The 225,161-nt window shown below is 72.3% G+C and carries 205 protein-coding genes, 1 tRNA gene, 7 pseudogenes and 2 riboswitches (2 of these 215 cut by a window edge); of the genes and pseudogenes, 83 read left to right on the top strand and 130 right to left on the bottom strand.

Translation table 11 applies throughout. The annotated features are described in order from the left end of the window. Positions 1-389, top strand: partial view of a DUF1772 domain-containing protein gene (locus ACIP4Y_RS05635; protein ID WP_401388693.1) — the 3' portion only. Its footprint begins 91 nt before the window's first position; the window shows 389 of its 480 coding nt (coding positions 92-480); its start codon lies off the left edge, out of view; the stop codon is at positions 387-389. A gap of 177 nt (positions 390-566) precedes the next feature. Continuing rightward, positions 567-2,054, top strand: coding sequence for a glutamate synthase subunit beta (locus ACIP4Y_RS05630; protein WP_401388067.1), 1,488 nt, complete (start codon positions 567-569; stop codon positions 2,052-2,054). Between the two features lie 55 nt (positions 2,055-2,109). Here the strand turns inward: ACIP4Y_RS05630 and ACIP4Y_RS05625 are convergent, their stop codons facing one another. Beyond that, the gene (locus tag ACIP4Y_RS05625) at positions 2,110-2,634 is read right to left on the bottom strand and encodes a carboxymuconolactone decarboxylase family protein (RefSeq protein WP_401388064.1); all 525 of its coding nucleotides are present in this window, start codon (positions 2,632-2,634) and stop codon (positions 2,110-2,112) included. A 47-nt stretch (positions 2,635-2,681) separates the two neighbouring features. Between ACIP4Y_RS05625 and ACIP4Y_RS05620 the strand changes: the two genes are divergently transcribed. Next, positions 2,682-4,121 carry a PLP-dependent aminotransferase family protein gene (locus ACIP4Y_RS05620; RefSeq protein WP_401388061.1) on the top strand — a complete coding sequence of 480 codons (1,440 nt, stop codon included), beginning with the start codon at positions 2,682-2,684 and terminating at the stop codon, positions 4,119-4,121. Positions 4,122-4,312: 191 nt separating this feature from the next. Here the strand turns inward: ACIP4Y_RS05620 and ACIP4Y_RS05615 are convergent, their stop codons facing one another. Both ACIP4Y_RS05615 and ACIP4Y_RS05610 read right to left on the bottom strand, forming a co-directional pair. Continuing rightward, a complete protein-coding gene (locus ACIP4Y_RS05615; protein WP_030348027.1) occupies positions 4,313-4,567 on the bottom strand; it encodes a DUF397 domain-containing protein in 255 nt (84 codons plus the stop codon). Next, positions 4,568-5,428, bottom strand: a complete 861-nt coding sequence (locus tag ACIP4Y_RS05610; protein ID WP_358639864.1) for a helix-turn-helix transcriptional regulator — start codon at positions 5,426-5,428, stop codon at positions 4,568-4,570. It lies immediately after the preceding gene. A 321-nt stretch (positions 5,429-5,749) separates the two neighbouring features. Here ACIP4Y_RS05610 and ACIP4Y_RS05605 point away from each other — a divergent pair. The 3 genes and pseudogenes from ACIP4Y_RS05605 to ACIP4Y_RS05595 form a co-directional block, all read left to right on the top strand. Then, positions 5,750-6,337 (top strand): annotated as a pseudogene (locus tag ACIP4Y_RS05605) (ATP-binding protein); the annotation flags it as partial. Between the two features lie 248 nt (positions 6,338-6,585). Beyond that, on the top strand, positions 6,586-7,035 hold the full coding sequence (locus tag ACIP4Y_RS05600; RefSeq protein ID WP_401388057.1) for a hypothetical protein: 450 nt from the start codon (positions 6,586-6,588) through the stop codon (positions 7,033-7,035). Between the two features lie 498 nt (positions 7,036-7,533). Continuing rightward, positions 7,534-9,426: an ABC transporter ATP-binding protein gene (locus ACIP4Y_RS05595; protein WP_401388690.1), complete on the top strand. Its 1,893-nt coding sequence runs from the start codon at positions 7,534-7,536 to the stop codon at positions 9,424-9,426. 14 nt (positions 9,427-9,440) lie between these two features. Here the strand turns inward: ACIP4Y_RS05595 and ACIP4Y_RS05590 are convergent, their stop codons facing one another. The 5 genes from ACIP4Y_RS05590 to ACIP4Y_RS05570 all read right to left on the bottom strand — a co-directional run bounded on the left by ACIP4Y_RS05590 (position 9,441) and on the right by ACIP4Y_RS05570 (position 14,837). Continuing rightward, the gene (locus ACIP4Y_RS05590) at positions 9,441-9,617 is read right to left on the bottom strand and encodes a hypothetical protein (RefSeq protein ID WP_401388055.1); all 177 of its coding nucleotides are present in this window, start codon (positions 9,615-9,617) and stop codon (positions 9,441-9,443) included. A 169-nt stretch (positions 9,618-9,786) separates the two neighbouring features. Then, positions 9,787-10,431 (bottom strand): DUF899 domain-containing protein, encoded by a 645-nt coding sequence (locus ACIP4Y_RS05585; protein ID WP_401388052.1) that lies wholly within the window; start codon positions 10,429-10,431, stop codon positions 9,787-9,789. A gap of 136 nt (positions 10,432-10,567) precedes the next feature. Beyond that, a complete protein-coding gene (locus tag ACIP4Y_RS05580) occupies positions 10,568-12,010 on the bottom strand; it encodes an amidohydrolase (protein WP_401388050.1) in 1,443 nt (480 codons plus the stop codon). Between the two features lie 60 nt (positions 12,011-12,070). Then, entirely contained in the window at positions 12,071-13,924 is a 1,854-nt protein-coding gene (locus ACIP4Y_RS05575; RefSeq protein ID WP_401388047.1) for an FUSC family protein, read from the bottom strand. A gap of 127 nt (positions 13,925-14,051) precedes the next feature. Continuing rightward, positions 14,052-14,837 carry a nucleotidyltransferase domain-containing protein gene (locus tag ACIP4Y_RS05570; protein ID WP_401388044.1) on the bottom strand — a complete coding sequence of 262 codons (786 nt, stop codon included), beginning with the start codon at positions 14,835-14,837 and terminating at the stop codon, positions 14,052-14,054. 204 nt (positions 14,838-15,041) lie between these two features. On the opposite strand from ACIP4Y_RS05570, the pseudogene ACIP4Y_RS05565 reads away from it, so the two are divergent. Next, positions 15,042-15,309 (top strand): annotated as a pseudogene (locus tag ACIP4Y_RS05565) (RidA family protein); the annotation flags it as partial. Positions 15,310-15,331: 22 nt separating this feature from the next. Here the strand turns inward: ACIP4Y_RS05565 and ACIP4Y_RS05560 are convergent. Then, entirely contained in the window at positions 15,332-16,027 is a 696-nt protein-coding gene (locus ACIP4Y_RS05560; RefSeq protein ID WP_401388041.1) for a uracil-DNA glycosylase, read from the bottom strand. A gap of 320 nt (positions 16,028-16,347) precedes the next feature. Here ACIP4Y_RS05560 and ACIP4Y_RS05555 point away from each other — a divergent pair, with 320 nt between their 5' ends. Continuing rightward, positions 16,348-16,998, top strand: a complete 651-nt coding sequence (locus tag ACIP4Y_RS05555; protein WP_401388038.1) for an RNA-binding S4 domain-containing protein — start codon at positions 16,348-16,350, stop codon at positions 16,996-16,998. A 39-nt stretch (positions 16,999-17,037) separates the two neighbouring features. Here the strand turns inward: ACIP4Y_RS05555 and ACIP4Y_RS05550 are convergent, their stop codons facing one another. The 3 genes from ACIP4Y_RS05550 to ACIP4Y_RS05540 all read right to left on the bottom strand — a co-directional run bounded on the left by ACIP4Y_RS05550 (position 17,038) and on the right by ACIP4Y_RS05540 (position 19,239). Beyond that, positions 17,038-17,490, bottom strand: coding sequence for a DoxX family protein (locus ACIP4Y_RS05550; protein ID WP_401388035.1), 453 nt, complete (start codon positions 17,488-17,490; stop codon positions 17,038-17,040). An 85-nt stretch (positions 17,491-17,575) separates the two neighbouring features. Further along, positions 17,576-18,268: a class I SAM-dependent methyltransferase gene (locus ACIP4Y_RS05545; protein WP_401388032.1), complete on the bottom strand. Its 693-nt coding sequence runs from the start codon at positions 18,266-18,268 to the stop codon at positions 17,576-17,578. A gap of 62 nt (positions 18,269-18,330) precedes the next feature. Beyond that, positions 18,331-19,239 (bottom strand): acyltransferase domain-containing protein, encoded by a 909-nt coding sequence (locus tag ACIP4Y_RS05540; RefSeq protein ID WP_401388029.1) that lies wholly within the window; start codon positions 19,237-19,239, stop codon positions 18,331-18,333. Positions 19,240-19,371: 132 nt separating this feature from the next. On the opposite strand from ACIP4Y_RS05540, the gene ACIP4Y_RS05535 reads away from it, so the two are divergent. After that, positions 19,372-19,668 carry a DUF6343 family protein gene (locus ACIP4Y_RS05535; protein WP_401388026.1) on the top strand — a complete coding sequence of 99 codons (297 nt, stop codon included), beginning with the start codon at positions 19,372-19,374 and terminating at the stop codon, positions 19,666-19,668. Positions 19,669-19,704: 36 nt separating this feature from the next. Here ACIP4Y_RS05535 and ACIP4Y_RS05530 read toward each other — a convergent pair whose 3' ends face one another. The 4 genes from ACIP4Y_RS05530 to rpsA all read right to left on the bottom strand — a co-directional run bounded on the left by ACIP4Y_RS05530 (position 19,705) and on the right by rpsA (position 23,510). After that, positions 19,705-20,085 carry a tetratricopeptide repeat protein gene (locus tag ACIP4Y_RS05530; RefSeq protein ID WP_319148574.1) on the bottom strand — a complete coding sequence of 127 codons (381 nt, stop codon included), beginning with the start codon at positions 20,083-20,085 and terminating at the stop codon, positions 19,705-19,707. Between the two features lie 49 nt (positions 20,086-20,134). Continuing rightward, a complete protein-coding gene (gene coaE / locus ACIP4Y_RS05525) occupies positions 20,135-20,761 on the bottom strand; it encodes a dephospho-CoA kinase (RefSeq protein ID WP_401388023.1) in 627 nt (208 codons plus the stop codon). Positions 20,762-20,858: 97 nt separating this feature from the next. Then, entirely contained in the window at positions 20,859-21,797 is a 939-nt protein-coding gene (locus ACIP4Y_RS05520) for a PAC2 family protein (RefSeq protein WP_401388020.1), read from the bottom strand. A 216-nt stretch (positions 21,798-22,013) separates the two neighbouring features. Next, the gene (gene rpsA, locus ACIP4Y_RS05515; RefSeq protein ID WP_358639832.1) at positions 22,014-23,510 is read right to left on the bottom strand and encodes a 30S ribosomal protein S1; all 1,497 of its coding nucleotides are present in this window, start codon (positions 23,508-23,510) and stop codon (positions 22,014-22,016) included. A gap of 303 nt (positions 23,511-23,813) precedes the next feature. Between rpsA and ACIP4Y_RS05510 the strand changes: the two genes are divergently transcribed. After that, positions 23,814-24,710: a class I SAM-dependent methyltransferase gene (locus ACIP4Y_RS05510; protein WP_401388017.1), complete on the top strand. Its 897-nt coding sequence runs from the start codon at positions 23,814-23,816 to the stop codon at positions 24,708-24,710. 79 nt (positions 24,711-24,789) lie between these two features. Next, positions 24,790-27,312, top strand: a complete 2,523-nt coding sequence (gene hrpB, locus ACIP4Y_RS05505; RefSeq protein WP_401388014.1) for an ATP-dependent helicase HrpB — start codon at positions 24,790-24,792, stop codon at positions 27,310-27,312. Here the strand turns inward: hrpB and ACIP4Y_RS05500 are convergent. The 3 genes from ACIP4Y_RS05500 to ACIP4Y_RS05490 all read right to left on the bottom strand — a co-directional run bounded on the left by ACIP4Y_RS05500 (position 27,302) and on the right by ACIP4Y_RS05490 (position 30,381). Beyond that, positions 27,302-28,294 carry a DUF3068 domain-containing protein gene (locus ACIP4Y_RS05500; RefSeq protein ID WP_358639826.1) on the bottom strand — a complete coding sequence of 331 codons (993 nt, stop codon included), beginning with the start codon at positions 28,292-28,294 and terminating at the stop codon, positions 27,302-27,304. The two genes, hrpB and ACIP4Y_RS05500, sit on opposite strands and share 11 nt — an antisense overlap. Before the next feature lie 27 nt (positions 28,295-28,321). Then, positions 28,322-28,456, bottom strand: a complete 135-nt coding sequence (locus ACIP4Y_RS05495) for an SPW_0924 family protein (protein ID WP_401388011.1) — start codon at positions 28,454-28,456, stop codon at positions 28,322-28,324. A 161-nt stretch (positions 28,457-28,617) separates the two neighbouring features. After that, positions 28,618-30,381, bottom strand: coding sequence for a lytic transglycosylase domain-containing protein (locus ACIP4Y_RS05490; RefSeq protein ID WP_401388008.1), 1,764 nt, complete (start codon positions 30,379-30,381; stop codon positions 28,618-28,620). A gap of 318 nt (positions 30,382-30,699) precedes the next feature. Between ACIP4Y_RS05490 and ACIP4Y_RS05485 the strand changes: the two genes are divergently transcribed. After that, positions 30,700-31,569, top strand: a complete 870-nt coding sequence (locus ACIP4Y_RS05485) for a DUF4184 family protein (protein WP_401388005.1) — start codon at positions 30,700-30,702, stop codon at positions 31,567-31,569. Here the strand turns inward: ACIP4Y_RS05485 and ACIP4Y_RS05480 are convergent. Continuing rightward, positions 31,478-31,888 (bottom strand): hypothetical protein, encoded by a 411-nt coding sequence (locus ACIP4Y_RS05480; protein ID WP_358639818.1) that lies wholly within the window; start codon positions 31,886-31,888, stop codon positions 31,478-31,480. The two genes, ACIP4Y_RS05485 and ACIP4Y_RS05480, sit on opposite strands and share 92 nt — an antisense overlap. Positions 31,889-32,326: 438 nt before the next feature. Further along, positions 32,327-35,053 carry a DNA polymerase I gene (gene polA / locus ACIP4Y_RS05475; RefSeq protein ID WP_401388002.1) on the bottom strand — a complete coding sequence of 909 codons (2,727 nt, stop codon included), beginning with the start codon at positions 35,051-35,053 and terminating at the stop codon, positions 32,327-32,329. Positions 35,054-35,250: 197 nt separating this feature from the next. Between polA and ACIP4Y_RS05470 the strand changes: the two genes are divergently transcribed. The 9 genes from ACIP4Y_RS05470 (at position 35,251) to ACIP4Y_RS05430 (ending at position 45,257) form a co-directional block, all read left to right on the top strand. Further along, positions 35,251-37,563 carry an FdhF/YdeP family oxidoreductase gene (locus ACIP4Y_RS05470; protein ID WP_401387999.1) on the top strand — a complete coding sequence of 771 codons (2,313 nt, stop codon included), beginning with the start codon at positions 35,251-35,253 and terminating at the stop codon, positions 37,561-37,563. A 48-nt stretch (positions 37,564-37,611) separates the two neighbouring features. Next, the gene (locus ACIP4Y_RS05465) at positions 37,612-38,100 is read left to right on the top strand and encodes a hotdog fold thioesterase (RefSeq protein ID WP_401387996.1); all 489 of its coding nucleotides are present in this window, start codon (positions 37,612-37,614) and stop codon (positions 38,098-38,100) included. A 54-nt stretch (positions 38,101-38,154) separates the two neighbouring features. Next, positions 38,155-38,601, top strand: a complete 447-nt coding sequence (locus ACIP4Y_RS05460; protein ID WP_401387993.1) for a hypothetical protein — start codon at positions 38,155-38,157, stop codon at positions 38,599-38,601. Beyond that, the gene (locus ACIP4Y_RS05455) at positions 38,598-39,230 is read left to right on the top strand and encodes a Tat pathway signal sequence domain protein (RefSeq protein WP_401387990.1); all 633 of its coding nucleotides are present in this window, start codon (positions 38,598-38,600) and stop codon (positions 39,228-39,230) included. The genes ACIP4Y_RS05460 and ACIP4Y_RS05455 overlap by 4 nt, the downstream gene beginning before the upstream one ends. A 291-nt stretch (positions 39,231-39,521) precedes the next feature. Then, positions 39,522-40,754, top strand: coding sequence for a branched-chain amino acid ABC transporter substrate-binding protein (locus ACIP4Y_RS05450; RefSeq protein ID WP_401387987.1), 1,233 nt, complete (start codon positions 39,522-39,524; stop codon positions 40,752-40,754). A gap of 111 nt (positions 40,755-40,865) precedes the next feature. Continuing rightward, positions 40,866-41,795 (top strand): branched-chain amino acid ABC transporter permease, encoded by a 930-nt coding sequence (locus ACIP4Y_RS05445; RefSeq protein WP_401387984.1) that lies wholly within the window; start codon positions 40,866-40,868, stop codon positions 41,793-41,795. A gap of 5 nt (positions 41,796-41,800) precedes the next feature. Then, positions 41,801-43,627, top strand: coding sequence for a branched-chain amino acid ABC transporter permease (locus ACIP4Y_RS05440; protein WP_401387981.1), 1,827 nt, complete (start codon positions 41,801-41,803; stop codon positions 43,625-43,627). Between the two features lie 5 nt (positions 43,628-43,632). Next, entirely contained in the window at positions 43,633-44,544 is a 912-nt protein-coding gene (locus tag ACIP4Y_RS05435; protein WP_358639800.1) for an ABC transporter ATP-binding protein, read from the top strand. After that, positions 44,541-45,257 (top strand): ABC transporter ATP-binding protein, encoded by a 717-nt coding sequence (locus tag ACIP4Y_RS05430; protein WP_358639798.1) that lies wholly within the window; start codon positions 44,541-44,543, stop codon positions 45,255-45,257. The genes ACIP4Y_RS05435 and ACIP4Y_RS05430 overlap by 4 nt, the downstream gene beginning before the upstream one ends. 86 nt (positions 45,258-45,343) lie before the next feature. Here the strand turns inward: ACIP4Y_RS05430 and ACIP4Y_RS05425 are convergent, their stop codons facing one another. Beyond that, positions 45,344-46,000: a response regulator gene (locus ACIP4Y_RS05425; protein WP_358639796.1), complete on the bottom strand. Its 657-nt coding sequence runs from the start codon at positions 45,998-46,000 to the stop codon at positions 45,344-45,346. A gap of 102 nt (positions 46,001-46,102) precedes the next feature. Here ACIP4Y_RS05425 and ACIP4Y_RS05420 point away from each other — a divergent pair. Both ACIP4Y_RS05420 and ACIP4Y_RS05415 read left to right on the top strand, forming a co-directional pair. Continuing rightward, positions 46,103-46,175, top strand: a tRNA-Leu gene (locus ACIP4Y_RS05420). Positions 46,176-46,280: 105 nt separating this feature from the next. After that, on the top strand, positions 46,281-47,048 hold the full coding sequence (locus ACIP4Y_RS05415; protein ID WP_401387976.1) for a transcriptional regulator: 768 nt from the start codon (positions 46,281-46,283) through the stop codon (positions 47,046-47,048). A gap of 13 nt (positions 47,049-47,061) precedes the next feature. Here the strand turns inward: ACIP4Y_RS05415 and pyk are convergent, their stop codons facing one another. Beyond that, positions 47,062-48,498 carry a pyruvate kinase gene (pyk, locus tag ACIP4Y_RS05410; protein WP_401387973.1) on the bottom strand — a complete coding sequence of 479 codons (1,437 nt, stop codon included), beginning with the start codon at positions 48,496-48,498 and terminating at the stop codon, positions 47,062-47,064. A 218-nt stretch (positions 48,499-48,716) separates the two neighbouring features. Between pyk and ACIP4Y_RS05405 the strand changes: the two genes are divergently transcribed. Next, positions 48,717-50,522 (top strand): bifunctional metallophosphatase/5'-nucleotidase, encoded by a 1,806-nt coding sequence (locus ACIP4Y_RS05405; protein ID WP_401387971.1) that lies wholly within the window; start codon positions 48,717-48,719, stop codon positions 50,520-50,522. On the opposite strand, the gene ACIP4Y_RS05400 is transcribed toward ACIP4Y_RS05405, so the two are convergent. Continuing rightward, a complete protein-coding gene (locus ACIP4Y_RS05400) occupies positions 50,519-50,662 on the bottom strand; it encodes a hypothetical protein (RefSeq protein WP_401387968.1) in 144 nt (47 codons plus the stop codon). The genes ACIP4Y_RS05405 and ACIP4Y_RS05400 overlap by 4 nt on opposite strands. Positions 50,663-50,877: 215 nt before the next feature. Here ACIP4Y_RS05400 and ACIP4Y_RS05395 point away from each other — a divergent pair, with 215 nt between their 5' ends. Continuing rightward, positions 50,878-51,441, top strand: coding sequence for a hypothetical protein (locus ACIP4Y_RS05395; protein WP_401387965.1), 564 nt, complete (start codon positions 50,878-50,880; stop codon positions 51,439-51,441). Here ACIP4Y_RS05395 and ACIP4Y_RS05390 read toward each other — a convergent pair. The 6 genes and pseudogenes from ACIP4Y_RS05390 to ACIP4Y_RS05365 all read right to left on the bottom strand — a co-directional run. Next, on the bottom strand, positions 51,416-52,828 hold the full coding sequence (locus tag ACIP4Y_RS05390) for a lysine N(6)-hydroxylase/L-ornithine N(5)-oxygenase family protein (RefSeq protein ID WP_401387962.1): 1,413 nt from the start codon (positions 52,826-52,828) through the stop codon (positions 51,416-51,418). The genes ACIP4Y_RS05395 and ACIP4Y_RS05390 overlap by 26 nt on opposite strands. After that, entirely contained in the window at positions 52,825-54,192 is a 1,368-nt protein-coding gene (locus ACIP4Y_RS05385; protein ID WP_401387959.1) for a pyridoxal phosphate-dependent decarboxylase family protein, read from the bottom strand. Before ACIP4Y_RS05385 ends, ACIP4Y_RS05390 begins: the two co-directional genes overlap by 4 nt. A gap of 167 nt (positions 54,193-54,359) precedes the next feature. Beyond that, positions 54,360-55,184 carry an NAD(P)H-binding protein gene (locus ACIP4Y_RS05380; protein WP_401387956.1) on the bottom strand — a complete coding sequence of 275 codons (825 nt, stop codon included), beginning with the start codon at positions 55,182-55,184 and terminating at the stop codon, positions 54,360-54,362. A gap of 116 nt (positions 55,185-55,300) precedes the next feature. Continuing rightward, positions 55,301-57,802 carry an aminopeptidase N gene (gene pepN, locus ACIP4Y_RS05375; protein ID WP_401387953.1) on the bottom strand — a complete coding sequence of 834 codons (2,502 nt, stop codon included), beginning with the start codon at positions 57,800-57,802 and terminating at the stop codon, positions 55,301-55,303. A gap of 127 nt (positions 57,803-57,929) precedes the next feature. Then, on the bottom strand, positions 57,930-58,280 hold the full coding sequence (locus ACIP4Y_RS05370) for a chorismate mutase (RefSeq protein WP_401387950.1): 351 nt from the start codon (positions 58,278-58,280) through the stop codon (positions 57,930-57,932). 52 nt (positions 58,281-58,332) lie between these two features. Next, positions 58,333-59,112, bottom strand: a pseudogene (locus tag ACIP4Y_RS05365) (helix-turn-helix domain-containing protein); the annotation flags it as partial. On the opposite strand from ACIP4Y_RS05365, the pseudogene ACIP4Y_RS05360 reads away from it, so the two are divergent. After that, positions 59,078-59,669 (top strand): annotated as a pseudogene (locus tag ACIP4Y_RS05360) (beta-galactosidase); the annotation flags it as partial. The pseudogenes ACIP4Y_RS05365 and ACIP4Y_RS05360 overlap by 35 nt on opposite strands. Positions 59,670-59,775: 106 nt before the next feature. Beyond that, positions 59,776-60,657 (top strand): hypothetical protein, encoded by an 882-nt coding sequence (locus ACIP4Y_RS05355; protein WP_401387947.1) that lies wholly within the window; start codon positions 59,776-59,778, stop codon positions 60,655-60,657. A gap of 48 nt (positions 60,658-60,705) precedes the next feature. Here ACIP4Y_RS05355 and ACIP4Y_RS05350 read toward each other — a convergent pair whose 3' ends face one another. Both ACIP4Y_RS05350 and sigJ read right to left on the bottom strand, forming a co-directional pair. Further along, positions 60,706-60,879: a hypothetical protein gene (locus ACIP4Y_RS05350; RefSeq protein WP_401387944.1), complete on the bottom strand. Its 174-nt coding sequence runs from the start codon at positions 60,877-60,879 to the stop codon at positions 60,706-60,708. A gap of 138 nt (positions 60,880-61,017) precedes the next feature. After that, positions 61,018-61,935: an RNA polymerase sigma factor SigJ gene (gene sigJ / locus ACIP4Y_RS05345; RefSeq protein WP_401387941.1), complete on the bottom strand. Its 918-nt coding sequence runs from the start codon at positions 61,933-61,935 to the stop codon at positions 61,018-61,020. A gap of 101 nt (positions 61,936-62,036) precedes the next feature. On the opposite strand from sigJ, the gene ACIP4Y_RS05340 reads away from it, so the two are divergent. Next, positions 62,037-62,411 carry a hypothetical protein gene (locus ACIP4Y_RS05340; RefSeq protein WP_401387938.1) on the top strand — a complete coding sequence of 125 codons (375 nt, stop codon included), beginning with the start codon at positions 62,037-62,039 and terminating at the stop codon, positions 62,409-62,411. A 40-nt stretch (positions 62,412-62,451) separates the two neighbouring features. Here ACIP4Y_RS05340 and ACIP4Y_RS05335 read toward each other — a convergent pair whose 3' ends face one another. Both ACIP4Y_RS05335 and ACIP4Y_RS05330 read right to left on the bottom strand, forming a co-directional pair. Beyond that, positions 62,452-63,375, bottom strand: a complete 924-nt coding sequence (locus ACIP4Y_RS05335) for an SDR family oxidoreductase (protein ID WP_401387935.1) — start codon at positions 63,373-63,375, stop codon at positions 62,452-62,454. A 1-nt stretch (position 63,376) separates the two neighbouring features. Beyond that, positions 63,377-64,168: an SDR family oxidoreductase gene (locus ACIP4Y_RS05330; RefSeq protein ID WP_401387932.1), complete on the bottom strand. Its 792-nt coding sequence runs from the start codon at positions 64,166-64,168 to the stop codon at positions 63,377-63,379. Between the two features lie 85 nt (positions 64,169-64,253). Here ACIP4Y_RS05330 and ACIP4Y_RS05325 point away from each other — a divergent pair, with 85 nt between their 5' ends. Genes ACIP4Y_RS05325 through ACIP4Y_RS05310 form a run of 4 tightly spaced genes read left to right on the top strand, consistent with a single transcriptional unit; the run spans position 64,254 to position 67,653 of the window. Beyond that, positions 64,254-65,006 carry an enoyl-CoA hydratase family protein gene (locus ACIP4Y_RS05325; protein WP_401388687.1) on the top strand — a complete coding sequence of 251 codons (753 nt, stop codon included), beginning with the start codon at positions 64,254-64,256 and terminating at the stop codon, positions 65,004-65,006. After that, a complete protein-coding gene (locus ACIP4Y_RS05320) occupies positions 65,007-65,858 on the top strand; it encodes a CoA transferase subunit A (RefSeq protein WP_401387929.1) in 852 nt (283 codons plus the stop codon). Then, positions 65,855-66,595: a CoA-transferase subunit beta gene (locus ACIP4Y_RS05315; protein WP_401387927.1), complete on the top strand. Its 741-nt coding sequence runs from the start codon at positions 65,855-65,857 to the stop codon at positions 66,593-66,595. Before ACIP4Y_RS05320 ends, ACIP4Y_RS05315 begins: the two co-directional genes overlap by 4 nt. Next, the gene (locus ACIP4Y_RS05310; protein ID WP_401387925.1) at positions 66,595-67,653 is read left to right on the top strand and encodes an NAD(P)H-dependent flavin oxidoreductase; all 1,059 of its coding nucleotides are present in this window, start codon (positions 66,595-66,597) and stop codon (positions 67,651-67,653) included. Before ACIP4Y_RS05315 ends, ACIP4Y_RS05310 begins: the two co-directional genes overlap by 1 nt. Here ACIP4Y_RS05310 and ACIP4Y_RS05305 read toward each other — a convergent pair. From ACIP4Y_RS05305 to ACIP4Y_RS05295, 3 genes are read right to left on the bottom strand one after another with little or no spacing between them, the layout of a single operon-like run. Beyond that, positions 67,637-68,794 (bottom strand): acetyl-CoA C-acetyltransferase, encoded by a 1,158-nt coding sequence (locus ACIP4Y_RS05305; RefSeq protein WP_401387923.1) that lies wholly within the window; start codon positions 68,792-68,794, stop codon positions 67,637-67,639. The genes ACIP4Y_RS05310 and ACIP4Y_RS05305 overlap by 17 nt on opposite strands. A 25-nt stretch (positions 68,795-68,819) precedes the next feature. Continuing rightward, on the bottom strand, positions 68,820-69,431 hold the full coding sequence (locus ACIP4Y_RS05300) for a TetR/AcrR family transcriptional regulator (RefSeq protein WP_358637376.1): 612 nt from the start codon (positions 69,429-69,431) through the stop codon (positions 68,820-68,822). Between the two features lie 26 nt (positions 69,432-69,457). Continuing rightward, positions 69,458-70,243 carry an SDR family oxidoreductase gene (locus tag ACIP4Y_RS05295; protein WP_401387919.1) on the bottom strand — a complete coding sequence of 262 codons (786 nt, stop codon included), beginning with the start codon at positions 70,241-70,243 and terminating at the stop codon, positions 69,458-69,460. Positions 70,244-70,309: 66 nt separating this feature from the next. Here ACIP4Y_RS05295 and ACIP4Y_RS05290 point away from each other — a divergent pair, with 66 nt between their 5' ends. Further along, entirely contained in the window at positions 70,310-71,449 is a 1,140-nt protein-coding gene (locus ACIP4Y_RS05290) for an acyl-CoA dehydrogenase family protein (protein ID WP_401387916.1), read from the top strand. Then, positions 71,449-72,402, top strand: a complete 954-nt coding sequence (locus ACIP4Y_RS05285) for an acyl-CoA dehydrogenase family protein (protein ID WP_401387913.1) — start codon at positions 71,449-71,451, stop codon at positions 72,400-72,402. The genes ACIP4Y_RS05290 and ACIP4Y_RS05285 overlap by 1 nt, the downstream gene beginning before the upstream one ends. Here the strand turns inward: ACIP4Y_RS05285 and ACIP4Y_RS05280 are convergent. From ACIP4Y_RS05280 to ACIP4Y_RS05265, 4 genes are all read right to left on the bottom strand, one after another. Further along, on the bottom strand, positions 72,399-73,145 hold the full coding sequence (locus ACIP4Y_RS05280; protein ID WP_401387910.1) for a vWA domain-containing protein: 747 nt from the start codon (positions 73,143-73,145) through the stop codon (positions 72,399-72,401). The two genes, ACIP4Y_RS05285 and ACIP4Y_RS05280, sit on opposite strands and share 4 nt — an antisense overlap. Positions 73,146-73,310: 165 nt before the next feature. Then, positions 73,311-74,774, bottom strand: a complete 1,464-nt coding sequence (locus ACIP4Y_RS05275; RefSeq protein WP_358637385.1) for a glutamate synthase subunit beta — start codon at positions 74,772-74,774, stop codon at positions 73,311-73,313. After that, positions 74,767-79,278, bottom strand: a complete 4,512-nt coding sequence (gene gltB / locus ACIP4Y_RS05270; protein WP_401388684.1) for a glutamate synthase large subunit — start codon at positions 79,276-79,278, stop codon at positions 74,767-74,769. The genes ACIP4Y_RS05275 and gltB overlap by 8 nt, the downstream gene beginning before the upstream one ends. A 520-nt stretch (positions 79,279-79,798) precedes the next feature. Beyond that, positions 79,799-80,530, bottom strand: a complete 732-nt coding sequence (locus tag ACIP4Y_RS05265; protein WP_358637387.1) for a VIT1/CCC1 transporter family protein — start codon at positions 80,528-80,530, stop codon at positions 79,799-79,801. A 263-nt stretch (positions 80,531-80,793) separates the two neighbouring features. Here ACIP4Y_RS05265 and ACIP4Y_RS05260 point away from each other — a divergent pair. The 7 genes and pseudogenes from ACIP4Y_RS05260 to ACIP4Y_RS05230 form a co-directional block, all read left to right on the top strand. Next, positions 80,794-81,784: pseudogene (locus ACIP4Y_RS05260) on the top strand (ADP-ribosylglycohydrolase family protein); the annotation flags it as partial. Positions 81,785-82,961: 1,177 nt separating this feature from the next. After that, positions 82,962-84,080, top strand: coding sequence for an ADP-ribosylglycohydrolase family protein (locus ACIP4Y_RS05255; protein WP_401387905.1), 1,119 nt, complete (start codon positions 82,962-82,964; stop codon positions 84,078-84,080). Between the two features lie 8 nt (positions 84,081-84,088). Next, positions 84,089-85,333 carry an ADP-ribosylglycohydrolase family protein gene (locus tag ACIP4Y_RS05250; protein ID WP_401387902.1) on the top strand — a complete coding sequence of 415 codons (1,245 nt, stop codon included), beginning with the start codon at positions 84,089-84,091 and terminating at the stop codon, positions 85,331-85,333. Beyond that, positions 85,321-86,682, top strand: coding sequence for an ADP-ribosylglycohydrolase family protein (locus tag ACIP4Y_RS05245; RefSeq protein ID WP_401387899.1), 1,362 nt, complete (start codon positions 85,321-85,323; stop codon positions 86,680-86,682). Before ACIP4Y_RS05250 ends, ACIP4Y_RS05245 begins: the two co-directional genes overlap by 13 nt. Further along, positions 86,679-87,572, top strand: a complete 894-nt coding sequence (gene rbsK, locus ACIP4Y_RS05240) for a ribokinase (RefSeq protein WP_358637394.1) — start codon at positions 86,679-86,681, stop codon at positions 87,570-87,572. The genes ACIP4Y_RS05245 and rbsK overlap by 4 nt, the downstream gene beginning before the upstream one ends. Next, a complete protein-coding gene (locus ACIP4Y_RS05235; RefSeq protein WP_401387895.1) occupies positions 87,569-88,792 on the top strand; it encodes a CaiB/BaiF CoA transferase family protein in 1,224 nt (407 codons plus the stop codon). The genes rbsK and ACIP4Y_RS05235 overlap by 4 nt, the downstream gene beginning before the upstream one ends. Further along, positions 88,789-89,601: an HpcH/HpaI aldolase/citrate lyase family protein gene (locus ACIP4Y_RS05230; RefSeq protein WP_401387892.1), complete on the top strand. Its 813-nt coding sequence runs from the start codon at positions 88,789-88,791 to the stop codon at positions 89,599-89,601. Before ACIP4Y_RS05235 ends, ACIP4Y_RS05230 begins: the two co-directional genes overlap by 4 nt. 64 nt (positions 89,602-89,665) lie before the next feature. Here ACIP4Y_RS05230 and lgt read toward each other — a convergent pair whose 3' ends face one another. The 11 genes from lgt to hisI all read right to left on the bottom strand — a co-directional run bounded on the left by lgt (position 89,666) and on the right by hisI (position 98,461). Then, entirely contained in the window at positions 89,666-90,613 is a 948-nt protein-coding gene (gene lgt, locus ACIP4Y_RS05225; RefSeq protein WP_401387889.1) for a prolipoprotein diacylglyceryl transferase, read from the bottom strand. A gap of 82 nt (positions 90,614-90,695) precedes the next feature. Then, on the bottom strand, positions 90,696-91,469 hold the full coding sequence (locus ACIP4Y_RS05220) for a DsbA family protein (protein ID WP_401387886.1): 774 nt from the start codon (positions 91,467-91,469) through the stop codon (positions 90,696-90,698). A gap of 97 nt (positions 91,470-91,566) precedes the next feature. Further along, on the bottom strand, positions 91,567-92,385 hold the full coding sequence (gene trpA / locus ACIP4Y_RS05215) for a tryptophan synthase subunit alpha (protein ID WP_401387884.1): 819 nt from the start codon (positions 92,383-92,385) through the stop codon (positions 91,567-91,569). Further along, on the bottom strand, positions 92,382-93,665 hold the full coding sequence (gene trpB / locus ACIP4Y_RS05210) for a tryptophan synthase subunit beta (protein WP_401387881.1): 1,284 nt from the start codon (positions 93,663-93,665) through the stop codon (positions 92,382-92,384). The genes trpA and trpB overlap by 4 nt, the downstream gene beginning before the upstream one ends. 78 nt (positions 93,666-93,743) lie before the next feature. Next, on the bottom strand, positions 93,744-93,941 hold the full coding sequence (gene trpM / locus ACIP4Y_RS05205; protein ID WP_401387878.1) for a tryptophan biosynthesis modulator TrpM: 198 nt from the start codon (positions 93,939-93,941) through the stop codon (positions 93,744-93,746). Positions 93,942-93,961: 20 nt separating this feature from the next. Continuing rightward, entirely contained in the window at positions 93,962-94,771 is an 810-nt protein-coding gene (gene trpC / locus ACIP4Y_RS05200; RefSeq protein ID WP_401387875.1) for an indole-3-glycerol phosphate synthase TrpC, read from the bottom strand. Between the two features lie 135 nt (positions 94,772-94,906). Continuing rightward, on the bottom strand, positions 94,907-95,338 hold the full coding sequence (locus ACIP4Y_RS05195; protein WP_401387872.1) for a DUF2752 domain-containing protein: 432 nt from the start codon (positions 95,336-95,338) through the stop codon (positions 94,907-94,909). Positions 95,339-95,494: 156 nt separating this feature from the next. Beyond that, positions 95,495-95,752: an HGxxPAAW family protein gene (locus tag ACIP4Y_RS05190; RefSeq protein ID WP_358637412.1), complete on the bottom strand. Its 258-nt coding sequence runs from the start codon at positions 95,750-95,752 to the stop codon at positions 95,495-95,497. A 126-nt stretch (positions 95,753-95,878) separates the two neighbouring features. Continuing rightward, positions 95,879-96,517, bottom strand: a complete 639-nt coding sequence (locus tag ACIP4Y_RS05185; protein ID WP_401387868.1) for a TIGR02234 family membrane protein — start codon at positions 96,515-96,517, stop codon at positions 95,879-95,881. A gap of 52 nt (positions 96,518-96,569) precedes the next feature. Further along, positions 96,570-98,048, bottom strand: a complete 1,479-nt coding sequence (locus tag ACIP4Y_RS05180; protein ID WP_401387865.1) for an anthranilate synthase component I — start codon at positions 98,046-98,048, stop codon at positions 96,570-96,572. Positions 98,049-98,059: 11 nt separating this feature from the next. Continuing rightward, positions 98,060-98,461, bottom strand: a complete 402-nt coding sequence (gene hisI, locus ACIP4Y_RS05175; RefSeq protein WP_358637418.1) for a phosphoribosyl-AMP cyclohydrolase — start codon at positions 98,459-98,461, stop codon at positions 98,060-98,062. Between the two features lie 77 nt (positions 98,462-98,538). Between hisI and ACIP4Y_RS05170 the strand changes: the two genes are divergently transcribed. Both ACIP4Y_RS05170 and ACIP4Y_RS05165 read left to right on the top strand, forming a co-directional pair. Then, on the top strand, positions 98,539-99,174 hold the full coding sequence (locus tag ACIP4Y_RS05170; RefSeq protein WP_401387861.1) for a TIGR03085 family metal-binding protein: 636 nt from the start codon (positions 98,539-98,541) through the stop codon (positions 99,172-99,174). A gap of 11 nt (positions 99,175-99,185) precedes the next feature. Next, complete coding sequence (locus ACIP4Y_RS05165; RefSeq protein ID WP_358637422.1) at positions 99,186-99,584, top strand: VOC family protein; 399 nt, start codon at positions 99,186-99,188, stop codon at positions 99,582-99,584. Positions 99,585-99,591: 7 nt separating this feature from the next. Here the strand turns inward: ACIP4Y_RS05165 and ACIP4Y_RS05160 are convergent, their stop codons facing one another. From ACIP4Y_RS05160 to hisD, 10 genes and pseudogenes are all read right to left on the bottom strand, one after another. Beyond that, the gene (locus ACIP4Y_RS05160) at positions 99,592-100,830 is read right to left on the bottom strand and encodes an MFS transporter (protein WP_401387856.1); all 1,239 of its coding nucleotides are present in this window, start codon (positions 100,828-100,830) and stop codon (positions 99,592-99,594) included. A 43-nt stretch (positions 100,831-100,873) separates the two neighbouring features. After that, positions 100,874-101,085: pseudogene (locus tag ACIP4Y_RS05155) on the bottom strand (transcriptional regulator); the annotation flags it as partial. Between the two features lie 35 nt (positions 101,086-101,120). Beyond that, on the bottom strand, positions 101,121-101,876 hold the full coding sequence (gene hisF, locus ACIP4Y_RS05150; RefSeq protein WP_358637427.1) for an imidazole glycerol phosphate synthase subunit HisF: 756 nt from the start codon (positions 101,874-101,876) through the stop codon (positions 101,121-101,123). A 6-nt stretch (positions 101,877-101,882) separates the two neighbouring features. Next, complete coding sequence (locus tag ACIP4Y_RS05145; protein WP_401387853.1) at positions 101,883-102,275, bottom strand: RidA family protein; 393 nt, start codon at positions 102,273-102,275, stop codon at positions 101,883-101,885. Further along, complete coding sequence (gene priA / locus ACIP4Y_RS05140; protein WP_401387850.1) at positions 102,272-102,997, bottom strand: bifunctional 1-(5-phosphoribosyl)-5-((5-phosphoribosylamino)methylideneamino)imidazole-4-carboxamide isomerase/phosphoribosylanthranilate isomerase PriA; 726 nt, start codon at positions 102,995-102,997, stop codon at positions 102,272-102,274. The genes ACIP4Y_RS05145 and priA overlap by 4 nt, the downstream gene beginning before the upstream one ends. A gap of 3 nt (positions 102,998-103,000) precedes the next feature. After that, the gene (hisH, locus tag ACIP4Y_RS05135) at positions 103,001-103,645 is read right to left on the bottom strand and encodes an imidazole glycerol phosphate synthase subunit HisH (protein ID WP_401387846.1); all 645 of its coding nucleotides are present in this window, start codon (positions 103,643-103,645) and stop codon (positions 103,001-103,003) included. Further along, positions 103,636-103,800: a hypothetical protein gene (locus tag ACIP4Y_RS05130; protein WP_030347835.1), complete on the bottom strand. Its 165-nt coding sequence runs from the start codon at positions 103,798-103,800 to the stop codon at positions 103,636-103,638. Before ACIP4Y_RS05130 ends, hisH begins: the two co-directional genes overlap by 10 nt. A 3-nt stretch (positions 103,801-103,803) precedes the next feature. Next, on the bottom strand, positions 103,804-104,397 hold the full coding sequence (gene hisB / locus ACIP4Y_RS05125) for an imidazoleglycerol-phosphate dehydratase HisB (RefSeq protein ID WP_019328035.1): 594 nt from the start codon (positions 104,395-104,397) through the stop codon (positions 103,804-103,806). 3 nt (positions 104,398-104,400) lie between these two features. Further along, positions 104,401-105,507 carry a histidinol-phosphate transaminase gene (locus tag ACIP4Y_RS05120; protein WP_358637432.1) on the bottom strand — a complete coding sequence of 369 codons (1,107 nt, stop codon included), beginning with the start codon at positions 105,505-105,507 and terminating at the stop codon, positions 104,401-104,403. Continuing rightward, positions 105,504-106,829, bottom strand: a complete 1,326-nt coding sequence (gene hisD / locus ACIP4Y_RS05115; RefSeq protein ID WP_401387842.1) for a histidinol dehydrogenase — start codon at positions 106,827-106,829, stop codon at positions 105,504-105,506. Before hisD ends, ACIP4Y_RS05120 begins: the two co-directional genes overlap by 4 nt. 199 nt (positions 106,830-107,028) lie before the next feature. On the opposite strand from hisD, the gene ACIP4Y_RS05110 reads away from it, so the two are divergent. From ACIP4Y_RS05110 to ybaK, 4 genes are all read left to right on the top strand, one after another. Beyond that, positions 107,029-108,606, top strand: coding sequence for an oxidoreductase (locus ACIP4Y_RS05110; protein ID WP_401387839.1), 1,578 nt, complete (start codon positions 107,029-107,031; stop codon positions 108,604-108,606). A 174-nt stretch (positions 108,607-108,780) separates the two neighbouring features. Beyond that, positions 108,781-109,830, top strand: a complete 1,050-nt coding sequence (locus tag ACIP4Y_RS05105; protein ID WP_401387836.1) for a hypothetical protein — start codon at positions 108,781-108,783, stop codon at positions 109,828-109,830. An 11-nt stretch (positions 109,831-109,841) separates the two neighbouring features. After that, positions 109,842-110,582 carry an LON peptidase substrate-binding domain-containing protein gene (locus ACIP4Y_RS05100; RefSeq protein WP_401387833.1) on the top strand — a complete coding sequence of 247 codons (741 nt, stop codon included), beginning with the start codon at positions 109,842-109,844 and terminating at the stop codon, positions 110,580-110,582. Between the two features lie 18 nt (positions 110,583-110,600). Then, on the top strand, positions 110,601-111,104 hold the full coding sequence (gene ybaK, locus ACIP4Y_RS05095; RefSeq protein ID WP_358637442.1) for a Cys-tRNA(Pro) deacylase: 504 nt from the start codon (positions 110,601-110,603) through the stop codon (positions 111,102-111,104). 18 nt (positions 111,105-111,122) lie between these two features. Here the strand turns inward: ybaK and ACIP4Y_RS05090 are convergent, their stop codons facing one another. From ACIP4Y_RS05090 to ACIP4Y_RS05075, 4 genes are all read right to left on the bottom strand, one after another. Beyond that, positions 111,123-111,749, bottom strand: coding sequence for an AAA family ATPase (locus ACIP4Y_RS05090; RefSeq protein WP_401387829.1), 627 nt, complete (start codon positions 111,747-111,749; stop codon positions 111,123-111,125). A 34-nt stretch (positions 111,750-111,783) separates the two neighbouring features. Then, a complete protein-coding gene (locus ACIP4Y_RS05085; protein ID WP_401387826.1) occupies positions 111,784-112,605 on the bottom strand; it encodes an ABC transporter permease in 822 nt (273 codons plus the stop codon). 82 nt (positions 112,606-112,687) lie between these two features. Further along, positions 112,688-113,701 (bottom strand): ABC transporter ATP-binding protein, encoded by a 1,014-nt coding sequence (locus ACIP4Y_RS05080; protein ID WP_401387823.1) that lies wholly within the window; start codon positions 113,699-113,701, stop codon positions 112,688-112,690. A 59-nt stretch (positions 113,702-113,760) separates the two neighbouring features. Next, on the bottom strand, positions 113,761-114,981 hold the full coding sequence (locus tag ACIP4Y_RS05075) for an NYN domain-containing protein (RefSeq protein ID WP_401387820.1): 1,221 nt from the start codon (positions 114,979-114,981) through the stop codon (positions 113,761-113,763). Between the two features lie 225 nt (positions 114,982-115,206). Here ACIP4Y_RS05075 and ACIP4Y_RS05070 point away from each other — a divergent pair, with 225 nt between their 5' ends. Next, positions 115,207-115,374 (top strand): hypothetical protein, encoded by a 168-nt coding sequence (locus ACIP4Y_RS05070; RefSeq protein ID WP_358637451.1) that lies wholly within the window; start codon positions 115,207-115,209, stop codon positions 115,372-115,374. A gap of 80 nt (positions 115,375-115,454) precedes the next feature. On the opposite strand, the gene dnaE is transcribed toward ACIP4Y_RS05070, so the two are convergent. Then, positions 115,455-118,994, bottom strand: a complete 3,540-nt coding sequence (dnaE, locus tag ACIP4Y_RS05065) for a DNA polymerase III subunit alpha (protein WP_358637453.1) — start codon at positions 118,992-118,994, stop codon at positions 115,455-115,457. Positions 118,995-119,163: 169 nt separating this feature from the next. On the opposite strand from dnaE, the gene ACIP4Y_RS05060 reads away from it, so the two are divergent. The 4 genes from ACIP4Y_RS05060 to ACIP4Y_RS05045 all read left to right on the top strand — a co-directional run bounded on the left by ACIP4Y_RS05060 (position 119,164) and on the right by ACIP4Y_RS05045 (position 123,868). Continuing rightward, positions 119,164-120,489 carry a DUF2252 domain-containing protein gene (locus ACIP4Y_RS05060; RefSeq protein WP_358637455.1) on the top strand — a complete coding sequence of 442 codons (1,326 nt, stop codon included), beginning with the start codon at positions 119,164-119,166 and terminating at the stop codon, positions 120,487-120,489. 68 nt (positions 120,490-120,557) lie between these two features. After that, a complete protein-coding gene (locus ACIP4Y_RS05055) occupies positions 120,558-121,238 on the top strand; it encodes a hypothetical protein (protein WP_401387815.1) in 681 nt (226 codons plus the stop codon). A gap of 66 nt (positions 121,239-121,304) precedes the next feature. Continuing rightward, positions 121,305-122,117, top strand: coding sequence for a thioredoxin domain-containing protein (locus ACIP4Y_RS05050; RefSeq protein WP_401387812.1), 813 nt, complete (start codon positions 121,305-121,307; stop codon positions 122,115-122,117). An 80-nt stretch (positions 122,118-122,197) separates the two neighbouring features. Continuing rightward, positions 122,198-123,868, top strand: a complete 1,671-nt coding sequence (locus tag ACIP4Y_RS05045) for an alkaline phosphatase D family protein (RefSeq protein ID WP_401387809.1) — start codon at positions 122,198-122,200, stop codon at positions 123,866-123,868. Between the two features lie 18 nt (positions 123,869-123,886). On the opposite strand, the gene ACIP4Y_RS05040 is transcribed toward ACIP4Y_RS05045, so the two are convergent. Continuing rightward, positions 123,887-124,459 (bottom strand): dienelactone hydrolase family protein, encoded by a 573-nt coding sequence (locus tag ACIP4Y_RS05040; protein ID WP_358637463.1) that lies wholly within the window; start codon positions 124,457-124,459, stop codon positions 123,887-123,889. Positions 124,460-124,564: 105 nt separating this feature from the next. Between ACIP4Y_RS05040 and ACIP4Y_RS05035 the strand changes: the two genes are divergently transcribed. Beyond that, a complete protein-coding gene (locus ACIP4Y_RS05035) occupies positions 124,565-125,671 on the top strand; it encodes a mechanosensitive ion channel family protein (RefSeq protein WP_401387806.1) in 1,107 nt (368 codons plus the stop codon). A 40-nt stretch (positions 125,672-125,711) separates the two neighbouring features. On the opposite strand, the gene ACIP4Y_RS05030 is transcribed toward ACIP4Y_RS05035, so the two are convergent. The 5 genes from ACIP4Y_RS05030 to ACIP4Y_RS05010 form a co-directional block, all read right to left on the bottom strand. Beyond that, positions 125,712-127,298 carry a Na+/H+ antiporter gene (locus ACIP4Y_RS05030; RefSeq protein WP_401387803.1) on the bottom strand — a complete coding sequence of 529 codons (1,587 nt, stop codon included), beginning with the start codon at positions 127,296-127,298 and terminating at the stop codon, positions 125,712-125,714. A gap of 113 nt (positions 127,299-127,411) precedes the next feature. Further along, positions 127,412-127,879 (bottom strand): GNAT family N-acetyltransferase, encoded by a 468-nt coding sequence (locus tag ACIP4Y_RS05025; protein ID WP_401387800.1) that lies wholly within the window; start codon positions 127,877-127,879, stop codon positions 127,412-127,414. Next, entirely contained in the window at positions 127,876-128,820 is a 945-nt protein-coding gene (locus tag ACIP4Y_RS05020) for an RluA family pseudouridine synthase (protein ID WP_358637471.1), read from the bottom strand. Before ACIP4Y_RS05020 ends, ACIP4Y_RS05025 begins: the two co-directional genes overlap by 4 nt. A 64-nt stretch (positions 128,821-128,884) precedes the next feature. Further along, on the bottom strand, positions 128,885-129,526 hold the full coding sequence (gene lspA / locus ACIP4Y_RS05015; protein WP_401387797.1) for a signal peptidase II: 642 nt from the start codon (positions 129,524-129,526) through the stop codon (positions 128,885-128,887). Positions 129,527-129,593: 67 nt separating this feature from the next. Continuing rightward, complete coding sequence (locus tag ACIP4Y_RS05010) at positions 129,594-130,808, bottom strand: TraR/DksA family transcriptional regulator (RefSeq protein WP_401387794.1); 1,215 nt, start codon at positions 130,806-130,808, stop codon at positions 129,594-129,596. Between the two features lie 605 nt (positions 130,809-131,413). Between ACIP4Y_RS05010 and ileS the strand changes: the two genes are divergently transcribed. Beyond that, complete coding sequence (gene ileS / locus ACIP4Y_RS05005) at positions 131,414-134,557, top strand: isoleucine--tRNA ligase (RefSeq protein ID WP_401387791.1); 3,144 nt, start codon at positions 131,414-131,416, stop codon at positions 134,555-134,557. Positions 134,558-134,732: 175 nt separating this feature from the next. Here ileS and ACIP4Y_RS05000 read toward each other — a convergent pair whose 3' ends face one another. From ACIP4Y_RS05000 to rsmH, 16 genes are all read right to left on the bottom strand, one after another. Further along, the gene (locus tag ACIP4Y_RS05000) at positions 134,733-135,851 is read right to left on the bottom strand and encodes a DivIVA domain-containing protein (RefSeq protein WP_189983800.1); all 1,119 of its coding nucleotides are present in this window, start codon (positions 135,849-135,851) and stop codon (positions 134,733-134,735) included. 54 nt (positions 135,852-135,905) lie between these two features. Beyond that, positions 135,906-136,196, bottom strand: coding sequence for a YggT family protein (locus ACIP4Y_RS04995; RefSeq protein ID WP_030347861.1), 291 nt, complete (start codon positions 136,194-136,196; stop codon positions 135,906-135,908). Positions 136,197-136,255: 59 nt separating this feature from the next. After that, entirely contained in the window at positions 136,256-136,897 is a 642-nt protein-coding gene (locus ACIP4Y_RS04990; protein WP_401387786.1) for a cell division protein SepF, read from the bottom strand. Between the two features lie 128 nt (positions 136,898-137,025). Further along, complete coding sequence (locus ACIP4Y_RS04985) at positions 137,026-137,745, bottom strand: YggS family pyridoxal phosphate-dependent enzyme (protein WP_401387783.1); 720 nt, start codon at positions 137,743-137,745, stop codon at positions 137,026-137,028. A 6-nt stretch (positions 137,746-137,751) separates the two neighbouring features. Next, positions 137,752-138,480, bottom strand: a complete 729-nt coding sequence (gene pgeF / locus ACIP4Y_RS04980; RefSeq protein ID WP_358637483.1) for a peptidoglycan editing factor PgeF — start codon at positions 138,478-138,480, stop codon at positions 137,752-137,754. Beyond that, positions 138,477-139,688, bottom strand: a complete 1,212-nt coding sequence (ftsZ, locus tag ACIP4Y_RS04975; protein ID WP_358637484.1) for a cell division protein FtsZ — start codon at positions 139,686-139,688, stop codon at positions 138,477-138,479. The genes pgeF and ftsZ overlap by 4 nt, the downstream gene beginning before the upstream one ends. 279 nt (positions 139,689-139,967) lie before the next feature. Then, complete coding sequence (locus ACIP4Y_RS04970) at positions 139,968-140,762, bottom strand: cell division protein FtsQ/DivIB (RefSeq protein ID WP_401387779.1); 795 nt, start codon at positions 140,760-140,762, stop codon at positions 139,968-139,970. Positions 140,763-140,788: 26 nt separating this feature from the next. After that, positions 140,789-141,877, bottom strand: a complete 1,089-nt coding sequence (murG, locus tag ACIP4Y_RS04965) for an undecaprenyldiphospho-muramoylpentapeptide beta-N-acetylglucosaminyltransferase (protein ID WP_189815645.1) — start codon at positions 141,875-141,877, stop codon at positions 140,789-140,791. A 6-nt stretch (positions 141,878-141,883) separates the two neighbouring features. Beyond that, on the bottom strand, positions 141,884-143,251 hold the full coding sequence (ftsW, locus tag ACIP4Y_RS04960) for a putative lipid II flippase FtsW (RefSeq protein ID WP_358637488.1): 1,368 nt from the start codon (positions 143,249-143,251) through the stop codon (positions 141,884-141,886). Between the two features lie 68 nt (positions 143,252-143,319). Then, complete coding sequence (gene murD / locus ACIP4Y_RS04955; RefSeq protein WP_401387775.1) at positions 143,320-144,753, bottom strand: UDP-N-acetylmuramoyl-L-alanine--D-glutamate ligase; 1,434 nt, start codon at positions 144,751-144,753, stop codon at positions 143,320-143,322. Next, positions 144,735-145,805 carry a phospho-N-acetylmuramoyl-pentapeptide-transferase gene (mraY, locus tag ACIP4Y_RS04950; RefSeq protein WP_030347870.1) on the bottom strand — a complete coding sequence of 357 codons (1,071 nt, stop codon included), beginning with the start codon at positions 145,803-145,805 and terminating at the stop codon, positions 144,735-144,737. The genes murD and mraY overlap by 19 nt, the downstream gene beginning before the upstream one ends. Further along, a complete protein-coding gene (gene murF, locus ACIP4Y_RS04945; RefSeq protein WP_401387772.1) occupies positions 145,805-147,220 on the bottom strand; it encodes a UDP-N-acetylmuramoyl-tripeptide--D-alanyl-D-alanine ligase in 1,416 nt (471 codons plus the stop codon). Before murF ends, mraY begins: the two co-directional genes overlap by 1 nt. 4 nt (positions 147,221-147,224) lie before the next feature. Beyond that, on the bottom strand, positions 147,225-148,880 hold the full coding sequence (locus tag ACIP4Y_RS04940) for a UDP-N-acetylmuramoyl-L-alanyl-D-glutamate--2,6-diaminopimelate ligase (RefSeq protein ID WP_401387769.1): 1,656 nt from the start codon (positions 148,878-148,880) through the stop codon (positions 147,225-147,227). A gap of 43 nt (positions 148,881-148,923) precedes the next feature. After that, positions 148,924-150,888: a peptidoglycan D,D-transpeptidase FtsI family protein gene (locus ACIP4Y_RS04935; RefSeq protein ID WP_401387766.1), complete on the bottom strand. Its 1,965-nt coding sequence runs from the start codon at positions 150,886-150,888 to the stop codon at positions 148,924-148,926. Positions 150,889-151,069: 181 nt separating this feature from the next. Further along, the gene (locus ACIP4Y_RS04930) at positions 151,070-151,615 is read right to left on the bottom strand and encodes a septum formation initiator family protein (protein ID WP_401387763.1); all 546 of its coding nucleotides are present in this window, start codon (positions 151,613-151,615) and stop codon (positions 151,070-151,072) included. Positions 151,616-151,682: 67 nt separating this feature from the next. Continuing rightward, entirely contained in the window at positions 151,683-152,639 is a 957-nt protein-coding gene (rsmH, locus tag ACIP4Y_RS04925) for a 16S rRNA (cytosine(1402)-N(4))-methyltransferase RsmH (protein WP_401387760.1), read from the bottom strand. 290 nt (positions 152,640-152,929) lie between these two features. Here rsmH and ACIP4Y_RS04920 point away from each other — a divergent pair, with 290 nt between their 5' ends. The 4 genes from ACIP4Y_RS04920 to ACIP4Y_RS04905 all read left to right on the top strand — a co-directional run bounded on the left by ACIP4Y_RS04920 (position 152,930) and on the right by ACIP4Y_RS04905 (position 158,625). Continuing rightward, positions 152,930-153,541, top strand: a complete 612-nt coding sequence (locus ACIP4Y_RS04920) for a beta-class carbonic anhydrase (protein ID WP_401387758.1) — start codon at positions 152,930-152,932, stop codon at positions 153,539-153,541. Between the two features lie 265 nt (positions 153,542-153,806). After that, the gene (locus ACIP4Y_RS04915; RefSeq protein WP_401387755.1) at positions 153,807-154,883 is read left to right on the top strand and encodes an AAA family ATPase; all 1,077 of its coding nucleotides are present in this window, start codon (positions 153,807-153,809) and stop codon (positions 154,881-154,883) included. Next, the gene (locus ACIP4Y_RS04910) at positions 154,883-156,244 is read left to right on the top strand and encodes a DUF58 domain-containing protein (protein ID WP_401387752.1); all 1,362 of its coding nucleotides are present in this window, start codon (positions 154,883-154,885) and stop codon (positions 156,242-156,244) included. The genes ACIP4Y_RS04915 and ACIP4Y_RS04910 overlap by 1 nt, the downstream gene beginning before the upstream one ends. After that, complete coding sequence (locus tag ACIP4Y_RS04905) at positions 156,241-158,625, top strand: DUF3488 and DUF4129 domain-containing transglutaminase family protein (RefSeq protein WP_401387749.1); 2,385 nt, start codon at positions 156,241-156,243, stop codon at positions 158,623-158,625. The genes ACIP4Y_RS04910 and ACIP4Y_RS04905 overlap by 4 nt, the downstream gene beginning before the upstream one ends. Positions 158,626-158,708: 83 nt before the next feature. Here the strand turns inward: ACIP4Y_RS04905 and ACIP4Y_RS04900 are convergent, their stop codons facing one another. The 3 genes from ACIP4Y_RS04900 to ACIP4Y_RS04890 form a co-directional block, all read right to left on the bottom strand. Continuing rightward, the gene (locus tag ACIP4Y_RS04900; RefSeq protein WP_358637508.1) at positions 158,709-159,092 is read right to left on the bottom strand and encodes a DUF3040 domain-containing protein; all 384 of its coding nucleotides are present in this window, start codon (positions 159,090-159,092) and stop codon (positions 158,709-158,711) included. A gap of 297 nt (positions 159,093-159,389) precedes the next feature. Continuing rightward, a complete protein-coding gene (locus tag ACIP4Y_RS04895; RefSeq protein ID WP_401387745.1) occupies positions 159,390-160,160 on the bottom strand; it encodes a methyltransferase in 771 nt (256 codons plus the stop codon). Between the two features lie 96 nt (positions 160,161-160,256). Further along, complete coding sequence (locus ACIP4Y_RS04890; RefSeq protein WP_401387742.1) at positions 160,257-160,847, bottom strand: SAV_6107 family HEPN domain-containing protein; 591 nt, start codon at positions 160,845-160,847, stop codon at positions 160,257-160,259. A gap of 162 nt (positions 160,848-161,009) precedes the next feature. Here ACIP4Y_RS04890 and ACIP4Y_RS04885 point away from each other — a divergent pair, with 162 nt between their 5' ends. From ACIP4Y_RS04885 to ACIP4Y_RS04870, 4 genes are all read left to right on the top strand, one after another. Further along, entirely contained in the window at positions 161,010-161,831 is an 822-nt protein-coding gene (locus ACIP4Y_RS04885) for an ATP-binding cassette domain-containing protein (protein ID WP_401387740.1), read from the top strand. Then, positions 161,803-163,887: a YhgE/Pip domain-containing protein gene (locus ACIP4Y_RS04880; RefSeq protein ID WP_358637515.1), complete on the top strand. Its 2,085-nt coding sequence runs from the start codon at positions 161,803-161,805 to the stop codon at positions 163,885-163,887. Before ACIP4Y_RS04885 ends, ACIP4Y_RS04880 begins: the two co-directional genes overlap by 29 nt. Positions 163,888-163,934: 47 nt before the next feature. Continuing rightward, positions 163,935-164,564: a TetR/AcrR family transcriptional regulator gene (locus ACIP4Y_RS04875; RefSeq protein WP_358637517.1), complete on the top strand. Its 630-nt coding sequence runs from the start codon at positions 163,935-163,937 to the stop codon at positions 164,562-164,564. 501 nt (positions 164,565-165,065) lie between these two features. After that, positions 165,066-166,574, top strand: a complete 1,509-nt coding sequence (locus tag ACIP4Y_RS04870) for a phytoene desaturase family protein (RefSeq protein ID WP_401387736.1) — start codon at positions 165,066-165,068, stop codon at positions 166,572-166,574. A gap of 22 nt (positions 166,575-166,596) precedes the next feature. On the opposite strand, the gene ACIP4Y_RS04865 is transcribed toward ACIP4Y_RS04870, so the two are convergent. From ACIP4Y_RS04865 to ACIP4Y_RS04840, 6 genes are all read right to left on the bottom strand, one after another. Then, positions 166,597-167,529, bottom strand: coding sequence for a hypothetical protein (locus tag ACIP4Y_RS04865; RefSeq protein WP_401387733.1), 933 nt, complete (start codon positions 167,527-167,529; stop codon positions 166,597-166,599). Between the two features lie 56 nt (positions 167,530-167,585). Then, the gene (gene metF, locus ACIP4Y_RS04860; protein ID WP_358637523.1) at positions 167,586-168,509 is read right to left on the bottom strand and encodes a methylenetetrahydrofolate reductase [NAD(P)H]; all 924 of its coding nucleotides are present in this window, start codon (positions 168,507-168,509) and stop codon (positions 167,586-167,588) included. A 97-nt stretch (positions 168,510-168,606) separates the two neighbouring features. Further along, positions 168,607-169,257 (bottom strand): thiamine phosphate synthase, encoded by a 651-nt coding sequence (thiE, locus tag ACIP4Y_RS04855; RefSeq protein WP_358637525.1) that lies wholly within the window; start codon positions 169,255-169,257, stop codon positions 168,607-168,609. Positions 169,258-169,351: 94 nt separating this feature from the next. Next, positions 169,352-169,717, bottom strand: coding sequence for an Rv2175c family DNA-binding protein (locus tag ACIP4Y_RS04850; protein WP_358637527.1), 366 nt, complete (start codon positions 169,715-169,717; stop codon positions 169,352-169,354). A gap of 104 nt (positions 169,718-169,821) precedes the next feature. Further along, positions 169,822-171,054 (bottom strand): NAD(P)/FAD-dependent oxidoreductase, encoded by a 1,233-nt coding sequence (locus ACIP4Y_RS04845; RefSeq protein WP_401387728.1) that lies wholly within the window; start codon positions 171,052-171,054, stop codon positions 169,822-169,824. A 32-nt stretch (positions 171,055-171,086) separates the two neighbouring features. Next, positions 171,087-171,437, bottom strand: coding sequence for a hypothetical protein (locus ACIP4Y_RS04840; RefSeq protein WP_401387725.1), 351 nt, complete (start codon positions 171,435-171,437; stop codon positions 171,087-171,089). A gap of 53 nt (positions 171,438-171,490) precedes the next feature. Further along, a riboswitch (TPP riboswitch) is annotated at positions 171,491-171,602 on the top strand. Here ACIP4Y_RS04840 and thiO point away from each other — a divergent pair. The 6 genes from thiO (at position 171,600) to ACIP4Y_RS04810 (ending at position 177,303) form a co-directional block, all read left to right on the top strand. Further along, positions 171,600-172,769, top strand: coding sequence for a glycine oxidase ThiO (thiO, locus tag ACIP4Y_RS04835; protein ID WP_358637533.1), 1,170 nt, complete (start codon positions 171,600-171,602; stop codon positions 172,767-172,769). Its footprint overlaps the riboswitch before it by 3 nt. Beyond that, complete coding sequence (thiS, locus tag ACIP4Y_RS04830; protein WP_401387722.1) at positions 172,766-172,978, top strand: sulfur carrier protein ThiS; 213 nt, start codon at positions 172,766-172,768, stop codon at positions 172,976-172,978. Before thiO ends, thiS begins: the two co-directional genes overlap by 4 nt. A gap of 3 nt (positions 172,979-172,981) precedes the next feature. Continuing rightward, on the top strand, positions 172,982-173,776 hold the full coding sequence (locus tag ACIP4Y_RS04825; RefSeq protein WP_358637537.1) for a thiazole synthase: 795 nt from the start codon (positions 172,982-172,984) through the stop codon (positions 173,774-173,776). A gap of 81 nt (positions 173,777-173,857) precedes the next feature. After that, a complete protein-coding gene (gene pknB / locus ACIP4Y_RS04820; RefSeq protein ID WP_401387719.1) occupies positions 173,858-175,789 on the top strand; it encodes a Stk1 family PASTA domain-containing Ser/Thr kinase in 1,932 nt (643 codons plus the stop codon). A gap of 57 nt (positions 175,790-175,846) precedes the next feature. After that, positions 175,847-176,725 (top strand): deoxyribonuclease IV, encoded by an 879-nt coding sequence (locus ACIP4Y_RS04815; protein ID WP_401387716.1) that lies wholly within the window; start codon positions 175,847-175,849, stop codon positions 176,723-176,725. A 77-nt stretch (positions 176,726-176,802) separates the two neighbouring features. Then, positions 176,803-177,303: a DUF4396 domain-containing protein gene (locus ACIP4Y_RS04810; protein ID WP_358637542.1), complete on the top strand. Its 501-nt coding sequence runs from the start codon at positions 176,803-176,805 to the stop codon at positions 177,301-177,303. A 19-nt stretch (positions 177,304-177,322) separates the two neighbouring features. Here ACIP4Y_RS04810 and ACIP4Y_RS04805 read toward each other — a convergent pair whose 3' ends face one another. Further along, the gene (locus ACIP4Y_RS04805) at positions 177,323-177,955 is read right to left on the bottom strand and encodes a sulfite oxidase-like oxidoreductase (RefSeq protein WP_401387713.1); all 633 of its coding nucleotides are present in this window, start codon (positions 177,953-177,955) and stop codon (positions 177,323-177,325) included. 174 nt (positions 177,956-178,129) lie between these two features. On the opposite strand from ACIP4Y_RS04805, the gene bfr reads away from it, so the two are divergent. Beyond that, on the top strand, positions 178,130-178,612 hold the full coding sequence (gene bfr / locus ACIP4Y_RS04800; protein WP_358637546.1) for a bacterioferritin: 483 nt from the start codon (positions 178,130-178,132) through the stop codon (positions 178,610-178,612). Between the two features lie 3 nt (positions 178,613-178,615). On the opposite strand, the gene ACIP4Y_RS04795 is transcribed toward bfr, so the two are convergent. Continuing rightward, positions 178,616-178,840, bottom strand: a complete 225-nt coding sequence (locus tag ACIP4Y_RS04795; protein WP_358637548.1) for a (2Fe-2S)-binding protein — start codon at positions 178,838-178,840, stop codon at positions 178,616-178,618. A gap of 141 nt (positions 178,841-178,981) precedes the next feature. Continuing rightward, positions 178,982-180,334 carry a class II 3-deoxy-7-phosphoheptulonate synthase gene (locus tag ACIP4Y_RS04790; RefSeq protein ID WP_358637550.1) on the bottom strand — a complete coding sequence of 451 codons (1,353 nt, stop codon included), beginning with the start codon at positions 180,332-180,334 and terminating at the stop codon, positions 178,982-178,984. A gap of 96 nt (positions 180,335-180,430) precedes the next feature. Here ACIP4Y_RS04790 and ACIP4Y_RS04785 point away from each other — a divergent pair, with 96 nt between their 5' ends. Together ACIP4Y_RS04785 and ACIP4Y_RS04780 are read left to right on the top strand one after the other, a co-directional pair. Beyond that, the gene (locus ACIP4Y_RS04785) at positions 180,431-180,487 is read left to right on the top strand and encodes a trp operon leader peptide (protein WP_079060191.1); all 57 of its coding nucleotides are present in this window, start codon (positions 180,431-180,433) and stop codon (positions 180,485-180,487) included. Positions 180,488-180,585: 98 nt separating this feature from the next. After that, positions 180,586-182,442, top strand: a complete 1,857-nt coding sequence (locus ACIP4Y_RS04780; RefSeq protein WP_401387708.1) for an anthranilate synthase family protein — start codon at positions 180,586-180,588, stop codon at positions 182,440-182,442. Between the two features lie 17 nt (positions 182,443-182,459). Here the strand turns inward: ACIP4Y_RS04780 and ACIP4Y_RS04775 are convergent, their stop codons facing one another. The 4 genes from ACIP4Y_RS04775 to ACIP4Y_RS04760 all read right to left on the bottom strand — a co-directional run bounded on the left by ACIP4Y_RS04775 (position 182,460) and on the right by ACIP4Y_RS04760 (position 186,261). After that, on the bottom strand, positions 182,460-183,488 hold the full coding sequence (locus ACIP4Y_RS04775) for a 6-phosphofructokinase (protein ID WP_401387705.1): 1,029 nt from the start codon (positions 183,486-183,488) through the stop codon (positions 182,460-182,462). Positions 183,489-183,582: 94 nt separating this feature from the next. After that, positions 183,583-184,260 (bottom strand): response regulator, encoded by a 678-nt coding sequence (locus ACIP4Y_RS04770; RefSeq protein WP_401387702.1) that lies wholly within the window; start codon positions 184,258-184,260, stop codon positions 183,583-183,585. Further along, a complete protein-coding gene (gene macS / locus ACIP4Y_RS04765; RefSeq protein WP_401387700.1) occupies positions 184,257-185,492 on the bottom strand; it encodes a MacS family sensor histidine kinase in 1,236 nt (411 codons plus the stop codon). The genes ACIP4Y_RS04770 and macS overlap by 4 nt, the downstream gene beginning before the upstream one ends. 37 nt (positions 185,493-185,529) lie before the next feature. After that, positions 185,530-186,261: a lysophospholipid acyltransferase family protein gene (locus ACIP4Y_RS04760; protein ID WP_401388681.1), complete on the bottom strand. Its 732-nt coding sequence runs from the start codon at positions 186,259-186,261 to the stop codon at positions 185,530-185,532. A gap of 117 nt (positions 186,262-186,378) precedes the next feature. Here ACIP4Y_RS04760 and ACIP4Y_RS04755 point away from each other — a divergent pair, with 117 nt between their 5' ends. The 3 genes from ACIP4Y_RS04755 (at position 186,379) to ACIP4Y_RS04745 (ending at position 188,217) form a co-directional block, all read left to right on the top strand. Then, a complete protein-coding gene (locus ACIP4Y_RS04755; RefSeq protein ID WP_358637560.1) occupies positions 186,379-187,158 on the top strand; it encodes an alpha/beta fold hydrolase in 780 nt (259 codons plus the stop codon). Continuing rightward, positions 187,151-187,825, top strand: a complete 675-nt coding sequence (locus tag ACIP4Y_RS04750; protein ID WP_401387697.1) for a hypothetical protein — start codon at positions 187,151-187,153, stop codon at positions 187,823-187,825. The genes ACIP4Y_RS04755 and ACIP4Y_RS04750 overlap by 8 nt, the downstream gene beginning before the upstream one ends. Before the next feature lie 74 nt (positions 187,826-187,899). Further along, on the top strand, positions 187,900-188,217 hold the full coding sequence (locus ACIP4Y_RS04745) for a hypothetical protein (protein WP_401387694.1): 318 nt from the start codon (positions 187,900-187,902) through the stop codon (positions 188,215-188,217). Between the two features lie 34 nt (positions 188,218-188,251). Here ACIP4Y_RS04745 and ACIP4Y_RS04740 read toward each other — a convergent pair whose 3' ends face one another. The 6 genes from ACIP4Y_RS04740 to ACIP4Y_RS04715 all read right to left on the bottom strand — a co-directional run bounded on the left by ACIP4Y_RS04740 (position 188,252) and on the right by ACIP4Y_RS04715 (position 193,306). Beyond that, on the bottom strand, positions 188,252-189,007 hold the full coding sequence (locus ACIP4Y_RS04740) for an endonuclease/exonuclease/phosphatase family protein (RefSeq protein WP_401387691.1): 756 nt from the start codon (positions 189,005-189,007) through the stop codon (positions 188,252-188,254). A gap of 151 nt (positions 189,008-189,158) precedes the next feature. Beyond that, on the bottom strand, positions 189,159-190,112 hold the full coding sequence (locus ACIP4Y_RS04735) for an ROK family glucokinase (protein WP_358637568.1): 954 nt from the start codon (positions 190,110-190,112) through the stop codon (positions 189,159-189,161). Positions 190,113-190,179: 67 nt separating this feature from the next. Continuing rightward, positions 190,180-190,671 carry a DUF5304 domain-containing protein gene (locus tag ACIP4Y_RS04730; RefSeq protein WP_401387687.1) on the bottom strand — a complete coding sequence of 164 codons (492 nt, stop codon included), beginning with the start codon at positions 190,669-190,671 and terminating at the stop codon, positions 190,180-190,182. Between the two features lie 55 nt (positions 190,672-190,726). Next, entirely contained in the window at positions 190,727-191,899 is a 1,173-nt protein-coding gene (locus tag ACIP4Y_RS04725; protein WP_401387684.1) for an ArsA family ATPase, read from the bottom strand. A gap of 44 nt (positions 191,900-191,943) precedes the next feature. After that, positions 191,944-192,387: an SRPBCC family protein gene (locus ACIP4Y_RS04720; RefSeq protein WP_358637574.1), complete on the bottom strand. Its 444-nt coding sequence runs from the start codon at positions 192,385-192,387 to the stop codon at positions 191,944-191,946. Between the two features lie 121 nt (positions 192,388-192,508). Continuing rightward, complete coding sequence (locus tag ACIP4Y_RS04715; protein WP_401387681.1) at positions 192,509-193,306, bottom strand: metallophosphoesterase; 798 nt, start codon at positions 193,304-193,306, stop codon at positions 192,509-192,511. A 307-nt stretch (positions 193,307-193,613) separates the two neighbouring features. On the opposite strand from ACIP4Y_RS04715, the gene ACIP4Y_RS04710 reads away from it, so the two are divergent. Then, entirely contained in the window at positions 193,614-195,410 is a 1,797-nt protein-coding gene (locus tag ACIP4Y_RS04710) for an AMP-dependent synthetase/ligase (protein ID WP_401387679.1), read from the top strand. A gap of 13 nt (positions 195,411-195,423) precedes the next feature. Here the strand turns inward: ACIP4Y_RS04710 and ACIP4Y_RS04705 are convergent, their stop codons facing one another. Together ACIP4Y_RS04705 and ACIP4Y_RS04700 are read right to left on the bottom strand one after the other, a co-directional pair. After that, complete coding sequence (locus tag ACIP4Y_RS04705; protein ID WP_401387676.1) at positions 195,424-197,061, bottom strand: GMC oxidoreductase; 1,638 nt, start codon at positions 197,059-197,061, stop codon at positions 195,424-195,426. A gap of 51 nt (positions 197,062-197,112) precedes the next feature. Beyond that, positions 197,113-198,255 (bottom strand): glycosyltransferase family 4 protein, encoded by a 1,143-nt coding sequence (locus ACIP4Y_RS04700; RefSeq protein WP_401387673.1) that lies wholly within the window; start codon positions 198,253-198,255, stop codon positions 197,113-197,115. A gap of 121 nt (positions 198,256-198,376) precedes the next feature. On the opposite strand from ACIP4Y_RS04700, the gene ACIP4Y_RS04695 reads away from it, so the two are divergent. Then, positions 198,377-199,612, top strand: coding sequence for a glycosyltransferase 87 family protein (locus ACIP4Y_RS04695; RefSeq protein WP_401387671.1), 1,236 nt, complete (start codon positions 198,377-198,379; stop codon positions 199,610-199,612). Positions 199,613-199,621: 9 nt separating this feature from the next. After that, positions 199,622-199,963, top strand: a pseudogene (locus ACIP4Y_RS04690) (PadR family transcriptional regulator); the annotation flags it as partial. Here ACIP4Y_RS04690 and ACIP4Y_RS04685 read toward each other — a convergent pair. The 5 genes from ACIP4Y_RS04685 to ACIP4Y_RS04665 all read right to left on the bottom strand — a co-directional run bounded on the left by ACIP4Y_RS04685 (position 199,944) and on the right by ACIP4Y_RS04665 (position 205,288). Then, positions 199,944-201,131 (bottom strand): hypothetical protein, encoded by a 1,188-nt coding sequence (locus ACIP4Y_RS04685; RefSeq protein ID WP_401387668.1) that lies wholly within the window; start codon positions 201,129-201,131, stop codon positions 199,944-199,946. The pseudogene ACIP4Y_RS04690 and the gene ACIP4Y_RS04685 sit on opposite strands and share 20 nt — an antisense overlap. 27 nt (positions 201,132-201,158) lie before the next feature. After that, positions 201,159-202,169, bottom strand: coding sequence for an NlpC/P60 family protein (locus tag ACIP4Y_RS04680; RefSeq protein ID WP_401387665.1), 1,011 nt, complete (start codon positions 202,167-202,169; stop codon positions 201,159-201,161). Positions 202,170-202,406: 237 nt separating this feature from the next. Beyond that, positions 202,407-203,447: an NlpC/P60 family protein gene (locus tag ACIP4Y_RS04675; RefSeq protein ID WP_401387662.1), complete on the bottom strand. Its 1,041-nt coding sequence runs from the start codon at positions 203,445-203,447 to the stop codon at positions 202,407-202,409. A 211-nt stretch (positions 203,448-203,658) separates the two neighbouring features. Beyond that, on the bottom strand, positions 203,659-205,002 hold the full coding sequence (locus ACIP4Y_RS04670) for an NYN domain-containing protein (protein ID WP_401387659.1): 1,344 nt from the start codon (positions 205,000-205,002) through the stop codon (positions 203,659-203,661). A gap of 46 nt (positions 205,003-205,048) precedes the next feature. Further along, positions 205,049-205,288 carry a hypothetical protein gene (locus ACIP4Y_RS04665; RefSeq protein ID WP_014672226.1) on the bottom strand — a complete coding sequence of 80 codons (240 nt, stop codon included), beginning with the start codon at positions 205,286-205,288 and terminating at the stop codon, positions 205,049-205,051. A gap of 154 nt (positions 205,289-205,442) precedes the next feature. Here ACIP4Y_RS04665 and ACIP4Y_RS04660 point away from each other — a divergent pair, with 154 nt between their 5' ends. Both ACIP4Y_RS04660 and ACIP4Y_RS04655 read left to right on the top strand, forming a co-directional pair. Beyond that, on the top strand, positions 205,443-206,186 hold the full coding sequence (locus tag ACIP4Y_RS04660; RefSeq protein WP_401387656.1) for a rhomboid family intramembrane serine protease: 744 nt from the start codon (positions 205,443-205,445) through the stop codon (positions 206,184-206,186). Further along, positions 206,183-206,464, top strand: a complete 282-nt coding sequence (locus ACIP4Y_RS04655) for an Lrp/AsnC family transcriptional regulator (RefSeq protein WP_208031807.1) — start codon at positions 206,183-206,185, stop codon at positions 206,462-206,464. The genes ACIP4Y_RS04660 and ACIP4Y_RS04655 overlap by 4 nt, the downstream gene beginning before the upstream one ends. 6 nt (positions 206,465-206,470) lie before the next feature. On the opposite strand, the gene ACIP4Y_RS04650 is transcribed toward ACIP4Y_RS04655, so the two are convergent. The 7 genes from ACIP4Y_RS04650 to ACIP4Y_RS04620 form a co-directional block, all read right to left on the bottom strand. Then, positions 206,471-208,630 (bottom strand): serine/threonine-protein kinase, encoded by a 2,160-nt coding sequence (locus ACIP4Y_RS04650; RefSeq protein ID WP_401387653.1) that lies wholly within the window; start codon positions 208,628-208,630, stop codon positions 206,471-206,473. A 52-nt stretch (positions 208,631-208,682) separates the two neighbouring features. Then, on the bottom strand, positions 208,683-210,059 hold the full coding sequence (locus tag ACIP4Y_RS04645; protein ID WP_401387650.1) for an aminotransferase class V-fold PLP-dependent enzyme: 1,377 nt from the start codon (positions 210,057-210,059) through the stop codon (positions 208,683-208,685). A 128-nt stretch (positions 210,060-210,187) separates the two neighbouring features. Then, positions 210,188-210,304: riboswitch (SAM riboswitch) on the bottom strand. Positions 210,305-210,392: 88 nt separating this feature from the next. Continuing rightward, positions 210,393-211,457 (bottom strand): anthranilate phosphoribosyltransferase, encoded by a 1,065-nt coding sequence (gene trpD / locus ACIP4Y_RS04640; RefSeq protein WP_358637606.1) that lies wholly within the window; start codon positions 211,455-211,457, stop codon positions 210,393-210,395. Between the two features lie 123 nt (positions 211,458-211,580). Further along, positions 211,581-213,218: a cytochrome bc complex cytochrome b subunit gene (locus ACIP4Y_RS04635; RefSeq protein WP_358637608.1), complete on the bottom strand. Its 1,638-nt coding sequence runs from the start codon at positions 213,216-213,218 to the stop codon at positions 211,581-211,583. Continuing rightward, on the bottom strand, positions 213,215-214,273 hold the full coding sequence (locus tag ACIP4Y_RS04630) for a Rieske 2Fe-2S domain-containing protein (RefSeq protein ID WP_358637610.1): 1,059 nt from the start codon (positions 214,271-214,273) through the stop codon (positions 213,215-213,217). Before ACIP4Y_RS04630 ends, ACIP4Y_RS04635 begins: the two co-directional genes overlap by 4 nt. Further along, a complete protein-coding gene (locus ACIP4Y_RS04625) occupies positions 214,270-215,082 on the bottom strand; it encodes a c-type cytochrome (RefSeq protein ID WP_358637612.1) in 813 nt (270 codons plus the stop codon). Before ACIP4Y_RS04625 ends, ACIP4Y_RS04630 begins: the two co-directional genes overlap by 4 nt. A 62-nt stretch (positions 215,083-215,144) precedes the next feature. Further along, entirely contained in the window at positions 215,145-215,765 is a 621-nt protein-coding gene (locus ACIP4Y_RS04620; protein WP_030348419.1) for a heme-copper oxidase subunit III, read from the bottom strand. 166 nt (positions 215,766-215,931) lie between these two features. Here ACIP4Y_RS04620 and ACIP4Y_RS04615 point away from each other — a divergent pair, with 166 nt between their 5' ends. Continuing rightward, positions 215,932-216,333, top strand: a complete 402-nt coding sequence (locus ACIP4Y_RS04615; RefSeq protein WP_401387643.1) for a hypothetical protein — start codon at positions 215,932-215,934, stop codon at positions 216,331-216,333. A gap of 80 nt (positions 216,334-216,413) precedes the next feature. On the opposite strand, the gene ACIP4Y_RS04610 is transcribed toward ACIP4Y_RS04615, so the two are convergent. The 4 genes from ACIP4Y_RS04610 to coxB all read right to left on the bottom strand — a co-directional run bounded on the left by ACIP4Y_RS04610 (position 216,414) and on the right by coxB (position 220,923). After that, positions 216,414-217,676: an Ig-like domain-containing protein gene (locus ACIP4Y_RS04610; protein ID WP_401387640.1), complete on the bottom strand. Its 1,263-nt coding sequence runs from the start codon at positions 217,674-217,676 to the stop codon at positions 216,414-216,416. A gap of 159 nt (positions 217,677-217,835) precedes the next feature. Further along, positions 217,836-218,234: a cytochrome c oxidase subunit 4 gene (locus ACIP4Y_RS04605; protein ID WP_401387637.1), complete on the bottom strand. Its 399-nt coding sequence runs from the start codon at positions 218,232-218,234 to the stop codon at positions 217,836-217,838. Next, complete coding sequence (gene ctaD / locus ACIP4Y_RS04600; RefSeq protein WP_401387634.1) at positions 218,231-219,964, bottom strand: cytochrome c oxidase subunit I; 1,734 nt, start codon at positions 219,962-219,964, stop codon at positions 218,231-218,233. The genes ACIP4Y_RS04605 and ctaD overlap by 4 nt, the downstream gene beginning before the upstream one ends. Further along, positions 219,961-220,923 carry a cytochrome c oxidase subunit II gene (gene coxB, locus ACIP4Y_RS04595; protein ID WP_358648248.1) on the bottom strand — a complete coding sequence of 321 codons (963 nt, stop codon included), beginning with the start codon at positions 220,921-220,923 and terminating at the stop codon, positions 219,961-219,963. The genes ctaD and coxB overlap by 4 nt, the downstream gene beginning before the upstream one ends. A 280-nt stretch (positions 220,924-221,203) precedes the next feature. Between coxB and ACIP4Y_RS04590 the strand changes: the two genes are divergently transcribed. Beyond that, positions 221,204-222,580 (top strand): cysteine desulfurase/sulfurtransferase TusA family protein, encoded by a 1,377-nt coding sequence (locus ACIP4Y_RS04590; RefSeq protein WP_401387631.1) that lies wholly within the window; start codon positions 221,204-221,206, stop codon positions 222,578-222,580. A 37-nt stretch (positions 222,581-222,617) separates the two neighbouring features. Here ACIP4Y_RS04590 and ACIP4Y_RS04585 read toward each other — a convergent pair whose 3' ends face one another. Beyond that, positions 222,618-223,592 (bottom strand): carbohydrate kinase family protein, encoded by a 975-nt coding sequence (locus ACIP4Y_RS04585; RefSeq protein WP_401387628.1) that lies wholly within the window; start codon positions 223,590-223,592, stop codon positions 222,618-222,620. Positions 223,593-223,721: 129 nt separating this feature from the next. On the opposite strand from ACIP4Y_RS04585, the gene ACIP4Y_RS04580 reads away from it, so the two are divergent. Next, a complete protein-coding gene (locus tag ACIP4Y_RS04580) occupies positions 223,722-223,931 on the top strand; it encodes a hypothetical protein (RefSeq protein ID WP_358648251.1) in 210 nt (69 codons plus the stop codon). Between the two features lie 99 nt (positions 223,932-224,030). Then, positions 224,031-225,161, top strand: the 5' portion of a protein-coding gene (locus tag ACIP4Y_RS04575; RefSeq protein ID WP_401387625.1) for a hypothetical protein. Its footprint extends 387 nt past the window's final position; the window shows 1,131 of its 1,518 coding nt (coding positions 1-1,131); it begins with the start codon at positions 224,031-224,033; its stop codon lies off the right edge, out of view.

The raw sequence follows: 225,161 nt of genomic DNA, 5'->3' as shown, positions 1-225,161 counted from the left end.
TGATGCGGGGGCTCGCGGCGCTGCCGCCCGCGCAGGGTGTCGCGGCGATGAACGCGATCAACGTCGCCGCGGTGCGGCCGGCCTTCATGGCCGTGTTCCTCGGCTCGGCGGCGCTGAGCGGGCTGATAGCGGTGGTGACGTTCGTGGTGTGGCCGGACGAGGGGAAGGGGGAACTGCTGCTGGGCAGCGCGCTGTACCTGGCCGGTTCGTTCGGGCTGACGATCGTGGCGAACGTGCCCCGCAACGACCGGCTGGCCAAGCTCACCCCGGGCGCGCCGGAGGCCGCCGCGTACTGGCCGGCGTATGTGCGCGAGTGGACCTTCTGGAACCACGTCCGGACCGTCGCCTCGGCCGCGGCGGCCCTGCTCTACACAGTGGCCCTCACCTGATCCGGGTAGTGGCCCCCGCCTGATCCGGCCCCTCCTGATTCCCACGGCAGAAAGCGCTGTCCGCCACTCTGCGCGGGCGTCGAACGGGACGTATCGTGGCCGAAAGAGTGCCGCCCGATGACGCACGGCCCTTCGTACACCCGGTGCCTCCGGTACCCGTACGCGAGGAAGACGCCCATGGCCGATCCCAAGGGGTTCATGACCACGCCGCGCCAGGAGTGGCCGCGGCGGCCCGTCGAGCAGCGGGTGCGGGACTGGGACGAGGTGTACGTCCCGGGCGCGCTGCTGCCCATCATCAGCAAGCAGGCCGACCGCTGTATGGACTGCGGCATCCCGTTCTGCCACCAGGCCTGCCCGCTGGGCAATCTCATCCCCGAGTGGAACGACCTGGTGTCGCGGGAGGACTGGCGGGCCGCGAGCGACCGGCTGCACGCCACGAACAACTTCCCGGAATTCACCGGCCGGCTGTGTCCGGCGCCGTGCGAGGCGGGGTGCGTGCTGGCGATCAACCAGCCGGCCGTCACCATCAAGAACGTCGAGTGCGCGATCGCCGACCGGGCGTGGGAGGAGGGTTTCACCCCGCCCCGGCCGCCCGAGCGGCTGTCCGGGAAGACGGTCGCCGTCATCGGCTCGGGGCCCACCGGGCTCGCCGCCGCACAGCAGCTGACCCGGGCCGGGCACACGGTCGCGGTGTACGAGAAGGACGACCGGATCGGCGGGCTGATGCGGTACGGCATCCCCGAGTTCAAGATGGAGAAGCGGCATCTGGAGCGGCGGATCGAGCAGATGCGCGCCGAGGGGACGAAGTTCCGCACGTCGACGGCGGTCGGCCGGGACGTTCCGGCGGACGAGCTGCGCACCCGGTACGACGCGGTGGTGATCGCCACGGGAGCGACGGCGTGGCGGGAACTTCCGGTGCCGGGCCGGACGTTGAACGGGATACACCAGGCGATGGAATATCTGCCGCTGGCCAACCGGGTGTGCGAGGGGGATCTGGAGGTTTCGCCGCTGTCGGCCGCAGGCAAGCACGTCGTGATCGTCGGCGGCGGGGACACCGGCGCGGACTGTCTGGGCACCGCGGTGCGCGAAGGGGCCGCGTCCGTATCCCAGCTGGACATCTACGCACAGCCGGGTGCCGAGCGCGACGAGGACACCGAGCCGTGGCCGACGTACCCGAAGACCTACCGGCTGTCGGCCGCGCACGAGGAGGCGCGGGACCTGCGTACGGCACCGGCGGCGGACGCGGACGCGCGGCTGTTCGCGGCGTCCACGCTCCGCTTCACCGGAGACGAGAGGGGGAATGTGCGGTCACTGCATCTGGTGGAGGTCGACGAGCGGCGGCTTCCGGTGCCGGGCACCGAACGGACGCTCCCCGCCGACCTGGTGCTGCTCGCCCTCGGGTTCTCCGGACCCGACCAGGAGGACGGGATGATCGAGCAGTTGGGGCTGGCGCTGCAGCCGCGCGGCACGATCGCCCGGGACGACGGCTTCGCGACCAACGTGCCCGGGGTGTTCGCCGCCGGAGACGCGGCGCGCGGGCAGTCGCTCATCGTGTGGGCGATAGCGGAGGGGCGGGCGGTCGCGGCGGCCGTCGACCGCTATCTGACGGGGAGTTCCCGGCTCCCGGCCCCGATAGCGCCGACGGACCGGCCGATGGTGGTCTGAGCGGCGGCACCACCGGCACGGTCCGGTCGGCTCCCGCCCGGCGACGGGCGGCGCGTCAGCGGGTGCGTTCGTCCGTGCCCGCGACCTTCCCCGTGGCCAGGGCCACGCGGTTCCACGTGTTGATCGTGAGGATCAGCGAGAGGACGTGGGCCAGTTCCCGGTCGTCGAAGTGGGCGGCGGCCTCCGCGTAGACGGCGTCGGGGACGCCGCCGTCGGCGACCAGGGTCACCGCCTCCGTGAGGGCGAGGGCGGCCTGTTCCTTCGGGGTGAAGAAGTGCCGGGCCTCGCGCCAGACGGCGACCATGTGGAGCCGGTCCTCGTTCTCGCCGGCCTTGCGGGCGTCGTTGGTGTGCATGTGCAGGCAGTAGGCGCAGTGGTTGAGATGGGAGGCGCGGATCTGGATCAGTTCGACCAGGGCGGGGTCGAGGCCCTCGCGGGCGGCGGCGTCGAAGCCGACGATCGCGCGGAAGACCTTCGGCGCGGCCTTCGCGAAGTCCAGGCGGGTGCGGGAGGCGTCGGCGGCGGCGATCCCCGTGGTGAGGTCGACGGTGGCGGTGGTGGCAGGCGTGTGCGTCGTCATGTGCTTCAACCTAGGGGCCCGAAAGACCGGCTGTAGGGTGCATTTCCATGACGGATTCGTGGGTCAATTCCGCGGAGCGGATCGGTGCGGACCTGCATCTGGAGCTGTCGGGACCGGGCGGCCGGCGGGCGGCACTGACCCGGGCACTGCGGGAGGCGGTGCGCAGCGGCCGGCTGGGGCCGGGTACCCGGCTGCCGCCGTACCGGTCGCTCGCCGCGGACCTGGGCGTGGCCCGCAACACGGTGGCCGACGCGTACGCGGAGCTGGTCGCGGAGGGCTGGCTGACCGCCCGGCAGGGGTCCGGGACCCGGGTCGCCGAGCGGACCGAGCCGCTGCGCCCCGCCGTGCGCACGCCGGTGAAGGCACCTCCGCGCGCGCGTGGGCCCCGGCACGATCTGCGGCAGGGCACGCCGGACGCGTCGGCCTTTCCGCGCGCGGCCTGGGCGGCCTCGTACCGCCGGGCGGTGCAGGCGGCGCCGAGCGAGGCGTTCGGGCCGGGCGATCCCGCCGGGCGCCGCGAGCTGCGGGAGACGCTGACGGAGTACCTGGCACGAGCGCGCGGGGTGCGTACCGAGCCGGACCGGATCGTGATCTGCTCGGGCTTCGCGCACGCCCTGCGGCTCCTCTTCGGCCGCGGCACCCGGGAGGGACCGGCGGCGGGCGGGGTGCTGCGCGGTCCGCTGGGCGTGGAGGCGTACGGTCTCGGCTTCCACCGGGAGCTGCTCGCGGCGGCCGGAGTGCGCACCGTACCGCTGCCGCTGGACGAGCACGGCGCGCGGGTGGACGCGCTGGGGCGGGAGCGGGCCGTGCTGCTGACGCCCGCGCACCAGTTCCCGACCGGCGGTCCGCTGCACCCGGAGCGACGGGCGGCGGTGATCGACTGGGCCCGCGCGCGGGAGGCGGTGGTGCTGGAGGACGACTACGACGGCGAGTTCCGGTACGACCGCCGGCCCGTCGGCGCGCTCCAGGGTCTCGATCCCGAGCGGGTGATCCACATCGGGTCGGTCAGCAAGAGTCTGTCGCCGGCGCTGCGGCTGGGCTGGATGGTCCTGCCCGAGCGGTATGTCGAGCCGGTGCTGGCGGTGAAGGGCGAGCGGGAGGGGTGGGCGAGCGTGCTGGACCAGCTCGCGCTCGCGGACTTCGTGGACGGTGGGTCGTACGACCGTCATGTGCGGCGTATGCGGCAGCGGTACCGGCGCCGGCGTGACCGGCTCGTCGCCGCGCTCGCCGCGCAGGCGCCGCACATCGAGGTGACGGGCATCGCGGCCGGGCTGCACGCGGTGCTGCGGCTGCCGCCCGGCACGGAGCGGTCGACGGTGAAGGCCGCCGCGTGGCAGGGCATCGCCCTCGACGGACTCGCCGGGTTCCGGCATCCGCAGAGTCCGACGGCGGCCGGCGACGGACTGGTGGTGGGGTACGCGGCCCCGGCCGAACACGCCTACGGGGCGGCGCTGGAGGCCCTGTGCGAGGTGCTGCCGCCGGAGTGACACGTGCCGGGACACCGGGCGGCGGCCGATGCGGAGAGCCGGCGGAATCCCCGGGCCACAGCTCCCTGGCCCGTGCCGCCGGCTCCCCGAACTACGGCCCGGCTTCCCGGTCTACGGTTTACGGGCCACTGACTGCGATCAACTGTTCAGCACCATAAGGAAGTTGCATAAAAGAACAACACACGCCAAGGTCAGGACAGCAGGAAGTCGGCCTCCCCCGCCTTGGCGCCCTCGATGAACGCGGTCATCTCGTCCATGGTGTAGATCAGCGCCGGCCCGTCCGGATCGGTCGACTGGCGTACCGCGATCCGGCCGTCGGCCAGCTTCATCGCCTCCAGGCAGTTTCCGCCGTTGCCGCCGCTCCAGGGCTTGTGCCACCCCTCGCTGCCCAACTCCCGCGCGGGCATGCCGTTGTAGACGCGTCCGCGCGGCTTGATGCGATCCATTCACAGCTCCTTGCGGAGATCCCGGAGGATCTCCTTCGTGCGTTGTGCCGTAGCGGCCTGCGCCGCCATGCGGTCCATGACCTCCAGGTGGGTCGCCACCTCGGTGCGTGCGTCCAGGTAGACGGCGCCGGTCAGGTACTCGCTGTAGACCATGTCCGGCAGTTCTGACATGGCAAATCGGAACAGCACGAAGGGCCCGTACGTGCCCGGGTGCGGCCCGTTGGCGAACGGGGCGACCTGGAGGGTCACATGGGGCAGCTTCGTGGCCTCGAGCAACCTGTCGATCTGCGCGCGCATCACCTCCGGTCCGCCGACCGGGCGGCGCAGGGCGGTCTCGTCCATCACCGCCCAGAAGCGGGGCGCGTCGGGACGGGTGAGCAGTTGCTGGCGTTGCATGCGCAACGCGACGTGCCGCTCGATGTCGTCCGGGCTGGTCTGGCCGATGGCGCCGGACTTCAGCACGGCGCGCGCGTAGTCCTCGGTCTGCAGCAGGCCGGGGACGAAGTGCGGCTCGTAGGAGCGGATGAGGGCGGCCGCACCCTCCAGGCTGACGTACATCGAGAACCAGCCCGGCAGGATGTCGTGGAACCGCTGCCACCAGCCGGGCCTGTTCGCCTCCTCGGCCAGCTGGACGAAGACCTCGGCCTCGTCGTCGGGCACGCCGTAGGCCTTCAGCAGCAGTTGCAGGTACGGGATTTTGAGGGAGACCTCGGCCATCTCCATGCGGCGGACGGTGGCGGGGGCGACGCGGAGCACGCGGGCGGCCTCCTCGCGCTTCAGTCCGGCGCGTTCCCGCAGGTCCAGCAGGCGCCGGCCGAGGACCACCTGGCCCACCGTCGGCGCGGACCGCGGTTCGCTCACGCTCCCACCTCCACCGAACGCCTCTCGCCGAGGCTTCTTGCCGAAACTTCTTGCCACGGCTTCTGGCCGCGACTTCTGACTGCGCTTCTGGCCGGATCCTCTCGTCGAAGCCCGGTGCCGAAGCCTCTTGCCCTGAAGATTCCTGACAGCCCTGCGGCGCCATTCGAAGTTTCATTCGAAGACCGGGCGGGATCTCCGATGACTTCAATTGGCGCCGCGCGAGGTGCTGTTGCGAGCAGTGTGCCACGGCCTCTGACCGAGTCACACAGCACTCTGCAATTTTCAGAGTGACCCTTGCCAAGTGTCCGCGGCGGGGAGATAGTGGCAGGCGTGATTCCGTCCGCGCCCTTAGGAACAGACGCGGCCGCAGACCCTTCCGGTCTGGGCGCCGCGGCGGGAGCATCCCCCCAGCGGGGCGCTGCCGAGCGCAGGTTCCGCTTCGAGCTGGCCGCACATCCGGGTTCCGTCGCCCAGGCCCGACGCCTGACGCACGCCCGGCTGGCCCGCTGGTCCGTCTGCGCGGACACCTGCGACAACGCGGCTCTGGTCATATCCGAGTTGGTCACCAACGCGATCGTGCACACCGCGAGCAGCCGGGTCGTGTGCGAGTTGCTCGACCACGACGACATGGTGCGCATAGCCGTACACGATCAGGGCTGTGCTCCTGGCGAACCCCACCCGTCCCCGCAGCGAGCCGATGAGGAGCACGGGAGGGGGTTGCTTCTCGTGGACGCGCTGTGCCGGGCCTGGGGTGCCCAGGAGCACGGTCCCGGGCTGTCGGTCTGGGCGGAGCTGCCCCGCCAGGCCGACGCCGCCCAGGACATCGCGGCACCGCGCGGCGACCTGGGCTGGGGTGCCCGGCCCAAGCCGGGCCGCCCGGACGACTCCGACGAGGAGCGGCCGGCCGAGGCGAGCGGACGGGCGCCGGAGCAGGGCGGACGCCGGGAGACGGAGCAGCAGGGGGGATCGGGGCCGCACGGACAGGGGGGCGCGGAGTACCACCGGCACGTATCCGCCGGTCAGCCACCGCGTCGGATGCCCGAGCAGCACCGGCACGGGGCCATGGACCAGCACGGGCACGCCACACATCCGGTATCGCACCGGCCCACCGCACCCCTGGACCGCAGCCCCGAGCGCCCTCTTCCCGGAGAGCGGCCGTGACCGGCACCGGTCGGGGCGGGGGCGCCGGGGCCGGTCAGGCGCAGGCCGTCGGCCTGAACACCCTAGTACGGCTGCAGCGCCGGCGGCCGGCCCCGGAACCGGACCGCCGCCTGTCGTTGCCGGACGGCATGACGGCCCCGCTCGGCTTCGACGCGGTGGCCGTGCCCGATCACCTCGGTCCGCTCGTCGTACCCCGGCTGCCGCGGGTGGGATGCGTGTACGCCGACGGTTCCCGCTGGTGGTGGATCGTTCCGGCGGACTCCGACTACGCCCTGCCCTGGCCGTCCCCGGCCCACTACGCCACCGGCGCCCTGATCACCGGCCTCGCCCGCCTGATCCACCGCCCGGAGGGCACGGTCCCGTACACCCCGCCGATCCCTCTTTACCTGGCCCTGTGCCGGGTGACGGGAACCTCCCCGGACTGGTCCCGGGCCGTCTCGGCGTAACCACCCCGCCCACCGCCCGGAAGGTACGGTCCCGGGCCCGCCGCCCTTCCTCAGGCCCTGCCGCGGGACAGGGGCCGCCCGGACTCGTCCCGGGCCGTCTCGGCGTACCCCTCGCCCACCGCCCGCAGGACACGGCCCCGCACACCCCCTCCCACCGCCCGCACGGCACGCCCCCGTACACCCCGCCGCAGGGTTCCAGCCGTCTCGGCACAACCACCCCGCCCAACGCCCGCAGGGCACCGGCCCGTACACCCCGCCGATCTACCGACCCCGCCCGCCGGCAGGCCTTCCCCCGCAGGTCGCGCGCCCCGCACCCGGCGCGCTCCTTCCGCGCCCCTGCGTACGTCCCCTCGCGCCCTGCCGGGCGGCGGCTCCGGCCGGGATAGTGGCCGTTCCGTCGGGGTCCGGGAGGTAAGGGTGAGAAAGAGGCGGGAGGCGGCCGAGCCCGTGGTGTCGGCGTCGGAGCGGCTGCTGTTCGGCGGGCCGCTGCGCTACGACATGGGCTGGAACCAGCACGCGGACGCCTTCCTGGCGCTCGGTTTCCGGGCGATGCTGACCCGGCTGCCCGGCATGCTGGCGTCCAGTCTCCGGCTGGCCCGGCAGGCCGACGCGCGGGCCGCCCGGGTGGTACTGGCCGCCGAGCTGGGCCGGGGCGTGGCCCAGGCGGTGAGCCTGCTGGCGGTGAACAGCGCGCTCGGCGAGCTGCTCACCGGCCCCGACATCGGGCAGCGGCTGCGCTCGGCCGCCCCGGCCCTCGTGGTGATGGCCGCCGTGATGCTGGTCGCCGCGCTGCTGCGGGCCGCCTCCACCTACGCCACCGGACGGCTGGAGCCCAAGGTGGAGCGGGTGGCGACCGAGCTGTACCTGGAGCGGGCGGCGAACGTGGAGCTGGCCGCGATCGAGGACCATGCCTTCCACAAGTTGCTGGACACCGCCCAGTACGGCGCCCGGTCCGCCCGGCACATGATGGGATACGGCGCACAGGTGATCAACGCGATGATCTCGCTGGTCGCCGCGGCGGGCGTGCTCACCGTGCTGCATCCCGCGCTGCTGCCCCTGCTGGTCACCATGACCCTGCCCAGCGCCTGGAGCGCGCTGACCAACGCCCGGCGCCGCTACGAGTCCTTCCACACCTGGGTGCAGCACGCCCGGGCCGGCCAACTGATCAGCAGCCTGCTCACGGAGCCGACCGCCGCTCCCGAGATCAGGGTGCACGGGGTGGGCCCGTTCCTGCTGCACCACTTCCGGGCCATGTCGGAGACCGCGGAGGCGGAGCAGGCCCGGCTGTCCCGGCTGGCCGCACGCACCGGTCTGATCGCCGCGGCCTGGACGGGCCTCGCGACCCTCGCCACCTATGCGACGCTCGGCGCGCTGCTGCTGGCCGGCGCGATGGCGCTGTCGGTGGCCGGTACGGCGGTGATCGCGATCCGCACGGGCGCGGCGAGCCTGGACACGCTGGTGCTGGAGATCAACCAGCTGCACGAGGAGGCCCTGTTCGTGGGCGATCTGCAGCGGATGTACGTCGCGGCGGCCGAGCGGGCCATCCCGGCGGGCGGGGAGCCGCTGCCGGAGGACCCGAAGGAGGTCCGCTTCGAGAACGTCACCTTCAGTTACCCGCATGAGGCGGCCCCCGCCGACGGCTGTCCGGGCACTCCGCCCCGCCCCGCCCTCGACGACGTCAGCCTCACCCTGCCCCTCGGCCGGATCATCGCGCTCGTCGGGGAGAACGGCTCGGGCAAGACCACGCTGGTCAAGCTGCTCGCGGGGCTGTACACACCCGACCGGGGCCGGATCCTGTGGGACGGCGTCGACGCCGCTCGGGCCGACCGGCGGCTGCTCGCCGAGCGCATCGCGATGGTGGCACAGGACTTCAAGCGCTGGCCGTTCACCGCCCGGGTGAACGTGGCCGTCGGACGTTCCGCCGCCCCGATGACCGAGGAGCGGCTGGCCGCGTCGATCGCCGACGCGGGGGCCGAGGAGGTGGTCGCGGATCTGCCGCGCGGCCTGGACACGCTGCTGGCCCGGAACTTCAGCGGCGGGCACGAGCTGTCCGGCGGCCAGTGGCAGCGGCTCGGCATCGCCCGGGCGGCCTACCGGCGCGGGAGCATCCTGATCGTGGACGAGCCGACGGCGGCGCTGGACGCACGGGCCGAGCTGGAGGTGTTCGAGAAGATCCGGGCGCTGGCGCGGGGCGGGCAGACGGTGGTCCTGATCACCCACCGGCTGGCCTCGGTCCGGCACGCGGACCTGGTGCACGTGCTGGAGCACGGGCGCCTGGTCGAGTCCGGCACTCCGGAGGAACTGCTGGCCAGGGGTGGTGTCTACGCGGACCTGTACACGCTGCAGGCGCAGCAGTTCACGGCGCGCGTGCCGGCGCCGAGGCCGGGCTGAGTCCCCGGACGGGCTCAGTCGGCGGTATCGACGCCGCGGACGATCACCAGGAACGTGTCCGTCGCGAGGTCCATGACGACCTCGGCGGGCAGGCCTTCCAGACGCCGCGCGTGCGCGAACTCCTCCGCGGGCCGGGATCCCCGCGGACCTCCGGCGGGAAAGCGTTCGAGCACCGTTCGCCCGTTCACCATCTCGCACCTCCAGAAAGCGTCGTACGTGTAGGAGTTAACGCCCTGGAGAGGGGAAACGGCTCGCTCAGTGACGCTACTGAGACAATGGCGACACCGGGTCGGCGCGGACCGTGAGGATCCGTTCACCTTGTGACACGAAGCGGACCCTCCGTATCGGTGACAGCACCACTCAGTCGTCGTACTCGTCGTGGAGGCGGAGCCGTTCGCTGCCGGCGGGGCTGCGGCCGAGCGCGGTCAGGTCGAGCAGGGCCGCGGTGGTGCCCAGTCCGTCCAGCCCGTCGTCGTACACCGAGTAGGTGTGGAAGACCCGGTCGTGGTCGCGCAGGAAGCAGCTGAGGCCGGGCCGTTCGACCAGGTCGCCGCCCGAGTCGACGGTGGCCTCGAAGTCCCGGTTGAAGTCGCTGTGCGCCGAGGAGTACCAGGGCACCGCCCAGCCCATCCGCGCCTTGAACGGCAGGATCCGGGTGAACGGTGCCCGGGAGACGGCCGCGAAGGCGGTGTTCCGGGCGCGCAGGTGGGCCAGGTGGCCGACCTGGTCCAGGAAGGCGGCGCAGCAGGGGCAGCCGGAGTCCCACTCCGGGGCGAACATGAAGTGATGGACGACGAGCTGGGCCCGCTCCTCGAAGAGGTCGAGCAGGGTGGCCTTGCCGTCGCCGCCCTCGAAGACGTACTCCGGGTCCACCTCCACCATGGGCAGCCGCCGGCGCTCGGCGCCCAGGACCTCACGCGCTCGTCTGACCGCCTCCTCCTTGCGCAGCAACTCCTCGCGCGCCGCACGCCACTGCTCGCGCGAGACGATCCGGGGAAGCGACATGTGCCCTCCTGTCCGACGGTCGGTTCGGGGTGGTGACCGCCGCTGGGAGCGGAACTCATCGCAGGGCACGGAACATTTTCCGGCCGGCCCGGCGGAGAGGCGTCTTTCGGCCAGGCGCCTCGGCCGGGCCGTTGGCTCAGGTATCGTACGCCTGGATGCGCCGCCCGTGGCCGCGCGCGGTCAGCGCGGGCAGCCGGGCCGTCAGCTCCCGTACGACCGCGGGCACGTCCAGGGTGAGGAGTTCGCGGTCCCGCATCAGCACGCGGCCGTCGACGATGGTGGTGCGGACGTCGGCGGCGCGTGCGCTGTGCACGAGGGTGGCGGCGAGGTCGTGGACCGGCTGGGTGTGCGGCCCGGTGAGGTCGACCAGGACGATGTCGGCGCGGCGGCCGGGCGCGAGGGTGCCGACCCGGTCCCCAAGGCCGACCGCGCGGGCGCTCTGCAGGGTGGCGTGGTGCAGGGCCTGGCGGGAGGTGAGCCAGCGCGGGTCGCCCTCGGTGGACTTCTGGATCAGGGAGGTCAGCGCCATCGCCTCCCAGACGTCGAGGGAGTTGTTGGAGGCGGCGCCGTCGGTGGCGAGACCGACGGGGACGCCGGCCGCGCGCAGGGCCCGTACCGGGGTGGTCGTCGGCCAGGCGAACTTGAGGTAGTCGCGGGGCGCGGTGGCCACCGCCGTGCGGCCGCCCGTGCGCGCCAGCAGCGGAAGGTCCCGCTCCACGATGCCGGTGCCGTGCGCGATGAGCAGGTCGGTGTCGAGGAGCCCGGTGCGGTGCAGGACCTCGACGGGGGTGCGGCCGTGCCGGGCGAGGCTGGTGTCGGTCTGGTCGCGGTTCTCGGCGGCGTGGATGTGGACGGGCAGGCCGTGCGCGCGGGCGAGCTCGGCCGTGGCGGTGAGGTCGGCGTCGGTGACGGTGTAGGGGGCGTGCGGGGCGAGGGCGGTGGTGATACGGCCGTCGGCGGCACCGCGCCGGCGGAGCGCGAACGCCAGTGACCTCTCCCGCCCTTCGGGGCCCTGGCTGGAGAAGTAGGTCTCGCCGAGGTGGGCGCGCAGCCCGCACTCGGCGACGACGACGGCGACGGTGTCCATGTGGAAGTAGTGGTCGGCGAAGCAGGTCACGCCGCCGCGGATCATCTCGGCGCAGGCGAGCCGCGCCCCCAGCTCCACGTCCCGCTCGGTCAGGTTGGTCTCGACGGGCCAGACGACGTCGTTGAACCACTCCTCGGTCGGCAGGTCCTCGGCGAGACCGCGCAGCGCCACCATCGGCGCGTGCGTGTGGCAGTTGATCAGCCCCGGCAGCGCGACCTGTCCGCGCGCCTCGATCCGCTCCACGGCCGGGATCTCCCGCGCGGCGGCGGCCGTGGTGACCGCGTCGATCAGACCGCCGCGCACGACGAGCGCGGCCTCCTCGCGGAACCCGATCCGATCGCCCTGTCCCCCCTGTCCGCCCTGTTCGTGCTCCTCGTGCTCCTCGTGCTCCTCGTGCTCCTCGTGCTCCTCGTGCTCCTCGTGCACGAGGAGCGTGCAGCCGGTGACGACCAGGTCGGCGGGAGAGACGCGCGCGGACCCCACAGCACTCATGAGCCCAACGTACGGCCCCCCGGTCCCGTGAGGTGAGCCGAACCGTGCATCCGGTCGCGGCTACGCGGCGGCGGGCAGCGGTACCCGCATGCCCCGCTGCTCCAGCTCCCCGATCGCCTCGCGCAGTTGGCGCAGGTGCCGGGGGGTGAGCCGTCCGGTGTCGTCGAGGTGGACGGCGCAGGCGGTGGTGGTGTCCACGAGCCGTTCCAGCACCTCGGCGACGGCGTCCGTGCCCTCGGTGTGCCGGGCGAGGGCGGGCAGTTCCGCGGCGGCGAGCGCGATGGCGGTGCGGGCCTCGGCGAGGGTCCGGTAGGCCTCCCGGCGCAGCGCCCACCGCTCGGCGCGGTCGCCGGACTCGCCGAGGACGTGCAGGAGATAGGCGTGCGCGGCGCCGCCGGCCGCCGCGAGCCGGGCCCGTACCCCGCCGCCCCGCTCCCCCGGCATCGGCAGATGCCCGACGACCAGCACGAGCGCGCAGGCCAGCAGGGTCTCGCCGATCCGGCTGACCGAGGCCTGCGGCTCCCCGCCGGCCATGACCAGGGCAAGGACCAGGACGGTGACGACGGCGGTGAGCGCCGCGAAGTTGCGGGTGGCGACCGGTATGACGGCTCCGCACACCGCCACCAGGGCGATCAGCCCGACCGGGCGCGGCAGCACCGCGGCGAAGCCGGCGAACACCACGGCGCCGAGCACGGTTCCGGCCGCCCGGCACAGCACGCGGGAGGCGAGCGGGCCGAGGTCGGGCTTGACGAGGAAGACGGCGGTGGCGGGCAGCCAGTACCAGTGCGTGTGCGGCCCGTACCAGCGGCTGTGGTGCAGGGCCTGGGCGATGGCCGCGCTCGCGCCGAAGCAGAGCGCGACGCGCAGCCCGTACTCGCGCCCGCCGGCGCCGAGCGCGGCCCGCAGGGCGTGCCGGACGCCCCGGCGCCGGCCGAGCAGTCCGCGGTGGGCGCCCTCGCCCCGGTCGAAGGCATCGGCGGCGCGCAGCAGGGCGTCGTCCAGGGCGCGCAGGGCGGGCGCCGACCGGTGCGGGGCGGGCAGCGGACCGGTACCGGTGCTGCCGCGGACGGCGGCGGCGAGCTGCCGGGGCCCCTCCGCCGCCCGCGCCGGCACGGGCTCCCCCGCCCAGTACAGGGCGGTCGCGGCCTCGGCGAGGGGCAGGGCCGCCGCGAACCGGGCGTGCAGCCGGCGCTCGGCGGCCGAGCCGGCGTACCGGCGCAGCCGGGGTCCGGCGAGGGCGTCCTGGGCGTGGTCGAGCGCGGCGGTGAGCGCGGCCCGCCGGGCGGTGGCGTGCTCCCCGCCCACGGCGGCGACGAGCGCGGCGATCGCGTCGTACACGTCGGCGACCGCCTGCCGCTCCCCGTCGAAGCGGAAGTCCCCGGCGAGCGAGCCGGGGGTGGGCAGGGCGAGCCGCAGCACCAGCAGCCAGCCGGCGCCGGCCAGGAAGGCCACGGCCCGCAGCCATCCGCTCTCGGCGGCCGGCATCCCGGCGCCGACGGCCGCGGCGACGAGCAGCTGCGTGCCGGCGGCGGAGGCGACGGGTCCGACGGCGCTGATGCCGCCGGCGACCAGGCCCAGCGCGGTGAGCGCCAGGGTCAGCGGTACGGCGGCCAGTCCCTGCCCGGCGTACGTCCCCAGGAGCAGCCCCAGCGCCCCGGCCAGCGCGGGCACCCCGAGCCGCTTCACCGACGCCCGCCGGCTGCCGGGCCGGTCGTTGATGCCGGCGAGCATCGCGGCGATGGCGGCGATCACACCGAGCGCCGTCTGCCCGGCGAGCACCCCCACGGCCAGCAGCGGCCCGGCGGCGAGCGCGCCCCGGCAGACCGCGCTCCAGGGAACGGGTCCGCGCTGGGCACGGAAGGCGTGGGCGAGCCAGAGGGGTACGGCGGGCCGGGACACGGGGCTCCTGTTCATTCGAGGGCGGGGGTGGGCCTTCGGACGACGGTGGCCGGTGGAGTACTTCCACGGTAGATCGCGTTCCCCCGGCAAACGGGACGATGACGTTTCGCCCATGTGAAAGCTGCCGGTACAGCTGTTTTCTTTATGAACGCAATGCCCCGGACGCGCGCAGCGCCCCGGCGATGATCTTCCCGGCGTCGGTCACGGCGGCGGCGAGGACGGCGGGCTCGGCCCGCAGGGCGCCCACGACCGCGTCGACGCTCCGCAACCCGGCTCGCTCCAGCAGTCGCTTCTCGTTCGTCACCCACTCGCCGCGGGCCGCGAGCACGGCGTGGGCGGCCTGGGTGGCGGCCGTGGCGAGGGCTCCGGCGGTTTCGGTGAGGCGGCCGTGCGGGGCGTGGTTCGCCTGGGCATAGGTGAGGGTGGCCTGGGCGGTGCCGGACCAGCGGTCGAAGGCGGTGTGGCGCAGTTTCCGCGGGTAGCCGGCGGGGCGCGGGAGGCCGCCGCGCAGCACCCGGTTGAGTGCCAGTTCGGCGACGACCAGGTAGCTGGGGATCCCGGCCAGGTGGAACAGCAGCGGCTCCACCCGGAAACGGCCCTCCTCCGCCTCGGCCAGCTCGTGCTCGACGACATCCAGGTCCCGGTAGTGCACGTCGACCCGGCGCCCGTCGATCGTCAGCCAGGCGCCGCCGTTGAAGACACCGCCGCCCCAGCCGCCGATGCCGGAGACCTCGCCGGGCCAGCCGAGGGCGCGCAGGTCGTCCGGGTCGAAGGGGCCGCGGTAGTAGACGGCCAGGTCCCAGTCGCTGTCCGGGCGGTGGGTGCCCTCGGCACGGGAGCCGCCGAGGGCCACGGCCCGGACCGCGGGGAGGGCGGCCAGCCGGTCGGCGGTGGTGGCCAGGAAGTCGGCGTCGGAGGAGGGAGGCATGCGTCCAGCCTGGCGCAGCCACGCCGAGGTCCGCCCCTGACATTGCGCCGGGCCGTCGGCCAGGTGGTGGCGAGAGCGTCGGCCCGGTAATCGGGATGCGCCGCACCGCGGGAAGAGTCCCCTGATCGGAAGGCTGTTCACCCATCCGTGCAGGGGCCGCAGCCATGCTCCGGCGCGTCACAGCCCCGCTCTCTTCCCGCCGCCCGACTGCGGGTGATCGGCAGCGATCTGGCGCACGTGGTGTTGACGGACGTGTACGTCGTGAGCCGCGAGCCCCCGGGGCTGTCCGCGGTGTGGAAGGTCGTGGAGTCCTGGGGCTGAACACGGTCCGCATTCCTCCACGCTGCTCGGCGTGGCCTGCCCCGGCTGCACCGGTCAGCTGGTGGAGATCACGGCCACCGCGGTGGTGCCCGAGCAGCCGGGCGGCTCGGACCCGGCGCACGCCGCCGGTGCCGGGACGGACACCGGCTGAGGAACGCCTGTGTCCGCAGGCTCTACGGCAGCCCGGCCGCGTCCGCCGCCGTGCGCAGCACCTCGCGGAGCATGTCGGTGGTGAGCCGGCCGGTGAAGGTGTTGCGCTGACTGACGTGGAAGCAGCCGAAGAGGTCCAGGCCGTCGAGCGCGACCCGGGCGCCGTGGGCGAAGGCCGGACGGGGGCGGGGCACGGTCCAGCCCGCCTCCGCGAACGCGGGCAGCGCGGCCTGCCAGCCGAAGGCACCGAGGACGACCGCGGCCCGCAGCGTCGGCCGGAGCAGCGTCAGCTCCTGGACCAGCCAGGGCCGGCAGGTGTCCCGCTCACCGGGGGTCGGCTTGTTGGCGGGCGGGGCGCAGTGCACGGGCGCCGTGACCCGCACGCCGTGCAGCTCCAGTCCGTCGTCGGCGCGGACGGAGGTGGGCTGCGAGGCCAGCCCCACGTCGTACAGCGCCTGGTACAGCACGTCTCCCGAACGGTCGCCGGTGAACATGCGGCCGGTGCGGTTGCCACCGTGCGCGGCCGGAGCCAGGCCGATGATCACCAGCCGGGCGTCGGCCGGCCCGAAACCGGGCACCGGCCGCCCCCAGTACGTCCAGTCGGCGAACGCGGCCCGTTTCGTACGGGCCACCTCCTCACGCCAGTCGACCAGCCGGGGACAGGCCCGGCAGTCGGCGACGCGCCGGTCGAGCCGGGCGAGCGCACTGCTGTCGTCCATACCGACACCGTATGCCCCGGGGACCGACCCCTTGTGGTGGGGCCTGCGGGGGGGGAGGGCGGTCGGTACCGGTCCGGCTCCGCGGGTGCGCCAGCGGGTGCGGGGTGCCCTGCGCGGACGCCGGACGGGCCGGCCGACACCAGTCGGGTCCCACGGGCGGGCCAGGGGTTGCCGGGTGCCCCGCGCGGACGCCGGGACAAGCCGGCCGACACCGAACCGGTCCCACGGGCGAGCCAAGGGACGCAAGGTGCCCAGCGTGCCCTGCGCGGCGCCGGGAAAAGGCTTCCTGTGTCGCGGCCCCTGGGCGTTAAGGTCGAGGCATGGCTTCCGAGGATGCGGACGAGAACGTGGACCGTGGGACCGGCGAGAAAACAGGCGCGCCGGGCGGAGCGAGCCCCGCCCCCTCCCCCACCCCCTCTCCCTCCGACCAGCCGCTCGATCCCAAGATCGCCGCCGCGGTGGCCGCCGCCGAGGCCGCCGGGCCCGGCAACGGCGAGAGCGTCCGCATCGACAGCTGGATCTGGGCCGTCCGCCTGATCAAGACCCGCTCCCTCGGCGCCGCCGCCTGCCGGGGCGGGCATGTGCACGTGAACGGCGAGCGGGTCAAGCCCGCCTACTCCCTGCGCGTCGGCGACGAGGTGCGGCTCCGGAACGAGGGCCGGGAACGGATCGTGATCGTCAAGCGCCTGATCCGCAAGCGGGTCGGCGCGCCCGTGGCCGTCCAGTGCTACGTCGACAACTCCCCTCCGCCCCCGCCCCGCGAGGCCGTCGCCCCCGCGGGCCTGCGCGACCGCGGCGCCGGCCGCCCCACCAAGCGGGACCGCCGCGAACTCGAACGCCTCCGCGGCCTCGCCGCCGGCACCCCCGGCACCCCCGCAGCCTTCCCGCGCGCCCCCGGCTTCGGCAACCCCGGCCCCACCGGCGGACGCGGTACCTCCGGCGGCTCCGGTGGGCGATCCCGCGGGCGGTGAGCCGAGGAGGGCCGTCCCGGAGGCCCGTGGGAGGCGGTGTCACCGTCGGCGCAGCAGTCGTACCAAGTCGGCGTTGTGGCTCCGGCGGGTCCAGGCGATCAGGGTGAGAGGGACGAGCAGGATCAGCGGGGTCGCCGCGTTCTGCCCGTCGAACGCGGCGAGCTGGACGATGAACGCCCCCACCATGAGCGCGCTCAGGGCGATCGCCGCCACGGACTGCAGCACCGGCACCAACAGGGCGATGGCCCCGGCGAGTTCGAGCGCGCCTATGGTGTACATGGCCCCGCTGCCCCAGCCGATCCGGTCGAAGGACTCGACGGCCGTCGGGTGCCCGATCAGCTTGGGCAGGGCGCTCGCGAGGCCGTAGAACAGGGCGAGCAGCACCTGGACCGTGCGCAGGGCGACCCGGGCTGCACGCGCCCGGCCGGTGCGCGGGCCGGCGTGGGCCGTGGACGTCGTCGGGGAGCCGGTGGGGGCGGTGGTCTCGGACATGGGGTCTCCTGGTGCAGCGGTGCCGGATGCTTGCAACGAGGTAGACCGGCCGGGAGCCGAGAACTCATCGCACGAGCGGGACCGCCTACGCCGTGGGCACTGCCCGCACCCACATCCCGTCCGGTGTCAGATAGGCGTCCACCTCCAGTCCCGCTTCCGCCAGCGCCGACTCGAACTGCTCCTTCGTCAGCGGTCTGGACAGGAAGGTCTGGGTCCAGACCGCGTCCGGGAAGACATACTCCGCGTGGACCGAGTTCACCCCCTCCCCGGCCGGCTCCACCGAGGCGATCCGCACGGTGAAGCCGCTCGGGTCGACCCGCTCCCTGGGCACGTCGGTGTGGTGGTTCGCGCCTTCCCTCTGGATCAGCACACAGCCGCCCTGCGCCACATGCCGGACGCAGGTGCGCAGCAGGCCCCTGCGCACCTCCTCGTCGCCGGCGTGCACCAGGAACGACGCCAGCATCACCACGTCGAACGTCTCGCCCAGGTCGAGGTCTTCGATGGAGCTGTGTATCGTGCGCGCTCCGCGGACCCGGGCCAGCATGTCGGCGGACTCGTCCACCGCCGTGACCGTGAAGCCGCGTTCCAGCAGGGGGTGGGTCATCCGGCCCACCCCGCTGCCCAGTTCCAGGATGTGCGCCCCGGCCGGAACCGCCGCGGCGATGATGTCCGGCTCGTCGCCCACCGGCAGCCGCGCGTACAGCTCGACCGCGCAGCCGTCCGGGGTGATCGCACCGGGTCCCGTGCCCTCGTAGCCCTCACGCATCTCGATCCTCATGCCCGTACAACGGCCCGCGACCGCACGCCCGTTCCCCTCCTCCCCCGGTTCACTCCTTCGAGTTATTCCGCCCGGAACGGGAACCACCCGTGCCCGATGTACCAGTGGCCGCCCGCCCGCAGGTGGTCCCCGACGGCCCGCTCCACGGACGTGCGGCGGGGCAGGCCGGCCACCGGCAGGTCCGGGTCCGAGAAGACGAACCGGACGGGTTCGGTGTCGGCCGGCTCGGTCTCGCAGGCGATGCGGAACCGTTCCTGGAAGCGGAGGATGTGGGAGTCGGCGGGCAGGTACCGCCGCAACTGCGGATCCAGCAGCCAGGAGTGGCACAGCACCGCCGCGGGCCGCTCCTCGGGGAAGTACAGGGCGAAGAACTCCCGGGCCAGCGCCAGGGAGCGGTCGCAGGCGGTCGGGGTCAGCGGGCCGTGGCAGTCGGGGATGTGCAGGTTCAGGCAGAACGTTCCGGGTGCCGCGTCCAGTCCGGCCGTCGCCGTCACCCGCGCGTCGCGATCGCCGAGCCGTGCGCGCTCGAACTGCAGCCGCCCCAGCTGGTACAGCTCGCCGCGGAAGTGCCGGATCAGCCAGCGGCACGCCCGCAGCCCGGGCCTGCCGTGCCGTCTGCGGTGCAGCGCGACGTTCCGGCCCAGGTCGGCCAGGGTGCGCCGGGAGATCTCGGCCGGGACTCCGAGCGTCCGGTGGTACGCCTGGGTGTGCGGGAGCGCGGCGAGGAAGAGGTACACGGGGAAGATGTCGGCCAGTTCGGCCGGGACCGAGGCGAGCGGTCCGTCGAGTTCGGGGGTGCGGCCGGTGTCCTCCGGGTCGCGGAAGACCTCCTCGACGCATTCCGCGAGGAGTCGGCATGTGTCCGGGTCTCCGGCCACCGTGTGCCACCGGGCGACGAGTTCGTTGATGTCCTCGTGCGGCACGGCCAGGTCGAGGAGCAGGTCGGGCAGGTCGTCGGCGTCCGGCAGCACGGGCGGTCCCCCTTCGGTGTCGACGGACGGCGTCACCCCGCGCGCCGTCTCAGCGAGCGGCCGCGCCGCCGCATCGAGTGTTGATGCAGGCCGTCGGCGGAGAGTACGTTGCAAAGCAGGAGTGGTGATCCGATGCGTACGGGCAGTGAACCGGTGACTGCGCGCAGTGCACTGCGGGCGCGGTTCTGGCTGAGCGCGTGGGGGCTGGCCTGGGCGCTCTTCGGCACGGCGGCGTTCGCGGTGGTGGGGCGGCCGGGCTGGGCGGCTGCCTGCGGGGTGCTGTTGCTGCTGGTCACCCTCGACATGGTCATGATCCTCCGGCACATCCGGCAGGGCCCGCACTACCAGCCGGGCCGTGGCATCCCGCCGTACCAGCCGCCGGACGACGGACCGCCGTACCCGGACCCGCCGAGGCACCGGCATCCGTGACCGGCCGCGACGGCCGCGCCGCATCGGGCACGCCCGTCAGTCGTCGAAGCGTGCCGCCCTCAGATAGTCCGGGTTGGGGTCGAGCGCCGCGGCCAGCCGGAAGTGGCGCTTGGCCTGGTCGGGGCGGCCCTGACGCTCATAGGTTCGGGCCAGGGCGAAGTGCGCGAACGCGTTGTCCGGCTCGCGCTCCAGCACGATGGTGAATTCCAGTTCGGCGGGCCGCAGTTGCGCCGCGGCGAAGAAGGCACGCGCGCGGAGCAGCCGGGCGGCGGTGTTCTCGGGGTGCGCGGCGATGACTCCGTCGAGCAGCTTCACCGCGCCTCGCGGGTCCCGCGCGTTGAGCAGCTGCTCGGCGGCACGGAAGTCGATGACATGCGTTTCCGGCGTACGTCCGGTGGAACCGCTGGTCTCGGGCACGACAGAGTCCTTCCCTCACTCCTGCGCTTCAACGCGCCGGTCCGGACCGCTATTCCGCGCCCTCCGCGCCCGCGCGGCGCTGCCGGGCCCGGCGGGCGAGGTCGTCCCACACCTCGGCGACGCGCTTCTTCAGCGCGTCCAGGGGTACGTCGTTGTCGATCACGATGTCCGCGATCTCCCGGCGCTGTGCGCGGGTCGCCTGCGCGGCCATGCGCGCGCGTGCGTCCTCCTCGGTCATCCCGCGCAGCCGGACCAGCCGGTCGAGCTGGGTCTCGGGGCTCGCGTCCACGACGACCACGACGTCGTAGAGGGGTGCGAGACCGTTCTCCGTGAGCAGGGGCACGTCGTGGACCACCACGGCGTCCCCCGCCGCGGCGCTCTCCAGCTCGCGGGAGCGGGCGCCCACCAGGGGGTGCACGATCGCGTTCAGGACGGCGAGCTTCTCGGGGTCGGCGAAGACGATCGAGCCGAGCCGGGGCCGGTCCAGGCTGCCGTCGGCGGCGAGGATGTCCGCGCCGAAGGCGTCGACCACGGCCGCGAGCCCGGGCGTGCCGGGCGCCACGACCTCGCGCGCGATGCGGTCCGCGTCGATCAGCACGGCCCCGTGCTGCACGAGCAGCCGCGACACCTCGCTCTTGCCGGCGCCGATCCCGCCGGTCAGGCCCACTGTCAGCATGGGCGGAAGCCTAGACGCTCCGCTCCGGCGCCCGTACGGCAGGTGCGAGCCGGTGGGACCGGCCGCGCCCGCGCGGCGGAGCCGCACTGGGCGCGGGTCAGTTGTCGCCCTCGCGTTCCGCCAGGAAGCGCTCGAACTCGCGCCCGATCTCGTCGGCCGACGGGATCTCCACGGGCTCGGCGAGCATGTTGCCCCGCGTCTCGGCGCCGGCCGCGGCGTCGTACTGGTGCTCGAGGCCCTGGACGAGCGAGGTCAGTTCCTCGTCGCCCTCCTGGATCTGCCGGTCGATCTCGGTCTGCGTGCGGTGCGCGTCCGTCCGCAGGGAGTGGGCGACGCCGGGCAGGACCAGGCCGGTGGCGGCCGTGATGGCCTCCAGGACGGTCAGGGCGGCGTCCGGGTACGCGGAACGGGCGATGTAGTGCGGGACGTGGGCGGCGAGGCCCAGGACGTCGTGTCCGGCCTCCATGAGGCGGTACTCGACCAGCGCCTCGGCGCTGCCGGGCACCTGGGCCTCCTCGAAGGGGCTGCGGTGGCCGGGGACGAGGTCGCTGCGGTTGCCGTGCGGGGTCAGGCCCACCGGGCGGGTGTGCGGGACGCCCATGGGGATGCCGTGGAAGTTCACGGACAGGCGCACGCCGAGCCGTTCCACTATCTGGCGCACGGCCGCCGCGAACCGCTCCCACTCCACGTCCGGTTCGGGACCGGACAGCAGCAGGAACGGGGCGCCGGTGGCGTCCTGGACGAGGCGGACCTCGATGGCCGGGACCTCGTACCCGGTCCAGCGGTCCCGCTTGAAGGTCAGCAGGGGCCGCCGGGCCCGGTAGTCCACGAGCCGGTCGTGGTCGAACCGGGCCACGACCTGGTGGGGCAGTGAGTCGAGCAGCCGGTCGACGATCTGGTCGCCGGTCTCGCCCGCGTCGATGTATCCGTCGAAGTGGTAGAGCATGACAAGGCCGGCCGATTCCTGGGCGAGCGCCATGTCGACCACGGCGAGGCCCTTCGGCTCCCATGCGTACAAACCCTGCGGATCAAGCACTGTGACCGCTCCTCCTCGTGTTCCTCATGGACAACGTGCCCTGGAACAGGGGAATTCCCGCGACACGCCGCTGAGCGACGATCCGCTGCAGCGCGTCACTTCCCTGCCGACACGGCGGCGGGGGTCACGGCTTGGCCAACCGGAAACGCCTGAGGGGCCGTACCTCGAAAGGTACGGCCCCTCAGCCGACTATCGGCTACGCCTCAGCTGCAGCGGTCAGCTCTGGCCGCCGGCCAGCTTCTCGCGCAGTGCGGCCAGCGCCTCGTCCGAGGCCAGCGCACCGGAGGTGTCCGCACCCTCGGAGGAGTACGAACCGCCACCCGCGGCCGGAGCCGCACCCGCAGCGTCGCCACCCTCGGCAGCGGCCTGGGCGTCCGCCTCGCGGGACTTGATGACCTGCTGCTGGTGCTGCTCGAAGCGGGACTGCGCCTCGGCGTACTGGCGCTCCCACTCCTCGCGCTGCTTCTCGTAGCCCGGCAGCCAGTCGTTGGTCTCCGGGTCGAAGCCCTCGGGGTAGATGTAGTTGCCCTGGTCGTCGTAGGACGCGGCCATGCCGTACAGGGTCGGGTCGAACTCGACCGCGGACGGGTCGGCACCGAAGGACTCGTTGGCCTGCTTCAGCGAGAGGCTGATGCGGCGACGCTCGAGGTCGATGTCGATGACCTTGACGAAGATCTCGTCGTTGACCTGGACGACCTGCTCCGGGATCTCCACGTGGCGCTCGGCCAGCTCGGAGATGTGGACCAGACCCTCGATGCCCTCGTCCACGCGGACGAACGCACCGAACGGAACCAGCTTCGTGACCTTGCCGGGCACGACCTGGCCGATCTGGTGGGTGCGGGCGAACTGCTGCCACGGGTCTTCCTGGGTCGCCTTCAGCGACAGGGAGACGCGCTCGCGGTCCATGTCGACGTCGAGGACCTCGACGGTGACCTCCTGGCCGACCTCGACGACCTCGGACGGGTGGTCGATGTGCTTCCAGGACAGCTCGGAGACGTGGACCAGACCGTCGACGCCACCCAGGTCCACGAAGGCACCGAAGTTGACGATCGAGGAGACCACGCCGGAGCGGACCTGACCCTTCTGCAGGGTCGTGAGGAACGTCTGGCGGACCTCGGACTGGGTCTGCTCCAGCCAGGCACGGCGGGACAGGACCACGTTGTTGCGGTTCTTGTCCAGCTCGATGATCTTGGCCTCGAGCTCCTTGCCCACGTAGGGCTGGAGGTCGCGGACGCGGCGCATCTCGACCAGCGAGGCCGGGAGGAAGCCACGGAGGCCGATGTCGAGGATGAGACCACCCTTGACGACCTCGATGACGGTACCGGTGACGATCCCGTCCTCTTCCTTGATCTTCTCGATGGTGCCCCAGGCACGCTCGTACTGGGCGCGCTTCTTCGAGAGGATCAGGCGGCCTTCCTTGTCCTCCTTCTGGAGGACCAGGGCCTCGATCTCGTCACCCACGGCGACGACCTCGTTGGGGTCGACGTCGTGCTTGATCGAGAGCTCGCGGCTCGGGATAACGCCTTCGGTCTTGTAACCGATGTCGAGCAGGACCTCGTCCCGGTCGACCTTCACGATGACGCCGTCGACGATGTCGCCGTCGTTGAAGTACTTGATCGTCTCGTCGATCGCGGCGAGGAAGGCTTCCTCGTTACCGATGTCGTTGACCGCTACCTGCGGGGTGGTGGCGGTGGTCTCGGTGCTGCTCGTCATGTGGGAAAGGGCTCCGGTACGGACATTGAAGTCGTAGGTACTGCTTACGCCGGGAGCCCGTTTCGCTCTGCAGAAGCCGGACAGCCAAGGAAGCGCCTCACCAGAACTGGTGATGGCGCCTCGACAACCGAGGGGACATACAACAGATGCGAGCGCAGCCTGCTACGTCTGAGGTGCGCAGGCCCGCAGCGCAACTTGTAGCATACGGGGGCGGCCGGACATGGTCAATGCGCGAAGGCGCACACCCGGGGCGGATCGCCGCATTCCCGGCAGAAGAATCGTCCCAACAGGCCACGCGGGCCCATGGGATCCCTTCGTACGGGTCCCCCGCGGGTTGGACGGAAGAGTACGACGAGGGAGCCGATCATCCAAGAGCCGGAAGCGCACGACCCGGAGGGTTCGGAGGGTTTCGAGCCCGAGGCCACCCGGCGTGACGCAGATGTCACGGAGAGCGCGCGGGCCAACCGGGGGTGGTGGGACCGCAACGCGGACGAGTACCAGACCGAGCACGGCACGTTCCTCGGCGACGACCGCTTCGTGTGGGGCCCGGAGGGGCTGGACGAGGTGGACGCCGAGCTGCTGGGCCCGCCGGAGGAGCTGAAGGGCAAGGAGGTCCTGGAGATCGGCGCGGGCGCGGCGCAGTGCGCGCGCTGGCTGGCCGCCCAGGGCGCGCGTCCGGTGGCCCTGGACCTCTCGCACCGCCAGTTGCAGCACGCGCTGCGGATCGGCGGATCGTTCCCGCTGGTCTGTGCCGACGCCGGCGCGCTGCCCTTCGCGGACGGCTCCTTCGACCTGGCGTGCTCCGCGTACGGGGCGCTGCCGTTCGTGGCCGACCCGCGGCTGGTGCTGCGCGAGGTGCGCCGGGTGCTGCGGCCGGGCGGCCGGTTCGTGTTCTCGGTGACGCATCCGATCCGCTGGGCGTTCCCGGACGAGCCGGGCCCGGAGGGCCTGACGGTGTCCTCGTCGTACTTCGACCGCACGCCCTATGTGGAGCAGGACGAGCAGGGCCGCGCGGTGTACGTGGAGCACCACAGGACGCTCGGCGACCGGGTGCGGGACGTCGTGGCCTCCGGTTTCCGGCTGGTGGACCTGGTGGAGCCGGAGTGGCCGGCCTGGAACACGGCCGAGTGGGGCGGCTGGTCGCCCCTGCGCGGCAGCCTCATCCCGGGCACGGCGATCTTCGTGTGCGAGCGGGACTGAGCACTGGGCCCTCGTAACCCACCCGCGTACGTGCACGCGCGCGTGAGGGCCGTTTTCCGGGTCGTACGACACTGGGGGCGTGATCCGTTACGACGCTCTGGACGCGCTGCCCGTGCGCTCCGCCCTGCCCGCCCTGACCGACGCCCTGGAGGGTGACGGCACCGCCGTGCTCGTGGCGCCGCCCGGCACCGGCAAGACGACGCTGGTGCCGCTGGTGCTGGCGGGGCTGGTCGGAGGCGGTCGCGCGCGGCGGGTCGTGGTGGCCGAGCCGCGGCGGATCGCGGCGCGGGCGGCGGCCCGGCGCATGGCGTGGCTGCTGGGCGAGCGGCCCGGGCAGAGCGTCGGCTTCACGGTGCGCGGCGAGCGGACGGTGGGGCTGCACACGCGTGTGGAGGTCGTGACGACCGGTGTCCTGCTGCAGCGGCTCCAGCGCGACCAGGAGCTGGCCGGGGTGGACGTCGTCGTCCTCGACGAGTGCCACGAGCGGCATCTGGACGCCGACACGGTGGCCGCGTTCCTGTGGGACGTCCGGCAGGCGCTGCGGCCGGAGCTGCGGCTGGTGGCCGCGTCGGCGACCACGGACGCCGAGGGCTGGGCGCGGCTGCTCGGCGGGGCGCCGGTGGTCGAGGCGGCCGGTACGGCGCATCCGGTGGAGGTGGTGTGGGCGCCGCCGGCGCGTCCGGTGCGGCCGCCGCACGGGATGCGGGTGGATCCCGCGCTGCTGGCGCATGTGGCGTCCGTGGTGCGGCGGGCGCTGGCCGAGCGGGCCGGGGACGTGCTGTGCTTCCTGCCCGGTGTGGGCGAGATCGCGCGGGTGGCCGGTCTGCTCGGGGATCTGGGTGACGTCGAGGTGCTCCAGGTGCACGGGCGGGCGCCGGCCGCGGTGCAGGACGCAGTGCTGGCGCCCGGGGCTGGGCGCCGGGTGGTGCTGGCGACGTCCGTGGCCGAGTCGTCGCTGACCGTGCCCGGGGTGCGGGTGGTGGTCGACTCGGGGCTGGCGCGGGAGCCGCGGGTGGACCATGCGCGCGGGCTGAGCGGGCTGACGACCGTGCGGGCGTCGCGGGCGGCCGGGCGGCAGCGGGCGGGGCGGGCCGGGCGTGAGGCTCCGGGGGCGGTGTACCGGTGCTGGGCGGAGGCCGAGGACGGCCGTCTGCCGGCTTTCCCGGCGCCGGAGATCAAGGTGGCCGACCTGACCGCGTTCGCCCTTCAGACGGCCTGCTGGGGCGATCCGGACGCCTCCGGGCTGGCGTTGCTGGATCCGCCGCCGGGCGGGGCGATGGCGGCGGCGCGCTCCGCGCTGACAGCGGTGGGAGCGGTGGACTCCGCGGGGCGGGCCACGGAGGTCGGTGTGCGGATGGCTCGGCTCGGGGTGCACCCCCGGCTGGGGCGGGCCTTGCTGGATACGCGAGGTGAAGGGGCCGAGGTCGTCGCTCTGCTTTCCGAGGAAGTGCCCCGGGACTACGGGGATGATCTGGCCGGTGCGTTGGGTCGTGTCCGGCGTGGGGGTGACGCCTACGCCGCGCGGTGGGCTGCGGAGGTGCGGCGGCTGCGGGGCGTCTCGGGGGAGTCTTCCCACCCGTCCGCCCGTGACGGTCGGCAAGAAGGCACCGTCCCGGCCGGATCGGGCGGTGACGACCGTCTCGCCGGTCTCGTTGCCGCGCTCGCCTTCCCCGAGCGGGTCGCCAGGTTCGACGGTGGGTCGTATCTCATGGCGTCCGGTACCCGGGTCGAGCTGCCGGAGGGCTCGGGGCTGCGTGGGGTGCCCTGGATCGTCGTCGCCGTTGCCGACCGGCCCGCCGGGAAGGGACACGCGCGCGTGCGGCTCGGGGCCGCCGTGAGCGAGGGCGTGGCACTCGCCGCCGCCCGCCCGCTTCTGGCGGAAGGGGACGAGGTGCACTGGGCCGACGGGGACGTGGTGGCCCGGCATGTCGAGCGGCTCGGGGCGATCGAGCTGGCCGTACGCCCGCTGAAGGACCCCGGCCCCGCCCTCGTGCGGGCCGCCCTGCTCGACGGGCTCCGGCAGGACGGGCTCGGGCTGCTGCGCTGGTCGCCGGAGGCGGAGGTGCTGCGGCAGCGGCTGGCGTTCCTGCGCGCGCACCTCGGGGAGCCCTGGCCGGACGTGTCGGACGCGGCGCTGCACGCGCGCGTGGAGGAGTGGCTGGAGCCGGAACTGAGCAGGGCCCGGCGGCGGGCCGATCTGGGCCGGATCGACGCCGGGCAGGCGCTCGCGCGGCTGCTGCCCTGGGCGGGCGGGGAGGCGGGCCGGCTGGACGAGCTGGCGCCCGAGCGGATCACCGTACCGAGCGGGTCCAGGGTCCGGATCGACTACCGGGATCCGGAGCGGCCGGTCCTGGCCGTCAAGCTGCAGGAGATGTTCGGGCTGCGGGAGACGCCGGCCGTCGCGGGTGTGCCGCTGCTCGTGCATCTGCTCTCGCCCGCCGGGCGGCCCGCCGCCGTCACGGCCGACCTCGCCTCGTTCTGGCGGGACGGGTACCGGGCCGTGCGGGCGGAGCTGCGCGGCCGGTACCCCAAGCATCCGTGGCCGGAGGACCCGGCGGCCGCAGAGCCCACGCGGCACACCAACGCACGGCTCAGGCGCTGACCGGTTCGGGCTCGTCCGTCCGGGCCGGCGCGGGGCCGTGGGGGCGGCGGGCGCGGGCCTCCAGCCAGAGGGAGAGGGCCAGGAGCAGCAGGCCGACGCCGAGGGAGCCCCAGGGGACGTAGGAGGTGAGGGCCAGGACGAGGGTGCGGTTGTGCTTGACCAGGGCGACCGTGTGGTCGGTGTAGTCCTCGCGCATCTTGACGTGCCCGGCGAACGCGGTGACCTTGGCGCGGCCGCCGAGCAGGGTGCCGCCGCGCAGTTCCTCCCGGTGGATCTCCTCGCCGTAGACGGGTGCCCCGGTGACGGGTTCGACCCAGAACCTGCGGACCGTGGAGTACCAGCGGGTGGTGCCGGTCCTGGCGACCGACTCGGGGGTGATGCCCTGCACGGGCATGGTCTTCGGCATCGGGACCTTGGTCCAGGGGATGGTCTGCTCGAAGTAGTAGACGGTCAGGCCGCGGAAGGTGCGGGTGCCCTGGTAGTGGATGGGGTTGGTGGTGCGGGTCTGGGCGTCGAAGTACTCGTAGTCCCGTTTCCGGGTGAGGAAGGGCCACTTGAACTCGATGCCCTCGCGGGTGACCGGGTCGCCGTCGACCATCTCGCCGGTGGCGTGGACGGGGTCCTGGCTGTGGGCGTCGAAGATGTAGCGTTCGGGCACCTTGGAGACCATCTTGCCGTCGGGGCCCTGGACGTAGGACAGGCTGTCCCAGACGACGACGGGCCGTCCGGCCGTCTTCCCGATCTTCTTCGCGGCCTCCGCGTCGCCCTTGAGGGTCTGCACGATGGTGACCTTCGGGACCTTCTTGGCGCGCATGGTGCCGTAGTCGAGGAGGGTGGCGTTCCGGGCCTCCAGGACCATGTCCTGGTACTGGTTGGCCGGGATCCGGGCCAGGCGCGGGAAGGCGTACCAGCGCAGCAGCGGGGACAGCGCCGCGCAGAACACGGCGCAGGCGAGCAGGAGCAGACTGGCCTTGCGGCGCATTGCGGCCTCCCTCCCGGACGGGCGCGGCTACGGGTGTGCGGGCACCGTCGTCAGCAGCGGCTTGGGGGACGTCCGGCCCGACGGAGCGCCCAGCGCGCTGATGGCGAGGACCAGGGCGAACGCGAGGGCGAGACCGGTCGCGGCGGCGATCAGGGCGCGCATGCGAGGCCTCCCGGCGGACGGTCGGTGTCCCGACGGCTTCCTGATGGTTCGTCAGGTCCGGCACCGTAGCAACGGGCGGGCGAGATGAGAACAGCGGTGCACGCACGAACGAGGGCGCCCTCCCCGCCGGAGCGGAGGGGCGCCCTGTGTGCCGCCGTGCGTCAGGAGGCGGACTCGCTCGGGGCCGGGCTCGCCGCGGTGTCGGCCGCGACCTTCAGTTCCACGGTGAGCGTGGCGCCGCCCGTGGTGGTGATGCGGAGCAGGAAGGTGCCGGTGGTGTCGTCCGCGTACAGCTTCGGGAGGGTGAGCAGGCCCTTCGCGTCCGTCCGGAGGCCGGTGAGGGTGCGTACGGGCTTGCCGCCGGCGTCCTTGAAGTAGGGGCCCTTGTCGTTCTCCGTGGCGTCCGTGCCGGACTTGATCAGCGTGGCGGTGGCCGCGACCTTGTCCGCGACGGCGCCCTTGTACGTCGCCTTCACCTGGACCTGGTCGGCGAACTCGCCGCCGGGGGTGCAGGCCGGCGGGGTGTCGCTGGTGCGGGCCAGGGTGTCGGCGGCGCGCGCGCTGACCGTGGCGGTGAAGTCGACGCCCTTGACCGAGCGGCCCACGACGGCCGCGGTGACCTTGAAGTCACCGGTCTTCTCACCGGCCTGGAGCGCCGGGGCGACCGCGAGGCCCTTGGCGTCGGTGGCGACCGTGGCCACGGTCTCGCCGCCGGCGAAGGTGGCGTCCGTGTCCCCGGTGAGGGTGAACCTGATCCTGACCTTGGCGACGGACTTGCCGACCTTGGTCTCGGCGCGGACGCCGACCGGGTCGGCGAAGACGTCGCCGGCCATCGCGGTGAGCTTTCCGGTGCCCACGCCCTGCAGGTGGTCCACGAGGTCGGTGGGCGTCTGCGGGGGCGAGGGCGGGACGGGCGGCTGCGGGGTGGGCGGCTGCGGAGTGGGCGGCTGCGGGGGCTTGGGGCCGGGCGTCTCGTGGCCGCCGTTGCCGTTGCCGTCGCCGCCGGGCTTGTGGGGCTTGGGGTGCGGCTTGGGCTTGGGCGTGGGCGGGTGCGAGGGGCTCGGGGACGTGGTGCGGTGGGAGCCGTCGTCGCTGCGGTGCTCGGGCACACCGCCGGTGCCGTCGGGGATGGTGTGGCTGCCCTTGCGGTAGTACTCCAGCCAGTTCAGGACCAGGTTGAGGTAGTCCTGTGAGTTGTTGTAGCTGAGGATCGCGCTGCGCAGACCGCCGTCGGTGGACAGGTCCCAGCCGTTGCGGCACAGGTAGTGGCCCGCGGCGAGGGCGGCGTCGTAGACGTTGTTGGGGTCCTTCTTGCCGTCACCGTTGCCGTCGCGGCCGGCCCAGGCCCAGGTGGACGGGATGAACTGCATGGGGCCGACGGCCTGGTCGTAGGTGCTGTTGCCGTCGTACGCGCCGTCGTCGGTGTCCGGGATGAGCGCGAAGCCGTTGCCGTCGAGCTGCGGGCCGAGGATCCGGCCGACGGTGGTGCCGTCGGCGTCGACCCGGCCGCCGCGGGCGTGCCCCGACTCGACCTTGCCGATGGCGGCGAGCAGTTGCCAGGGCAGGTTGCAGCCGGGCTTGGCGGAGCGGAGTTCGGCCTCGGCCTTCTTGTAGGCGTCGAGGACCGTCGCCGGGATGCCTGCCTCGGCCTCGCCCCGGGAGACGGGGGTGCCGGCGCTCGACGAGGGGCTGGGGTTGGGGCTCTTCAGCGGCGGGAGGTCCGTGTAGTAGGGCGAGTTGCCGGTGGCGTTGCCGGCGGCGGGCCCGTCCGGTACCGGGGCGGTGGCGCCGGTCGCCGCCTGTCTGCCGGGGTCCTCGCCGGTCACTCCCGGAGCCTGGGACGCGGAGAGAGCCGCGACCGCTGCCGCGGCCACGGCGGTGGTCGCCGCTCCCTTGCGCAGCCGCCTGCCGAAATGCGCCGCCATAGAGTGAACCCCTCCCATGGACGTCCGTGCGTCCGTCTCCGTCTGTCTGCCTCGCTCTGGTGTGACGGTTGACCCCGTGATCTGGTTGCCCCTGTGCCGCCGTTCCCTCTGTGTGATGTGTGTGCGGCCGTGCGCCCTGCACGGCGACGCAGGTGACCCTATGACAACTTGCTTTGAGCGGGCACCCGTTCGCGCCCCGTTTTCACCGGTTGGCCAACTGTCGTCGTCCTGCGTGGACCCGGACGGTGGTCACGCATACTGGGCGCAGCCGATCACCGGCGCCGAAGTACGGGCCGTCGAACGCCCTGGGGGTTTCCGTTGCCGTTCACGCTCAGCCATGCGGCGGCCGTGCTGCCCGCGATCCGCGGGGACGGCAGCGGCCGGGGCCGGCTGGTGCCGGCTGTGCTCGTCGCGGGTTCCTGCGCGCCCGACATGCCCTATTACGCGGCCGGTGTCCTGCCGGGCGGCATGGAGTTCGGCACGGTCACGCACGCCTTCGCCGGGGTCTTCACGGTCGACGTGCTCATCGCCTGGGCCCTCGCGGGGCTGTGGCTGCTGGTCCGGGAGCCGTTGCCGGCGCTGCTGCCACGGGCCTGGCAGGGGAGGCCGGCCGCCCTGCTGCGCTGCGGTGCGCCACGCGCGCGCGTGCGGGCCGCGTCGGCGGGCCGGTGGTACGGCTCCGCGGTGCTCGGCGCGCTCACCCATGTGGTGTGGGACGCGTTCACGCATCACGACCGGTGGGGTACACGACTGATTCCGGCCATCGGCCGGGACCGTCCGGCCGGCATGCCGCTGTTCACGTGGCTGCAGTACGGGTCCTCGGTGGCGGGTGCCGTGGTGATCGCGGTGTTCGTGGTCCGCGCGCTGCGGCGGGCGCCGGGCGGGGCGCCGGCGGGGGTGCCGGTGCTGTCCGCGCGGGACCGGTGGTGCGCGTTCGCGGTGATCGGCGGCTGCGCGCTGGCGGGGGCGGCGCAGCGGGCGGCGCGGTGGTGGGAGCAGCGGGCTACGGCCGCGAGGCCGTGGGAGCTGGTGCCCACCCTGTGCTTCGGCGCGGGCGCCGGGGTGGTCCTGGGGCTGCTGCTGTACGCCGTCGGGGTCAGGGTCCGGCGTCCGGCCGTGGGTCCTGGGGGCCCTGGGGGTCCCGGTGAGGTGGTCGGTGCGAGTCCGGAGCAGCCGGTCGCTCGGTGAGGGACGCGACGAAGACCGTGAGCGTGGGCCGGGGGCGGGATCTCGGGATCAGGGTGAGGACGAGGGCGAGATAGCCGCGGGCCAGGTCGGTCCACTGGCGCCAGTCGGGGGTGCGGGCCGGGCGGCCGGCGAGTCCGCGCCGGAGGCGCTGGGTGACGTGGCGGACGGTCGTGGCCAGGTCGGCCGGGATGCGGGCGGTGCTTGCGTCCGCCGCGAGGGCCGGGACCGGCGCTGCGGGCACGGCCTGCGCCGAGACGGTGTCCGCCCAGGCCCCGGTGGCTGCCTCGGGCGTCCGGCGGTGAAGCATGCGTATACCCATGCCCGCAGTGTTGCGGCTGCGGGCGGTGAGGGGCGTTTTGACGGGGGCCACGAGAGTGACGGGCCCTCCGGGGCTTCGGCGGGTGGAGCCGGGCGGGTGGAGCGGTGCCGTGCTGGTCGGGGTGGGTTCGGCACCGCCGGGGTGCGCCGTCGGGGGTGATCGTTTTTGCGGCGGGGACGGGTCGGCCGGGGTGGGGAAGGGGGCGGCGGAACCAGGAGCGGCGGTTGCGGCGGGCCGGGGGCGCGCCGGCAGCGGGCGAGGACGGCGGAGGAGCGGCGGCGCGAGTGGGGGGATGGAGGGGGCGTCGGCCGTGTCCTGGCCACAACGCCCCCGCGCTCCCTCGTTCGCGCCGCCACCGCCGCTCGGTCGCAGTGCCCCCCGCTTCGTTGCAGCGCGCCCCCGTGCGCCCCATCCCCTCCGTCCGAGCGCCGCAGGCTGCTAGTGGGCTGCCGATTCCCAGTCCGGGCCCACGCCCACCGAGACGTCCAGGGGGGCCCTGAGGTGGACTGCGCTGGACATTTCGCGGCGGACGAGTTCCTCGGCGGCCGCGCGCTCGCCGGGGGCGATCTCCAGGACGATTTCGTCGTGGACCTGCAGGAGCATGCGGGACTTCAGGTCCGCCGCCCGCAGCGCGCTGTCCACCTTGAGCATGGCGATCTTCACGATGTCCGCCGCCGTGCCCTGGATGGGCGCGTTCAGAGCCATGCGCTCGGCCGCCTCGCGGCGCTGGCGGTTGTCGCTGTTGAGGTCGGGGAGGTAGCGGCGGCGCCCGAAGAGCGTCGCCGTGTAACCCGTCGCCCGGGCCTCGTCGACCGCTCGGCGCAGATAGTCCCGGACCCCGCCGAAGCGCTCGAAGTACGCGTCCATCAGCGCCCGCGCCTCGGCCGCCTCGATGTTCAGCTGCTGGGAGAGGCCGAACGCGGACAGGCCGTAGGCCAGGCCGTACGACATCGCCTTGATCTTGCGCCGCATCTCGGCGTCCACCGCGCCGGGCTCGACGCCGAACACCTGGGAGGCGGCGGTGGTGTGCAGGTCCTCGCCGGAGGTGAACGCCTGGATCAGGCCGGCGTCCTCGGAGAGGTGGGCCATCACGCGCAGTTCGATCTGGCTGTAGTCCGCGGTCATCAGGGACTCGAAGCCCTCGCCGACCACGAAGCCCCGGCGGATCGCCCGGCCTTCGTCCGTGCGGACCGGGATGTTCTGGAGGTTGGGGTCCGTGGAGGAGAGGCGTCCGGTCGCGGCCACCGTCTGGTTGAAGGTGGTGTGGATACGGCCGTCGCCCGCGATGGTCTTGATCAGGCCCTCGACGGTGACGCGGAGCTTCGCCTGCTCCCGGTGCCGGAGCATGATCACCGGCAGTTCGTTGTCGGTCTGGGCGGCGAGCCAGGCCAGCGCGTCCGCGTCGGTGGTGTAGCCGGTCTTGGTCTTCTTCGTCTTCGGCAGCGCGAGCTCGCCGAAGAGGACCTCCTGGAGCTGCTTGGGCGAGCCCAGGTTGAACTCGTGGCCGGCCGCGGCGTGCGCCTCCTTCACGGCCTGCTGCACCGCACCAGCGAACATCTGTTCCATCGCTTCGAGGTGCGGGCGGTCCGCCGCGATGCCGTGGCGCTCCATGCGGGCGAGCAGCGCGGAGGTGGGCAGCTCCATGTCACGGAGCAGATCGGCGGCGCCCACCTCCTCCAGTCGCGTCCCGAAGGCCGTGCCGAGGTCCAGGACGGCGCGGGCCTGGACCATCAGGGCCTCGGCCTCGGCGCCCTCGTCCGCGCCGAAGGCCAGCTGGCCGTCGGCCGCGGCGGCGGGGGCCAGCTCGCGGTGCAGGTACTCCAGGGACAGCGCGTCCAGGTCGAAGGAGCGGCGGCCGGGCTTGACCAGGTAGGCGGCGAGCGCGGTGTCCATGGTCACGCCCTCGACGCTCCAGCCGTGCTCGGCGAAGACGCGCATGGCGCCCTTGGCGTTGTGGAACACCTTGGGGCGGTCGGCGTCGGCCAGCCAGGCCGCGAACGCGTTCTCGTCGGCCTCGTCCAGCTCGGCCGGGTCGAACCAGCCCGCCGCTCCCCCGGCCGCGGCGAGGGCGACCTCGGCGACCGAGCCGGTGCCCAGCGCCCAGGTGTCGACGGTGGCCACGCCCAGGGTCCCGGCGCCGTGCTCGGCGAGCCAGGGGGCCAGCTCGCCGGTGCGCAGGATGCGGCCGTCGATCTCCACGCCGTCGGTGGTGACCGGGGTGGTCTCGGCCTCCTCGGTGCCGGGGTCGACGGCGAAGAGGCGCTCGCGCAGGGACGGGTTGCGGATCTCCAGGGTGTCCAGGACCATCGCGACGGCCTTGCGGTCGTACGGGGCCCGCTCCAGGTCGGCGACCGTCTTCGGCAGCTCGACCGCGCGCTCCAGCTCGGTGAGGACGCGGTTGAGCTTGACGGACTCCAGGTGGTCGCGGAGGTTCTGCCCGGCCTTGCCCTTGACCTCCTCGACCCGCTCGACCAGCTCGGCGAACGAGCCGAACTGGTTGATCCACTTCGCGGCGGTCTTCTCGCCGACGCCGGGGATGCCGGGGAGGTTGTCGGACGGGTCGCCGCGCAGGGCCGCGAAGTCGGGGTACTGGGCGGGCGTCAAGCCGTACTTCTCGAAAACCTTCTCCGGGGTGAACCGGGTCAGCTCCGAGACGCCCTTCGTCGGGTAGAGCACGGTGGTGTGCTCGGTGACCAGCTGGAAGGAGTCGCGGTCACCGGTGACGATCAGCACCTCGAAGCCCTCGGCCTCGGCCTGGGTGGCGAGGGTGGCGATGACGTCGTCCGCCTCGTACCCCTCGACGGCGAAGCGCGGGGCGTGCATCGCGTCGAGCAGCTCGCCGATCAGCTCGACCTGGCCCTTGAACTCGTCCGGGGTCTTGGAGCGGTTCGCCTTGTACTCGGTGAACCGCTCGGAGCGCCAGGTCTTGCGGGAGACGTCGAAGGCCACCGCGAAGTGCGTGGGCGCCTCGTCACGCAGGGTGTTGGCCAGCATCGACGCGAAGCCGTAGATCGCGTTCGTCGGCTGGCCGGTCGCGGTCGTGAAGTTCTCCGCCGGCAGCGCGAAGAACGCGCGGTAGGCCAGCGAGTGCCCGTCCATGAGCATCAGCCGGGGACGGGTACCGCCGGGGGTCTTGTCGGTCTGCTTCGGTGCTGTCTCTGCCACGTCCCCGATCCTGCCACGCCGCACCGACACTCCGGTCCGGGCGGTTCCTCCCCGGGTACGCGCGGACGCGTTTCGGTCACCTGGTGTGACGGTGACTCTGTGCAAGCAAGGCGGCCGCTACCGCCCGGTCCCCTTGTCGGCGGGCCGTGGGAGGATCGTCCGCGTACTTCTCACACGCAGTCGAAGGGGACCGTGCGATGGCGACGAAGCCGCCCAAGGGTGATCCGGTTCAGGACGCGCCGCAGGTCGCGGAGCCGAAGCACGCGGCGGCCGGGCTGCCGGCCATCGGGCACACGCTGCGCATCGCCCAGCAGCAGATGGGGGTGAGGCGCACGGCGCTGACGCTGCTGCGCGTGAACCAGAAGGACGGCTTCGACTGCCCGGGCTGCGCCTGGCCGGAGCCGGACCGCCGGCACGCGGCGGAGTTCTGCGAGAACGGCGCCAAGGCGGTGGCCGAGGAGGCCACCCTGCGCCGGGTCACGCCCGAGTTCTTCGCCGCGCACTCCGTCGCCGACCTCTCCGGCCGCAGCGGCTACTGGCTGGGCCAGCAGGGCCGGCTCACGCACCCCATGTACCTCCCCGAGGGCGGCACGCACTACGAGCCGGTCTCCTGGGAGCGGGCCTTCGGCATCGTCGCCGAGGAGATCGCCGCCCTCGGCTCCCCGGACGAGGCCGTCTTCTACACCTCGGGCCGCACCAGCAACGAGGCCGCGTTCCTGTACCAGCTCTTCGCGCGCGAGCTGGGCACGAACAACCTGCCGGACTGCTCGAACATGTGCCACGAGTCGTCCGGTTCGGCGCTGAACGAGACCATCGGCATCGGCAAGGGCAGCGTCCTGCTGGAGGACCTGTACCAGGCCGACCTGATCATCGTCGCGGGCCAGAACCCGGGCACGAACCATCCGCGGATGCTCTCCGCGCTGGAGAAGGCCAAGGCGAACGGCGCACAGGTCATCAGCGTCAACCCGCTGCCCGAGGCGGGCCTGGAGCGCTTCAAGAACCCCCAGACCCCGCAGGGCCTCCTCAAGGGCGCCGCCCTCACCGACCTGTTCCTGCAGATCCGCATCGGCGGCGACCAGGCTCTCTTCCGGCTCCTCAACAAGCTGATCCTGGAGACCGACGGCGCGGTCGACGAGGAGTTCGTGCGCGAGCACACCCACGGCTTCGAGGAGTTCGCGGCGGCCGCGCGTGCCGCCGACTGGGACGAGACGCTGACCGCGACCGGCCTCACGCGCGCGGAGATCGAGCGGGCCCTCGGCATGGTCCTCGCCTCGAAGCGGACGATCGTCTGCTGGGCCATGGGCCTCACCCAGCACAAGCACGCCGTCCCGACCATCCGCGAGGTGGTCAACTTCCTGCTGCTGCGCGGCAACATCGGGCGCCCGGGCGCGGGTGTGTGCCCGGTGCGCGGGCACAGCAATGTCCAGGGCGACCGCACCATGGGCATCTTCGAGCGGCCCGCCCCGGCCTTCCTGGACGCCCTGGAGAAGGAGTTCGGGTTCGCGCCGCCGCGCGAGCACGGCTTCGACGTCGTACGGGCGATCCGCGCGCTGCGCGACGGCGAGGCGAAGGTGTTCTTCGCCATGGGCGGCAACTTCGTCTCCGCCTCGCCCGACACCGAGGTCACCGAGGCCGCGATGCGCCGCGCACGGCTGACGGTGCACGTGTCGACCAAGCTGAACCGCTCGCACGTGGTCACGGGCGCGCGGGCGCTGATCCTGCCCACCCTGGGCCGGACGGAGCGCGATGTGCAGGACGGCGGCGAGCAGTTCGTGACGGTCGAGGACTCCATGGGCATGGTGCACGCCTCGCGCGGACGCCTGAAGCCCGCGAGCCCGCAGCTGCGGTCCGAGCCGGCCATCGTCTGCGGGCTCGCGCGCCGGGTGCTCGGCGAGCGCAGTGTCGTGCCGTGGGAGGAGTTCGCGAAGGACTACGCGACGATCCGTGACCGCATCGCGCGCGTGATCCCCGGCTTCGAGGACTTCAACGCCCGCGTGGCGCGGCCCGGCGGCTTCGCGCTGCCGCACGCCCCGCGCGACGAGCGCCGCTTCCCGACCGCCACGGGCAGGGCGAACTTCACGGCGGCGCCGGTGGAGTACCCGGCGCTGCCCGAGGGCCGGCTGCTGCTGCAGACCCTGCGCTCGCACGACCAGTACAACACCACGATCTACGGCCTGGACGACCGGTACCGGGGCATCACCGGCGGACGCCGGGTGGTGCTGGTGCACCCCGAGGACGCCCGCGCGCTCGGGGTCGCCGAGGGGTCGTACGTCGACCTGGTGAGCGAGTGGCAGGACGGGGTGGAGCGGCGGGCGCCCGGCTTCCGGGTGGTGCTGTATCCGACGGCCCGGGGGTGTGCGGCGGCGTACTACCCCGAGACGAACGTACTGGTGCCGCTGGACGCCACCGCCGACACCAGCAACACCCCGGCCAGCAAGTCCGTCGTCGTACGCCTGGAGGACCACACCGAGGACGCGCAGAGCCGTCTGGAACAATCGGCGACCGACTGAGCGTTTGCTCAGCGAGCAGCCAGCTGGACGACGAACGGAGCCGGGCCCATGGGTGAGCAGCAGCGAGTGAAGTTCCCGCAGGAGGTCATCGACGAGTACGCGGCGCTCGGCGTGGACCTGCCCGCCCTGTTCTCGGCCGGGCACCTGGGCACGCGCATGGGGGTGCAGATCCTGGAGGCCTCGGCGGACAAGGTCGTCGGGACCATGCCGGTGGAGGGCAACACCCAGCCCTACGGCCTGCTGCACGGCGGTGCCTCCGCGGTGCTCGCCGAGACCCTGGGCTCGGTCGGCTCGATGCTGCACGGCGGCGCCTCAAAGATCGCGGTCGGGGTGGACCTGAACTGCACGCACCACCGCGGGGTCCGCTCGGGCCTGGTGACGGGCGTGGCCACGCCGGTGCACCGGGGCCGGTCGACGGCGACGTACGAGATCGTGATCAGCGACGAGGCGGGCCGCCGGGTCTGCACCGCCCGGCTGACCTGCCTGCTGCGGGACGTGCGGCCGGGCGACGGGCCCACGGAACCCGCCGGAAGCTGAGTCCGGCTCCGCCGGAGCGTTGCCCCTCGCCCTCCCTCCCCTTAGCTTCGGCACATGGGACGGCGAGGAGGCCCCCGGCCGGGGGTGAGGTTCCTGGTGCTCGGGCTGGCGGCGCCGGCGGTGCTGTGCGCGACGGGCTGCGCCGGGCCGAGCGGCTCCCCGCATCCCCCGCAGTCCCCGGCCGCCCCCACGTCCTCCCCGGGTTCGGCAGCCGCCTCCTCCCCGGCCCCCGGACAGCCGGCCTCCGACGCCGATCTGTGCGCGCGGCTCATCACCTACTGGTCGCGCGAGGTTCTCGACGGTGACTCCTACGGCGACTACCAGTCGATGGGGCTGTCCCACGGGCAGTACGAGATCCTGCGGGACGTCGTGGACGCCGCGCGGCCCGTGAAACACCGTCAAGGTTCCGCATTGGCCGACAAGTTGATCGTCCGTCAGGCGCGTACGGCGTGCACCGAGCGCTACCGCCACGGGACCCCGAGCGGAGGCCCGTGGACATGAGCGGCATCGGTCCCCCGGAGCCCGGTGAGGGCACCCGCGCGCGGGACGACCGGCAGCCGGAGGAGGCGTTCCCGGCCGGCCGGACGCGCACCGCCCTGGTCTCCTGGTACGCCCGCCACCGGCGGATCGCCTTCGCCCTCGCCGCCGCGGCCGTCCTCCTGGGCGGCGGCTACCTCTACGCCACGCGGCCGCAGCAGCCGCCCCCGCACCCGCCACGCAGGCCCGCGCAGGTGCCGTACCCCGCCCAAGTGGTGGACGTGACCTACCTCGACGCCCGGACCCCTCCGGCGGGCGCCCCGCCGCGCAGCTTCAGCTTCGCCGTCCTGGTGAGCGTGGCGTCGGGGCCGCCGGTCACCGTGACCCGGGTGAGCCAGCCGTACGCGGGGCTGACCCTGACCACGACACCACCCGCTCCGTTCCGAACCCGGGCGGATTCGGCCCGCAAGATCACAATAACCATGCACGTGACGGACTGCGAAAAAGCCCCCAGGGACGCCGGGCTCCCTTTCCTCGACGTAACTCTGCGTAATACACGTGCAATACAGACGCAGAGCTTCATCCCGGGGGCGCGCTACGCACAGGACCTCTCCCACGCCCTGGAAGTAGCCTGCAGCAACAGATCCAGGTAATCACCAAAACAGCTGAGACACCTGGAACGATCACGGCGAGTCCTGCGGGTTCTCAAAATGTGGACGGCGCGAATCCACCTGAATTCCACCTTCCACCCCACCCAGTACCGCTCTGCATTACGTCGTGTCATAACAAGAGCGTCACAGCCTCGGTCAGACACTCCTCCACGTTCCCCACACACGCTTAGAGTCACGGCCAGTCACCGCGCCTTCGGATTGTCCAAAATTTGCGCGGCGCGCGACTCGACCGCTTCCACGGGGAGGCGGTTGTGCCTGGGGAAAGGACTGATCGTGCGTCAACGTTCGCTTATCGCCATCACCGCCGCGCTGGCGGCGGGAGCGCTCACCCTCACCGCCTGCGGCTCGCGCGACAGCGGCGACAAGGGTTCCGACTCGGGCAACGGCGGCACCACCGTCGTCATCGGTGTCGACGCCCCCCTGACCGGCGACCTGTCCGCCATGGGCCTCGGCATCAAGAACTCGGCGGACCTCGCCGCCAAGAACGCCAACAAGCAGAACCTGGTCAAGGGCATCACCTTCAAGATCGACGCCCGCGACGACCAGGCCCAGCCGTCCGCCGGCCAGCAGAACGCCTCCACGTTCGTCTCGGACAAGAGCGTCCTCGGCGTCGTCGGCCCGCTGAACTCCTCGGTCGCCGAGTCGATGCAGAAGGTCTTCGACGACGCCAAGCTGGTGCAGGTCTCCCCGGCCAACACCGGCCCGGCCCTGACCCAGGGCCAGGACTGGCAGAACAAGAAGGTCCGCCCGTACAAGGCGTACTTCCGCACCGCGACCACGGACGCCATCCAGGGCCCGTTCGCCGCCCAGTACGTCTACAACACGGCCAAGAAGAAGAAGGTCTTCGTCATCGACGACAAGAAGACCTACGGCTCCGGCCTCGCCGCGACCTTCACCACGGAGTTCAAGAAGCTCGGCGGCAAGGTGGTCGGCACCGAGCACATCAACCCCGACGCCAAGGACTTCTCCGCGGTCGCCACCAAGGTCAAGAACTCCGGTGCCGAGGTCGTCTACTACGGCGGCGAGTACCCCCAGGCCGGCCCGCTCAGCAAGCAGATCAAGGCCGCCGGTGCCAAGATCTCGCTGGTCGGCGGCGACGGCATCAAGGACGACACGTACATGAAGCTGGCGGGCTCCGAGGCCACCGGCGACCTGGCCACCTCCGTCGGCGCCCCGGTCGAGGACCTGCCCTCCGCCAAGCAGTTCGTGGCCGACTACAAGGCCGCGGGCTACAAGGAGGAGTACTCCGCCTACGGCGGCTACGCCTACGACTCCGCCTGGGCGGTCATCGAGGCCGTGAAGAAGGTCGTCGACGCCAACGGCGGCAAGCTCCCCTCCGACGCCCGCGCCAAGATCACCGAGGCGATGCAGGGCGTGGCCTTCGACGGCGTGACCGGCAAGGTCTCCTTCGACGAGTACGGCGACGCCACCAACAAGCAGCTGACCGTGTACGCCGTGAAGAACGGTGCCTGGGTGCCCGTCAAGTCCGGTACCTACACCGGCTGATCCACGCCCGACCCACTCAAGAGCCGCGCGGGGCGCTGTTCCACTGGCGCCCCGCGCGGACTCGCATCCGGCCACATCCCTCGCACTTTCCGAACGCTCGGAGGACATGCGGTGAACGAACTGCCGCAGCAGCTGGTCAACGGCCTGCTACTAGGATCCATGTACGGGCTGGTCGCCATCGGCTACACAATGGTCTACGGCATTGTCCAGCTCATCAACTTCGCCCACGGCGAGATATTCATGACGGGCGCGTTCGGCGCTCTCACGGTCTGGCTCTGGCTTCCCGGCGGCACCAGCATGTGGATCGCGCTGCCGCTGATGATCGTCGGCGCCGTGATCGTCGCGGTCGCCATCGCCGTCGGAGCGGAACGGTTCGCCTACCGGCCCCTCCGCAACGCCCCCCGCCTCGCCCCCCTGATCACCGCCATCGGCCTCTCCCTGGCGCTCCAGCAGGCGGTGTGGGCCTGGTACCCGGAGGCGAAGTCCGCGCGCACCTTCCCGCAGATCGCCGGCGGCCCCTTCGAGATCGGCAGCGTCACCATCCAGACCGGCGACATCTTCCTCGTCGTCGCGGCCCCCATCAGCATGGCCGTCCTCGCCTGGTTCGTGATGAAGACCCGCACCGGCCGCGGCATGCAGGCCACCGCGCAGGATCCGGACACCGCCAAGCTGATGGGCGTCAACACCGACCGCATCATCGTGATCGCGTTCGCGCTCGGCGCCGCGTTCGCCGCCGTCGGAGCCGTCGCCTACGGCCTGAAGTACGGCGAGATCAACTTCCGCATGGGCTTCATCCTCGGTCTGAAGGCGTTCACCGCAGCCGTCCTCGGCGGCATCGGCAACATCTACGGCGCCATGATCGGCGGCGTGGTCCTCGGCGTGGCCGAGACCCTGGCCACCGCCTACATCGCCGACATCCCCGGCATGGACAAGTTCGGCAGCCAGTCCTGGGCCGACGTCTGGGCCTTCGTACTCCTCATCCTCGTACTGCTGTTCAGGCCACAGGGCCTGCTCGGCGAGCGCGTCGCGGACAGGGCGTGACACCGATGACCACACAGACCACCGCACCCGACACCCCCGGCGCCCCCAAGGCCGACACCCCCTCCGGCCTGCTGCCCCTGCCGGAGAAGGCCGCCCGCGCCCTCGCCCTCGGCGGCAGCGTCCTGACGATCGCCTCCACCTTCCTCGCCTGGACCTGGACCTCCGCCTTCCCCGGCGACCTCACCGTCTACGGCTACCCCGGCGGCCTGCAGGTCCTCGTCCTCATCGGCGCGGCCCTCGCCACCCTCATCGCACTGGCCTCCTACGGCCTCCGGGGCCTGGCCTGGCTGGTGCCCGCCGGCCCCGCCCCCGCCCTGAAGTTCGCCACCCTGGCCACCTTCGCCACCGCCTGGTACACGGTCATCGCCATCAGCACCGACCTCGGCGGAGTCGTCAACCTCGAACCCGGCGGCTACCTCGTCGCCGTCGCCAGCCTCGCCGCCCTCGCCGGCGCCCTCGCCCTGCCCTTCCAGCGGCCCGAGCCCGACCCGATCGACCCCGACGACACCGGCTGGGAGAAGTTCAAGCACGGCGCCGCACACAAGTGGGAGATCACCAAGGCGGTCTTCGCCGGCGGCTCCCCCCGGCCCGTGGCCACACTCCCGTCGTACGCCGAAATCCTGATCATCGTCGGGATGCTCGCACTCGGCCTCGTCGTCTTCACCTACGGCATCGGCACCGAGTACGACGAACTGTTCATCGGCTTCCTCATCACCGCCGGCCTCGGCTTCGCCGCCCTCAACAAGGCCGGTGTCATCGCCCACGCCTCACAGATCGCCTCCCGGCACACGAACATCACCATCTGCGGCGCCTTCGTCGCGGCGGCACTGTTCCCCTTCACCCAGACCGACGACCAGTACGCCACCCTCGGCGTCTACATCCTGATCTTCGCCACCGTCGCCCTCGGCCTGAACATCGTCGTCGGCCTCGCCGGCCTCCTCGACCTCGGCTACGTCGCCTTCCTCGGCGTCGGCGCCTACGCGGCGGCCCTGGTCTCCGGCTCCCCCAGCTCGCCGTTCGACGTGCACTTCCCGTTCTGGGCCGCCGTCCTGGTCGGCGCCGCCGCCTCGCTGGTCTTCGGTGTGCTGATCGGCGCCCCGACGCTCCGGCTGCGCGGCGACTACCTCGCCATCGTCACCCTCGGCTTCGGTGAGATCTTCCGCATCACGGCGAACAACCTCGACGGCACCTCCGGACCCGACCTCACCAACGGCTCCAACGGTGTCTCCTCTATCCCGAACCTCGACGTCCTCGGCTTCGACTTCGGCGCCCAGCACGCCATGGGCGGCTTCACCATCGGCCGGTTCGCGAACTACTTCTTCCTGATGCTGCTCATCACCGCGGTCGTGGTGCTGGTGTTCCGCCGCAGCGGCAACTCCCGCATCGGACGCGCCTGGGTGGCCATCCGCGAGGACGAGACCGCCGCGCTCGCCATGGGCATCAACGGCTTCCGGGTCAAGCTGATCGCCTTCGCCGTCGGCGCCTCGCTCGCCGGCCTCGCCGGCACCGTCCAGGCCCACGTCACCTACACCGTGACCCCCGAGCAGTACCTGTTCGCCGGCCCCATCCCGCCCAACTCCGCGTTCCTGCTCGCCGCGGTCGTCCTCGGCGGCATGGGCACCATCAGCGGTCCGCTGATCGGCGCCGCCCTGCTCTTCCTCATCCCCAACAAGCTCCAGTTCCTCGGCAACTACCAGCTCTTCGCCTTCGGTCTCGCGCTCATCCTCCTGATGCGGTTCCGCCCCGAGGGCCTCATCCCCAACCGGCGCCGCCAGCTCGAGTTCCACGAAGACGCGGAAGCACCCACCCTCCTGACGAAGGCGGGGGCCTGACCACCATGACCACCGACACCACCACCAAGGACACCACCCCCGGCGCCGCCGCGCCCGGCGAGACCGTCCTCGACGCCCGCGGCGTGACCATGCGCTTCGGCGGCCTCACCGCCGTACGCGGCGTCGACCTCACCGTCGGCGCCGGCGAGATCGTCGGCCTCATCGGCCCCAACGGCGCCGGCAAGACCACCTTCTTCAACTGCCTGACCGGCCTCTACGTCCCCACCGAGGGCGAAGTCCGGTACAAGGGCAACGTCCTGCCGCCCAAGTCCTTCAAGGTCACCGCGGCCGGCATCGCACGCACCTTCCAGAACATCCGGCTCTTCGCCAACATGACCGTCCTGGAGAACGTGCTCGTCGGCCGGCACACCCGCACCAAAGAAGGCTTCTGGTCCGCCGTACTGCGCGGCCCCGGCTTCCACAAGGCCGAAAAGGCCTCCAGGGACCGCGCCATGGAACTGCTGGCCTTCGTCGGCCTCGACCACAAGGCCGAACACCTCGCCCGCAACCTGCCCTACGGCGAACAGCGCAAACTCGAGATCGCCCGCGCCCTGGCCAGCGAACCCGGACTGCTGCTCCTCGACGAGCCGACGGCCGGCATGAACCCGCAGGAGACCCGGACCACCGAGGAACTGGTCTTCGCCATCCGGGACATGGGCATCGCCGTCCTCGTCATCGAGCACGACATGCGCTTCATCTTCAACCTGTGCGACCGCGTGGCCGTACTCGTCCAGGGCGAGAAGCTCATCGAGGGCGACAGCGCGACCGTCCAGGGCGACGAACGGGTGGTCGCGGCCTACCTCGGCGAACCCTTCGAGAACGCGCCCGGCGCCGAGGAGGTGGCCGAGGTGGAAGCCGCCGAGGCCCACGCCGAGACCACCACGGACGCCGCGCCCGGCAAGGAGAACGACCGATGACCACACTGCTGGAAGTCGAGGACCTCAGAGTCGCCTACGGCAAGATCGAGGCCGTCAAGGGCATCTCCTTCAAGGTCGAGGCCGGTCAGGTCGTCACCCTCATCGGCACCAACGGCGCCGGCAAGACCACCACCCTGCGCACGCTGTCCGGACTGCTCAAGCCGGTCGGCGGACAGATCAAGTTCAACGGCAGGTCACTGAAGAAGGTCCCGGCCCACCAGGTGGTCTCGCTGGGCCTCGCCCACTCCCCCGAGGGGCGGCACATCTTCCCGCGCATGAGCATCGAGGACAACCTGCGCCTCGGCGCGTTCCTGCGCAACGACAAGCCCGGCATCGAGAAGGACATCCAGCGCGCCTACGACCTCTTCCCCATCCTCGGGGAGCGGCGCAAGCAGGCCGCGGGCACCCTCTCGGGCGGTGAGCAGCAGATGCTGGCGATGGGCAGGGCGCTGATGTCCCAGCCGAAGCTGCTGATGCTGGACGAGCCGTCGATGGGTCTGTCGCCGATCATGATGCAGAAGATCATGGCGACGATCGCCGAGCTGAAGGCGCAGGGCACCACGATCCTGCTGGTCGAGCAGAACGCCCAGGCCGCGCTCTCCCTCGCCGACCAGGGTCATGTCATGGAGGTCGGCAACATCGTCCTCTCCGGCACGGGACAGGACCTGCTGCACGACGAGTCCGTCCGCAAGGCCTACCTCGGCGAGGACTGATCCGTCCGCACGGATCCGTCCGTATACGACGACGAGGCCCGCGCCCTCTTCTCCGGGGCGCGGGCCTCGTCGTACGCAGGGGCCGCTCAGCTCTTCTTGGCCGCCTTCTTCTCCTCGCTGTCCGCGATGACCGCCTCCGCGACCTGCTGCATCGACATGCGGCGGTCCATGGACGTCTTCTGGATCCAGCGGAAGGCGGCCGGCTCGGTCAGGCCGTACTCCGTCTGCAGGATGGACTTCGCGCGGTCGACCAGCTTGCGGGTCTCCAGCCGCTGGCTGAGGTCGGCGACCTCCTTCTCCAGCTGCTTCAGCTCGGTGAACCGGGAGACGGCCATCTCGATCGCCGGGACGACGTCGCTCTTGCTGAACGGCTTGACCAGGTACGCCATGGCACCGGCGTCCCGGGCGCGCTCGACGAGGTCGCGCTGCGAGAAGGCGGTGAGCATCAGGACCGGCGCGATGGACTCCTCGGCGATCTTCTCGGCCGCGGAGATGCCGTCCAGCTTGGGCATCTTCACGTCCAGGATGACCAGGTCCGGCCTGTGCTCGCGGGCCAGCTCGACGGCCTGCTCACCGTCCCCGGCCTCGCCGACGACGGTGTACCCCTCCTCCTCCAGCATTTCCTTGAGGTCGAGCCGGATCAGTGCCTCGTCCTCGGCGATGACGACACGGGTCGTCAGCGGAGGCACGTGCGACTTGTCGTCGTCGGGCACGTCTACGGGCTGGGGCGACTCGGCGGTCACGGGGGCTCCTCGTTCAGGGCAGGGGTACTGCTGACAAGAGCCTACCTAGCTACGGTAAGGTGGGGGCACGGCGGGTGCCCGTCGACCTTGCTTTTCAAGGGAGCCCCGGTAGCCCAGCGGTAGAGGCAATGGTCTCAAACACCATCCAGCGTCGGTTCGAATCCGACCCGGGGTACTTTTCCTAAGAAATGAAGGTTCCCTCAAAAAGCGGACGTTCACGTTCTCGTGAACCTCCGCTTTTTGCCGCGTGTCGCCGCGAACGGCCTCGCAGGGTTTTCCCATGTACGACATCAGTACACGTATGCGAGCCCTTGCGCTGGTGGCTCAGGGGCGCAGCCTGAACTCCGTCAGCAAGGAAACGGGTATCTCCCGCCATGCGATCACCTGCTGGCTGACCCGGCTGGAACCGCTGTCCCGGACACCGCCCTGCGTCCGATGCCGGGTCACACCAGGAGTCCCGGAAGATCGCCCGGCATACGCTTACCTGCTGGGTCTCTACCTGGGCGACGGCTACATCATCTCCAAGCCGAGGCACCACTACCTCATGGTCACGTGCACCGCCTCGTGGCCCGGACTGGTCGATGCGGCCGAGGACGCCATGCGTAGGGTCCAGCCCGAGCCCAGCATCAGCCGTCTCGAACGGACAGGCTGTATCGACGTCAAGTCCTACACGAAGCACTGGGCGTGTCTGCTGCCCCAGCACGGCCCCGGCAAGAAGCACGAGCGCCCCATCGTCCTCGAACCCTGGCAGCAAGCCATCGTCGACGCCCACCCCTGGGAGTTCATCCGGGGTCTCATCCACTCGGACGGCTGCCGTATCACCAACTGGACGACCCGGATGGTCGGCGGTGAGCGCAAGCGGTACGAGTATCCGCGCTACTTCTTCACCAACAAGTCGGACGACATCCGGGGCCTGTACACCGGCACCCTCGACAAGGTGGGCGTCGAGTGGACGCACTGTGCCCGCAACGGAGACCCCTACAACGTCTCTGTCGCCAAGAAGGCCTCCGTGGCACTGCTCGACACCCACGTCGGCCCCAAGTACTGACGGGGGGCTCCCGTCACTTCGGGCTGTCGTCCTCGCCGATGTGGTGGACGCGGACCATGTTGGTCGAGCCGGAGACGCCGGGCGGTGAGCCTGCCGTGATGACCACCACGTCGCCCTTCCGGCAACGGCCGTACTTCAGGAGCAGTTCGTCCACCTGGTCGACCATGGCGTCGGTGGAGTCGACGTGCGGGCCGAGGAAGGTTTCCGTGCCCCAGGTGAGGCTGAGCTGGGAGCGGGTGGCCGGTTCCGGGGTGAAGGCGAGGAGGGGGATCGGGGAGCGGTAGCGGGAGAGGCGGCGGGCGGTGTCTCCGGACTGGGTGAACGCGACCAGGAACCTGGCGCCGAGGAAGTCGCCCATCTCGGCGGCGGCCCGGGCGACCGCGCCGCCCTGGGTGCGCGGCTTGTTCCGCTCGGTCAGCGGAGGCAGGCCCTTGGCCAGCATGTCCTCCTCGGCCGCTGCGACGATCTTCGCCATGGTGCGTACGGTCTCGACCGGGTACTTGCCGACGCTGGTCTCGCCGGAGAGCATCACGGCGTCGGTGCCGTCGAGGACCGCGTTGGCGACGTCGGAGGCCTCGGCGCGGGTGGGCCGGGAGTTCTCGATCATCGAGTCGAGCATCTGGGTGGCGACGATCACCGGCTTGGCGTTGCGCTTGGCGAGTTTGACGGCGCGCTTCTGGACGATCGGCACCTGTTCCAGCGGCATCTCGACGCCGAGGTCGCCGCGGGCGACCATCAGGCCGTCGAAGGCGGCGACGATGCCGTCGAGGTTCTGCACCGCCTGCGGTTTCTCGATCTTGGCGATCACCGGGAGGCGGCGGCCTTCGTCGGCCATGATCCGGTGCACGTCGGCGGCGTCGTCGCCGCTGCGGACGAAGGAGAGGGCGATCACGTCGAAGCCGGTGCGCAGGGCCCAGCGCAGGTCGTCCCGGTCCTTCTCGGACAGGGCGGGGACGGAGACGGCGACGCCGGGCAGGTTCAGGCCCTTGTGGTCGGAGACGACGCCGCCTTCGAGGACCCGGGTGCGCACGCGGGGGCCGTCGACGGCGGTGACTTCCAGGCAGACCTTGCCGTCGTCCACGAGGATGCGCTCACCGGGGGTGACGTCGGCGGCGAGGCCGGCGTAGGTGGTGCCGCACTGGTGGCGGTCGCCTTCGGCGCCGTCCTCCACGGTGATGGTGAAGGTGTCGCCGCGTTCAAGGAGTACGGGGCCTTCGGTGAAGCGGCCGAGCCGGATCTTCGGGCCCTGAAGGTCGGCGAGGATTCCGACGCTGCGGCCGGTTTCGTCGGCTGCCTTCCGCACGCGTCGGTAGCGCTCCTCGTGCTCGGCGTGCGTGCCGTGGCTGAGGTTGAAGCGGGCGACGTCCATTCCGGCCTCGACCAGTGCCTTGATCTGGTCGTACGAGTCGGTGGCGGGCCCCAATGTACAGACGATTTTTGCTCGGCGCATGGGTCGAGCCTAGGGCTTACCCGCGGGTAGAGAATTGGCGCCGTATGACTACTCAAGGGACTTTCGGCAAAGCCTTATTGACAACTGTTGAATTGTGCGGCGGTCCGCTCCTATGAGCGATGGTCACCAGATCGCAACCTTCCGGACCTGTTGTCGGAAGTCATGCTCAGGTCAGAATCTACGCGCGTTGTTCGATCACCGCCAAGGAGAACCGAGACATGCCGTTGAACCGCCGGAAGTTCCTGAAGAAGTCCGCCGCCACCGGAGCGGGAGTGGCGATCGCCGGTGCGGCGGCGGCCCCGGCGGCCGAGGCGGCGGAACTCACGAAGCCCGGGCACCCCGTGAAGCGGTACTCCCTGACCGTGATGGGCACGACCGACCTGCACGGGCACGTCTTCAACTGGGACTACTTCAAGGACGCGGAGTACGCCGACAAGGCGGGCAACGCGATGGGCCTCGCCCGGATCTCCACCCTGGTCGAGCAGGTGCGCAAGGAGAAGGGCCGCTGCAACACCCTGCTGCTGGACGCCGGTGACACCATCCAGGGCACCCCGCTGACCTACTACTACGCCAAGGTGGACCCGATCACCGCCAAGGGCGGCCCGGTGCACCCGATGGCGCAGGCGATGAACGCGATCGGGTACGACGCGGCGGCCCTCGGCAACCACGAGTTCAACTACGGCATCGAGACGCTGCGGAAGTTCGAGGACCAGCTCGACTTCCCGCTGCTCGGCGCCAACGCGGTGGACGCGAAGACGCTGAAGCCCGCCTTCCCGCCGTACTTCATGAAGACGTTCCACGTGCCGGGCGCCAAGCCGGTGAAGGTCGCCGTGCTCGGCCTGACCAACCCGGGCATCGCGATCTGGGACAAGGCCTACGTCCAGGGCAAGCTGGCGTTCCCGGGCCTGGAGGAGCAGGCCGCCAAGTGGGTGCCGAAGCTGAGGTCGATGGGCGCGGACGTGGTCGTCGTCTCGGCGCACTCGGGCACCTCGGGGACGTCGTCGTACGGCGACCAGGTGCCGTACGTGGAGAACGCGGCGGCCAACGTGGCCAGGCAGGTGCCCGGGATCGACGCGATCCTGGTCGGCCACGCGCACGTGGAGATCCCGGAGCTGAAGGTCGTCAACGAGCAGACCGGCAGGACGGTCGTACTGTCGGAGCCGCTGTGCTACGCCGAGCGGCTCACCCTCTTCGACATCGAGCTGGTGTTCGGCAAGGGCCGCTGGGAGGTCGAGTCGGTCTCCGCGTCGCTGCGCAACTCCAACTCCGTCGCCGACGACCCGAAGATCACCAAGCTGCTCACCGACGAGCACCGGAAGGTCGTCGCGTACGTCAACCAGGTCGTGGGCCGGGCCACCGAGACCCTGACGACCGTCGAGGCCCGCTACAAGGACGCCCCGATCATCGACCTGATCACCAGGGTGCAGGAGGACGTGGTCAAGGCGGCGCTCGCGGGCACCGAGTACGCCTCGCTGCCGGTGATCGCCCAGGCCTCGCCGTTCTCCCGGACCTCCGAGATCCCGGCCGGCAACGTCACCATCCGGGACCTGTCGAGCCTGTACGTCTACGACAACACGCTGGTCGCCAAGCTGCTGACGGGTGCCCAGGTGCGGGCGTACCTGGAGTATTCGGCGGAGTACTACGTCCGGACGGCCGCCGATGCCACGGTCGACGTGGAGAAGCTGACCAACGCCGGCGGCCGTCCGGACTACAACTACGACTACGTGTCGGGTCTGTCGTACGACATCGACATCGCGCAGCCGGCCGGGTCGCGGATCAAGAACCTGACCTTCGGCGGGGCCGCGCTGGACGACGACCGGCAGTTCGTGTTCGCGGTGAACAACTATCGGGCCAACGGCGGCGGTGCCTTCCCGCACGTCGCCACCGCCAAGGAGCTGTGGTCGGAGTCGACGGAGATCCGTACCCGGATCGCGGAGTGGGTGACCGCGAAGGGTGTCCTGGACCCGAAGGACTTCGCGTCGGTGGACTGGAAGCTGGTGCGCGACGGCAAGCCGGTCTTCTAGAGCCGCAGGAGTGACGGGTCGACGGCGTCGGTGATCGCCTTGGCGCCGGCGTCGTTGACGTGCAGGCCGTCGCCGCTGTCGAACTCGGCGCGGATGCGTTCGGGTTCGGTCGGGTCGGCGACGGCGGCGGCGACGTCCACGACCGCGTGGAAGGGGTGCGTGCCGCCGAGCAGCCAGGCGTTGACCTCGCGCCGCGCGGCCTGGCCGGACGCGGTGTCGTAGCCCTCGTAGACCGTGCCCCGGCAGGGGCCGAGGGTGGCGCCGATGACGGTGAGGCCGGCGGCGCGCAGCCGCTCGGCGAGGTGGTGAGCCCGGCGACGAGGTCGGCCGCGGTGGGGCCGTCGGCCGGTTCCGGGTGGGCGCGGAAGCCGGGCATGCCGAGGTCGTTCAGGCCGAGCAGGTGTTCGCCGATCTCGTCGGTGAGCAGCCGGTTGCCGGAGATGCCCTGGTTGACGATCCAGCCTCGGGGCAGGCGGCGGCTGAGCTGGGCGGGGAAGCTGTGGTCGCGGCCCGGTGTGGTGGCGGCGCCCTCGGTCCAGGAGTCACCGAAGGCGACGGCGATCCTGGTGCCCTCGGGGGCGCGGACGTCGGCGCCGATCCCGAAGTGGCCGGTCGGCACCTCCTCGGCGTCGCGCAGGTTCTCGGCGGACAGTTGGTCGCCGGGCGCGGCGTGGCCGAGGTCGTAGGGCACGCCCGAGTAGGTGGTCGAACCGGTGTCGCCGGGCAGGTACAGGGTGACGGTGAGTTCCTGGCCTGCGGTGACGGGTTGTTCGGCGGGGTCGCTGACGAGTTCTCCGCCGGCTGGGATCTCGGCGGTCGGGGCACCCGTGAAGGTGTCGTGATCATGGTCAGCACCAACGCCGCCGTGGCGGGCTTGGTCCGTTCCCGGCGGCTCACCTTCCTTCGACGAGCGGAGTGAGCCGTTGCGGTTGCCTGGCCTGGGGCACCCGGGCGGCCGGCTGCTCCAGTCCGAAGGAGGTGAAGGCGGTGCGCTGCGGGAGCGGGTACGGCTCTTTACTGGTGAGCGCGTTGAGGATGGTGGCGCTGCGCCAGGCGGCCAGGCCGAGGTCGGGGGCGCCGACGCCGTGCGTGTGCAGTTCGGCGTTCTGGACGTAGACGGAGCCGGTGACCGAGGGGTCGAGGGCGAGGCGGAACTCCGCGTCGATGCGGGGGCGTTCGCTGCTGTCGCGGCGGATGTAGGGGTCGAGTCCGGCGAGGAGGCGGCCGAGGGGGCGTTCCCGGTAGCCGGTGGCGAGGACGACGGCGTCGGTGGTGAGCCGGGAGCGGCTGCCCTGCTGGAGGTGCTCCAGGTGCAGCTCGATCCTGGCGGTGGCGATGCGGCCGGCGGTGCGGACGCGGACACCGGGGGTGAGGACGGTGTCGGGCCAGCCGCCGTCCAGGGTGCGCCGGTACAGCTCGTCGTGGATGGCGGCGAGGGTGCCGGTGTCGATGCCCTTGTACAGCTGCCACTGGGCGGCGGTGAGCCGGTCGCGGACGGGTTCGGCGAGGGCGTGGAAGTAGCGCGTGTAGTCGGGCGTGAAGTGTTCCAGGCCGAGCTTGGAGTACTCCATGGGCGCGAACGCCTCGGTCCGGCCGATCCAGTGCAGCTTCTCCCGGCCGGCCGGGCGGTGCCGGAGCAGGTCCAGGAAGACTTCGGCGCCGGACTGTCCGGAGCCGACGACGGTGACGTGCCCGGCGGCGAGGATGCTGTCGCGGTGGTCGAGGTAGTCGGCGGCGTGGACGACGGGCACGCCGGGCGCGTCCACCAGGGGCTGGAGAGGGTCGGGGACGTAGGGGGCGGTGCCGATGCCGAGGACGATGTTGCGGGTGTGGGTACGGCCGAGGGCCTCGGCCTCGCCCTCGGCGTCGAGCTGGGTGAAGTCGACCTCGAAGACGTCCCGTTCGGGGTTCCAGCGGACGGCGTCGACCTGGTGGCGGAAGCGCAGCCCGGGGAGGGACTGTGCGACCCAGCGGCAGTAGGCGTCGTACTCGGCGCGCTGGATGTGGAAGTGCTCGGCGAAGTAGAAGGGGAAGAGCCGCTCGCGGGTCCTGAGGTAGTTGAGGAAGCTCCAGGGGCTGGTGGGGTCGGCGAGGGTCACCAGGTCGGCGAGGAAGGGGACTTGGACGGTGGCGCCCTCGATGAGCAGTCCGGGGTGCCAGTCGAAGCGGGGGCGCTGTTCGTAGAAGACGGCGTCGAGTTCGGCGAGCGGGTGGGCGAGGGCGGCGAGGGAGAGGTTGCACGGGCCGATGCCGATGCCGACCAGGTCGCGGGGGGCGGCGGGGTCGTGGCGTGGGGGGTGGGTCATGCGGGGGTGTTTCCTTCGGCGAGTTCGGCGAGTTTGAGCAGCTGGGCCAGGTCGTCCGGCTGGGTGTGGGGGTTGAGGACGGTGGCCTTGAGCCAGAGCCGGCCGTCGGCCCGGGCGCGGCCGAGGACGGCTCGGCCGTCGTGCAGCAGTCTGCGGCGGACGGCGGCCACGGCGTCGTCGTCGGCGCCGGCGGGGCGGAACAGGACGGTGCTGATGACGGGCCGGTCGTACAGCTCGAAGCCGGGGTGTTCCCGGACGAGCGCGGCGAATGCGCGGGCCCGGGTGCAGACCTGGTCGGTCAGTGCGCCGAGCCCGCTGCGGCCCAGCGTCTTGAGGGTGACGGCGATCTTCAGGATGTCGGGGCGGCGGGTGGTGCGCAGGGAGCGGCCGAGCAGGTCGGGGAGTCCGGCCTCGGTGTCGTCGTCGGCGTTCAGGTAGTCGGCGCGCTGGTGGAGGGTGGCGAGTTCGTGGGGGCGGGCGAGGGCGAGGAGCCCGGCGGCGACCGGCTGCCAGCCGAGCTTGTGCAGGTCGAGGGTGAGGGTGTGGGCGGCTTCGAGGCCGGCGAGTTTGTCGCGGTGCCGGTCGCTGAAGAGGAGGCCGCCGCCGTAGGCCGCGTCGATGTGCAGCCGGGCGCCGTGGGCGGTGCACAGACCGGCGATCTCGGGCAGCGGGTCGATGAGGCCGGCGTCGGTGGTGCCGGCGGTGGCGGCGACGAGCAGTGGGCCGGGGAGGGCGGTGAGGGCCTCGTCGACGGCGGCGGGGTCCAGGGTGCCGTTCGGGGTGGGGATCACGACGGGGTCGGGCAGGCCGAGCAGCCAGGCGGCGCGGGGCAGGGAGTGGTGGGCGTTGGCGCCGCACACGAGGCGCACGCCCCCGCCGTGCGCCTCGCGGGCGAGCAGCAGGGCGAGCTGGTTGGATTCGGTGCCGCCGGTGGTGACGAGGGCGTCGGCGAGGCCGGCGGTGCGGGCGAGGGTGCGGGCGACCGCGGCTTCCAGGGCGGAGGCGGAGGGGGCCTGGTCCCAGGAGTCCAGGGAGGGGTTGAGGGCGCTGGCGGCGAGGTCGGCGGCGGCGGCCACGGCGAGCGGCGGGCAGTGCAGATGGGCCGCGCACAGCGGGTCGGCGGGGTCGGCGGCGCCCGCGGCGAGCACCTGTACGAGGGTGTGCAGGGCGTCCGGGTCGCCGGTGTCCGGCAGGACGTCCCCGAGGGCGTCGGCGACGCGGGCGGCGACGGCGTCCGGTCCGCCGGCGGGCAGGGGTCCGCCGCGCTCGCGGCCGCCGGCCGCGAGTGCGGCGAGCACGGTGTCGAGGAGGGGCCGCAGGGCGTCGGGGCCGCCGGGACCCGAGGCCAGGGGTGGCGTGCTCATGAACCCTCCTCCGCTCGCGCACCCCGCCTCGGGTCCGGGGGCTTCCGGCTCGGGGGTGGAGTTCCAGCTTGTACCGGAAGGGAGCCCTGTGTCCCGAAAGCCCGGAGAACGGAACCCGAAAGTGTGTACTGCCGTCCCCGGTGGAGGTGTTGGGGGCCTGCCCGGGGCTACGCGCGGAAGTCGTCGGCGTGGTCGCGGGCCCACTGGGCGAAGGTGCGGGCGGGGGCGCCGGTGAGTTCCTGCACGGTGCCGGTGATCTCCGGGGGGACGCCGACGGTCTCGGCGAAGGTCTGCAGCAGCCGTTCGAGCATCTGCGGCGGCACGTGCGGGAACAGCTCCCGGCCCGCTTCGGCCGGGTCGATCTCGACGAAGGTCAGCTTCCGGCCGAGGGCCTCGCCGATCGCCGCGACCTGGTCGGCGTTGCTGGTCGCTTCGGGTCCGGTGAGCCGGTGCACGGCGCCTTCGTGGCCGGGGTCGAGCAGGACGCGTTCGGCGACGGCCGCGATGTCGTCCTCGTGGATGGGGGCGGACAGGCCTTCCGCGAAGGCGCCGCGGACGGTGTCGCCGGCGCGGATCTGCGGGGCGTACTGGAGTGCGTTGGTGGCGAAGGCGTTGGGGCGCAGGAACGTCCAGTCGAGCCCGCTGTCGCGGATCTGCTGCTCAGCGGTGGCGTGCATGACGTGGATGGGGTGGGTCTCGTCGGCGCCCTCCTGGACGATGCCGCTGGAGAGCAGCACGACGTGCCGCACGCCGTGCTCGCGGGCCGCCGCCAGCAGCGGGGCCGTGCCGGTCTGGGCGTACAGGAAGAGCTTCGTGGCGCCGGTGAACAGGGCGGCGGGGTCGTCCGGCCGGAACCGCACCACCTCGGCCCGCTCGGGCAGTGCGGCCCGCTGCGGGTCGCGGGTCAGCGCCCGGACGGGCTGTCCCGCTGCGAGGAGACGGTCGACTAGGGCACGGCCGACGTTGCCGGTCGCGCCGGTCACTACGATCACGGTGCTGCCTCCGGTGCTCGGTTGATCGCTGACCTCCCGAGCCTAGGAACGGCGGCCGGTCCGCCGCATCGTCGGCAGGGACCAGCCGCGTCCTACGTCGCAGGACCTACGCCGTCCTACTCCCCCTCCTCCGTCCGCTGTCCGTCGCGCACGTTCAGTGCGCGGGACAGGTCGTCCAGGCGGTCGGCGAGGGTGCGGCGCAGGGCCGGGGTGAGGTCGGCGTCGCGCAGGCAGGCTTCGCCGAGTGCCAGGTTCTCGGTGTCGACGGCGTGGGCCGGGAAGGCCCAGCGGCCGGCGGCGACGGCGATGGCGGGGCCGCGGCGGGCGGCGACGGCGACCGCGTCCGCGTAGAAGCGCGGCACGTACTCCCGTACCAGCTCGGCCTGTTCGGGCTGCCAGAAGCCCTGGGCGGTGGCCGTGAAAAGGTAGTTGGACAGGTCGTCGCCGGCGAACATCGCCTCCCATGCGGTGCGCTTGGCCGCCGGGTCGGGCAGGGCGGCGCGGCAGCGGGCGGCGCCCTCCTGGCCGGTGGCGCTCGGGTCGTGCGCCAGCTCGGCGGCGATGGTGTCCTCGTCGGTGGCGCCGAGCACGGCGAGCCGGGCGAGGATGCGCCAGCGCAGCTCGGGGTCGAGTTCCGGGCCGCCGGGCACCGTGCCGTCGGCGAGCCAGGCGGCGATGGTCTCGGGGTGGGCGGCCACGGAGATCAGGTGCCGTACGGCGATCAGCCGCAGGCCGGGGTGGTCGCCGTCCTCGGTGCGCCGCAGCAGGTCGCGGCAGAGCGAGGTGAGGGTGGCCAGGGCGGCCGGGCGGTCCTCGGGTGTCAGGTACTGGTCGGCGAGCTGGCCGGCGGCGAAGGCGAGGACGCCCTGGGCGACGGCCAGGTCGGTCTCGTGGGGCAGGTGGGCGCGGGCCGTCTCCAGGTAGGCGGCGGGCGGGAGTTCGCCGTCGCGGACGGCGTCCCTGAGGGCGTTCCAGACGACCGCGCGGGTGAGCGGGTCGGGCAGGCCGGACAGGGCGGTGCGGACGGTCTCGAAGGACGTGGCGTCGAAGCGGAGCTTGGCGTAGGTGATGTCGCCGTCGTTGAGGAGGATCAGTGCGGGGCGCTTGCCGATGGGCTGCGGGGCGGCCTGAGGGACGTCGAGGTCGATGCGCTCGCGCAGCACCAGCCGGCCTTCGCCGGCGACGTCGTGGTCGTACAGGCCGGCGCTCAGGCGGTGCGGGCGGCTGCCCGTGCGGTCGGCGGTCAGGGTGCAGGTGCTGCCGGCGGGGGCGATCGCCGGGGTGAGTGTGTCGACGCCGGTGGTGCGCAGCCAGCTGTCGGCCCAGGCGGGCACGTCGCGGTCGGTGGCCGAGGCGAGGGAGTCGATGAAGTCGGCGAGCGTGGCGTTGCCGAACCTGTGCCGCTTGAAGTGGGTGTTGATGCCGGCGAGGAAGTCCTTCTCGCCGAGCCAGGCGGCCAGCTGGCGCAGCGCGGAGGCGCCCTTGGCGTAGGAGATGCCGTCGAAGTTGAGCAGGGCGGAGGCGGTGTCGTCGACGTTCTCGGGGGCGACCGGGTGGGTGGTGGGCCGCTGGTCGGCGTCGTAGCCCCAGGCCTTGCGGGTGACGCCGAACTCGGTCCAGGGGTCGGTGAACCGGGTGGCCTCGGCGGTGGTCTGGTAGCCCATGTACTCGGCGAAGGACTCGTTCAGCCAGATGTCGTCCCACCACTTGAGGGTGACGAGGTCGCCGAACCACATGTGGGCCATCTCGTGTGCGATGACCATGGCGCGGGTCTGCCGCTCGGTGTCGGTGACGGCGGAGCGGTAGACGAAGTCGTCGCGGAAGGTGACCAGGCCGGGGTTCTCCATGGCGCCCGCGTTGAACTCGGGGACGAACGCCTGGTCGTAGGAGTCGAAGGGGTAGGGCTCCTCGAACTTCTCGTGGTAGCGGTCGAAGCACGCGCGCGTGATGTCGAGGATCTCCTCGGCGTCGGCGTCGAGGTGGGGTGCGAGCGAGCGGCGGCAGTGGATGCCGAAGGGCAGTCCGCGGTGTTCGGTGCGCACCGAGTGCCAGGGGCCGGCGGCGACGGCGACCAGGTAGGTGGAGACCGGCGGGGTGGGCGCGGCCCGCCAGACGCCGTCGCCGCGGTGCTCGGTGATGCCGTTGGCGAGGACGGTCCAGCCCTCGGGCGCCTTGACCGAGACCTCGAAGACGGCCTTGAGGTCGGGCTGGTCGAAGGCGGCGAAGACGCGCTGGACGTCGTCCATGAACATCTGCGTGTAGACGTACGTCTCGCCGTCGCTGGGGTCGGTGAAGCGGTGCATGCCCTCGCCGGTGCGGGAGTAGCGCATGACCGCGTCGAGGCGCAGTTCGTGCGCGCCGGCGGTGAGGTTCTTCAGCGGGAGCCGGCCCTCGCACAGCGACTCCGGGTCGAGCGGCTGTCCGTCGAGCGTGACGCTGCGCAGCTCGGCGGGCTTCAGCTCGACGAACGTGTCCCCGTCGGACCGCGCGGTGAACCGGATCGCGGTACGGGAGTCGAAGGTCTCGGCACCGGTGGTGAGGTCCAGGTCGACCGTGTAGTGGTGGACGTCGAGGAGCTGTGCTCGGAGCTGCGCTTCGTCGCGCGTGAGTACGGACATGCAGGACATGCTGCCTGATGGGACCCACAGCGCACAGGGGCGGATCGGTACACGGCTTTTGTCCCCTGTGCGCGCCCCTGTCCCGCTGCCGTGCCGGGCCCCGGCCGGGCCCTGGTCAGTCGCGTGTTCAGGCGTCGTGCGCCGGTTGCCCGTTGTGGGTGTCCTCGGCGATCCGCTCGTGGTGCCGGATCACCTCGGCGATGATGAAGTTCAGGAACTTCTCGGCGAACGCCGGGTCGAGCTTGGCGTTCTCGGCGAGGCTGCGCAGCCGTTCGATCTGCCGGGCCTCGCGGCCCGGGTCGGCGGGCGGCAGCTGGTGCAGCGCCTTGAGCCGGCCGACCTGCTGGGTGCACTTGAAGCGCTCGGCGAGCATGTGGACGACGGCCGCGTCGATGTTGTCGATGCTGTCGCGCAGCCGGTCCAGTTCCTGGCGGACCTCGGGGTCGACGGCACCGTTGCCGGTGTTGCTGGTGGTCATGGGGGCCCACCCTATGCGCTGCGGGGGCCTGGTCCCACGGGGTGTCCGGGGAGTGGATCAGCGGCGGATCGGCGGGGTCGGGGACGCGGTCGCTCCAGCCGCCGGGGACGGCACGGCCCTGCCGGGCGCGGAACCGGACGGGGGGAGGCCGACGCGCCGGGTGAACAGCCGGAGAAGCAGGCGGGTCGTCGCAGCCGACGCGGCGGGCGACGGCCGCGACGGGCAGTTCGGTGGCGGTGAGGAGGTCCCCGGCCCGGGCGAGCCGGATGCCGAGCAGGTGGTCCTTCGGGGTGCAGCCGGCCGCCCGGCGGACCGGGTCGCGCAGCTCGGCGGTGCTCATCCCGTGCCGGGCGGCGTGGTCGGCGACGCTCAGCAGTGTGCCGGCGTCCCGGGCGAGGGCGGCCGGCACCCGGTCGCCGTCGGGGGCCGGGTCGGCGCGGGCGCGGCGCAGGGCGACGAGGAGTCCGTGGACGGCGGCGCCGGTCTCCACCTCCAGCAGGGGGTTGCCCGGGCGGGCGGCCCGGGCGATGCGGGCGATGACCGCGCGGGGCCCGGCGGCGCCGGAGAGCGGGACGGCGGACCGGTCGGGTTCGATGCAGCCGAGGTCGCGGTAGGCGGCGGTGGCGGGTCCGGCGAAGTCGACGAAGCCCTCGTCCCAGCCGGTGTCGGGGTCGGGCGCGCAGGGGTGGGGTACGCCGGGGGTGAGCCACGGCGGGGCGGGCGCGGTGACGGTCGTACGGCGGCCGCCGGCGCTGCGGTACCAGCCGCGGCCCGAGCTGATCACCACGGCCACGCGGGACCTGCCGCCGGGGCCCGCCGTGCCGGGTGCCCCGGCCGGGGCCGCGCTCACCGGCTGGGCGCCCCTGGCCGGGGTGCTGGATGCGCTGGGCGGACCCGTGCGCGGGCTGCGGGATCTGGCTGTGGTGTACGTCGACGGGGAGCGGGCCGGAGTGCTCGCCGAGGAGGAGCCGCGGCTGGAGGAGCCTGTCGCGGGCCCCGCGCGTGGAGCTGGGGGAGTCCCTGGGGCGGGTGAACCACGGGCCGCGGCTCGGCGAGGCGAAGGGCGTCACCGGCGGCCTCCTGCACGAGCGGAAGTATCTGCACGGGGTATGCGCGGGGGCTGGATCTGGACGCGTTCGCCGACGGGGTGGCCGCGGTGTCCTTCGGTGCGCCGCCCGGCGAGGGGGCGCCGGGGCTGTACCGGGGCTCGGTCACGGTCCGCGGGGCCGGGGAAGCCCGGCTTTGAGCTGCCGGGCCTGACGCGCGGGCCTGGGTTACTGGTCGGCGGGGCCAGCGGTTGCTGTGCCTGCCCGGGCCGGTGCTGCGGGAGGCGCGAACGAGGTGTGGCTGCTGGAGCCGGACGGGGGCGGACCGGGCCCGTCGGCGCCGCGCCTGCGGCCCGTGCGACCGGCCGCCCGCCCGGGTCGTTCCCGTCTGCGCCGGGGCCCTCCCGCCTACAGTGGAGGGAAGTTCCGGCGTCTTTGGGGGTGCCGACGTGGCGAACGGCGGACCGGTCCAGCACGGCTACCCGCACCTGGAGACGGTGCGGGCCGCCGTCACCGCGCTGTACCGGCGGCTGTCCCGCGACACCGTCGAGACGTTCTCCGTGAGCGTGGCCCCCGCCGACGTGGCCTTCTGCGACATCGACGACCTGTATCTGGGCGCGCAGCGGGTGGCGCGGGAGATCGTGCGGCACTTCCGGCTGCCGGACGCGCGGCTGATCGTCGGCTTCCGGGAGATGACCCACGCGGCGAACGTGGAACTGGCGGCGGGCCCGGAGTACTTCGTCGAGTTGAACGACCGGTTCCGCACCCACCGCAGGGACATCGGCGCGGCCCTCGCCCACGAGGTGGCCCACGTCTACCTGCACCGCCTGGACCTCGCCTTCCCCACCACGGCGGAGAACGAGATCCTGACGGACACGGCGACGACCTATCTGGGCGCGGGCTGGCTGCTGCTGGACGCCTACCGGGAGGACGGGGTGTCGTCGCAGAAGCTCGGCTATCTCACCCCGGAGGAGTTCGGGTACGTCCTGGCCAAGCGGGCGCTGCTGTTCGGCGAGGACCCGTCCCTGTGGTTCACCAGCCCGCAGGCCCACACCGCCTACGTCAAGGGCATGGACCTGGCCCGCCGGGACGGGCAGCAGCCCCCGCTGACCGGGGCCGGCTGGGCGGGCCGCCGCCGCTACGCCCACGACCGCCGGCACGCGGACGCCGCTGCGCCGACGGCCGGCTACTCCTTCAGCCCCGACAGCGGCGGCCGCCTCCGGGTGAGCTTTCCGTGCCCGACCTGCCACCAGCGGATCAGGGTGCCGGTACAGGGGCGGGTGCGGGCGCGGTGCGGGCTGTGCCGGACGGTGCTGGAGTGCGACACGTAGCCGTGCCGCCCCTTGCCCGTCCGGCTCGGCCGGCCGAGCGGCGCGGTGTCAGCCCTCGTGGTCCGTCACCGCCCGGCGGGGCAGTGCCGCGCACAGCACCGCGCACACCGCGAACACGCCCACGACCCAGGACATCGCGTCGGAGAGCGCCTCGCCCAGCCCCTCCCCCGCGGCCCCGAAGAACACCGTGCCGATCACCGCCGCGCCCAGCGCCCGCGACATCGTGGCGGCGTGCGAGGAGTTCAGCACCGAGGAGCTGGAGACGTGGTCCGCTTCCTGAGCGTGATGGCGGAGCGGCAGCGCGAGGCCGCCGCCCGGCTCACCTCCCGGTGAGGGGACCGGGGGCTCGCCGGGGGCTCGCTAGCCCTCCCGGATCCACGGCCGCAGTTTCTCCGGGTTGCGGACCGCCCAGATCCTGGTGACGCGTCCGTCGGAGACGTCGAACGAGGCCACGGTCAGGACGGCGCCGGCCCGCTGGGCCACCAGGCCCGGCAGCCCGTTGACCGACCGCTCCACGAGTTCGAGCCCCGGGGCCTTGTCGGCGATCGCGGCCATGTACTGGGCGATGCGCGTACCGCCCTCGACCGGGCGCAGGACGGCGCCCACCATGCCGCCGCCGTCGGCGGTCATCACGGCGGCCGGGTCGAGGAGACCGACGAGGGCTGCGATGTCCTTGGTCTGCCACGCCTCTTTGACGTGCCGCACCACGTCGGCCCGGCCGGCGGCCGGCACCGGAGCGCGCGCGACGCCCACCCGCCGCCGGGCGGAGGCCGCCAGCTGCTTGCAGGCAGCAGGGGTCCGGCCGAGCACGGCGGCGATCTCGGCGAACGGGTACCGGAAGACGTCGTGCAGAACGAACGCCACCCGCTCGGCGGGCGTCATCGACTCCAGGACGACGAGGAAGGCCATGGTCACCGACTCGTCCAGGACGATCTGGTCGGCGGGATCCGCCGGGCCGGTCGCGTCGGCGCCGCCCGCGTGGTCCTCTTCGGCGCGGTCGGGCAGCGGCTCGGGCAGCCACACGCCGACATAGCGTTCACGGCGGGCCCGCGCCGAGCCGAGCAGGTCCAGGCAGATGCGGCTGGTCACCGTCGTCAGCCAGGCGCCGGGGGACAGGATCTCCTCCTGCCGGCTTCGCGGGAGCCCGTACCAGCGTGCGTAGGCGTCCTGTACGGCGTCCTCCGCCTCGGTCACCGAACCGAGCAACCGGTAAGCGACGTTGATCAGTTGGCGTCGCTCGCCGGCTATCCCGTCCGTGCCTGTCCCGGCAGTCCCCATACTTCCGGCCGCCCCCTCGCCTTACCTTTCGCAGGCCCGCGTCGTCGGACGGGTGAGACCTTATCGATCCACTGCCCGAGGGCGGACAAGGGGACTGTGACATGGCCACTCAGGTGACGGCGACGGTGAACGCACGGCGCGGCTCCTCGTTCCTGCGGATCGCGATCGCCCTGCAGACCCTGACCATCTTTCTCCAGGCGGTCTCCGCCGGACTGCTGCTGACCTCGTCCTACGGACAGACGCTGCACAGCGTCGGCGCCCGGGTGATGTACGGGGCGTCGATGCTGTACCTGCTCGCGGCGGTGCTGGCGTGGAAGCCGGGCGGCGGCTCGCCCCGGCCCGTCCGGCACGCCTCGGGTTTCCTCGTACTCGCCTCGGTGCAGGTCGTGCTCGGCATCGCGCACGTCCCGTCGGTGCATCTGCCCCTGGGCGTCCTGATGTTCGGGCTGAGCGTGCTGGCGCTGGCCCGGCGCTAGGCATGCCGAGCGGGAACCCGCGGGGGCACCCGCGGGTTCCCTACGCCCCGTACACCCGGCCCGGCGGTTCCGCCTGCGCCAGCAGTCGCCGGGCCGCCTCCCCCGCCTCGGCCGGCGTCCGGCGGGCTCCCCTGTCGGCGGTGGGGCCGCGGCGCCAGCCCTCCATGACGGTGATCCGGCCGCCCTCCGCCTCGAACACCCGGCCGGTCACCCCCGCGCTGCCGGCCGAGCCGAGCCAGACCACGAGCGGGGAGACGTTCTCGGGTGCCATGGCGTCGAAACCGGCGGCCGGTGCGGTCATGGCCGCGGCGAAGGTACGTTCCGTCATGCGGGTGCGGGCGGCCGGTGCGACGGCGTTGACCTGGACGCCGTAGCGGGCCAGTTCGGCCGCCGCGACCAGGGTGAGGCCGATGATCCCGGCCTTGGCGGCGCTGTAGTTGCCCTGCCCGACCGAGCCGAGCAGGCCGGCCCCGCTGCTGGTGTGGACGACCCGGGCCACGGGGGTGCGGCCGGCCTTGGCCTCGGCCCGCCAGTACGCGGCGGCGTGCTTCAGCGGCAGGAAGTGGCCCTTGAGGTGGACCCGGATCACGGCGTCCCAGTCGTCCTCGCCCAGATTCACCAGCATCCGGTCGCGCAGGAAACCGGCGTTGCTGACGAGGGTGTCGAGCCGGCCGTAGGTCTCCAGGGCGGTGCGGACCAGGCCGGCCGCGCCCGCGCCGGTGGCGATGTCGGCGTGGTGGGCGACCGCGTCACCGCCCGCCGCCCGGATCTCCGCCACGACGGCGTCCGCCGGCCGCTCGGCGTCGGGCGCGCCGTCCAGCGCGACGCCCAGGTCGTTGACGACCACCCGGGCGCCCTCGGCCGCGAAGGCAAGCGCGTGCGCCCGGCCGAGCCCACGACCGGCACCGGTGACGACCACGACCCGGCCCGAACAGATTCCGTTCGTCCTTGCGGGCACGCTCATGTCAGCTCTCCCTGCCTGCAGTCGGGGCTTCGGGGGTGTCGGGTCCGGGGGTGGCCGCGTCCAGGAACGCCGGTCTCTCCCCGCCTCCGTGCACCTGCAGGCTCGCCCCGCTGATGTAGGCGGCGGCGTCGGAGGCGAGGAAGACGGCGGCGGCGCCGACGTCGGCGGGAAGGGCCAGGCGGCCCAGCGGGACGGTGCGGGAGACGGCGGCGATGCCGTCGGGACCGCCGTAGTGCTGGTGGGCCAGGCCGGTGCGGACCATGCCGACGACGAGCGTGTTGACCCGGACCTCCGGCGCCCACTCCACGGCCATGGAGGCGGCCAGGTTCGCCAGCCCCGCCTTGGCCGCGCCGTAGGCGGCCGAGCCGGGCGAGGGCCGGCCCCCGCTGACGCTGCCGACCATCACGATCGAGCCCTTGCTGCGCCGGAGGTGGTCGTAGGCGGCGAGGGACGCGGTGAGCGGGGTGATCAGGTTCAGCTCGACGACCTTGGCGTGCCGTTCGGCGCCGGCGTCGGTGAGGCGCCGGTACGGGGTGCCGCCCGCGTTGTTGACGAGCACGTCCAGCCGGGGCAGCGCGGCGAAGAAGGCCCGGACGGCGGGCGGGTCGCGCAGGTCCAGCGGAGCGAACTCGACGCCGGGCGACGGCTGCTCGGGAGGCCGGCGGGCGCAGGCCAGGACCCGGGCGCCCGCGTCCGCGAAGGACCGGGCGATCCCCGCGCCGACCCCTCGCGTGCCGCCGGTGACCACGACGGTGCTGCCGCGCAGTGAGCTCTCCACAGGCGCGTTGTCCACAGGGCCTCCCGCATGTCTGCGCCGACTGCTAGCTTCGAAGCCTCGCACCTAACAAATGTTTGGTGGAAAGGTAGCTGATGTGGCCATGGGTGTCTCCTGTTCGTCCCCGGAAAAGGGGATTTCCGTAGTCACCGTCGACTATCCGCCGGTCAACGCGCTGCCGGTGCGCGGCTGGTTCGCCCTGGCCGACGCCGTGCGCGCGGCGGGCCGGGACCCGGGGATCCGCTGCGTGGTCCTGGCCGCCGAAGGGCGCGGGTTCAACGCGGGCGTGGACATCAAGGAGATACAGACGGCCGGCCAGGAGGCCCTGATCGGCGCCAACCGGGGCTGCGCGGAGGCCTTCGCGGCGGTCTACGAGTGCGAGACACCGGTGGTCGCGGCGGTGCAGGGCTTCTGCCTGGGCGGCGGGATCGGCCTGGTGGGCAACGCGGACGCGGTGGTGGCGAGCGAGGACGCGGCCTTCGGACTGCCCGAGCTGGACCGGGGCGCGCTGGGCGCGGCGACCCATCTGGCCCGGCTGGTCCCGCAGCACCTGATGCGCGCGCTGTACTACACCGGGCGCACGGCGAGCGCCGCCGAACTGCACGCGCACGGCTCGGTGTGGCGGGTGGTGCCGCGCGCGGAGCTGCCGGGGGCGGCGCTGGAGCTGGCCCGGCAGATCGCCGCGAAGGACGGGCGGCTGCTGCGCATGGCCAAGGCCGCCATCAACGGCATCGATCCGGTCGACGTGCGCCGCAGCTACCGCTTCGAGCAGGGCTTCACCTTCGAGGCCAACCTCGGCGGCGTGGCCGGCCGGGTCCGCGACACGTTCGGAAAGCAGGAGAAGGAGGGGGTGTAGATGGCCGACAAGACGATGACCGCCGAGGAGGTGGTGTCCCGGCTGGCGAGCGGGATGACCCTCGGTATCGGCGGCTGGGGTTCGCGCCGCAAGCCGATGGCGCTGGTCCGGGCGCTGCTGCGGTCCGACATCGGTGATCTGACGGTCGTGGCGTACGGCGGCCCGGACGTCGGCATGCTGGCCGCCGCCGGCCGGATCCGCAGGCTGGTCACCGCGTTCGTCACCCTGGACTCCGTCCCGCTGGAACCGCACTACCGGGCGGCGCGCGAGCGCGGCGGCTTCGCGCTGACGGAGGTCGACGAGGGGATGTTCCAGTGCGGGTTGCGCGCGGCGGCGCAGCGCCTGCCGTTCCTGCCGGTGCGGGCGGGGATCGGTTCGGACGTCATGCGGGTCAACCCCGGCCTGAGAACGGTGACGTCGCCGTACGCGGACGGGGAGACGCTGGTGGCGATGCCCGCGCTGCGGCTGGACGCGGCCCTGGTGCACGTCCACCGCGCCGACCGGCTGGGCAACGGCCAGTGCCTGGGCCCGGACCCGTACTTCGACGACCTGTTCTGCGAGGCGGCGGACGCGGCCTACGTCTCCTGCGAACGGATCGTGGACACGGCCGAGCTCACCAAGGCGGCCGTCCCGCAGTCGCTGCTGCTCAAGCGGCTCGCGGTGACGGGAGTGGTGGAGGCGCCGAACGGCGCGCACTTCACCTCGTGCGCCCCCGAGTACGGCAGGGACGAGGAGTTCCAGCGGCGGTACGCGGCCACGCCCTGGCCGCAGTTCGCCGCACGCTTCCTCGGCGCGGACGAGGCGGCCTACCGGGCGGCGGTCCAGGGCTGGCGGACGGAGCAGGAGCGATGAGCGCCACCCGCGCCGAGTACTGCGTGATCGCCTGCGCCGAGGCCTGGCGCGGCGCCGGGGAGGTCCTGGCGAGCCCGATGGGGCTGATCCCGTCGCTGGGTGCGCGGCTGGCCCGGCTGACCTTCGCGCCGGACCTGCTGCTGACCGACGGCGAGGCCCTGCTGGTCCGCCCGGACGGCACCCCGGAGGGCTGGCTGCCCTACCGGCAGCACCTGGAGCTGGTGGCGGGCGGCCGGCGGCACGTGATGATGGGCGCGAGCCAGCTCGACCGGTTCGGCAACCAGAACATCTCCTGCATCGGCGACTGGTCGCAGCCCCGCAGGCAGCTCCTGGGCGTGCGCGGGGCACCGCTGAACACCCTGAACAACCCGACGAGTTACTGGGTCCCGAGACACTCCCGGCGGGTGTTCGTGGAGCGGGTGGACATGGTGTGCGGGGTGGGGTACGACCGGGCGGCAGGCCTGGGTGACGCGGCCCGGTTCCACCGCATCGCCCGGGTCGTCACCGACCTCGCGGTGCTCGACTTCGCGACCCCCGACCACTCGATGCGGCTGGTCTCGGTGCATCCGGGGGCGAGCGTGGAGCAGGTGCGGGAGGCGACGGGGTTCCCGCTGGCCGTGCCGGACGAGGTGCCGTGCACCCGGGAGCCGGAGGCGGCGGAACTGCGGCTGATCCGCGAGGTGCTGGACCCGGAGGGGGCGCGCACGCGCGAGGTGCCGGAGGGGGCGGGGGGCTGATGGAGACCGCGCTGACCCGGCTGGTCGGGGTCCGCCATCCGATCGTGCAGACCGGGATGGGCTGGGTGGCCGGGCCCCGTCTGGTCTCGGCGGCGGCGAACGCCGGCGCACTCGGCATCCTGGCCTCCGCGACGATGACGCTCGATCAGCTGCGGGACGCGATCAGGGAGGTACGGTCGCGGACCGGCGCGCCGTTCGGGGTGAACCTCCGGGCCGACGCGGGCGACGCACCGGACCGGGTGCGGATCCTGCTGGAGGAGGGCGTGCGGGTGGCCTCCTTCGCCCTGGCCCCCTCCCCCGCGCTGATCGCCGAGCTGAAGGCGGCGGGCGTGGTGGTGATCCCGTCCGTCGGGGCCCGGCGGCACGCCGAGAAGGTGGCGGCCTGGGGCGCGGACGCGGTGCTCGTGCAGGGCGGCGAGGGCGGCGGGCACACCGGCGAGGTGGCGACGAGTGTGCTGCTGCCGCAGGTGGTCGACGCGGTGCGGATACCGGTGGTGGCGGCGGGCGGTTTCTTCGACGGGCGGGGCCTGGTGGCGGCGCTTTCGTACGGGGCGGCCGGGGTGGCGATGGGCACGCGGTTCCTGCTCACCTCCGACTCGACGGTGCCGGACGCGGTGAAGGCCCGGTATCTGGCGGCGACGGCCCGGGACGTCACGGTGACCCGGGCGGTGGACGGCCTGCCGCACCGGATGCTGCGCACCGACCTGGTGGCGGCGCTGGAGCGGTCGGGCCGGATGCGTGCCTTGGCGCACGCGGTGCGGCGGGCGGCCGGCTTCCGGCGGCTGTCGGGGCTCACCTGGCGGCAGTTGGTCCGCGACGGCCTCGCCGTCAGGCACGGCAGGGAGTTGTCCTGGAGTCAGGTGCTGCTCGCCGCCAACACGCCGATGCTGCTGAAGGCGGCGATGGTGGACGGCCGGACGGATCTGGGGGTGATGGCGGCCGGGCAGGTCGCCGGGGTGATCGACGACCTGCCGTCGTGCGCGGAGCTGGTGGAGCGGACCATGCGGGAGGCGGAGGAGGTGCTGACCGCACTGTCGGGGCTCAGAGCCGTTCGATGATCGTCACGTTGGCCTGGCCGCCGCCTTCGCACATGGTCTGGAGGCCGTAGCGGCCGCCGGTGCGTTCCAGTTCGTGCAGGAGGGTCGTCATCAGCCGGGCGCCGGTGGCGCCGAGGGGGTGGCCGAGGGCGATCGCGCCGCCGTTGACGTTGACTTTGGCGGGGTCGGCGCCGGTCTCCTTCAGCCAGGCGAGGACGACCGGCGCGAAGGCCTCGTTGATCTCCACGAGGTCGATGGCGTCGAGGGTCAGGCCGGTCTTCTTCAGGGCGTGCGCGGTGGCCGGTATGGGCGCGGTGAGCATGCGGATGGGGTCCTCGCCGCGAGCGGAGAGGTGGTGGACGCGGGCGCGCGGGCGCAGTCCGTGGTCCCGTACCGCCCGTTCGGAGGCGAGCAGCAGGGCCGCGGCCCCGTCGGAGACCTGGGAGGAGCAGGCCGCGGTGACGGTGCCGCCGTCGAGGACGGGCCGCAGCGTGGCCATCTTCTCCAGGGAGGTGTCCCGGCGCGGGCCCTCGTCCACGGTGACCTGGCCGCAGGGGACGGTCTCGCGGTCGAAGCGGCCGGTGTCGATCGCCCAGATCGCGCGCCGGTGCGAGCGCAGAGCGAACTCCTCCTGCTCCACGCGGCCGATGCCCCACTGGGCGGCGATCATCTCGGCGCCGGCGAACTGGTCGACGGGCCGGTCGCCGTAGCGGGCGCGCCAGCCGGTGCTGCCGAGGAAGGGGCCGTCGGTCAGGCCGAGGGGGACGGCGGCCTGCCGGGAGGCGAAGGCGATGGGGACCTGCGACATGTTCTGCACCCCGCCGGCGACCACCAGGTCCTGGGTGCCGGAGAGCACGGCCTGCGCGGCGAAGTGCACGGCCTGCTGGGAGGAGCCGCACTGCCGGTCGACGGTGACGCCGGGCACCTCCGCGGGGAGGCCGGCGGCCAGCCAGCTGGTGCGGGCGATGTCGCCGGCCTGCGGCCCCACGGCGTCCAGACAGCCGAAGACCACGTCGTCCACGGCGGCCGGGTCGATCCCGGAGCGCTCCACCAGCGCGGTGAGCACCCGCGCGCCCAGGTCGGCCGGGTGGACCGCGCTCAGTCCTCCCCCGCGCCGCCCGACCGGTGTGCGGACCGCTTCGACGATGTAGGCCTCGGCCATGGCAACTCCCTCTGAAGGAAAGGGGCTATTCGCGTACGGCGATCCCGTCCAGCACCATCGACAGGTACTGGCGGGCGATCTCCTCGGGGCTGTGCCGGCCGCCGGGCCGGTACCAGGAGGCGGCGACCCACACGGTGTCGCGCACGAACCGGTAGGTGAGCCGGACGTCCAGGTCCGCGCGGAAGACCCGCTCGGCGACCCCGCGTTCCAGCGTGCTCAGCCATGCCTTCTCGAACCGGCGCTGGGACTCGGCGAGAAAGGCGAACCGGTCCTGGGCGACGAGCTGTTTGCTCTCCTTCTGGTAGATCGCGACGGCGGCGCGGTGCCGGTCGATCTCCCGGAAGGACTCGGTGACCAGCGCCTCCAGCGTCTCGCGGGGTCCGAGTCCGGAGGCGAGGACGGTGTCGTAGCCGTCCCAGAGTTCGTCGAGGAAGGTCCGCAGGATCTCCTCGAGCATCGACTCCTTGGAATCGAAGTGGTAGTAGAGGCTGCCCGCGAGCATCCCGGCGTGGTCGGCGATCCGGCGGACGGTGGTGGCGTTGTAGCCGTGCTCGGCGAAGACCTCGGCGGCGGTGTTGAGGAGTTCTCCGCGCCGGGCCGCTGCCGCGGTCACCTGGGGCTTCTTCTTGGTCGGCACGCACCCATTGTGGTCTGCTCCGCTGCTCAGGGGTGCTGGCTGCTGACGGCGACGACCTCGCCGGTCATGTAGGAGGAGTAGCCGGAGGCGAGGAAGACGATCACGTTGGCCACCTCCCAGGGCTGTGCGTACCGCCCGTAGGCCTCCCGTTCGGCCAGTTCGGCGAGGAGTTCGGCGGAGGTGACCTTCGCCAGGTGCGGGTGCAGGGCGAGGCTGGGGGCGACCGCGTTGACGCGCACGCCGTAGGCGGCGGCCTCGACGGCCGCGCACCGGGTCAGCGCCATCACGCCGGCCTTGGCTGCGGCGTAGTGGGCCTGTCCGGCCTGGGCGCGCCAGCCGACGACGGAGGCGTTGTTGACGATGACCCCGCCGCCGGTGCCGCGCATGGCGCGCAAGGCGGCCCGGGTGCAGCGGAAGGTGCCGTTCAGGGTGACGTCCAGCACCCGGGACCACTGTTCGTCGGTCATGTCGACGAGGTCCGAAGTGCCGCCGAGACCGGCGTTGTTGACGACGACGTCCAGCCGGCCGTGCGCGGCCACGGCCGCGTCGAACAGGGCCCGCACCTGGGCCTCGTCGGTGACGTCGCACGGCAGTGCGGTGACCGCGCCGGGGAACTGGCGGCCCAGTTCCGCCTCGTGCTCCTTCAGCCGGCGCGAGTGGGCGTCGCTGATCAGCACCCGTGCGCCCTCTTCCAGGAACCGGCGGGCGGTGGCTCCGCCGATGCCGGTGCCGGCCGCCGCGGTGACGACGGCGGTGCGCCCGTGCAGCAGTCCGTGCCCGGGGACGTAGGCCGGGCTCTCGACGCCTGTCATAGGGCCACGCTAACCTACCAAACACTTGTTAGGGAAGGTGACCGGCACGGAAGGAAGGCGGCACCCGTGGACCTGACCCACTCCCCGGCCGACGAGGAGTTCCGCGCCGAGGCCCGGGCCTGGCTGCGCGCGCACGTCCCGCGCACGCCGCTGCCGTCCCTGGAGACGCAGGAGGGCTTCGCGGCCCACCGCGCATGGGAGGCCCGACTGGCCGCGGACCGCTGGTCGGTGGTGTCGTGGCCGGAGCGGTACGGCGGGCGGGACGCCGGACTGCTGCGCTGGCTGGTGTTCGAGGAGGAGTACTGGGCGGCGGGCGCACCGGGCCGGGTCGGCCAGAACGGCATCGGCCTGCTCGCGCCCACCCTGTTCGCCTACGGCACGCAGGAGCAACGCGCGCGCGTGCTGCCGCCGACGGCCACCGGCGAAGTGGTCTGGGCGCAGGCCTGGTCCGAGCCGGAAGCGGGCTCGGACCTCGCCGCGCTCACCTCCCGGGCGGTGCGGACGGACGGCGGCTGGCTGATCAGCGGGCAGAAGACGTGGTCCTCCCGCGCCGCGTTCGCCGACCGGGCCTTCGGCCTGTTCCGCAGCGACCCCGCGGCACCGAAACCGCACCAGGGGCTGACGTATCTGATGTTCGACCTGCGGGCCCCCGGCGTCACCGTCCGCCCGATCGGCCGCCTGGACGGCAAGCCGGCCTTCGCCGAGCTGTTCCTGGACGACGTGTTCGTCCCGGACGAGGACGTGATCGGCGAGCCGGGCCAGGGCTGGCGGATCGCGATGTCCGCGACGGCCGACGAACGCGGGCTCACCCTGCGCTCCCCCGGCCGCTTCCTGGCCTCCGCCGCGCGGCTGCACGAGCTGTGGCGGGCCCAGGGCTCGCCCGAGCACGCCCGGACCCGAGTGGCCGACGCCCTGATCGCGGCCCGCGCCTACCAGCTGTTCGCCTACGCCGCCGCCTCCCGGGTCCTGGACGGCGCCCGGCTCGGCCCCGAGTCCAGCATGAACAAGGTGTTCTGGTCCGAACTGGACCTCGCGCTGCACGAGACGGCACTCGACCTGCTGGGCGCGGAGGGCGAGCTCGCCGACGGCGCCTGGTCCGAGGGGTACGTCTTCTCCCTGGCCGGCCCCATCTACGCGGGCACGAACGAGATCCAGCGGGACATCGTCGCCGAGCGGCTGCTCGGTCTGCCGAAGGGACGCCGCTGATGCGCTTCCTCCTCGACGCCGAGCAGCGCGCCTTCGCCGACGCGCTGCGCGGAATGCTCACCGCCGCGGACACCCCGGCGGTGATCCGTGCCTGGAGCCGCGGCGACCACACACGCGGGCGCGCGCTGTGGGCGCGGCTCGCCGAGGCGGGGGTCTTCGGACTCGCGGTACCGGAGAAGTACGGCGGACTGGGCCCGCTTCCGGTGGAACTGGCCGTGGCCTTCGTCGAGTTGGGCCGGCACGCGGTGCCCGGCCCGCTCGCGGAGACGGTCGGGGCCGCCGTACTGCTCGAACAGCCCCCGCTGGCCCGGCGGTTCCTGCCCGGGCTCGCGGCCGGGGCGGACCTGGCGACCGTGGCGGCGCCCGGCGGTTACGCCGTCGACGGCGACGCGGCCTCGCTGCGGCTGTGCCCGGCCCCCGACGGCCTGTACCTCACCACGGCGGACCCCGGCCCGGTGCGCCGCTCACTGGACCCGGCCCGCCGGCTGACCCGGCTCACGCCCGCCGGTGAACTCCTCAGCCGGGACGCACCCCACGACCGGGCGCTCACCTGGACCCGCCTGGCCACCGCCGCCCAGGCCCTCGGTGTCGGCCTCGCCCTGCTCGACCGGACCGTCGCCCATGTCAGGCAGCGCACGCAGTTCGGGGTCTCCATCGGCTCCTTCCAGGCCGTCAGGCACCGCCTGGCCGACGCGAAGACGGCCCTGGAGTTCGCCCGCCCGCTGGTCTTCGGCGCGGCACTGTCGCTGCGCCCGGCCGAGGTGGCCGCCGCCAAGCTCACCGCGTGCGAGGCGGCGTACGGGACGGCCCGTACGGCGCTGCACCTGCACGGCGCGATCGGCTACACGGCGGAGTACGACCTGTCGCTGTGGCTCACCAAGGCGCGGGCCCTGCGCTCGGCGTGGGGGACGCCGCAGGAGTGCCGGGACCTGGTGCTCGCGGCGGGGCTCTAGGAGGCGGCCGGCACCGTCGGCGCACCGGGTACGACGCCCGCGGCGCGCGCGGCCGACAGCCACGCCGGGAACTCGCCGACGAGCCGGTCGTACAGCTCGGCGTCGGAGACCCGGCGCGGGTCCTGGCCGGCGTGGAAGAAGCCGGCGTTGTCCACGATCCGCTTGCCGGGGACCGCCAGGTCGTCCAGCTTCCGCAGGAACTCGAACTGCCGGCTGCCCGGGTCGCCGAAGCCGACGAACTGCCAGAAGAGGGGGAGCCTGGCCGCCTTGCAGAGATAGCGTTCGGCGGCGAGCTTGTTGACCGGGCCGCCGTCGGTCTGGAAGACGACGAGGGCGGGGGCGGTCGCGCCGCTGTCCAGGTAGTGGTCGATGACGGCGTCCATCGCCAGGTGGTAGCTCGTTCTCCCCATGTGCCCGAGCCCGGCCACGATCCGCTCGATGCGGCCCTCGTGCTCGGCGAGAGCGATGTCGGTGACCGCGTCGACGTCGGTGGAGAAGAACACCACGGGCACCCGTCCGTCGTCGTCCAGGTGCGCCGACAGGCCCAGCACCCGGTCGGCGAGGGCCTGCACGCTGCCGTCCTGGTAGTACGGCCTCATCGAGCCCGAGTAGTCGACCACGAGATAGACGGCGGCCCGCAGCCCGTCCAGGCCGTGCTTGCGCAGGGACACCCCCGCCGACCGGTAGGCGCCGACGAGCGCGGGCGCGGTCTCCTCCACCTTGCGCAGGCTGAGCGCGGCCATGGTCTCCCCCCTGGGCTGGTCGGACGCCCGAGCGTACCGGTACGACGGATATGCGACGACGCCTGCCCAGTCGTCCGGTCGGGGACAGGCGGGCAGGCGCCGTTCATGTTCCGTACGCCGTTGTACGGGACGTCTGTAAGGGACCTGGGGTCCGTTGTGCGCGCGTCAGACCGCCAGGGCGCGGTCCGTCGGGCGGATCGGGGCTGGCAGGTCGCTGGCTCCGGTCAGGAAGCGGTCGACTCCGCGGGCGGCCGAGCGGCCCTCCGCGATCGCCCACACGATGAGGGACTGGCCGCGGCCGGCGTCACCGGCGACGAACACACCCGGCACGTTGGTCTGGAAGTCGGCGTCGCGGGCGATGTTACCGCGTTCGTCGAGGTCCAGGCCGAACTGCTCCACCAGGCCGTTCTCCCGGTCGGTGCCGGTGAAGCCCATGGCGAGGGTGACCAGCTGGGCGGGGATCTTGCGCTCCGTGCCCGGCTTCGGGGTCAGCTTGCCGTCGATGAACTCCACCTCGGACAGGTGCAGCCACTGGACGTTGCCGTCCTCGTCGCCCTCGAAGTGGGTGGTGGAGACGGAGTAGACCCGCTCGCCGCCCTCCTCGTGCGCGCTGGTGACCTTGTAGAGCATCGGGAAGGTCGGCCAGGGCTGGTTCGTCGGGTGCCGCTCGTCGTTCGGGCGGGGCATGATCTCCAGCTGGGTGACGGAGGCCGCGCCCTGGCGGTGGGCGGTGCCCACGCAGTCCGCGCCGGTGTCGCCGCCGCCGATGACGACGACGTGCTTGCCCTCGGCCGAGATCGGCGCGGTGACGTAGTCACCCTCCTGGACCTTGTTGGCCAGCGGCAGGTACTCCATCGCCTGGTAGATGCCCTTGAGCTCGCGGCCCGGCACCGGCAGGTCACGCGCGGTCGTGGAACCGGCGGCGATCACGATCGCGTCGTACCGCTTCTTCAGGTCGCGCGCGTTGACGTCGCGGCCGACCTCCACACCGGTGCGGAAGCGGGTGCCCTCCGCGCGCATCTGCTCGATACGGCGGTTGATGTGCCGCTTCTCCATCTTGAACTCGGGGATGCCGTACCGGAGGAGGCCTCCGATGCGGTCCGCGCGCTCGTAGACGGCGACCGTGTGGCCGGCCCGGGTCAGCTGCTGGGCGGCGGCGAGACCCGCCGGACCCGAGCCGATGACCGCGACCGTCTTGCCGGACAGTCGCTCCGGGATCTGCGGGGCGACGTCCCCGGTCTCCCACGCCTTGTCGATGATCGAGACCTCGACGTTCTTGATGGTCACCGGCGGCTGGTTGATGCCGAGCACGCACGCCGACTCGCAGGGGGCCGGGCAGAGGCGACCGGTGAACTCCGGGAAGTTGTTGGTCGCGTGCAGGCGCTCCTGGGCCGCGGCCCAGTCCTCGCGGTAGGCGTAGTCGTTCCACTCGGGGATCAGGTTCCCCAGCGGACAGCCGTTGTGGCAGAACGGGATGCCGCAGTCCATGCAGCGGCTGGCCTGCTTGCTGATGATCGGCAGCAGGGAGCCGGGGACGTAGACCTCGTTCCAGTCCTTGACGCGCTCGGCGACGGGACGGGTCTTGGCGACCTCACGGCCGTGGTTCAGGAAGCCCTTCGGGTCAGCCATTGATCGCCGCCTCCATCATCTTCTCGGTGATCTCGGTCTGGGACAGACCGGCTCGCTCGGCGGCGTCCTTGGCGGCGAGCACTGCCTTGTACGTGCTGGGGATGATCTTGCTGAACCGCTCCACGGCCGCGTCCCAGTCGGCGAGCAGCTTCTCGGCGACCGTCGAGCCGGTCTCCTCGGCGTGGCGGCGCACCACGTCGTGCAGCCACTGCTTGTCCGTGTCGTCCAGCGCCTCGACCGACTCGACGTTGCCGATGTTGACGTTGTCGCGGTCGAGGTCGATGACGTAGGCGATACCGCCGGACATGCCCGCCGCGAAGTTGCGGCCGGTCGGGCCGAGGACGACCGCGTGACCGCCGGTCATGTACTCGCAGCCGTGGTCGCCCACGCCCTCGGAGACGACCAGCGCGCCGGAGTTGCGGACGCAGAACCGCTCACCGGTACGGCCGCGCAGGAACAGCTCGCCGCCGGTGGCGCCGTAGGCGATGGTGTTGCCCGCGATGGTCGAGTACTCGGCGAGGTGGTCGGCGGCCCGGTCCGGGCGGACGACGATCCGGCCGCCGGACAGGCCCTTGCCGACGTAGTCGTTGGCGTCGCCCTCCAGGCGCAGCGTGACACCGCGCGGCAGGAACGCACCGAAGGACTGGCCGGCCGAGCCCGTGAAGGTGATGTCGATGGTGTCGTCGGGCAGACCCGCGCCACCGAACTTCTTCGTCACCTCGTGGCCGAGCATGGTGCCGACCGTGCGGTTGATGTTGCGGATGGCGACCTGGGCGCGCACCGGCTGGGCCTCGGTCGCGTCGTTCGCGGCCAGGGCGTCGGCGGCGAGCTTGATCAGCTCGTTGTCCAGGGCCTTCTCCAGGCCGTGGTCCTGGGCGGCGATCTGGTGGCGGACGGCGCCCTCGGGCAGGTCCGGCACGTGGAACAGCGGCTCCAGGTCCAGGCCCTGCGCCTTCCAGTGGTCGACCGCACGCTCGACGTCCAGCACCTCGGCGTGGCCGACGGCCTCCTCGATGGAGCGGAAGCCCAGCTCCGCGAGCAGCTCGCGGACCTCCTCGGCGATGAACCGGAAGAAGTTCACCACGTGCTCGGCCTTGCCGGCGAAGCGGTCGCGCAGGGCCGGGTTCTGGGTGGCGATGCCGACCGGGCAGGTGTCCAGGTGGCAGACGCGCATCATCACGCAGCCGGAGACGACCAGCGGAGCGGTCGCGAAACCGAACTCCTCGGCGCCGAGCAGCGCGGCGATGACCACGTCACGGCCGGTCTTCAGCTGGCCGTCGGTCTGCACGACGATCCGGTCGCGCAGGCCGTTGAGCAGCAGGGTCTGCTGGGTCTCGGCGAGGCCCAGCTCCCAGGGGCCGCCCGCGTGCTTCAGCGAGGTCAGCGGGGAGGCGCCCGTACCGCCGTCGTGGCCGGAGATGAGCACCACGTCCGCGTGCGCCTTGGAGACACCCGCGGCGACCGTGCCGACGCCGACCTCGGAGACCAGCTTCACGTGGATCCGCGCCTGCGGGTTCGCGTTCTTCAGGTCGTGGATCAGCTGGGCCAGGTCCTCGATGGAGTAGATGTCGTGGTGCGGCGGCGGGGAGATCAGGCCCACGCCCGGCGTCGAGTGACGCGTCTTGGCGACCCACGGGTAGACCTTGTGGCCGGGCAGCTGGCCGCCCTCGCCGGGCTTGGCGCCCTGGGCCATCTTGATCTGGATGTCGTCCGCGTTGACCAGGTACTCGGAGGTCACGCCGAAGCGGCCGGAGGCCACCTGCTTGATCGCCGAGCGGCGCGCCGGGTCGTACAGGCGCTCCGGGTCCTCGCCGCCCTCACCGGTGTTGGACTTGCCGCCCAGCTGGTTCATGGCGATCGCGAGGGTCTCGTGCGCCTCCTTGGAGATGGAGCCGTACGACATGGCGCCCGTGGAGAAGCGCTTGACGATCTCGGAGACCGGCTCGACCTCGTCGACCGGGATGGGACCGCGGTCGGACTTGAAGCCGAACAGGCCGCGCAGCGTCATCAGGCGCTCGGACTGCTCGTTCACCCGGGACGTGTACTTCTTGAAGATGTCGTAGCGGCCCGTGCGCGTGGAGTGCTGGAGACGGAAGACCGTCTCCGGGTCGAACAGGTGCGGCTCGCCCTCGCGGCGCCACTGGTACTCGCCGCCGATCTCCAGCGCGCGGTGCGCAGGAGCGATGCCGGAGGCCGGGTAGGCCTTGGCGTGGCGGGCGGCGACCTCCTTGGCGATGACGTCGATGCCGACGCCGCCGATCTTGGTGGCGGTGCCGTTGAAGTACTTCTCCACGAAGGCCTCGTCCAGGCCGACGGCCTCGAAGACCTGGGCGCCGCGGTAGGAGGCGACGGTGGAGATGCCCATCTTGGACATGACCTTCAGAACGCCCTTGCCGAGGGCGTAGATCAGGTTCTTGATGGCCTTCTCGGGCTCGAGCCCGTTCAGGAAGGTGCCCGCGCGCAGCAGGTCCTCGACGGACTCCATCGCCAGGTACGGGTTGACGGCGGCGGCGCCGTAGCCGATGAGCAGGGCGACGTGGTGGACCTCGCGGACGTCGCCGGCCTCGACCAGCAGGCCCACCTGGGTGCGCTGCTTGGTGCGGATGAGGTGGTGGTGGACGGCCGCGGTGAGCAGCAGCGACGGGATCGGCGCGTGCTCGGCGTCGGAGTGGCGGTCCGACAGGACGATCAGGCGGGCGCCGTTCTCGATCGCCGCGTCGGCCTCGGCGTAGATCTCCTCGATGCGCGCGGCGAGCGCGTCACCGCCGCCGGAGACCCGGTACAGGCCGGACAGGGTCGCGGCCTTGAAGCCGGGCATGTCGCCGTCGGCGTTGATGTGGATGAGCTTGGCCAGCTCGTCGTTGTCGATCACCGGGAAGGGCAGGGTGACCGAGCGGCAGGAGGCGGCCGTCGGGTCCAGCAGGTTGCCCTCCGGGCCCAGCGACGAGCGCAGGGAGGTGACCAGCTCCTCGCGGATCGCGTCCAGCGGCGGGTTGGTGACCTGCGCGAACAGCTGGGTGAAGTAGTCGAAGAGCAGCCGCGGGCGCTCGGACAGGGCCGCGATCGGCGAGTCCGTGCCCATGGAGCCGATCGGCTCGGCGCCGGTGCGGGCCATCGGGGCGAGGATGACGCGCAGCTCCTCCTCGGTGTACCCGAAGGTCTGCTGGCGGCGGGTGACCGAGGCATGGGTGTGGACGATGTGCTCGCGCTCGGGCAGGTCGCCCAGCTCGATCTCGCCGGCCTCCAGCCACTCGGCGTACGGCTTCTCGGCGGCCAGGGACGCCTTGATCTCGTCGTCCTCGACGATGCGGTGCTCGGCGGTGTCGACGAGGAACATGCGGCCGGGCTGCAGGCGGCCCTTGCGGACGACCTTGGCCGGGTCGATGTCGAGGACGCCGACCTCGGAGCCGAGGACGACGAGGCCCTCGTCGGTGACCCAGTAGCGGCCGGGGCGCAGGCCGTTGCGGTCGAGCACGGCGCCGACCTGGGTGCCGTCGGTGAAGGTGACGCAGGCGGGGCCGTCCCAGGGCTCCATCATCGTGGAGTGGAACTGGTAGAAGGCGCGCCGGGCCGGGTCCATGGAGGCGTGGTTCTCCCACGCCTCGGGGATCATCATCAGCACGGAGTGCGGCAGCGAACGGCCGCCCAGGTGCAGCAGCTCCAGGACCTCGTCGAAGGAGGCGGAGTCGGAGGCGTCCGGCGTACAGACCGGGAAGATGCGGTCCAGCTTCTCCTGCGGGCCGAACAGGTCGGAGACCAGCTGCGACTCGCGGGCGACCATCCAGTTGCGGTTGCCCTTGACGGTGTTGATCTCACCGTTGTGCGCGACGAAGCGGTACGGGTGTGCCAGGGGCCACGACGGGAAGGTGTTCGTGGAGAACCGGGAGTGCACGAGCGCGATCGCGGAGGCGAAGCGGCGGTCGGACAGGTCCGGGAAGAAGGGCTCCAGCTGGCCGGTGGTCAGCATGCCCTTGTAGACGATCGTCCGCGCCGACAGGGAGGGGAAGTACACCCCGGCCTCGCGCTCGGCGCGCTTGCGCAGCACGAAGGCCCTGCGGTCCAGCGCGATGCCCTCGCTGGACCCGTCGGTGACGAAGACCTGCCGGAACACCGGCATGGTGGAGCGGGCGGTGGCACCCAGCAGCTCGGGAGCGACCGGGACCTCGCGCCAGCCGAGGACGGTGAGGCCCTCTTCGCCGGCGATCGTCTCGATACGTGAGACGGCGTCCTCGGTCCCCACCTCCGGCAGGAACGCGATGCCTACCGCGTAGGCACCGGCCGCGGGAAGGTCGAATCCGGCCACTTCACGGAAGAAGGCGTCCGGCACCTGGGAGAGGATGCCCGCGCCGTCGCCGGAGTCGGGCTCGGAGCCGGTGGCACCCCGGTGCTCCAGGTTGCGCAGGACGGTGAGGGCCTGCTCGACCAGGGTGTGGGACGCCTCGCCGGTGAGAGTGGCGACGAAACCGACGCCGCACGCGTCGTGTTCGTTGCGGGGGTCGTACATACCCTGCGCAGCAGGGCGAGCATCCATGAACGACCAGTTCTGGCCGTTCTCGGAATGCTGGGACGGCTGGCGCGGCGTACGCATCGGCTCTCCCGTCGTCGTCATGTGGCATGTGGCAGGTGCCGAGGGACGACGTTGGCCCTCTGCGTGAGATCTGCGATGAGATCAAAATTTCGTGCAGGTTACATGATGGAGCGGTTCTCGGGAACCGGATACACCGTTCCAGCATGCGGACGCCGCGGTCGCGGCGGAGGTGCCGCGCGGAGGCGGCGCGTGCCGTGCGGTGACGGCGGTTGCCGCGCGGTGGCGGCCCAGGTTTTCGGGGGGACCGTTACGGACGAGATCGGTCGGATCGGCGTCCGGCGGCCCGGGAGGGGGCGGGGCGAGCGTCTTCGCCCACCCGCAGGGGTGCGGCGGGCGTCATTGCCCGCAGCGCTTACGGCTCATGCCCATTCGTCAAGCGCTCGAAACCAGCGAGTAACGGGTACTTATGCGGCCCATCGCATACGTACCGGCCGGGCTATCCTACGGCCGTTCCGAACAGGGTGCCCAGGGCGTACGTCACACCGGCCGCCGCACCGCCGAGCGCGAGCTGCCGCAGGCCGCTGAACCACCAGGACCGCGCCGTCACCTTGGCCACGACGGCACCGCAGCCGAAGAGCCCGGCGAGGGCGAGCAGCACGGCGGGCCACAGCGCGGTGGCGCCGAGCAGGTACGGCAGGAGGGGCAGCAGGGCGCCGAGGGCGAACGAGCCGAAGGACGACACGGCGGCGACCAGCGGCGAGGGCAGGTCGCCCGGGTCGATGCCCAGCTCCTCGCGGGCGTGGATCTCCAGGGCCTGCTCGGGGTCCTTGGACAGCTGCCGGGCGACCTGCCGGGCCAGCTCCGGCTCGACCCCGCGCGCCACGTACAGCGCGGCCAGCTCGTCCTCCTCGTCCTGCGGGTGCTTGCGCAGCTCGCGGCGCTCGACGTCGAGTTCGGCCTCGACGAGTTCCCGCTGGGAGGCGACGGAGGTGTACTCCCCGGCCGCCATGGAGAAGGCGCCGGCGGCGAGCCCCGCGAGACCGGTGAGGACGATGGTGTGCTGGCTCACGGCTCCGCCGGCCACGCCCGTCATCAGGGCGAGGTTGGAGACGAGCCCGTCCATGGCGCCGAAGACGGCGGGCCGCAGCCAGCCCCCGTTCACATCGCGGTGCGTGTGGTTGTCGCGGTGCGCCACGTGCAGCGCGGCCTCGGTTTCGATGATGGCCATGCGGGCCCCCCAGGGAAGCTTAGCCAAAGCTAACTTTGGACGACATCTACTTTTCGACAACACTGAACTTACGCTCATCATTCCGCCTCCGCCAGCAAGGAAAGGCTGGGCTAACCTGCACGTTCACTTGCGAGCGCTCACATGTGCGATTGATCGCTCAGATGCCGAGCGGGTGACAGAGGCCCACCCCGCGCTCGGCCGGACCCCTCCCGTGGGACACATCGGCAAAGGGTCCCGTGCGACCCCGCCGAAGGAGGCCGCCCATGGCATCGATCGCCTGCACTCCCCCGGTTCCGGCGCCCGGGGAGGCCGCCGGACTGCGCGAGCGGGCCCGCGGTGCACTGCTCGGCCTGGCCGTCGGGGACGCGCTGGGGGCACCCGCGGAGAACCTCAGGCCCTCCGAGATCCGGGCCCGCTGGGGACGCATCACCGGGTACGTCAGCGAGCAGCCGTGCGGCACGGACGACACCGAGTACGCGATCTTCTCCGGGCTGCTGCTGGCCCGGCACGGCTCGGCGCTCACCCCGGCGCATGTGGAGGCGGCCTGGCACGAGTGGATCGCCGACCGGGCCGAGGGCCCCTTCCGCGGCGCGGGCTTCAGCGAGCGGGGCACGCTGGAGAACCTGCGCCGCGGTCTCGTCGCCCCCATCTCGGCCCAGCACCGGCACGCCTGGAGCGACGGCCTGGCGATGCGTGCGGCGCCGTTCGGGGTGTTCGCCGCCGGGCGGCCCTCCGAGGCGGCCCGGCTGGTGGCCATCGACGGCTCGGTCAGCCACGAGGGCGAGGGGATCTACGGCGGCCAGGCGGTCGCGGCGGGGGTGGCGGCGGCGATGACCGGCGCGTCCGTCCCGGTGGTGATCGCCGCGGCCTTGGCGGTGGTCCCCGACGACTCCTGGACCGCGCGTTCCCTGCGCCGCGCGGTGGCCGTCGCCCACCGCGGCGAACGCGCGGTCCGCTCCGCGGTCGTCATCGGCGGCTACCCCTGGACCGACCTGGCCCCCGAAGCGGTAGCCCTCGCCTTCGGCGCGTACGCGGCGGCCGACGGCGACTTCCGGGAGGCGGTCCTGACGGCCGTCAACATGGGCCGCGACGCCGACACCACGGCAGCGGTCGCAGGCGCCCTCTCCGGCGCCACCCAGGGCCTCTCCGCCATCCCCTCCCCCTGGGCGACCGCCATCACCCCGGCCCGCGGCCACTGCTTGCCGTCGGTGGCGGGACATCACGTACTGGAGGTCGCGGAGTTGCTGGTGGTCGGGGGTGCGGGGGCGGGGGTCGAGGCGACAGGAGTTCCGCCGACGGTCCTGCCGGCCGTGGTGGCGCCGGTAGCCATGCCGAACGAGGCGACGCCACCGGGGCTGCCGCCGGGGGCGGCGCCGGCCGAGGCGACACCGACGGGGCTACCGCCCGGGGCGACGCCGACCGGGGTGACACTGACGGGGCTACCGCCCGGGGCGGCGCCGGCCGAGGCGGCACTAACGGGGCTACCGCCCGGGTCGACGCTGGCCGAGGCGACACTGACGGAGCTACCGCCCGGGACGACGCCGACCGAGGCGACACTGACGGAACTACCGCCCGGGACGACGCCGACCGAGGCGACACTGACGGAACTACCGCCCGGGTCGGCCCCGGCCGAGGTGACACTGACGGGGCCGCCATCGAAGGCGGCGCCGGACGGCGTGACACCGGCCGGGGCAGTGCCGGACGGGGCGATGCCGCGAGTTCCACCCGTGGCGGCGACGCACAACAGCACCCCAGCCGACGCACTGCCGAAGGCAGCGACGGACGACGTGACACTAACGGGGCCGCCATCGAAGGCGGCGCCGGACGGCGTGACACCGGCCGGGGCAGTGCCGGACGGAGCGATGCCGCGAGTTCCACCCGTGGCGGCGACGCACAACAGCACCCCAGCCGACGCACCGCCGAAGGCAGCGACGGACGACGTGACACTAACGGGGCCGCCACCGAAGGCGGCGCCGGATGACGTGACACCGGCCGGGGCAGTGCCGGACGGGGCGATGCCGCGAGTTCCACCCGTGGCGGCGACGCACAACAGCACCCCAGCCGACGCACTGCCGAAGGCAGCGACGGACGACGTGACACTGACGGGGCTACCGCCGAAGGCAGCGACGGACGAGGTGACACTGACGGCGCTGCCACCGAAGGCGGCGCCGGATGACGTGACACCGGCCGGGGTGCTGCCGGGGCCGGTGCCGGACGGGCCGGCGCGGGCCGGGCTGCCGGGGCCGGGGCCGGATGGGGAACGGTTGCTCCCTCCGGCCACCAGCCAGTTGACCGAGCCCCTCCCGCCCTCCCCCTCCGCCTCCCAGCCGACCGAGTCGGGTGGTGGGTGGGCAGGGGAGCGGGGGTCCAGGGGGCGGAGCCCCCTGGTGGGGGCCGGGAATGCCGGGCAAGGGGACAGCGAGGGGCGGGCATGACAGCGCGCCGTATCGAGGGGCTCCTCCTCGGCCTGGCCGCAGGAGACGCCGCCGGCTGGCCCGCGGCCCGGCACCGCGCCGCCCGGATGCCCGAGTGGACCCGCCGCCTCACCCGCGAACTGGACACCTTCGCCGAGCAGAACGCCACCACCACCCTCCCCGTGCCGATCGCCCTCAACCAACCCCCCGAACCCCTCCGCCTCGGCCCCTCCGACGACGCCGAGTGGGCGGTGTTCGCCGCGGAGGCGGTCCTGCGGGCCGGCGACGACGACGTCCTCGGCGACCTCAGCCGGGCCCGCCGTATGCGCGCCGCCATCGATCTCACCTGGACCGCCGTGGCCTCCGAGGTCGCCGCCGCCGCGGACCGCGCCCCGGAGATCGAGTCCGCCGTACTGCCGCTGCGCGCCCGCATCTCCGTCCGCGCCGGCCTCGGCAACCTCGCCACCGGCCTGCGCCCGCCCGCCACCGGCCACGACAACCCGCACTACTTCGACGACGCGGCCTGCGTCCGTGCCTGCGTCCTCGCCGTGGCCCACCCCGGCGACCCGCAACAGGCCGCCGCGCTCGCCGAGTTCGACGCCCGCTACACCCAGGACGGCGACGGCGTGCACGGCGCCCGGGCCATGGCGGCGGCCCTCTCCCTCGCCCTCACCGGCGCTGCACCGGACACCTGCGTGACCGCCGCGCTCGCCGAGCTGCCCGCGGACACGGAGATCGGCCGCAACACCCGCCACGCCCTCGCCCTGGCCGAGGACAGCGACTCCGCGTTCGCCCTCGTCCCCCTCCTGGAGCACCAGATCGTCGACCACGTCTACAGCTACGGCATCGCCGCCGCCGAGACCGTCCCCGTCGCGCTCGCCCTGGCCACCGCCGCCCGGGGCCGGATCGCCGAGGCCGTGCCGGCCGCCGTCTGCCTGTCCCGGGTCGCCGACTCCGCCCCCGCCCTGGCGGGCGCCCTCACCGGTGCCCTCGGCGGCGGCGCGGCCATCCCGGAGACCTGGCGGGACGCCTGCCGTACCCTGCCCGGCTGCACCCTGCCCCGCCTCACCGGCACCGACCTGGTGGAACTCGCCGGACTCCTGGAAGCCGCACAACCGGCCCGCCCAGGAGGATGATTCGGGGCATGACGCCCGAATATCCAACACACCCCACACAACCCACAGAAACCGCAGTACCCGCAGAAGAACCCGCAGAAGGCACGCGACGGGGCGGCGGAAGCCCGCTCCCGCTCGCCGACCGCATCACCGCCGCCCTGGTCGGTGCCGCCGTCGGCGACGCCCTCGGCGGCCCGGTCGAGGGCTACTCCCCCGAGCAGATCGCCGAGCGGCACGGCGGCCGCGTCCGCGGCGTGGTCGGCCCCTGGCACGGCGACGCCTGGCGCACCGCCCGCCCCATCGCCCCGTACCACAAGGGCGATGGCCACGTCACCGACGACACCCTGATGACGCACGCGCTGATCCGGGTCTACGACCGCGTCCGCGACCACCTCGACGCGTACGCGATCGCCGAGCACCTGGTCCCGGACCTGATGACCACCCCCCGCTGGATCCCGGAGCTGGAGGCCGAGGCCCTGCCGCTGCACCGCCTCTTCCTCGCCGAGAAGTGGCTGGTGGCCCGGCTGGCCTACGGTCACGCCGACCCCCGGGAGGCGGGCGCCGGCAACATCGTCAACTGCGGCGCGGCGATGTACATGGCCCCGGTCGGCCTGGTCAACGCGGCCAACCCGGCCGCCGCCTACGCCGAGGCCCTGGACATCGCGGGCGCGCACCAGTCGTCGTACGGCCGTGAGGCGGCCGGGGTCCTCGCCGCCGCGGTGGCCGCCGCGGCCGCCCCGGGCGCGACCCCGGACTCGGTGGTGGGCGCCTGCCTGTCGCTGGCGAAGGACGGCACCCGCACGGCCATCGAGAAGGTCTGCGAAGTCGCCGCCCGGCACCGGGACTTCGAGTCGGCGCTCGGTCCGCTGCGCGCGGCGGTGGCGCCGTACGACACCGTCGGCCCGGACTACCGCGCCCCCTCCCTGGCCGCCCGCCGCCCCTCCCGGCTGCACTCCATCGAGGAACTCCCCGTCGCCCTGGGCATGTTGGTCGTGTCCGGCGGCGACTACCGGCAGGCCGTGCTCGGCTCGGTCAACTACGGCCGGGACTGCGACTCGATCGCCACGATGGCCGGTGCCCTCGCGGGCGCGCTCGGCTCGCCGGCGCCGGAGGAGTGGGCGAAGACGGTCGCGGACGCCAGCCGTCTGGACCTGTGGGCGCCGGCCCGGACGCTCACCGAGGTCGCGCGGGAGGTCTTCGACCGGGACGTGCGCCGCCGGCGCGCCCACGAGGAGGCGTTCACCGCGCTCGGAGGCCGGCCGTGCTCCGACTGACCTGGGTCCAGCCGGAGGACCTGCTGGGCCACGAGCTGCGCCAGGCCCGGCTGGACGGGCGCGAGCCGGCGGCGATCGAGGCGCGCTGGCGGGCGGCGGGCGGCCCGGACGCCCCGGAGCGGGCGGGCGCGTCCGCCTGCCGGGCGTCCCGCTACCTGCGGCTGCTGGCCGAGGACCTGCTGGACGAACTCGCCGATCTGCCCAGCCGGTTCGCCGAGGACGAGCCGACGGAACTGGAACGGATCACGTCCCAGTGCCCCGACTGGCCCGCCGGACGGTCCGCCACCGCACCGGACCCCCGCGCCCTGGAGGCCGCCTGGCTCGGCCGGGCCATCGGCTGCCTCCTCGGCAAACCCGTCGAGAAACTGCCCCTCGACGGCATCCGCGCCCTCGCCGAGGCGACCGGGAACTGGCCCCTCACCGGCTACTTCACCGCCCGCGGAGTCCCGGAGGACCTCCTGCGCGCCCACCCCTGGAACCGCCGCTCGGCCGCCACCTCGCTCGCCGAGAACATCGACGGCATGCCCCAGGACGACGACCTCGACTACCCGCTGCTCAACCTCCTGCTGCTCCAGCGCCACGGCAGGGACTTCACCACCGACGACGTGGCCCGGCTCTGGCTGGAGGAACTCCCGCCCGGCCGTACCTTCACCGCCGAGCGCCTCGCCCACCGCAACCTCCTCGCCGGCATCGAACCGCCGCACACGGCCCGCCACCGCAACCCGTTCCGCGAGTGGATCGGCGCCCTGATCCGTGCCGACGTGCACGGCTGGAGCAACCCCGGCGACCCGGCGGCCGCCGCCGGACAGGCGCACCGGGACGCGGTCCTCACCCACACCGCCAACGGCGTCTACGCGGCGATGTTCGCCGCCGCCGCCATCGCCACGGCCGCCACCGGCAGCCACGACGTGCACGCCTGCCTGCGCGCCGGCCGCGCGGTGGTCCCGGCCCGCTCCCGCCTGGCGCGGGCGATCGACCACGCCGTCCAACTGGCCGGGGACACCCGTGACTTCGACGAGGTCGTGGACCGGCTGCACGCCCGCTACGCCCCCGACCACCACTGGGTGCACGCCATCCCCAACACCGCTCTGATCGCCGCCGCCCTCACGCACGCCGACGGCGACTTCAGCGGCTCGGTCTGCCGTGCCGTGTCGGGCGGCTGGGACACCGACTCCAACGGTGCGACAGCCGGCAGCATCGCCGGGCTCCTCGCCGGCAGTCCCGACGCGCTCCCCGACCGCTGGCGGGCCCCGCTGAAGAACCGGCTCGCCACCACCGTCGCCGACTTCGACGGCACCGGCTTCGACACCCTCGCCCACCTCACCCACCTGGAGGCGACCCGCCCATGACCCATATCGTCGTCCTCGGCAGCACGAACATGGACCTCGTCACCTATGTCGGCAAGGCCCCGCAACGCGGGGAGACCGTGACGGGGCGGGAGTTCCGTACGATCCCCGGCGGCAAGGGCGCCAACCAGGCGATCGCCGCGGCCCGCGCCGGCGCCACCGTCTCGATGATCGGCGCGGTCGGCAACGACGCCTACGGCGTGCGGCTGCGCGACACCCTCGAACACTCCGGTGTGGACACCGACTTCCTGCGCACGGTGGAGGGTCCGTCCGGTACCGCGCACATCGTGGTCGACGACGAGGGCGGCAACGCGATCGTCGTCATCCCCGGCGCCAACGGCACGGTCGACCACCTCTCCCCCGGCGACGAGGGCCTGATCGCCACCGCCGACGCCCTGCTGCTGCAACTGGAGATCCCGCCGGCGGCCGTCGTCGCCGGCGCGGAGGCGGCCCGCCGGCACGGCGTCCGTACGGTCCTCACCCCGTCCCCGGTCCGCACGCTGCCCGCCGAACTCCTGCGGGCCACCGACCTGTTGGTGCCGAACGAGTACGAGGCCGTCACCCTCACCGGCCGCACCGACCCGCGCGAGGCCGCGGCCGCCCTGCTGGACCTGGTACCGGAGGTCGTCGTCACGCTGGGGGCCACGGGCTGCCTGTACCTGGCCCGGGGCGCCGAACCGCTGGTGATCCCCGCGCCGCACGTGACCGCCGTCGACTCCACCGGCGCCGGCGACACCTTCGTCGGCACGCTCGCGGTGGCCCTCGCCGAGGAGAAACCGGTACGCGAGGCCCTGTCCTGGGCGGCCGCCGCGGCGGCGATCTCCGTCCAGCGGGAAGGGGCGTCGGCGTCGATGCCGTACCGCCCGGAGATCGAGGCCCAGTACAGCGCATGAGTACGACGAGCACACCGAGTACGACGACTCGCACGACCCCGGCCCTGGACGGCCTGCGGGTGCTGGACCTGGCGACCCTCTTCGCCGGACCGATGGCCGCCACCCTGCTCGGGGACTTCGGCGCCGAGGTCATCAAGGTCGAGCATCCCGGGCGGCCCGACCCCTCCCGGGGCCACGGCCCCGCCAAGGACGGCGTCGGCCTGTGGTGGAAGGTGCTCGGCCGCAACAAGCGGACCATCACCCTCGACCTGTCCGCCCCCGGCGGCCGGACGACCCTGCTGCGGCTCGCCGCCACCGCCGACGTGGTGATCGAGAACTTCCGCCCCGGCACGCTGGAGAAATGGGACCTGGGCTGGCCCGAGCTGTCGGCGGCCAACCCCCGGCTGGTGCTCGCCCGGGTCACCGCCTTCGGCCAGTTCGGCCCGTACGCGCGCCGCCCCGGCTTCGGCACTCTCGCCGAGGCGATGAGCGGCTTCGCCGCGGTCACCGGCGAACCCGACGCGCCCCCGACCCTGCCGCCGTTCGGTCTCGCCGACTCGGTCGCGGGCCTGGCGACCGCCTACGCCGTGCTGACGGCGCTGGCCGCGCGCGAGCGCACCGGCGCGGGCCAGCTGGTCGACATGGCGATCATCGAACCGATCCTGTCCGTCCTCGGACCCCATCCCACCTGGTACGACCAGCTCGGCTACGTCCAGGAACGCACCGGGAACCGGTCCGCGAACAACGCCCCGCGCAACACCTACCGCACCGCCGACGGCACCTGGGTCGCCGTCTCCACCTCCGCGCAGTCGGTCGCCGAACGCGTGCTGCGCCTGGTGGGCCGCCCGGAGCTGATCGAGGAGCCGTGGTTCGCCACCGGCACGGACCGGGCCGCCCACGCCGACGTCCTGGACGAGGCGGTCGGCTCCTGGATCGCCACCCGCACCCGTGCCGAGGTGCTCGCGGCCTTCGAGAAGGCGGAGGCCGCGGCGGCACCCGTCCAGGACGTGCGGGACGTCCTCGCGGACCCCCAGTACCAGGCCCTGGGCACGGTCACCACCGTCGACGACCCGGAGCTGGGCCCGCTGCGCATGCAGAACGTCCTCTTCCGGCTCTCCGCCACGCCCGGCGCGATCCGCTGGGCCGGTCGCCCGCACGGCGCCGACACGGACGCCGTCCTCACCGAACTGGGCCTCGCCCCGGCCGACATCGCGGCCCTGCGCGCGGAGGGCGCCCTGTGACCCGCACCCCGCTCACCTGGCTCTACGCCCCCGGCGACCGTCCGCACGTGGTGGCCAAGGCCCTCGCGGCGGGCGCCGACGTGGTCGTCGTCGACCTGGAGGACGCGGTCGCCCCGGAGCGCAAGGAGTACGCCCGCGCGGCCACCGCGGAACTCCTCACGCAGCCGCAGCCGGTCCCGGTGCACGTCCGCGTCAACGCCCTGGACGGCCCCTGGGCCGCCGCCGACCTCACCGCCCTGGCCGGCCTGCCGGGCCTGTCCGGGCTGCGGCTGCCGAAGGTGACGACCCCGGGCGAGGTACGGCAGGTCGCCGTGGCCACCCCGGTCCCCCTCTACGCGCTCCTGGAGTCGGCCCTCGGCGTCGAGCACGCCTACGCCATCGCCACCGCCCACCCCGCCCTGCGGGGCATCGCCCTGGGCGAGGCCGATCTCCGGGCCGACCTGGGGGTACGGGCGGAGGCGGGCCTGGACTGGCCGCGCTCCCGGGTGATCGTCGCCGCGCGGGCGGCGGGCCTGGCCCCGCCGTCGCAGACCGTCCATCCGGACATCCGCGACCTCGACGGGCTGGCCGCCTCCTGCGCCCACGGCCGCGCCCTCGGGTTCCTGGGGCGCGCCGCGATCCACCCCCGTCAACTGCCGGTGATCGAGCGGGCCTACCTGCCCACGGAGGCCGAGATCGAACACGCGGAGACGGTCATCAAGGCGGCGGCGGCGAACGCGGGCGCGCAGGCCCTGCCCGACGGCCGCTTCATCGACGCGGCGGTGGTCGCGACGGCCCGGCGCACGCTGTCGCTGGCGGACCGCACCTGACCTCCGGCACGCACGGAGGGCGCCCGGAAAGCTCCGGGCGCCCTCGGTGTCGCAGGACCGGTGGTCAGCTCTTCTTGGCCGACTCCGCCTCGTCCTCCGCCTCGTCGTCCGCCTCGTCCTTCGGAGACTTCTCGGAGGCGCCGGCCTTCCCCTCGCCCTCGGCGGCGGCTTCCGTACCCTCGGCCGAACCGGCGGAGACCCCCGGCTCGACGACGGCTTCCCGCCCCGGCCTCTTCTTCGCCGACACCACCATGTACACCACGGCCAGCACGAAGACGACCAGCGCGGTCCAGACGTTGAGCCGGATGCCCAGGATGTGGTGGGCGTCGTCCACCCGCAGGTACTCGATCCAGCCGCGGCCCGCGCAGTACGCGGCGACGTACAGGGCGAACGCCCGGCCATGGCCCAGCCTGAAGCGGCGGTCCGCCCAGATGACCAGCAGACCCACGCCGATGCACCACAGGGACTCGTAGAGGAAGGTCGGGTGGTAGTAGCCCGGGACCCGGCCGCCCTCGGCGGAGGTGATGTGCAGCGCCCAGGGGAGGTGCGTCTCGTGGCCGTACAGCTCCTGGTTGAACCAGTTGCCCCAGCGGCCGATGGCCTGCGCGAAGGCGATACCGGGCGCGACGGCGTCGGCGTAGGCGGGCATCGGGACGCCCCGGCGGCGCGCGCCGATCCACGCGCCGAGCGCGCCGAGCGCGATCGCGCCCCAGATGCCCAGGCCGCCCTCCCACACCTTGAAGGCGTCCACCCAGTCACGGCCCTCGCTGAAGTACAGCTCGTAGTCCGTGATCACGTGGTAGAGCCGGCCGCCGACCAGGCCGAACGGTACGGCCCAGACGGCGATGTCGGCGACCGTGCCGGACTGCCCGCCGCGGGCGATCCAGCGCTTGTTGCCGAACCAGACGGCAACGAAGACGCCGATGATGATGCAGAAGGCGTAGCCGCGCAGCGGGATGGGGCCGAGGTACAGCACCCCGTGCGACGGGCTGGGGATGTAGGCAAGGTTCATGGCAAGTCCGACGCTACCGTGCCGGGCCGTGGGGACGGCAAGCAGCCCGGCTACGGGTCCATAACGGGGGCGTGAGAAACGCTTACCCGCGGTCGGCGGCCTCCACCATCTGCTTGAGCTTGGCCGGGGTCATCGTCTGGTCCTGGTAGATGTTCTTGCCGCCGAGCAGGACGGTGGGCGTACCCGTGAAGCCGCCGGTGCGGAAGGCCTGCTGGGACTTGTTCACCCAGGCGTCGTGCGTGCCGTCGTCGACGCACTTGCGGAAGGCGGGCGTGTCCAGGCCGCTCACCTTGCCCGCCAGCTCGATGAGCTTGCCGTTGTTCGCGAACGCGTCGTCGGTCTCCTTGGGCTGGTTCGCGTACAACACGTCGTGGTAGTCGCGGAACTTGCCCGCGTCCTGGGCGCAGGCCGCGGCGTTGGCGGCGCGCAGCGAGCCGCTGCCGCCGAGGTTGCCGTCGATCAGCCGGACCAGGTGGTAGTCGACTCTGAGCTTGCCGGCGTCGGCCAGTTCGTGGAGCACCGGCCGGTACGCCGCCTCGAAGGCCTGGCAGGCCGGGCAGCGGAAGTCCTCCCAGACGGTGAGCGTCGACTTGGCGCCGTCCTTGCCGACCGGGATCGCAAGGCCGTCCTTGCCCTGCGCACCCGAGGGGGCCACGGCCGGGCCCGCGCTGCTCTTCTCCTCCTTGCCGGCGTTCGCGGCGAGCACGCCGATCACCGCCGCGAGGCCCAGGACGCAGACGACGCTCGCGCCCACGATCAGCGTGCGCCGCCGCTTCTCCGCGGCCCTCTGCTTCTCGCGCTCGACCGCCAGCCGCTCCCGGGCGGTGCGCTTTCCGTCACGGTTCTTCTCGCTCACACCCCCAGAACGAACCGGGGAGGCGCAACGCGCCTCCCCGGACCGAGGTCCACTCGTTCGAGTGACCGAATGTTCTGATAGGGAAAGTGACCTGCGCTTACGCCAGTCCGCGCACGCCCTTGGCCAGCTCCCCGGCCAGCTCACGGACCGCCGCGACACCGCAGGCGTGGTCCGGCGCGTCCAGCATCCGCTTCACGAACGCCGAACCGACGATCACCCCGTCGGCGAAGCCGGCGACCTCGGCGGCCTGGGCCCGGCTGGAGACGCCGAGTCCGACGCAGACGGGCAGGTCGGTGCCGGTGCCGCGGGTGCGCCGGACCAGGTCCTGGGCCTGCGCGCCGACCGACTCACGGGTGCCGGTGACACCCATGAGGGAGGCGGCGTAGACGAAGCCGCTGCCCGCCGCGGTGATCTGGGCGAGCCGCTCGTCCTTGCTGCTCGGCGCCACCACGAAGACCGTCGCCAGGCCGTGCTTCTCGGCGTGCTCCCGCCACAGCGCGGACTCCTGGACCGGCAGGTCGGGCAGGATGCACCCCGCACCGCCCGCCTCGGCCAGCTCTGCGGTGAAGCGCTCCACGCCGTAGCGGTCGATGGGGTTCCAGTACGTCATGACGAGCACCGGCTTGCCCGTGGCCTCGTGGGCCTCCCGAACCGTGCGCATCACGTCGGCGATCTTCACCCCGCCCCGCAGGGCGATGTCGTCGGCGGTCTGGATGACCGGGCCGTCGAGGACCGGGTCGCTGTGCGGCAGGCCGACCTCGACGATGTCGGCGCCGCCGTCGAAGGCGGCCTTGACCGCGTCGATGCCGCCGTCCACGGTCGGGAAGCCGGCCGGGAGGTAGGCGATGAGCGCGGAGCGGCCCTCGGCCTTGGCGGCCGCGAGGGTGTCGGTCAGCAGCTGGACGTTTCCGCTCACTTGGCGTCCCCCTCGATCTCGGCGGTGTCGGCTTCGTTGGCGGCCACCTCGGCGTCGGTGTCGTAGAGGCCGAAGTAGCGGGCGGCGGTGTCCATGTCCTTGTCGCCGCGGCCGGACAGGTTGACGACGATCAGGCCGTCCTTGCCCAGCTCCCTGCCGACCTCCAGGGCGCCGGCCAGCGCGTGGGCGCTCTCGATGGCCGGGATGATGCCCTCGGTCCGCGACAGCAGGCGCAGCGCCTGCATGGCGGCGTCGTCGGTGATCGCGCGGTACTCGCCGCGGCCGGAGTCCTTCAGGTAGGAGTGCTCGGGGCCGATGCCCGGGTAGTCCAGACCGGCGGAGATCGAGTACGGCTCGGTGATCTGGCCCTCCTCGTCCTGCAGGACGTAGGACCGGGAGCCGTGCAGGATGCCGGGCTCGCCGGCGGTGAGGGTGGCCGCGTGCTCGCCGGTCTCGATGCCGTGTCCGGCGGGCTCGCAGCCGATGAGGCGGACGCCCTCGTCGGGGATGAAGGCGTGGAAGAGGCCGATGGCGTTGGAGCCGCCGCCGACGCAGGCGACGGCCGCGTCCGGGAGACGGCCGGCCCGCTCCAGGAGCTGGCGGCGGGCCTCGACGCCGATGACCCGGTGGAAGTCGCGGACCATGGCCGGGAAGGGGTGCGGGCCGGCGACCGTACCGAACAGGTAGTGGGTGTGGTCGACGTTGGCGACCCAGTCCCGGAACGCCTCGTTGATGGCGTCCTTGAGGGTGCGGCTGCCGGACTTCACGGCGACGACCTCGGCGCCGAGCATGCGCATCCGGGCCACGTTGAGGGCCTGGCGCTCGGTGTCGATCTCGCCCATGTAGATGGTGCAGTCGAGGCCGAACAGCGCGCAGGCGGTGGCCGTGGCGACACCGTGCTGGCCGGCGCCGGTCTCGGCGATGACCCGGGTCTTGCCCATCCGCTTGGTGAGCAGGGCCTGGCCGAGCACGTTGTTGATCTTGTGGGAGCCGGTGTGGTTGAGGTCCTCGCGCTTGAGGAACACCCGTGCGCCACCGGCGTGTTCGGCGAAACGGGGCACCTCGGTGAGCGCCGACGGACGGCCGGTGTAGTTGACCAGCAGGTCGTCGAGCTCGCGGGCGAACTCGGGGTCGTGCTTGGCCTTGTCGTACTCGACGGCGACCTCGTCCACGGCGGCGACGAGGGCCTCCGGGATGAACTTGCCGCCGAACGCGCCGAAGTAGCCCTCGGCGCTGGGGATCTGACCCTCCGGGTCGGGGATGAAGAAATCGCTGGGCATGCGGAAAACCTCACGGTGAGTGGGTGCAAAGACACTGTTCGCCGTGGGGGCGGGAATTCCTTGGGCGGCTGCGGGCCGTCAGTGGCCCGTCGCGCAGTTCCCCGCGCCCCTGACGGGGCGCTGCCATCGACGCCCGTTCACCTGTCCCGGTTCGTCGCCGATGACGTACCGCACGCGACGGCCGTGTACGCGGCGCGCGGGTGCACGGCAGCCGCGCGGGCGGCAACCGCGCGCCAGGCGCGCGTGCCGGTCCACGGTCGTCACGAGGAGAGTCATCGGCGCCAAGCTTAGCGGGATCAGCCGCGACCGTGCCGCAGTGCCGGGTGTTCGCCCGCCGCCACCAGGTCGGCCACCGCCGCCTTGGGGTCACGGCCGGTCACCAGGGACTCGCCGACCAGCACGGCGTCGGCGCCGGCGTTGGCGTAGGCGATGAGGTCGTGCGGGCCGCGGACGCCGGACTCGGCGACCTTGACGATGCCGTCGGGGATCTCCGGGGCGAGCCGCTCGAACGTGCCGCGGTCGACCTCCAGCGTCTTCAGGTTGCGCGCGTTGACGCCGATGACCTTGGCGCCCGCGTCCACCGCACGCTCGACCTCGTCCTCGTCGTGCACCTCGACGAGCGGGGTCAGGCCGATGGACACCGCCCGCTCGATCAGCGACTCCAGGGCCGGCTGGTCCAGGGCGGCCACGATCAGCAGCGCGAGGTCGGCGCCGTACGCGCGGGCCTCCCACAGCTGGTACGACGTGACGATGAAGTCCTTGCGCAGGACGGGGATGTCGACCCGGGAGCGCACGGCCTCCAGGTCGGCGAGCGAGCCGCCGAAGCGGCGCTCTTCGGTGAGGACGGAGATGACGGCCGCACCGCCCGCCTCGTAGTCCGCGGCGAGTCCGGCCGGGTCGGCGATCGCCGCCAACGCGCCCTTGGAGGGGCTCGAGCGCTTGACCTCGCAGATCACCTTGACGCCGTCGCCCTTGAGCGCGGCCACCCCGTCCTTGGCGGCGTGGGCCTTGGCCGCGCGCTCCTTGAGCTCGTCGAGGGTGACGCGTGCCTGCCGCTCCGCGAGGTCGGCACGGACTCCGTCGATGATCTCGTCGAGCACACTCACGCGAGCGGCCCCCTTCCAGACGGTGGTTCCTTCGAGGTTTTGAAAACCTGTGGTCAATGCGATGGTATCCGCAGGAGGGCCGAGGCTTCGCATCCGGCCGAGAGCGGTCCCACTACCTGGACATTCGTCATTCGATCAAGGTCGGAGCCAGCCACCGAACGGCAGGTTCCGGACGACGGTGAAGACCAGCAGGACCGCGCCGAGGGCCCACAGCCGGGCCGGTCCGAGGTCGATCCGCAGCGGCCGGCCGCGTGCCGCGCGGACCACCCAGACGGTCCACAGCACGGCGAAGCCCAGGTAGGCGGCCACGCCGAGCGCGTTGTCGCGCAGGGCGGCGAGCAGATCACCGTGCACGAAGGCGTGCGCGCTGCGCAGCCCGCCGCAGCCCGGGCAGTACAGCCCGGTGAGCCGGTAGAGCGGGCAGACGGGGTAGTGACCGGGTTCGCCCGGGTCGACGGCACCGACGTACCCGAAGGCCCCGGCGACGGCCCCGAGCACGCCCGCCGGGACGGCGACCCGCCGCCAGACGGGCACGAGGGACGGAACCGGACGGCTGTAGGCGTTCACGCGGGCATTCTGCCCCGGCGGACGCAGGCCTGCCCGCCCGGCCGCGGCAAGCGGCCCAACCCCGCCCGGCCGCACCACCGGCACGGGTTACGGCCCACGCGAAAAGGCGGTCCGCATCCCAGGGATGCCGGACCGCCCGCGCGGAAAACCCGTGGCTCAGCTCTCCGCGGCCACCGGCTCGCGGGTGGCCGCGGGCGCAGCGTGCGGCAGGGCCCGTGACTGCTTCGGCTGGCCGAGACCCATGGCGCGCATGATGGCACCGACCACACCACCGAGGACCGTGATGACCATGCCGGCCCAGAAGCCGACGGGCTGGGCCATCACCATGAAGGCACCCGCGACGCAGAAACCGATGAAGGCGATGATGACACCGGTCCAGGCGGCCGGGGTGTGACCGTGGCTGCTGCCCGCCATGACTTGCTCCTCGTTGCTGTCTGTGTGTCGTACGAGCCGGACGCTCGCCGTCCATTGTCCCGTACGCGCACGCGTGCCGGACGCGGGGGTGGCGTCTGGTTCACCACATCGGTCCCACCGGATCGGTCAGGCGCCCGTCGGGTCCTCGCCGCGGTCCAGGGCCTTCCAGATCTCCTCGGGCCGGTCGGGGTCGGCCGGCCGGGCCGTGCGCCGCGGCCGGGCGGTGCCGCGTTCGTAGCGCCCGGACATCGCGGGCCACAGGCTGCCGTAGCGCAGGGCGAGCAGTCCGGCGAACAGGATCAGCACGCCGCCGGCGGCCGCGACGTAGGGCCAGCCGGTGTGGGTGAGCGCGGCGACCGTGGCGGAGGTGTCGCCGCTCGCCTTGGCTGCCTCCTCGTCCAGGGCGGAGCCGTCGGAGGCGGCCACCAGGGCCGCGGTGACGATCCCGGCGCCGGACAGCGCGAGCAGCCCGGAGACGAGGACCCGGCCGGCCCTGCGGACGGCGAAGACGGCGACGAGGGCGGCGAGGCCCACTATGGCGAGGGCCGCGGGGACGCCCGTGACGTCGCTGCCCTTGGCGGTCAGCGGGAACGCGCCGCCGGCCACCGTCGCGGTGCCCTCCGCCCAGCGCTGCCGGGTCGCGAGCAGCGCCACGGCCGCGCCGAGCGCGCCGCACAGGAGGGCCACGGCGAGGCTCCGCCGGCCGGACCGGGCGGACGCGGCGGCTTCGGAACGGGGGTGAGGTACGGCAGTCACGTACTCCACTATCGCCTGAACGCCGGGTGAACCGTCACCCGGGGTTCGTATGAGAAGCGCCCTATCGCCCGAGGCGGTTCGCGGTGTGCACCGCCCGCAGCACCGCGGCCGCCTTGTTGCGGCACTCCTGGTCCTCCGCGACCGGGTCGGAGTCGGCGACGATGCCGGCGCCCGCCTGGACGTAGGCGGTGCCGTCGCGGAGCAGGGCCGTACGGATGGCGATGGCGGTGTCGGAGTCGCCGGCGAAGTCCAGGTAGCCGACGCAGCCGCCGTACAGGCCGCGCCGGGAGGGCTCCAGCTCGTCGATGATCTGCATCGCGCGGGGCTTGGGGGCGCCGGACAGGGTGCCCGCCGGGAAGCACGCGGTGAGCACGTCGAAGGCGGTGCGGCCGGGCGCCACCGTGCCGGTGACGGTGGAGACGATGTGCATCACGTGCGAGTAGCGCTCGACGGACATGAAGTCGACCACCTCGACCGAGCCGGGCTCGCAGACCCGGCCGAGGTCGTTGCGCCCGAGGTCGACCAGCATCAGGTGCTCGGCGCGCTCCTTGGGGTCGGCGAGCAGTTCCTCGGCGAGGGCCTGGTCCTCCTGCGGGGTGGCCCCGCGGTGCCGGGTGCCGGCGATGGGGTGCACCATCGCGCGCCCGTCCTCGACCTTCACCAGCGCTTCCGGGGAGGAGCCGACGACGTCGAACCCGTCGAAGCGGAAGAGGTACATGTACGGCGAGGGGTTGGTCGCCCGCAGCACCCGGTAGACGTCCAGGGCGCTCGCCGTGCACGGGGTCTCGAAGCGCTGGGAGGGCACGACCTGGAAGGCCTCGCCCGCGCGGATGCGTTCCTTGACGTCCTCGACGGCCCGCTGGAAGTCGGGGCCGCCCCACAGGGCGGTGTACTCGGGCAGCTCGGAGGGCGGCAGGTGGACCGGGGGCTGGGCGACCGGGCGGGACAGGTCCGCCTCCATGGCGTCCAGGCGGGCCACGGCGTCCGCGTACGCCTCGTCGACGCCGGTGTCCAGGTCGTTGTGGTTGATCGCGTTGGCGATCAGCAGGACCGAGCCCTCCCAGTGGTCCATCACCGCGAGGTCGCTGGTGAGCAGCATGGTCAGCTCGGGCAGCCGCAGGTCGTCGCGCTCGCCGGGGCCGATCTTCTCCAGGCGGCGGACGATGTCGTAGCCCAGGTAGCCGACCATGCCGCCGGTGAAGGGCGGCAGGCCCCCCTGGTGCGGGGTGTGCAGTGTCTGGAGGGTGGCGCGCAGGGCCGCGAGGGGGTCGCCGTCGGTGGGGACGCCGACGGGCGGGGTGCCCAGCCAGTGGGCCTGCCCGTCCCGGGCGGTGAGCGTGGCGGCGCTGCGGACGCCGACGAAGGAGTAGCGGGACCAGGAACGGCCGTTCTCCGCGGACTCCAGCAAGAAGGTGCCGGGTCGCTCGGCGGCCAGCTTGCGGTAGAGCGCGACCGGGGTGTCGCCGTCGGCGAGGAGCTTGCGCGTGACCGGGATGACACGCCGGTCGGTGGCCAGCTTGCGGAAAGTCTCCAGTTCCATGGCCGCTGACCTTACTGACCGGAGCCGGGTGCGCCGGAACCGGCGCCCTCGATCAGCACGTCCGCGTCGAAGCAGGTGCGCGCGCCGGTGTGGCAGGCGGCACCCACCTGGTCGACCTTGACCAGCAGGGTGTCGGCGTCACAGTCCAGCGCGACCGACTTCACCCACTGGACGTGGCCGGAGGTGTCGCCCTTGACCCAGTACTCCCGGCGGCTGCGGGACCAGTAGGTGCAGCGGCCGGTGGTCAGGGTCCGGTGCAGCGCCTCGTCGTCCATCCAGCCGAGCATGAGCACCTCGCCGGTGTCGTACTGCTGGGCGATGGCGGGGACGAGCCCGTCGGCGCTGCGCTTGAGCCGCGCGGCGATCTCCGGGTCGAGGCTGCTGGGCCGGGGGCTGCCGGTCGTACTGGTCATGGGTGCCATTGTGCCGCGCGGCACCGACAGCGCGGCCGTGGCGTCCATTGTGCGGACCCTCGTCGTAGGCTGACAGCATGTCGACCTTTGCCAAGCGTGAACGGCTTCTTCTCGCCGACCTCTTGGAAACCGTCGGTCCCGACGCCGGGACCCTCTGCGAGGGCTGGCGGACCCGGGACCTGGCCGCCCACGTGATCGTCCGCGAGCGCCGCCCGGACGCGGCCGGGGGCACGCTGATCAAGCAGCTCGCGCCGCGCCTGGAGAAGGTGATGGCCGAGTACACCGCGAAGCCGTACGAGGAGCTGATCCAGCTGATCCGTACCGGCCCGCCGCGGTTCTCGCCCTTCCAGCTCAAGCAGGTCGACGAGGCGGCCAACATCGTGGAGTTCTACGTCCACACGGAGGACGTCCGCCGCGCCCAGCCGGACTGGGCGCCCCGCGAGCTGGACCCCGTCTTCCAGGACGCGCTGTGGTCCCGGCTGGAGCGGATGGCGCGGCTGATGGGCCGGGGCGTGCCGACGGGTCTGGTGCTGCGCCGGCCGGACGGGCAGACGGCGGTGGCGCACCGGGGCACCCCGGTGGTCACGGTGACCGGTGAGCCGTCGGAGCTGCTGTTGTTCGCGTACGGCCGGCAGAACGCGGCCAGGGTGGATCTGGACGGCGACGCGGAGGCGATCGACCGGCTGCACGAGTCCCGGCAGCTGGGCATCTGAGGGACCGGCCCATGATCAAGGTCGCGATGACCGGCGTGTTCGTGGACGACGTGGCGACGGCGCACGCCTTCTACACCGACGTCCTGGGCTTCGAGACCCGCACCCACATGGACCTCGGCGACGGCACCCTGTTCGTGACGGTCGGCGCGCCGGACGGGGCCCAGCCGGATCTCCAGCTGCTGCTGGAGCCCGGCCAGGGCCCGATCGCGGAGCCGTACCGCCGGGCGCTGTACGAGGCGGGGCTGCCGTGCATCGTCTTCTCCGTGGACGACATCCGGGCCGAGTACGAGCGGCTGAGCGGCCTCGGCGTCCGCTTCACGCATCCGCCCCAGGAGCAGGGCCCGATGCTGGCGGCGGTGTTCGACGACTCGGTGGGCAATCTGGTGCAGCTGGTCCAGCCCCACGGGTGAGGCGCGGTCAGCCGGGGAGTTCGGCGCGGCGCAGGCCCGGTACGGCGAGGGCGACGACCCCGCCGAGGCCGCAGACGGCGGCGCTGACGACGTAGACCGGGCCGAGTCCCCAGGTGCCGATCGCGGCGGCGGCGAGCGGCATGCTGAGCGGGGTGAGGCCGAGGCTGACCAGGCTGGAGACGGAGGTGACCCGGCCGAGGTAGGCGGGGTCGGCCTGGGTCTGCAGCAGGGCGCCGCACATCGCGCCGCTCAGGCCGGTGAGCAGGCCGACGAGTACCGCCGTACCGACGGCGGCCGGGAGGGCCGGGACGTAGGCGAGGGCGCCGACGGCCACCGAGCCGGTGATGATGGCGTACCCCGCGACCAGTCCCGCCCGGGGCAGCCGGCCCCGGACGGTGAGCAGCAGCGAGGCGGCTCCCGCGCCGGCGCCGAACCCGGCCAGCACCCAGCCCATCCCGGAGGCGCCCCAGCCGCGCCGGTCGGCGAGCAGGGTCAGACCGACGTTCAGGGGGCCGACGAAACCCAGGTCGCCGAGGGCGATGGCGAGCATCAGCGGGCCGAGGACCCGGTGCCGCCGGACGTACCGCAGGCCGGCCGCGAGGTCGCTCCGGGCGCTCCGTGCCGCGCGGGGGGTGTCGTCCTCCGGCAGTTCCCGTACGCGTACGGAAACCAGCAGCGGCACCGAGACGGCGATGAGCGCCCCGGCGACGGCGAAGGCGGCCGGGGCGCCGCCGAGGGCCACGCCGAGACCGCCGAGCGGGGCGCCCACGACGCTCGCGCAACGGATGGCGAGGCCGCGCATGCCCTGGACGCGGGCGAGCTGGTCCTTGCCGGTGATCCGGGCCGGCAGGGCGCCCACGGCGGGCATGAACACGGCGTCGACGGCGCCGAAGACCACCGCCAGCAGGGCGAGCGGCCACAGGCCGGGGCTGGTGAAAAACAGCAGGGCGGCCACGGCGAGGACGGCACCGCACCGTACGGCGTCACTGCCGATCACGACGCGTCTCGGTCCCAGCCGGTCGGCGATCACTCCCCCGCCGAGCATCAGCAGGGCCCTGGGCAGGGCGCTCGCCGACATCACGAGCCCGGCCTGCGCGGGGGTGCCGGCCTGGACGGCGGCCCAGGACAGGGCGAGGTAGTAGACGCTGTCGCCCAGCATCGAGGCGGTGTAGGCACCGAGCCAGCGCAGGACGTTCGGATCGCGGTGGGCCTGCGCGGCCACCGGCGGCGCCAGCGTGGCGGTCACGGAAGGGGGTCCTCTCAGACGCGGGAGTCAGACGCGGGAGTCGGACGCGGAACGGGAAGCCGTACACATGCAGTGCGACATGCTCACGCCCATCGGCGCCCCCGGCCGCCTCGCGGGCCCACGCGCTGCTCCAGGAAGAGCCGCGAGGCGGCCAGACGCGCCGCCACCTTCTCCGGTGCGTCCTGGAAAGTCCTCGTCCCGGATGGAGACACCCTCGGACGACGCCCGCCACCACCGCTCACGCGCGTCCGCGCTGCCCCGGCCGGCCGGCCGGGGCCTCGGGAAGGGCTCTACCTGACGGGGTGGCCCGCCCCCCGCAGGGTCTGCTTCACCTCGCCGATCCTCAGGTCGCCGAAGTGGAAGACCGACGCGGCCAGGACCGCGTCCGCGCCCGCCTCGATGGCCGGGGGGAAGTCGGTGAGCTTGCCGGCGCCGCCGGAGGCGATCACCGGGACGGTGACGTGCTTGCGGACCGCGGCGATCATCTCCAGGTCGTAGCCGTCCTTCGTGCCGTCCGCGTCCATGGAGTTCAGCAGGATCTCCCCCGCGCCCAGCTCGGCCGCCCGGTGCGCCCACTCCACCGCGTCGATGCCGGTGCCGCGCCGGCCGCCGTGGGTGGTGACCTCGAAGGTGCCTTCCGGGGTGCGGCGGGCGTCGACCGACAGGACCAGGACCTGGCGGCCGAAGCGCTCGGCGATCTCGCGGATCAGGTCGGGGCGGGCGATCGCGGCGGTGTTCACGCCCACCTTGTCGGCGCCCGCCCGCAGCAGCTTGTCCACGTCCTCGGCCGTGCGGACGCCGCCGCCCACGGTCAGCGGGATGAACACCTGCTCGGCGGTGCGGCGCACCACGTCGTACGTCGTCTCCCGGTTGCCGGAGGACGCGGTGATGTCCAGGAACGTCAGCTCGTCGGCGCCCTCGGCGTCGTACACCTTGGCCATCTCGACGGGGTCGCCCGCGTCGCGCAGGTTCTGGAAGTTGACGCCCTTGACGACCCGGCCGTTGTCCACGTCCAGGCAGGGGATGACTCGGACCGCCAGGGTCATGACTGCTCAGGCTCCTCTGAATGCTTCTAGTTCTACTTCGACAAGGATCCGCGGATCGACGAACCCCTCCACGACCAGCAGGGTCGAGATGGGGCGCACGGAATCGAACATCTCCTTGTGCGCCCGGCCCACCGCGTCCACGTCCCGCACATGGGTCAGGTACATCCGCGTCCGGATCACGGACTCGATACCGAGGCCGAACTCACCGATCGCCTCGACGGCGCTGGTGAAGGCCACCTTGGCCTGCTCGTACGGGTCGCCCTCCCCGTACAGCACATCGCCCCGGAAGGCCGTCGTGCCCGCCACCAGCACCCGGTCACCCGCCGCGACGGCGCGTGCGAACCCGAAACTCTCTTCCCAGGGACTTCCGCTCTGCACGCGCCGCACGGCATCGGTCATGACGACACAGCCTCCAAGGCCTCTTCCAGGGTGAACGCCTTCGCGTACAGGGCCTTCCCGACGATGGCGCCCTCGACACCGAGGGGGACCAGGTCGGCGATGGCGCGCAGGTCGTCGAGCGACGACACGCCGCCCGACGCCACGACCGGGCGGTCCGTCGCCGCGCACACGTTCTTCAGCAGCTCCAGGTTCGGGCCCTGCAGGGTGCCGTCCTTGGCGATGTCGGTGACGACGTAGCGGGCGCAGCCCTCCTGGTTGAGGCGCTCCAGCGTCTCGTACAGGTCGCCGCCGTCGCGGGTCCAGCCGCGGCCGCGCAGGGTCGTGCCGCGTACGTCCAGGCCGACAGCGATCTTGTCGCCGTGCTCGGCGATGACCTTGGCGACCCACTCGGGGGTCTCCAGGGCGGCCGTGCCGAGGTTCACCCGGGTGCAGCCGGTGGCGAGGGCCGCAGCGAGGGTGTCGTCGTCGCGGATGCCGCCGGACAGCTCCACCTTGATGTCCATCGCCTTGGCGACCTCGGCGATCAGCGCGCGGTTGTCGCCGGTGCCGAACGCGGCGTCCAGGTCGACCAGGTGCAGCCACTCGGCGCCGGAGCGCTGCCAGGCGAGGGCGGCCTCCAGCGGGGAGCCGTAGGAGGTCTCGGTCCCGGACTCGCCGTGCACGAGGCGGACGGCCTGGCCGTCGCGGACGTCGACGGCGGGGAGGAGTTCGAGCTTGGCCATGGTCTACAGGGTTCCGATCCAGTTGGTGAGGAGCTGGGCACCGGCGTCGCCGGACTTCTCGGGGTGGAACTGGGTGGCCCACAGGGCGCCGTTCTCCACGGCGGCCACGAACGGCTTGCCGTGCGTCGTCCAGGTGACCTTGGGGGCCTCGATCACCGGGTTGTTCGACTCCAGGCGCCACTCGTGGACGGCGTAGGAATGCACGAAGTAGAAGCGGGCATCGGCGTCCAGTCCGGCGAACAGCTGCGAGCCGGCGGGGGCGTCGACGGTGTTCCAGCCCATGTGGGGCACGACGTCGGCCTGGAGCGGCTCGACCGTGCCGGGCCACTCGTCCAGGCCCTCGGCCTCCACGCCGTGCTCGATGCCGCGGGCGAAGAGGATCTGCATGCCGACGCAGATGCCCATGACCGGGCGGCCGCCGGACAGCCGGCGGTCCACGACCCAGTCGCCGCGGGCGGCGCGCAGGCCCTGCATGCAGGCGGCGAACGCGCCGACACCCGGCACCAGCAGGCCGTCGGCGTTCATCGCCTTGTCGAAGTCGCGCGTGATCTCGACGTCGGCGCCCACGCGCGCGAGGGCCCGCTCGGCGGACCGGACGTTGCCGAAGCCGTAGTCGAAGACGACGACCTTCTTGGTGCTCAATTCCACACCTCCAGCCGCATGACGCCCGCCACCAGGCACAGGCCCGCGCCGATCGAGAGCAGCACGATCAGGCTGGTGGGCATCTTCTGCTTGACGAAGGAGACGATGCCGCCGACCAGGAAGAGGCCGACGACGATCAGGAGGGTCGACAGACCGGTCATGGGTTACAGCGCGCCCTTCGTCGACGGGAGGATGCCGGCCGCGCGCGGGTCGCGCTCGGAGGCGTACCTGAGGGCCCGGGCCAGCGCCTTGAACTGGCACTCCACGATGTGGTGCGCGTTGCGCCCGTACGGCACGTGCACGTGCAGGGCGATCTGCGCCTGGGCGACGAAGGACTCCAGGATGTGCCGGGTCATCGTCGTGTCGTACTCGCCGATCATCGGCGCCATCTTCTCGGGCTCGGTGTGCACGAGGTAGGGGCGGCCGGACAGGTCGACGGTGACCTGGGCGAGGGACTCGTCCAGCGGGACCGTGCAGTTGCCGAAGCGGTAGATGCCCACCTTGTCGCCGAGCGCCTGCTTGAAGGCGGCGCCGAGCGCGAGGGCGGTGTCCTCGATGGTGTGGTGGGAGTCGATGTGCAGGTCGCCGTCGGTCTTCACGGTGAGGTCGAACAGACCGTGCCGGCCGAGCTGGTCGAGCATGTGGTCGTAGAAGCCGACGCCGGTGGCGATGTCGGTCTTCCCGGTGCCGTCGAGGTCTATCTCGACCAGCACCGACGTCTCCTTGGTGGTGCGCTCCACGCGTCCTACGCGGCTCATGCGTTACAGCTCCTTCTTCAACTCACGGACCGCGTCGAGGAACGCGTCGTTCTCCTCCGGGGTGCCGGCGGTCACCCGCAGCCATCCCGGTACGCCGTTGTCCCGGACCAGCACGCCCCGGTCGAGGATCTTCCGCCAGGCCTCGTGGGAGTTCTCGAACCGGCCGAACTGCACGAAGTTCGCGTCGGACTCGGTGACCTCGTAGCCCGTCGCGCGCAGCTCGGCGACCAGCCGGTCCCGCTCGGCCTTCAGCTGCTGTACGTACCCCAGCAGCGTGTCGGTGTGCTCCAGGGCGGCCAGGGCGGTGGCCTGGGTGATCGCCGACAGGTGGTACGGCAGCCGGACCAGCTGGACGGCGTCCACGACGGCCGGGTGCGCGGCCAGGTAGCCGAGGCGCAGGCCGGCGGCGCCGAACGCCTTGGACATCGTCCGGGAGATCACCAGGTGCGGACGGCCCTCGATGAGGGGCAGCAGCGAGTCGCCGTGGCTGAACTCGATGTACGCCTCGTCCACGACCACCATGGACGGCCTGGCCGCCTGCGCCGCCTCGTACAGCGCGAGCACCGTCTCCGGGGGCACCGCGTTGCCGGTGGGGTTGTTGGGGGTGGTGATGAAGACGACGTCCGGCTTGTGCTCGGCGATGGCCCGCCGGGCCGCGTCGAGGTCGATCGTGAAGTCCTCGTTGCGGGGACCGGAGATCCAGCCGGTGCCGGTGCCGCGCGCGATGAGCGCGTGCATCGAGTACGACGGCTCGAAGCCGATCGCCGTACGGCCCGGTCCGCCGAAGGTCTGCAGCAGCTGCTGGATGACCTCGTTGGAGCCGTTGGCGGCCCACACGTTCTCGATGCCGAGCGGGTGGTTGCCGGTCTTCGTCAGGTACTTGGCCAGCTCGGTGCGCAGCTGGACCGCGTCCCGGTCCGGGTAGCGGTTCAGATTCCGGGCGGCCTCCCGCACCCGCTCCGTGATCCGCTCCACCAGCGGCTCGGGCAGCGGGTAGGGGTTCTCGTTGGTGTTCAGCCGTACGGGGACGTCCAGCTGGGGCGCGCCGTAGGGGGACTTGCCTCGCAGCTCGTCCCGTACGGGGAGATCGTCGATCCGCACGTCGCTCACTTGCTCTCGGGTACCTTCCAGCCGAACCTCGCCTTGACCGCCGCGCCGTGCGCGGGCAGGTCCTCCGCCTCCGCCAGCGTCACCACGTGGTGGGCGACCTCGGCGAGCGCGTCCCTGGTGTAGTCCACGATGTGGATGCCGCGCAGGAAGGACTGGACCGACAGGCCCGAGGAGTGGCAGGCGCAGCCGCCGGTGGGCAGGACGTGGTTGGAGCCCGCCGCGTAGTCGCCGAGCGAGACGGGGGCCCAGGGGCCGATGAAGATCGCGCCCGCGTTCTTCACCCGGTCGGCCACGGCGGCCGCGTCGGCGGTCTGGATCTCCAGGTGCTCGGCGCCGTAGGCGTCGACCACCCGCAGGCCCTCCTCGATGCCGTCCACGAGGACGATCGCGGACTGCTTGCCCTTGAGCGCCGGCACGATCCGGTCGTCGATGTGCTTGGTGGCCGCGACCTGCGGCTCCAGCTCCTTCTCGACCGCCTCCGCCAGCTCGACGGAGTCGGTGACCAGGACGGCCGCCGCGAGCGGGTCGTGCTCGGCCTGGCTGATCAGGTCCGAGGCGACGTGCACCGGGTCGGCGCCGGCGTCGGCGAGGATCGCGATCTCGGTCGGGCCGGCCTCGGCGTCGATGCCGATCTTGCCGGTGAAGTAGCGCTTGGCGGCGGCGACCCAGATGTTGCCGGGGCCGGTGACCATGTTGGCGGGCGGGCAGGACTCGGTGCCGTAGGCGAACATCGCGACGGCGGTGGCGCCGCCCGCCGCGTACACCTCGTCCACGCCGAGCAGGGCGCAGGCGGCCAGGATCGTCGGGTGCGGCAGGCCGCCGAACTCGGCCTGGGCCGGGGAGGCGAGCGCGATGGACGCGACGCCGGCCTCCTGGGCCGGGACGACGTTCATGACCACGGAGGACGGGTAGACCGAGCGGCCGCCGGGCGCGTACAGACCGACGCGCTCGACCGGCACCCACTTCTCGGTCACCGAGCCGCCGGGCACCACCTGGGTGGTGTGCGCCGTACGGCGCTGCTCGCGGTGGACCAGCCGGGCGCGGCGGATGGACTCCTCCAGGGCCGCGCGCACCGCCGGGTCGAGCTGCGTGAGCGCGTCGGCCAGCGCCCGGGCCGGCACACGGACGGTTTCCAGCCGTACTCCGTCGAATTTCTCGGCGAAGTCGATCAGCGCCGCGTCGCCACGATGATGCACGGCCTCGCAGATCGGACGCACCTTCTCCAGGGCGGCCTGAACGTCGAAGTCGGCTCGGGGCAGCAGGTCGCGCAGGGCGGGGCCCTCGGGAAGGGCGTCGCCGCGCAGATCGATTCGGGAAATCACAGTCCCAATTCTCTCAGACCGCCGTCGGCAGCCGTCCGTGCGTATCAATGGCTGATACAGAACATGGGCCAATGGTTGGTACATAGGCTGGCCGGAACCCGGAAGATCACCTTCACGTGTGGTGTTCCGGGGGTCACCCAGCGGGCATGAACGGCTGTACGAAAACCGCTGAAAACCACTGAAGAGGGAGAGGAGAGCGGTGACCGAGGGGGCCGGCATCCGCACCGGGGACCTGCCGGACGACCTGACCGCGACCGAGGCGGGCATGTGGCAGGCCTTCCGCAACGGCAGCGTGTACGACCTGAGCAGCGGGGACGCCACCGTGGACGATCCGCACGGCGGCCATCCGTGGGGCCCCGAACGGACCGTGCGCGCCCGCATCGTGTGCTGGCTGCTGCTGGACGGCCCGCCGGCGCTCGCGGGCCGGGTGCCCTCGCTCAAGCTCGTCGGCGTGCGCATCACCGGCGCGCTGGACCTGGCGGGCGGCCAGGTCACGCCGTACGTGGAGCTGACCGGCTGCCGCTTCGACGAGGAGGTCCGGCTGCCGGAGGCCCGGTTCACGACCGTGCGCCTGGTGGACTGCTCGGTGCCGCGCCTGGAGGCGGCCCGCGTGCACACCGAGGGCGATCTGCACCTGCCGCGCTGCCGGTTCCGCAGCGGGGTCCGGCTGACGGACGCGCACATCGGCACCGATCTGCTGCTCAACCAGGCGATCGTGCACCGCGACCGCAGCGGCCGGTCCATCGCGGCGGACGGGATGACCGTGGGCCAGGACCTGCAGGCGGAGATGCTGGAGTCGTACGGCGAGTTCAGCCTGCGCGGCGCCCAGATCGGCGTCTCGCTCAGCCTGCGCGGCGCGAAGCTCGCCAACCCCTACGCCCGCTTCGCCCTGAACGCCCCCCAGCTGACGGTCGAGCGCACCCTGTACCTGACCCCGGCCGGCGTGGGCAGCCCGCTGCTGAGCGGCACGACACCCGCGCGCGGGACACGCATCCAGCGGTTCGAGTGCCGGGGCGGGGTGCGCCTGGACGACGGGCGGTTCGGGGACGCCGTCGACCTGGAGCGGGCCCGGTTCGCCTTCACCGACGACCAGGAGCTGTCCCTGCGCCGGGTGCAGACGCCGGAGCTGCGCTTCCTCGGAGACAAGCCGCAGCGGGGCAAGGTGGTGCTGTCCGGCGCGCGGATCGTGAACCTGGTCGACCGCGCGAGCAGCTGGCCGGAGGCGGGCAGTCTGCACATGGGCGGGTTCGCCTACGAGAACCTGGTGCCGCAGGGTCCGTTCCCGCTGACCCAGCGCCTGGACTGGGTGGCGGCGGCCACCGCCGAGTACGCGCCGGAGCCGTACGAGCGGCTGGCCGCGGTGCTGCGCGCCGCCGGGGAGGACGAGGACGCGCGCGAGGTGCTGCTGGCCAAGCAGCGCCGGCGGCGCGAGACGCTGCCGCCGGCCGCCAAGGTCTGGGGGTTCGTGCAGGACTGGGTGGTGGCCTACGGCTACCGGCCGGGCCGGGCCGCGGTGTGGATGGCGGTGCTGTGGGCGGCGGGCACGCTCGCGTTCGCGCACGCCGACCATCCGCCGGTGAACTCCGGCGGCCATCCGGCGTGGAGCCCGGCGCTGTTCACGCTGGACCTGCTGCTGCCGGTGATCGACCTGGGCCAGGCCGGCCAGTGGCAGCTGCGCGGCGGCTGGCAGTGGCTGGCGGCGGTGATGATCCTGCTCGGCTGGATCCTGGCGACGACGGTGGCGGCGGGCGCGACCCGGCTGCTGCGCCGGAGCTGAGCGCACACCGGGCACAGGGGGCACCGGGTTCCCACGAGGTGCATCTCGTCCTCACGAGGTGCCGGACCGCACACAATGTGCACATTCACCCTTTACCGGTCCTTGACTTTCCGGCGTACAACTTTCCATGACTTGACCAGTGCCTCTGGCGCCGCCCCGAGCTGCGGACTTTCAATGGTCGGCACCATGGCTCTGCTGCCCTCGTTCATCCGCCCCACCCGGATGACCAAATCTGCGCGCCCGGCCGCCCGACCGCCGGCCGGGGACGAGGCCGTGCTCGACGCGCCCGACGACCGCCTCTCGCCCGCGCTGGTCGCGGCCGCCCGGGGCGAGTACGCCGCCGCGGCCGGCCTGCTCGCCGCCACCCGCTCCGCGGCCGAGTGGGAGAACCGGGACCGGTACGTACGGCGCCTGGCCGCCTTCGCCCGCTGCCGCCCCGAGTGGTACGAGCAGTGGCGTGCCGCCGCCCCGGACGACCCCGGCGTGCTGCTGGTCGGGACCCAGCTGGCGGTGGACCGCGTCTGGCCCTCGCCGGCCCGCGCCGAGCTGCTGCGCGAGGCGAGCCCGCTGATCACCGCCGCCGCCCGCGCCGACGACCGCGACCCGGTGCCCTGGCGGATCGCGCTGGACCACGCGCGCGGCTCGCGGGCAGGGCACCGCTACTTCGAGGAGCTGTGGGAGGCCGCCGTACGGCGTGCCCCGCACCACTACGGCTGCCATGTGGCCGCCCTGCGCTACCTGGCCACCTCCTGGCACGGCTCGCACCGCGAGTGCTTCGACTTCGCCGACCGGGCCGCGCAGGACGCCCCGCCCGACTCGCTCGTCCAGGCGCTGCCCGCCCGGGCCGCCTTCGGCTACCTCACCGACGGCTGCGGCCCCGAGGTGCCGCGGGCCCGGCTGGACGCGGCGGCCGACCGCGCGATCGCGCTCTCCGACCGCTTCCCGGCGGCCGACCCGTGGCCCGCCGAGGTCCGCAACAAACTGCTGTACGTCCTGCTGCGGCTGGACCGCTGGGAGGACGCCCGCACCCAGCTGCGCCTGATCGGCCCGTACGCCACGTCCTTCCCCTGGGACCGGTTCTCGGACGACCCGCTCGGCCACTTCCTGCGCCTGCGCGAGCACCTGGAGACGGCGGGCCCGCGGCCCGCCCCGGCCGGGCTGCTGGCGGCGCCCCCGGGCTCCCTCGACGGCCGGGGCGGACACGCCTGCGCCGGGGACCACTAGGCTGGGGCGCCGTGACCACCGTCCGTCTCCCGCTCTTTCCGCTGAACTCGGTGCTGTTCCCGGGGCTCGTGCTGCCGCTGAACGTCTTCGAGGAGCGTTATCGCGCCATGATGCGCGAGCTGCTGAAGACCCCCGAGGAAGAACCGCGCCGGTTCGCCGTCGTCGCCATCCGCGACGGCCACGAGGTCGCGCCGAGCTCCCCGGGCATGCCGGATCCCACGGCCGAGCCCGAACGGGGCCCGGCCGCCGGCTTCGGTCCCGACCCGCTCAAGGCCTTCCACGGGGTGGGCTGTGTGGCGGACGCGGCCACCGTCCGGGAGCGGTCCGACGGCACGTTCGAGGTGCTGGCCACGGGCACGACCCGGGTGCGCCTGCTGTCCGTGGACGCGTCGGGGCCGTTCCTGACCGCGGAGCTGGAGGAGCTGCCCGAGGAGCCCGGGGACGAGGCCGGCGCGCTGGCCGAGGGCGTCCTGCGCTCCTTCCGCCAGTACCAGAAGCGCCTGGCGGGCGCCCGCGAGCGCTCGCTGTCCACCGGCGCCGACCTGCCGGACGACCCGAGCGTGGTGTCGTACCTGGTGGCCGCGGCGATGGTGCACGACACGCCGACCAAGCAGCGCCTGCTCCAGGCCCCGGACACCGCGTCCCGGCTGCGGGACGAGCTGAAACTCCTTCGCGCGGAGACGGCCATCATCCGTAACCTGCCGTCGTTGCCCGCGTTCGAGCTGACGCGGACGCCGACCAGCCTGAACTGAGGGAAGCACGACACCCTGATGGCGAAGAAGCCGAAGAAACAGCAGCAGTCCGGGGGCACGCCCGCGACGGTCGCCCTGACGGCGGCGGGCGTGGACTTCACGGTCCACGCCTACGACCACGACCCGTCCCACCCCTCCTACGGCGAGGAGGCGGCGGAGGCGATGGGCGTCTCCCCCGAGCGCGTCTTCAAGACCCTGGTGGCCGACGTGGACGGCTCCCTGGTGGTCGGCGTGGTCCCGGTGGCCGGCTCCCTGGACCTGAAGGCCCTGGCCGCGGCGGTGGGCGGCAAGCGGGCGACCATGGCCGACCCGACCCTCGCCGAACGCACCACGGGCTACGTCCGCGGCGGCATCTCCCCCCTCGGCCAGCGCAAGAAGCTCCGCACGGTCCTGGACGACTCGGCCGAGGCCCACCCGACGATCTGCGTCTCGGCGGGCCGGCGGGGTCTCGAGGTGGAACTGGCACCGGGGGATCTGGTGAAGCTGACGGAGGCGGTGCTGGCACCGATCGGGCGGGGCTGACGCGGGCGTCTTCGCCGGTCAGTCGACCGGCGCCTCGGGGTCCCGGGGCCCGAACAGGGCGGTCAGTCCGAGGTGCACCAGCAGTCCGGCCAACGGCCACGCGAGCAGAGCCCCCTTGGCCGACAGCTTCAGCGGCGCCGAGAACGTCACGCCCTTGCCCACGGCCCGCGCATGCGCGAGCACGTCGGACTCGGGGCCCAGCCACATCCCGAGCCGCCAGGCCAGCAGGGACCCCAGCAGCCCGCCAAGCCCCAGAGCCACCACCAGCGGCACACCCCCGCGCCGCCGCAGCAGAAACACCACGACCGCGCTGACCAGCCCGAAGGCGAGCCCCAGCAGGGTGAACGTTCCGTCCACCCCGACCGCCTGCTCCCCCTCGGTGTCCTTGAGGTAGACGACCCAGTTCTTGCCGATCTCGTCCGCGACCAGCGGCACGTGCGGGGCCAGCCACCACCACAGCAGCCCCAGCAGCACCCCGCCCAGCGCCACCACGACCGTGGTCACGGCGGCCTCCCGCAGTTCCGTCTTCATCCCGGGGCCGTCCTGTTCGTACGCGCCCGCGCCCGGTCCTCCGGCGGGCGGCGGCGCCTGCCGGACCTGGTGCGCGGAGTTGTCGTGCGGCGGCGGAGTCAGCGGTGCGGTCACCTGAATATCGTGCCAGGTCGTGCTGTGCGCCGCGTCACCGGACGGCGGCCCTGCGGTACGCCCGGGTCGCCGCCGCCAGCGAGACCACTCCGACACCCGCGCACACTCCCAGGTCAGCAAGGACCACGGCCCAGTCGGGGTGGGCCCCGAACGTCCGCGCGTACGCCTCGACGCCGTAGGTCGACGGCAGCAGATCACGGGCCAGCCGTACCGCCTCCGGCATCCGGTCGGCCGGCAGCACGCCCAGCAGCAGCGCCGCCGACATGCCCAGCTGCCCGAGCAGCGTGGCCAGCTCCGGCCGGGGCGCGAGCAGTCCGCACGCGGCGCCGAGCCCGGCCAGCGCGGCCCCGGCGAGCGGGATGACGGCCACCAGGATCCACAGGTTGGTCAGCGGCAGCCCGAAGAGCGCGCATCCGAAGACGGCGGTCACCAGGGTCCCCGGCACGGTGAAGGAGGCGTACGCCGCCGCCGCGCCCAGCACCACGGCCGCCGGCGGCACCGGCAGCGTGGCGTAGTGGTCGAGTCCGCCGCTGGCCCGCAGCTGCCCGAAGTACTGCGACAGCAGGTTCAGCGCGACGTAGGCGACGACCAGCACGGAGGAGCCGGCCACCACGGACTGCGCCTCGTGGCCGCTGTCGACGACACCGCGCATCATTACGGTGATGCCGACGGACTGGAAGGTCGCCACGAACAGCAGCGGGATCCGCGCCACCCGGGCCCGGGACAGCTGCGCCCGGTAGACGGCCACCAGCGACGGCCACAACCGCGCGGGCGGCCCCAGCTCGGCCGCGCCGGGCGCCGTCTCCGGCACGGCCCGGGCGCCGCCCGGCAGAACCTCGGCGGGTACGACACTCACGACGAGCTGCTCCTCTTCCCTACGGCAGTCGCGTTCCCTGCGGCAGTCGCGCAGATCCATACGCATTCCGCGGCCGGTGCGCTCACGCCTTCACCAGCCCCTGCCGGGCCGCGCCGCCCAGCGCCAGGTAGACGTCCTCCAGGCTGGGCGTGGCGAGCGTGAAGTCGTCCAGGGCGGCGAAGGCGGCCCCGCCGGTCACGGTGGCGACGACGGCGCGGGCCTCCTCGGGCGCGAGCCGGAGCGTCCAGCGCCGGCCGGACTCCGCGGCCCGCTCGCGCAGCACGGCGACCTCGGGCACCTCCAGCGGCGCCCGTTCCCGCCACACCAGCTCCACCCGCACCTCGCCGGCGACCTGCGCCTTGAGTCCGGCCGGGGTGTCGCAGGCGATGACCCGGCCCTGATCGAGCACGGCGACACGGTCCAGCACCGTCTCGGCCTCGATGACGTTGTGGGTGACCAGCAGCACGGTCGTCCCGTGCTCGGCCCGCCGCCGGTCCACGGCCGCCCAGACCGCCCGCCGGGCCACCGGGTCCATGCCGGTGGTCGGCTCGTCCAGCACCAGCAGCGGTCGCTCGCCGACCAGGGCGGCGGCGAAGCAGGCGAGCCGCCGCTGTCCGCCGGACAGCTTTTTCAGGGCCCGCCCGGCGATCGGCGTCAGCCCCAGCTCCTCCAGGACGGCGTCCCGCTCGGCGCGCGCCCGCCGTACGTCCAGGCCGCGCAGGCGTCCGGTGGTCTCGGCGGCGAGGGAGACGGTCAGCTCGTCCAGGGCGGTGGACTGCTGGCCCAGGTAGGCGAGGATCCGGGCGGCCCGCTCGGGGTGCCGCACGATGTCGTGGCCGAGGATCTCGACGCTGCCGGTGTCCGGCCGCAGCAGGCCGGTGACCTGCCGTACGAGCGTGGACTTGCCCGCGCCGTTCGGGCCGAGCAGCCCGAAGATCTCACCGCGCCGCACGTCCAGCTCGACGCCGTCGGTGGCCCGCACCTCCGGGGTGCCCGGGGTGCCCCGGCGGCCCCTGACGGCCGGATAGGTCTTGCCGAGCCCGCGCACGCGTACGACCTCGTCGTACCGAAGTGCCTGTCCCGCGCGCGTGCTCACAAGGGACGAGGGTACGGGGTCGGGGGCCTTTACTCGCCTTTGGGGGCGGCCGGGGGGCTTCAGTCGGCGGCGGGCGCCTGCTGCTCGGCCGCCGCCGGTACGTCGATCTCCCGCCAGAACCCCGCCCGAATGGCGTAACGGTCGTGCTCGTCGATCTGGTCGTCCTTGTGCGCGAGCAGCCCGAACCGTGCCGCGTAGCGCAGCAGCTCGCCGTCGATCCGGTGCGGGATGCGCGGATACATCTGCGACAGCCGCTGCAGATGGCTCTGGTCGCCGAGCCGGGACATCCAGCGCCGGGCGAAGACCTGCCCCACCTCGTAGGGGTCGCCGCCGACGGTGGTGATGTCCTCCTCCCGGTCGGCCCACCGCTGCTCGGCGGTGGTGAGCTGGGCCAGCGTCGGCATGGAGGCGGCCTCGGGGGGCTCGGCGACCACGCCCGGCCGGTCGACCCAGCCCTTGTCGGAGGACCAGCGCAGGGTCGCGGTCGCCGGGTGCTGCACGGGCTGGGCTCCGGGCGCGCGCAGCGCGGCCAGGTCCTTGGGGGTGGGGACGCCCTTGACGGCGGGGCCCCGCTCCGCGGTGCCGTTCCCCGTGGCCGTGGCGGCCGGGGGGTGGGCGGGCTGTTCGGCGGGCCGCTCGGCCGCCGACAGCGCGGACTCGGGCAGCGGCGCGGAGAGGATCGCGGCGATCTCGGGGCGGGGCGCGGGCGGCGGGGCACAGACGCCGGTCAGCTCCTTGGCGCGGACGGCCTGGGTGATCCAGGCCCGGTCCAGCACGCGCCGCTCGTCGGCCTCGGCGACCAGGTCCTCGGACTGGTTGTAGTCGCCGTCGGCGGCCTGGACGGCCCACAGGTGGACGGCGACGCCGTGCTCCTTCGCGGCCATCATGCCGGGCAGCAGATCGCCGTCGCCGGTGACCAGCACGACGTCGGAGCAGGCCCGGTTGCGGGCCAGCTCGGTCAGCTCGGCGTGCATGGCGGCGTCGACGCCCTTCTGGGCCCAGCGGCCGTCGCTGCGGGTGAGAGCGCCCAGCCGGACGGTCACCCGGGGCATCACGCGCAGCCGGCGGTGCTCCGGCTGGGGGACCCGGTCGGGGGCGCCGTCGAACCAGTAGATGCGCAGCAGGGGGCGCTCGGTGTCGGACTCCGCGCGCTCCCGCAGGGCCTGGATGAGCGCGGCGTGGTCGACGGTGATCCGGGACCGCGAGGGCTCACCGGCGAGGAGGCTGGCGGCGGCTCCCAGCAGATACCCGGCGTCCACCAGGACGATGCATCGGTCCACGCGACTCACCCTCTTCCCGGGAGGTTTTGCTTCGGACTTCCTTCGAGTCTGCCCGACCGCGCGGGGGTTAACGGCCCGAACTCGATCATCGGCGTGGCGTTTCGGGTTCCCGTCCGCCCAGCTGCCCTGTCACACACGGTAATTATCCGACATGCGCCTGTTGTCAGCGTATGTGAATCTGGTCCCGGCCCTGGCCCCTAGATCCCCCACAGGAGGCAGATCACCATGGCCAAGAACAAGAACCGCAAGCAGGCCGGCCCGCAGAACCGCGCGCAGCAGAGCGAGCACGCGCAGCGTCCCCCGGCGGAGGAACACGAGTCGCCGGTGTCGCACATCCAGGGCGGCCCCGCGGATGGTGCTCGGAAGAAGCAGAAGAGCTTCGGCCACAACTAAAGGGCAGTTGAAGCCCAGGCACACGGAAGGGGCGCACCCGTCGCGGGTGCGCCCCTTCCCGCTGCTTCATGCCGCGGGTCTCAGCCGGCCAGGCAGGACGGGCCGAGCAGTACCTTCAGGTCGCCGAAGAGGGCCGGGTCGGGCTTGACCCGGTGCCGGTCCAGGCGCAGCACGGTGGTCTTGCGCGGGCCCTGGAGCTTGATCCGGACCTCGCTGTCGCCCTTGTGGTGGCTGAGGATCTCACCGAGGCGGCTGACCATCGGCGGGGTCACCTTCACGGCCGGGATGGTGAGCACCACGGGCGCGTTGGTGCCCGCGTTGGACAGGTCCGGGACCATCAGCTCCATGGCGACGAGCCGGGGCACGTCCTCGCGCTTGTCGAGCCGGCCCTTGACGAACACCACCGCGTCCTCGACCAGTTGGGTCGACACCAGCTGGTAGGTGGCCGGGAAGAACATGCACTCGATGGAGCCCGCGAGGTCCTCCACGGTGGCGATCGCCCAGGCGTTGCCCTGCTTGGTCATCTTGCGCTGCAGGCCCGAGATGATGCCGCCGATGGTGACGACCGCGCCGTCGGCGTGCTCGCCGCCGGTGAGCTGGGCGATGCCGGCGTCCGCCTTGTCGGACAGCACGTGCTCCAGGCCGAAGAGCGGGTGGTCGGAGACGTACAGACCGAGCATCTCCCGCTCCTGGGCGAGCAGATAGGTCTTGTCCCACTCGTCGTCGGTGAACTGCACGTCGAGGCCGAAGCCGGGCTCGCTGCTGGTCTCCTCGCCCATCCCGCCGAAGAGGTCGAACTGGCCCTCGGCCTCCTTGCGCTTGACCGCGACCACGTTGTCGATCATCGGCTCGTACTGCGCCATGAGGCCCTTGCGGGTGTGGCCCATCGAGTCGAAGGCGCCGGCCTTGATCAGCGATTCGGTGGTGCGCTTGTTGCAGACCACCGCCTCGACCTTGTCGAGGTAGTCGGGGAAGGAGGTGTACTTCCCCTTCGCCTTGCGGCACTTGATGATCGATTCCACGACGTTGGTGCCGACGTTGCGGACGGCGGACAGGCCGAAGAGGATCACGTCGTCGCCCTGGGCGGCGAAGTTCGACTCCGACTCGTTCACGTTCGGCGGGAGCACCCGGATGCCCATGCGGCGGCACTCGTTGAGGTAGACCGCCGACTTGTCCTTGTCGTCCTTCACGGAGGTGAGCAGGGCGGCCATGTACTCGGCGGGGTGGTTGGCCTTCAGGTAGGCGGTCCAGTACGACACCAGGCCGTACGCGGCCGAGTGCGCCTTGTTGAAGGCGTAGCCGGCGAACGGGACCAGCACGTCCCACAGCGCCTGGATGGCCTCGTCGCTGTAGCCGTTCTTGCGGGCGCCGGCCTGGAAGATGACGAAGTTCTTCTCCAGCTCCTCCGGCTTCTTCTTGCCCATCACGCGGCGGAGGATGTCGGCCTCGCCGAGCGAGTAGCCGGCGATGATCTGGGCGGCCTTCTGCACCTGCTCCTGGTAGACGATCAGGCCGTAGGTGACGTCCAGGACCTCCTTGAGCGGCTCCTCCAGCTCGGGGTGGATCGGCGTGATCTCCTGCTGCCCGTTCTTGCGCAGCGCGTAGTTCGTGTGGGAGTTCATGCCCATCGGGCCCGGCCGGTACAGGGCCGACACGGCGGAGATGTCTTCGAAGTTGTCCGGCTTCATCAGCCGGAGCAGGGACCGCATGGGGCCGCCGTCGAACTGGAAGACGCCGAGGGTGTCGCCGCGCTGGAGCAGCTCGAAGGTCGTGGGGTCGTCGAGCGGGAGCGACAGCAGGTCGATGTCGAGGCCCTTGTTGGCCTTCACCATCTTGACCGCGTCGTCCATGATCGTCAGGTTGCGCAGGCCCAGGAAGTCCATCTTCAGCAGGCCGAGCGACTCACAGCTCGGGTAGTCCCACTGGGTGATGGTCACGCCGTCGGTGTGCCTCACCCAGACGGGGACGTGCTCCGTGATCGTCTCGCTGGACATGATCACGCCGGCGGCGTGCACACCCATCTGCCGGACCAGGCCCTCCACGCCGCGCGCGGTGTCGATGACCTTCTTCACGTCCGGCTCGTTCTCGTACATCGAGCGGACCTCGCCGGCCTCCGAGTAGCGGGGGTGGCTGGGGTCGGTGATGCCGGACAGCGGGATGCCCTTGCCGAGGACGTCGGCGGGCATGGCCTTGGTGATGCGGTCGCCCATCGCGTACGGGTAGCCCAGCACGCGCGCGGAGTCCTTGATCGCGTTCTTGGCCTTGATGGTGCCGTACGTGCCGATCATGGCGACCTTGTCGGCGCCGTACTTCTCGGTGACGTACCGGATCACCTCGACGCGCCGGCGCTCGTCGAAGTCGATGTCGACATCGGGCATCGAGATGCGCTCGGGGTTCAGGAACCGCTCGAAGATCAGGCCGTGCGGGATCGGGTCGAGGTCGGTGATGCCGAGCGCGTAGGCGACGATCGAGCCGGCCGCGGAGCCTCGGCCGGGGCCGACCGCGATGCCCTGCTTCTTGGCCCACATGATGAAGTCGGCGACCACGAGGAAGTAGCCGGGGAAGCCCATCGAGATGATCGTGTCCATCTCGTACTCGGCCTGCTTCTGCCGGTCCTCGGGGATGCCGCCGGGGAAGCGGCGCTCCATGCCGCGGCGGACCTCCTCCTTGAACCAGGTGACCTCGGTGTAGCCCTCGGGGATGTCGAACTTGGGCATGAGGTCGCGCTTCTCGAACATGCCGGCGGTGTCCACCATCTCGGCGATGAGGAGCGTGTTGGCGCAGCCCTCCTGCCAGGCGTCCGAGGAGTCGATGGCGTACATCTCGTCGGTGGACTTCAGGTAGTAGCCGGTGCCGTCGAACTTGAAGCGGTCGGGGTCGGAGAGGTTCTTGCCGGTCTGGATGCACAGCAGTGCGTCGTGGGCGCCGGCCTCGTGCGCGTACGTGTAGTGGGAGTCGTTGGTGACCAGCGGCGGGATGCCGAGCTTCCTGCCGATCTCCAGCAGGCCGTCGCGGACCCGGCGCTCGATCTCGATGCCGTGGTCCATCAGCTCCAGGAAGTACTTGTCCTTGCCGAAGATGTCCTGGTACTCGGCGGCGGCCTTGAGGGCCTCGTCGAAGTGGCCGAGGCGCAGCCGGGTCTGCACCTCGCCGGAGGGGCAGCCGGTGGAGGCGACGATGCCCTCGGACCACCGGGCGATGGTCTCCTTGTCCATCCGGGGCCACTTCTGCAGCCAGCCCTCGGCGTAGGCGTCGGAGGAGAGCCGGAAGAGGTTGTGCAGGCCGGTCTTGTTCACGGCCCACATCGTCTTGTGGGTGTAACCACCGGAACCGGAGACGTCGTCCTTCTTCTGGTGCGGCTGGCCCCACTGGATCTTGCGCTTGTTGCGCCGGGACTCGGGGGCGACATAGGCCTCGATCCCGATGATCGGGGTGATTCCGGCCTTCTTCGCAGAATGGAAGAAGTCGTACGCGCCGTGGAGGTTGCCGTGGTCGGACATGGCGATGTGCGTCATGCCCATCTCGTTGCACGCGTTGAACATGTCCTTCAGCCGCGCGGCACCGTCCAGCAGCGAGTACTGGGTGTGGACGTGCAGGTGCGTGAAGGGCGGCTTTGACACGGTGAGGCCTCCGGGGGAAACACTCGGCGACGGCTGGCGGACAGTTCTGGGGTCAGCGTCGAAGTCTATGCCTCGCCACTGACACAGGTCGGGCACCTGCGCGTACCTTCGTGCGTTGGGTACGGCAGAAACGCTGTCGTACAGGCAATGCACCAGGAGGCACCCCGCGATGTCGGTCCCCCAGCTCGACGAGGAGCAGCGCGGCGAGGAGATCCTCGCCGTCTTCGACACCGCCTTCGGCCGGCTCCTGGCCGCCGACCCGGCCGCGTTCCGGGTGAAGTTCCGCAAGATGGCGGCCTCGGCCTTCGCGTTCTACCGGGGCACGGCGTGCCTCTTCTACCACGACCTGGACGCGGAGAAGCGCGGCGGACCGTACCTGGACGACCGCACCTCGCGCGTGTGGATCCACGGCGATCTGCACGCGGAGAACTTCGGCACGTACATGGATTCGAACGGCCGCCTGGTCTTCAACGTGAACGACTTCGACGAGGCCTACGTCGGCCCCTTCACCTGGGACCTCAAGCGCCTCTCGGCGTCCGTCGCGCTCATCGGGTACGCGAAGGCGCTGAGCGACGCGCAGATCACCGAGCTGGTGACGGTCTACGCCGCCGCCTACCGCGAGCGCATCCGCGCCCTGGCCACGGGCGCCAAGCGGGACGAGGTGCCGCCGTTCACGCTGGACACCGCGCAGGGTCCGCTGCTGGACGCGCTGCGTGACGCCCGCTCGCTGACCCGGTTCGGACTGCTGGACTCGATGACCGAGATCCGCGACTTCGAACGCCGCTTCGCCCCGGGCGGCGGCTCCATCGAGCTGGACGCGGCCACCCGGTACAAGGTCCTGGCGGCCTTCGACGGCTATCTGGAGACCCTGCCGGACTCCTCCCTGGCCCGCCCGGACTCGTACCGGGTGAAGGACGTCGTGGGCCGCCGCGGCATCGGCATCGGCTCGGCGGGCCTGCCGTCGTACAACATCCTCCTTGAGGGCCACAGCGACGCCCTGGAGAACGATGTCGTGATCTACATCAAGCAGGCCCAGACCCCGGCTGTGTCCCGGCACATCACGGATCCGGCCATCGCGGAGTACTTCCAGCACGAGGGCCACCGCACGGTGATCTCCCAGCGCGCCCTGCAGGCGCACGCCGACCCGTGGCTCGGCTGGACCGAGCTGGACGGCACGGGCCAGCTGGTCGCCGAGGTCTCGCCGTACGCCGTGGACCTGGACTGGGACGACATCGACGATCCGGAGGAGATCGCGGCCGTCGTCGCCGACCTGGGCCGGGCCACCGCCACGATGCACGCGGCGGCGGACGACACCTCCGGGGAGTCGCTGGTGCCGTTCTCCACCGAGCGGGCCATCGACGCGGCGCTCGCGGCCGACGAGGAGGGCTTCGCGCCCCTGCTGGTGGACTTCGCGCACCGCTACGGCGCACGCGCGCGTGCGGACCACCAGATCTTCCTCGACCTGTTCCGCAACGGCCGGATTCCGGGGCTGTAACCCTCGCGGATTCACAGGCACCCTTTAGGGGTCCCTTAACCGCATACGTGACAGACTCTCCTCTCGCTATGGACATCTCCGGGACCCAGCTCAAAGCCGTGCGCGCGGCGCTGTTCACGGCCTTCGTCGTGACGCTCAGCACCGCGTCGCACGTCCTGCTGTCCCGTGCTCCGCTGCCGCTGGCGACCGTGGGCGCGGTCGCCGCCGCGGTGTTCGTCACGGCGTACGCGCTGGCGGGCCGGGAGCGCGGCTTCGGCCGGATCGCGGCCCTGCTGATCCCGCTGGAGCTGGCCGCCGACACGGTGTTCACCACCGGCCAGCACACCTGCTACGGCCGGGCGGGCGGCCCGGTCGCCGGTCCGCTGCGGGCGGTCGGCCTGGACGTGCTGTGCGAGGGCCGGGTGGGGACCCCGCTGGCCCAGATGACCGGCGGCACCGACGGCGCGGGCGCGCTGCTCGCCCACGCCAGCCCGGCCGCGGCCTGGCTGCTGCTCGCCGCGCACATCGGCGTGGGCCTGCTCGCCGCCGCCTGGCTGCGCCGGGGCGAGCGGGCGCTGACCCAGCTGCTGCGCGCGGTCACCGCCACCACCTTCCGGCCGCTGCTGCTGGCGGTGGCCGCGGTCGCCGCACGGCCGCTGCCGGACCGCCGGCTGCCCCGCCCGGCCCCGCGCCGCGCCGCCGCCCGCGACCGGCTCCTCGTGCACTCCCTGGGACGGCGTGGACCGCCGTGCTCACCGGCATCCGCCTGAGCACGACCAGTCCCCCACACGTATCCCGCGTACGACCTGTGCGCGTCCCCTGATGGAGATCACAACATGAGCAAGCGGAACAGCCAGGCGGCGAAGACGGCGGCCAGGGAGCGGCTGCGCCAGGAGCGCGAGCGGCAGGCCAAGCGCGCCAAGGTCAGGCGCCAGCTGATCGTGGCCGCCTCGGTGGTCGGTGTCCTGGCCGCGGCCGGCGGCATCGGCTGGGCCGTCGTCCAGGCGAACAAGCCCGCCCACTGGGAGGCCGCCAAGAAGGACAGGCTCGTCAAGCCGGCCAACACCACGGGCACGGACGGCACGACGATCGTCCTCGGCAAGAGCAGCGCCAAGAAGACCCTGGTGATGTACGAGGACCCGCGCTGCCCGGTCTGCGCCGACTTCGAGCAGGCGGTCGGCCCGACCGTCCGGAAGGACCTGGACGCCGGCAAGTTCAGGATCCAGTACGTCGGTGCCACCTTCCTGGACAAGAACCTGACCGGTGAGGGCTCCAGGAACGCGCTCAGCGCCCTGGGAGCCGCGCTCAACGTCAGCCCCGAGGCGTTCCTCGACTACAAGTCCGCGCTGTACTCGAAGAAGTGGCACCCCGACGAGACCACCGACGAGTTCAAGGACGACGCCTACCTGATCCGGATCGCCGACACGGTCCCCGCCCTGAAGGGCAACACGGCGTTCCAGAAGGCCGTGAAGGACGGCACCTACGACCGGTGGGCGCTGGAGGAGTCGAAGATCTTCGACAGGGACGGCATCTCGGCCACCCCGACGCTGAAGATGGACGGCAAGACGCTGACGGGCCCTGACGGCAAGACCGCGCCCATGACGGTCGCCGCGTTCAACACCGCGCTGGAGGCGGCCCTCAAGGGCTGAGCCGACATTCCGTCAAAGGGCGGGCGAACTTTTGCCGGTTCGCCCGCCCTCGCGCGTACCGATCAGTAACCTGATCGTCCGTGACCAGTCGATACAGATCGTCCGAGGCCTCTCAGGGCCTCGGCTCCTTTTCGCCCCGCCGCCGTACGGTCGTCAAGGCCGCGGCGGCGACCGCTGTCCTGGCCGGACCGCTGGCCGCCGCACTGCCGGCCCGCGCCGCCACGGACACCCCCGCCTTCCTGCACGGCGTCGCCTCCGGCGACCCGCTGCCCGACGGCGTCCTGCTGTGGACCCGGGTGACCCCCACCCCGGAGGCGATACCCGGCTCCGGACTCGGCCCGGACACCGAGGTCAGCTGGACCGTCGCCAGGGACAAGGCGTTCACGACCGTCGTCGCCAAGGGCTCCACCACCGCGACGGCCGCCTCCGACCACACCGTGAAGGCCGACATCCGCGGCCTGGAGCCGGCCACCGACTACTGGTTCCGCTTCTCGGCCGGCGGCACCGACTCCCCGGTGGCGCGCACCCGCACCGCGCCGGCGGCGGACGCGGACGTCTCCTCCTTGCGCTTCGGCGTGGTCTCCTGCGCCAACTGGGAGGCGGGCTGGTTCTCCGCCTACCGCCACCTGGCCGCGCGCAACGACCTGGACGCCTGGCTGCACCTCGGCGACTACATCTACGAGTACAAGTCCGGCGAGTACGCCAACCGCGGCAAGGTCGTCCGTCCGCACGCACCGGCCAACGAGATCCTCACCCTCGCCGACTACCGGATCCGGCACGCGAAGTACAAGACCGACCCCGACCTCCAGGCCCTGCACCTGAAGGCGCCGGTCATCGCGATCTGGGACGACCACGAGTTCGCCGACAACGCCTGGTCGGGCGGCGCGGTCAACCACACCGAGGGCGCCGAGGGCACCTGGACCGCCCGTCAGGCCGCCGCCAAACAGGCCTACTTCGAGTGGATGCCGGTCCGCCCGGCCCTCGCCGGCACCACCTACCGACGGCTGCGCTTCGGCAAGCTCGCCGACCTGTCCCTGCTGGACCTGCGCTCGTTCCGCTCCCAGCAGGCGTCCACGGCGAGCGGCTCGGTGGACGACCCGGACCGCACGCTGACCGGGCGCGCCCAGCTCGACTGGCTGAAGGCCGGTCTGAAGGCCTCCGACACCCGGTGGCGGCTGGTCGGCAACTCGGTGATGATCTCGCCGTTCTCCTTCGGCTCGCTCTCCGCAGACCTGTTCAAACCGCTCGCCAAGCTGCTCGGGCTGCCGCAGGAGGGCATCGCCGCCAACACCGACCAGTGGGACGGCTACACCGACGACCGGCGCGAGCTCCTGGCCCACCTGCGCTCCAACGCCATCGGCAACACCGTCTTCCTGACCGGCGACATCCACATGGCGTGGGCCAACGACGTGCCGGTGGACGCCGGCACCTACCCGCTGTCGGCGTCGGCGGCCACCGAGTTCGTGGTGACCTCGGTGACCTCCGACAACCTGGACGACATCGTGAAGGTGCCCGAGGGCACGGTCTCCGCGGTCGCCGCGCCGGTCATCAAGGCCGCCAACCGGCACGTCCACTGGGTGGACACCGACCGGCACGGCTACGGTGTGCTGGACATCACGGCCGAGCGCGCGCAGATGGACTACTACGTCCTGTCCGACCGCGCCGACGCGAACGCCACCTCCAGCTGGGTGCGCTCCTACCGCACCCGCAGCGGCACGCAGAAGATCGAGCGGACCTACGACCCGGTGTAACCGCCCGGGCGCAACCGCTCAGTCGAGCGACTCGAGGAAGCCGAGCGCCACCCGCCAGGTGGCCTCGGCGGCCTCCGCGTCGTAGTCCGGCAGTCCGGGGTCGGTGTAGAGGTGCCCGGCCCCGGCGTACCGGTAGACCTCCACATCGGCGCCCGCCCGGCCCATCTGCAGATACCAGGCGCTCAGCCAGTCGTCCGTCTCGAACGGGTCCGGCTCGGCCACGTGCAGCTGCACCGGCAGCTCGTCCACCTGCGCGTTCGGCGCGATGTCCGACGTGCCGTGCAGGAGCAGCAGCCCGCGCGCATGGGCGTCGCCGAGCGCCAGGGTCTGCGCGACGGAGGCACCGAGCGAGAACCCGGCGTACACCAGCCCGCGGTCGGAGTAGGGCGCCGCCGCCAGCACGGCCCGCTTGAGGAGTTCCTCCTTGCCGGTCCGCTCCTTGAACTCCATGCCCTCCTCGACGGTGTCGAACGTGCGCCCCTCGAAGAGGTCCGGCGTCCACACCTCGTGGCCCGCCGCGCGCAGCCGGTCCGCGGCCTCGCGCACCGCGGGCCTGAGCCCGTAGGTCGAGTGAAAGAGCATGATGTTCATGAGGCTATGGTGCCAGCCGGGTACGACAGTGCCGGGGCTGCCGTACCCAGGAACCCGCCGAACTCACATGTTCATGCCCTCCGCGCGCCGGTTAGGAGCGGAGGCATGGAGAACGTACTCCGGCCCCTGATCGTGCTCGGCGGCACGGTGCTGCTGACCCTGGCCATCGGCTGGGGCACCGACCGGCTGCTGTGCAAGGCCGACGAACGCAATCACGACACACCCCTGTGGGGACTGCTGCGCCGTGCCCGCATCCCCTACCAGCTCGTGCTGTGCTCCGCCATGCTGCGCGGGTCGTACGACCAGGCGAAGCTGCTGGAGCGGCACCAGGTCGGCATCGGCCGGACGCTGACGCTGGTACTGATCGGCTCGGCCGCCTGGCTGGTGATCAGGATCGCCGCGGCGATCGTCGAGACCACCTACACCCGCTATGCCCGCGCCCACCGCGACGCGGCCCGGGTGCGCCGGGTGCGCACGCAGGTCGAGCTGATCATGCGGGTGGTGTCCGCGATCGTCATCGTCGTGGCCGCCTCGTCGATGCTCCTGACGTTCCCGGCGATGCGCGCGGCGGGCGCCTCCCTGCTGGCCTCGGCGGGCATCATCGCCGCCATCGCCGGTGTCGCCGCCCAGTCGACGCTCTCGAACATGTTCGCCGGGCTGCAGATCGCCTTCGGCGACATGGTGCGCATAGGCGACACCGTCGTGGTCGACGGCGAATGGGGCACCGTCGAGGAGATCACCCTCACCTTCCTGACGGTCCGGACCTGGGACGAGCGCCGGATCACCATGCCGGTGTCGTACTTCACCTCCAGGCCCTTCGAGAACTGGTCCCGCGGCACCCCGCAGATGACCGGGATCGTCTACTGGCACCTCGACCACAGCGCGCCGGTCGAGGCGATGCGCGAGAAGCTCCGCGACATCCTGCGCCACTGCCCGGCCTGGGACGGCCGCGCCTACGGCCTGCAGGTGACGGACACCACTCCGAGCACCATCCAGGTGCGCGCCCTGGTGACCGCGAAGGACGCGGACGACATCTGGACGGTGCGGGTCACGGTCCGCGAGCAGATGATCGCCTGGCTGTCCGCGGAGCACCCCTACGCGCTGCCCCGGGTGAACACCGCCGACGCGGTGCTCCCGCCATACCGCATCCCGTCCCCCGACGGCCCCTCGCTGCGCAAGGCCTACGAGTTCCCGCGCACCGGCCGCGGCTGACCGGCCGCACCACTCGCCGCCCCCGCCCGGGACCGGGTGCTCAGCGCAGACTCCGTACGTCGAGGTGACGCAGCACCCGGTCCACGATCTCCGGATCCGCCCCGGGCTCGCTGCGCGCCGCCAGGACCTCGTGCCGGGCGGCGCTCAGCATCTCGTTCTGGATGCGCCGCACCCGCTTGAGCCGCCTGGCCCGCTGGTGCTGCGCCTCCCGCCGCTCCTCCTCTCCCATGTCCGGGCTGATCCGGATCCCGATGTCGAAGGCGCGCCGCAGCATCTGCTCGGACAGCTCCTCGGGCAGCTCCTCCACCTGCTCGATCTCCCGCAGCCGGCGCTTGGCTGCCTTGGCGGCCCGCACCGCCAGCTCCTTCTCGAACTCCTTCTCCCGCTCGGAGTCGGCCCGCACCCCGAGCCGCCGCACCAGCCACGGCAGGGTCAGCCCCTGCAGCACCAGCGTGACGATGATCACCCCGAAGGCGATGAAGACGATCTCGTCCCGGTCGGGGAACGGGGAGCCGTCCTCGGTGCGGAGCGGCACGGCCAGGGCCAGCGCCACCGAGGCCACCCCGCGCATCCCGGACCACCACATCACGACGGTCTCCCGCCAGCTCACCGGGATCTCCTCGTCGTAGTTCCGGCGGGCGTGCAGCCGTTTGGTCAGCCAGGTCGCCGGCATCAGCCACAGCAGCCGTACGACGACCACCACGCCCACGACGGCGGCCGCCCAGCCGAGCATCTCGCCCCACCGCCCCTGGGCCGTGCGGATGGCGTTGTGCAGCTCCAGGCCGATGAGTCCGAAGGCGACGCCCGTGACGAGGGTGTCGATGATGTCCCAGAAGGTGTGCCCGGCGAGCCGGGTCATCACGTCGTCGGCGTCGGAGGCGTACTCGGCGAGGAAGAGCGCCGTGGTGAGCACGGCGAGCACCCCGGAGCCGTGCAGCTTCTCCGCGAGCACGTAGGAGGCGTAGGGCACCAGCAGGGTCATGCCGATCTGCAGGGTCGGGTCGCCCAGCAGGTCCATCAGCTTGTTCGCGCCCCAGCCCAGCACCAGGCCGACGGCCACCGCGACGACCGCGGACAGCACCAGGTCGAGACCGGCCCGCCAGGGCGAGAACGTGCCGCTCACGGCCGCGGCGATCGCCACGTGGTACAGCACGATCGCGGTCACGTCGTTGAAGAGGCCCTCGCCCTCCAGGATCGACACCAGGCGCCGCGGCAGCCCCAGCTGTCCGGCGACGCTGGTCGCGGCGACCGGGTCGGGCGGCGCGACCAGGGCGCCCAGCGCGACGGCGGCCGCGATCGGCAGCCCGGGCACGATCGCGTTGGCCATGAACGCCACGCACACCGTCGTGACGAACACCAGGGCCACGGCCAGCAGGAAGATCGGCCGGATGTTGGCCGCGAACTGCCGCCAGGACGTGCGGCGCACGGCGGCGTAGAGCAGCGGCGGCAGCAGCCCGGGCAGGATCAGATCGGGCGGGATGTTCACGTTGGGCACGTAGTCGGCCACCGCCAGGGCCCCGCCGAACAGCGTCATCAGCACCGGCGCCGGCACCCCGAACCGGTCCCCCAGCGGGACGCTCACCAGGGCCCCTAGCAGCAGGGCGAACAACAGAGCCAGCTGATCCACGGACGGCACTCCGGGGGTCGACGATCACACGGCAGACCTCAAGCCTGCCATGCCGCCCGCACCCCGGCCGTCCCGGCTCCCCCCGGCCCGCGCGCTCGCGGCGGGCGCCGCCGCTACAGGGCCCGGCGCATCGCCCGGTGCGGTAGGCCGGCATCCGGGAACTCCGGGCCGTACGCCTCGTAGCCGAGCCGTTCGTAGAACCCCAGGGCGTGGGTCTGGGCGTGCAGGTCCACCGCCGTGAGGCCACGCGCGCGTGCCGCGTCCTCGATGGCGCGCACCAGGGCGGCGCCGACGCCGAGCCCGCGCGCCGCGCGCGAGACGGCGAGCCGTCCCAGGGAACCCACCGCCGGATCCCCGCCGGTCTTCGCGGCCGCCGCCTCGCCGTGCAGCAGCCGCCCGGTGCCCAGCGGCACCCCGTCCTCGCGGACCGCCAGAACATGCACGGCCACGGCGTCCCAGGCGTCGTACTCGATGTCCTCGGGGACGCCCTGCTCGGCCACGAACACCTCCTTGCGGACCGCGAAGCAGGCCTCGCGGTCGGCGGGGTCCTCGGCGACCCGGACGGTGTAGGCCCCGCTCACGCCCACGTCTCCTCGCGGACCTGGTCGAGCGCCTTCCGCAGGTCCTCCGGGTAGTCGCTCTCGAACTCGGCCCAGTTGCCGTCGCCGGGGTGCTCGAAACCGAGGCGGACGGCGTGCAGCCACTGGCGGGTCAGGCCCAGCCGCTTGGCGAGGGTCGGGTCGGCGCCGTAGGTGAGGTCGCCGACGCACGGGTGGCGGTGGGCGGCCATGTGGACGCGGATCTGGTGGGTGCGGCCCGTCTCCAGCTTCACGTCCAGCAGGGAGGCGGCGCGGAAGGCCTCGATGAGGTCGTAGTGGGTCACCGAGGGCTTGCCCTCGGCCGTGACCGCCCACTTGTAGTCGTGCTGGGGGTGGCGGCCGATCGGGGCGTCGATGGTGCCGCTCGTCGGGTCCGGGTGGCCCTGGACCAGCGTGTGGTAGCGCTTGTCGACCGTGCGCTCCTTGAACTGGCGCTTGAGCGACGTGTACGCCCGCTCCGACTTGGCGACCACCATCAGGCCGGAGGTGCCGACGTCCAGGCGGTGCACGATGCCCTGGCGCTCGGCGGCACCGGAGGTGGAGATCCGGTACCCGGCGGCGGCGAGGCCGCCGATGACGGTGGGGCCGGACCAGCCCGGCGACGGGTGCGCGGCCACGCCGACCGGCTTGACGATCACGACCACGTCATCGTCGTCGTGCACGATCTCCATGCCCTCGACCGGTTCGGCGACCACCTGCACCGGCGCGGGCGCCTGCGGCATCTCGACCTCGAGCCAGGCGCCGCCGCGCACCCGCTCGGACTTGCCGACCACCGCGCCGTCGACCTGGACCTTGCCGGCCGCGGCCAGCTCCGCCGCCTTCGTGCGGGAGAAGCCGAACATGCGGGAGATGGCGGCGTCGACGCGCTCGCCCTCCAGGCCGTCGGGCACGGGCAGGGTACGGATCTCGGGAAGCGTGCTCACCCGTCGAGTATGCCGGACGGGTGAGACGGCACCGAACGAGCCTGTGGAAAACCCGGCCGGACCTTCAGTCCTTGTGGACCGTGCCGTCGGGGTCCAGACCGCGGAAGGACAGCAGCACGATCAGGATGCCGCCGCACACGATCGCCGAGTCGGCGAGGTTGAACACCGCGAAGCCCTTGGGCGCGATGAAGTCCACGACCTCGCCCTCGAAGACGCCCGGCGCCCGGAAGATCCGGTCGGTGAGGTTGCCGAGCGCGCCGCCGAGCAGCAGCCCGAGCGCGACCGCCCAGGGGAAGCTGTACAGCTTGCGGGCCAGACGGATGATCACCACGATCACGGCCGCGGCGATCAGCGTGAAGATCACCGTGAAGGCCGCGCCGAACCCGAAGGCGGCGCCGGGGTTGCGGATGGCGTGCAGCTCCAGCAGGTCCCCGACCACCTGGATCGGCGCGTGGCCCTCCAGCCGGGAGACGACGAGCATCTTGCTGACCAGGTCGAGGGCGTACGCGAACGCGGCCACCGCGAACAGCACGGCGATCCGGCGCCCGCGGCCGGTCCGCCGCGCCGGGGTCTCCTGCTCGCCCGCGCGGGACGCGCCGGCCTCCCCGGACACACCGGAGCCGGCGGGGGCCCCGTCCGCCGCCGTCCGCTCGCCGCCGTCGTCCGGGGTGTCCGGCGTACCGATGATGCGCTCCGCCTCTGCCACGTGAGTCCCTCAACCTAGGTGCCTGACTGGGGACGAGACTACGGCACGCCCCGCAGGCCCCCCACGCTCAGGAGCGGCGTTCCTGCTTCTGCTTGCACTCCACGCACAGGGTGGCCCGCGGGAACGCCTGCATACGGGCCTTGCCGATGGGGTTGCCGCAGTTCTCGCACAGGCCGTAGGTGCCCGCGTCCAGCCGTTCCAGGGCGCGCTCGGTCTGGATCAGCATCTCGCGCGCGTTGGCGGCCAGCGCCAGTTCGTGCTCGCGCGTGATGTTCTTGGTGCCGGTGTCGGCCTGGTCGTCGCCGGCGCCGTCCCCGGAGTCCCGCATCAGGCCGACCAGGGACGCCTCGGAGTTGCTGATCTCCTCCTGCAGCCGCGCCATCTCGGACTCCAGCTCCGCGCGGGCCTCGGCGACCTCCTCCGGGGTCCAGGGGTCCTCTCCGGGGCGCACCGCCAGCTCGCCTGGCTCCGCCGCGGCGACGCGTGCCTTGGGGACGGCGGTCTGTGCCGCCGTGGCCGTGCCAGGAGTCTTCTTCGCAACCACTGTCGTGGCTCCCGTCTGCTTGGCGGCCCGCGCCGCGCCCGCTTTCTTGGCCGTGCTCGTGCTCTTCTCGGCCGCCGCCGTCACCGCGGCCTTGTGGGCGGCGGCCTTGTGGGCGGCGGCCTTCTTGGCGCCGGTCTCCTCGGCGGCCGTCTCCCGGGCGGCCGCCTTCTTCGCGGCCGTCGTCGTGACGACCGCCTTCTTCGTCGCCGTCTTCTTCACCCCGGCCTTCGCGGCGGCGGTCTTCTTCCGCACCGCCGCGTCCTTCACGGCCGCGTCCTCCACGGCCGCCTCCCGGGCGGCCGCCTTCTTCGTCGCCGTCTTCTTCACCCCGGCCTTCGCGGCGGCGGTCTTCTTCCGCATCGCCGCGTCCTTCACCGCCGCGTCCTTCACGGCCGCCTCCTCCACGGCCGTCTGCTCGGCGGCCGGCTTCTTCGCGACCGCCTTCCTGACCACTGCCTTCTCGCCGGCCGCCTTCTTGGTGACCGCCTTCTTGGTGACCGCCTTCTTGGTGACCGCCTTGGCCGCAGCCGTCTCCTGGGCAGCCGTCCTCGTGGCCACCGGCTTCCCGGCCACATGCTTCGCGGCGACCGCCCCGGCAGTCGTCGTCTTCGTGACGGCCGTCTTCCCGGCAGCCGTCTTCGTGGCGGCCGTCGTGCTCGGAGCCGCCTTCTTGGTGGCAGGCCTCGCGCCGGTCTTCCCGGTCGCCGGCTGCTGTACGGCGGTCTTCTTCGCCACCATGGCCGCGGCCCCTTCACATATTGTGATCTTGCTCGCGAATCGTGCTGGGACGATAAATCGACTTGAGTCCCGCGGCAACGGGGCACACCGCCCGATTCGCCCGCCCGCACCCCCCGAGCCACGGGCCTGCATCCGTTGTGCCCAGCTCCCCGCCGGGTAATCCGCCGTTCCCCGCCCGCCCGGACCCGCGCGCCCGCCCCCTCGCCATTCGGGTCATCCGACCCGGTCGCACCGCGTCCGCCCCACCGCGCGGAAATCCGGTCGGCCGCTGTCCGCGCGGCGCCGTACACTGGGCGGAGCGAAAAAGCGTGGATGGGGACGAGTAGCGGCGTACGCAGCCCAGAGCGACCCGGGGACGGTGTGAGCCCGGGGGCGAGCGCGACGTGAAGATCACCCCGGAGCCGCCGGAAGAAAGCCGCAGCCGAAGGGCGGCGGCGAGTAGAACCGGCTTCGCGACCCCAATGAGGGGGCTCACCGGCGCGTACGGCGCGGCGGAGGGCCAAGGAGGGTGGTACCGCGGGAGCACGCCGCACACGGCGTAGACAGGAACGAAGGCTCTCGTCCCTCCGACGGAAGGCAGCAAGTCCGTTGGAGGATGCTCGCAGATGACAGCGCCGACGTACCGCCAGGTGCCCGCACAGGTCGACCTGCCCGCTCTTGAGCACGCCGTGCTCGACTTCTGGCGCGAGCAGAAAATCTTCGCCAAGAGCCTGGAGCAGTCCGAGGGCCGCCCCGAGTGGGTGTTCTACGAGGGCCCGCCCACCGCCAACGGCATGCCCGGCGCCCACCACATCGAGGCGCGCGTCTTCAAGGACGTCTTCCCCCGCTTCCGCACCATGCGCGGCCACCACGTGGCCCGCAAGGCCGGCTGGGACTGCCACGGCCTCCCGGTGGAGCTGACGGTCGAGAAGGAGCTGGGCTTCTCCGGCAAGCAGGACATCGAGGCGTACGGCATCGCCGAGTTCAACGCCAAGTGCCGCGAGTCCGTGCTCCGCCACACCGACGCGTTCGAAGCGCTCACGAACCGCATGGGCTACTGGGTCGACCTCAACGACGCGTACGTCACGATGGACCCCGAGTACATCGAGTCGGTCTGGTGGTCCCTGAAGGAGATCTTCAACAAGGGCCTGCTGGTCCAGGACCACCGCGTCGCCCCCTGGTGCCCGCGCTGCGGCACCGGCCTGTCCGACCACGAGCTGGCGCAGGGCTACGAGACGGTCGTCGACCCGTCCGTGTACGTCCGCTTCCCGCTCACCTCCGGTCCGCTCGCCGGCCAGGCCGCGCTCCTGGTGTGGACGACGACCCCCTGGACCCTGGTGTCCAACACCGCGGTCGCCGCGCACCCCGAGGTCACCTACGTCGTCGCGACCGACGGCGAGGAGAAGCTCGTCGTCGCCGAGCCGCTCGTCGCCAAGGCGCTCGGCGAGGGCTGGGAGACCACGGGCCAGACCTTCACCGGCGCCGAGATGGAGCGCTGGACGTACCAGCGCCCGTTCGAGCTGGTCGACTTCCCCGAGCCGGCCCACTTCGTGGTGAACGCCGAGTACGTCACCACCGAGGACGGCACGGGTCTGGTCCACCAGTCCCCCGCCTTCGGTGAGGACGACCTCAAGGTCTGCCGGTCCTACGGCCTGCCCGTGGTGAACCCGGTCCGCCCGGACGGCACCTTCGAGGAGGACGTCCCGCTGATCGGCGGCGTCTTCTTCAAGAAGGCGGACGAAAAGCTCACCGCGGACCTCCAGCAGCGCGGCCTCCTCTTCAAGCACCTGCCGTACGAACACAGCTACCCGCACTGCTGGCGCTGCCACACCGCGCTGCTCTACTACGCGCAGCCCTCCTGGTACATCCGCACGACGGCGATCAAGGACCGTCTCATCCAGGAGAACGAGAAGACCAACTGGTTCCCGGAGACGGTCAAGCACGGCCGCTTCGGCGACTGGCTGAACAACAACATCGACTGGGCGCTGTCCCGCAACCGCTACTGGGGCACCCCGCTGCCGATCTGGCGCTGCGAGGACGACCACCTCACCTGTGTCGGCTCCCGTGCGGAGCTGACCGGGCTGACCGGCACCGACCAGTCGGCCCTGGACCCGCACCGCCCCTACATCGACGACGTCACCTTCGCCTGCCCGCACGAGGGCTGCGGGAAGACGGCCACGCGCGTGCCGGAGGTCATCGACGCCTGGTACGACTCGGGTTCGATGCCGTTCGCGCAGTGGGGCTACCCGCACAAGAACAAGGAGCTGTTCGAGAGCCGGTACCCGGCGCAGTTCATCTCCGAGGCGATCGACCAGACCCGCGGCTGGTTCTACACGCTGATGGCCGTCGGCACGCTCGTCTTCGACAAGTCCTCGTACGAGAACGTCGTCTGCCTCGGCCACATCCTCGCCGAGGACGGCCGCAAGATGTCCAAGCACCTCGGCAACACCCTGGACCCGATCCCGCTCATGGACCAGCACGGCGCGGACGCGGTGCGCTGGTTCATGGCGGCCGGCGGCTCCCCGTGGGCCGCGCGCCGGGTCGGCCACGGCACCATCCAGGAGGTCGTCCGCAAGACCCTGCTGACGTACTGGAACACGGTCGCCTTCCAGGCCCTGTACGCCCGTACGTCCGCGTGGGCGCCGTCCGCGGCGGACCCGGCGCCGGCCGACCGCCCGGTGCTGGACCGCTGGCTGCTGTCCGAGCTGCACGCGCTCACCGACCAGGTGACCCAGGCGCTGGAGGCGTACGACACCCAGCGCGCCGGCAAGCTGCTGTCCGCGTTCGTGGACGACCTGTCGAACTGGTACGTCCGCCGTTCGCGCCGCCGCTTCTGGCAGGGCGACAAGGCCGCGCTGCGCACGCTGCACGAGGTGCTGGAGACGGTCACCAAGCTGATGGCGCCGATCACCCCGTTCATCACCGAGCGGGTGTGGCAGGACCTGGTCGTTCCGGTCAGCCCGGGGGCGCCGGAGTCCGTGCACCTGGCCGCCTGGCCGGAGGCGGACCTGTCGGCGATCGACCCGGAGCTGTCCCGGCAGATGGTCCTGGTCCGCCGGCTGGTGGAGCTGGGCCGGGCCACACGCGCGGAGTCGGGCGTCAAGACCCGTCAGCCGCTGTCCCGGGCGCTGATCGCGGCGACCGGGTTCGACTCCCTGGACCCGGAGCTGCACACGCAGATCACCGAGGAGCTGAACGTCGAGGCGCTGGCGTCCCTCAGCGAGGTCGGCGGCAGCCTGGTCGACACGACGGCCAAGGCCAACTTCCGGGCGCTGGGCAAGCGGTTCGGCAAGCGCGTCCAGGACGTGGCGAAGGCCATCGCTGGTGCCGACGCGGCCGCCCTGTCGCTCGCCCTGCGCGAGGGCACGGCGTCCGTGGAGCTCGACGGTGAGACGGTCACCCTCGCCCCGGACGAGGTGATCATCACGGAAACCCCGCGCGAGGGCTGGTCGGTGGCCTCCGACTCCGGTGCCACGGTCGCCCTGGACCTGGAGATCACCGAGGAGCTGCGGCAGGCGGGCCTGGCCCGTGACGCGATCCGGCTGATCCAGGAGGCCCGCAAGAACAGCGGCCTGGACGTGGCCGACCGGATCGCCCTGCGCTGGACGTCGACCGATCCCGCGGTGCTCGCCGCGCTGGCCGAGCATAGCGAGCTGATCGCCGACGAGGTTCTCGCCACGGACTTCGGGCAGGGCGAGGGCGACGACGGCTTCGGTGAGCCGTTCACCGACGAGGGGCTGTCCCTCACCTTCCGGCTGCGCAAGGCGTAAGCGCCGAACGGTTCGGCAAGGGCCCGGTCTCCCCTGCGGAGGCCGGGCCCTTGCCGTGCGTGCGACCGCGTGCGTGCAACCCGCGTAAAAAGGGCGGGCCCCCCGTGACCGAAGTCCGGGGGGCCCGCCCTAGGGACGCTGCCGACGCCGTTGTCGTACTGGTCTCACAGACCCGTCAGTTGTCGTCCTCGTCGATCAGGAACCCACGCATCGGCGAGGGAGCCTGGCCCATCGGGGACGGACCCTGCGGGCGGACCGGAGCCATGGGCTGGGTCATGGCCGGGGTCATCTGCTGCTGACCGCCGTAGGACGGGGCGGACGGAGCGGGCGAGCCGCCCATCGTCTGGTTGCCGCCGTAGGACGGGGCGCTCGCGCCGGCCGGGGCCATGGAGGGCGCCGGGGACGGCGGCAGGGACGCGGTGGCCGGGGTGCGCGGCGGGGCCAGGGAGTCGTCGGCCTGGGTCTCCAGCTGACGCAGCTGGGACTCGAGGTACGACTTCAGCCGCGTGCGGTACTCGCGCTCGAAACCGCGCAGGTCCTCGACCTTGCGCTCCAGCGTGGCGCGCGCGGACTCCAGGGAGCCCATGGCGACGCGGTGCTTCTCCTGCGCGTCCCGCTCCAGGGCGTCGGCCTTGGCACGGGCGTCACGCTCCAGACCCTCGGCGCGGCTGCGGGCCTCGCCGACGATCTTGTTGGCCTCGGAGCGGGCCTCGGCGATCGCCTGGTCGGCGGTCTGCTGGGCCAGCGAGAGGACACGGGCGGCGCTGTCGCCACCGGGGCCCTGACCGGGGCCGCCCATCGGACCGCCCATGGGGCCGCCCATCGGACCACCCATCTGCTGCTGCATGGGCGGCTGACCGCCCATCGGGCCCTGACCCATCGGACCCTGGCCCATCGGGCCGGGACCCTGCGGGCCGCCCTGACCGCCGGGACCGGCGGGCAGCTGCGGGGCACCGCTCGGCAGCTGGGGCGGGCCACCCATGGGGCCGCCCATCTGCTGCTGCGGCGGGCCCGATATGCCGGCGGGCACCGGCTGGCCGGGACCTCGCATGCCCTGCTGCTGAGGATGCTGCTGGTCCTGCTCCGGGGGTTTGCGCATGTTCTGCTGGTTCTGCGCGGCGGCACGCGTCGCGGCGGCCAGCTTGGCGCGCAGGTCCTCGTTCTCGCGGAGCAGACGGGTCAGTTCGGCTTCGACCTCGTCGAGGAAGGCATCGACCTCGTCCTCGTCATAGCCTTCTCGGAGGCGGACGGTCGTGAACTGCTTGTTCCGCACGTCCTCGGGGGTCAACGGCATCTCTTCACCTCAACGTAGTCATCGGCAGTCGGCAAGACCGGATCGTCCCCACCCTCATCTCACGAAACTCCCCGCGACGGAGATGAGAATGTAGACGATGATCATCAGTACGAAGAAGGACAGGTCGAGCGCCACGCCCCCGAGACGCAGCGGCGGAATGAACCGCCGCAGAAGCTTCAGCGGTGGATCGGTGACAGTGTAGGTGGCCTCCAGTACGACCACCATCGCCTTGCCGGGTTGCCATGAGCGGGCGAACTGGAAGACGTAGTCCATGACCAGCCGGAAGATCAGCACGACGAGGAACACCATCAGCGCGATGTAGATCACCTGCGCGAACACGCTCATGGCCTGTGGTTCCCTCTCCCCTGTTCCGTGCTTTTCCGTGCTTCATCCGGTCGTACGTCTCAGCTCTGGTTGAAGAACCCGCCCTCTGCGATGCGGGCCTTGTCCTCCGCCGTGACATCGACGTTAGCAGGAGACAACAGGAACACCTTCTGCGTCACCCGCTCGATGCTGCCGTGAAGACCAAACACCAAACCGGCCGCAAAGTCGACAAGTCGCTTCGCGTCTGTGTCATCCATCTCAGTGAGATTCATGATCACCGGGGTGCCCTCACGGAAGTGTTCCCCGATGGTACGGGCCTCGTTGTAGGTCCGCGGGTGCAGCGTGGTGATCCGGTAAGGCTCTCGTTCGGACACGACCTTGGGCATGATCACCGGCGCGTTCTTCTCCAGGGACTGACGTTCTTGTGTGATGGATGCCACGGGCGCGATGCGCGCCGGACGTCCGGATTCCGCGGCGAGCGAAGCCGCACGGGCCACCGGTTCGCGAGGCGCGGGCGGTTGCACGATTCGCACCTCTTCGTCCCTTTGGGACTGATGTGCGCTGTGCGACTGGTGTGACGCTTCGTGCCGTCGGTGGTCCCGCTCCGGCTCCGGGTCCAACTCGGGCTCGAAGTCGTCGTCGGGGTCGAATCCGCGGCCGTCGTACCCATCGTCCTCCACGAGGCCGAGGTAGACCGCCATCTTGCGCATCGCGCCGGCCATGCTCTGAGTCCTCCGCTCTGTGGTGGATCGACTGACGACTGCCAAGTGCCCGCGATCCACGTGGTCCTTGCGCCCGCCTTGGCGCGCATTGACCATATTTTCTGCTGTGGTCCGACTTCCTGGCGACGTTACCCGAGCCTGGGGCGGACTCCGAGTACCGCGGTGCCGACGCGCACATGTGTCGCCCCGGCGGCCACGGCCTGTTCGAGGTCCGCGCTCATCCCTGCCGACACCATGGTTGCAGCCGGATGAGCTCGGCGCAGGTCAGTCGACAAATCCATGAGGCGCTCGAACGCCGCCTGTTCGCGCCCCGCGTACTCCCCGGTGAGCGGAGCGACGGTCATCAGTCCGTCGAGCCGCAGTCCGGGCGCACCGGCGACGAGGTCGGCCAACTCTTCGATTCCGGCCGGGGCCACGCCGCCGCGCTCGCCCCGCCCGCTCGCTCCGGCGTCGAGCGCCACCTGGACGAGGCAGCCCACCTCGCGTCCGGCGCGCACCGCCTCCTTCGACAGGGCGGTGACGAGCCGGGAACGGTCGACGGACTGCACGACATCGGCGTAACCGACCACGGAGCGCACCTTGTTGGTCTGCAGCTGACCGACGAAGTGCCACGTGAGGGGCAGATCCGCGCACGCGGCGGCCTTCGGGGCCGCGTCCTGGTCGCGGTTCTCGGCGACATGGCGCACACCGAGTCCGGACAGGATCCGCACATCGCTCGCCGGGTAGGTCTTGGTGACCACGATCAGGGTCACCTCCTCCCGGGCACGCCCGGCCGCCGTGCACGCGGCGGTGATGCGTTCCTCCACCTTCGCCAGGTTCGCGGCGAGTTCCGTCTTACGGTCCGTCATGCCCCATCAGTCCAGCCAGACATAGCTCGCGAGCCGCCCGGTGGTGCGGTCGCGGCGGTACGAGAAGTGGTCGTCCGACTCCAGCGTGCACACCGGCGCCTGCGCCCGGTCGCACACCCCGAGCCGGTCGAGCTGCGCGTGCACCCCGGCGCTCACGTCGAGCGCCGGCGTGCCCCAGCTCGTCTCGGCGTGCGCCGCCGGCTCGACGGCGGCCACCTCGGCGCGCATCGCCTCCGGCACCTCGTAGCACCGGCCACAGACGGCCGGTCCGGTGCGGGCGACGATCCGCTCCGGTGCGGCGCCGAGCGAGACCATGGCCCGTACGGCTGCGGGGACGACGCCCTTGACCATGCCGGGCCGGCCCGCGTGGGCCGCGGCCGCGATCCCGGCGACGGGGTCGGCCAGCAGCACCGGCACGCAGTCGGCGGTGAGGACGGCGAGGGCGAGTCCGCGTCGGGCGGTGACGACCGCGTCGACCTCCGGCACCGGCAGCTCGCCCCACGGCTCGTCCACCACGGCGACGTCGGCGCCGTGCACCTGGTTCATCCAGACGACCAGTTCGGGGTCCAGGCCGAGCGACTTGGCCGCCAGCTCCCTGTTGCCCCGTACCGCCTCGGGCGCGTCGCCGACCGCGCCGCCGAGGTTGAGCTCCTCATACGGAGCGGCGCTCACCCCGCCCCACCGGTCGGTGAAGGCGAAGTGCGCGCCGCTCACGCTCTCGCGCCGTCCTATCACTTGAGGAAGTCCGGAACGTCCAGTTCCTCGGCCGCGCTGTCCGAGTAGGCGGGCCGCGGCGCCGGCGTGACCGGCGGGGGGACCGGGATGTCGGCCACCGGCTCGGGCGCCGGCTCCGGCTCCTCCTTCGGCTTGACGCTGCCCAGCGAGCCGAAGGACGGACGGCTGGGCTCGCTCGGCCGGGCCGGGGCGGGCTCCTCGCGGCGGGCGGGGGCCGAGCCGGAGGCCGAGCCGAGGACGTTGTCCCGGCGGGCCGGCGGCTGGCCGCCGTCGAAGCCGGCCGCGATCACGGTGACCCGGACCTCGTCGCCGAGCGCGTCGTCGATGACCGCGCCGAAGATGATGTTGGCCTCGGGGTGGGCGGCCTCGCTGACCAGCTGGGCGGCCTCGTTGATCTCGAACAGGCCGAGGTCGGAGCCGCCGGAGATGGAGAGCAGCACGCCCCGGGCGCCGTCGATGGACGCCTCCAGGAGCGGGGAGGAGATCGCCATCTCGGCCGCGGCCACCGCACGGTCGTCGCCGCGGGCCGAGCCGATGCCCATGAGGGCGGAACCGGCCTCGGACATGACCGACTTGACGTCGGCGAAGTCCAGGTTGATCAGGCCGGGGGTGGTGATGAGGTCGGTGATGCCCTGGACACCGGAGAGCAGGACCTGGTCCGCGGACTTGAAGGCGTCCAGAACCGAGACCTGGCGGTCCGAGATGGACAGCAGCCGGTCGTTCGGGATCACGATGAGGGTGTCGACCTCTTCGCGCAGTTCGGCGATGCCGTCCTCGGCCTGGTTCGCGCGGCGCCGTCCCTCGAAGGTGAACGGGCGCGTGACCACGCCGATGGTCAGGGCGCCCAGCGAGCGCGCGATGTTGGCCACGACGGGCGCCCCGCCGGTGCCGGTGCCGCCGCCTTCACCGGCCGTCACGAAGACCATGTCGGCCCCCTTGAGGACCTCCTCGATCTCCTCGCGGTGGTCCTCGGCGGCCTTGCGGCCGACGGCCGGGTTGGCTCCGGCGCCGAGTCCGCGGGTGAGTTCGCGGCCGACGTCGAGCTTGACGTCGGCGTCGCTCATCAACAGCGCCTGTGCGTCGGTGTTGATGGCGATGAACTCGACGCCCTTGAGACCGACCTCGATCATCCGGTTGATGGCATTGACACCACCGCCGCCGACACCGATGACCTTGATGACTGCGAGGTAGTTCTGCGGTGCTGCCACGTCGAAGGCCTCTCGCCTCGAATTACGTTGTCGCCGCCGGGCGGTGCCCCGCGCCGGGACGACGGATGCCGAATGGGACGGTCCGTAGCGCCGACCCGAACCCTAACCCTGAAGTTTAGGGTTACCAGTGTGTCTGTTCCCTGGAGTCTTCTGAACAGGACACTAAGTCGACAAGTGGCGCCCGTTCAACGAACACGCCGAACCTCCCGTTTTTCTTTTCACCCTATGTGATCAGCCGTAGCAGTGCCCAACCAGGGTGCTGGCCTGCGCTGATGTGCGTCAACTCCCCGATGACGCAGGGGCGGTGGGAACGCTGACATCGAAGTGCCGCGCGCCGGGAGCTGCTTTCATGAGAGCCGTGAGGGCCCGTGCCTTGGCGCGGCCGTTCTCGCCGCTGCCCCAGGCCACCGTGCGGCCGTCGCCCAACTCCAGCGAGATGGCATCGAAGGAGCGCACCTGGACGGTCCGGGTGGCCCGCGCCACGGATCCGGGCAGGTCGCCGGCGACCTGGACGGCCTCGCGCACCAGCCGGGCGGTACCGAAACGCCGGAAGCTCGCGGCGCCCGGACCCGTGCGGGATGCGGACAATTGCAGCATCGGAACGCCATTCGGCGCCCGGGAAACCGTAGCGAATCGGACACCTTCGTCGTCGACTTCGACGAAGTTCCCGCCCTTTCGGACAAGCACAACCGGAGTGCGTTCGACCACTTTCAGGCCGATTCCATGGGGCCAGGAACGAACCACATCTACGGTGTCAATTCGGGGCATTTTCTGGCGAAGTCGGGCTTCGATCCGGTCCGTGTCGACGGAAATCATCGGGTTCCCGACGGGCACGGCCGCCGCCGCCCGGACCTCGGCGGGGGTCAGTACCCGCGTGCCCGACACCGAGACGTGCTCGATGCGCAGCCATTTGGAGCCGTAGAGCGCCCAGGCGCCACCGGCCCCCAGGAGCACGAGAACGGCGACCAGAACGACGATCGTACGAAGGCGCGGGCTTCTGAGCCTGCGGACGAGCGGCGGGCCGGACGACTCCTGCTGGCGTTCACCGCGCTCGGCGGTCGTCGGTCCGGCCACGCTCACTGCCCTTTCGTCATACGGTCCTATCGGCGTGAGGCGATCGCCTCGTACACCATGCCGACGAGCAGGTCGTCGGCGTCCCGGCGGCCGAACTCGCTTGCCGCGCGGGACATCTCGTACAGCCGGTGCGGGTCGGCGAGCACGGGCAGCACGTTCTGCTGCACCCACTCGGGCGTCAGGTCCGCGTCGTCGACGAGGAGTCCGCCGCCGGCCTTGACCACCGGCTGGGCGTTGAGCCGCTGTTCGCCGTTGCCGATGGGCAGCGGGACGTAGGCGGCCGGGAGCCCGACGGCGGAGAGTTCGGCGACGGTCATCGCGCCCGCGCGGCAGAGCATCATGTCGGCCGCGGCGTACGCGAGGTCCATCCGGTCCAGATAACTTACCGGGATGTAGGGAGGCATTCCCGGCATCTGCTGCACCTGCGGCAGTTCGTTCTTCGGGCCGACCGCGTGCAGGATCTGGATGCCGGCCTGCTGCAGCCACGGGGCGACCGCCTGCGTCACCTCGTTCAGCCGCCGGGCGCCCTGCGAGCCGCCGGAGACGAGCAGCGTGGGCAGGTTCGGGTCGAGGCCGAAGCGGTGGCGGGCCTCGGGGCGGACGGCGGCGCGGTCCAGCGTGGCGATGGAGCGGCGCAGCGGGATGCCGATGTAGCGGGCGTCACGCAGCTTGCTGTCCGGGGTGGAGACGGCGACCCGGGCCGCGTAGCGCGAGCCGATCTTGTTGGCCAGGCCCGGGCGGGCGTTGGCCTCGTGGATCACGATGGGCACGCCGAGGCGCTTGGCGGCCAGGTAGCCGGGCAGGGCGACATAGCCGCCGAAGCCGACCACGCAGTCCGCCTTGGTGCGCTCCAGGATCTGCTCGGCGGCCTTGATCGTGCCGCGCAGCCGGCCCGGGACGGTGATCAGCTCGGGGGTGGGCTTGCGCGGCAGCGGCACCGCCGGGATCAGCGCGAGCTCGTAGCCGCGCTCCGGGACGAGCCGGGTCTCCAGGCCGCGCTCCGTGCCCAGGGCCGTGATCCCCACGGTCGGGTCCTGCCTGCGCAGGGCGTCCGCGAGGGCGAGCGCGGGCTCGATGTGGCCGGCGGTCCCCCCACCGGCGAGTACGACATGCACCGAAATTCACCGCTCTCCGGACGAACGCGCCGCCGAGGCACGCCGTCGCATCGTGTTCCATCTCCGAGGCCCCCGCTCGGCACCGGGGCCTCCCGCCCGCTTTCTACCAAAGCGAGGTTGCCGCATCGCAAGCGCTGCCCGCGCAGCGGGCTCGTCGCGCGCGAAGGCGATCAGCAGCCCGATGGCGAACATGGTCGGCAGCAGGGCGGACCCTCCGTAGGAGAACAGCGGGAGCGGGACGCCGGCGATCGGCAGCAGGCCGAGCACCGCACCGATGTTGATCACCGCCTGGGCGGTGATCCAGGTGGTCACGCCTCCCGCGGCATACCTCACGAAGGGGTCCTCCGTGCGTCCGGCCACGCGGATACCCGCATAGCCTAGAGCCGCGAACAGGGCGAGCACCGACAGCGTCCCTGCGAGGCCCAGTTCCTCACCGGTGACGGCGAAGATGAAGTCGGTGTGGGCTTCCGGGAGTTGGCCCCATTTTTCCACACTCGCGCCGAGTCCGGAGCCGAAGAGTCCGCCGGAGGCCAGGGCATAGATCCCGTGCACGGCCTGCCAGCAGTCGGCGACCCCCGTCCTGGGCTCGGTGGCGCCGATGCAGGCGAGGCGGGCCATCCGGTTGGGGCTGGTCTTGATCAGGGTCACACCGATCAGCGCGGCGACGGACAGCACCCCCGCGAACAGCCGGGTCGGCGCGCCCGCGAGCCAGAGCAGGCCGAACAGGATCGCCGTGAGAATGATCGCGGTGCCCATGTCACCGCCGAGCATGATCAGCCCGAGCAGCAGGAAGGCGACCGGCACCAGTGGCACCAGCATGTGCTTCCACTGGTTCAGCAGCTTCCTCTCCTGCTTGCGGGCGATCAGGTCCGCGCCCCACAGCACCAGGGCCAGCTTGCCGAACTCGCTGGGCTGGATCTGGAAGGAGCCGCCGAGGGAGATCCAGTTCTGGTTGCCGTTGACCGCCATCCCTATCCCGGGGATCTGCACCAGGATCATCAGGAAGACGGCGCCGGCGAGGATCGGGTAGGCCAGCGCCCGGTGCAGCTTCACCGGCATGCGGGAGGCGACGAACAGCAGTGCGCCGCCGATGAGCGCGGCGAGGGCCTGCTTGCGGAAGAAGTACGACCCCGGCAGCGACAGCTGCAGCGCGGTGATCTGGGAGGCCGAGTAGACCATCACCAGACCGAGCACGGTGATCAGCACACTGCCGCCGACGATCAGGTAGTAGGCGGTCAGCGGCCGGTCCCAGGCCCTCCGCACGCGCGTGCAGAGCCGTTGGACGGGGTTCTCGCGCGGGGGCCGGGGAACGGCGGGACGCGGGCGCCGGGACGCCCGCTGCACGGGCGGCTTTCCGGTACGGCTACTCGGCATCGGCGCCTCCGTTGCACGTCGACCGTCCCACGCGTCCCTCCCAAGGTCCGCCCGGCAGGCGGCCGGGGTCAGGCGTCGAGTTCGCGGACCGCCGCCGCGAACGCGTCACCGCGCTGGTTGTAGTTGGTGAACATGTCCATGGAGGCGCAGGCCGGGGCCAGCAGCACCGTGTCGCCGGGCTGAGCCAGCCGCTTCGCTTCCGTCACCGCCTGGAGCATCGCCCCAGTGTCGGTCCGGTCGAGGTCGACCACGGGTACTTCCGGGGCGTGTCGCGCGAGGGCCTCGCGGATCAGCGCCCGGTCGGCGCCGATCAGGACCGCACCGCGAAGCCGCTTCGCCGACTTGGCGACCAGCTCGTCGAAGGTCGCGCCCTTCGCCAGACCGCCCGCAATCCATACGATCGGTTCATATGCCGCCAAAGACGCTTCCGCGGCATGGGTATTGGTCGCCTTGGAGTCGTCCACGTACGCGACGCCGTCGATGTCGGCGACGTGCGCGATGCGGTGGGCGTCCGGGCGGAAGGCCCGCAGACCGTCCCGTACGGCCCGGGCGGGCACCCCGAAGGCACGGGCGAGGGCCGCGGCGGCAAGGGCGTTGGCGATGTTGTGCGGGGCCGGCGGATTGACGTCGGAGACCTCGGCCAGCTCCTGCGCGTTCTTCTGCCGGTCCGCCACGAAGGCGCGGTCGACCAGGATGCCCTCCACGACGCCGAGTTCGGAGGGACCGGGCGTGCCCAGGGTGAACCCGACGGCCCGGCAGCCCTCTTCCACATCGGCCTCGCGGACGAGGTCCTCGGTTGCCTTGTCGGCGACGTTGTAGACGCAGGCGACCTTGTTGCCCTCGTAGATGCGGCCCTTGTCGCGCGCGTAGGCCTCCATGGAGCCGTGCCAGTCGAGGTGGTCCGGCGCGAGGTTGAGGACGGCCGCCGAGTGGGCGCGCAGGGAGGGCGCCCAGTGGAGCTGGTAGCTGGACAGCTCGACAGCGAGGACGTCGTACTGCTCCTCGCCGAGGACGGCGTCCAGCAGGGAGACGCCGATGTTGCCGACGGCGGCCGTGCGCAGGCCCGCCGCCTTCAGGATGGAGGCGAGCATCTGGACGGTCGTGGTCTTGCCGTTGGTGCCCGTCACGGCCAGCCAGGGGGCCGCGTCGGGGCCGCGCAGCCGCCAGGCCAGCTCCACGTCGCCCCAGACCGGCACGCCGGCCTGCTCGGCGGCGCGGAACAGCGGCTTGTCGGGCTGCCAGCCGGGCGCGGTGACGATCAGCTCGGTGCCCTCCGGGAGGGTCGACCCGTCGCTGAGGCGCACGGTGATGCCGAGCGCCTCCAGCTCCGCGGCCTGCTCGCGCGCGCGTGCGTCGTCGCCGTCGTTGACGACCGTGACGATCGCCCCGCGCGCGTGCAGCACCTTCGCCGCCGGGACGCCGGAGACGCCGAGCCCGGCGACGGTGATGTGCTTGCCCTGGAATTCAGAAGGCACCGAGGAGGTCACTTGTCCGCTGCCCATCCCGCGTAGAAGAGGCCCAGTCCGACAATCACACAGATTCCCTGGATGATCCAGAAGCGGACCACGACCAGGACCTCGGACCAGCCCTTGAGTTCGAAGTGGTGCTGGAGCGGTGCCATCCTGAAGACGCGCTTCCCGGTGAGCCGGAAGGAGCCGACCTGGATGACGACCGACATGGTGATGAGGACGAACAGGCCGCCCATGATGGCCACCAGCAGCTCCGTGCGGGAGAGGATGGCCAGGCCGGTGAGGACACCGCCGAGGGCGAGCGAACCGGTGTCGCCCATGAAGATCTTCGCCGGCGAGGTGTTCCACCACAGGAAGCCCAGGCAGGCGCCCATCAGCGCGGAGGCGACCACGGCCAGGTCCAGCGGGTCGCGCACCTCGTAGCAGGCGCCCGGGTTGGTCAGGGTGCCCGCGTTGGCGCAGGACTCCTGGAACTGCCAGACGCCGATGAAGGTGTAGGCGCCGAAGACGAGCACGGAGGCGCCGGTGGCCAGACCGTCCAGGCCGTCGGTGAGGTTCACGCCGTTCGACATCGCGAGGATCATGAACAGCGCCCAGACCACGAACAGCACCGGGCCGATCGACCAGCCGAAGTCGGTGATGAACGACAGCTTGGTGGAGGCGGGGGTGTTGCCGCGGGCGTCGGAGAACTGCAGCGACAGCACCGCGAAGGCGATGCCGACGATCAGCTGGCCGGCCATCTTCGCCTTGGCCCGCAGACCGAGCGAACGCCGCTTGACGATCTTGATGTAGTCGTCGAGGAAGCCGACCAGTCCCATGCCGAACATCAGGCCGAGGACCAGCAGCCCGGAGTAGGTGGGCGGGTAACCGGTGATGAGCTTGCTCAGGAAGTACGCGGCGATCGTCGCCAGGATGAACGCGATACCGCCCATCGTCGGCGTACCGCGCTTGCTGGCGTGCTCGCGCGGGCCGTCGTCACGGATGTACTGGCCGTACCCCTTGCGGGCCAGCAGCTTGATCAGCAGCGGGGTGCCGACCAGCGTCAGGAAGAGGCCGATGACTCCCGAGAACAGGATCTGCTTCATCATCGGGCGGCAACCTCACCCTCGGCACCGGTCTCGACGAGCGCCTGGGCGACGCTCTCCAGACCCACCGACCGGGACGCCTTCACGAGTACGACGTCCCCCGGGCGCAACTCGCTGCGCAACAGGTCGATCGCCGCCTGTGCGTCGGACACGTGCACCGACTCCTCACCCCACGAACCCTCGTTATATGCGCCCAATTGCAGCCAGGAGGCCTCAATCCCCCCGACGGCGACGAGCTTGCTGACGTTGAGCCGGACGGCGAGCCGTCCGACGGCGTCGTGCTCGGCGAGCGCCTCGTCCCCCAGCTCGGCCATCTTGCCGAGCACCGCCCACGTGCGGCGCCCCTTGCCCATGGCCGCGAGCGCCCTGAGGGCGGCCCGCATGGACTCGGGGTTGGCGTTGTAGGCGTCGTTGACGATGGTCACGCCGTCCGGGCGCTCGGTGACCTCCATGCGCCAGCGGGAGAGGGAGCCCGCCTCGGAGAGCGCGGTGGCGATCTCTTCCGCGGACATGCCCAGCTCATGGGCGACGGCGGCCGCGGCGAGCGCGTTCGACACGTGGTGCTCACCGTACAGGCGCATGGTCACATCGCTTGCACCGGAGGGTGTGTGAAGCCTGAAGGCGGGCTGTCCGCTGTCCGTGAGTCGTACGTTCTCGGCCCGTACGTCCGCTTCGGCCGACTCTCCGAAAAGGACCACCTTCGCCTCGGTACGGGCGGCCATGGCCTTCACCAGCGGGTCGTCGGCGTTGAGGACGGCGGCCCCGCCCTCGCTCGCCGGGGGCAGCGCCTCGACCAGCTCGCCCTTCGCCTGGGCGATCTGCTCGCGCCCGCCGAACTCGCCGATGTGGGCGGTGCCGACGTTGAGCACCAGACCGATCCTCGGCGGGGTGAGGCCGGTGAGGTAGCGGATGTGCCCGATGCCGCGGGCCCCCATCTCCAGCACGAGGAACTTCGTCTCCTCGGTGGCGGACAGGGCGGTCAGCGGCAGCCCGATCTCGTTGTTGAGCGAGCCGGGCGTGAAGACGGTCGGCGCCTTGCGCTGGAGCACCTGGGCGATCAGGTCCTTGGTGCTGGTCTTGCCGGCCGAGCCGGTCAGGGCGACGAGGGTCGCGCCGAGCCGGCGTACGACGTGCCGGGCGAGGGCGCCGAGGGCCGTCTGCACGTCCTCCACGACGATCGCGGGCACGCCGACCGGCCGGGACGCCAGCACGGCGACCGCGCCGGCCGCGACGACCTGCGCCGCGTAGTCGTGGCCGTCCACGCGCTCGCCGACGAAGGCGGCGAACAGGCTGCCGGGCACCACCTCACGGGAGTCCCGGACGACCGGTCCCGTCACCTGCACGGACGGATCCGGTATGTCGTGCGTCTGCCCGCCGACGACTGCTGCGATCTCGGCGAGGGAGAGGGCGATCACAAGTTCATCCCTGGGTCTTCTGGATAGCTTCGCGAAGCACCTGGCGGTCGTCGAAGGGACGGACCACGCCGGCGATGTCCTGGCCCTGCTCGTGGCCCTTGCCCGCGACCAGCACGGTGTCGCCGGCCTGGGCGCGGCCCACGGCGGCGGCGATGGCGGCGGCCCGCTCCTCGAAGAGGAGCACCTCGCCGCGCTCGTGCGCGGGCACGGAGGCCGCGCCCCGGAGCATGGTCGCGAGGATCGCGAGCGGGTCCTCGGAGCGGGGGTTGTCGGAGGTCAGTACGGCCGTGTCGGCGAGCCGGGCCGCGGCGGCACCCATCGGGGCGCGCTTGGTCTCGTCGCGGTCGCCGCCGCAGCCGAGGACGATGTGCAGCCGGCCCTTGGTGACCTTGCGCAGCGCCTTGAGCACCGACTCGACGGCGTCGGTCTTGTGGGCGTAGTCGACGACCGCGAGGTACGGCTGCCCGGCGTCGACGCGCTCCAGGCGCCCGGGGACGCCCGGGACGGCGGCGATGCCGTCGGCGGCGGTCTGCGGGTCGAGGCCGGCCACGGCGAGGGCGACGATGGCGGCGAGGGTGTTCGCCACGTTGAACGGGCCCGGCAGCGGCGACTTGGCGTGGACGCGCTCGCCGTTCGGGCCGAGCACGGTGAACGTCGAGTCCATGGGGCCGATCTGGACGTCCTGGGCGCGCCAGTCGGCGTCGGGGTGGCCCTCGGCGGAGAAGGTGACGACCGGGACGGTCGCCTCCCGCGCGAGCCGGCGGCCGTACTCGTCGTCGGCGTTGACCACGCCGAGTCTGCTGCGTTCCGGGGTGAAGAGCTGCGCCTTGGCCCGGAAGTAGTCCTCCATGTCGGAGTGGAACTCCATGTGTTCCGGGCTGAGGTTGGTGAAGACGGCGATGTCGAAGACGCAGCCGTCCACCCGGCCGAGGACCAGGGCGTGGCTGGAGACCTCCATGGCGACCGCCGTGACGCCCCCTTCGCGCATGACGGCGAACAGGGCCTGGAGGTCGGTGGCTTCGGGGGTGGTGCGCTCGGACTTGATCCGCTCCTCGCCGATGCGGATCTCCACCGTGCCGATGAGTCCGGCGCGGTGGGACGCGCCCAGGCCGCCCTCGACGAGATAGGCGGTGGTGGTCTTCCCGGAGGTGCCGGTGATGCCGATCTGGAGCAGGTCGCGGCCCGGGTGGCGGTAGATGGCGGCCGCCAGCTCCCCCATCCGCCCGCGCGGATCCTCCACGACCAGGACGGGCAGTCCGGTCGCGGCGGCGCGCTCGGCCCCCGTGGGGTCGGTGAGCACGGCGGCGGCACCCAGGCTCGCGGCCTGGGCGACGAAGTCCGCGCCGTGCAGACGGGCGCCCGGGAGGGCGGCGTACAGGTCGCCGGGGCGGACGGCGCGCGAGTCGTGGGTGATACCCGTGATCTCGGCGGCGCCCTCCGGCGCGGTGACACCCAGCTGGTCGGCGAGCTCCGTGAGCGGGGTGGCGGGGAGCTGCGTCGGCCGGGGCAGTCCCGGATATGTCACGGGTTGGCCCTTCTGGGTGGTTTCGGACTGATCAGCGTGTGGCACGGCGGTGAGCGTACCGGGCGCACCCGCTCCGGAGCGAAGTGAGGGGCTTGCGGCCCCGTGGTTACCGGCGTCGGGGGTGATCGTTGTCACGAGCTCGTTCCTGGTGTTTCCGTGCTGATCAGGGTGGCGCTGATCAGGGCTTGTACTCGACGGGCAGGTTGGCGGGCTTCGCCCCGGTCGGCGGGATCTGGAGGGTTTTCAGGGCGAACTCCATCACCTGCTTGTAGATGGGGCCGCAGATCTGGCCACCGAAGTAGCTGCCGGCGGTGGCGTTCTGGATGGCGCAGTAGACGGTGATCCGCGGGTTGTCGGCGGGCGCGAAGCCGGCGAACGACGAGGTGTAGCCGCGGTAGCGGCCGGTGGCCGGATCCACGCGGTTCGCCGTGCCGGTCTTGCCCGCGACCCGGTACCCGGGGATGCGGGCCTTCACGCCGGTGCCCTGCTCGTCGTCGACGACGGACTCCAGCATCTGGGCGAGGCTCTTGGCCGTCCTGGCGCTGACGACCCGTGTCTGCCGGGGCTTGGGCGCCGGGGTGAAGCGGCCGTCGGCGCCCTTGGTGCCGCGCACCAGGGTCGGTACGACGCGGACGCCGCCGTTGGCGATGGTCGAGTACACGGACGCGGCCTGCATGGCGTTGATGGAGAAGCCCTGGCCGAAAGGGATCGTGTACTGCTGCGAGGTGGACCACTTCTGCGGCGGCGCGAGGATGCCGGGGGTCTCGCCGGGGAAGCCGAGGCCGGTGTAGCTGCCGATGCCGAACTTGCGCAGGTACTTGTGGAGGACCTTGTTGGCCTCCGGCTGGCTCTTGCCGAGTTCGCCGGTGGCCAGGATGGTGCCGATGTTGCTGGACTTGGCGAGCACGCCGTTGAGCGTGAGGTACCAGGTGGCGTGGTCGATGTCGTCCTGGAAGAGCCGGTCGCCGCGGTGCAGCCGGTTGGGTACGACGACGTGGGTGAGCGGGGTCGCCACGTTCTGCTCCAGCACGGCCGCCATGGACATCACCTTGGCGGTGGAGCCGGGCTCGTAGGCGTCCTGGAGGGCCGCGTTGCCCATGGCGTCGCCGTCGGCCTTCGCCAGGTTGTTCGGGTCGAAGCCGGGCGAGTTGGCCATGGCGAGGATCTGGCCGGTGCGGGTGTCCTGGACGATGACGTAGCCGCGGTCCGCCTTGGACTGCTTCACCTGCTCCGTGATGGCGTTCTGCGCGGCCCACTGGATGTCGCGGTCGATGGTCAGCTCGACGTCGGCGCCGGGCACCGCGGGCGTCTCGGTGGACCCGACCGTGGGCACCTCGCGCCCGCCGGCCTGGGCGTAGCGGACCTTGCCGTCCTTGCCGGACAGCTGCTTGTCCAGTTCCTGCTCGATGCCGCCGCCGCCCTTGCCGTCGGCGTTGACCCAGCCCAGTATCCCGGCGGCCAGGTCGCCGTTGGGGTACACGCGCTGGCTGCTGGGGTCGGCGAAGACGCCGGCCAGCACGTTGGCGGTGGTGTGGTCGGTCTCGGCCTTGTTGGCGAGCGCGGTCTTCAGGTCCTTGATCTGCTTCCAGACCTGCGGGGTCTGCCGGGCGGCGAGCCGGGTGTAGCGGGAGTTCCGGTTCTCCGGGCGCAGCTTCCTGACGAGCGCGGCCTGGTCCTGGCCGAGGATCGGGGCGAGCAGCGCGGCGGCCTGCTCGGGGCCGTCGGCGATCTTCAGCTGCTTGGCACTGAACATCGTCGGGTCGGCCGTGATGTCGTACGCGTCCTCGCTGACGGCCAGCGCGACACCGTTGCGGTCGGTGATCTCGCCGCGCTCGGCGGCCAGCGTGTGCACCACGTACCGGTTCTGCTCGGCGCGTGCCGTGTAGGCGCTCGCGTCGACGGCCTGGACCTGGAGCAGCCGTACGACGAAGGCGAGCAGCACCAGCGTCAGGGCGAGGCTGACCAGGCGCAGCCGGGGCCGGGGGCTGCCGAGCCGGAGGGGGCGCGTCACCGGGGGCCGGGACCCGCCGGGCCGGCGGACCGGCCGGGCACCGGGCCCGGCCTGCCGCCGGACGGCACCCCGCGGCCGCGGAGGCTTGGCGGGCCCGGGCACCCGGCGGCGCGGCGCTTGCCTGTCGGACACTTCCGTCACCTGCCGGGGGTCGGGGTGGGGATGGGCTGGGGGATCGAGGACGCCGCCGGGACAGCGGGACGGGCCGCACGGCACCGGACGACCGGCCGTCGCCCCGCACCCGGGACCGCCCGCGCACCGCCACTGCGGCCGGCCGAGCGGAGCACACCCGCTTGCCTGTCGGACACTTCCGTCACCTGCCGGGGGTCGTCGGGGTGGGGATGGGCTGGGGCGTGGGAGGCGGCGCCGGGAGGGCGGGCGCCGTGGGGGTGCCCTGGGGCGGGGACGGCGCGGTGGGTGTCGGCGGGACGGCGGAGAGGGCGCCGGCCGGGGTCATCGCCCCGGGGGGTGCCGGGACGGTGAGGGCGGCGGGCTCGGGCGCGGCGCCGGGGACGCCCTTGACGGTGCCGTCGGGGCCGAGGAAGGCCGGGTCGCCGCCGGGGACCATGCCGAGCTCGCGGGCACGGCGCTGGAGGGCGTCCGGGGCCGAGAAGGCGTCGATGTCCCGCTGGAGGGCCTGTTCCTGGTCGGTGAGGTTCTTCGTCTGCTTCTGCAGGTCGGCCAGTTCGAACGAGCCCTCGCTCAGCGCCGAGTTCAGCACCAGCAGCCCGATGAGGCCGCCGCCGAGGAGCACGACGACGAGCAGGACGAACGGGGTACGCGCCGCCCGGGCGCGGCCGGCCGGGAGGAGCCGGGCGAGCCGGGCGGCCCTCCCCTTCGGTTCGGGTTTCCTGCTCACTGCTCCCCCGGTGCGTGGGGCAAGCCGCTCCCTCGGTTCACGGCGCCGGCCCTCCGGCCCGTCTCGCTCACTCGACGTCCTCCCTGATGCGCTCGGCACCCCGCAGTCTGGCCGGTGCGGCCCTGCGGTTCTCGGCGATCTCTTCCTCGGTGGGAAGTTCGGCACCGCGGGTGAGCAGCTTGAGCCGCGGCTGGTAGCGCTCGGGAACGACGGGCAGCCCGGGCGGCGCGGTGGAGGCGGCCCCGGCCGCGAACACCTGCTTGACGAGCCGGTCTTCGAGCGAGTGGTACGACAGCACGGCGATGCGCCCGCCGACGTCCAGGGCCTTCACGGCGGCCGGGATCGCCCGCTCCAGGACGGACAGTTCGCCGTTGACCTCGATGCGCAGCGCCTGGAAGGTGCGCTTGGCCGGATTGCCGCCGGTGCGCTTCGCGGCCTGCGGCAGCGCATCCCGGATGAGTTCGACGAGCCGCGCGCTGTTGCTGAACGGCTCCTTCTCCCGCTCCCGGACGATCGCGGCGACGATCCGCTTGGCCTGCTTCTCCTCGCCGTACGCGCGCAGGATGCGCACCAGTTCGCCGGCCGGGTAGGTGTTGAGGACCTCGGCGGCGCTGATGCCGGCCGTCTGGTCCATGCGCATGTCCAGGGGCGCGTCCTGTGCGTAGGCGAACCCGCGGCCGGCCTCGTCCAGCTGCATGGAGGAGACACCGAGGTCGAACAGCACGCCCTGCACGCGCGCGATGCCGAGCCGGTCCAGTACGTCGGGCAGCTCGTCGTACACGGCGTGCACGAGGGTGGCGCGCTCGCCGTAGGGAGCCAGGCGCTCACCGGACAGGCGCAGCGCCTCCTTGTCCCGGTCGAGGCCGATCAGCCGGGCGTCGGGGAACCGGGCGAGCAGTGCCTCGCTGTGCCCGCCGAGGCCGAGGGTGCAGTCGACGACCACCGCTCCGGGGCGCTCCAGGGCGGGCGCCAGCAGGTCCAGGCACCGCTGGAGCATCACCGGGACGTGTCGACTCTGGCTCAAGGGGGCCTCTCAGTTCCGGCGGGCCGTACGCACCGTCGGTCCCCCGAGCCGTACGTAACGCGCCGCGCGCGCGGGGAGACGGGTCCGGGCACGTGCCGGGGTCTCCGGGGGTTTCGTCCGCGGGGAGAGACTCGTCTCCCGCTTTCGCGTCACTTTAGTCCACGCCGTCCGCTGGTCAATCAACCGGCCTGCGCGTCGTGTACCGCGGCACGGCGGGAACCGCAATTCGACCGGTCCACCCGTTCGGCCCTGCTTTGCCCTCCCTGTGGGTTGGCTCACAGCACGTCGCGATGATGTTCTTTGTCCGCTCTCACGGGAGGCCGCAACCCCGTGTGACCAGTAACGTCGTCGGTATGACGACTTCTGCAGCCGTACCCACTGGATCCGAAGGCGCCATAACCGCTGGCGGCACCGTGACCAACCGCCTCGTGGAGGCCAACCGGCGGTACGCCGAGGCCTTCACCGACCCCGGCATGGACGCCCGCCCGGTGCTCCACGTCGCCGTCGTCGCCTGCATGGACGCACGTCTCGACCTGCACAAGGCCCTCGGCCTCGAGCTCGGCGACTGCCACACCATCCGCAACGCGGGCGGTGTGGTCACCGACGACGTGATCCGGTCCCTGACCATCAGCCAGCGCAAGCTGGGCACGCGCAGCGTCGTGCTCATCCACCACACCGGCTGCGGCCTGGAGTCCCTCACCGAGGACTTCCGCACCGAGCTGGAGATGGAGGTCGGCCAGCGGCCGGCCTGGGCGGTGGAGTCCTTCAGCGACGTGGACCAGGACGTGCGCCAGTCCATGCAGCGGGTGCGTACCTCGCCGTTCCTGCTGCACACCGACGACGTCCGCGGCTTCGTCTTCGACGTGCGCACCGGTCTGCTGCGCGAGGTCGACCCGGCCTGACCCGAGGTACCGGCCGGCCACCCCGCACGGCATCCCGTCGTCCGGCCGTCCCGTAGCGAGCGGTTCGAAAACACGGTCGAAAAGGCCGTAAGACCGACATCCGGCGGGCAGTTGTCCACAGGCGAGTGACACGAATCGGTAACGGCAGCAAGAATGCGGGGTGTGACGTCACGCGGAACTTTTTCCGCGTGGTGTCCGTGTTTCGGGGTGGGCCGGTTTCGCGCAGAGAGCGTCGGCCCGGAAAGAACGGGCCGAGGAGGGCCGGGTGTCGACCTATGACGATCCAGCGAGCCATGGGGGCGCCCCCGCCCGAGCGTATTCGAGGGTGGGGGATGATCTGACCGCCACGGTGGAGCGGGTGCGCGGTTCGGTGGAGGGCGTGATCGAGGGCAAGCCCGAGGTCGTACGGCTCGCGCTGACCGTGCTGCTCGCCGAGGGCCACCTGCTGATCGAGGACGTCCCCGGGGTGGGCAAGACGATGCTCGCCAAGGCGCTGGCGCGGTCCATCGACTGCTCGGTGCGGCGCATCCAGTTCACGCCGGACCTGCTGCCCTCGGACATCACGGGCGTGTCCATCTGGGACCAGCAGCGCCGGGACTTCGAGTTCAAGCCGGGCGCCATCTTCGCGCAGATCGTGATCGGCGACGAGATCAACCGCGCCTCGCCGAAGACCCAGTCCGCGCTGCTGGAGTCCATGGAGGAGCGCCAGGTCACCATCGACGGGCAGACGTACGAACTGCCCAGCCCCTTCATGGTGGTGGCCACCCAGAACCCGGTCGAGATGGAGGGCACCTACCCGCTGCCCGAGGCCCAGCGCGACCGCTTCATGGCCCGGGTCTCCGTGGGTTACCCGAGCGTCGAGGCCGAGTTGCAGATGCTCGACATCCACGGCGGGGTCAGCCCGCTGGAGGACCTCCAGCCGGTGGCGCACGCCCACGAGATCGTGAAGCTGGTCGAGGCGGTCCGCGGGGTGCACGTCTCCGAGGCGGTCCGGCGGTACGTGGTCGAACTGGTCGCCGCCACCCGCACCCACCCCGACCTCAGACTCGGCGCCTCCCCGCGGGCGACCCTGCACCTGCTGCGCGCGGCCAAGGCCTCCGCCGCCCTCGCCGGCCGGGACTACGCGCTGCCGGACGACGTCCAGGCACTCGCCGTCGCCGTCCTCGCCCACCGCCTGCTGCCCACCGCCCAGGCCCAGCTCAACCGCCGTTCGGCCGAGCAGGTGGTGCTGGACATCCTCCAGCACACCCCGGTGCCCGCCGCGCCGGGGCGGCAGAGCGGCTTCGGCGGCCTGGGCCGCACCATCCCGGCCTATCCCCAGCAGCCGCCGCGGAGTCTGTGATGAGCACCGGGGGGACCGCGCCGGCGGAGGCCGACCGCGGGGAGACGAGCGGGGTCCGTACGGCCCTGGCGGGTCTCACCACCCGGGGCCGCTCCTTCCTCGCGGCCGGGATCGCCGCCGCGATCTGCGCGTTCGTGCTGGGCCTGAGCGAGCTGCTGCGGGTCGGCCTGCTGCTCGCCGTCCTGCCCCTGATCTGCGCGACCGTGCTGTACCGCACGCGCTACCGGGTGGCCGCCAGCCGCCGTCTCGCCCCCGCGCGCGTACCGGCCGGCAGCGAGGCCCGGGTGCACCTGCGCATGGACAACGTGTCCCGGCTGCCCACCGGCCTGCTGATGCTCCAGGACCGGGTGCCGTACGTCCTCGGGCCGCGGCCCAGGTTCGTGCTGGACCGGGTGGAGCCGCACGGCCGCCGCGAGGTGTCCTACCGGGTCCGCTCTGACCTGCGGGGCCGCTATCCGCTGGGCCCGCTGCAGCTGCGGCTGACGGACCCCTTCGGCATGTGCGAGCTGACCCGCTCCTTCTCGGCGTGCGACACGCTGACGGTGATACCTCGCGTGGAGCCGCTGGCCCCGGTCCGCTTCGGCGGCGAGGCCCAGGGGTACGGCGACGGGCGGCAGCGCTCGCTGGCCCTGGCCGGCGAGGACGACGTGATCCCGCGCGGCTACCGCTACGGCGACGACCTGCGCCGGGTGCACTGGCGGTCCACCGCGCGCTACGGCGAGCTGATGGTGCGCCGCGAGGAGCAGCCCCGGCGCTCCCGCTGCACCGTCCTGCTGGACACCCGCGGCGGTGCCTACGAGGGCGCGGGCGCGGACTCGGCCTTCGAGTGGGCCGTCTCCGGTGCCGCCTCGGTACTGGTCCACATGCTGGAGCGCGGCTTCTCGGTACGGCTGCTGACCGACAGCGGCAGCGCGGTGCCCGGCGAGGGCGCCGACGGGTTCGCGGGCACCGGCCAGGAGACCGCGGACGCGGCCGGGCTGATGATGGACACCCTCGCGGTGATCGACTACTCCGACGGCACGGGCCTGTCCCGGGCGTACGACGTGCTCCGCGGCGGCAACGAGGGGCTGCTGATCGCCTTCCTCGGTGACCTGGACGAGGAGCAGGCGACGACGGTCGCCAAGATGAGCCGGCGCAGCGGCGGCGCCGTCGCCTTCGTGCTGGACCCCGACACCTGGACCCGGGAGGCGACCGACGTGCCCCGCCCGGGCGACCGGCACGCGGAGCGGCTGCGGATGCTGCGCGAGGCGGGCTGGACGGCGCTGAGCGTGCCGCGCGGCGCCTCGATGGACGAACTGTGGCGGCAGGCGGACCGGGAGCGTTCCGGCCTGGCCGCCGTGAGCGGGGAGGCACGGGGATGAGCGGGCGGGCGCGACTGGCGCTGTGTGCGGCGGCGGCCACCCTGATGGCCTCCTGCGCGCTGCTGCCGCTGGTCGCCGAGCCGACCTGGCTGCTGCAGCTGGTCCCGCTGGTGGCCGTGCAGACCGGGGTGGGCGCGGCGGCCCGGCGGGTGCCGCTGGGCCGGCTGCTGACGGTGGCGGCACAGGCCCTGGTCACGCTGGTGCTGCTGACCCTGGTCTTCGCCCGGCAGCACGCGATCGCCGGTCTGGTCCCCGGCCCGGACACCTTCCGGTACCTCGCCGAGCTGCTCCAGCAGGGCGCGGACGACGTCGGCCGGTACGCGATACCGGCGCCGCTCACCGACGGCATCAAGCTGATGCTGATCGGCGGCGTGCTGGTCATCGGGCTGCTGGTGGACGTGCTCGCGGTGACCGTCCGCAGCGCGGCCCCGGCCGGGCTGCCGCTGCTCGCGCTGTACTCGGTGGCCGCGGGCCTGTCCGACGGCGGCGCCGACTGGCTGTGGTTCCTGGTGGCGGCGGCCGGCTATCTGATGCTGCTGCTCGCGGAGGGCCGGGACCGGCTCGCCCAGTGGGGCCGCGTCTTCGGCGGCGCGCCCCGCGGCCCGGGCTCCCCGGAGACGGGAGCGGTGGCGCCGGTGCGCACCGGGCGGCGGATCGGCGCCGTCGCGCTCGGCGTTGCCCTGATGGTGCCCCTTGCGCTGCCCGCGATGCACGGCGGTCTGCTGGACGCGGCGGGCACCGGCGTGGGGGCGGGCCACGGCGACGGGGGCACGATCTCGGCGGTCAACCCGCTGGTGTCGCTGCGCGACAACCTGAACACGAACGACGACCGCCAGGTGCTGACCCTGCGGACCGACACGAACGACATCTCCGACCTGTATCTGCGGATCGTCTCCCTGGACGAGTTCGACGGCACCACCTGGACGCCGGCCCAGCGGCACATCGTCGGCGTGCCGGACAAGCTGCCCACGCCCGTCGGCCTGGGCCCGGACGTCAAGCGCGGCACGGTGCGGACGCTGGTCCGGGCGGCCGACTGGTACGCCCAGAACTGGCTGCCGATGCCCTACCCGCCGAACGAGGTGAAGGTCGGCGGCCGGTGGCGGTACGAGCCGGTCGGGATGACCCTCGTCGGCGACCGCGGCCAGACCACGCGTGGCGCGAGTTACCAGGTGACCAGCCTGGACGTGCAGCCGACCGCGCGGCAGCTGGCCGCCGCGCCGCAGCCGCCGGCCGCGCTGCAGAGCGAGTACACCAAGGTGCCGTCCTCGCTGCCGACGGTGGTGGAGCGCACCGCCAAGCAGGTCACCGCGGGCGCGGACAGCCACTACGAGGAAGCCGTCAAGCTTCAGGACTGGTTCGCCGTCAGCGGCGGCTTCCAGTACGACACCTCGGTGAAGGTGGGCCACGGGCCCGGCGCCATAGCGAACTTCCTGAAGCAGAAGGAGGGCTTCTGCGTCCACTTCTCCTTCGCGATGGCGGCGATGGCCCGCACCCTCGGCATCCCGGCCCGGGTCGCGGTGGGCTTCGCGCCCGGCACCGTGCAGGCCGACGGCACCATCGCGGTGACCCAGAAGGACGCGCACGCCTGGCCCGAGCTGTACTTCGAGGGCGTGGGCTGGACCCGCTTCGAGCCGACCCCGACCCGCGGCACCACGCCGTCGTACACCCAGCCGGACACCCCGGGCAGCTCGCTGCCGGAGGAGGCGCTGCCGTCCAAGGGCGCGTCGTCGGCGCCGTCGGCCTCGGCCTCGCCGAGCGAGAGCTGCAGCAGTGACCTGCGCAGACTCCAGGCCTGCGGCAGCCCGTCCGCGGCGGCGGCCCCGCACCAGGGCGGCAGCGGTACGGACTGGTGGGGCTGGCTGCTGATCGCCCTGGGCGCGCTGCTGGTCCTGACGGTTCCGCTGTCGCCGATGCTGTGGCGGCAGCGGGTGCGCGCGCAGCGGCTGGGCGGGCACGCCCGGACCGCGGAGGGCGCGGCGGTACACACCCTGGCGGCCTGGCAGGAGCTGACCGACAGCGCCTGGGACCACGGCATCCCGCCGGACGAGTCGCTGACCCCGCGCAAGGCCGCCGACCGGATCGTCCGGCTCGGGCACCTCGACGCGGCCGCCGGGACCGCCGTGCACCGGCTGGCGGACGCGGTGGAGCAGGTGCTGTACGCGCCCAGGCCGCGCCCGGCGGCGGGAGCGGCGGAGGACGTGCGCCGGGTGACCGAGGCGCTGCGGGCCGGGGTGAGCACCGGGACGCGGCTGCGGGCGCTGTTCCTGCCCCGCTCCTCGGTCCGGGTGCTGTGGGCGGTGTCGGCCCGCTGGTCGGCGCTGCGGACCCGGGCCGCGGCGGCCCGGCCGGCGCTGCGCCGGCCGTCCGGACAGCGGGGCTGAGCGCACGCGTGAAGGGGCGGCCACCGGATGGTGGCCGCCCCTTCACGCGTGTCTGCTGTGGCCGGCGCGGGAAGCGCCGGGGATCAGTGCCCCTGTTCGTCCCGGCGGCGCTGCCAGCGCTGCTCGATCCGGTCCATCATGGAGCGCTTGGGACGCGCCGGACCGCGCATTCCGGCCGGGGGCTGCTCCCCAGGCTTCGGGGCCTTGCGCCAGCCCGTGACGGCGAGCACGGCACAGCCCAGCATGACGAGGAAACCGACCACGCTGACCCAGATCAGCTGCGCGACCATTCCGGCCATGAGGAGCGCGATACCCGCGAGGAAGCCTGCGACCGCCTGGTAGACCCGCCGCCGGGTGTACGTCCGCAGCCCGTTTCCCTCAAGCGCCGACGCGAACTTGGGGTCTTCGGCGTACAGCGCTCGCTCCATCTGCTCAAGCATTCGCTGCTCGTGCTCAGAGAGCGGCACGGAGTCCTCCTCATCGTGCAGTCGCCGGGGGCGACCCGGGGGGTCCCTTCAGGATAGGCAGGGAATCGCCCCCGTGAAACCCGCCCCTCTACGCCAATCGGCCAACCGGAAACCGCCATGGCCGTCCCGGCTCGCTGAGGCTTCCATTCCCCGGCGGCCGACCCGTCATGCCGGGTGGCGTACCTCGATCATACGGCGCAAACCCCTCGATCGGGGGGCTTGTGGCGTACTCCATCCGCTGCCGAGGCGCTGATCAGCGGCTCGCCTCGGTGGTGCGGTCCGGTGCCGGTGGGCCGCTCAGGCCTCGGCGGCACCCCTCGTCTCGCCGAGCACATGCAGCTGGGTGGCCACGGAGTGGAAGGCGGGCAGTTCGGCCGCCGCGGCCTCCAGCTTCAGCAGCGCGTCCAGGGCGCCGGGCTCGGTGTCCACCAGGACGCCGGGCACGAGGTCGGCGAAGACGCGCACGCCGTGCACCGCGCCGACGCGCAGGCCGGCGCCCTCGACGAGCGCGGTGAGCTGCTCGGCGGTGAAGCGGCGGGGCACCGGGTCGCCGGTGCCCCAGCGGCCGGCGGGGTCCCGGAGCGCCTGCCGGGCCTCGGTGAAGTGGCCGGCGAGGGCGCGGGCGAGCACGGCTCCGCCGAGACCGGCGGCGAGGACGCTCAGCACGCCCTCGGAGCGCAGCGCGGCGACCGCGTTGCGGACGCCCTCGGCCGGGTCGTCCACGAACTCCAGGACGCCGTGGCACAGGACGGCGTCGTAGCCGCCGCGCTCGACCACGTCGAACAGGCCGTGCGCGTCGCCCTGGACGCCCGCGACCCGGTCGGCGACACCGGCCTCGGCAGCGCGGCGCTCCAGCGCGAACAGGGCGTTGGGGCTGGGGTCGACAACGGTGACCCGGTGGCCGAGGCGGGCCAGGGGCACGGCGAAGTTGCCGCTGCCGCCGCCGGTGTCGAGGACGTCCAGCGAGTCCCGGCCCGTGGCCTTGACCCGGCGGTCGAGGGCGTCCTGCAGGACCTCCCAGACCACGGCGGTACGGAGAGAGGCGCGGGGGCGCGTCGGGTCCGACACGAGATGACTCCTCGGCAGGGCGAACGTCAGGAGAGGTCCACCCTATTGCTTCCGTGCCGTGCCTGGTCACCGCGGCGGCGTACGACCTGTGCGCGGTCAGCCCGCGTCCGGTAATCCGCCTCCCTTCCCCGGGCCGTCGGCGCCGGTGCCGCTGTCGGTGCCGGTGTCGGTGTCGGTGTCCTGGCGGGGCTGGGGCAGGACGGGCTGGAGGACGAGCATCCGCTCCACGATGCGGAGGAACATCGCCACGTCCCGTATCAGGTCGTCGGCGTCCCGCTGCCCGGCGGCGCCCTGGATGCCCGCCTCGGCGCGGGCCCGGCGCGCGGCACCCGAGGCGAACAGCGCGCTCCACTCGGTCAGCTCGGGCGCGATCTCGGGCAGCACCTCCCAGGCGCTGCGGATGCGGGCCCGGCGACGCGGGGAGGTCTCGGGCCGGCCCCGGGCGGCGAGCACGGCGGCGGCGGTGCGCAGGGCGGCCAGGTGGGCCGTCGCATAGCGCTCGTTCGGCGTGTCCAGGACGGTGGCCTCCTCCAGGCCGGCCCGGGCCTGGGCGAGCAGGTCGAGGGCGGCGGGCGGGGCCGTGGCCCGGCGGAGCACGGGGTGCACGTCGCTCGCCGGGCCGGTCAGTGAGGGGGCAGGGCCGGTGGCGCGGCGCCGGCGGGCGGCGGCTGCGGACGAGTGGGCCATGACGAACCTCCTGTCGTCTGGGTGACGGCACGAATGCCGTATGTGCCCATCGTGCGGTATGCCACTGACAATCCGTTCTGACCTGGGCCTTTGCCTCGAGCGTAGGTTCGGGCGTATTTTTGCACTGACCAGTCAGTTCAAATTTGCCACACAGGGGGGCCAGTGGACGCCACGGTCGGCGCGGACCTCAGGGCCGAGGGCCTCGGACTCAAGGGGCCACGGGGGTGGACCTTCCGCGGCATCACCCTGGACGCGGAGCCCGGCTCACTGATCGCAATCGAGGGACCGTCCGGCTCCGGCCGCACGAGTCTGCTGCTCGCGCTCACGGGACGGATGAAGCCCACCGAAGGAGTGGCCGCTGTCGCCGGGTTCAAACTCCCCCGGCACATGGCGGCCCTGCGCCGGGTCAGCGCGGTGGCCAACGTGAGCGGCGTGACCGACCTGGAGCCGGCCCTCACCGTCGGCGAGCACCTGCGCGAGCGGGCCCTGCTGCAGCGCCGGTTCGACGACTCCCTGCGCGAGCTGCTGCGGCCCCGCGCCCAGCGCGCGCACGAGGCGCGGCTGCGGGTCGACGCGGCCCTGGCCGCCGCCGGACTCGACCTGGAGACGCTCCCGAAGGGCTCCCGGACGGCGGTACGCGACCTGGAGCGGCCGCAGGAGGTGCGGCTGTCGCTCGCGCTGGCCCTGCTCGGCCGGCCCCGGCTGCTCGGCGTGGACGACATCGACATGAAGCTCTCGGACGCCGAACGCGGCGGGATCTGGGACGTGTTGCGGTCCCTCTCGCGCGCGGGGACGACGGTCGTCGCGGTGTGCCGCACCGCCCCCGAGGACTGCGTCACCGTGCGGACGGAGCGGACGAGGGCCGAGCGTCGGAAGCCCGGGCCGGAGGACGAAGCGGAGAAGGATCCCGGGAACGAGCCCGAGCAGTCCGAGCCGAAGAAGGAGGAAGCCGGCGATGCGCTCACCGAGGCTGGCCGCGCTTGAGCTGAGGCGCTTCGGGCGCGGGAAACTGCCGCGCGCCGCCCTGGTCGCGCTGCTCGTGCTGCCCCTGCTCTACGGCGCCCTGTACCTGTGGTCCTTCTGGGACCCGTACGGCCGTCTGGACCGGATCCCGGTGGCCCTGGTGAACGACGACAAGGGCGCGACGGCGGGCGGGAAGAAGATCACCGCCGGGGACGACATCGTCGACGGGCTGCGTGACAGCCGGAGCTTCGAGTGGCACGAGGTGAGCGACGACGAGGCCCGCCGGGGCGTCGAGGACGGCACCTACTACCTGTCGCTGACCATGCCGGCCGACTTCAGCCGCCGGATCGCCTCCAGCTCGGGCGACTCCCCCGAGACCGGCGCCCTCCGGGTGCGCACCAACGACGCGAACAACTACATCGTCGGCCAGATCTCCCGCACCGTCTTCAGCGAGGTGCGCTCGGCCGCGTCCAAGAAGGCCTCCCGGGGCTTCCTGGACAAGATCTTCGTGTCCTTCTCCGACATCCACGACAAGACCGTCACGGCGGCGCAGGGCGCGGACAAGCTGAACAGCGGCATCGGGAAGGCGGAGAAGGGCTCCAAGGACCTCGCGGACGGGCTGAAGGACGCCAAGGGCGGCAGCGGCAAGCTGGCCAAGGGCCTCGAGAAGCTCGACACCGGCTCCGGCGACCTCCAGCAGGGCTCGCGGCAGGTCGCCGACGGCACCCAGGCGCTCGCCGACAAGGTCAACGGCGTCTACGCCGAGGCGGGCCCGTTCCTGAAGACCAACGAGAAGACCATCGGGGACACCGCCCGGCTGGTCTCCGACTCGGCGAAGGCGGTGAAGGACAACCTGGACGTGCTGGTGAAGCGCGCGCCGGCCGCCGCGAAGATCGCTCACGGGTCCTCCGCCCTCCTCGACAAGATCTACCGGGAGCGCTGCGAGGGGGTGACCGTCCCCGACCCGGCCTGCCCGGAGCTGAAGCGGGCGAGGACGGCCGCCGCCGAGGTGGCCACCGTCGCCGACGACCTCAACACGCTGATCGCCGACCAGAACGGCGATCTGAAGACGATGCGGGACAACCTCGGCACGCTGCAGAAGCAGGCCGACGCCCTCGCCGCACGCGCCCCGCACCTGTACGAGGACGTCGACGACGCCGTCAAGAAGATCAACAAGCTGAACACCGGCGCGCAGAAGGTCGCCGCCGGCGCCGAGAAGCTGCACACCGGAATCGGCACCGCCCACACCGGCGCGGTCACGCTGGACCAGGGCATCGGCACCGCGAAGTCGGGCGCCGAGACCCTGAACGGCGGCCTGTACAAGCTCTCGGACGGTTCCGGGAAGCTGGCCGGCGGGCTGCACTCGGGCGCGAAGAAGATCCCGGACTACGACAAGCAGGACCGCGACCGGCGCACCGGCGTGATGGCCGACCCGGTCCAGCTGGCCTCCCACGACCTGCACAAGGCACCGAACTACGGCACGGGGTTCGCCCCCTACTTCATCCCGCTGTCCCTGTGGGTCGGCGCGATGGTGGCCTACATGCTGATCCCGCCGCTCAACCGGCGGGCTCTCGCGGCCGGCTCCTCCGCGTGGCGGATCGCGCTGGCCGGCTGGCTGCCGGTGGTCGCGGTGGGCGTGCTCCAGGTGGCCGCGCTGATGGCCGTACTGCACTGGGCGATCGGGCTGCAGATGCTGCGGGCGGCCGGCACGATCGGCTTCCTGTGCCTGGTCACGGCGTGTTTCGCGGCGATCGTGCAGTGGCTGAACGCCCGCTTCGGCCCGGCGGGCCGGATCCTGGTGCTCGCGCTGCTGATGCTCCAGCTGACCTCTGCGGGCGGCACCTATCCCGTGCAGACCAGCCCGGGCTTCTTCAACGCGATCCACCCGTTCCTGCCGATGAGCTACATCGTGGAGGCGCTGCGCCGGCTGATCACTGGCGGCGGGCTCGGCCCGGTGTGGCAGGCGTGCGGAGTGCTCGCCGCGTTCACCGCCGGCGCGCTCGCGCTGACCGCGCTGGCGGCCCGCCGCCGCCAGGTGTGGACGCCGGACCGGCTGCACCCGGAGCTGAGCCTGTGATCCGGGGGCGGCGTCCGCACGCGCGCGTACCTGTGAGAATCGGGGCCATGGAAAGCAGCAGCGCCAAGGCCGGCGGCAGCACGCGCCGCGAGGCCACCCGGCAGAAGCTCTACGAGGCGGCCGTCACCCTCATCGCCGAGCAGGGCTTCTCCGCGACCACGGTGGACGAGATCGCCGAGCGGGCCGGGGTCGCGAAGGGCACGGTCTACTACAACTTCGCGAGCAAATCCGTTCTCTTCGAGGAGCTGCTGAGGCACGGCGTCGGCCTGCTCACCGCCTCCCTGAAGGAGGCGGCCGAGCAGACGGCACGCGAGGGCGGCAGCAAGGTGGACGCGCTGGACGCGATGGTCCGCGCGGGACTGGTCTTCATCGACCGCTACCCGGCCTTCACCCAGCTGTACGTCGCCGAGCTGTGGCGCACCAACCGGGCCTGGCAGTCCACCCTGATGGTGGTGCGGCAGGAGGCGGTCGCGGTGGTCGAGGGGGTGCTGCGCGAGGGCGTGGCGGCCGGCGAGTTCAGCGACGAGATCGACATCCAGCTGACGGCGGCGGCGCTGGTCGGCATGGTCCTGGTGGCCGCGCTGGACTGGAAGTCCTTCCAGCCGGAGCGCTCCCTGGACGACGTCCACGCGGCCCTGTCCCGGCTGCTCCAGGGACGGGTCAGCGGCACGGTCTGAAAGACACACGAAAGGCCTGCAAGGCCTGCGAGGCACACGAGGCACACGAGGAAGGCGCCGGTCCGCTGCCGGACCGGCGCCTTCGTTTCCCCCGTGTGCCACCGGGATTCCCCCGTGATCCCCCGTGATCCCCCGTGATCCCCGTTCTCCCGGTGTTTCCCCCGTTGCCCCCGTACTTCCTTCCCGTACTCCCCCGTGTACGGGCTCCCCCGTGCGGACCCCCGTGGTGGTCTCTCCCCAGGGCCCCCGTGTCTCGCTTCCGCCGACGGATCGGCGGAAGGAGCGGCCGGCGGGCGGGCGCCGTTCCGCCGCCCCGTGTCGGCGGTGCCGGGCCACGCCCCCTGCCGTGCCTCCACTCTCTCGTTCCGGCGGCCCGCGCCCCATCCGCGCGCGTACTCATCTCGCGGTCTGAGTACGTGTACTCAGCCGTCCGCGCCCGTGCCCACGCGCCCGGGCCGCCCGGCGGCCGCGTTGTCGGCGGCGGTCGATAAAGTCGCAGGCATGGCACGGATTGCGGTGATCGGCGCCGGGATGGGCGCGATGGCGGCTGCCGCCCGGCTGGCCGTCGCGGGCCACCGGGTGGTGGTGTACGAGCGCACGGAGACGTACGGCGGTGCGGTGCGCCGGTTCGAGCGGGAGGGATTCCGCTTCGACACGGGCCCGGGACTGCTGACGCTGCCCGCCGTGTACCGCGATCTGTTCCTCAAGACCGGCAAGGAGCCGCTGGAGGACTGCGTCGAGCTGGTCCAGGTCGACCCCTCGTCGCGGCACGTCTTCGCGGACGGCACGGAGGTGTCGCTGCCGAACGCCTCCCGCGCGGGCGTGGTCGCGGCGCTGGACGAGGCGTTGGGCGCGGGGGCGGGCGAGCGCTGGGGCGACTTCCTGGTGCGCGCCCGCGAGGCCTGGGACCGCACCCGCCGGCCGCTGCTGGAGGAGCCGCTGTGGCCCAACTGGGAGGTGCTGGTCGACAAGGAACCGTATCCGGGCACCCGGTACAAGCGGCTGCTGCGCACCCACCGTGTGGTCAAGCTGTTCGAGATCGGCACACGGGAGCTGCGCGACCCCCGGCTGATCCAGCTGCTGGAGGGGTACGCGCTCGCGTACGGCGTCGACCCCGGCATCGCTCCGGCGAGCGCGGCCGTGCTGCCGTACATGGAGCACGCCTTCGGCACCTGGTACGTGCGCGGCGGAGTCCGGGAGCTGGCGCGCGCGGTGTACGAGCGGTGCCTGAAGCGCCGGGTGGAGTTCGTCTTCGGTGCCGAAGTGGTCCGGGTCCTGGAGAAGGACGGCCGGGCGGCCGGGGTGGAGCTGGCCGACCGGACGGTGGCCGAGGCGGACTTCGTCGTCGGCGCGGGCCCGTGGCGGCTGGGCGGCCTGCTCCCGGACCGGGAGCTGTACGGCGCGGGGGACGTGCCCCCGGACCCCGAGGACCGCTACCCGGGCCGGGTGGTCGTGTGCCTGGCGCTGCGCGGGGCGCGGGAGTCCGGCGCGGTGCACCGCACGGTGGTGCACGCGGCCGACGCCGACGGGGACCTGGACCTGTTCCGGCACGGGGTGCTGCCCGACCTGCCGCAGGTCGTCGTGGACCGGCCGGACGACCCGGCCCTGCGCCCCGACGCGGAGCACGAGTCCGTGGTGCTGACGGCGACCGTGCCGTCCGCCGCGGAGTACGACTGGGCCGCGCCGGGGGCCGCCGATGCATTCGCCGACCGGCTGGTGGCCGCCGCCGAGCGTGCCGTACCGGGGCTGCGCGAGCGGGTGCTGTGGCGGGAGATCCGCACCCCGCTGGACACCGAGCGGGAGACGGGCGCCACGGGCGGTGCCGTTCCGCCGCCCGCGCTGGCCGGGCCGGAGGGTGTGCTGCACCCGGCCAACACCACGGCGGTGCCGGGCCTGTTCGCGGTCGGCGGCTGGGCGCACCCCGGCGGCGGCCTTCCGCACGCCGGCATGTCGGGTGCGCTGGTGGCCGGACTGATCGTGGAGGGGCCGGAGTTCCGCGGCTCGCAGTGACGGGCTCGCGCCGCGCGGGTCCTCAGAAGCGGTACTGCTCGTCGTACCCGACCCCGGGCTGCGGCTGCTGGCCGCCCGTGGTGTGCGGGTACGGCTGCTCCTGCGGGAGTTCGCCGCCGTAGGTCTCGTCGGTGCGCTGCTGTGGCACCCACACCCCGCCGGCCGGGGTCTCGCCGTAACCGCCCGTGGCGTACGGGTCCTGGGCGTACCCCTGCTGCTGCCCGTACTGCTGGCCGTATCCCTGGTCGTAGGAGCCGTAGGCCTGGTTGCCGATGTACGGGTCGGAATAGTTGGCGTAGCTCTGCTGGCCCGCGGTGTCGTAGCCGTAGTCCTGCTGCCCGTAGCCGGAGTAGTCGTAGGCGTAGTTCTGCTGAGCGGTGCCCGCGGGGGCGGGGTTCGCGTGGGCGGGGTCGCCGTAGACGCCGTAGGTGCCGGTGTCGTCGGGGAGGGGCTGCGGCTCGTAGACGGCGGTGGTCTCGGCGGCGGTGGGCTCGGCCGTGCGGGAGGCGGCCGGGGTGAAGACGTCGTCGCGGTCGTAGTCGTCGTCGTAGTCGCCGTGCGTCCGGCCGGAGCCGTATCCGCCCTGGTCGTGAGCCTGGCCGTCGGCGGTCGCGGCGGACTCGGCCGCGTCCTGCCGGTCCGCCCCGGTCCGGTCCGCCCGGCCGCGGCGGCGCTTGCTGCCGCCGCCGGCCCCGGCTTCGGGCCGCTTGACCGCCCAGCCGGAGGCGAAGCCGCGGCGGAACGACAGCGTGACGTAGGTCTGGCCGACGGCGAAGGCGATCGCGCCCAGCCCGATCACGATCACGGACGGCATCAGCACGCCCAGCACGACGCCGAGGAAGCCGGCGAAGGCGAGGAGGCGCCAGCGCAGCCGCGCCTTGTACTGCAGCAGCACCTCGCCCAGCAACCACAGCGCGACGCCGCCGAACGCGATGTAGAGGACCGTCCAGCCCATGTACGCCCCTCTCCCAGTGACCGCTACGCAGTGTGTCGTATCGCGGTGCGGCCGGTCTAGGCCTGCGGGGGGTGGTGCAGGCCCAGGTTCTCGTAGATTTCCAGGGTCGCCGTGGAGTTGTTGAGCGTGATGAAGTGCAGTCCGGGCACTCCCTCGGCCAGCAGCCGAGCGCAGAACTCCGTGGCGAACTCGATACCGATGGAGCGTACCGCCGCCGGATCGTCCTTCGCTGTGAGGATCCGCTCTTTGAGGGCGTCCGGGAAGTGGGCGTTGCTGAGCTTCGGCAACCGTTCCAGCATCTTCACGCTGGTGACCGGCAGAACCTCCGGGATCACCGGGGTGTCACAGCCCGCGGCCACCACACGGTCGCGCAGCCGCAGATACGACTCCGGCTGGAAGAACATCTGTGTGATGGCGTAGTCGGCGCCCGCACGGCACTTGTCCACGAAGTGGGCGACGTCGGTGTCCCAGTCCGCGGAGCGCGGGTGCATCTCCGGGAAGGCGGCGACGCCCACGCAGAAGTCGCCCGACTCCTTGATGAGCCGGACGAGTTCGGCGGCGTAGGTCAGTCCCCGCGGGTGCGGCACCCACTCGCCCATCGGGTCGCCGGGCGGGTCGCCGCGCACGGCGAGCATGTTGCGGATGCCGGCGTCCGCGTACTGGCCGATGATGTTGCGCAGCTCGGCGATGGAGTGGTCGACCGCGGTGAGGTGGGCGACCGGGGTGAGCGTGGTGTCGGCGACGATCTGCTCGGTCTCCTTGACCGTGCCCGCGCGGGTGGAGCCGCCGGCACCGTAGGTCACGGAGACGAAGTCGGGGGCGACCGCCTCGACCCGCCGGAGCGCGCTCCACAGGTTCCGCTCGCCCTTGGGGGTCTTCGGCGCCGAGAACTCGAACGAGTACGTCGTCTTGCCGGCGGCGAGCATGTCGCGCACGGTGCGTGCGCGATCAGTCCTGGTGGATGCGGTTCCGAGGGCCATACCGGCAGGTTAGCCAGGGGTAGGCGGTCCCCCAACCGGACGTCGGTAATTTGCCCGATTTGTCGCCTTCCTGTCCAGTGGGTGGACAGAACCGGCGCTAGCGGGCGTCCCGCAGCCGCTTCGCGAGCTCCGCCGCCGCCGCGCCCGGGTCGTCCGCCTCGGTGATCGCGCGGACCACGACCACCCGGCGGGCACCCGCGTCCAGCACCTGGTCCAGGGTGCCGAGGTCGATGCCGCCGATGGCGAACCAGGGGCGGTCGGTGCCGAGGCCCGCCGTGTAGCGGACCAGGTCCAGGCCGGGGGCGTGCCGGCCGGGCTTGGTGGGGGTGGGCCAGCATGGGCCGGTGCAGAAGTAGTCCACACCCTCCTGGACGGCGGCCGCGGCGGCCTCGGACTCGGCGTGCGTGGAGCGGCCTATGAGGATGTCGTCGCCGAGGACGGCGCGGGCCGCGGGGACCGGCAGGTCGCCCTGGCCGAGGTGGAGCACCGCGGCGCGGGCGGCGTGGGCGACGTCCGCCCGGTCGTTGACCGCGAGCAGCTTGCCGTGGCGGGCGCAGGCCTCGGCGAAGACCTCGAGGTGCTCCAGCTCCTCGGCGGCCTCCATCCCCTTGTCGCGCAGCTGCACGATGTCGACACCGCCGGCCAGGACCGCGTCCAGGAACTCGGGCAGGTCCCCCTGGCGCTTGCGGGCGTCCGTGCAGAGGTACAGGCGGGCGTCGGCGAGCGCGGCGCGGGCGGTGTCGGACATGCGTGGGTCCCCCCGTGGTGTCGGTGTCCGCTGTGGTGCGGGGCGGTGGCGTACGGGTGTCCGGCCCGCACGCCACCTCCTGCTGCGGGTCGGCTCAGACGGCGAGCGCCTGGGCGCGGCGCTTCACCTCCGTGCCGCGATTCTCGCTCAGGGCCTGCGCGGGGGTGCCGGGCAGGGTCGGGTCGGGGGTGAAGAGCCACTCGATCATCTCTTCGACCGTGAAGCCGTCGTCCCGCAGGAGCGTCAGGGTCCCGGCCAGGCCCTTGACGACCTTGTCCCCGTCGATGAAGGCGGCGGGGACGTGCAGCGCCTTGTTCTCACCACGGCGCACGGCGATGAGCTGGCCCTCCTTGACCAGCTGCCGGACGCGCGTCACCTCGACGCCGAGCATGTCGGCGATGTCGGGGAGAGTGAGCCAGGCGGGGACGAGAGCATCAATTTTTGCGTCAATCTCGGTCACGGGGACAAGCGTAGGCGCTTCGCCGGACCGGCCGCGATCTGTCATCGGCCGTCTGCGGGTCCGTCGTGGGTGCTCGCGCAGTTCCCCGCGCCCCTTCCGGGCGCTCAGTCAGCCGTGGCGTCCTTCAGAGGGCGGGCCGGGTCGGACAAGGCGGCGGGGTCCATGGTCCGGCCCGCCTCGATCAGCCGGCGGCCCTGGGCCAGATCCCGGGGGCGGCCCACCGCCAGCAGGGCCACCAGGCGGCCCTCGTGCAGCCAGCACACCGTCCAGGACGGGCCCGCCGGGTCACCCCGCCACACCAGGAGGTCGGCCCCGGCGTGGTGGCCGGCGTACTGCACGAACCGGCCGAACTGCTCCGACCAGAAGTACGGCACCGGATCGTAGACGGCCGGGGTCTCCCCGAGGATGTTCGCGGCGACCGTGCGCGGGCCCTGCAGGGCGTTGTCCCAGTGGTGGACGAGGAGCCGTTCGCCGTAGCGGGCCGACGGGAAGGAGGCACAGTCCCCGACGGCGTACACGTCCGGCACGGAAGCGCGCAGGCGGTTGTCGGTGAGGACCTCGCCGTGCGGGCCCAGCTCGATGCCGGAGCCGGCCAGCCAGGCGGTGGCGGGGCGGGCGCCGATGCCGACGACGACGGCGCCCGCGGGCAGCCGGGTGCCGTCGGAGAGCACTACCTCGCCGGGCTCGACGCGCTCCACGCGCGCGCGGGTGCGCAGGTCCGCGCCCGCGTCGGCGTACCAGGCGGCCATGGGCGCGGCGACCTCGGCGGGCAGGGCGCCGGCGAGCGGGTGCTCGGCGGCCTCCACGACGGTCACCGCGCAGCCGGCCTCGCGGGCGGCGGTGGCGAACTCGGCGCCGATCCAGCCGGCGCCCACGACCACGATGTCGTGCTGGCGGGCGAGGACGGGCCGCAGCCGTTCGGCGTCGTCCAGGGTGCGCAGCAGATGCACGCCGGGCACGCCCTCGGCGCCGGGCAGCCGGATCGGTTCGGCGCCGGTGGCGAGGACCAGGACGTCGTACGGCACCGGGCCCGCCTCGGTGTCCAGCTCGTGCTCGGCGGGGCGCAGGCCCAGCACCTCGCAGCCGAGCCGCAGCTCGACCCCGAGGGACTCGAAGTCCACCTCGAAGGCGGAGCCCTCGGCCTTGCCGAGCAGGACCGCCTTCGACAGCGGCGGCCGGTCGTACGGCTGGTGCGGCTCGGCGCCGATGACGGTCACACTGCCCCGGAAGCCCTGCTCGCGCAGGGCGACCGCGGTCTGCACCCCGGCCATGCCCGCGCCGACGACGACCACGCGCCGCCCCGCCGCCGTGCCCTCTTCCGCTGTCTGCTCGCTCACCCGATCACCATAGACAATTGACGATCTGTCAGTCAGGGGGCCTGCCCGGTGAGCTGTTCCACAACGCTCGTGCCGGAGCCCGGCCGGGACTCCCACTCCCAGGTCTCCTCCAGCCGCACCCGCCCGTCCGGCAGCTCGACGACCGTGGACACGCAGTGCCCGGAGGCGGTCGTCCCGTCGGTCCTCAGCTGCACGTACCGGAAGTCCAGCCGGTCCCCCTCACGGGTGCCCACCAGATGGCCGCGTACGACGTCGCCGCCCGCGTAGTCGGCCCAGATCCCGCCGTCCTCCTCGTGGTACGTGAACCGGGTTCGGGTACCCACCTGACCTGGATCTTGGTCCGCCACGGGGGCGAGGACCAGTCCGTCGAGCGACCGGGCCATGGAACGGGGCTCCCTTACGGGTGAGGAGGGCTGCGGGCTAGGGTGGCCACCGTACAAGCACTCGCGGGAGCCCGGACGCACCGGGCTGAGAGGGAGGCTGGCGGCCTCCGACCGTACGAACCTGATCCGGGTCATGCCGGCGAAGGGAGGGGCTGGACGCCCATGTCGTCACGTACGTCCGACGTCCTCGTCATCGGGGGCGGAATCATCGGCCTGGTCACGGCCTGGCGCGCGGCGCAGCGCGGGCTCGCCACGGCCGTGGTGGACCCCGAGCCCGGCGGCGGGGCCGCGCAGGTCGCGGCCGGCATGCTGGCCGCGGTCACCGAACTGCACTACGGCGAGGAGACCCTGCTCGCCCTGAACCTGGAATCGGCCCGCCGCTACCCCGGCTTCGCGGCCGAGCTGACCGAACTGACGGGCCACGACCTCGGTTACCGCCGCTGCGGCACCCTCGCCGTCGCGCTGGACGCCGACGACCGCGCCCACCTGCGGGAACTGCACGAACTCCAGCAGCGCTCGGGGCTCGCTTCGGAGTGGCTGTCCGGGCGGGACTGCCGGCGTCTGGAACCGATGCTGGCGCCGGGGGTGCGCGGCGGGCTGCGGGTGGACGCCGACCACCAGATCGACCCGCGCCGGCTGGCGGCGGCCCTGGCGGCCGCGTGCGAGCGGGCCGGTGTGGTGTTCCACCGCGCATGGGCGGAGCGGCTGGACGTGGTGCGGGACCGGGCCGCCGGGGTCACCACGGCGGACGGCAGCGCACTGCGCGCGGACCAGGTGGTGCTCGCGGCGGGCAGCCTGAGCGGGCGGCTCGCCGGCGTGCCGGACGAGCTGCTGCCGCCGGTGCGGCCGGTCAAGGGGCAGGTGCTGCGGCTGACCGTGCCGCGCCGGTACGCGCCGTTCCTGAGCCGGACCGTCCGGGCCGTGGTGCGCGGCAGCCACGTCTACCTGGTGCCCCGGGAGAACGGCGAACTGGTCGTCGGCGCCACCAGCGAGGAGCTGGGCTGGGACACCACGGTCACGGCCGGGGGCGTGTACGAGCTGCTGCGCGACGCCCATGAGCTGGTGCCCGGCATCACCGAACTGCCGCTCACCGAGACCCGGGCCGGACTGCGCCCCGGCTCCCCCGACAACGCGCCGCTGCTCGGCCCCTCCGGGCTGGCCGGGCTGCTGCTGGCCACCGGGCACCACCGCAACGGGGTGCTGCTCACGCCGGTCACCGGGGACGTGCTGGCGCACACCCTGGTCGCCGGTGAACTGCCGGAGGAAGCCCGTCCGTTCGCCCCGCAGCGCTTCGGCACCGCGCTCACGGAGAAGCTGGAGCAGACCGCATGAACAGCCCGGTCCTGATTTCCGTCAACGGGGAGCGCCGGGAGATCGCCCCGGGCACCGCTCTCGACGCCCTCGTCCGGACCCTCACCGCGGCGCCGCGCGGGGTGGCCGCCGCCGTCAACGAGACCGTCGTCCCGCGCGCGCAGTGGGCGGCCACCGCCCTCGCCGACGGCGACCGGGTCGAGGTCCTCACCGCCGTGCAGGGGGGCTGAGCCATGGCCGACGATTCCCTCGTCCTCGGTGACCTGGCCCTGTCCTCCCGGCTGATCATGGGCACGGGCGGGGCGCCCAGTCTCGAGGTGCTGGAGCGGGCGCTGGTCGCCTCCGGCACGGAGCTGACCACGGTCGCGATGCGCCGGGTGGACCCCTCCGTGCACGGCTCGGTGCTGTCGGTGCTGGAGAAGCTCGGCATCCGGGTACTGCCGAACACGGCGGGCTGCTTCACCGCCGGTGAGGCCGTGCTGACCGCCCGGCTGGCCCGGGAGGCACTCGGTACGGACCTGGTGAAGCTGGAGGTCATCGCCGACGAGCGGACGCTGCTGCCGGATCCGGTGGAGCTGCTGGAGGCGGCGGAGACACTGGTCGACGACGGGTTCACGGTGCTGCCGTACACGAACGACGACCCCGTGCTCGCGCGGAAGCTGGAGGACGTGGGGTGCGCGGCGGTCATGCCGCTCGGCTCGCCGATCGGGTCCGGCCTCGGTATCCGTAACCCGCACAACTTCCAGCTGATCGTGGAGCACGCGCGCGTGCCGGTGATTCTGGATGCGGGGGCCGGTACGGCGTCCGACGTGGCGTTGGCGATGGAGCTGGGGTGTGCGGGGGTGATGCTGGCCTCTGCGGTGACGCGGGCCCAGGAGCCGGAGGTCATGGCTGCGGCGATGAAGCACGCGGTGGAAGGGGGGCGGCTGGCTCGGCTGGCCGGGCGGATTCCCCGGAGGTATCTCGCTGCGGCGTCGTCTCCTGCGGAGGGCCTGGCCGTCCTGGACCCCGAGCGTCCCGCGTTCTGACCGTCACAGGTCGGCTGCAGTGCCGGTGGGAAAGCGGTCTCCGCGCGGGAACCGTCGGTGCTCCCTCGTAGACTCCCTCGCGTGGATACGACCCTTCAGGACCCCCTCGTCGGGCAGTTGCTCGACGGCCGGTACCGCGTCGACGCGCGCGTCGCGGCCGGCGGGATGGCCACGGTGTACCGGGCCCTGGACACCCGCCTGGACCGCGTGCTCGCGTTGAAGGTGATGCACCCGACACTCGCGGCCGACGGGACGTTCGTCGAGCGGTTCATCCGGGAGGCGAAGTCCGTCGCCCGGCTCGACCACCCCAACGTGGTGCAGGTCTTCGACCAGGGGACCGACGGGTCGTACGTCTACCTGGCGATGGAGTACATCGCCGGCTGCACCCTGCGGGACGTGCTGCGCGAGCGGGGCGCGGTGCAGCCGCGGGCCGCGCTGGACATCCTGGAGCCGGTGCTCGCCGCGCTCGGTGCCGCGCACCGGGCCGGGTTCGTGCACCGGGACATGAAGCCGGAGAACGTGCTGATAGGCGACGACGGCCGGGTCAAGGTCGCCGACTTCGGGCTGGTGCGCTCCGTGGACACGGTGACCAGCACGACGGGTGCCGTGCTCGGGACCGTCTCCTATCTCGCGCCGGAGCAGATCGAGCAGGGCACCACCGATCCGCGCGTCGACGTGTACGCGTGCGGTGTGGTCCTGTACGAGATGCTGACGGGCGGGAAGCCGCACTCCGGGGACTCCCCGGCCCAGGTGCTCTACAAGCACATCCACGAGGACGTGCCCGCGCCCTCGGCGCTGGTGCCGGGGCTGCCGTACGTGCTGGACGAGCTGGTGGCGTCGGCCACCGCGCGCATCCCGGACATCCGGCCGCACGACGCCGTCGCGCTGCTCGCCCAGGTCCGCGAGGCCCGTCTGACGCTGACCGACGAGCAGCTGGACGCGGTGCCGCCGCAGGCGCTGACCGCGGAGCACGACAACGCCGAGGACCGCACGAGCGTGATCCCGCGCGCACTCACGGTGCCCCGGCCGCTGCCCGTCGACGAGGACGCGGACGCCCCCGGGGACGGCGTCGACCGCACCGCCCGCTTCCAGAGCCCGCCCGTGCCGCCCCGCCGGCGTCCGGCGCGGCCCCCGCGCGCGGTGCTCGCCGTGATCGCGGCCGTCCTGCTGGTGTTCGGTGTGGGCGCCGGGGTCTGGTACATCAACTCCGGCCAGTTCACCAAGGTGCCGCCGCTGCTGGCGCAGACCGAGGCGCAGGCGCGGGCCCGGCTGAGCGCGGCCGGCCTCGACGTGGGCCAGGTCAAGCGGGCGTACAGCGACACCGTCGAGCGCGGCGCGGTGATCGGCTCCGACCCGGCGCCCGGCGCGCGGATCCGGGACCACGACGCGGTGACGCTGACCGTCTCGCTGGGCCCGGAGACGGTGAACGTGCCGAACGTGAAGGGACAGCCGCTCGCGAAGGCGCAGGCACGGCTGAAGGCGGACGGCCTGGAGCCGGGCATGGTCACCCGCGAGTTCAGCGAGGACGTGGCCAGGGGCTCGGTGGTCGGTACGACGCCGGAGGCGGGCACCAAGCGGCACGCGGGCTCGGCGATCGCGCTGATCGTGAGCAAGGGCAGCCCGGTCGACGTGCCGGACGTCACCGGCGACGACGTGGACAGCGCCCGGCAGGAGCTGACGGACGCCGGGCTGAAGGTGAGGATCGCGGCCGGGCGGATCAACTCCGAGTACGACAAGGGCGAGGTCGCCGCGCAGAGCCCGGACGAGGGCAGCCGGGCCGCCGAGGGCGACACGGTGACGCTGACCCTGTCCAAGGGTCCCGAGATGATCGAGGTCCCGGACGTGACCGGTGACAGCGTGGACGACGCGCACAAGACCCTGGAGGCCGCCGGCTTCGAGGTGGACGAGGACCGCGGGCTGCTCGGGCTGTTCGGCGACACCGTGAAGAAGCAGTCGGTGGCGGGCGGCGACAAGGCGCCCAAGGGGTCGACGATCACGATCACCATCCGGTGACCGGTCTCACCGGGGACCGCGGCCCGGGCGCGGGGGCGGACATGACACCCTGAACGGGTGAGTCCTGTTCCGTCCCCCCTCCCCCGCAACCCCGTCGGCAGCCATGTGCCCGTGGCCGGCGGCCTGCACTCCGTGGGGCTGTCGTACGCCCGTGATCTGAAGGCGGAGACCGTGCAGGTCTTCGTCGCCAACCCGCGCGGCTGGGCCACGCCGCCCGGCAACTCGCGGCAGGACGAGGCGTTCCGCGCGGCGTGCGCCGAGGAGTCGATCCCGGCGTACGTGCACGCGCCGTACCTGATCAACTTCGGCTCGCACACCGAGGCGACGGTGGAGCGGTCGGTGGAGTCGCTCAGGCACTCGCTGCGGCGCGGGCGGCAGATCGGCGCGCTGGGCGTGGTGGTGCACACCGGGAGCGCGACCGGGGGGCGGGCCCGGGAGGTGGCCCTGAAGCAGGTGCGCGCGCACCTGCTGCCGCTGCTGGACGAGCTGACCCACGACGACGACCCGTTCCTGCTGCTGGAGTCGACGGCCGGGCAGGGCGCCTCGCTGTGCTCGCGGACCTGGGACTTCGGGCCGTACTTCGAGGCGCTGGACGCCCATCCGAAGCTGGGCGTGTGCCTGGACACCTGCCACGTCTTCGCCGCCGGGCACGACCTGACCGGGCCGAGCGGCATGCACCAGACCCTGGACCTGCTGGTGGACACCGTGGGCGAGGGCCGGCTGAAGCTGATCCACGCCAACGACTCCAAGGACGTGGTGGGCGCGCACAAGGACCGGCACGCGAACATCGGTGCCGGCCACATCGGCGAGGACCCGTTCCGGGCGCTCATGACCCACCCCGCGACCGAGGGCGTCCCACTGGTCATCGAGACGCCCGGCGGCAAGGAGGGACATGCGGCGGACGTGGAGCGGCTGAAGAAACTGCGCGACGCATAGCCCCCTTGGGGAATACCCCTAGGGGGTATACGGTTCCTGTCCTGTGCAGGAGCCGTCATCCGACATGGGGGTACGTCATGCAGCACGAGGCGCACACCGAACACGTCCACCACCCCGCACATCACGCCGGCCACGCGGGCGCGGCCGGCTGGCGTACCGCCGTGCAGGCCACCCTGCACTGCCTCACCGGCTGCGCCATCGGCGAGGTGCTCGGCATGGTCGTCGGCACGGCGCTGGGCTGGGGGAACCTGGCCACCACCCTGCTCGCGATCGTGCTGGCCTTCTTCTTCGGCTACTCGCTCACCCTGCGCGGGATCCTGCGGGCCGGCGTCGGCTTCCGTACGGCCTTCCGGGTCGCGCTGGCCGCGGACACGCTGTCCATCGCCGTGATGGAGCTGATCGACAACGGGGTGATCGCGGTCTGGCCGTCCGCGATGGACGCCATGCTGGGCGACGCGCTGTTCTGGATCTCGCTCGCGGTCTCGCTCGTGATCGCCTTCGCGGTGACCACCCCGGTCAACAAGTGGATGATCGGCCGGGGCAAGGGGCACGCGGTGGTGCACCGGTACCACCACTGACGCGCCCGGGGGCCGGCAGTCAGAGCTCGGGGCCGTCCCCGGGCTGCTCCTGGTAGGAGTAGCGCTGTTCCTTCCAGGGGTCGCCGATGTTGTGGTAGCCGCGCTCCTCCCAGAAGCCGCGGCGGTCGGCGGTCATGTACTCCACGCCCCGGACCCACTTCGGGCCCTTCCAGGCGTACAGGTGGGGCACGATCAGGCGGACCGGGAAGCCGTGCTCGGCGGTGAGCAGCTCGCCGTCCTTGTGGGTGGCGAAGAGGGTGCGGTCGGAGGCGAAGTCCGACAGGCGCAGGTTCGAGCTGAAGCCGTACTCCGCCCAGACCATGACATGGGTGACGTCCGGCGCCGGCGGGGTCAGGTCGAGGATCGCGCGGGCCGGGATGCCGCCCCACTCCGCGCCGACCATGCTGAACTTCGTCACGCAGTGCAGATCGGCCACCACGGTGGTGTACGGCAGGGCCGTGAACTCCTCGTGGTTCCAGGTGCGCTTGTCCCCGTCGGCGGTGGCGCCGAAGACCCGGAACTCCCAGCGTTCGGGCCGGAACTTCGGGACCGGCCCGTAGTGCGTGACCGGCCAGCCCCGCTGGAGCCGCTGACCCGGCGGAAGCTCGGACCCGGCCGCTGCCCCAGACTCTCGCTCCACCGGATGACCCATGTATCCATCCTGACAGACCTCGGGCAGTGCCCTTGACCACCCTCCCCCGAACCGGACAAGCTACATCAACTCAGCACGTACTTACTAAGTACGCACTTACTGGACGATCTTCGCCGCCGGTGCAATCATGCCGCCGCACCCTCTCCCGTATCCCGTGTGGAAGGAGCCGCTGCGATGCAGGGCGACCCCGAGGTCATCGAGTTCCTCAACGAGCAGCTCACCGGCGAGCTGACCGCGATCAACCAGTACTTCCTGCACGCGAAGATGCAGGAGAACCTCGGTTGGTACAAGCTCGCCAAGTACACGCGGCACGAGTCGTTCGACGAGATGAAGCACGCGGAGGTGCTCACCGACCGGATCCTGTTCCTGGAAGGGCTGCCCAACTACCAGCGGCTCTTCCACGTCCGGGTCGGGCAGACGGTGCGGGAGATGTTCGAGGCCGACCGGCAGATCGAGGTCGAGGCGATCGACCGGCTGCGGCGGGGCATCAAGGTGATGCGCGAGAAGGGGGACATCACGTCCGCCAACATCTTCGAGGACATCCTCGCCGACGAGGAGCACCACATCGACTACCTCGACACCCAGCTGGAGCTGCTGGACAAGCTCGGCGAGGCGCTCTACCTCGCCCAGCTGATCGAGCAGCCGGAGAGCAGCTGAGCCCTAGGCCGCGTCGGGGAGGTCCGCCAGCGCCGGCCTGCCCTGGTCGGCCAGCTCACGGCGCGGGCAGGCGCCCCGGCCGAGGATGGCCTGGATCCGGCGGACGCACGAGCCGCAGTCCGTGCCCGCCTTGCAGGCGGAGGCGATCTGGCGGGGGGTGCAGGCGCCGTTGTCCGCGTGCTGTTTCACCTGGTCCTCGGTGATGCCGAAGCAGCTGCACACGTACACGCGGATCCACCTCCCGACGGGATCGCTGTCTGTCCTGCCATCCCGTATCTCGGTGAGGCAAACCTAACCTTACCCATCCCCTCCGGGGCCCGCAAAGAGAAAGGGGCGCGGATCCGGTGTGATCCGCGCCCCTTCCGGTGCTCACTGGTCCCGGTACATCTCCGCGACGAGGAACGCCAGGTCCAGCGACTGGCTGCGGTTCAGCCGCGGGTCGCAGGCCGTCTCGTAGCGCTGGTGCAGGTCGTCGACGAAGATCTCGTCGCCGCCGCCCACGCACTCGGTGACGTCGTCGCCGGTCAGCTCCACGTGGATGCCGCCCGGGTGGGTGCCGAGCGCCTTGTGCACCTCGAAGAAGCCCTTGACCTCGTCGAGCACGTCGTCGAAGCGGCGGGTCTTGTGCCCGGAGGCCGCCTCGAAGGTGTTGCCGTGCATCGGGTCGGTCACCCAGGCCACCGTGGCACCGGACGCCGTGACCTTCTCGACCAGCTCGGGGAGCTTGTCGCGGATCTTGCCGGCGCCCATGCGGACGATGAAGGTCAGCCGGCCCGGCTCCCGCTCGGGGTCGAGGCGGTCGATGTACTGCAGCGCCTCCTCGGCCGTGGTGTTCGGGCCGAGCTTGATGCCGATCGGGTTGCGGATCTGCGAGGCGAACTCGATGTGCGCGTGGTCCAGCTGCCGGGTGCGCTCACCGATCCACACCATGTGCGCCGAGACGTCGTACAGCTTGCCGGTGCGGGAGTCGACCCGGGTCAGGGCGGACTCGTAGTCCAGCAGCAGTGCCTCGTGCGAGGAGAAGAACTCGACGGTCTTGAACTCCTCCGGGTCGGTGCCGCAGGCCCGCATGAAGTTCAGCGCGTTGTCGATCTCGCGGGCGAGCTGCTCGTAGCGCTGGCCCGACGGCGAGGTGCGCACGAAGTCCTGGTTCCAGGCGTGCACCTGGCGCAGGTCCGCGTAGCCACCGGTGGTGAAGGCGCGCACCAGGTTCAGCGTGGACGCCGAGGCGTGGTACATGCGCTTCAGCCGCTCGGGGTCCGGGATGCGGCTGGCCTCGGTGAAGTCGAAGCCGTTGACGGAGTCGCCCCGGTACACCGGGAGCGTCAGGCCGTCGCGGGTCTCGGTCGGCTTGGAGCGGGGCTTGGAGTACTGCCCGGCGATCCGGCCCACCTTCACCACGGGCACGGAGGCCGCGTAGGTCAGCACGGCGCCCATCTGGAGCAGCGTCTTCAGCTTGTTGCGGATGTGGTCGGCGGACACCGCGTCGAAAGCCTCGGCGCAGTCGCCGCCCTGGAGGAGGAACGCCTCTCCCTTGGCGACGGCCGCCATCCGGGCGCGCAGCTGGTCGCACTCGCCTGCGAAGACGAGCGGCGGATACGACTCGAGGTCCGCGATCACTGCGCGCAGAGCCTCGGCGTCGGGGTACTCGGGCTGCTGCGCCGCGGGCAGGTTTCGCCAGGTGTTGCCAGCGCTCGGGCTGGTCTTAGCGTTCACGGTCACGAGCTCAACATTACGGGGTGCGGTCGTGCCTTCCCGCCGGTGCTCAGGTTGTGAGACACGGGATACAGAGTGCGGACATGCGGTAGGGTTCCCGGCATGTTCGCGCCGTCGATCCAGAACTGGTGGTGGACCGCTTCTCCGGCGGCCCACTGATCGCGCGCACCACCGACTTCGCGAAGGCCGCCCGAGGGGCGGCCTTCGGCGTTTCCGGGGCCGTTCCTCCTCACCGAGTCACCGACGGAAGAGGAACCATGGACCTGGCACAGCTGCTGCACGACCCCCGCCCCTTCGCCCTGCTGCGCCGCCGCGCCCCGGGCCGCGACGAGCACCCGGTGGAGGTGCTGCTCGGCCCGGTGACCGGCCGGGACCGGCTCGCCGACCTGCCCGACGAGGGGCTCGCCCTCGTCCCGTTCCGGCAGCTGCGCGAGCGCGGCTTCGACGTCCGAGACGACGGCACCCCGCTGCTGGTGCTGACCCCGGAGGAGTCGTACGAGATCCCGCTCGACGAGGCGCTCTCCCAGCTCCCCACGCACGAGGTGCGGGTCGAGGGCGGGGGCTTCGACGTCGGCGACGAGGAGTACGGCGAGATCGTCGGGCGGGTGCTGCGCGAGGAGATCGGCCGGGGCGAGGGCGCGAACTTCGTGATCCGCCGCACGTACCAGGGCGAGATCCCCGGCTTCGGCCGGGCGGACGCGCTCGCCCTGTTCCGGCGGCTGCTGGCGGGCGAGCGGGGCGCGTACTGGACGTTCGTCGTGCACACCGGGGACCGCACGCTGGTCGGGGCGAGCCCGGAGGTGCACGTCCGGATGAGCGGCGGAACCGTGGTGATGAACCCCATCAGCGGGACGTACCGCTATCCCGCCGAGGGGCCCACCCCGGAGCAGCTGCTGGAGTTCCTCGCCGACGGCAAGGAGACGGAGGAGCTGTCGATGGTGGTCGACGAGGAGCTGAAGATGATGTGCACCGTCGGCGACATGGGCGGGGTCGTCGTCGGCCCGCGGCTGAAGGAGATGGCGCACCTCGCGCACACCGAGTACGAACTGCGCGGGAAGTCCTCCCTGGACGCGCGGGAGGTGCTGCGGGAGACGATGTTCGCGGCGACCGTCACCGGGTCGCCGGTGCAGAACGCCTGCCGGGTGATCGAACGGCACGAAGCGGGCGGGCGCGGCTACTACGCCGGTGCGCTGGCGCTGCTCGGCCGGGACTCCGGGGGCGCGCAGACCCTCGACTCCCCCATCCTGATCCGCACCGCCGACATCTGCGCCGACGGCCGGCTGCGCGTGCCCGTCGGGGCGACCCTGGTGCGCGGCTCCGACCCGGCCGGCGAGGTCGCGGAGACCCACGCGAAGGCGGCGGGCGTGCTGGCCGCCCTCGGGGTGGGGCCGGCCCGGCCGCTCCCGGACCGGGAGCGGCCCCGGCTGGCCGACGACCCGCGGGTGCGGGCCGCGCTGGACGGGCGCCGGGCCGGGCTCGCGCCGTTCTGGCTGCGGATGCAGGAGCGGTCCGACGCCCTGTCGGGCCATGCCCTCGTCGTGGACGGCGAGGACACCTTCACCGCGATGCTGGCGCACGTCCTGCGCTCGGGCGGGCTCGAGGTGACCGTCCGGCGCTACGACGAGCCCGGGCTGCGGGAGACGGTGCTCGCCCACCGGGGGCCGGTCGTGCTGGGGCCCGGTCCCGGTGACCCCCGCGACCTCGCCGACCCCAGGATGCGGTTCCTGCGGGACCTCGCCGCCGAGGTGGTCCGCACCCATCCGCACGGTGTGCTGGGCGTCTGCCTCGGGCACGAGCTGCTCGCGGTGGAGCTGGGCCTGGAGATCGTCCGGAAGGAGGTGCCGTACCAGGGGGCGCAGACCGGGATCGACCTGTTCGGGCGGAACGAGACCGTCGGTTTCTACAACAGCTTCGTGGCGCGCTGCGACGAGGACACGGCCCGGGAGCTGGCCGCGCACGGGGTGGAGGTGAGCCGGGCGGAGAACGGGGAGGTGCACGCGCTGCGCGGCCCCGGCTTCGCGGGCGTGCAGTTCCACCCCGAGTCGGTGCTGACCCTGAACGGGGCCGCGGTCGTACGGGAGCTGATCGGTCAGCTGCGCCGCACGACCGTGTAGCCGTCCGGAGGCCGCCGTCAGCCGAAGAACACCCCGACCTCCTCGTACAGCTTCGGGTCCACCGTCTTCAGCCTGGCGGTGGCCTCGGAGATCGGGACGCGGACGATGTCGGTGCCGCGCAGGGCGACCATCGTGCCGAAGTCGCCGTCGTGGACGCAGTCGATGGCGTGCAGGCCGAAGCGGGTGGCGAGCCAGCGGTCGAAGGCGCTGGGGGTGCCGCCGCGCTGGATGTGGCCGAGGACGGTGGTGCGGGCCTCCTTGCCGGTGCGCTTCTCGATCTCCTTGGCCAGCCACTCGCCCACCCCGGAGAGCCGGACGTGTCCGAAGGAGTCCAGCGACTGGTCCTTGAGCACCATGTCGCCGTCCTTCGGCATGGCGCCCTCGGCGACGACCACGATCGGCGCGTACGACGCCCGGAAGCGGGAGGTGATCCAGGCGCACACCTGGTCGAGGTCGAAGCGCTGCTCGGGGATGAGGATGACGTTGGCACCGCCGGCGAGGCCCGAGTGGAGGGCGATCCAGCCGGCGTGCCGGCCCATCACCTCGCAGACGAGCACCCGCATGTGGGACTCGGCGGTGGTGTGCAGCCGGTCGATGGCCTCGGTGGCGATGCCGACCGCGGTGTCGAAGCCGAAGGTGTAGTCGGTGGCGGACAGGTCGTTGTCGATCGTCTTGGGCACGCCGACGCACGGCACGCCGTACTCGTCGGACAGGCGCGCGGCGACGCCCAGGGTGTCCTCGCCGCCGATCGTGACGAGGGCGTCGATCTCCTGCTTGGCCAGGTTCTCCTTGATACGGCGGACGCCGTTGTCCACCTTGAGGGGGTTGGTGCGCGAGGAGCCGAGGACGGTGCCGCCGCGGGGCAGGATGCCGCGCACCGCGGGGATGTCGAGGCGCACGCTGTCGCCTTCGAGAGGTCCGCGCCAGCCGTCCCGGAAGCCGACGAAGTCGTAGCCGTACTCCTGTACGCCCTTGCGCACGATGGCCCGGATGACGGCGTTGAGCCCGGGGCAGTCGCCGCCTCCGGTCAGTACTCCGACCCGCATGGAATTGTCCCTTCACCGCGGTTTCCTGACAGAGAGTCACGCTAACGGTGATCTGTGTCACATCGGGAGAGGCGGGAAGGGTGATTCCGGTGCGCTACTCCTCGTCGAGCCCGCGCTCGATCGCGTACCGCACGAGCTCCACCCTGTTGTGCAGTTGCAGCTTGCCGAGGGTGTTCTGCACGTGGTTCTGGACCGTGCGGTGGGAGATGACGAGGCGTTCGGCGATCTGCTTGTAGCTCAGACCCTTCGCCACCAGCCGCAGCACCTCGGTCTCCCGGTCCGTCAGCCGGGGCGCGCCCGGCTCGTCGGCGTCCGGGGCGGGCACCGGTTCTGCGGCCAGTCGCCGGTACTCGCCGAGGACCAGTCCGGCGAGCCCCGGCGTGAACACCGGGTCGCCCACGGCGGTACGGCGCACCGCGTCCAGCAGTTCCTCGGTGGAGGCCGACTTCAGCAGGTACCCGGTCGCGCCGGACTTCACGGCCTCCAGCACGTCCGCGTGCTCACCGCTCGCCGAGAGGACGAGGACCCGCAACGCCGGGTTGTGGCCCACGAGTTCCTTGCACACCTGGACGCCGGGCTTGGCGGGCAGGTTGAGGTCCAGCACCAGGACGTCCGGGGCGGCGGCCCTGGCGCGGCGGACCGCCTGCTCGCCGTCGCCGGCGGTGGCGACCACCTCGAAGCCGGACTCGGTCAGGTCACGGGCGACCGCGTCACGCCACATCGGGTGGTCGTCCACCACCATGACCCTGATCGGGTCCTGCTGCTGTGTCATCGCTGCTCCGCCTTCTTCCCCCGCGCCCGCACGGCGCCCTTCGGTACCTTCAGTTCGACTTCCGTGCCCTGCCCGGGGACCGAGACGATCTCGGCGCTGCCGCCGAGGTCGCGCAGCCGGCCCCGGATCGACAGGGCCACCCCGAGCCGGCCCTCCCCCTCGGCCTGCGCGAGCCGGCCCTCGGGAATCCCGGGGCCGTCGTCCCGGACGGTGACGACGATCTCCTCCGGCTCGTCCTCCACCAGGATCCAGGCCCGCGCCTCGTCCCCGGCGTGCCGGCACACGTTGTCCAGGGCGGCCCCGACCGCGGCGGCCACCTCGCGGGCCGCGGCCGGCGGCAGCAGCACCGGGGCGCCGGGCTCGGCCAGGCTGACCCGGGCGCAGGCGTGGCGGGCGAGCAGGGAGCGCAGGTCGACCGGGCCGGCCGGGTCCTCCCCGTCCGGCTCCTCCACCGCGCGGACGACGGCGCCGGCCGCCAGGTCCTCCGAGACCCGGGACACCGGGACCAGACCGCCCGACACCAGCGTGCGCAGGGCCACCTCCTGCTCCCCGGCCAGCCGGCCCAGCTCGGCCGCCTCGCCGCCGAGGGCCGCGCCCCGGCGCTTCACCATGGCCAGCACCTGCAGCACGCTGTCGTGGATGTCCCGGGCCAGCCGCTCCCGTTCCCGGGTCGCGGCCTCGATCTCCAGGGCGCGGGCGAGCGTGCGCTCGGAGGCGCGGGCCACCTCCACGACGTAGCCGATCGCGATGGAGGCCACCCAGACGAGGATCACGTTGTGCACGGTGTCCCGGGCGGGGTGGCCGCGCTCGACCAGGTTGACGGCGGCCACGGCCGTGGAGGCGGCGGCCGCCCAGCGCCAGCCGCCCTTGATGGCGAAGGTCAGCACCGCGCCCGCGGTCCATATCGACGGCAGGGTGGGGCCGCCGCCCGCGATCCGCTCGTGGCTGTCGGCGACCGGCGTGAGCAGGATGCCGACGAGGGCGACGGTCAGGTCCACGGCCAGGAAACGCCGGGTGCAGCTGGCCGAGTTGGCCACCTTGGGCAGGGTGGCGAGGGTCCACACCACCAGGAAGGCGTAGTAGACGACGGCGACCCAGGGCCGGACGAAGTGGTCGTACGCGGTGGCGCACAGGCCGATGGCGTACAGCATGGTCAGCACGCGGTAGCCGGCGAGCGCGCGCCACAACGGCAGCTCGACCGACATCCGCATGACGCGCTCGCGCTTGGGCATGTCCCCCGGTCCCCCCGGCTCCCCCTTGTGCCCCCGTCTAGGACTCGTCCTGCTTCTTCCCGGCCTTCTGGGCCTTCTCGGCTTCCTTGGCCGCCTTCGCCGCCTCGGCTATCTGCCGTTTGGCGGCGGTGGCGTACATGTCGACGTACTCCTGGCCGGAGAGCTTCATGATTTCGTACATGACCTCGTCGGTCACGGCGCGCAGCACGAACCGGTCGTGCTCCATGCCCTGGTAGCGGCTGAAGTCCAGGGGCTTGCCGATGCGGATGCCGGGCCGCATCAGCTTCGGCATCACCTTGCCGGGCGGCTGGATCTTCTCCGTGTCGATCATGGCGACCGGGATGACCGGCGCGCCGGTGGCGAGCGCCACGCGCGCGAGGCCGCCGGGCTTGCCCCGGTACAGCCGGCCGTCCGGCGAGCGGGTGCCCTCCGGGTAGATGCCGAACAGCTCGCCGCGCTCCAGCACCTCTATGCCGCTGCGGATCGCCGCCTCGCCGGCGCCGCGCGCCCCGGAGCGGTCCACCGGGAGCTGGCCCACCCCCTTGAAGAAGGCCGCGGTGAGCCGGCCCTTCACGCCCGGGGTGGTGAAGTACTCGGCCTTGGCGATGAACGTGACCTTGCGGTCCAGCACCACCGGCAGGAAGAACGAGTCCGAGAAGGACAGATGATTACTGGCCAGGATGGCCGGGCCCGTGGCCGGAACGTTCTCCAGGCCCTCCACCCAAGGCCTGAAGGCGACCTTCAGCGGCCCTCCGATGGCGACCTTCATCGTGCCGTACAACACCCGTGTGCCTCCTGTTTCCGTCGGAGAGACCTTAACCCGGGGGACCGTCAATGAGCCCGACGACCCTGGTCGGTGTCAGTGCGGTCGCGTACGGTGAAGCACATGCCAGTTCTCCCCGGAGCCGAGCCGTACCGCCACCAGGGCGGGGAGGTGGGGGTCCTCCTCTGCCACGGCTTCACCGGCTCGCCCCAGTCGCTGCGTCCCTGGGCGGAGCACCACGCGGCCCACGGCCTGACCGTGTCGCTGCCGCTGCTGCCCGGCCACGGCACCCGCTGGGAGGACATGCAGCTCACCACCTGGCAGGACTGGTACGCGGAGGTGGACCGCGAGCTGCGCCTGCTCGCCGAGCGCTGTTCCCGGGTCTTCGTCGCGGGCCTGTCGATGGGCGGTGCGCTGGCCCTCAGGCTCGCGGCCCGGCACGGCGAGCGGGTCGCCGGCGCGGTGGTCGTCAACCCGGCGAACCGGGTGCACGGCCTGTCCGCGTACGCCCTCCCGGTGGCCCGGCACCTGGTGCGCACGACCAGGGGCATCGCCAGCGACATCGCGAAGGAGGGCGCGGCCGAGCTGGGCTACGACCGGGTGCCGCTGCACGCGGCGCACTCGCTGCGGGTGTTCCTGCGCCGGCTGGACGGCGAGCTGCCCCAGGTCACCCAGCCGTTGCTGCTGCTGCGCAGCGCCCGGGACCATGTCGTGCCGGCGGCCGACTCGGCGCGGGTGCTGAGCCGGGTGTCGTCCACGGACGTCACGGAGACCGTGCTGGAACACAGCTACCACGTGGCGACGTTGGACGAGGATGCGGACCGGATCTTCGAGGAGAGCCTCGCCTTCATCGGCCGGCTCGCACCCAGTGTCGGCAAGGAAGGGACGGCCGCAGTTGGCTGAGCACGACTCCGACCGTGAGGACCGCGAGGGCCGTGAGGACCGCGAGGGCCGTGAGGACCGCGACGGCCATGAGGTCCGAGAGCCGGACAAGCAGGAGGTGCCGTTCGACGAGGACGCCGCCTGGCGGGCCATCGTCGCCGGGTACGGCGAGGAGCCGCCGGACCCGCCCGGCGCCCGGCCGTTCAAGCCGGTGGAGGACCTGGCGCTGCTGGAGAAGCACCTGGCGAAAGAACCGGTGACGGAATTGGCGAAGGAACCGGTGACCGAGCCCGACGGCGACGCCGGGGGCGAGGCGGAGGACTCCGCGGGCCGGCCGGTCGCCCGGCCGCTCGGCGGCTCCGTCTCCTTCGCGCCCGGCATCGGCCCGCGGGACCACACCGTGGCCGAGCCGTCCGACGACGACTTCGACGAGGACGACGAGGGCCACTTCGTACCGCCGGAGCCGCCGCCGCTGCCGACCGCGGACACCACCGCCAGGTTCGCCTGGCTCGGGGTGGTCGGCGGTCCCGTCCTGCTCCTGCTGGCGGTGCTGCTCGGCTGGGAGATGACCTGGTGGCTGGCGACCGCCGGCATCGGCGGCTTCCTCGGCGGCTTCGTGACGCTGGTGGCGCGGATGCGGACGGACGACGAGGAGGACGACGACCCCGGGCGCGGGGCGGTCGTCTGACGCCGGACGAGAGCACCGGGACCGCGACCTGCACTTTGTGCAGGGCGCGGCCCCGGCTGATCCATCGTGCGCCCGTGCCGCGCGACACGCTCACGCTGGAGACCATCGTCCGCACCGCCGTGGAACTGCTGGACGAAGAGGGCCGGCGGCTCGGGGTCTCAGCGACGGCCGTTTACTGGCACGTCACGGACAAGGAGGCACCGGCAATGCCCGCTACGACGACCACCTCCTCGGCGTCTTCGAGACCGCCGGGTTCCCGCCCGAGGAGGCCGACCGCGCCGCCGGCGCAGTGGCGGGCCGGGGACGACAGCGAGGAGCGGTTCCGGGAGACCCCGGCCCGGGCGGCGGGGCTGCGGGCCCTGCTCGCCGGGCTGCGCCCCGAGGGAGCCTGACGGACGGGACCCGCTCGGCACAAGATTCCTGTACTTAGTTCAATCCGTCGGCCGGGACGCGGAGGGCGGCCAGTACCGGGAGGTGGTCCGTGGCCGCGGTCAGGTCGGCCCGGGTGACGCCCGGCTGGTCCAGGGGGACCCCGCAGCCGAGCACCTCGACGCCCTTGGTGGCGAAGACCGCGTCGATCCGCTGGTGGGGGTCGGCGGGGGTGGAGGTGAACTCACCGCCCCAGGGAGCGGTCGTACGGCAGTCCTGGAGGGTCTCGGCGAGGTGGCGGAAGGTGCGGCCGTCGGGGCGTTCGTTGAGGTCGCCGCCCACCACGGCGTGCTCCACGCCCAGTCCGGCGAGGCGGTCGAGGAGCATGTGGCCCTGGGCGTTGCGCTCGGCCCGCTGGAGGCTGAGGTGGCAGCTGATGACGCCGAGGCGGGCGCCGCCGAAGCGGACCACCGCCGTGGCGAGGCCGCGCCGGTGGAGGCCGGGGGTGAGCGGCAGGAGGACGTCCTCGGTGCGCTCGACGGTGGCCCGGAGCGAGCAGAGGATCGCGGGGCCGGCGGCGGTGGCCCCGCCGGTGAGGATCACCTGGCCGGAGGCCGCGGCCAGGCGGGCGAGCTTCTTGCGCCAGCGGAAGAAGCGCGGGGCCTCCTGGACGAGGACCAGGTCGGGGGCGCACGCGGTGATCACCCTGGCGAGGGCGGCCGTGTCGTCCCGCAGCGAGCGGATGTTGTAGCTCAGGACCCTGATGACCGCGGAACCGTCGGATTCCGTGCGGGAGTTGGGGAGCAGCTCCATGTGGATCAATGTACGCCCCCGGCTCGGGGCGCGGGGTTCATGAGCGACTGGGTCGTCGTGGCCGGTCGCGCCACGCGGCGGCAGCCGCACATCGAATACAGTCCCCGCGCCCCTTCGGTCGGCGCAGTGGCCGCATCCCGAGAAGTGGACCTCACATGACGGGGTCGGGCTCCCGGGCCAGGTCCGCCGCGCCCACCAGGCCCGCCTTGTTGCCCAGCTGGGCGGCGATCACGTCGGCCATCGGGCGCCAGTTGGCGCCGACCAGCCAGCGCTTGTACGACTTGCGGATCGGGTCGAGGACCAGGTCGCCCTCGTCGGAGAGGCCGCCGCCGACGATGAACGCGGACGGGTCGAAGAGGGAGGCCAGGTCGGCGAGGCCGGCGCCGGCCCAGCGGGCCAGCTCGCGGTAGGAGTCCACGGCGACCGGGTCGCCCTGGCGGGCGGCCATGGAGATGTGCTTGCCCTCGATGCCCTCGGGGGTGCCGTCGCCGAGCGACAGCAGGACCTCGGCGCGCTCGGGGGTGGCGTTGGCGCGCTGCTTGGCGTAGCGGACCAGGGCGCGGCCGGAGGCGTACTGCTCCCAGCAGCCCTGCGAGCCGCAGCCGCACAGCAGGCCGTCCGGGACCATCCGGATGTGGCCGAACTCTGCGGCCACGCCGAAGTGACCGCGGCGCAGCTTGTTGCCGATGATGATGCCGCCGCCGAGGCCGGTGCCGAGCGTGATGCAGATGACGTTGCGGTGGCCCTTGCCTGCGCCGAACTTGTACTCGCCCCAGGCGGCGGCGTTGGCGTCGTTCTCGACCACGACCGGGAGGCCCGTGCGGGCCTCGACCTTCTCCTTGAGCGGCTCGTTGCGCCAGTCGATGTTCGGCGCGAAGTACACCGTGGACCGCTGGCGGTTGACGTAACCGGCCGCGCCGATACCCACGCCGACGATCTCGTGCCCGGCGCGCGCACCCTCCACCGCCGAGGCGATGGCGTCCACGATGGCCTCGGGCGTGGTGGGGGTCGGCACCTTGAAGGTCGAGAGGATGTTGCCTTCCTCGTCGACCACGCCGGCCGCGATCTTCGTGCCGCCGATGTCGACGCCGATGGTGAGTCCCATGAATCCCTCAGTTTCGGTCGAGCCCCGCTACGGCCAACCGTACCCGAGGCCCTGCCGTGCGAGGGCTTCAGTCCAGGTCGATGCGTTCCCCTGGGCCGGTGCCCTCCCCCGGGTCGCGCCGGTCCGGCCGGTCGTCGCCCGCGGGGTCGGCGCTGCGGGCGGTCCAGCGGTGCTCCTGGGCCTGGACGGCGGAGCGGTAGGCGGCGAGCAGCTCGCTGCCGGCCGCGGCCAGGTGGTCGAACACGTCCGGGTTGCGGTCTATGACGGGCTCGACGGCGGCCTTCGCCTGCTGAACGACCTGCCGCACCATCTGCTGGGCGGCGGGTCCGGCGAGGCCGCCGAGGAGCGGTGACGGGAGGCCGGACAGCTTGTCGGCCACCGTGTCCACGAGCTTCTTCAGTTCCTCGGCGGCGGATCCGGGCGGCGGGCCGTGCCGGTCGCGGCGGCGGGCCTGCTCGGCGGCGAGGTCCTCGGCGCAGGCCGTGGCCCAGGCGTCGGCGTCGGTCGCCCTCGGCCGCTCGTCCTCGGAAGGGTGGGGTGCGGGGCGCTCTTCGCTCATGGCGGCTCCTGACTACGGTTCGCCTTTACGACGTTACCCGAACGGGCGTACCCGTTCACCGTCCCGCTGCGGGCCACAGGTCCGGGTCCGGGGCGAACCGGATGCGCAGCTCGCCGTCGCGCAGTGCGGCGCCGGCGACGGTGCAGCGGCGCAGGGCGGAGGGCAGCGGAACGATCCGGCGGAACGGGCCCGCGGTGATCAGGAGTTCGTCGCCGCGCCGGATGAGGTCCAGCTCGTCCCGTATCGCGCCGGGCAGGGGGAGGTGCCACACCAGCACGCCGTCCTCGGCGAGCCGGTCGCTGACGGGCCACCCGACCGGGGAGGGCGCCGGGTTGACGGCGGGTACGGCGAGGGCGGTGAGGTCGTCCGGGCCGTGCGGGTCGCGGCCCAGGTGCGGGGCGGCGTGGACGTCGTACGTCTCCTGCCAGTCGGCGAGCGTCTTGCGCTGCTGGGCGAGGAGCGAGCCGAGCCAGCTGTCGGAGGCGGCCTCGGGCAGCGTCCGGTTGGCGATCAGGGCCTCGGTGGGCACGCCCCGCAGGGCGAGGCCGAGGGACGCGGCGCGGACGGCGTCGGCGCCGGCCGGCCCGGGCTCGGCGACCAGGCGTACGGCGGTGTCCCGGTCGGTGAGGACGGCCTCGACGGCGGCCAGTTCGACGTCCCAGCGGGCGGCCGTCTCGTACAGCCAGTCGGCGGGCATGGGGACGCCGGCCAGCCGGCCGAGGACCGGGCGCAGGGCGCGGGCGGCCTGCCGCTCGGGCGGCAGCAGGCGGCGCAGGTAGCGGCGCAGTTCCTCGGGCAGGGCGAGCAGGGCGAGGGCCTGCGGGAGGGGCGGGAGGTCGACGACGAGCAGGTCGTACCGCTCGGACAGGGCCGCGTCCCGCAGCGCGCGGAGGAAGGACAGTTCCTCGGCGCCGGGCAGCGGGGTGACCTCCTCGGCGTCCAGGCGGGCCGCGCCGAGGAGGTCGAGGACATGGGCGGCGCGGGTCTGGAAGGCGGTGAGGTCCTCGCGGAACCGGGCGACGGCGTCGGGCCGCCAGGCGGTGAGGTTCTCGGTGACGTCGGCGGGGGCCGGTCCTGTCGCGGTGCCCAGTGCCGTGCCCGGGGTGTCCGTGCGGTCGGCGCTCAGCAGGAGGGTGCGGTGGCCCTCGCGGGCGGCGGTGAGCGCGGTGGCGGCGGCGACGGTCGTACGCCCGCTGCCGCCCGGGCCCGTGATCAGGATGGTGCGCATGGGGGTGAACGGTACCGTCGTGCGCGCGGACCTGACCGGAGCGACTACTTCTCCCCGGACTCGACCCGCTTCTTCAGACCCGCCAGCGCCCGGTCGATGATGACCTTCTCCGCCTTGCGCTTGATCATGCCGAGCATGGGGATCTTGACGTCGACGGTCAGCCGGTAGGTGACCTCGGTGGCGCCCGCGCCGGCCGGCTTCAGCAGGTAGGAGCCGTCGAGGGAGCGGAGCATCTGGGACTTGACCAGGGTCCAGGAGACCTCGTGGCCGCCGGTCCAGGTGTAGGCGAGGGTCTGGTCGTCCTTGATGGCGCCGGCGTCCATGACCAGGCGGACCTGCTCGGCGCGGCCCTGCTCGTCGGTGGCGAGGACCTCCGCCTCCTTCACCTCGCCGGTCCAGTCCGGGTAGCGCGCGAAGTCGGCGATCACCGCCATGACGTCGGCCGGAGCCGCCTCGATCGTGATGCTCGAACTGGTGTGTTCCGCCATCGCGGTGGCTCCTCCAGATGCGGGCCGGTGGGAGAGGTCTGTGTGCGCCGGGCTGCGCACGTGTGTGCAGCGTGAAGGCTACCGCGCCGCCGACCTGCCGCCTTCACCGCGCCTGCGCGCCTCACCATTCGAGCGCCCAGGGCGTGCCGGTGCCGGCGAAGTGCCCCACGTTCACGCACTCGGTCGCGCCGATCCGCATCCGGCGCGCCAGCGGCTGGTGCACGTGCCCGAACAGCGCGTAGCGCGGCCGGGTGCGGCGGATGGCGTCGAGCAGGGCCCGGCTGCCCCGCTCGAAGCGGCGCGCGACGGTGTCGTACACCAGCTCGGGCACCTCGGGCGGGATGTGGGTGCACAGCACGTCGACCTCGCCGACGGCCTCGATCTTCGCCGCGTACTCCTCGTCGCTGATCTCGTACGGGGTGCGCATCGGGGTGCGCAGGCCGCCGCCGACGAAGCCGAAGACACGGCCGCCGATCTCCACCCGCTGGCCGTCGAGGACGGTGGTGCCGGGCCGGGTGTACTCCGGCCACAGCTGCGGCATGTCGACGTTTCCGTAGGTGGCGTACGTCGGTGTGGGGAACGCGGCGAACAGTTCGGCGTACTGCTTGCGCACGGCCTTCTCGATGGCCGTGGCCCGGTCGGTGCCGATCCCGCCCCACAGCCGGGCGCCGAACTCGCGGGCCTCGGCGAAGCGGCGGGCGGTGCGCAGTTCGACGATGCGGTCGGCGTTCTCCTTGCCGAACAGGTCCGGGAAGATGCCGCGCGAGTGGTCGGCGTAGTCGAGGAAGAGGACGAGGTCGCCCAGGCAGATCAGGGCGTCGGCACCGTCGCCGGCCCGGGCCAGGTCGCGGGCGTTGCCGTGCACGTCGCTGACGACATGGACGCGGGTCCGCCGGTTGCCGGAGCGTGTGGATGCCATGGTGATCAAGCGTAGGCGTGTGCGGTGGAGGTGAACAGTGCCGGTCCGGCCTGCGGTTACTCGCCGGTCGGTTCGGCCGTGGACTACTGTGCGCAAAGGAACGCCCACGTGTGTGACGCAGCGAACATCTCGCCGGGACCCCCTGTCGTAGACGCCATACCGGCGGGTAACGTCCGGGCAGTCCAGTCGTGCTCAGGATTTCAACATGTGAATCGTCATGTTGTTCCGGAGCACTTGCCCGAGCCTTGGACCGCACCGTCGCATCGCACAACGTCGTGGCGCCGGCGCCCTATGAGGAGCAGCAGTCTTGCGCGAGTTCAGCCTTCCGGCTTTGTACGAGGTCCCCGCGGACGGGAATCTGACCGACATCGTCCGCAGAAACGCCGCGCAGCATCCCGACGTCGCCGTCATCGCCCGCAAGGTCGGCGGGGTCTGGCAGGACGTGACCGCCCGGGAGTTCCTGACCGAGGTGCGCACCGCCGCCAAGGGCCTCATCGCCGCCGGGGTGCAGCCGGGCGACCGGGTGGGCCTGATGTCCCGCACGCGCTACGAGTGGACGCTGCTGGACTTCGCGATCTGGAGCGCCGGCGCGATCACCGTGCCGGTGTACGAGACCAGCTCGCCGGAGCAGGTGCAGTGGATCCTGTCCGACTCGGGCGCCACCGCCTGCATCACGGAGCTGGACAACCACACGGCGTCCGTGGAGTCGGTACGCGAGGCGCTGCCCGCGCTCAAGCACGTCTGGCAGATCGAGGCCGGCGGCCTGGCGGAGCTGGACCGGCTGGGGCAGGACGTGTCGGACGAGACGGTGGAGGAGCGCAGCTCGCTCGCCCGGGCCGACGATCCGGCGACCATCGTCTACACGAGCGGCACGACCGGGCGCCCCAAGGGCTGTGTGCTCACCCACCGCAGCTTCTTCGCCGAGTGCGGGAACGTGGTGGAGCGGCTGCGTCCGCTGTTCCGCACCGGCGAGTGCTCCGTGCTGCTGTTCCTGCCGCTCGCCCATGTCTTCGGGCGGCTGGTGCAGGTCGCGCCGATGATGGCGCCGATCAAGCTGGGCTGTGTCCCGGACATCAAGAACCTCACCGACGAGCTGGCCGCGTTCCGGCCGACGCTGATCCTGGGTGTGCCGCGGGTCTTCGAGAAGGTCTACAACTCGGCGCGGGCCAAGGCCCAGGCGGACGGCAAGGGCGCGATCTTCGACAAGGCGGCGGACACCGCGATCGCGTACAGCAAGGCGCTGGACAGCCCGTCGGGCCCGTCGCTCGGCCTGAAGGTCAAGCACAAGGTCTTCGACAAGCTGGTCTACAGCAAGCTGCGCGCGGTCCTGGGCGGCCGGGGCGAGTACGCCATCTCCGGCGGTGCTCCGCTCGGCGAGCGGCTCGGGCACTTCTTCCGGGGCATCGGCTTCACGGTGCTGGAGGGCTACGGCCTGACCGAGTCCTGTGCGGCGACGGCGTTCAACCCGTGGGACCGGCAGAAGATCGGCACGGTCGGGCAGCCGCTGCCCGGCTCGGTGGTGCGGATCGCGGACGACGGCGAGGTGCTGCTGCACGGCGAGCACCTGTTCAAGGAGTACTGGAACAACCCGGGTGCGACCGCGGAGGCGCTGGCCGACGGCTGGTTCCACACCGGTGACATCGGCACCCTGGACGAGGACGGCTATCTGCGGATCACCGGCCGGAAGAAGGAGATCATCGTCACGGCGGGCGGCAAGAACGTGGCCCCCGCGGTGATCGAGGACCGGATCCGGGCGCACGCGCTGGTCGCGGAGTGCATGGTGGTGGGCGACGGGCGGCCGTTCGTGGGCGCGCTGGTCACCATCGACGAGGAGTTCCTGGGCCGCTGGTGCGCCGAGCACGGCAAGCCGGCGGGCTCCACCGCGGCGTCGCTGCACGAGGACCCGGATCTGCTCGCGGCGATCCAGGCGGCCGTGGACGACGGCAACGCCGCGGTGTCGAAGGCGGAATCGGTGCGGAAGTTCCGCATTCTTCCCTCCCAGTTCACGGAGGAGTCGGGCCACCTCACCCCGTCGCTGAAGCTCAAGCGGAACGTGGTGGCGAAGGACTACGCGGACGAGATCGAGGCGATCTACGCCAAGTGACCCGGGCGGTGCCTCATGGCGCGGTGTCCTCGGCGAGGACCCGCGCCATGGTGCGTTCGGCGAGGGCCGTGATGGTGACGAACGGGTTCACGCCGATCGACCCGGGGACGAGCGAGCCGTCGGTGACGTACAGCCGTGGGTACCCTTTCACGCGTCCGTAGGCGTCGGTGGCCCGGCCGAGGACGCAGCCGCCGAGCGGGTGGTAGGTGAAGTCGTCCGCGAAGACCTTGCTGCCGGAGCCGAACAGGTCGTACCGGTAGATCGTGGCGTTGGCCGCGTTGATCCGGTCGAACAGCTTCTTGGCCATGCGCACGGAGACGGCGCTCTGGGCGGCGGTCCAGCCGAGCCGCACCGCCCCGGACGAGGTGTCGTACGAGAACGTCGCCCGCTCGGGGTTCTTGGTGATCGCCAGGTACAGGCTGACCCAGTGCTCGAAGCCCATGGGCAGCGGGGCGATCTCCGCGAAGACCGGATTGTCGGGGTTGGCCCAGTCGTCGATGCCCATCACGGGCATGGTGGCCTGGTGGGCGCCGACGGTGTCCCACATGTGGTTGGCGCGGCCGAGCATGGTGTTGCCGTTGGTGCCCCAGCCCGCGCCCACGGCGGCGCCGAGGCCGGGCAGGGTGCCGGTGTCCCGGGCGCGGACGAGGAGTTCGGTGGTGCCGAGGCTGCCGCCGCCGAGGAAGAGGTACGTGCAGCCGTACTGCCTGGTCTCCACGACCGCGCCGGTGCCGTCGATCCGGTCGGCGGTCAGCACGTACGATCCGTCGCCCGCGCGGCTGACCGAGGTGACCTTCTCCAGGGTGTGGATGGTGACGTTGCCGGTGCCGAGGGCGGCGGCCAGGTAGGTCTGGTCGAGGCTGCGCTTGCCGTGGTTGTTGCCGTAGATGACCTCGCCGGCGAGCGCGGACTTCACGGCCGTACCGGCGGCCTCGCGCTGCATGTAGCCGAAGTCGTAGACGTTGGGCACGAAGGTGGTCTTCAGGCCCGCGTTGGCGGCGGCCTTCCGGGAGGTCCGGGTGAACCGGTACCACTCGGTCGACTCGAACCAGGCCGGGTCGACGGAGTTGACGCCGAGCATGGCGCGGGCGCGCGGGAACCAGGTGCCGTACATCTCGTCGGCGTCCACGGCCGGGAACTGCTCGGTGAAGTAGGACCGCGGCGGGGTGACGGCCATGCCGCCGTTGACGAGGGAGCCGCCGCCGACGCCCCGGCCGACGTAGACCGACATGGCGTCGTAGTGCACGCGGTCGAGGACTCCGGGGTAGGGGCTGACGGCCTGGTTGACCACGTCCAGCCAGAGGAAGGTGGACAGCGGCGCCTCGGTGCGGGTGCGGAACCACATGGAGCGCTGGTCGGGGGCGCTGGTGGAGCAGAACACCTTGCCGTCGGCGCCGGCGGTGTTCCACAGCCGGCCCATCTCCAGGACGAGGGTGCGGATGCCGGCCTGGCCGAGGCGGAGGGCGGCGACCGCGCCGCCGTATCCGGAACCGACCACGATGGCCGGGGAGTTGTCGGTGGGGGCGGGTTCCGCCGCGCGGGCGGACTGGAGCCCGACGCGGGTGAATCCGAGGGCGGCCGCCGTCTGCAGTGCCGCCATGCCGAGGATGTGACGTCTTGTCAGCTGACGCTGCATCAGTTTTGCTGTCATGCGCGCAGCATGTGCGGATTTTCCCGTTCCGCCTAGGGCCCCGACGGCTTTCTAGAGCAGAGCTTTCAACTTCTCCGCCAGCAGGTCCCAGCGCCACTTCTCCTCGACCCACTGCCGGCCGCGCGCGCCCATCCTGCGGCGCAGCTCGGGGTCCTGGAGCAGGGTGACGATCCGCTCGGCGGTCTGCCCCGCCGAGCCGCCCCGGACCACCCAGCCGGTCTCGCCCTCCAGGACCGCGTCCGGGGCGCCGCCGGAGTCGCCCGCGACGACGGGCAGGCCGGTGGCGGAGGCCTCCAGGTAGACGATGCCGAGGCCCTCCACGTCGAGGCCGCCGCGGCGGGTGCGGCAGGGCATGGCGAAGACGTCGCCGGCGCCGTAGTGGGCGGGCAGCTCCGACCAGGGGACGGCGCCGGTGAAGCGGACCGAGCCGGCGACGCCCGTCTCGCGGGCCAGGCGGCGCAGGTCCTGCTCGTAGGGGCCGCCGCCGACGATCAGCAGGACGGTGTCCGGCTCGGCGGCGAGGATGCGGGGCAGGGCCCGGATCAGGGTGTCCTGGCCCTTGCGCGGCACCAGGCGGGAGACGCACACCACGACCGGCCGGTCGGTGAGCCCGAGCCGCGCGCGGACCTCGTCGCCGCCGGAGCCGGGGTGGAAGGTCTTCTCGTCGACCCCGGGCGGCAGCTGCACCATGCGGCCGGCCGCGTCCGGGGTGAGCGCGGTCGCTATCCGGGAGCGGGTGTACTCGCCGAGGTAGGTGATCGTGTCCGTGGACTCGCCGATCCGGCGCAGCAGCTGCCGGGCGGCGGGCAGCTGGGCCCAGCCGGCCTCGTGGCCGTGGGTGGTGGCCACCAGCCGCTCGGCGCCGGCGCGGCGCAGCGCGGGTGCCATGAGACCGAGCGGGGCCGCCGCGCCGAACCACACCGAGGTGCAGCCGTGCTCGCGGAGCAGCCCGACCGCCCGCCGGGTGGCCCCCGGGGTGGGCAGCAGCATGGTCGTACGGTCGCGTACGACGGTGAAGGGCTGCTCGGCGTCGAAGGCGGCGGTGGCCTCGGCGCCCTCCCGGCCGCGCTTCCAGGTGGAGGCGTAGACGACCAGCCGGCCGGGGTCCAGGCGGAGCGCCATGTTGTGCAGGAAGGCCTGGATGCCGCCCGGCCGGGGCGGGAAGTCGTTGGTGACGATCAGGGTCTTGTGCATCGCCGCCGACCCTACCGAATGGGCCGTCCGGCGGGCCGGGTCCGGCCGAGTCTGTGGCATGTGCACAGCCGCGCAGGACATCATGGTCGCCCGACACGGAAATCGAACGGCAGGGGATCACGTGGACACGAAGGGTGCCGGGCGGTCCCTGGCCTGGCTGCTCGGGACCTGGGCCGTCACTCGCGCGGTGCTGCTGCTGTTCGTGTTCCGGGTGTACACCTTCCCGGGCCCGGACGTCACCTCGGACGTGTCGGTGATCTACCGCGGCTGGTACGAGGTCCTGCGGCAAGGAACGTTTCCGCTGGACGATGTGACCTGGCAGTACCCGCCGGCCGCGGCCCTCGCGATCCTCTCCCCCGCCGTCCTGCCCTTCCTGTCGTACGCGCACGCCTTCTACCTGCTGGCCTGCCTGGCCGACGTCGCCGTGCTGGCGCTGCTGGCGTACGCGGCCGGGCGGCCCGAGCGGTCCCCGCGCGGGGCGTGGGTGTGGGTGGCGGGCGTGCCGCTGCTCGGGCCGACGGTGTACGCCCGCTACGACGTGATGGTGACCGCGGTGGCCGTGGCGGCGCTGCTCGCCGGGGCCCGGCGGCCGCGGGTGATGGGCGCGCTGACGGCGTTCGGGGCGCTGCTCAAGGTGTGGCCGGCACTGCTGCTGGTCGGTGCCGTGCGGCGGCGGGCGTGGGGGGCGGCGGCGGTGACCGCGGCGGGCATCGCGCTGCTGTTCGCGGTGTCCATGCCGGGCGCCTTCGCGTTCCTGACCTTCCAGCGGGACCGGGGCACCGAGGTGGAGTCGCTGGGCGCCCTGGTCTTCCATGTGGCCCGGCACTTCGGCTGGCGGGGCGAGGTGCTGCTGAACTACGGGTCGATCGAGTTCCTGGGCCCGCACGTGGACGAGGTCAGCACGGCGGCGCTGGCGCTGACCGGAATCGCGTTCGGCTGGCTGCTGCTGTGGCGGCTGCGCGCGGCCCGCCACGCGCTGCACACCCTCCCCGACGCGGCTCTGACGGCGGTGCTGCTGTTCACGGTGACCAGCCGGGTGATCAGCCCGCAGTACCTGGTGTGGCTGGTCGGCCTGGCCGCGGTGTGCCTGACGCACCGGGCGAGCCGGATGGGACCGCCCGCGCTGCTCGTCGTCCTCGCGTCCTTCGTGACGGTCCTGGAGTTCCCGCTCGGCTTCTCGCACGTCGTGATGAGCGACTGGTACGGCGTGACGCTGCTGGCGGTGCGCAACGGCCTGCTGGTCGCGGCCACGGTCACGGCGGCCCGCCGCCTGTGGCGCGCGACCGTCCCCCGGCCCGCGGCCACCCCCTTCCCGCCTCAGGCCACCCGCGCCCAGGAGACCCCGGTCTCCTCCTGACACCCGGCCCGCCGGGTGCTGTCCCTGACCGAGAAGGGCCGCGCGGAGCTGCGCGAGCGGCTGCGCAACCCCGGACCGGCGGAGATCACCGACCAGGTCCGCTTCAACACGGTCCTGGCCTTCCTGCGGCACCTGGACGACCCGGCCGAGCAGGCGGCCGTGCTCCGCCGCCGCCTGGACTTCCTCGAGACCCCGGCGAGCTTCTTCTACCGCAAGGGCGACCCGGTGCGGGCGGAGGAGGCCGGGGACCTGTTCCGGGAGGGCATGCTGCGGGTCGCCCGGGCCACCGGACAGGCCGAGCGGGAATGGCTGCGGGAGGCCGTCGAGGTGCTCAGCCGAGCTGGGTCGTGACGTAGGCGCGCCAGCGGGCGGTGAAGTCCTGCGGGGTCGTGCCGAGCACCTTCTCCAGGGCCTCCTCGACCGCGCCCGCCCGCTGCCCGTGGGCGCCGACGGCCCGGTAGAAGGCACCCAGCCGGACCGCGCCCCACTGGTCGGCGATCATCCGGCAGGCCAGCCAGCCGCCCTCGTAGGCGCGGGCCAGTCCGGTGGGTTCGCTGGTGAAGGCGAAGTCCTTGTCGGCGGGGAGCGTGTGGGGCGTCTCGCCGTCCCGGACGGCACGGGCGAGTTCCGGGGCGGCCTCGACCGGGGTGCGGCCGGTGCCGAGGTAGCCGATCCAGTCGGCGTAGCCCTCGGAGAGCCACAGCGGGGTGGCGGCGGTGGTGCGCGCCCGGGTGGCGACATGGGTGGTCTCGTGGGTGAGGACGACCTGCTTGCCGGGGTCGCCGAGCCCGGCGTACGCCTCCGGGTTGACCACCACCCGGTCCGCGGGTGCCCGGCCCGAACCGCCCGCCTCGCCGGTGGTGACGGCGGCGATGCCCCGGTAGCTGGCGGCGGGCGAGCCCAGCAGGGACGCCATGCCCGCCAGGGACCGCGGGACGAGCACGACGACCCGGCGGCTCCAGTCGGTGCCCCAGGCCCCGGAGACGGCCGGGACCGCCCGGTCCGCCAGCCGGGCGTACGACCTCAGGTCGGCGGCGGAGCCCCCGGCGCCGAGCACCAGACTGTGCGCGCCCCGCACGGCGGTCACCGTGCCCTGGTCCCACAGCTGCTGCCCGGCCTGCGCGGCGGGGCGGTCCGCGGTGACGTACCAGCGGCCGCCGGCGGTGCGGCCCAGGGTGAGGGTGCGGCGCGCGTCGACGGGGGCCTTGTCGTAGCCGGCGACGCGGTAGCGCAGCTCGGCGTCGGCGGTGGCGCCGGAGGCGGTGCGGTGCACGGCGGTGACCCGGTAGCTCCAGGAGGCCAGCGGGAGGGCGCGCAGCCGGGTGTACCCGGTGCGGGTGCCCGTCGCGCCGTACGCCGTCTCGTCGTGGCCGAGGAGCGCGGCCGCGCGCCGGTCCAGCACCTGCTGCACATCGGCCCGCGCGGAGTCGGCCGCCGTGGGCCCGCCGCACCCGGCCAGCGGCAGCAGCAGACCCAGCCCTGCGGCTCCGATGCTCCACGCCCGCCTGCGACCAGCCATTTCCCGATCGTACGGCGCGCAGCGCGGTCAGGGCCGGGTGACCGAGGAGACCGGCATCATCCCGACCGGGTCGTAGCGCACCGGGGCGCCGGGGTAAGGCGCGTGGATGACCTGGCCGTTGCCCGCGTACATCGCCACGTGGCTGGCGTCGGAGCGGTAGACGACCAGGTCGCCGGGGCGGGCCTGGGAGAGCGGGACCTGCCGGCCGGCGAACCGCTGCTCCTGCGAGGTGCGTGGCAGATGGATGCCGGCGTGCGCGTACGCCCACTGCATCAGGCCCGAACAGTCGAATCCCGAGGGGCCGTTGGCGCCCCACACGTAGGGGCGGCCGAGGGCGGCGCGGGCGGCGGCCAGGGCCGCGGCGGCGCGGCCGTCGGGTGCGGGGACGCCGGACAGGTCGGGCAGGTCCGTGCGGCCGCCGCGGGAGGCCCGGTCGTAGGCGGTGCGTTCGGCGGTGGGCAGGGCGTTGATCAGCTGCCGGGCCCGGGCGAGCTTGCGCTCCACGGTCCGCTTGTACGCGGCCACGGCCTTGCGGCTGCGTTCCAGCTCGGCGAGGGTCCCGGCCGCCTCCTTGCGCTCCTGGGCGAGGTCGCGCAGTACGGACTGCAACTCCTTGAGCCGGCCCGCCTGCCGGGTGCCGATGCGGTCCAGCGTGGACGCCTTGTCCAGGTAGTCGTCGGGGTCGGCGGAGAAGAGCAGGGCGACCGTCGGGTCGATGCCGCCGGAGCGGTACTGGGCGCCGGCCAGCGAACCGAGCTGCTCCCGCAGGTCGTTGACGCGCTCCTGCTGGCGCGCGATGCGGTCCTGCGCGTCCCGGACCTGACGGCGCAGCCGACCGGCCTGCTCGTCGGCCTTGTCGTAGGCCTGGGTCGCCTTCTCGGCCTCCTCGTACAGGCGGTCCACCTCGGCCCGGGTGTCGGCACTCGGCGCCGCGTGCGCCGGTACGGCACCGAGCGCGGCCATGGCGGCGGAGAACACGCACAGGGCGACGGCGCCCCGGTCGAATCCGGACGGAGCAAGGCGGCGATGGGACCCCACGGCAGTCCTTCTGCTGGCGGACACAGACCGTTTCCCCGGCGCCTGGGGACGGGGAGGCCCCGGCGCCGGGGAAACGCGGCAGACAGTAGCCGTGCGGAGCGGCCCGGGCCAAAGACCTCGGAGTCAACGCAGAGTGACGCCCCGCCGCTGACGCAGGTCAACGGCGGGGCGTGAAGTCAGTTTGAGTTCCGGTGATTCGCCCGTTCGGGCGCCACCGTGTCCGTGTGTCGCCGGGTGTCAGACCCGGACGCCGAACATGAACGGGCCACCGATGGTCGTCATGGACTCGTACCGGACGACCGTGCCGGTGCGCGGGGCGTGCAGGATCTGGCCGTTGCCCGCGTAGAGGCCGACGTGGTGCAGGTCGTTGAAGAAGAAGACCAGGTCGCCGACCTTGAGGTCGCTCTGGTTGTAGATCTTCGTACCGATCTGCGCCTGCGCCTCGGAGGTGCGCGGGATGGAGACGCCGGCCTGGGCGTAGGCCCAGGAGGTCAGGCCCGAGCAGTCGAAGGAGGAGGGGCCGGTGGCGCCGTAGACGTACGGCGAGCCGAGTCTGGTCTGGGCGGCGGAGAAGGCCGCCTGGGCACGGCCGGAGGCCGGCGGGGCGTCGCCGAGGTCCACGCGCTCGCTGGAGGAGCGGTTGGCGCGCTGCTGCTCCTGGGCGAGCTGCGCCTTCTCCTTGGCGGTCAGGGAGTTCAGCAGCTTCTGCGCCTCGGCGAGCTTGCCCTGGACTTCCTTCTTCTTGTTGCCCAGTTCGGTGCGGGTGGCCGAGAGGTCCTTGAGCTTCTCGGTGGCCTCTGCCCGCTCCTGGGCGAGTTCGCGCTGCTTGTCCTGGATCTTCTTCAGCGCGTCGACCTGCTGGCTGCTCAACTGGTCGAGCGTGGAGGCCTTGTCGAGGAAGTCGTCCGGGTCCGAGGACAGGAAGAGCTGGACCGAGGAGTCGATGCCGCCGGACCGGTACTGCGCGGTGGCCAGCGAACCCAGGCCGTCGCGCAGCTTGTTGAGCTCCTCCTGGCCGCGGGCGACGTTGTCCTGGATAGTGGCGATTTCCTTCTGCAGCTTCTGCTGCTTCTCCTTGGCGCCGTTGTACTTCTCGGTCGCCTGCTCGGCCTGCTCGTAGAGCTTGTCGACCTTGGCCTTGACCTCGTCCTTGCCGAGCTTCTCGCTCGGCGCGGCATTGGCGGCGTTGGCGCTGAGCGCGACGGCAGCTGCGGCAGCGGTGGTGAGCACGGTCACGCGGGTGCGGCTCGGCTGCTTGGGTCGACGGTGGGACGCCACGGAGGACGAACTCCTTCTTGTGAGTGATCACCCGTTCGGAGGTTCGAGCCCAGACCCTAGTGACCCAGTTGTGATCAGTTCAAATCCCACAGCAAAAAAACCCGTCACGCAATGCATTCTTTGCACACAACTCACGTGCAGTGAGACACGATTGACACTACGTTGCGTGACGATACGGCCAATTCGGGCATTACCCCTGCCCGTTGGACCTTCAGGACAGTCGCTTCAGAAGCACCGCAGAGGCCACCGGTCGGGCACCCGCCTTCGCGACCCCGTCGGCGACCTCCCGGTCGGTGGAGGCGACGATGACCGGACGCCCCGGCGGCTCCGCGCGCACCAGCTGGCGGATCAGCTCGTCGGCCGTCACGCCCGGCTTGGAGAACAGCACGCGCACCCCGCGCGGCGGCGCGAGCAGCACCGGCGCGGCCAGTTCCGCGCCGTCGAAGACGCAGGTCACCTCTGCGCCGGTCTGCGCGGCGAGCGCCGACAGCTGGCCCAGCAGCCGCAGCCGCTGCTTCTCCAGCGGCATCTGCGGATACCCGGTCTTGGTCACGTTGTAGCCGTCGACGACCAGGTGCGCCTGGGGCAGCGCCAGCAACTGGTCGAGAATCGCCGGATCGTTCTCCGACAGGGCGCGCGCCGCGATGTCCTTCGGGGTCATCCGGCCCGGCTCCACCGCGTCGACGGTCTCCGCCGGGCGCACGGACACCGGTGGCAGCGCGAGTTCGCGCCGCAGCCCCTGGGTGGCGTCCAGCAGGGTGTCCAGCAGCAGCCGTACCCGCATGTCCTCCACGCTGCGGCCCTCCCGGGCGGCCCGGCGGGTGGCCTCCAGCGCGGACTCGGCCTCGCCCAGGCGGGCCTTGAGCCGCCGGGACTCGCTCTCCGCGGCCGACACCTGCGCCTGCGCCTCGGCACGCACGGCGTCCATCTCGCCGTGCGCCTTGCGCAGCGCGGCCTCGCCCCGCTTGACGTCGCTCAGCGCGGCACGCAGCTTGCGGTGAAGCGATTCCGCTTCCTTCCGGGCCGAGTCCAGCTCCGCACGCAGCCGTTCGGTCTCGGTGCGGGTGTGCTCCCGGGCCTGCGCCAGCTCCGCGCGCAGCCGCTCCAGCTCCGCCCGGCTCTCCTCGTCGGCGCGCTCGGCGTCCGCGCGCTGGGCCTCCTCGCCGGCCGCGGTGACCAGCTTCACCCAGCCCGCCGGGCGCAGCACGTAGGCGGCGGCCGCCACGTCGAGCGGGTCCGCGGCCGGGGGCGGGGAGCCGGTGTCGAGGGCGCCGGCGAGCTCCGGCTGGGCCTCCCGGAACTTCTCCCCGATGCGCTGCCGGAACAGCGGATCGGTCTCCAGCGCCGCCGCCATCGCGTTGCCGGCGAACTTGGCGCGGCGATTGGGGGCGAACCGGGCATACTGCCTCAGCTGGGCGGGCAGTTCCGCCATGGTCAGTCCGCCGAAGCCGTCCGACACGATCTGCACGACCCGGCGGCGCACGCCGTCGGGCAGCGGACGGTCAAGCACCTCAGCGGTGCCGTCGCCCGGCCCCCCGCCTGCGGTCTCCACCATCCGTCACACCCCAATACCGGAAAAAGCCTCTCCGGGGCCGCTCCGCTCAGGAGCCGGCGCCCGGCCTGTCCACCAGTTCCACCTGGTCCACCGCGTTGCACCAGCGGCAGCGCACCGACTCGATGGTCTCACTGACCACCTCGCGCTCCTCCACCGTCGGCTCGCCGGCCAGATCGAGGTGGACGTACTCGACGACCTTCGACGAGCGGGTGACGTCGAACCGGGTGAGGTTGCCGCACAGGGTGCAGCGCCACCGCGTGGTGGCCGTCGGCAGGGGAACCGTCATGGTGACTGTTCTCTTCCTTTTCGTGTCGGTCCGCGCCGGCCCCCCGACGCGTGTGGCTCGTAACCCTACGGCCTGGCGGGGACTCGCCGCCCGTCCGTTCACGGCGGCGAGGCGGTCTGTCAGCTTGCGTCCCGTTACGTCATGCTCTGTAGTCATGATCAGCACCTGGACCAGGGCGGCCGGCCGGACATGCAGAGCGGTCCGGGGCGCGCCGGCCCCGGCGACGTACGGCCTGATCGCCCTGTGCACCCTGATCTTCGCGCTCGGTCCGGCCTCCGGGCTGGTCCCCGGGTACGGCTCCGGGGAGGCGCTGCTCTCCGCGCAGCGGACGTACTTCCGGCACTGGGGGGTGGTCCCGGCCGAGCTGTTCGACGGACCCGCGGGGGCGGCGCTCACCCCGGCCACCGCGCTGTTCGTGCACGGCAGCTGGGTGCATCTGCTCGGCAACATGCTCTTCCTCTTCGTCTTCGGGGCGATGACCGAGGAACGGATGGGCCGGGTGGAGTTCACCCTCTTCTACGTCGGCTGCGGCTACCTCGCCCTGCTGGGGTACGCGGCCGTCAACGCCGCCTCCGAGCAGTCGCTGGTCGGCGCCTCCGGGGCGGTCTCCGCAGTGCTCGGCGCGTTCCTCTACCTGTTCCCCCGCGCGCGTGTGACCAGTCTTCTTCCGTTCCTGTTCTTCCTGCCGCTGCGCTTCCCCGCGTGGGTGGTGCTGCCGTTCTGGGCGGCCCTGCAGTGGCTGGCGGCGGGGCAGGCCTCGGACGGGCCGGGGGTGGCGTACCTGGCGCACCTGCTGGGGTTCGGGCTCGGGTTCGGTTACGCGTGGGTCAGATATGGCCGTACGACTAGAGTGAAAGCCGCCCCAGCTCCGGTCACCGAGGGAGAGAAACAGCCGTGATCACCGCGATCGTCCTGATCAAGACCAGTGTGGACCGGATCCCCGAGATCGCGGAGCAGATCGCCGCGCTCGACAGCGTCAGCGAGGTCTTCTCGGTCACCGGCACCTACGACCTGATCGCCATGGTCCGGGTCGGGCAGCACGAGGACCTCGCCGAGGTCATCCCGGGCCGGATCAGCAAGATCCCCGGCGTGGAGGCCACGGACACGCACGTCGCTTTCCGCACATACTCCCAGCACGACCTGGAGGCCGCCTTTGCGATCGGCCTCGACAACTAGGGACGGCTAGGCGGTCAGGTCGACCGCGGCGATACCGGTGCCCGAGGGGACGTAGAGGCGGCTGCCGCGGACGAGCGGGGTGTGCTGGTCGTCGCCCGCGGCCCGGCCGAGGGCCGCGTCCCAGCGCCGCTTGCCGTTCAGGTCCAGCGCCCACACCCGGTCGCCCGCGCGGGCGTACACGGTGTCGCCGGCCACCACCGCCCGGGGTTCGGCCGTGCCCCCCTTGACGTCGTACGCCCAGGCACGGGAGCCGTCGGCCGCCCGTACGGCGTACACCGTGCCCTGCTCCGTGCCGACGGCCAGCGCCCGGGTACCGGCCGTCAGGGGCCCGGCGTCGGCGTCCCTGCGCCACAGGCGCCGGCCGTCCGAGACGCGGAAGCCCTGGCGTGCGGGGCCGGCGTCCGTGACCAGGGTGGTGCCGGCGAGGGCCAGGACCGTGACATCGGTGCCCCCGGCCACCTGCCACTTCCGCTTGCCGTCCCGCGCGTCCAGCGCCAGCAGCTCGTCGCCGTAGCTGCCCGTGTAGACCACCCCGGCCGCGACGAGGGGGGTGCCGGTGGGGCCGGCCGGGGTTTCGGCGGTCCAGTTCTCACTGCCGTCGGAGGCGTAGCTGCGCAGCCCGCCCGCGTCCGTGCCGCCGATGGAGACGAGCACGTCCGCGCCGAGCAGGACCGGGACGGCGTAGCCCTCGTCGCCCAGGGTGCGGGTCCACAGCGGGCTGCCGGACGGGCCGACCGCGGTCAGCCTGCGCACGCCGTCGCCGTGCAGGCCCACCACGCAGTACACGGCGTCCCGGGTGGCCACGGGGGTGGAGACGTCGTCGCCGAGCCGGACCTTCCAGCGCCGGGAGCCGTCCCGGGAGATCGCGTGCAGCACACCGCCGGAGGTGCCGGCGTAGACGACGGAACCGTCCGGGGAGAGCGCGCAGCAGGCGCCGTCCAGGCCGCCGATGCCGCCGAGGTCGTACTGCCAGCGCAGCACGGCGGGCAGCTCCTTGGCCGGCCGCTGCGCCGTGCCGGGAACCGTCGTCTCCTCGGGCGACCGGTAGCTGCCGTGCAGGCTTTCGGTACCGGTTCCCCGCTGCCACAACCAGCCACCGGCCCCGACGGCCACGGCTCCGCCCGCGAACACCTTCAGCAGGCGACGCCGACCGGGCGCGACCGGCCCCAGCCGGCGGATGGAGGCGGTGAGGCCGGTGGCGCCGGTGGGTCCGGCAGGGCTGCCGGGGGTGGCCGGGGCGGCGGGTTCCGGGGTCGGGGCCAGGTACTCCACGCCGCTGGGGCGGTCGGCGCGGTTCGCGCTCCCCGCGGCGGCCGGGCCGTACCAGCCCGGGCGGACGCTGCCGCGCAGGCTCTCGGGGGTGAACCCGGCACTCGCCACCACCTCCGCCGGCTCCGGGCGCTCCAGCGGGTCCTCGGCCAGGCAGGACACCACCAGCGGGCGGATGTCCTGCGGGACACCGGACAGGTCGAAGTCCCGGGTCAGGATGCGCAGCAGGACCACCGAGTCCTGGCCCTCGCCGAACGGTTCCCGGCCCGCCGCCGCGTAGGCGAGGACCGCGCCGAGGGAGAAGACGTCGCTCGGCGGGCCGACCTGGCCGCCGTTGCGGATCTGCTCCGGCGAGACGTAGCCGACCGAGCCGACGACAGCGCCGGTCCGGGTCAGCGCGGTGGCCTCCAGGGCCCGTACGATCCCGAAGTCGATGACCCGGGGCCCGTCCGGGCCGAGCAGGATGTTGGACGGCTTCAGGTCGCGGTGGACCAGGCCCTTGGCATGGATCGCGGCCAGCGCCTCGCCGAGCGCGGCGGCGAGGAGCCGGACCGCGGGCCCGGGCAGCGCGCCGTGGTCCAGGACGGCGTCCCGCAGGTTCGGCCCGGACACGAACTCCGTGGCCATCCACGGCCGTTCGGCCTCGGTGTCGGCGTCCACGACCCGTGCGGTGTACGTGCCCGCGCCGCCGACGGTCTGGGCGGCGCGGACCTCGTGGCGGAAGCGGGCGCGGAAGGTGCGGTCCTCGGCGTGCTCGGCCCGTACGACCTTCACGGCGAGTCTGAGGCCGGTGCGGGACTCGGCGAGGTACACCTCGCCCATGCCCCCGGCGCCGAGTCTGTGCGTGACTGTGTACGGGCCGATGTGGCGCGGGTCTGCTGCGCGCAGCGGCTGCACTCCGGGCTCCCCCTGTCCGACGAGTCGTCAGGGGGAGGTTATACGGCGCTCCTCAGACCGCCGGTACGCAGCGGCCGTCCTCCGTGCGGTACTGCCACTTCGCGCCGTCCGTCACGAGTTCCCTGACGGCGTTGACGAAGCGCTCGACGTGTTCGTCGGGGGTGCCGGCGCCGAAGCTGACGCGGATGGCGTTGAGGGACTTCTCGCCGGGGGCCGCCTCGGGGGCGCCGCACTCGCCCTGGGTCTGCGGGTCGCTGCCGAGCAGGGTGCGGACCAGGGGGTGGGCGCAGAAGAGGCCGTCGCGGACGCCGATGCCGTACTCGGCGGAGAGGGCGGCGGCGAAGTGGGAGCTGTTCCAGCCCTCGACGACGAAGGAGAGGACGCCGACCCGCGGGGCGTCGTCGCCGAAGAGGGAGAGGATCCGCACCTCGGGCACCTCGGCGAGGCCCTCGCGGACGGTGCGGACGAGGTGCTGTTCGCGGGCGACGAGGGTGTCCCAGCCGGCCTCGGTGAGGGCCTTGCAGGCGGAGGCGATGGCGTAGGCGCCGATGACGTTCGGGGAACCGGCCTCGTGGCGGGCCGCGGTCTCGTGCCACTCGACGGCCACGCCGCCGTCCTCGCGCCGGGTGACCTTGCGGCTGGCGCCGCCGCCCGCGAGGTACGGCTCGGCCGCCTGGAGCCAGTCGGCGCGGCCGGCCAGGACGCCGGAGCCGAAGGGCGCGTACAGCTTGTGGCCGGAGAAGGCGACCCAGTCGACGTCGAGGTCGGTGACGGACAGCGGGTGGTGCGGGGCGAGCTGGGCGGCGTCCAGGACGATGCGGGCGCCGTGGGCGTGCGCGGCGGCGGCCAGTTCGCGCACCGGCCACAGCTCGCCGGTGACGTTGGAGGCGCCGGTGACGCAGACCAGGGCCGGGCCGTGACCCCCTTCGCTGGACCCCGTGCGGTCGGCGAGGGCCCGCTCCAGGGTCTCGACCGCCTGCTGCGGGGTGCGCGGGGCGTTGAGGTAGGTGACCTGCGCGTCCTGCCAGGGCAGCAGGGAGGCGTGGTGCTCGGTCTCGAAGACGAAGACCTGGCAGCCGGCCGGGATCGCGCGGGCCAGGAGGTTGAGGGAGTCGGTGGTCGAGCGGGTGAAGACGACCTGGTCGGCCGGGCGGCAGTCGAGGAACTCGGCGACCGTCCTGCGGGCGTTCTCGAACAGGTCCGTGGAGAGCTGGGAGAGGTAGCCGGCACCGCGGTGGACGCTGCCGTAGTACGGGGCGTACGCGGCGACGTCGTCCCAGACGCGCTGGAGGGCGGGGGCGCTGGCCGCGTAGTCCAGTGCGGCGTAGGTGACCTCGCCGCCGGTGACCAGCGGGACGGTGACATCTCGTCCCAGAACGGGCAGAGGGGCGCAAACGGACTGGTCGGCGGCAGCGGTGGAGACAGACATGGCGGAACTCCCGTGAGAGGAAGGCGAAGAAGAGAAAAAGGGTGTGCGGAGGCGGGGCTCTGCGGCCCTAACGCATTCGCTTGCTCACGGAAGACTCCTCGACGACCAGGATCCCTGGATGCGTGAGGGATCCGCGCTTGCCGGGGACCTTGCTGTCCACGGCCTGGTCTTCACCCGGGGCACCCCGCCACGGACGGAGGGTTGCCGGACAGTCGGCCGGGGCCTCATGACTGTCACTCATGACCTGGTACAGGAACGTACGTGATGTGATCGTCGTCCCGCAACCCGTGTCCGGATCGCGGGACGACCTCCGGTGGGACCAGGGGGTGCCCCCTAGGCGTTGCTGGCGGCCACCCAGCGGTCCAGAGTGCGCTTGGCCGCGCCCGAGTCGATGGACTCGGCGGCCTTGGCCATACCGGCCCGCAGCTGCTCCGCCAGCGGTGCGTCGGTCGGCTCGAGCGCGACCAGCGCTGCCGCGGAATTCAGCAGCACCGCGTCCCGTACGGCCCCGGTCTCGCCGTCGAGCAGGCGGCGGGCGACCTCCGCGTTGTACGACGCGTCAGCGCCGCGCAGGGCCTCCACCGGGACGAGGCCGATACCGACGTCCCTCGGGTCGAAGGTCTCCTCGGTGACCTTGCCGTCCCGGACGACCCACACCCGCGAGGTGGCGGTGGTCGTCAGCTCGTCCAGGCCGTCGTCGCCGCGGAACACCAGGGAGGAGTTGCCGCGCTCGGCGAGGACGCCGGCCACGACCGGGGCCATCCGCGGGTCGGCCACGCCGACGGCCTGGGCCCGGACCTTCGCCGGGTTGGTCAGCGGACCCAGCACATTGAAGGTCGTACGGATGCCCAACTGGCCACGGGCGGCGGCGACATGACGCAGGGCCGGGTGGAACTTGACCGCGAAGCAGAAGGTGATCCCGGCCTCCTCGGCGACCTGCGGGACCCGCTCCAGCGGCAGGTTCAGATTGACGCCCAGCTTCTCCAGCACGTCCGACGCGCCCGACGCGGAGGACGCGGCCCGGTTGCCGTGCTTGACGACCTTGGCGCCGGTGCCGGCGACGACGATCGAGGACATCGTGGAGATGTTCACCGTCTTGGCGCCGTCGCCGCCGGTGCCGACGATGTCGACGGTCCGGCCCGGCACCTCGATGACGTTCGCGTGCTCGTACATCGCGCGGACGAGCCCGGTGATCTCCTCCACCGTCTCGCCCTTGGCCCGCAGGGCCACGGCGAATCCCGCGATCTGCGCGTCGGTGGCCTCCCCGCGCATGATCCGGTCCATCGCCCATGCCGTGGCGTCCGCGCTCTGGTCACGGCCTTCCAGCAGGGCGTTCAGCACCTCGGGCCAGGAACGGCCCGCCGCGGTGTCGCCTCCAGCGGGGGTCACAGCGCTCATAAGCCGCTCCTGGTGTCGTACACAGCATCGGTGGTCGGCCCCAGCCTATCGACCCCCGCACACGGCGAAGGGCCCCGTCCGCAAACCGGACGGGGCCCTTCGCCGTGGCGTGGCGACGCGGGATCAGTGGTGGCCGTGGCCGCTCGTGATCTCCTTGTACTCCTCGACGGTCGGCTTCGGGATCTGGTTGTCCTCGCCGTAGTAGGCGTTGGACAGCTTCACCCGGAGCTTCTCCGTGGCCGGCACCTTGCGCTCGACACCGTTCCCGTCGACCGTCGGACCGATCTCGGCCGGCTTGTACTGCTCGTGCGCGGTGAGCGTGTGCAGCTGCTCCTGGCTGAGCGGCTCGTGCACCTCGATGAACTCACCGTGCGGCAGCCGCTTGATGATGCCGGTCTCGCGACCGTGCAGCACCTTGTCGCGGTCGCGGCGCTGCAGACCCAGGCAGATCCGCTTGGTGACGATGAACGCGATGATCGGTCCGGCGAAGAAGAAGATCCGGACGAACCAGGTGACGGCGTTGATCGACAGGTGGAAGTGGGTGGCCCACAGGTCGTTGCCACCGCCGACCAGGGTGATCATGTAGATCGTCACCCAGGCGACACCGAAAGCGGTACGGGTCGGGGCGTTGCGCGGGCGGTCCAGGATGTGGTGCTCGCGCTTGTCGCCGGTGATCCAGGACTCGATGAACGGGTAGACCGCGATCGCCGCCAGGACCAGCGGGAAGAGCACCAGCGGGATGAACACGCCCAGGACGAGCGTGTGGCCCCAGAAGTTGATCTCCCAGCCCGGCATGAAGCGGATCAGACCCTCGGCGAAGCCCATGTACCAGTCGGGCTGGGCGCCGGTGGACACCTGGTCCGGACGGTAGGGGCCCATCGCCCAGATCGGGTTGATCTGCGCGACCGCGGCGATGGCCGCGATGACACCGAAGACCAGGAAGAAGAAGCCTCCGGCCTTGGCCATGTACACCGGCAGCAGCGGCATGCCGACGACGTTGTTGTTCGTCTTGCCGGGACCCGCGAACTGCGTGTGCTTGTGGTAGAAGACCAGGATCAGGTGCGCCACCATCAGGCCGAGCATGATGCCCGGCAGCAGCAGGATGTGGATCGAGTAGAACCGGGCGACGAAGTCGTGGCCGGGGAACTCTCCGCCGAACAGGAAGAACGACAGGTACGTACCGACGATCGGCACGGACAGGATCGCGCCCTCCATGAAGCGGACACCGGTGCCGGAGAGCAGGTCGTCCGGGAGCGAGTAACCGGTGAAGCCGGTGAACATGCCGAGGACGAACAGCAGGAAGCCGAACAGCCAGTTGATCTCACGCGGCTTGCGGAACGCGCCGGTGAAGAACACGCGCATCATGTGCACGAACATGCCGGCGAGGAAGATCAGGGCGGCCCAGTGGTGGATCTGCCGGATGAGCAGACCACCGCGCACGTCGAAGGAGATGTGCAGGGTCGAGCTGAACGCCTCGGACATCAGCTGTCCCTGGAGCGGGATGTAGCTGCCGTGGTACTCCACCTCGTTCATCGACGGGTGGAAGAACAGCGTCAGGTACACACCCGTCAGGATGATGATGATGAAGCTGTACATGCACACTTCGCCCAACATGAACGACCAGTGGTCGGGGAAGATCTTGCGCATGTTCGACTTGGCCAGGGAGTAGATCCCGAGCCGGCCGTCGGCCCAGTCGGCGACACGCTCGCCGGCCGGGGCCTTCCCGCGAGAGCGGGGCGTCTCGTTCGCTGCAGTACTCATCCGCGCTCCCAGAATGCAGGACCGACGGGCTCCTCGAAGTCGCCGAGCGCCTGGAGGTAACCCTCATTGTCCACGCCGATGCGCAGCTGCGGCAGGGCGTGGCCGGCGGGACCGAAGATCACACGGGCACCGTCGGAGAGGTCGAAGGTGGACTGGTGGCACGGGCACAGCACGTGGTGCGTCTGCTGCTCGTACAGGGAGATCGGGCAGCCGACGTGGGTGCAGATCTTGGAGAAGGCGACGATGCCCTCGTGCGACCAGTCGAGCTCGCGCTTGTCCTTGATGTTGCCCGGCTGCAGCCGGACGATCATCAGGGCCGCCTTGGCGATCTCCGTCTGGAACTCCTCCTCGTTCTCCTCCAGGCCGTCCGGCTTGGCGAAGGTGAGGGAGCCGACGGCGACGTCCTCGGGACGCAGCGGCTGGTTCGTGTTCATGTTGACCAGGCGCATGCCCTTGGCCCACATGGTGTGGCGCAGCTTGCTGTGCGGCAGCGGACCGAGGTCGCGCAGCAGCATGACGCCGGAGAGCGGCACCATGGCCAGCGCACCGAACATCGTGTTGCGGATCAGCTTGCGACGGCCGAGCGCCGACTCCTTGGCGCCCTGGCGGAAGTCCTCGTGGACCTTCGCCCGGACCTCCGGGGAGGCCTCGATCGGGTGCCGGTCGTCGGCGACCTCCACGTCGGACATCAGGGTGCGGGCCCAGTGGACCGCGCCCGCGCCGATGCAGAACAGCGCCACGCCCAGGGTCAGACCCAGCGCGAAGTTCAGCGCGTTGATGTGCCCGATCGGGAAGACGAAGATCGACTTGTCGTGCGGGATCGCCACGTACGAGGCGATGAAGCCGATGGTGGCCAGCATCGACACCGTGAACAGCAGGGCGACCATGCGCTCGGACCGCCTGGCGGCCCGCTCGTCGACGTCCTGGATCCGGTGCTCGTGCGGCGGCAGACCCGGGTCGGCGAACGGGTTCTCCTCGTCCGCGACCCCTACCGCGCCGTGGGCGTGGTCCTGCTCAGCGGGCAGGTTCTCTTCTGGAATGTCTTGGCTACTCATGACTTCTTGGCCTTTGCGGTCCGAGCGGCGACCCAGACGGCGACCGCGATCAGCGCGCCGAGGCCGAAGATCCAGGCGAACAGACCCTCACTGACCGGCCCGAGGCCGCCCAGCTCCAGACCGCCGGGGTTCTCCGTCTTGCTGCCGTTGACCGCGTTCAGGTACGCGATGATGTCCTTCTTGTTCTTCTCCGACATGGTGGTGTCGGGGAAGGACGGCATGTTCTGCGGGCCCGTCTGCATGGCCTCGTAGATGTGCTTCGGAGCGACACCCTCCAGGCTCGGCGCGTACTTGCCCTTCGTCAAGGCACCGCCCTTGCCGGTGAAGTTGTGGCACTGCGCGCAGTTGGTGCGGAACAGATCGCCACCCTTGGCGATGTCCGCGCCCGCGGGGCCGTACTGCTGCTTGGTGGGCACGCTCGGGCCGGCACCCAGCGAGGCGACGTACGCGGCGAGCTGGTCGATCTGGGCCTGCGTGTAGATGTTCTTCTTGCGCGGGACCTGGGCGCCCTGCGAGGTCGCGGCGGGCATACGGCCGGTGCCGACCTGGAAGTCGACCGCGGCTGCACCCACGCCGACGAGGCTCGGGCCGTCGGAGGAGCCCTGGCCACCGGTGCCGTGGCAGCTGGCGCAGCCGACCTGGTAGAGCTTCTTGCCCTCCTTGATGGTCAGGGACTGGGAGGTTTCATCGGCCTGCGCCTTGCCCGCGGGCGCGAACGCGGCGTACAGCCCCCCAGTGGCCGCCAGCGCGAGGAGTAGGACGACGACCGCCGCCAGCGGATGGCGTCGTCGTGCGGAGAGCTTTTTCACGGATTACCCCGGTGTCAGGATCTTCTGCGTCGGTGCTTCTGGATGTGCGGGAGCGGTCCCGGCTACTTGATCAGGTAGATCGTGGCGAAGAGGCCGATCCAGACGACATCGACGAAGTGCCAGTAGTAGGACACGACGATGGCGGCGGTCGCCTGCTCGTGAGTGAACCTCTTGGCCATGTAGGTGCGGCCGAGGACCAGCAGGAAGGCGATGAGACCGCCCGTCACGTGCAGGCCGTGGAAGCCGGTGGTCAGGTAGAACACCGAGCCGTACGGGTCGGAGGACAGCGAGATCCCGTCCTTCTTCACCAGCTCCGTGTACTCGTAGATCTGACCGCCGATGAAGATCGCACCCATGATGAAGGTGAGGATGAACCAGCCACGGAGCTTCTTCACATCGCCGCGCTCGGCCGCGAACACGCCGAGCTGGCAGGTGAGGGAGGAGAGCACCAGGATCGTGGTGTTCGTGGCGGAGAAGGGCACGTTGAGTGCCTCCGCCTGTTCCTTCCAGTGGACCGGTCCGGTCACCGACCGGAGGGTGAAGTACATCGCGAAGAGGGCCGCGAAGAACATCAGCTCGGAACTCAGCCAGATGATGGTTCCGACGCTGGTGAGGTTCGGCCGGTTGACCGACGGGTGCGCGTGCCCGGTTTCTACTGTCGTTGCTGTCGCCACGACCGACATTATGTCGGTCGCTTATCTCGCGCTCACTCCGGGGGGTGCCGTTCGGAGTGTTGCCACCCGCCGGACCGCTGTTGACGTGGTGTTCACGGGGACGACGACGGGAGTAACATCCGCCGGAACGGCCCCGCCCGTCCTGTCCGTACGACGCTGACGTCTCGGAGGAACAATGCAGCCGACCGCCACGGTGCTGGTCTACAGCGACGACTCCACCACCCGCGAGCAAGTACGGCTGGCCTCCGGGCGTCGGCCGGCTCCCGATGTGCCCCTCGTCGAGTTCGTGGAGTGTGCGACTCCCGACGCGGTCCTCAGGGAGCTGGGCAAGGGCGGCATCGACGTCTGTGTGCTCGACGGCGAGGCCGTGCCGATGGGCGGCATGGGGATGTGCCGGCAGATCAAGGACGAGGTGTTCAACTGTCCGCCGGTGCTGCTGCTGATGGGGCGGCCGCAGGACGCGTGGCTGGCCACGTGGAGCCGGGCCGACGCGGCGGTGACCCTGCCGGTGGATCCGGTGGAGTTCGCCTCCGCCCTGGCCTCCCTGCTCCGTCAGCAGCGGCTGGTGGGCGCCTAGCGGGGAGGGGCGCGGGGATCGTGCGCGAGTGCGGGCCCGTGGTCTCTTCCCGCGCCGTTCCCCACGCCCCTTCGATGCGCTCACAGGGCCGCTGGCTGGATCCTCAGAGCGTCTGACGGCGCAGGGCCGTCCGGTCTGCCGTCGAAGAGGGCGCTGCCCTGGCGCCACTTCTGCCAGTCGACGTTCCAGTCGCCGAAGCCGTTGCCGAAGGGCTCCATGTCGTCGCCGTTGGAGTTGACGACCCTGACGATGTCGCCCTCGCGGACGGTGTCGAAGAACCACTCGGCGTTGGACGTGCTCATCCCTGTGCAGCCGTGGCTGACGTTGGCGTACCCCTGGGAGCCCACGGACCAGGGGGCGGCATGGACGTACTCGCCTGACCAGGTGACCCGGGTGGCGTAGTAGACCGGCAGGTCATAGGAGTCGGCGCTGCCCTCGGCGATGCCGACCGTGGTGCCGCGCATGCGTACGAAGTACTGCTTGGCCAGGACGACCTTGACGCCGTTGCGGGTCTCGAAGCCGGGTTTGCCCGTCGTGACCGGGATCTGGTTGATCTCCTGGCCGTTCTTGTAGACGGTCATCTGGTGCGAGGCGGCGTCCGTGACGGCCTCGACCCGGTCCCCTGTGGTGATCTTCACCGGCTTCGCCTTGCCGCCCCACAGCCGGTCGCCGATCCTGACGCCGTCCAGGTTGCTGTGCACCTGGATGGTGGCGTGGACGGGCCAGTACTCCTTGGGGCGGTAGTGCAGTTCCTTGTTGTCCACCCAGTGCCAGGCGCCCTGGACGGCCGGCGTGGAGTCCACCCGCAGGGCGCGTTCCACGACGGCGCGCTGCGCCTTGTCCTTGATCTCGTGGTCGAGCTGGGCCGTGATCGGCTGCCCGACGCCGTAGGTGCCCTTCTGCGGCCCGAACGTGACGTTCAGGCGCTGCCTGCTGGCGGGCTGGCTGGTGTCGAACGTGAGGACCTTGCGGCCGGGGGCGCCGTCGTCGTCCTCGGTGCTCACCGTGACCGTGTAGTGGGCGTTGGCGGCCAGCGGGGAGGTGCTGTGCCAGCGGCTGCCGTCGGCGGCCAGTTCGCCCGCCACGTAGCGCCCCGTGGAGTCCTGGGCGGTGACGTCCGTGATGCGCCCGTCGCCGCTGTTGGCGGTGACCTCCAGGGGCTTGTCCGGGTCGGCCCGCTTCCCCGCTTCGGTGGGGCCGTTGAAGGAGATCAGGCCCGCTGCGTCGTACGGCCTGGCCGACAGGGGGTTGCCGTCCGAACCGCAAGCGGTGACGCCCGCGCCGAGGGCGGTCACCAGCAGGGTGCAGCTGACGACGGTGCGGGTCCGCGGAGTGTGGTTCATACGATCACGCTATGAGCTGGAGACCGTACCGGCGCGGCAGGTAACTCGTACGAGGGAACGACACTGCGGCAAAGGAAGGACACGCCGGGGCCGCCGGAAAAGCCGGGAGCCCGGACCCTCCTGAGGGAAGGTCCGGGCTCCCGGTGCGTTCCGCGAGTCCTACTGGGTGCGGTTCTCACCGTGGTAGTACTCGAACACCCAGCCGAACAGGCCAAGCGCGATGAACGGCGCGGAGAAGTAGATCAGCCACCAGCCGACCGCGATGCTGAGGAAGGCGATCGCGCCGCCGAAGCCCAGCATGAGCGGCTGCCAGCTGTGCGGGCTGAAGAAGCCCAGCTCGCCCGCGTCGTCCGCGACGTCCGCCTCCTTGTCGTCCTGGGCGCCCGCGTCGACCCGCCGGGCGGTGAAGCCCAGGTAGAAGCCGATCATGACGCTCAGGCCGAAGGCCAGGAAGAGCGCGGTGGTTCCGGCCGGCTCCTTCGACCACACGCCATACACGATGGCCATGATCAGGATGAAGACGCTCAGCCAGATGAACATCCGACCCTGGATCTTCACTTGCCGGCCTCCTTGCTGCCCGCGACGGCGGTGCCATGACCGGCGTGCTCGAGCTGCTCGAGCGCGGCGATCTCAGGGTGGTGCAGGTCGAACGCCGGGGATTCGCTGCGGATCCGCGGCAGGGTGAGGAAGTTGTGCCGCGGCGGCGGGCAGGAGGTCGCCCACTCCAGCGAACGGCCGTAACCCCACGGGTCGTCCACGCCGACCGGCTTGCCGTACTTGGCCGTCTTCCACACGTTGTAGAGGAACGGCAGGATCGACAGGCCGAGCAGGAACGAACTGATCGTCGAGATCGTGTTCAGGGCCGTGAAGCCGTCGGCCGCCAGGTAGTCGGCGTACCGGCGCGGCATGCCCTCGGCACCCAGCCAGTGCTGGACCAGGAACGTGCCGTGGAAGCCGACGAACAGCGTCCAGAAGGTGATCTTGCCGAGGCGCTCGTCCAGCATCTTGCCGGTCATCTTCGGCCACCAGAAGTGGAAGCCGGAGAACATCGCGAAGACGACCGTACCGAACACCACGTAGTGGAAGTGCGCCACCACGAAGTAGGAGTCGGAGACGTGGAAGTCCATCGGCGGCGAGGCCAGGATGACACCGGTCAGACCACCGAAGGTGAAGGTGATCAGGAAGCCGACGGCCCAGAGCATCGGCGTCTCGAAGGACAGCGAGCCCTTCCACATGGTGCCGATCCAGTTGAAGAACTTCACACCGGTCGGGACGGCGATCAGGAACGTCATGAAGGAGAAGAACGGCAGCAGTACACCGCCGGTGACGTACATGTGGTGGGCCCACACCGTCACGGACAGACCGGCGATCGCGATGGTCGCGGCGATCAGGCCCATGTAGCCGAACATCGGCTTGCGGGAGAACACCGGGATGACCTCGGAAATGATGCCGAAGAACGGCAGCGCGATGATGTACACCTCTGGGTGGCCGAAGAACCAGAAGAGGTGCTGCCAGAGCAAGGCTCCGCCGTTGGCCGCGTCGAAGACGTGGGCGCCGAACTTGCGGTCCGCCTCCAGGGCGAACAGCGCGGCCGCCAGGACCGGGAAGGCCAGCAGGACCAGCACGGCGGTCAGCAGCACGTTCCACACGAAGATCGGCATGCGGAACATGGTCATGCCCGGGGCACGCATGCAGATGATCGTGGTGATGAAGTTGACCGCGCCGAGGATGGTGCCGAAGCCGGAGAAGGCCAGACCCATGATCCACATGTCGGCGCCGAGGCCCGGCGAGCGGACCGCGTCCGACAGCGGGGAGTAGGCGAACCAGCCGAAGTCGGCCGCACCCTCCGGGGTGAGGAAGCCGCCCACCGCGATGGTCGAGCCGAACAGGTAGAGCCAGTAGGCGAACATGTTCAGCCGCGGGAACGCCACGTCGGGCGCGCCGATCTGCAGCGGCATGATCCAGTTCGTGAAGCCGGCGAACAGCGGCGTCGCGAACATCAGCAGCATGATCGTGCCGTGCATCGTGAACGCCTGGTTGAACTGCTCGTTCGACATGAACTGCAGGCCCGGGCGGGCCAGCTCGGCGCGCATCAGCAGCGCCATGACGCCGCCGATCAGGAAGAACGCGAACGAGGTGACCAGATACAGCGTGCCGATCGTCTTGTGGTCGGTGGTCGTCAGCCACTTCACCACGACGTTGCCGGGCTGCTTGCGCCGGACCGGCAGCTCGTTCTCGTACGAGTCCTCAGCTGCCGCGGCACCCTGGGGTTCGTTGAGGATGCTCACAGTACGTTCGACTCCCGGTTCTTCTCGTGGCTCGTCTGCGCGATGCCGGCGGGAATGTAACCGGTCTGCCCCTTCTTGGCGAGGTCCTGAAGATGCTTCTGGTAAGCCGCCGGGGAGACGACCTTCACGTTGAACAGCATCCGGGAGTGGTCGACGCCGCAGAGCTCCGCGCACTTGCCCAGGAAGGTCCCCTCCTTGTTGGGGGTCACCTGGAACGCGTTGGTGTGGCCCGGGATGACGTCCTGCTTCATCAGGAACGGCACCACCCAGAAGGAGTGGATGACGTCACGCGAGGTGAGGACGAAGCGGACCGTCTTGCCCTTGGGGAGCCAGAGCGTCGGACCGGGGTTGTTCGTCTGCGGGTTCCGCGTGCCAGGGGTACCGACGTCGTAGACACCGCCGGCGTTCGCCGGGAAGTCCTTCTTGAACCGGGCCGGAATGGCGTCCAGGTTCTTGTCGGTCTTGGCATCGCCGGTGGAACCGGGGACGTTCTCGATGTAGTTGAAGCCCCAGCTCCACTGGAAGCCGACCACGTTGACCGTGACGTCCGGCTTCTTGTCGGTGAGGCTGAGCAGCTTCGACTCGTCCCGGGCCGTGAAGTAGAAGAGCACCGAGATGATGATGATCGGGACCACCGTGTACAGGGCCTCGATCGGCATGTTGTACCGAGTCTGCGGAGGAACCTCGACCTTGGTGCGGCTGCGCCGGTGGAAGAGGGCACTCCACAGGATCAGGCCCCACACCAGCACGCCGACGGCGAGCGCGGCAGCCCAGGAGCCCTGCCACAGGGAGAGGATCCGCGGAGCCTCTTCCGTGGTCGGGGTGGGCATGCCAAGGCGGGGGAAGTCCTTGTATGTGCAACCGGTTGCGGTCGCCAGGACCAGGCCCGCGGTCAGTGCCTGCAGCAGCTTCCGCCGCATCGGGCGCCGCGGCGAGCGGTCGGAGCCGTTGGGACTCACGTAGCGCCTTCCCGAGAGTCTCGCCCGCGCGGTTGGCTGCGGCCTTCTCGCTGGTCGGTCGCCGCCCTGCGTCGGGCAGGGGTTTGGATGTTTATGCGGACCAAACCCTAGCCCACCCTCTCCGAGGGTTCGCGGGGAGGGGTGCCTACTAGGTGGGGTGGTTCGCTTGATTGGCGGCTGCGGGTCCGTTGTGGCTGGTCGCGCCCCGCGGCGGAGTCGCTGATGTCACCGCCCCGCGCCCCCGGTTCGGCTGCCTCCGCCGGGGTCTTAACGTTGCCGTATGGCCTACTTTGACGCTGCCTCCGCCGCTCCTCTGCATCCCGTTGCCCGCCAGGCGCTGTTGGCCTCCCTGGATGACGGATGGGCCGATCCGGCCCGCCTCTACCGGGAGGGCAGGAAGGCCCGGATGCTGCTGGACGCTGCTCGGGAGGCGGCCGCGGAGGCGGTCGGGTGCCGGGCGGACGAGGTGGTGTTCACGTCGTCCGGGACGGGGGCCGTACACGCGGGCGTCGCGGGGGCCTTGGCCGGGCGGCGGCGGGTCGGACGCCACCTGATCGTGTCTGCGGTCGAACACTCCTCCGTACTCCATTCGGCGGAGGTGTTCGAGGCCGAGGGCGGCTCCGTCACCCGGGTGGCGGTCGGCCGGACCGGGGCCGTCGAGCCGTCCGGGTACGCGGCCGCGCTGCGCCCCGACACCGCGCTGGCCTGCCTTCAGTCGGCCAACCACGAGGTGGGGACCGTGCAGCCGGTGGCCGAGGTGGCCGAGGCGTGCCGGGCGGCCGGGGTGCCGTTGCTGGTGGACGCGGCGCAGTCGCTCGGCTGGGGGCCGGTCGAGGGCGACTGGTCGCTGCTGACGGCCAGCGCCCACAAGTGGGGCGGCCCGTCGGGGGTCGGGCTGCTCGTCGTCCGCAAGGGGGTGCGGTTCGCGGCGCAAGGGCCGGTGGACGAGCGCGAGTCGGGCCGGGCCCCCGGGTTCGAGAACATCCCGGCGATCATCGCGGCCGTGGCCTCGCTGCGCGCGGTACGGGCCGAGGCGGCCCAGGAGGCGGTACGGCTGCGGGAGCTGACGGAACGGATCCGGGCGCGGCTGCCGGAGCTGGTGGCGGACGTGGAGGTGGTCGGCGACGCCGAGCGCCGGCTGCCCGGGATCGTCACCTTCTCCTGCCTGTACGTCGACGGCGAGGCCCTGCTGCACGAGCTGGACCGGGCCGGCTTCTCGGTCTCCTCCGGCTCCTCCTGCACGAGCAGCACGCTGACGCCCAGCCATGTGCTGAAGGCGATGGGAGTGCTGAGCGAGGGCAACGTGCGGGTGTCCCTGCCGCCCGGCACCGCGGAGGCCGACGTGGAACGGTTCCTGGAGGTGCTGCCCGGGGCGGTGGCCGGGGTGCGCGAGAAGCTGGGCGCGCCCGCGCCGGTCACCCAGGCGGGCCCGAAGGAGCTGCTCGTCGACTCCCTCGGCAAGCGCTGCCCGATCCCCGTGATCGAGCTGGCCAAGGTCTTCGCCCAGGTCCCCGTGGGCGGCACCGTCCGCGTCCTCTCCGACGACGAGGCGGCCCGCCTGGACATCCCGGCGTGGTGCGAGATGCGGGGCCAGGAGTACGTCGGGGAGGAGCCGGCGGAGAGGGGAACGGCGTACGTGGTACGCCGGGTGAGCTGAGGGGGTCCGGGGCGCCCCCGGCCCCCCGCCCCCCGCCTCAGTTCAGGTGAGCCCGGACCTCCTGCCCGGCCTCGTCCCCGTACGCCTTCACGAACCGCTCCATGAAGTGGCCCCGGCGCAGCCGGTACTCCTGCGTCCCCACGGTCTCGATGACGAGAGTCGCCAGCATGCAGCCCACCTGAGCCGCACGCTGAAGGGAGACACCCCAGGCCAGCCCCGACAGGAACCCGGCGCGGAAGGCGTCGCCGACGCCCGTGGGGTCGGCCTTGCGCTCCTCCTCCGGGCAGCCGACCTCGATCGGGTCCTCGCCGGTCCGCTCGATGCGGACGCCGCGCGAGCCGAGCGTGGTGACCCGGTGGCCGACCTTGGCGAGGATCTCCGCGTCGCTCCAGCCGGTCTTGGACTCGATGAGGCCCTTCTCGTACTCGTTGGAGAACAGGTACGTCGCCCCGTCGAGCAGTATCCGGATCTCCTCGCCCTCCATGCGGGCGATCTGCTGGGAGAAGTCCGCGGCGAAGGGGATCGAGCGGGAGCGGCACTCCTCCGTGTGGCGGAGCATCGCCTCGGGGTCGTCGGCGCCGATGAGGACCAGGTCGAGGCCGCCCACGCGGTCCGCCACGGTCTTCAGCTCGATCAGCCGGGCCTCGCTCATCGCGCCGGTGTAGAAGGAGCCGATCTGGTTGTGGTCGGAGTCCGTGGTGCACACGAAGCGGGCGGTGTGCAGGGTCTCGGAGATGCGGACGGATTCGGTGTCGACGCCGTGCCGGTCGAGCCAGGCCCGGTACTCGTCGAAATCGAAGCCGGCGGCTCCGACCAGGATCGGGCTGGTGCCGAGCTGGCCCATGCCGAAGGCGATGTTGGCGCCGACGCCGCCGCGGCGCACGTCGAGGTTGTCGACCAGGAAGGAGAGCGAAACCGTGTGCAGCTGGTCCGCGACGAACTGGTCGGCGAAGCGGCCGGGGAAGGTCATGAGGTGGTCGGTGGCGATGGAGCCGGTGACTGCGATGCGCACGACGGGGTTCTCCTGCGGGAGGCTGGATTGACAGTTCACGCTACCCGGTCGGAAGCCGCCACTGAAGCTGGCAAAACTACCCGATAGTAGCTCTTTCTCCGCACCCTCAGCCGTGCCTACGGTTCGGTCATGACGAACCTCAAGGTCACCTCCACCGCCCCGGCCGACCTCGACGGCGGTCTCGCCGCGCTGCGCGGCGACTGCGCCCGGATGGCTCCGCACTGGGAGGTCCCGGAGCACGCCGAGTCCCGGCCGGTGCCGCCGTCCCTCATCCACGGGGTGGACGTGCCGGTGCGCTCGGCCAGACTGCTGGACGCGATGTCCGACTACGGCGACTGACCGCGGGCGCACGCCCGGGAACCGTACGCTCCCCTCCCACGTCCCATCGCCGTCCCCCGCAGCCGGGGATGCGGGACACGAGCAGTGAGGAGCGATGCGGTGAACACCGAGCGGCCTGAGAACTCCGAAGCCCCCGAAGGGGCGGACCCCGGGCGGACGAGCAGTCGACGCCCCACCGCCGTCGTCGTCACCGTCGCCACCGCGGCCGTCCTGCTGATCGGCGGCGGTGGCGCCTACCTCGCCGCGGGCGGCGGCACGGACGGCCGTACGGGCCACACGACCGCTCCCGGCTCGGCCGGCGGCACTCCCCCGCCCCTCACCCTGGACGGCTGGGAGCACAGCGGCACGGGCGGGATCGCGCCCGGCGAGCCGGATCCGTACGGCACCCGGTACGTGGTGCGGGGCGACCTGCCCGACGGCCCCGGTGCGGCGCCGGTGTACGAGCCGCGGGGCGAGGTCGGCCGGGGCCGGGTGCTCCGGCTGGCGAAGGCGCTCGGGATCGACGGGGCGCCGGTGGCCGAGGGCCGGATCTGGCGGATCGGCGGCCAGGACGGCTCCGGACCGAGCCTGACCGTGAACCGGGACGCGCCGGGCAGCTGGACTTTCGACCGGTACGCGCCCGGCACCGACAACTGCCGCAAGGTGACCGTCTGCACGCAGGATCCGGGTGCTCCGGCCGGCGACCCGGTGAGCGTGGCGGAGGCCGAGAAGGCGGCGGCGCCGGTGCTGAAGGCGGCGGGGCTGGACGACGCGAAGCTCGACGCGAGCCAGGTGATGGGCGCCCAGCGGGTGGTGAACGCCGATCCGGTGGTCGGCGGGCTGCCCACCTACGGCTGGACGACCGGCCTGACCGTGGACCGGAAGGGCGAGCTGGTCGGCGGTCACGGGCTGCTGGCCGCGCCGGTGAAGGGCGACACGTATCCCGTGCTGGGCGCGGAGAAGACGGTGGAGCTGATGAACAGGACGGCGAAGGGCGGACACCGGATGGGGATCGGCGGGTGTGCCGCCCCGGTGCCGCTCAAGGACCGGCTGGAGCAGCCGTGCGGTGCGTCCACGGGGGCGCCGAAGCCGTCGGCCGGCAAGGAGACGGACGCCGGCACGGTCACGGTCGAGAAGGCGGTGTTCGGGCTGGCCGCGCACTCCGTCGGCGGCCGGCAGACGCTGGTGCCGTCCTGGCTGTTCCAGGTGCGCGGGTCCACGGCGGACGACGCGTTCACGGTGACGTACCCG

Source organism: Streptomyces sp. NPDC088810 (assembly GCF_044750305.1).
Lineage (GTDB): Bacteria > Actinomycetota > Actinomycetes > Streptomycetales > Streptomycetaceae > Streptomyces.
Note: the sequence above shows the minus strand (reverse complement) of the source record. Positions and strands in the feature narration are given on the sequence as shown.

Excerpts from the sequence above, each read along its gene's own strand:
- ACIP4Y_RS05630 (WP_401388067.1), top strand. The coding sequence starts at position 567 with ATGGCCGATCCCAAGGGGTTCATGACCACGCCGCGCCAGGAGTGGCCG.
- ACIP4Y_RS05625 (WP_401388064.1), bottom strand. The coding sequence starts at position 2,634 with ATGACGACGCACACGCCTGCCACCACCGCCACCGTCGACCTCACCACG.
- ACIP4Y_RS05620 (WP_401388061.1), top strand. The coding sequence starts at position 2,682 with ATGACGGATTCGTGGGTCAATTCCGCGGAGCGGATCGGTGCGGACCTG.
- ACIP4Y_RS05615 (WP_030348027.1), bottom strand. The coding sequence starts at position 4,567 with ATGGATCGCATCAAGCCGCGCGGACGCGTCTACAACGGCATGCCCGCG.
- ACIP4Y_RS05595 (WP_401388690.1), top strand. The coding sequence starts at position 7,534 with ATGGGCTGGAACCAGCACGCGGACGCCTTCCTGGCGCTCGGTTTCCGG.
- ACIP4Y_RS05590 (WP_401388055.1), bottom strand. The coding sequence starts at position 9,617 with ATGGTGAACGGGCGAACGGTGCTCGAACGCTTTCCCGCCGGAGGTCCG.
- ACIP4Y_RS05585 (WP_401388052.1), bottom strand. The coding sequence starts at position 10,431 with ATGTCGCTTCCCCGGATCGTCTCGCGCGAGCAGTGGCGTGCGGCGCGC.
- ACIP4Y_RS05580 (WP_401388050.1), bottom strand. The coding sequence starts at position 12,010 with ATGAGTGCTGTGGGGTCCGCGCGCGTCTCTCCCGCCGACCTGGTCGTC.
- ACIP4Y_RS05575 (WP_401388047.1), bottom strand. The coding sequence starts at position 13,924 with ATGAACAGGAGCCCCGTGTCCCGGCCCGCCGTACCCCTCTGGCTCGCC.
- ACIP4Y_RS05570 (WP_401388044.1), bottom strand. The coding sequence starts at position 14,837 with ATGCCTCCCTCCTCCGACGCCGACTTCCTGGCCACCACCGCCGACCGG.
- ACIP4Y_RS05560 (WP_401388041.1), bottom strand. The coding sequence starts at position 16,027 with ATGGACGACAGCAGTGCGCTCGCCCGGCTCGACCGGCGCGTCGCCGAC.
- ACIP4Y_RS05555 (WP_401388038.1), top strand. The coding sequence starts at position 16,348 with ATGGCTTCCGAGGATGCGGACGAGAACGTGGACCGTGGGACCGGCGAG.
- ACIP4Y_RS05550 (WP_401388035.1), bottom strand. The coding sequence starts at position 17,490 with ATGTCCGAGACCACCGCCCCCACCGGCTCCCCGACGACGTCCACGGCC.
- ACIP4Y_RS05545 (WP_401388032.1), bottom strand. The coding sequence starts at position 18,268 with ATGAGGATCGAGATGCGTGAGGGCTACGAGGGCACGGGACCCGGTGCG.
- ACIP4Y_RS05535 (WP_401388026.1), top strand. The coding sequence starts at position 19,372 with ATGCGTACGGGCAGTGAACCGGTGACTGCGCGCAGTGCACTGCGGGCG.
- coaE (WP_401388023.1), bottom strand. The coding sequence starts at position 20,761 with ATGCTGACAGTGGGCCTGACCGGCGGGATCGGCGCCGGCAAGAGCGAG.
- rpsA (WP_358639832.1), bottom strand. The coding sequence starts at position 23,510 with ATGACGAGCAGCACCGAGACCACCGCCACCACCCCGCAGGTAGCGGTC.
- ACIP4Y_RS05510 (WP_401388017.1), top strand. The coding sequence starts at position 23,814 with ATGGGATCCCTTCGTACGGGTCCCCCGCGGGTTGGACGGAAGAGTACG.
- ACIP4Y_RS05500 (WP_358639826.1), bottom strand. The coding sequence starts at position 28,294 with ATGCGCCGCAAGGCCAGTCTGCTCCTGCTCGCCTGCGCCGTGTTCTGC.
- ACIP4Y_RS05495 (WP_401388011.1), bottom strand. The coding sequence starts at position 28,456 with ATGCGCGCCCTGATCGCCGCCGCGACCGGTCTCGCCCTCGCGTTCGCC.
- ACIP4Y_RS05490 (WP_401388008.1), bottom strand. The coding sequence starts at position 30,381 with ATGGCGGCGCATTTCGGCAGGCGGCTGCGCAAGGGAGCGGCGACCACC.
- ACIP4Y_RS05480 (WP_358639818.1), bottom strand. The coding sequence starts at position 31,888 with ATGGGTATACGCATGCTTCACCGCCGGACGCCCGAGGCAGCCACCGGG.
- ACIP4Y_RS05470 (WP_401387999.1), top strand. The coding sequence starts at position 35,251 with ATGGCGACGAAGCCGCCCAAGGGTGATCCGGTTCAGGACGCGCCGCAG.
- ACIP4Y_RS05465 (WP_401387996.1), top strand. The coding sequence starts at position 37,612 with ATGGGTGAGCAGCAGCGAGTGAAGTTCCCGCAGGAGGTCATCGACGAG.
- ACIP4Y_RS05460 (WP_401387993.1), top strand. The coding sequence starts at position 38,155 with ATGGGACGGCGAGGAGGCCCCCGGCCGGGGGTGAGGTTCCTGGTGCTC.
- ACIP4Y_RS05455 (WP_401387990.1), top strand. The coding sequence starts at position 38,598 with ATGAGCGGCATCGGTCCCCCGGAGCCCGGTGAGGGCACCCGCGCGCGG.
- ACIP4Y_RS05440 (WP_401387981.1), top strand. The coding sequence starts at position 41,801 with ATGACCACACAGACCACCGCACCCGACACCCCCGGCGCCCCCAAGGCC.
- ACIP4Y_RS05435 (WP_358639800.1), top strand. The coding sequence starts at position 43,633 with ATGACCACCGACACCACCACCAAGGACACCACCCCCGGCGCCGCCGCG.
- ACIP4Y_RS05430 (WP_358639798.1), top strand. The coding sequence starts at position 44,541 with ATGACCACACTGCTGGAAGTCGAGGACCTCAGAGTCGCCTACGGCAAG.
- ACIP4Y_RS05415 (WP_401387976.1), top strand. The coding sequence starts at position 46,281 with ATGTACGACATCAGTACACGTATGCGAGCCCTTGCGCTGGTGGCTCAG.
- pyk (WP_401387973.1), bottom strand. The coding sequence starts at position 48,498 with ATGCGCCGAGCAAAAATCGTCTGTACATTGGGGCCCGCCACCGACTCG.
- ACIP4Y_RS05405 (WP_401387971.1), top strand. The coding sequence starts at position 48,717 with ATGCCGTTGAACCGCCGGAAGTTCCTGAAGAAGTCCGCCGCCACCGGA.
- ACIP4Y_RS05390 (WP_401387962.1), bottom strand. The coding sequence starts at position 52,828 with ATGACCCACCCCCCACGCCACGACCCCGCCGCCCCCCGCGACCTGGTC.
- ACIP4Y_RS05385 (WP_401387959.1), bottom strand. The coding sequence starts at position 54,192 with ATGAGCACGCCACCCCTGGCCTCGGGTCCCGGCGGCCCCGACGCCCTG.
- pepN (WP_401387953.1), bottom strand. The coding sequence starts at position 57,802 with ATGTCCGTACTCACGCGCGACGAAGCGCAGCTCCGAGCACAGCTCCTC.
- ACIP4Y_RS05370 (WP_401387950.1), bottom strand. The coding sequence starts at position 58,280 with ATGACCACCAGCAACACCGGCAACGGTGCCGTCGACCCCGAGGTCCGC.
- ACIP4Y_RS05350 (WP_401387944.1), bottom strand. The coding sequence starts at position 60,879 with ATGTCGCGGGCGCTGGGCGCGGCGGTGATCGGCACGGTGTTCTTCGGG.
- sigJ (WP_401387941.1), bottom strand. The coding sequence starts at position 61,935 with ATGGGGACTGCCGGGACAGGCACGGACGGGATAGCCGGCGAGCGACGC.
- ACIP4Y_RS05340 (WP_401387938.1), top strand. The coding sequence starts at position 62,037 with ATGGCCACTCAGGTGACGGCGACGGTGAACGCACGGCGCGGCTCCTCG.
- ACIP4Y_RS05335 (WP_401387935.1), bottom strand. The coding sequence starts at position 63,375 with ATGAGCGTGCCCGCAAGGACGAACGGAATCTGTTCGGGCCGGGTCGTG.
- ACIP4Y_RS05325 (WP_401388687.1), top strand. The coding sequence starts at position 64,254 with ATGGGTGTCTCCTGTTCGTCCCCGGAAAAGGGGATTTCCGTAGTCACC.
- ACIP4Y_RS05320 (WP_401387929.1), top strand. The coding sequence starts at position 65,007 with ATGGCCGACAAGACGATGACCGCCGAGGAGGTGGTGTCCCGGCTGGCG.
- ACIP4Y_RS05315 (WP_401387927.1), top strand. The coding sequence starts at position 65,855 with ATGAGCGCCACCCGCGCCGAGTACTGCGTGATCGCCTGCGCCGAGGCC.
- ACIP4Y_RS05310 (WP_401387925.1), top strand. The coding sequence starts at position 66,595 with ATGGAGACCGCGCTGACCCGGCTGGTCGGGGTCCGCCATCCGATCGTG.
- ACIP4Y_RS05305 (WP_401387923.1), bottom strand. The coding sequence starts at position 68,794 with ATGGCCGAGGCCTACATCGTCGAAGCGGTCCGCACACCGGTCGGGCGG.
- ACIP4Y_RS05295 (WP_401387919.1), bottom strand. The coding sequence starts at position 70,243 with ATGACAGGCGTCGAGAGCCCGGCCTACGTCCCCGGGCACGGACTGCTG.
- ACIP4Y_RS05285 (WP_401387913.1), top strand. The coding sequence starts at position 71,449 with ATGCGCTTCCTCCTCGACGCCGAGCAGCGCGCCTTCGCCGACGCGCTG.
- ACIP4Y_RS05280 (WP_401387910.1), bottom strand. The coding sequence starts at position 73,145 with ATGGCCGCGCTCAGCCTGCGCAAGGTGGAGGAGACCGCGCCCGCGCTC.
- ACIP4Y_RS05275 (WP_358637385.1), bottom strand. The coding sequence starts at position 74,774 with ATGGCTGACCCGAAGGGCTTCCTGAACCACGGCCGTGAGGTCGCCAAG.
- gltB (WP_401388684.1), bottom strand. The coding sequence starts at position 79,278 with ATGTACGACCCCCGCAACGAACACGACGCGTGCGGCGTCGGTTTCGTC.
- ACIP4Y_RS05265 (WP_358637387.1), bottom strand. The coding sequence starts at position 80,530 with ATGGCCATCATCGAAACCGAGGCCGCGCTGCACGTGGCGCACCGCGAC.
- ACIP4Y_RS05255 (WP_401387905.1), top strand. The coding sequence starts at position 82,962 with ATGACAGCGCGCCGTATCGAGGGGCTCCTCCTCGGCCTGGCCGCAGGA.
- ACIP4Y_RS05250 (WP_401387902.1), top strand. The coding sequence starts at position 84,089 with ATGACGCCCGAATATCCAACACACCCCACACAACCCACAGAAACCGCA.
- rbsK (WP_358637394.1), top strand. The coding sequence starts at position 86,679 with ATGACCCATATCGTCGTCCTCGGCAGCACGAACATGGACCTCGTCACC.
- ACIP4Y_RS05235 (WP_401387895.1), top strand. The coding sequence starts at position 87,569 with ATGAGTACGACGAGCACACCGAGTACGACGACTCGCACGACCCCGGCC.
- lgt (WP_401387889.1), bottom strand. The coding sequence starts at position 90,613 with ATGAACCTTGCCTACATCCCCAGCCCGTCGCACGGGGTGCTGTACCTC.
- trpB (WP_401387881.1), bottom strand. The coding sequence starts at position 93,665 with ATGCCCAGCGATTTCTTCATCCCCGACCCGGAGGGTCAGATCCCCAGC.
- trpM (WP_401387878.1), bottom strand. The coding sequence starts at position 93,941 with ATGACTCTCCTCGTGACGACCGTGGACCGGCACGCGCGCCTGGCGCGC.
- ACIP4Y_RS05190 (WP_358637412.1), bottom strand. The coding sequence starts at position 95,752 with ATGGCGGGCAGCAGCCACGGTCACACCCCGGCCGCCTGGACCGGTGTC.
- ACIP4Y_RS05180 (WP_401387865.1), bottom strand. The coding sequence starts at position 98,048 with ATGGAACTGGAGACTTTCCGCAAGCTGGCCACCGACCGGCGTGTCATC.
- hisI (WP_358637418.1), bottom strand. The coding sequence starts at position 98,461 with ATGACCAGTACGACCGGCAGCCCCCGGCCCAGCAGCCTCGACCCGGAG.
- ACIP4Y_RS05170 (WP_401387861.1), top strand. The coding sequence starts at position 98,539 with ATGTCGACCTTTGCCAAGCGTGAACGGCTTCTTCTCGCCGACCTCTTG.
- ACIP4Y_RS05165 (WP_358637422.1), top strand. The coding sequence starts at position 99,186 with ATGATCAAGGTCGCGATGACCGGCGTGTTCGTGGACGACGTGGCGACG.
- hisF (WP_358637427.1), bottom strand. The coding sequence starts at position 101,876 with ATGACCCTGGCGGTCCGAGTCATCCCCTGCCTGGACGTGGACAACGGC.
- ACIP4Y_RS05145 (WP_401387853.1), bottom strand. The coding sequence starts at position 102,275 with ATGACCGATGCCGTGCGGCGCGTGCAGAGCGGAAGTCCCTGGGAAGAG.
- priA (WP_401387850.1), bottom strand. The coding sequence starts at position 102,997 with ATGGCCAAGCTCGAACTCCTCCCCGCCGTCGACGTCCGCGACGGCCAG.
- ACIP4Y_RS05130 (WP_030347835.1), bottom strand. The coding sequence starts at position 103,800 with ATGACCGGTCTGTCGACCCTCCTGATCGTCGTCGGCCTCTTCCTGGTC.
- hisB (WP_019328035.1), bottom strand. The coding sequence starts at position 104,397 with ATGAGCCGCGTAGGACGCGTGGAGCGCACCACCAAGGAGACGTCGGTG.
- ACIP4Y_RS05105 (WP_401387836.1), top strand. The coding sequence starts at position 108,781 with ATGGTCGGCACCATGGCTCTGCTGCCCTCGTTCATCCGCCCCACCCGG.
- ybaK (WP_358637442.1), top strand. The coding sequence starts at position 110,601 with ATGGCGAAGAAGCCGAAGAAACAGCAGCAGTCCGGGGGCACGCCCGCG.
- ACIP4Y_RS05070 (WP_358637451.1), top strand. The coding sequence starts at position 115,207 with ATGGCCAAGAACAAGAACCGCAAGCAGGCCGGCCCGCAGAACCGCGCG.
- ACIP4Y_RS05060 (WP_358637455.1), top strand. The coding sequence starts at position 119,164 with ATGTCGGTCCCCCAGCTCGACGAGGAGCAGCGCGGCGAGGAGATCCTC.
- ACIP4Y_RS05055 (WP_401387815.1), top strand. The coding sequence starts at position 120,558 with ATGGACATCTCCGGGACCCAGCTCAAAGCCGTGCGCGCGGCGCTGTTC.
- ACIP4Y_RS05050 (WP_401387812.1), top strand. The coding sequence starts at position 121,305 with ATGAGCAAGCGGAACAGCCAGGCGGCGAAGACGGCGGCCAGGGAGCGG.
- ACIP4Y_RS05040 (WP_358637463.1), bottom strand. The coding sequence starts at position 124,459 with ATGAACATCATGCTCTTTCACTCGACCTACGGGCTCAGGCCCGCGGTG.
- ACIP4Y_RS05035 (WP_401387806.1), top strand. The coding sequence starts at position 124,565 with ATGGAGAACGTACTCCGGCCCCTGATCGTGCTCGGCGGCACGGTGCTG.
- ACIP4Y_RS05010 (WP_401387794.1), bottom strand. The coding sequence starts at position 130,808 with ATGGTGGCGAAGAAGACCGCCGTACAGCAGCCGGCGACCGGGAAGACC.
- ileS (WP_401387791.1), top strand. The coding sequence starts at position 131,414 with ATGACAGCGCCGACGTACCGCCAGGTGCCCGCACAGGTCGACCTGCCC.
- ACIP4Y_RS05000 (WP_189983800.1), bottom strand. The coding sequence starts at position 135,851 with ATGCCGTTGACCCCCGAGGACGTGCGGAACAAGCAGTTCACGACCGTC.
- ACIP4Y_RS04995 (WP_030347861.1), bottom strand. The coding sequence starts at position 136,196 with ATGAGCGTGTTCGCGCAGGTGATCTACATCGCGCTGATGGTGTTCCTC.
- ACIP4Y_RS04990 (WP_401387786.1), bottom strand. The coding sequence starts at position 136,897 with ATGGCCGGCGCGATGCGCAAGATGGCGGTCTACCTCGGCCTCGTGGAG.
- ACIP4Y_RS04985 (WP_401387783.1), bottom strand. The coding sequence starts at position 137,745 with ATGACGGACCGTAAGACGGAACTCGCCGCGAACCTGGCGAAGGTGGAG.
- ftsW (WP_358637488.1), bottom strand. The coding sequence starts at position 143,251 with ATGCCGAGTAGCCGTACCGGAAAGCCGCCCGTGCAGCGGGCGTCCCGG.
- murD (WP_401387775.1), bottom strand. The coding sequence starts at position 144,753 with ATGGGCAGCGGACAAGTGACCTCCTCGGTGCCTTCTGAATTCCAGGGC.
- mraY (WP_030347870.1), bottom strand. The coding sequence starts at position 145,805 with ATGAAGCAGATCCTGTTCTCGGGAGTCATCGGCCTCTTCCTGACGCTG.
- ACIP4Y_RS04920 (WP_401387758.1), top strand. The coding sequence starts at position 152,930 with ATGATGTTCTTTGTCCGCTCTCACGGGAGGCCGCAACCCCGTGTGACC.
- ACIP4Y_RS04910 (WP_401387752.1), top strand. The coding sequence starts at position 154,883 with ATGAGCACCGGGGGGACCGCGCCGGCGGAGGCCGACCGCGGGGAGACG.
- ACIP4Y_RS04905 (WP_401387749.1), top strand. The coding sequence starts at position 156,241 with ATGAGCGGGCGGGCGCGACTGGCGCTGTGTGCGGCGGCGGCCACCCTG.
- ACIP4Y_RS04890 (WP_401387742.1), bottom strand. The coding sequence starts at position 160,847 with ATGGCCCACTCGTCCGCAGCCGCCGCCCGCCGGCGCCGCGCCACCGGC.
- ACIP4Y_RS04880 (WP_358637515.1), top strand. The coding sequence starts at position 161,803 with ATGCGCTCACCGAGGCTGGCCGCGCTTGAGCTGAGGCGCTTCGGGCGC.
- ACIP4Y_RS04875 (WP_358637517.1), top strand. The coding sequence starts at position 163,935 with ATGGAAAGCAGCAGCGCCAAGGCCGGCGGCAGCACGCGCCGCGAGGCC.
- ACIP4Y_RS04870 (WP_401387736.1), top strand. The coding sequence starts at position 165,066 with ATGGCACGGATTGCGGTGATCGGCGCCGGGATGGGCGCGATGGCGGCT.
- ACIP4Y_RS04865 (WP_401387733.1), bottom strand. The coding sequence starts at position 167,529 with ATGGGCTGGACGGTCCTCTACATCGCGTTCGGCGGCGTCGCGCTGTGG.
- metF (WP_358637523.1), bottom strand. The coding sequence starts at position 168,509 with ATGGCCCTCGGAACCGCATCCACCAGGACTGATCGCGCACGCACCGTG.
- thiE (WP_358637525.1), bottom strand. The coding sequence starts at position 169,257 with ATGTCCGACACCGCCCGCGCCGCGCTCGCCGACGCCCGCCTGTACCTC.
- ACIP4Y_RS04840 (WP_401387725.1), bottom strand. The coding sequence starts at position 171,437 with ATGGCCCGGTCGCTCGACGGACTGGTCCTCGCCCCCGTGGCGGACCAA.
- thiO (WP_358637533.1), top strand. The coding sequence starts at position 171,600 with ATGTCGTCACGTACGTCCGACGTCCTCGTCATCGGGGGCGGAATCATC.
- thiS (WP_401387722.1), top strand. The coding sequence starts at position 172,766 with ATGAACAGCCCGGTCCTGATTTCCGTCAACGGGGAGCGCCGGGAGATC.
- ACIP4Y_RS04825 (WP_358637537.1), top strand. The coding sequence starts at position 172,982 with ATGGCCGACGATTCCCTCGTCCTCGGTGACCTGGCCCTGTCCTCCCGG.
- ACIP4Y_RS04810 (WP_358637542.1), top strand. The coding sequence starts at position 176,803 with ATGCAGCACGAGGCGCACACCGAACACGTCCACCACCCCGCACATCAC.
- ACIP4Y_RS04805 (WP_401387713.1), bottom strand. The coding sequence starts at position 177,955 with ATGGGTCATCCGGTGGAGCGAGAGTCTGGGGCAGCGGCCGGGTCCGAG.
- bfr (WP_358637546.1), top strand. The coding sequence starts at position 178,130 with ATGCAGGGCGACCCCGAGGTCATCGAGTTCCTCAACGAGCAGCTCACC.
- ACIP4Y_RS04780 (WP_401387708.1), top strand. The coding sequence starts at position 180,586 with ATGGACCTGGCACAGCTGCTGCACGACCCCCGCCCCTTCGCCCTGCTG.
- ACIP4Y_RS04775 (WP_401387705.1), bottom strand. The coding sequence starts at position 183,488 with ATGCGGGTCGGAGTACTGACCGGAGGCGGCGACTGCCCCGGGCTCAAC.
- ACIP4Y_RS04770 (WP_401387702.1), bottom strand. The coding sequence starts at position 184,260 with ATGACACAGCAGCAGGACCCGATCAGGGTCATGGTGGTGGACGACCAC.
- macS (WP_401387700.1), bottom strand. The coding sequence starts at position 185,492 with ATGCCCAAGCGCGAGCGCGTCATGCGGATGTCGGTCGAGCTGCCGTTG.
- ACIP4Y_RS04760 (WP_401388681.1), bottom strand. The coding sequence starts at position 186,261 with ATGAAGGTCGCCATCGGAGGGCCGCTGAAGGTCGCCTTCAGGCCTTGG.
- ACIP4Y_RS04755 (WP_358637560.1), top strand. The coding sequence starts at position 186,379 with ATGCCAGTTCTCCCCGGAGCCGAGCCGTACCGCCACCAGGGCGGGGAG.
- ACIP4Y_RS04740 (WP_401387691.1), bottom strand. The coding sequence starts at position 189,007 with ATGGAGCTGCTCCCCAACTCCCGCACGGAATCCGACGGTTCCGCGGTC.
- ACIP4Y_RS04735 (WP_358637568.1), bottom strand. The coding sequence starts at position 190,112 with ATGGGACTCACCATCGGCGTCGACATCGGCGGCACGAAGATCGCGGCC.
- ACIP4Y_RS04730 (WP_401387687.1), bottom strand. The coding sequence starts at position 190,671 with ATGAGCGAAGAGCGCCCCGCACCCCACCCTTCCGAGGACGAGCGGCCG.
- ACIP4Y_RS04725 (WP_401387684.1), bottom strand. The coding sequence starts at position 191,899 with ATGCGCACCATCCTGATCACGGGCCCGGGCGGCAGCGGGCGTACGACC.
- ACIP4Y_RS04720 (WP_358637574.1), bottom strand. The coding sequence starts at position 192,387 with ATGGCGGAACACACCAGTTCGAGCATCACGATCGAGGCGGCTCCGGCC.
- ACIP4Y_RS04715 (WP_401387681.1), bottom strand. The coding sequence starts at position 193,306 with ATGGCATCCACACGCTCCGGCAACCGGCGGACCCGCGTCCATGTCGTC.
- ACIP4Y_RS04705 (WP_401387676.1), bottom strand. The coding sequence starts at position 197,061 with ATGACAGCAAAACTGATGCAGCGTCAGCTGACAAGACGTCACATCCTC.
- ACIP4Y_RS04700 (WP_401387673.1), bottom strand. The coding sequence starts at position 198,255 with ATGCACAAGACCCTGATCGTCACCAACGACTTCCCGCCCCGGCCGGGC.
- ACIP4Y_RS04685 (WP_401387668.1), bottom strand. The coding sequence starts at position 201,131 with ATGGCTGGTCGCAGGCGGGCGTGGAGCATCGGAGCCGCAGGGCTGGGT.
- ACIP4Y_RS04670 (WP_401387659.1), bottom strand. The coding sequence starts at position 205,002 with ATGGTGGAGACCGCAGGCGGGGGGCCGGGCGACGGCACCGCTGAGGTG.
- ACIP4Y_RS04665 (WP_014672226.1), bottom strand. The coding sequence starts at position 205,288 with ATGACGGTTCCCCTGCCGACGGCCACCACGCGGTGGCGCTGCACCCTG.
- ACIP4Y_RS04660 (WP_401387656.1), top strand. The coding sequence starts at position 205,443 with ATGATCAGCACCTGGACCAGGGCGGCCGGCCGGACATGCAGAGCGGTC.
- ACIP4Y_RS04645 (WP_401387650.1), bottom strand. The coding sequence starts at position 210,059 with ATGTCTGTCTCCACCGCTGCCGCCGACCAGTCCGTTTGCGCCCCTCTG.
- trpD (WP_358637606.1), bottom strand. The coding sequence starts at position 211,457 with ATGAGCGCTGTGACCCCCGCTGGAGGCGACACCGCGGCGGGCCGTTCC.
- ACIP4Y_RS04635 (WP_358637608.1), bottom strand. The coding sequence starts at position 213,218 with ATGAGTACTGCAGCGAACGAGACGCCCCGCTCTCGCGGGAAGGCCCCG.
- ACIP4Y_RS04630 (WP_358637610.1), bottom strand. The coding sequence starts at position 214,273 with ATGAGTAGCCAAGACATTCCAGAAGAGAACCTGCCCGCTGAGCAGGAC.
- ACIP4Y_RS04620 (WP_030348419.1), bottom strand. The coding sequence starts at position 215,765 with ATGTCGGTCGTGGCGACAGCAACGACAGTAGAAACCGGGCACGCGCAC.
- ACIP4Y_RS04615 (WP_401387643.1), top strand. The coding sequence starts at position 215,932 with ATGCAGCCGACCGCCACGGTGCTGGTCTACAGCGACGACTCCACCACC.
- ACIP4Y_RS04610 (WP_401387640.1), bottom strand. The coding sequence starts at position 217,676 with ATGAACCACACTCCGCGGACCCGCACCGTCGTCAGCTGCACCCTGCTG.
- ACIP4Y_RS04590 (WP_401387631.1), top strand. The coding sequence starts at position 221,204 with ATGGCCTACTTTGACGCTGCCTCCGCCGCTCCTCTGCATCCCGTTGCC.
- ACIP4Y_RS04580 (WP_358648251.1), top strand. The coding sequence starts at position 223,722 with ATGACGAACCTCAAGGTCACCTCCACCGCCCCGGCCGACCTCGACGGC.